General features: G+C 72.7%; 189 protein-coding genes, 3 tRNA genes and 8 pseudogenes (2 of these 200 only partly in view). 111 read left to right on the top strand and 89 right to left on the bottom strand.

Features of this window, described 5'->3' with window-relative positions:
* Positions 1-625: the 5' portion of a TetR/AcrR family transcriptional regulator gene (locus tag PV796_RS09055; protein ID WP_274912424.1), read on the bottom strand. 59 nt of this gene lie to the left of the window's left edge; only the first 625 of its 684 coding nucleotides appear in the window; the start codon lies at positions 623-625; its stop codon lies beyond the left edge, outside the window.
* Between the two features lie 310 nt (positions 626-935).
* Here PV796_RS09055 and PV796_RS09050 point away from each other — a divergent pair, with 310 nt between their 5' ends.
* The 3 genes and pseudogenes from PV796_RS09050 to PV796_RS42315 form a co-directional block, all read left to right on the top strand.
* A complete protein-coding gene (locus tag PV796_RS09050; RefSeq protein ID WP_274912423.1) occupies positions 936-2378 on the top strand; it encodes a CoA transferase in 1443 nt (480 codons plus the stop codon).
* A gap of 146 nt (positions 2379-2524) precedes the next feature.
* A complete protein-coding gene (locus tag PV796_RS09045; RefSeq protein ID WP_274912422.1) occupies positions 2525-3139 on the top strand; it encodes a GNAT family N-acetyltransferase in 615 nt (204 codons plus the stop codon).
* Positions 3140-3338 (top strand): annotated as a pseudogene (locus PV796_RS42315) (glyoxalase superfamily protein); the annotation flags it as partial.
* Positions 3339-3467: 129 nt separating this feature from the next.
* On the opposite strand, the gene PV796_RS09030 reads toward PV796_RS42315, so the two are convergent.
* Entirely contained in the window at positions 3468-3803 is a 336-nt protein-coding gene (locus PV796_RS09030) for a DUF6204 family protein (RefSeq protein WP_274912421.1), read from the bottom strand.
* 137 nt (positions 3804-3940) lie between these two features.
* On the opposite strand from PV796_RS09030, the gene PV796_RS09025 reads away from it, so the two are divergent.
* The 3 genes from PV796_RS09025 to PV796_RS09015 all read left to right on the top strand — a co-directional run bounded on the left by PV796_RS09025 (position 3941) and on the right by PV796_RS09015 (position 8048).
* A complete protein-coding gene (locus PV796_RS09025; RefSeq protein ID WP_274912420.1) occupies positions 3941-4846 on the top strand; it encodes an arginase family protein in 906 nt (301 codons plus the stop codon).
* A gap of 147 nt (positions 4847-4993) precedes the next feature.
* Entirely contained in the window at positions 4994-6994 is a 2001-nt protein-coding gene (locus PV796_RS09020) for a DUF5107 domain-containing protein (protein ID WP_274912419.1), read from the top strand.
* A gap of 133 nt (positions 6995-7127) precedes the next feature.
* Positions 7128-8048, top strand: coding sequence for an NADP-dependent oxidoreductase (locus PV796_RS09015; RefSeq protein WP_274912418.1), 921 nt, complete (start codon positions 7128-7130; stop codon positions 8046-8048).
* Between the two features lie 472 nt (positions 8049-8520).
* Here PV796_RS09015 and PV796_RS09010 read toward each other — a convergent pair whose 3' ends face one another.
* The 3 genes from PV796_RS09010 to PV796_RS09000 form a co-directional block, all read right to left on the bottom strand.
* Positions 8521-8874, bottom strand: a complete 354-nt coding sequence (locus tag PV796_RS09010; protein ID WP_274912417.1) for a VOC family protein — start codon at positions 8872-8874, stop codon at positions 8521-8523.
* A gap of 139 nt (positions 8875-9013) precedes the next feature.
* Positions 9014-9829 carry a class I SAM-dependent methyltransferase gene (locus PV796_RS09005; protein WP_274912416.1) on the bottom strand — a complete coding sequence of 272 codons (816 nt, stop codon included), beginning with the start codon at positions 9827-9829 and terminating at the stop codon, positions 9014-9016.
* Between the two features lie 286 nt (positions 9830-10115).
* The gene (locus tag PV796_RS09000) at positions 10116-11603 is read right to left on the bottom strand and encodes a bifunctional phosphatase PAP2/diacylglycerol kinase family protein (RefSeq protein ID WP_274912415.1); all 1488 of its coding nucleotides are present in this window, start codon (positions 11601-11603) and stop codon (positions 10116-10118) included.
* 221 nt (positions 11604-11824) lie between these two features.
* Here PV796_RS09000 and PV796_RS08995 point away from each other — a divergent pair, with 221 nt between their 5' ends.
* From PV796_RS08995 to PV796_RS08985, 3 genes are all read left to right on the top strand, one after another.
* Positions 11825-12292 (top strand): GNAT family N-acetyltransferase, encoded by a 468-nt coding sequence (locus PV796_RS08995; protein ID WP_274912414.1) that lies wholly within the window; start codon positions 11825-11827, stop codon positions 12290-12292.
* Between the two features lie 185 nt (positions 12293-12477).
* The gene (locus PV796_RS08990) at positions 12478-13794 is read left to right on the top strand and encodes an aminotransferase class I/II-fold pyridoxal phosphate-dependent enzyme (RefSeq protein ID WP_274912413.1); all 1317 of its coding nucleotides are present in this window, start codon (positions 12478-12480) and stop codon (positions 13792-13794) included.
* Positions 13795-14004: 210 nt separating this feature from the next.
* Positions 14005-15396: an MBL fold metallo-hydrolase gene (locus tag PV796_RS08985; RefSeq protein WP_274912412.1), complete on the top strand. Its 1392-nt coding sequence runs from the start codon at positions 14005-14007 to the stop codon at positions 15394-15396.
* A 23-nt stretch (positions 15397-15419) separates the two neighbouring features.
* Here the strand turns inward: PV796_RS08985 and PV796_RS08980 are convergent, their stop codons facing one another.
* Complete coding sequence (locus tag PV796_RS08980) at positions 15420-16106, bottom strand: DedA family protein (protein WP_274912411.1); 687 nt, start codon at positions 16104-16106, stop codon at positions 15420-15422.
* Positions 16103-16897, bottom strand: a complete 795-nt coding sequence (locus PV796_RS08975; RefSeq protein WP_274912410.1) for an MBL fold metallo-hydrolase — start codon at positions 16895-16897, stop codon at positions 16103-16105. Before PV796_RS08975 ends, PV796_RS08980 begins: the two co-directional genes overlap by 4 nt.
* A 287-nt stretch (positions 16898-17184) precedes the next feature.
* On the opposite strand from PV796_RS08975, the gene PV796_RS08970 reads away from it, so the two are divergent.
* From PV796_RS08970 to PV796_RS08960, 3 genes are all read left to right on the top strand, one after another.
* Positions 17185-19260: a phage holin family protein gene (locus tag PV796_RS08970; RefSeq protein ID WP_274912409.1), complete on the top strand. Its 2076-nt coding sequence runs from the start codon at positions 17185-17187 to the stop codon at positions 19258-19260.
* A 168-nt stretch (positions 19261-19428) separates the two neighbouring features.
* On the top strand, positions 19429-20844 hold the full coding sequence (locus PV796_RS08965; protein WP_274912408.1) for an amino acid permease: 1416 nt from the start codon (positions 19429-19431) through the stop codon (positions 20842-20844).
* 245 nt (positions 20845-21089) lie between these two features.
* Positions 21090-21491, top strand: coding sequence for a nuclear transport factor 2 family protein (locus PV796_RS08960; protein ID WP_274912407.1), 402 nt, complete (start codon positions 21090-21092; stop codon positions 21489-21491).
* A 7-nt stretch (positions 21492-21498) separates the two neighbouring features.
* On the opposite strand, the gene PV796_RS08955 is transcribed toward PV796_RS08960, so the two are convergent.
* Positions 21499-22311, bottom strand: a complete 813-nt coding sequence (locus PV796_RS08955; protein ID WP_274912406.1) for a helix-turn-helix domain-containing protein — start codon at positions 22309-22311, stop codon at positions 21499-21501.
* A 168-nt stretch (positions 22312-22479) separates the two neighbouring features.
* Here PV796_RS08955 and PV796_RS08950 point away from each other — a divergent pair, with 168 nt between their 5' ends.
* A complete protein-coding gene (locus tag PV796_RS08950) occupies positions 22480-22791 on the top strand; it encodes a 4a-hydroxytetrahydrobiopterin dehydratase (protein ID WP_274912405.1) in 312 nt (103 codons plus the stop codon).
* A gap of 21 nt (positions 22792-22812) precedes the next feature.
* On the opposite strand, the gene PV796_RS08945 is transcribed toward PV796_RS08950, so the two are convergent.
* Complete coding sequence (locus PV796_RS08945) at positions 22813-23763, bottom strand: YihY/virulence factor BrkB family protein (RefSeq protein WP_274912404.1); 951 nt, start codon at positions 23761-23763, stop codon at positions 22813-22815.
* 147 nt (positions 23764-23910) lie between these two features.
* Entirely contained in the window at positions 23911-24957 is a 1047-nt protein-coding gene (locus PV796_RS08940) for a DUF1266 domain-containing protein (protein WP_274912403.1), read from the bottom strand.
* 131 nt (positions 24958-25088) lie between these two features.
* On the opposite strand from PV796_RS08940, the gene PV796_RS08935 reads away from it, so the two are divergent.
* Entirely contained in the window at positions 25089-26039 is a 951-nt protein-coding gene (locus PV796_RS08935) for a class I SAM-dependent methyltransferase (protein ID WP_274912402.1), read from the top strand.
* Between the two features lie 78 nt (positions 26040-26117).
* Here the strand turns inward: PV796_RS08935 and PV796_RS08930 are convergent, their stop codons facing one another.
* The 4 genes from PV796_RS08930 to PV796_RS08915 all read right to left on the bottom strand — a co-directional run bounded on the left by PV796_RS08930 (position 26118) and on the right by PV796_RS08915 (position 31218).
* Complete coding sequence (locus PV796_RS08930; protein WP_274912401.1) at positions 26118-26903, bottom strand: VOC family protein; 786 nt, start codon at positions 26901-26903, stop codon at positions 26118-26120.
* Positions 26904-27206: 303 nt separating this feature from the next.
* The gene (locus tag PV796_RS08925) at positions 27207-28040 is read right to left on the bottom strand and encodes an aldo/keto reductase (protein ID WP_274912400.1); all 834 of its coding nucleotides are present in this window, start codon (positions 28038-28040) and stop codon (positions 27207-27209) included.
* 108 nt (positions 28041-28148) lie between these two features.
* Positions 28149-29975: an AMP-dependent synthetase/ligase gene (locus tag PV796_RS08920; RefSeq protein ID WP_274912399.1), complete on the bottom strand. Its 1827-nt coding sequence runs from the start codon at positions 29973-29975 to the stop codon at positions 28149-28151.
* 379 nt (positions 29976-30354) lie between these two features.
* Positions 30355-31218: a LysR family transcriptional regulator gene (locus tag PV796_RS08915; RefSeq protein ID WP_274918935.1), complete on the bottom strand. Its 864-nt coding sequence runs from the start codon at positions 31216-31218 to the stop codon at positions 30355-30357.
* A 178-nt stretch (positions 31219-31396) separates the two neighbouring features.
* Here PV796_RS08915 and PV796_RS08910 point away from each other — a divergent pair, with 178 nt between their 5' ends.
* Entirely contained in the window at positions 31397-32593 is a 1197-nt protein-coding gene (locus PV796_RS08910) for a bile acid:sodium symporter family protein (protein WP_274912398.1), read from the top strand.
* Here the strand turns inward: PV796_RS08910 and PV796_RS08905 are convergent.
* From PV796_RS08905 to fdhD, 3 genes and pseudogenes are all read right to left on the bottom strand, one after another.
* A complete protein-coding gene (locus PV796_RS08905) occupies positions 32479-34416 on the bottom strand; it encodes a sialidase family protein (protein ID WP_274912397.1) in 1938 nt (645 codons plus the stop codon). The two genes, PV796_RS08910 and PV796_RS08905, sit on opposite strands and share 115 nt — an antisense overlap.
* Before the next feature lie 227 nt (positions 34417-34643).
* A pseudogene (locus PV796_RS08900) lies at positions 34644-34856 on the bottom strand (zinc-binding dehydrogenase); the annotation flags it as partial.
* A gap of 49 nt (positions 34857-34905) precedes the next feature.
* Positions 34906-35760, bottom strand: coding sequence for a formate dehydrogenase accessory sulfurtransferase FdhD (gene fdhD / locus PV796_RS08895; protein ID WP_274912396.1), 855 nt, complete (start codon positions 35758-35760; stop codon positions 34906-34908).
* A 238-nt stretch (positions 35761-35998) separates the two neighbouring features.
* On the opposite strand from fdhD, the gene PV796_RS08890 reads away from it, so the two are divergent.
* Both PV796_RS08890 and PV796_RS08885 read left to right on the top strand, forming a co-directional pair.
* On the top strand, positions 35999-36682 hold the full coding sequence (locus PV796_RS08890; protein ID WP_274912395.1) for a GntR family transcriptional regulator: 684 nt from the start codon (positions 35999-36001) through the stop codon (positions 36680-36682).
* A 168-nt stretch (positions 36683-36850) separates the two neighbouring features.
* On the top strand, positions 36851-37240 hold the full coding sequence (locus PV796_RS08885) for a chorismate mutase (protein WP_274918934.1): 390 nt from the start codon (positions 36851-36853) through the stop codon (positions 37238-37240).
* Positions 37241-37316: 76 nt separating this feature from the next.
* On the opposite strand, the gene PV796_RS08880 is transcribed toward PV796_RS08885, so the two are convergent.
* From PV796_RS08880 to PV796_RS08865, 4 genes are all read right to left on the bottom strand, one after another.
* Positions 37317-38702: an OFA family MFS transporter gene (locus PV796_RS08880; RefSeq protein WP_274912394.1), complete on the bottom strand. Its 1386-nt coding sequence runs from the start codon at positions 38700-38702 to the stop codon at positions 37317-37319.
* 197 nt (positions 38703-38899) lie between these two features.
* On the bottom strand, positions 38900-41038 hold the full coding sequence (locus tag PV796_RS08875; RefSeq protein WP_274918932.1) for an acetate--CoA ligase family protein: 2139 nt from the start codon (positions 41036-41038) through the stop codon (positions 38900-38902).
* A gap of 5 nt (positions 41039-41043) precedes the next feature.
* A complete protein-coding gene (gene frc / locus PV796_RS08870; protein WP_274912393.1) occupies positions 41044-42273 on the bottom strand; it encodes a formyl-CoA transferase in 1230 nt (409 codons plus the stop codon).
* A gap of 13 nt (positions 42274-42286) precedes the next feature.
* Positions 42287-44026 carry a thiamine pyrophosphate-binding protein gene (locus PV796_RS08865; protein ID WP_274912392.1) on the bottom strand — a complete coding sequence of 580 codons (1740 nt, stop codon included), beginning with the start codon at positions 44024-44026 and terminating at the stop codon, positions 42287-42289.
* A 359-nt stretch (positions 44027-44385) separates the two neighbouring features.
* Here PV796_RS08865 and PV796_RS08860 point away from each other — a divergent pair.
* Positions 44386-44470 (top strand) — tRNA-Leu (locus PV796_RS08860).
* Positions 44471-45062: 592 nt separating this feature from the next.
* Here the strand turns inward: PV796_RS08860 and PV796_RS08855 are convergent.
* The 8 genes and pseudogenes from PV796_RS08855 to PV796_RS08820 form a co-directional block, all read right to left on the bottom strand.
* Positions 45063-45383, bottom strand: a pseudogene (locus PV796_RS08855) (EsaB/YukD family protein); the annotation flags it as partial.
* A gap of 310 nt (positions 45384-45693) precedes the next feature.
* A complete protein-coding gene (locus PV796_RS08850) occupies positions 45694-46305 on the bottom strand; it encodes a hypothetical protein (protein WP_274912391.1) in 612 nt (203 codons plus the stop codon).
* Between the two features lie 134 nt (positions 46306-46439).
* Positions 46440-47585 (bottom strand): WXG100 family type VII secretion target, encoded by a 1146-nt coding sequence (locus PV796_RS08845; RefSeq protein WP_274912390.1) that lies wholly within the window; start codon positions 47583-47585, stop codon positions 46440-46442.
* A gap of 3 nt (positions 47586-47588) precedes the next feature.
* On the bottom strand, positions 47589-47900 hold the full coding sequence (locus PV796_RS08840; protein WP_274912389.1) for a type VII secretion target: 312 nt from the start codon (positions 47898-47900) through the stop codon (positions 47589-47591).
* 500 nt (positions 47901-48400) lie between these two features.
* Positions 48401-48817 (bottom strand): hypothetical protein, encoded by a 417-nt coding sequence (locus PV796_RS08835; RefSeq protein ID WP_274912388.1) that lies wholly within the window; start codon positions 48815-48817, stop codon positions 48401-48403.
* 9 nt (positions 48818-48826) lie between these two features.
* The gene (locus PV796_RS08830) at positions 48827-50086 is read right to left on the bottom strand and encodes an amidase domain-containing protein (RefSeq protein ID WP_274912387.1); all 1260 of its coding nucleotides are present in this window, start codon (positions 50084-50086) and stop codon (positions 48827-48829) included.
* A 2-nt stretch (positions 50087-50088) separates the two neighbouring features.
* Positions 50089-50445, bottom strand: a complete 357-nt coding sequence (locus PV796_RS08825) for a type VII secretion target (protein WP_274912386.1) — start codon at positions 50443-50445, stop codon at positions 50089-50091.
* 1591 nt (positions 50446-52036) lie between these two features.
* Positions 52037-52945, bottom strand: a complete 909-nt coding sequence (locus PV796_RS08820; RefSeq protein ID WP_274912385.1) for a zinc-binding dehydrogenase — start codon at positions 52943-52945, stop codon at positions 52037-52039.
* Positions 52946-53184: 239 nt separating this feature from the next.
* Here PV796_RS08820 and PV796_RS08815 point away from each other — a divergent pair, with 239 nt between their 5' ends.
* The 12 genes from PV796_RS08815 (at position 53185) to PV796_RS08760 (ending at position 69582) form a co-directional block, all read left to right on the top strand.
* The gene (locus tag PV796_RS08815) at positions 53185-53712 is read left to right on the top strand and encodes a flavin reductase family protein (RefSeq protein WP_274912384.1); all 528 of its coding nucleotides are present in this window, start codon (positions 53185-53187) and stop codon (positions 53710-53712) included.
* Positions 53709-54053 carry a chorismate mutase gene (locus PV796_RS08810; protein ID WP_274912383.1) on the top strand — a complete coding sequence of 115 codons (345 nt, stop codon included), beginning with the start codon at positions 53709-53711 and terminating at the stop codon, positions 54051-54053. The genes PV796_RS08815 and PV796_RS08810 overlap by 4 nt, the downstream gene beginning before the upstream one ends.
* Before the next feature lie 66 nt (positions 54054-54119).
* Entirely contained in the window at positions 54120-55706 is a 1587-nt protein-coding gene (locus PV796_RS08805) for an FAD-binding oxidoreductase (protein WP_274912382.1), read from the top strand.
* 133 nt (positions 55707-55839) lie between these two features.
* Entirely contained in the window at positions 55840-57027 is a 1188-nt protein-coding gene (locus PV796_RS08800; RefSeq protein WP_274912381.1) for an MFS transporter, read from the top strand.
* Positions 57028-57101: 74 nt separating this feature from the next.
* On the top strand, positions 57102-57848 hold the full coding sequence (locus PV796_RS08795; protein WP_274912380.1) for an SDR family NAD(P)-dependent oxidoreductase: 747 nt from the start codon (positions 57102-57104) through the stop codon (positions 57846-57848).
* Between the two features lie 102 nt (positions 57849-57950).
* On the top strand, positions 57951-59588 hold the full coding sequence (locus PV796_RS08790; protein ID WP_274912379.1) for an FAD-binding oxidoreductase: 1638 nt from the start codon (positions 57951-57953) through the stop codon (positions 59586-59588).
* Between the two features lie 487 nt (positions 59589-60075).
* The gene (locus tag PV796_RS08785) at positions 60076-60792 is read left to right on the top strand and encodes a TetR/AcrR family transcriptional regulator (RefSeq protein ID WP_274912378.1); all 717 of its coding nucleotides are present in this window, start codon (positions 60076-60078) and stop codon (positions 60790-60792) included.
* Positions 60793-61329: 537 nt separating this feature from the next.
* The gene (locus PV796_RS08780) at positions 61330-63057 is read left to right on the top strand and encodes a WXG100-like domain-containing protein (RefSeq protein WP_274912377.1); all 1728 of its coding nucleotides are present in this window, start codon (positions 61330-61332) and stop codon (positions 63055-63057) included.
* 57 nt (positions 63058-63114) lie between these two features.
* The gene (locus PV796_RS08775) at positions 63115-63996 is read left to right on the top strand and encodes an SUKH-4 family immunity protein (protein ID WP_274912376.1); all 882 of its coding nucleotides are present in this window, start codon (positions 63115-63117) and stop codon (positions 63994-63996) included.
* Positions 63993-66134, top strand: coding sequence for a hypothetical protein (locus tag PV796_RS08770; RefSeq protein ID WP_274912375.1), 2142 nt, complete (start codon positions 63993-63995; stop codon positions 66132-66134). The genes PV796_RS08775 and PV796_RS08770 overlap by 4 nt, the downstream gene beginning before the upstream one ends.
* Before the next feature lie 129 nt (positions 66135-66263).
* The gene (locus PV796_RS08765; RefSeq protein ID WP_274912374.1) at positions 66264-67919 is read left to right on the top strand and encodes an SUKH-4 family immunity protein; all 1656 of its coding nucleotides are present in this window, start codon (positions 66264-66266) and stop codon (positions 67917-67919) included.
* Between the two features lie 145 nt (positions 67920-68064).
* Positions 68065-69582 carry an amino acid permease gene (locus tag PV796_RS08760; RefSeq protein ID WP_274912373.1) on the top strand — a complete coding sequence of 506 codons (1518 nt, stop codon included), beginning with the start codon at positions 68065-68067 and terminating at the stop codon, positions 69580-69582.
* Position 69583: 1 nt separating this feature from the next.
* Here PV796_RS08760 and PV796_RS08755 read toward each other — a convergent pair whose 3' ends face one another.
* The 3 genes from PV796_RS08755 to PV796_RS08745 all read right to left on the bottom strand — a co-directional run bounded on the left by PV796_RS08755 (position 69584) and on the right by PV796_RS08745 (position 74797).
* Positions 69584-70795, bottom strand: coding sequence for an amidohydrolase family protein (locus tag PV796_RS08755; protein ID WP_274912372.1), 1212 nt, complete (start codon positions 70793-70795; stop codon positions 69584-69586).
* A 129-nt stretch (positions 70796-70924) separates the two neighbouring features.
* Positions 70925-73177 carry an RNA polymerase recycling motor ATPase HelR gene (gene helR, locus PV796_RS08750; RefSeq protein WP_274912371.1) on the bottom strand — a complete coding sequence of 751 codons (2253 nt, stop codon included), beginning with the start codon at positions 73175-73177 and terminating at the stop codon, positions 70925-70927.
* 675 nt (positions 73178-73852) lie between these two features.
* Positions 73853-74797, bottom strand: a complete 945-nt coding sequence (locus PV796_RS08745) for a CAP domain-containing protein (protein WP_274912370.1) — start codon at positions 74795-74797, stop codon at positions 73853-73855.
* 353 nt (positions 74798-75150) lie between these two features.
* On the opposite strand from PV796_RS08745, the pseudogene PV796_RS08740 reads away from it, so the two are divergent.
* From PV796_RS08740 to PV796_RS08725, 4 genes and pseudogenes are all read left to right on the top strand, one after another.
* Positions 75151-75636, top strand: a pseudogene (locus tag PV796_RS08740) (RNA polymerase sigma factor); the annotation flags it as partial.
* Between the two features lie 208 nt (positions 75637-75844).
* Positions 75845-76744 (top strand): CAP domain-containing protein, encoded by a 900-nt coding sequence (locus tag PV796_RS42015; protein ID WP_342456958.1) that lies wholly within the window; start codon positions 75845-75847, stop codon positions 76742-76744.
* A gap of 171 nt (positions 76745-76915) precedes the next feature.
* Positions 76916-77425, top strand: a complete 510-nt coding sequence (locus PV796_RS08730; protein WP_274912369.1) for a SigE family RNA polymerase sigma factor — start codon at positions 76916-76918, stop codon at positions 77423-77425.
* Positions 77426-77553: 128 nt separating this feature from the next.
* Complete coding sequence (locus tag PV796_RS08725) at positions 77554-78816, top strand: hypothetical protein (protein ID WP_274912368.1); 1263 nt, start codon at positions 77554-77556, stop codon at positions 78814-78816.
* A gap of 43 nt (positions 78817-78859) precedes the next feature.
* On the opposite strand, the gene PV796_RS08720 is transcribed toward PV796_RS08725, so the two are convergent.
* A complete protein-coding gene (locus PV796_RS08720) occupies positions 78860-79573 on the bottom strand; it encodes a TetR/AcrR family transcriptional regulator (protein WP_274912367.1) in 714 nt (237 codons plus the stop codon).
* 131 nt (positions 79574-79704) lie between these two features.
* Here PV796_RS08720 and PV796_RS08715 point away from each other — a divergent pair, with 131 nt between their 5' ends.
* The gene (locus tag PV796_RS08715) at positions 79705-80166 is read left to right on the top strand and encodes a nitroreductase family deazaflavin-dependent oxidoreductase (RefSeq protein WP_274912366.1); all 462 of its coding nucleotides are present in this window, start codon (positions 79705-79707) and stop codon (positions 80164-80166) included.
* 255 nt (positions 80167-80421) lie between these two features.
* Entirely contained in the window at positions 80422-81027 is a 606-nt protein-coding gene (locus tag PV796_RS08710) for a restriction endonuclease (protein WP_274912365.1), read from the top strand.
* A gap of 253 nt (positions 81028-81280) precedes the next feature.
* Here PV796_RS08710 and PV796_RS08705 read toward each other — a convergent pair whose 3' ends face one another.
* From PV796_RS08705 to PV796_RS08695, 3 genes are read right to left on the bottom strand one after another with little or no spacing between them, the layout of a single operon-like run.
* Positions 81281-82894, bottom strand: coding sequence for a DUF4189 domain-containing protein (locus PV796_RS08705; protein WP_274912364.1), 1614 nt, complete (start codon positions 82892-82894; stop codon positions 81281-81283).
* Positions 82891-83859 (bottom strand): protein phosphatase 2C domain-containing protein, encoded by a 969-nt coding sequence (locus PV796_RS08700; protein ID WP_274912363.1) that lies wholly within the window; start codon positions 83857-83859, stop codon positions 82891-82893. Before PV796_RS08700 ends, PV796_RS08705 begins: the two co-directional genes overlap by 4 nt.
* A complete protein-coding gene (locus PV796_RS08695) occupies positions 83856-84539 on the bottom strand; it encodes a vWA domain-containing protein (protein ID WP_274912362.1) in 684 nt (227 codons plus the stop codon). Before PV796_RS08695 ends, PV796_RS08700 begins: the two co-directional genes overlap by 4 nt.
* Positions 84540-85064: 525 nt before the next feature.
* Between PV796_RS08695 and PV796_RS08690 the strand changes: the two genes are divergently transcribed.
* Positions 85065-86435 (top strand): hypothetical protein, encoded by a 1371-nt coding sequence (locus tag PV796_RS08690; RefSeq protein WP_274912361.1) that lies wholly within the window; start codon positions 85065-85067, stop codon positions 86433-86435.
* Positions 86436-86649: 214 nt separating this feature from the next.
* On the opposite strand, the gene PV796_RS08685 is transcribed toward PV796_RS08690, so the two are convergent.
* Positions 86650-87540 carry an MBL fold metallo-hydrolase gene (locus tag PV796_RS08685; protein ID WP_274912360.1) on the bottom strand — a complete coding sequence of 297 codons (891 nt, stop codon included), beginning with the start codon at positions 87538-87540 and terminating at the stop codon, positions 86650-86652.
* Positions 87541-87714: 174 nt separating this feature from the next.
* Between PV796_RS08685 and PV796_RS08680 the strand changes: the two genes are divergently transcribed.
* Positions 87715-88155 (top strand): MarR family winged helix-turn-helix transcriptional regulator, encoded by a 441-nt coding sequence (locus PV796_RS08680; protein ID WP_274912359.1) that lies wholly within the window; start codon positions 87715-87717, stop codon positions 88153-88155.
* A 76-nt stretch (positions 88156-88231) separates the two neighbouring features.
* Here the strand turns inward: PV796_RS08680 and PV796_RS08675 are convergent, their stop codons facing one another.
* A complete protein-coding gene (locus tag PV796_RS08675) occupies positions 88232-90505 on the bottom strand; it encodes a heavy metal translocating P-type ATPase (RefSeq protein WP_274912358.1) in 2274 nt (757 codons plus the stop codon).
* A gap of 433 nt (positions 90506-90938) precedes the next feature.
* On the opposite strand from PV796_RS08675, the gene PV796_RS08670 reads away from it, so the two are divergent.
* Positions 90939-92018 carry a HoxN/HupN/NixA family nickel/cobalt transporter gene (locus PV796_RS08670; protein ID WP_376562731.1) on the top strand — a complete coding sequence of 360 codons (1080 nt, stop codon included), beginning with the start codon at positions 90939-90941 and terminating at the stop codon, positions 92016-92018.
* Between the two features lie 2 nt (positions 92019-92020).
* Here PV796_RS08670 and PV796_RS08665 read toward each other — a convergent pair whose 3' ends face one another.
* On the bottom strand, positions 92021-93586 hold the full coding sequence (locus PV796_RS08665) for an APC family permease (protein ID WP_274912356.1): 1566 nt from the start codon (positions 93584-93586) through the stop codon (positions 92021-92023).
* Entirely contained in the window at positions 93583-95052 is a 1470-nt protein-coding gene (locus PV796_RS08660; RefSeq protein ID WP_274912355.1) for an aldehyde dehydrogenase family protein, read from the bottom strand. The genes PV796_RS08665 and PV796_RS08660 overlap by 4 nt, the downstream gene beginning before the upstream one ends.
* A gap of 210 nt (positions 95053-95262) precedes the next feature.
* On the opposite strand from PV796_RS08660, the gene PV796_RS08655 reads away from it, so the two are divergent.
* The gene (locus PV796_RS08655) at positions 95263-95697 is read left to right on the top strand and encodes a DUF6314 family protein (protein WP_274912354.1); all 435 of its coding nucleotides are present in this window, start codon (positions 95263-95265) and stop codon (positions 95695-95697) included.
* 28 nt (positions 95698-95725) lie between these two features.
* On the opposite strand, the gene PV796_RS08650 is transcribed toward PV796_RS08655, so the two are convergent.
* Positions 95726-96628 carry a class I SAM-dependent methyltransferase gene (locus PV796_RS08650; protein WP_274912353.1) on the bottom strand — a complete coding sequence of 301 codons (903 nt, stop codon included), beginning with the start codon at positions 96626-96628 and terminating at the stop codon, positions 95726-95728.
* A 9-nt stretch (positions 96629-96637) separates the two neighbouring features.
* Positions 96638-97381, bottom strand: a complete 744-nt coding sequence (locus PV796_RS08645; RefSeq protein ID WP_274912352.1) for an ATP-binding cassette domain-containing protein — start codon at positions 97379-97381, stop codon at positions 96638-96640.
* 249 nt (positions 97382-97630) lie between these two features.
* Between PV796_RS08645 and PV796_RS08640 the strand changes: the two genes are divergently transcribed.
* Positions 97631-98449: an SAM-dependent methyltransferase gene (locus tag PV796_RS08640; RefSeq protein ID WP_274912351.1), complete on the top strand. Its 819-nt coding sequence runs from the start codon at positions 97631-97633 to the stop codon at positions 98447-98449.
* A gap of 89 nt (positions 98450-98538) precedes the next feature.
* On the opposite strand, the gene PV796_RS08635 is transcribed toward PV796_RS08640, so the two are convergent.
* Together PV796_RS08635 and PV796_RS08630 are read right to left on the bottom strand one after the other, a co-directional pair.
* Complete coding sequence (locus PV796_RS08635; protein ID WP_274912350.1) at positions 98539-99447, bottom strand: helix-turn-helix domain-containing protein; 909 nt, start codon at positions 99445-99447, stop codon at positions 98539-98541.
* A 122-nt stretch (positions 99448-99569) separates the two neighbouring features.
* Entirely contained in the window at positions 99570-99812 is a 243-nt protein-coding gene (locus tag PV796_RS08630; protein ID WP_274912349.1) for a DUF397 domain-containing protein, read from the bottom strand.
* A 272-nt stretch (positions 99813-100084) separates the two neighbouring features.
* Between PV796_RS08630 and PV796_RS08625 the strand changes: the two genes are divergently transcribed.
* Together PV796_RS08625 and PV796_RS08620 are read left to right on the top strand one after the other, a co-directional pair.
* On the top strand, positions 100085-100558 hold the full coding sequence (locus PV796_RS08625; RefSeq protein WP_274912348.1) for an ATP-binding protein: 474 nt from the start codon (positions 100085-100087) through the stop codon (positions 100556-100558).
* A 15-nt stretch (positions 100559-100573) separates the two neighbouring features.
* Positions 100574-101539: a LysR family transcriptional regulator gene (locus tag PV796_RS08620; protein WP_446750578.1), complete on the top strand. Its 966-nt coding sequence runs from the start codon at positions 100574-100576 to the stop codon at positions 101537-101539.
* Here PV796_RS08620 and PV796_RS08615 read toward each other — a convergent pair.
* The 4 genes from PV796_RS08615 to PV796_RS08600 all read right to left on the bottom strand — a co-directional run bounded on the left by PV796_RS08615 (position 101512) and on the right by PV796_RS08600 (position 107237).
* Positions 101512-101880, bottom strand: a complete 369-nt coding sequence (locus PV796_RS08615) for a coenzyme f390 synthetase (protein ID WP_274912347.1) — start codon at positions 101878-101880, stop codon at positions 101512-101514. The genes PV796_RS08620 and PV796_RS08615 overlap by 28 nt on opposite strands.
* A gap of 107 nt (positions 101881-101987) precedes the next feature.
* Positions 101988-103061, bottom strand: a complete 1074-nt coding sequence (gene meaB / locus PV796_RS08610; protein ID WP_274912346.1) for a methylmalonyl Co-A mutase-associated GTPase MeaB — start codon at positions 103059-103061, stop codon at positions 101988-101990.
* A gap of 19 nt (positions 103062-103080) precedes the next feature.
* A complete protein-coding gene (gene scpA / locus PV796_RS08605; RefSeq protein ID WP_274912345.1) occupies positions 103081-105354 on the bottom strand; it encodes a methylmalonyl-CoA mutase in 2274 nt (757 codons plus the stop codon).
* Positions 105351-107237, bottom strand: a complete 1887-nt coding sequence (locus PV796_RS08600; RefSeq protein ID WP_274912344.1) for a methylmalonyl-CoA mutase subunit beta — start codon at positions 107235-107237, stop codon at positions 105351-105353. Before PV796_RS08600 ends, scpA begins: the two co-directional genes overlap by 4 nt.
* A gap of 300 nt (positions 107238-107537) precedes the next feature.
* Between PV796_RS08600 and PV796_RS42310 the strand changes: the two are divergent.
* The 3 genes and pseudogenes from PV796_RS42310 to PV796_RS08590 form a co-directional block, all read left to right on the top strand.
* Positions 107538-107609 (top strand): annotated as a pseudogene (locus PV796_RS42310) (helix-turn-helix domain-containing protein); the annotation flags it as partial.
* A gap of 48 nt (positions 107610-107657) precedes the next feature.
* A pseudogene (locus PV796_RS42305) lies at positions 107658-108227 on the top strand (RNA-guided endonuclease TnpB family protein); the annotation flags it as partial.
* 89 nt (positions 108228-108316) lie between these two features.
* Positions 108317-109606, top strand: a complete 1290-nt coding sequence (locus PV796_RS08590; protein WP_274912342.1) for a hypothetical protein — start codon at positions 108317-108319, stop codon at positions 109604-109606.
* A gap of 9 nt (positions 109607-109615) precedes the next feature.
* Here PV796_RS08590 and PV796_RS08585 read toward each other — a convergent pair whose 3' ends face one another.
* The 4 genes from PV796_RS08585 to PV796_RS08570 all read right to left on the bottom strand — a co-directional run bounded on the left by PV796_RS08585 (position 109616) and on the right by PV796_RS08570 (position 112944).
* On the bottom strand, positions 109616-110017 hold the full coding sequence (locus PV796_RS08585; protein ID WP_274912341.1) for a DnaJ family domain-containing protein: 402 nt from the start codon (positions 110015-110017) through the stop codon (positions 109616-109618).
* A gap of 85 nt (positions 110018-110102) precedes the next feature.
* Positions 110103-110693, bottom strand: a complete 591-nt coding sequence (locus tag PV796_RS08580; protein ID WP_274912340.1) for a hypothetical protein — start codon at positions 110691-110693, stop codon at positions 110103-110105.
* Positions 110690-112243 carry a sensor histidine kinase gene (locus tag PV796_RS08575; protein WP_274912339.1) on the bottom strand — a complete coding sequence of 518 codons (1554 nt, stop codon included), beginning with the start codon at positions 112241-112243 and terminating at the stop codon, positions 110690-110692. The genes PV796_RS08580 and PV796_RS08575 overlap by 4 nt, the downstream gene beginning before the upstream one ends.
* Positions 112240-112944 (bottom strand): response regulator transcription factor, encoded by a 705-nt coding sequence (locus tag PV796_RS08570; RefSeq protein WP_274912338.1) that lies wholly within the window; start codon positions 112942-112944, stop codon positions 112240-112242. The genes PV796_RS08575 and PV796_RS08570 overlap by 4 nt, the downstream gene beginning before the upstream one ends.
* A gap of 156 nt (positions 112945-113100) precedes the next feature.
* Between PV796_RS08570 and PV796_RS08565 the strand changes: the two genes are divergently transcribed.
* Complete coding sequence (locus PV796_RS08565; RefSeq protein ID WP_274912337.1) at positions 113101-113880, top strand: polysaccharide deacetylase family protein; 780 nt, start codon at positions 113101-113103, stop codon at positions 113878-113880.
* Between the two features lie 75 nt (positions 113881-113955).
* On the opposite strand, the gene PV796_RS08560 is transcribed toward PV796_RS08565, so the two are convergent.
* From PV796_RS08560 to PV796_RS08550, 3 genes are all read right to left on the bottom strand, one after another.
* Positions 113956-114366, bottom strand: a complete 411-nt coding sequence (locus PV796_RS08560; RefSeq protein ID WP_274912336.1) for an SsgA family sporulation/cell division regulator — start codon at positions 114364-114366, stop codon at positions 113956-113958.
* 104 nt (positions 114367-114470) lie between these two features.
* A complete protein-coding gene (locus PV796_RS08555; protein WP_274912335.1) occupies positions 114471-116063 on the bottom strand; it encodes a PH domain-containing protein in 1593 nt (530 codons plus the stop codon).
* Positions 116060-116578 (bottom strand): PH domain-containing protein, encoded by a 519-nt coding sequence (locus PV796_RS08550; protein ID WP_274912334.1) that lies wholly within the window; start codon positions 116576-116578, stop codon positions 116060-116062. The genes PV796_RS08555 and PV796_RS08550 overlap by 4 nt, the downstream gene beginning before the upstream one ends.
* A gap of 160 nt (positions 116579-116738) precedes the next feature.
* On the opposite strand from PV796_RS08550, the gene PV796_RS08545 reads away from it, so the two are divergent.
* Together PV796_RS08545 and PV796_RS08540 are read left to right on the top strand one after the other, a co-directional pair.
* Positions 116739-117356, top strand: a complete 618-nt coding sequence (locus PV796_RS08545; RefSeq protein ID WP_274912333.1) for a TetR/AcrR family transcriptional regulator — start codon at positions 116739-116741, stop codon at positions 117354-117356.
* Positions 117357-117657: 301 nt separating this feature from the next.
* Positions 117658-117984: a hypothetical protein gene (locus PV796_RS08540; protein ID WP_274912332.1), complete on the top strand. Its 327-nt coding sequence runs from the start codon at positions 117658-117660 to the stop codon at positions 117982-117984.
* Between the two features lie 95 nt (positions 117985-118079).
* Here the strand turns inward: PV796_RS08540 and PV796_RS08535 are convergent, their stop codons facing one another.
* Positions 118080-118586, bottom strand: a complete 507-nt coding sequence (locus tag PV796_RS08535; RefSeq protein ID WP_274912331.1) for a MarR family winged helix-turn-helix transcriptional regulator — start codon at positions 118584-118586, stop codon at positions 118080-118082.
* A gap of 119 nt (positions 118587-118705) precedes the next feature.
* Positions 118706-120781, bottom strand: a complete 2076-nt coding sequence (locus PV796_RS08530; protein ID WP_342456893.1) for an FUSC family protein — start codon at positions 120779-120781, stop codon at positions 118706-118708.
* A 1038-nt stretch (positions 120782-121819) separates the two neighbouring features.
* Between PV796_RS08530 and PV796_RS08525 the strand changes: the two genes are divergently transcribed.
* Complete coding sequence (locus PV796_RS08525; protein ID WP_376562737.1) at positions 121820-122356, top strand: TetR/AcrR family transcriptional regulator; 537 nt, start codon at positions 121820-121822, stop codon at positions 122354-122356.
* Between the two features lie 137 nt (positions 122357-122493).
* Here the strand turns inward: PV796_RS08525 and PV796_RS08520 are convergent, their stop codons facing one another.
* From PV796_RS08520 to PV796_RS08505, 4 genes are all read right to left on the bottom strand, one after another.
* The gene (locus tag PV796_RS08520; RefSeq protein ID WP_274912330.1) at positions 122494-122805 is read right to left on the bottom strand and encodes a hypothetical protein; all 312 of its coding nucleotides are present in this window, start codon (positions 122803-122805) and stop codon (positions 122494-122496) included.
* Positions 122806-123284: 479 nt separating this feature from the next.
* Positions 123285-124088 (bottom strand): DeoR/GlpR family DNA-binding transcription regulator, encoded by an 804-nt coding sequence (locus PV796_RS08515; protein WP_274912329.1) that lies wholly within the window; start codon positions 124086-124088, stop codon positions 123285-123287.
* 156 nt (positions 124089-124244) lie between these two features.
* Entirely contained in the window at positions 124245-125129 is an 885-nt protein-coding gene (locus tag PV796_RS08510; RefSeq protein WP_274912328.1) for a class II fructose-bisphosphate aldolase, read from the bottom strand.
* A 72-nt stretch (positions 125130-125201) separates the two neighbouring features.
* The gene (locus tag PV796_RS08505; RefSeq protein ID WP_274912327.1) at positions 125202-126107 is read right to left on the bottom strand and encodes an SIS domain-containing protein; all 906 of its coding nucleotides are present in this window, start codon (positions 126105-126107) and stop codon (positions 125202-125204) included.
* A 378-nt stretch (positions 126108-126485) separates the two neighbouring features.
* Between PV796_RS08505 and PV796_RS08500 the strand changes: the two genes are divergently transcribed.
* Positions 126486-127925, top strand: coding sequence for a sugar porter family MFS transporter (locus tag PV796_RS08500; RefSeq protein ID WP_274912326.1), 1440 nt, complete (start codon positions 126486-126488; stop codon positions 127923-127925).
* Between the two features lie 66 nt (positions 127926-127991).
* Here PV796_RS08500 and PV796_RS08495 read toward each other — a convergent pair whose 3' ends face one another.
* Complete coding sequence (locus PV796_RS08495; protein WP_274912325.1) at positions 127992-128291, bottom strand: YciI family protein; 300 nt, start codon at positions 128289-128291, stop codon at positions 127992-127994.
* 80 nt (positions 128292-128371) lie between these two features.
* Between PV796_RS08495 and PV796_RS08490 the strand changes: the two genes are divergently transcribed.
* Complete coding sequence (locus PV796_RS08490; RefSeq protein WP_274912324.1) at positions 128372-129094, top strand: endonuclease V; 723 nt, start codon at positions 128372-128374, stop codon at positions 129092-129094.
* A gap of 12 nt (positions 129095-129106) precedes the next feature.
* Here the strand turns inward: PV796_RS08490 and PV796_RS08485 are convergent, their stop codons facing one another.
* Positions 129107-130294, bottom strand: a complete 1188-nt coding sequence (locus PV796_RS08485) for a saccharopine dehydrogenase family protein (protein WP_274912322.1) — start codon at positions 130292-130294, stop codon at positions 129107-129109.
* A 242-nt stretch (positions 130295-130536) separates the two neighbouring features.
* Between PV796_RS08485 and PV796_RS08480 the strand changes: the two genes are divergently transcribed.
* Entirely contained in the window at positions 130537-132084 is a 1548-nt protein-coding gene (locus PV796_RS08480) for a sialate:H+ symport family MFS transporter (RefSeq protein ID WP_274912320.1), read from the top strand.
* A gap of 62 nt (positions 132085-132146) precedes the next feature.
* Here PV796_RS08480 and PV796_RS08475 read toward each other — a convergent pair whose 3' ends face one another.
* A complete protein-coding gene (locus PV796_RS08475) occupies positions 132147-132881 on the bottom strand; it encodes an MgtC/SapB family protein (protein WP_274912318.1) in 735 nt (244 codons plus the stop codon).
* Between the two features lie 445 nt (positions 132882-133326).
* On the opposite strand from PV796_RS08475, the gene PV796_RS08470 reads away from it, so the two are divergent.
* From PV796_RS08470 to PV796_RS08450, 5 genes are all read left to right on the top strand, one after another.
* Positions 133327-134493 carry a CaiB/BaiF CoA transferase family protein gene (locus tag PV796_RS08470; RefSeq protein ID WP_274912317.1) on the top strand — a complete coding sequence of 389 codons (1167 nt, stop codon included), beginning with the start codon at positions 133327-133329 and terminating at the stop codon, positions 134491-134493.
* Positions 134493-135077 (top strand): hypothetical protein, encoded by a 585-nt coding sequence (locus PV796_RS08465; RefSeq protein WP_274912316.1) that lies wholly within the window; start codon positions 134493-134495, stop codon positions 135075-135077. Before PV796_RS08470 ends, PV796_RS08465 begins: the two co-directional genes overlap by 1 nt.
* Before the next feature lie 139 nt (positions 135078-135216).
* Positions 135217-136359: an acyl-CoA dehydrogenase family protein gene (locus PV796_RS08460; RefSeq protein WP_274912315.1), complete on the top strand. Its 1143-nt coding sequence runs from the start codon at positions 135217-135219 to the stop codon at positions 136357-136359.
* Positions 136360-136443: 84 nt separating this feature from the next.
* Positions 136444-137658, top strand: coding sequence for an acetyl-CoA C-acetyltransferase (locus PV796_RS08455; protein WP_274912313.1), 1215 nt, complete (start codon positions 136444-136446; stop codon positions 137656-137658).
* Positions 137659-137693: 35 nt separating this feature from the next.
* Positions 137694-139937, top strand: a complete 2244-nt coding sequence (locus PV796_RS08450) for a 3-hydroxyacyl-CoA dehydrogenase NAD-binding domain-containing protein (protein ID WP_274912311.1) — start codon at positions 137694-137696, stop codon at positions 139935-139937.
* A gap of 35 nt (positions 139938-139972) precedes the next feature.
* Here PV796_RS08450 and PV796_RS08445 read toward each other — a convergent pair whose 3' ends face one another.
* Complete coding sequence (locus PV796_RS08445) at positions 139973-140746, bottom strand: MerR family transcriptional regulator (protein WP_274912309.1); 774 nt, start codon at positions 140744-140746, stop codon at positions 139973-139975.
* Between the two features lie 134 nt (positions 140747-140880).
* Here PV796_RS08445 and PV796_RS08440 point away from each other — a divergent pair, with 134 nt between their 5' ends.
* From PV796_RS08440 to PV796_RS08430, 3 genes are all read left to right on the top strand, one after another.
* Complete coding sequence (locus tag PV796_RS08440) at positions 140881-142725, top strand: AMP-dependent synthetase/ligase (RefSeq protein WP_274912307.1); 1845 nt, start codon at positions 140881-140883, stop codon at positions 142723-142725.
* 129 nt (positions 142726-142854) lie between these two features.
* Positions 142855-144297: an amino acid permease gene (locus tag PV796_RS08435; RefSeq protein ID WP_274912305.1), complete on the top strand. Its 1443-nt coding sequence runs from the start codon at positions 142855-142857 to the stop codon at positions 144295-144297.
* 112 nt (positions 144298-144409) lie between these two features.
* Entirely contained in the window at positions 144410-144943 is a 534-nt protein-coding gene (locus PV796_RS08430; protein WP_274912303.1) for a macro domain-containing protein, read from the top strand.
* Between the two features lie 79 nt (positions 144944-145022).
* Here the strand turns inward: PV796_RS08430 and sph are convergent, their stop codons facing one another.
* The gene (gene sph / locus PV796_RS08425; RefSeq protein WP_274912302.1) at positions 145023-145994 is read right to left on the bottom strand and encodes a sphingomyelin phosphodiesterase; all 972 of its coding nucleotides are present in this window, start codon (positions 145992-145994) and stop codon (positions 145023-145025) included.
* A 383-nt stretch (positions 145995-146377) separates the two neighbouring features.
* On the opposite strand from sph, the pseudogene PV796_RS08420 reads away from it, so the two are divergent.
* The 3 genes and pseudogenes from PV796_RS08420 (at position 146378) to PV796_RS08410 (ending at position 148165) form a co-directional block, all read left to right on the top strand.
* Positions 146378-146949 (top strand): annotated as a pseudogene (locus PV796_RS08420) (TetR/AcrR family transcriptional regulator).
* 23 nt (positions 146950-146972) lie between these two features.
* On the top strand, positions 146973-147278 hold the full coding sequence (locus PV796_RS08415; RefSeq protein WP_274912299.1) for an oxygenase MpaB family protein: 306 nt from the start codon (positions 146973-146975) through the stop codon (positions 147276-147278).
* An 11-nt stretch (positions 147279-147289) separates the two neighbouring features.
* Complete coding sequence (locus PV796_RS08410; RefSeq protein ID WP_274912297.1) at positions 147290-148165, top strand: oxygenase MpaB family protein; 876 nt, start codon at positions 147290-147292, stop codon at positions 148163-148165.
* 53 nt (positions 148166-148218) lie between these two features.
* Here PV796_RS08410 and PV796_RS08405 read toward each other — a convergent pair whose 3' ends face one another.
* Positions 148219-149706, bottom strand: a complete 1488-nt coding sequence (locus PV796_RS08405; protein WP_274912296.1) for a M1 family metallopeptidase — start codon at positions 149704-149706, stop codon at positions 148219-148221.
* A gap of 165 nt (positions 149707-149871) precedes the next feature.
* Here PV796_RS08405 and PV796_RS08400 point away from each other — a divergent pair, with 165 nt between their 5' ends.
* Both PV796_RS08400 and PV796_RS08395 read left to right on the top strand, forming a co-directional pair.
* Positions 149872-151833 carry a Xaa-Pro dipeptidyl-peptidase gene (locus tag PV796_RS08400; protein WP_446750577.1) on the top strand — a complete coding sequence of 654 codons (1962 nt, stop codon included), beginning with the start codon at positions 149872-149874 and terminating at the stop codon, positions 151831-151833.
* 85 nt (positions 151834-151918) lie between these two features.
* A complete protein-coding gene (locus tag PV796_RS08395; RefSeq protein ID WP_446750576.1) occupies positions 151919-153244 on the top strand; it encodes a M14 family zinc carboxypeptidase in 1326 nt (441 codons plus the stop codon).
* Between the two features lie 13 nt (positions 153245-153257).
* On the opposite strand, the gene PV796_RS08390 is transcribed toward PV796_RS08395, so the two are convergent.
* Positions 153258-154253, bottom strand: a complete 996-nt coding sequence (locus PV796_RS08390) for an FAD-dependent oxidoreductase (RefSeq protein WP_274912294.1) — start codon at positions 154251-154253, stop codon at positions 153258-153260.
* 258 nt (positions 154254-154511) lie between these two features.
* Here PV796_RS08390 and PV796_RS08385 point away from each other — a divergent pair, with 258 nt between their 5' ends.
* Positions 154512-156455 carry an FUSC family protein gene (locus PV796_RS08385; RefSeq protein ID WP_274912292.1) on the top strand — a complete coding sequence of 648 codons (1944 nt, stop codon included), beginning with the start codon at positions 154512-154514 and terminating at the stop codon, positions 156453-156455.
* 127 nt (positions 156456-156582) lie between these two features.
* On the opposite strand, the gene PV796_RS08380 is transcribed toward PV796_RS08385, so the two are convergent.
* The 3 genes from PV796_RS08380 to PV796_RS08370 all read right to left on the bottom strand — a co-directional run bounded on the left by PV796_RS08380 (position 156583) and on the right by PV796_RS08370 (position 161677).
* On the bottom strand, positions 156583-157815 hold the full coding sequence (locus PV796_RS08380; protein ID WP_274912291.1) for a Cmx/CmrA family chloramphenicol efflux MFS transporter: 1233 nt from the start codon (positions 157813-157815) through the stop codon (positions 156583-156585).
* A gap of 411 nt (positions 157816-158226) precedes the next feature.
* Entirely contained in the window at positions 158227-160671 is a 2445-nt protein-coding gene (locus PV796_RS08375) for a Tex family protein (protein WP_274912290.1), read from the bottom strand.
* 133 nt (positions 160672-160804) lie between these two features.
* Positions 160805-161677 (bottom strand): SCO6745 family protein, encoded by an 873-nt coding sequence (locus PV796_RS08370; protein ID WP_274912289.1) that lies wholly within the window; start codon positions 161675-161677, stop codon positions 160805-160807.
* 135 nt (positions 161678-161812) lie between these two features.
* Here PV796_RS08370 and PV796_RS08365 point away from each other — a divergent pair, with 135 nt between their 5' ends.
* Positions 161813-162775: a GlxA family transcriptional regulator gene (locus PV796_RS08365; protein ID WP_274912287.1), complete on the top strand. Its 963-nt coding sequence runs from the start codon at positions 161813-161815 to the stop codon at positions 162773-162775.
* 54 nt (positions 162776-162829) lie between these two features.
* A complete protein-coding gene (locus tag PV796_RS08360) occupies positions 162830-163498 on the top strand; it encodes a DJ-1/PfpI family protein (protein WP_274912286.1) in 669 nt (222 codons plus the stop codon).
* 34 nt (positions 163499-163532) lie between these two features.
* Here PV796_RS08360 and PV796_RS08355 read toward each other — a convergent pair whose 3' ends face one another.
* Positions 163533-164303: an enoyl-CoA hydratase/isomerase family protein gene (locus PV796_RS08355; protein ID WP_274912284.1), complete on the bottom strand. Its 771-nt coding sequence runs from the start codon at positions 164301-164303 to the stop codon at positions 163533-163535.
* Between the two features lie 54 nt (positions 164304-164357).
* Here PV796_RS08355 and PV796_RS08350 point away from each other — a divergent pair, with 54 nt between their 5' ends.
* The 4 genes from PV796_RS08350 (at position 164358) to PV796_RS08335 (ending at position 167575) form a co-directional block, all read left to right on the top strand.
* Positions 164358-166010 carry an ABC-F family ATP-binding cassette domain-containing protein gene (locus PV796_RS08350; RefSeq protein ID WP_274912283.1) on the top strand — a complete coding sequence of 551 codons (1653 nt, stop codon included), beginning with the start codon at positions 164358-164360 and terminating at the stop codon, positions 166008-166010.
* 71 nt (positions 166011-166081) lie between these two features.
* Positions 166082-166155 (top strand) — tRNA-Met (locus PV796_RS08345).
* Positions 166156-166294: 139 nt separating this feature from the next.
* Entirely contained in the window at positions 166295-166882 is a 588-nt protein-coding gene (locus PV796_RS08340) for an HdeD family acid-resistance protein (RefSeq protein ID WP_274912282.1), read from the top strand.
* Positions 166883-167083: 201 nt separating this feature from the next.
* A complete protein-coding gene (locus PV796_RS08335; protein ID WP_274912280.1) occupies positions 167084-167575 on the top strand; it encodes an ATP-binding protein in 492 nt (163 codons plus the stop codon).
* On the opposite strand, the gene idi is transcribed toward PV796_RS08335, so the two are convergent.
* The gene (idi, locus tag PV796_RS08330) at positions 167550-168161 is read right to left on the bottom strand and encodes an isopentenyl-diphosphate Delta-isomerase (protein WP_274912279.1); all 612 of its coding nucleotides are present in this window, start codon (positions 168159-168161) and stop codon (positions 167550-167552) included. The two genes, PV796_RS08335 and idi, sit on opposite strands and share 26 nt — an antisense overlap.
* A gap of 408 nt (positions 168162-168569) precedes the next feature.
* On the opposite strand from idi, the gene PV796_RS08325 reads away from it, so the two are divergent.
* The 15 genes from PV796_RS08325 to PV796_RS08255 all read left to right on the top strand — a co-directional run bounded on the left by PV796_RS08325 (position 168570) and on the right by PV796_RS08255 (position 185924).
* Positions 168570-170390: a DUF5941 domain-containing protein gene (locus PV796_RS08325; RefSeq protein WP_274918921.1), complete on the top strand. Its 1821-nt coding sequence runs from the start codon at positions 168570-168572 to the stop codon at positions 170388-170390.
* The gene (locus PV796_RS08320; protein ID WP_274912278.1) at positions 170387-171130 is read left to right on the top strand and encodes a phosphocholine cytidylyltransferase family protein; all 744 of its coding nucleotides are present in this window, start codon (positions 170387-170389) and stop codon (positions 171128-171130) included. Before PV796_RS08325 ends, PV796_RS08320 begins: the two co-directional genes overlap by 4 nt.
* Complete coding sequence (locus PV796_RS08315; RefSeq protein WP_274912277.1) at positions 171118-172179, top strand: iron-containing alcohol dehydrogenase family protein; 1062 nt, start codon at positions 171118-171120, stop codon at positions 172177-172179. The genes PV796_RS08320 and PV796_RS08315 overlap by 13 nt, the downstream gene beginning before the upstream one ends.
* On the top strand, positions 172157-172936 hold the full coding sequence (locus PV796_RS08310) for a CDP-alcohol phosphatidyltransferase family protein (protein WP_274912276.1): 780 nt from the start codon (positions 172157-172159) through the stop codon (positions 172934-172936). Before PV796_RS08315 ends, PV796_RS08310 begins: the two co-directional genes overlap by 23 nt.
* Positions 172933-173832, top strand: a complete 900-nt coding sequence (locus PV796_RS08305; protein ID WP_274912275.1) for a glycosyltransferase family 2 protein — start codon at positions 172933-172935, stop codon at positions 173830-173832. Before PV796_RS08310 ends, PV796_RS08305 begins: the two co-directional genes overlap by 4 nt.
* A 76-nt stretch (positions 173833-173908) precedes the next feature.
* Positions 173909-174838, top strand: coding sequence for an ABC transporter permease (locus PV796_RS08300; protein WP_274912274.1), 930 nt, complete (start codon positions 173909-173911; stop codon positions 174836-174838).
* A 4-nt stretch (positions 174839-174842) separates the two neighbouring features.
* The gene (locus PV796_RS08295) at positions 174843-175634 is read left to right on the top strand and encodes an ABC transporter ATP-binding protein (RefSeq protein ID WP_274918919.1); all 792 of its coding nucleotides are present in this window, start codon (positions 174843-174845) and stop codon (positions 175632-175634) included.
* Positions 175635-176121: 487 nt separating this feature from the next.
* Entirely contained in the window at positions 176122-176988 is an 867-nt protein-coding gene (gene hpnC / locus PV796_RS08290; RefSeq protein ID WP_274912272.1) for a squalene synthase HpnC, read from the top strand.
* The gene (gene hpnD / locus PV796_RS08285; RefSeq protein ID WP_274912271.1) at positions 176985-177938 is read left to right on the top strand and encodes a presqualene diphosphate synthase HpnD; all 954 of its coding nucleotides are present in this window, start codon (positions 176985-176987) and stop codon (positions 177936-177938) included. Before hpnC ends, hpnD begins: the two co-directional genes overlap by 4 nt.
* A gap of 100 nt (positions 177939-178038) precedes the next feature.
* Positions 178039-179496 (top strand): hydroxysqualene dehydroxylase HpnE, encoded by a 1458-nt coding sequence (gene hpnE / locus PV796_RS08280; protein ID WP_446750575.1) that lies wholly within the window; start codon positions 178039-178041, stop codon positions 179494-179496.
* An 8-nt stretch (positions 179497-179504) separates the two neighbouring features.
* Positions 179505-180608 carry a polyprenyl synthetase family protein gene (locus PV796_RS08275; protein ID WP_274918916.1) on the top strand — a complete coding sequence of 368 codons (1104 nt, stop codon included), beginning with the start codon at positions 179505-179507 and terminating at the stop codon, positions 180606-180608.
* Between the two features lie 107 nt (positions 180609-180715).
* A complete protein-coding gene (gene shc, locus PV796_RS08270) occupies positions 180716-182773 on the top strand; it encodes a squalene--hopene cyclase (RefSeq protein ID WP_274912270.1) in 2058 nt (685 codons plus the stop codon).
* Positions 182773-183429, top strand: coding sequence for a phosphorylase family protein (locus tag PV796_RS08265; RefSeq protein ID WP_274912269.1), 657 nt, complete (start codon positions 182773-182775; stop codon positions 183427-183429). Before shc ends, PV796_RS08265 begins: the two co-directional genes overlap by 1 nt.
* A gap of 5 nt (positions 183430-183434) precedes the next feature.
* Positions 183435-184460: an adenosyl-hopene transferase HpnH gene (hpnH, locus tag PV796_RS08260; protein ID WP_274912268.1), complete on the top strand. Its 1026-nt coding sequence runs from the start codon at positions 183435-183437 to the stop codon at positions 184458-184460.
* 81 nt (positions 184461-184541) lie between these two features.
* On the top strand, positions 184542-185924 hold the full coding sequence (locus PV796_RS08255; RefSeq protein ID WP_274912267.1) for an aspartate aminotransferase family protein: 1383 nt from the start codon (positions 184542-184544) through the stop codon (positions 185922-185924).
* Between the two features lie 192 nt (positions 185925-186116).
* Here the strand turns inward: PV796_RS08255 and PV796_RS08250 are convergent, their stop codons facing one another.
* Positions 186117-186926, bottom strand: a complete 810-nt coding sequence (locus PV796_RS08250) for a tyrosine-protein phosphatase (protein ID WP_274912266.1) — start codon at positions 186924-186926, stop codon at positions 186117-186119.
* A 275-nt stretch (positions 186927-187201) separates the two neighbouring features.
* Here PV796_RS08250 and PV796_RS08245 point away from each other — a divergent pair, with 275 nt between their 5' ends.
* Complete coding sequence (locus PV796_RS08245; RefSeq protein WP_274912265.1) at positions 187202-188002, top strand: SGNH/GDSL hydrolase family protein; 801 nt, start codon at positions 187202-187204, stop codon at positions 188000-188002.
* A 51-nt stretch (positions 188003-188053) separates the two neighbouring features.
* Here PV796_RS08245 and PV796_RS08240 read toward each other — a convergent pair whose 3' ends face one another.
* The gene (locus tag PV796_RS08240; RefSeq protein ID WP_274912264.1) at positions 188054-188515 is read right to left on the bottom strand and encodes an ATP-binding protein; all 462 of its coding nucleotides are present in this window, start codon (positions 188513-188515) and stop codon (positions 188054-188056) included.
* A gap of 136 nt (positions 188516-188651) precedes the next feature.
* Between PV796_RS08240 and PV796_RS08235 the strand changes: the two genes are divergently transcribed.
* The 3 genes from PV796_RS08235 to PV796_RS08225 are packed head-to-tail and all read left to right on the top strand — an operon-like array spanning position 188652 to position 190702.
* Positions 188652-189518, top strand: coding sequence for a helix-turn-helix domain-containing protein (locus PV796_RS08235; RefSeq protein ID WP_274912263.1), 867 nt, complete (start codon positions 188652-188654; stop codon positions 189516-189518).
* Positions 189519-189525: 7 nt separating this feature from the next.
* Entirely contained in the window at positions 189526-189789 is a 264-nt protein-coding gene (locus PV796_RS08230; RefSeq protein WP_274912262.1) for a DUF397 domain-containing protein, read from the top strand.
* A 10-nt stretch (positions 189790-189799) separates the two neighbouring features.
* Positions 189800-190702 carry an SAM-dependent methyltransferase gene (locus tag PV796_RS08225; protein WP_274912261.1) on the top strand — a complete coding sequence of 301 codons (903 nt, stop codon included), beginning with the start codon at positions 189800-189802 and terminating at the stop codon, positions 190700-190702.
* 139 nt (positions 190703-190841) lie between these two features.
* Here PV796_RS08225 and PV796_RS08220 read toward each other — a convergent pair whose 3' ends face one another.
* Positions 190842-191816 (bottom strand): carbohydrate kinase family protein, encoded by a 975-nt coding sequence (locus tag PV796_RS08220; protein ID WP_376565433.1) that lies wholly within the window; start codon positions 191814-191816, stop codon positions 190842-190844.
* A gap of 394 nt (positions 191817-192210) precedes the next feature.
* On the opposite strand from PV796_RS08220, the gene PV796_RS08215 reads away from it, so the two are divergent.
* The 7 genes from PV796_RS08215 (at position 192211) to PV796_RS08185 (ending at position 199422) form a co-directional block, all read left to right on the top strand.
* On the top strand, positions 192211-193602 hold the full coding sequence (locus PV796_RS08215; protein WP_274912259.1) for an NAD(P)/FAD-dependent oxidoreductase: 1392 nt from the start codon (positions 192211-192213) through the stop codon (positions 193600-193602).
* A 333-nt stretch (positions 193603-193935) separates the two neighbouring features.
* Positions 193936-195141 carry an MBL fold metallo-hydrolase gene (locus PV796_RS08210; RefSeq protein WP_446750574.1) on the top strand — a complete coding sequence of 402 codons (1206 nt, stop codon included), beginning with the start codon at positions 193936-193938 and terminating at the stop codon, positions 195139-195141.
* 213 nt (positions 195142-195354) lie between these two features.
* The gene (locus tag PV796_RS08205; RefSeq protein WP_274912258.1) at positions 195355-197316 is read left to right on the top strand and encodes an ATP-binding protein; all 1962 of its coding nucleotides are present in this window, start codon (positions 195355-195357) and stop codon (positions 197314-197316) included.
* Positions 197306-197755, top strand: coding sequence for a roadblock/LC7 domain-containing protein (locus PV796_RS08200; protein ID WP_274912257.1), 450 nt, complete (start codon positions 197306-197308; stop codon positions 197753-197755). The genes PV796_RS08205 and PV796_RS08200 overlap by 11 nt, the downstream gene beginning before the upstream one ends.
* On the top strand, positions 197752-198165 hold the full coding sequence (locus PV796_RS08195; RefSeq protein ID WP_274912256.1) for a DUF742 domain-containing protein: 414 nt from the start codon (positions 197752-197754) through the stop codon (positions 198163-198165). Before PV796_RS08200 ends, PV796_RS08195 begins: the two co-directional genes overlap by 4 nt.
* On the top strand, positions 198143-198766 hold the full coding sequence (locus PV796_RS08190; protein ID WP_274912255.1) for a GTP-binding protein: 624 nt from the start codon (positions 198143-198145) through the stop codon (positions 198764-198766). The genes PV796_RS08195 and PV796_RS08190 overlap by 23 nt, the downstream gene beginning before the upstream one ends.
* The gene (locus PV796_RS08185) at positions 198763-199422 is read left to right on the top strand and encodes a GAF domain-containing protein (RefSeq protein ID WP_274912254.1); all 660 of its coding nucleotides are present in this window, start codon (positions 198763-198765) and stop codon (positions 199420-199422) included. The genes PV796_RS08190 and PV796_RS08185 overlap by 4 nt, the downstream gene beginning before the upstream one ends.
* Positions 199423-199479: 57 nt before the next feature.
* Here the strand turns inward: PV796_RS08185 and PV796_RS08180 are convergent, their stop codons facing one another.
* A complete protein-coding gene (locus tag PV796_RS08180; RefSeq protein WP_274912253.1) occupies positions 199480-200745 on the bottom strand; it encodes an acyl-CoA dehydrogenase family protein in 1266 nt (421 codons plus the stop codon).
* A 275-nt stretch (positions 200746-201020) separates the two neighbouring features.
* Positions 201021-204245: an amidohydrolase family protein gene (locus tag PV796_RS08175; protein ID WP_274912252.1), complete on the bottom strand. Its 3225-nt coding sequence runs from the start codon at positions 204243-204245 to the stop codon at positions 201021-201023.
* A gap of 165 nt (positions 204246-204410) precedes the next feature.
* Between PV796_RS08175 and PV796_RS08170 the strand changes: the two genes are divergently transcribed.
* The gene (locus PV796_RS08170) at positions 204411-205325 is read left to right on the top strand and encodes an alpha/beta fold hydrolase (protein ID WP_274912251.1); all 915 of its coding nucleotides are present in this window, start codon (positions 204411-204413) and stop codon (positions 205323-205325) included.
* 21 nt (positions 205326-205346) lie between these two features.
* Here the strand turns inward: PV796_RS08170 and PV796_RS08165 are convergent, their stop codons facing one another.
* Positions 205347-206240, bottom strand: coding sequence for a transketolase family protein (locus tag PV796_RS08165; protein ID WP_274918913.1), 894 nt, complete (start codon positions 206238-206240; stop codon positions 205347-205349).
* Positions 206241-206369: 129 nt separating this feature from the next.
* Positions 206370-207128, bottom strand: coding sequence for a transketolase (locus PV796_RS08160; protein WP_274912250.1), 759 nt, complete (start codon positions 207126-207128; stop codon positions 206370-206372).
* A gap of 169 nt (positions 207129-207297) precedes the next feature.
* On the opposite strand from PV796_RS08160, the gene PV796_RS08155 reads away from it, so the two are divergent.
* The 6 genes from PV796_RS08155 (at position 207298) to PV796_RS08130 (ending at position 212561) form a co-directional block, all read left to right on the top strand.
* Positions 207298-207371: transfer RNA gene (locus PV796_RS08155), tRNA-Pro, on the top strand.
* Between the two features lie 323 nt (positions 207372-207694).
* Positions 207695-208201, top strand: coding sequence for a helix-turn-helix domain-containing protein (locus PV796_RS08150; protein WP_274912249.1), 507 nt, complete (start codon positions 207695-207697; stop codon positions 208199-208201).
* A 61-nt stretch (positions 208202-208262) separates the two neighbouring features.
* Positions 208263-208835: a hypothetical protein gene (locus tag PV796_RS08145; RefSeq protein ID WP_274918912.1), complete on the top strand. Its 573-nt coding sequence runs from the start codon at positions 208263-208265 to the stop codon at positions 208833-208835.
* Positions 208828-210048 (top strand): MAB_1171c family putative transporter, encoded by a 1221-nt coding sequence (locus PV796_RS08140; RefSeq protein ID WP_274912248.1) that lies wholly within the window; start codon positions 208828-208830, stop codon positions 210046-210048. The genes PV796_RS08145 and PV796_RS08140 overlap by 8 nt, the downstream gene beginning before the upstream one ends.
* 125 nt (positions 210049-210173) lie before the next feature.
* On the top strand, positions 210174-211397 hold the full coding sequence (locus PV796_RS08135) for a cytochrome P450 family protein (RefSeq protein ID WP_274912247.1): 1224 nt from the start codon (positions 210174-210176) through the stop codon (positions 211395-211397).
* Positions 211398-211604: 207 nt separating this feature from the next.
* On the top strand, positions 211605-212561 hold the full coding sequence (locus tag PV796_RS08130) for a D-alanyl-D-alanine carboxypeptidase family protein (protein ID WP_274912246.1): 957 nt from the start codon (positions 211605-211607) through the stop codon (positions 212559-212561).
* 67 nt (positions 212562-212628) lie between these two features.
* Here the strand turns inward: PV796_RS08130 and PV796_RS08125 are convergent, their stop codons facing one another.
* From PV796_RS08125 to PV796_RS08100, 6 genes and pseudogenes are all read right to left on the bottom strand, one after another.
* Positions 212629-213180: a DUF309 domain-containing protein gene (locus tag PV796_RS08125; RefSeq protein ID WP_446750573.1), complete on the bottom strand. Its 552-nt coding sequence runs from the start codon at positions 213178-213180 to the stop codon at positions 212629-212631.
* A gap of 179 nt (positions 213181-213359) precedes the next feature.
* Entirely contained in the window at positions 213360-213689 is a 330-nt protein-coding gene (locus PV796_RS08120) for a DUF427 domain-containing protein (protein ID WP_274912244.1), read from the bottom strand.
* 501 nt (positions 213690-214190) lie between these two features.
* Entirely contained in the window at positions 214191-214619 is a 429-nt protein-coding gene (locus PV796_RS08115; protein ID WP_274918910.1) for a thioesterase family protein, read from the bottom strand.
* Between the two features lie 472 nt (positions 214620-215091).
* Positions 215092-216048 (bottom strand): annotated as a pseudogene (locus tag PV796_RS08110) (3-hydroxyacyl-CoA dehydrogenase NAD-binding domain-containing protein); the annotation flags it as partial.
* A 206-nt stretch (positions 216049-216254) separates the two neighbouring features.
* Positions 216255-217154, bottom strand: coding sequence for a 3-keto-5-aminohexanoate cleavage protein (locus tag PV796_RS08105; RefSeq protein WP_274912243.1), 900 nt, complete (start codon positions 217152-217154; stop codon positions 216255-216257).
* Between the two features lie 182 nt (positions 217155-217336).
* Positions 217337-218356: a TetR family transcriptional regulator C-terminal domain-containing protein gene (locus PV796_RS08100; protein ID WP_446750572.1), complete on the bottom strand. Its 1020-nt coding sequence runs from the start codon at positions 218354-218356 to the stop codon at positions 217337-217339.
* 205 nt (positions 218357-218561) lie between these two features.
* Here PV796_RS08100 and PV796_RS08095 point away from each other — a divergent pair, with 205 nt between their 5' ends.
* The 5 genes from PV796_RS08095 to PV796_RS08075 all read left to right on the top strand — a co-directional run bounded on the left by PV796_RS08095 (position 218562) and on the right by PV796_RS08075 (position 226558).
* Entirely contained in the window at positions 218562-220625 is a 2064-nt protein-coding gene (locus PV796_RS08095) for a SpoIIE family protein phosphatase (RefSeq protein ID WP_274912242.1), read from the top strand.
* Between the two features lie 79 nt (positions 220626-220704).
* Positions 220705-222090, top strand: a complete 1386-nt coding sequence (locus tag PV796_RS08090; protein ID WP_274912241.1) for a glutamine synthetase family protein — start codon at positions 220705-220707, stop codon at positions 222088-222090.
* A 47-nt stretch (positions 222091-222137) separates the two neighbouring features.
* Positions 222138-223286: an amidohydrolase family protein gene (locus PV796_RS08085; RefSeq protein ID WP_274918909.1), complete on the top strand. Its 1149-nt coding sequence runs from the start codon at positions 222138-222140 to the stop codon at positions 223284-223286.
* A 124-nt stretch (positions 223287-223410) separates the two neighbouring features.
* The gene (locus PV796_RS08080) at positions 223411-224652 is read left to right on the top strand and encodes an MFS transporter (protein ID WP_274918908.1); all 1242 of its coding nucleotides are present in this window, start codon (positions 223411-223413) and stop codon (positions 224650-224652) included.
* Positions 224653-225160: 508 nt separating this feature from the next.
* Positions 225161-226558, top strand: coding sequence for an NADP-dependent succinic semialdehyde dehydrogenase (locus PV796_RS08075; RefSeq protein ID WP_274912240.1), 1398 nt, complete (start codon positions 225161-225163; stop codon positions 226556-226558).
* A gap of 52 nt (positions 226559-226610) precedes the next feature.
* Here PV796_RS08075 and PV796_RS08070 read toward each other — a convergent pair whose 3' ends face one another.
* The 3 genes from PV796_RS08070 to PV796_RS08060 form a co-directional block, all read right to left on the bottom strand.
* Positions 226611-228173 carry a caspase family protein gene (locus PV796_RS08070; RefSeq protein WP_274912239.1) on the bottom strand — a complete coding sequence of 521 codons (1563 nt, stop codon included), beginning with the start codon at positions 228171-228173 and terminating at the stop codon, positions 226611-226613.
* Positions 228174-228312: 139 nt separating this feature from the next.
* Positions 228313-230238, bottom strand: a complete 1926-nt coding sequence (locus PV796_RS08065) for a SpoIIE family protein phosphatase (protein WP_274912238.1) — start codon at positions 230236-230238, stop codon at positions 228313-228315.
* Between the two features lie 136 nt (positions 230239-230374).
* Positions 230375-230686 carry the final stretch of a crotonase/enoyl-CoA hydratase family protein gene (locus PV796_RS08060; protein WP_274912237.1) on the bottom strand. It continues 474 nt past the right edge of the window, so 312 of the gene's 786 nt are visible here — the last part of the coding sequence; the start codon falls outside the window, past its right edge; its stop codon occupies positions 230375-230377.

Raw genomic sequence — 230686 nt, 5'->3', positions numbered from 1 at the left:
CCGAAACTGTCCCCGGCGTTCCCGCTGGACGCAACAGAGTTTCCAGAACCGCGTCCACGTGACGCTCGCGCGCGGCGCCGTCGGGGAGGGACCGCGGCACGGCATGGCTGAGCTGGGTGTGCCCCAGATACGTGGTGTAGGCGAGCAGGCCCCGACGGTGCGCCTCGTCCTCGGGGAAGCCCAACTCGGCGAAGAGGGCGGCGATATGGCCGATCCGGCGGTCGGCCACCCGGGCAAGCGCGGCCGCCACCCGTGGGTCCGCGGCGGAGGCCAGCAGTGAGACCTCCAGAGGGTCGCCGGGCGCCCGGCGGGTCGCCCGCCGGAACAGCACGCGGAGTCGCTCGCCCGGATCCCGCTCGTCCGCCAGCTCGGCGATCGCGGCCTCGGTGCGGGCCTGCGCCCAGCGGTCCAGGGCGGCCTCGATCAGTGCGTCTCGGTTGGCGAAGTGCCAGTAGAAGCTGCCCTTGGTGGTGCCCAACCGGGACGCCAACGGCTCCACGGCGACCGCCGCCAGTCCGCCCTCGCCCATCGCGGCCAGGGCCGCGTCGGCCCAGTCCCGCGCGGTCAACCGCTGCCGTGCGGCACCGTCGTTGGTCCCCTTCGCCCGTTTTCGTACCATGACCATACGCTAGCGTACGGTCACTCCGTGCGCCATCGTGCGACGACGTCCTGTGGATGACGCGCGATGCCCCAACTCCCGCCGGCGGTAAGGCGGAGCGATGAAGGTCATCGGGTTGCGTGGAGTGGACGGGTGGTGCGCCAGGCTGGCACGCGGTGCCGTGTCGGCGTGCCTGTCCGGAGTGCGTCGACCGTCGCCGTGCAGGCCCCCGTTCACGCGCGTCGCCTCCGTGTTCGTCATCGGCAACTTCCCGCAGTCCGGCGTCCCGAGGGGTCACCCTCTGGTCAAGGATGACACTCAGTGCCAGACTCGGTTTATGGCGCAACGCGATGACACGGGACGGCGACGGACTCTCGGTACGGACCAGGCTTGGGCCGCGCTCGACGGCGATCCCGGGCTGACGGAACGGATCTCCTACACCAAGCCGCCCGGCCTGCTGGCGGCCCGACTCCCGGCCATGGACCTGGCCCGCGCCACCGTCGCCGCCTGCGCCCTGGCCGCGGCCGAACTGGCCGCCGCGCGCGACGGAGGCCCGCTGCGCGCCGTACGGGTCGACGACGGCGCGGTGGCCACCGCCTTCGTCAGCGAGCGGCACCTGCGCATCGACGGTCGCGCCCCCTCGACCTTCGCGCCGCTCTCCCGCTTCTGGCGCGCCTCCGACGGCTGGCTCCGCACCCACGCCAACTACCCGCACCACCGCGCCCGTTTGCTCCGCACACTGGGCCTCCCGGATACCGCCGAGCCCGCGGATGTCGAGGCCGTGATCGCCGGCCTGCGGGCCGAGGAGGTCGAGGACGCCGTCTACGCGGCCGGCGGACTGGCGATCGCCGCCCGCACCCCCGAGGAGTGGTCCGCCCACCCGCAGGGCACCGCCGTCGCCCGACACCCGCTGCTGACGCGGGAGACGCTCGGTTCCGGCGCCCCGCCGCGCTCGTTGCCGGCCCGCGCAGGCGACCCGGTGCTACCCGCCGCCGGGCTGCGCGTCCTGGATCTGACCCGGGTGATCGCCGGCCCGGTCGCCACCCGTACGCTCGCCCTCCTCGGCGCCGACGTCCTGCGCATCGACGCCCCGCAGCTCCCGGAGAGCCAGGACGCCCACCGCGACACCGGATTCGGCAAGCACTCTGCCGCGCTCGACCTGGGTTCGCCCAGCGGCCGCGCCTCCTTCGAGGCGCTGCTGGCCGAGGCGGACGTGGTGGTGACCGGCTACCGCCCCGGTGCCCTGGACCGCTTCGGGCTCGCCCCCGAGGCCCTCGCGGAGCGCCGCCCCGGGCTGGTCGTGGCGCGGCTCTCCGCCTGGGGCGACGACGGCCCTTGGGGCGGCCGGCGCGGCTTCGACAGCGTCGTCCAGGTGGCGACCGGCATCGCCGCCATCGAGGCGGACGGCGCCGGCACTCCGGGCGCGCTGCCCGCCCAGGTACTGGACCACGGCACCGGGTACCTCCTGGCCGCGGCGGTGCTGCGGACACTGACCGAGCAGTCCCGGACGGGCGGTTCGCACCTGGCGACGCTGGCGCTGGCCCGTACGGCACGCTGGCTCGTGCACGACCTGGGGAACAAGAGCGAACTGCCCACCCATGAGGGCGCGACGGCCCCCGCCCCCTCCCCGGGCTACGACCCCGACCGCTATCTCCGGGAAACCGACAGCCCCGTTGGGCGGCTGCGGCACGCCCTGCCCCCGGTGACCTTCGACGGCGGTCCGGTGAACTGGACGGCGCCGCCCGGACGTTGCGGGAGTGACGCGCCCGTGTGGCGCTGAACGATTCCGGCACGTTCCCGTTCGGCGCCGCACCGGCGCCGTCGGCCCGGGTGGCCCACGGCTAACCGGAGCCGACGGCCGGGCGGTGTGCCACCCGGAAGAGGGGACGGCTGGTCCGGTGCCACCGCCCCTCGTAGGATCTGCTGATGACGAGCACCGACCGCTATCTCGTGCGTGGCCCCAGGACGGGTATTCGCCCCTTCACCGCCGACGACCGCGAGGAGTTCACCGCCCTCGCCAGGCAGAGCGTCGACCTGCACCGCCCGTGGCTGTTCCCCCCGGCCACCGACGGCGCGTACGACGACTACCTGGCGCGGCTCCAGGAGCCGCTGCGCGAGGGCTACTTGATCTGCGAGCACAACACGGGGCGCATCGCGGGCTACCTGACCATCAACAACATCGTGCACGGCGCCTTCCGCTGCGGTGCCATCGGTTACGGGGCGTTCGCGCCCGCCGCCGGGCGCGGCCTGATGAGCGAGGGCCTGCGGCTGGTGCTCCGCCACGCCTTCGGGCCGCTCGGCCTGCACCGCCTGGAGGCCAACATCCAGCCGTCCAACAAGCAGTCCATCTCCCTGGTGGAGCGCGCGGGCTTCCGTCTGGAGGGCTTCTCGCCGGACTTCCTCTTCGTCGACGGCGCCTGGCGTGACCACGAACGCTGGGCCATCACCTGCGAGATGCTCCGGGAGGACACCGACGATCAGGCCGATCTGGACGGTAACCGGGCGGAACGGGACACCCCGAAGGGTGGCGAAGCGGAGTGAGTGGCTCCCGGGGCGCGCGGGCGGGAGCACCGCTTCGAGCCGGGAACGCCGCTCTCCACCCGGATCTCCCGCGACGGCCTGGTCCTCCACCCCTCGGAGCACCACGGCGACGCGCCCCGGTTCCACCATCCACGTCGAGCTGACCGGGGTTCGGGCCCTGCACGCCGAACTGCCCGCCAAGGACTACCCGTACCCTCGGCCCGGCCTGGAGGAGGACGAGTTCAGGACCTGCCTCACCTTGACCGCCCCGTTCGGCAACCCGGATCACGCCTCAACGAGTCGCTCCCCAAGGGGCGGCGGAGCCAGGGCACTTCTGACGGGGAGGCCGCTACCGGCCCTTTCGGTTGACCTTCATGGTGTCCATGTCGGTGGCGGTGGCCCGCAGTTCGCGGTGGCCCAGACCCGCCCCGCGGAGCGCGTCCTCCGCCTTCTCCTCGCCGAGCGCGGCAGCCATCGCCTCGCCGTACTCGGCGTCCGAGACGATGACGTAGCGGTAGCTGAAGGCGTGCAGCGCGCTGTCGTAGGCCAGCGAGCCCTCGGGGGTGAACTTCATCTGCGCCAGTCCGTGGTCATCGACCTCGGCGAGCAGCTTCGCTTGCGCCTCCTCGGTGAGGTTGTCCCACTTGCCGCGGACGATCACCCGGTACGTGTGCTGCGTGGCCATCTGCACCGCTTCCGTTCTTCCCGTTCCCAGTGTGCAGCAGTAGAGGCTATGCGCACGAGCCCGGCGCCGCCCGCGCATTTTCCCTGCAACCCCCTGCAACGACCGGCCGTTTGGACGCCGCCCGTTACGATCGCCGTATGCGCCGGAACGTGCTGATCGACGCCCCCTCCAACCTGGGACTGCGGCCACCCGCCCCCGGTGCCGTGCCCGGTTGCTACAAACTGGCCGGAGCGCTGCGGGAGCAGGGGCTGCTGCGGCGGCTCGGGGCCCAGGAGGGCGGGGTGGTGGTGCCGCCCCGGTACGGCCTGGGAGAGTGGCGCGAGGGAGACGGGGACTTCCACGCCGCGGCGCTCGCCCAGTACAGCGTGCGGCTCGCCCGACGGATCCAGGGCCACGTCCGCAACGGGGACTTCCCGGTCGTCCTCGGCGGCGACTGCAGCATCCTGCTGGGTTCGGTCCTCGCGCTGCGACGCCTGGGACGGTACGGCGTCGCCTACCTGGACGGGCACAGTGACTTCCGGCATCCGGGGAACACCGAGGTGTCCGGCCCCATTGGTGCCGCGGCCGGCGAGGGCGTCGCCCAGATCACCGGGCGCGGTCAACCCGATCTGACGGACATCGAGGGCCTGCGCCCGTACGTCCGGGACGAGGACGTGAGCCTCCTGGGAATCCGGGACGCGGACACCGACCAGGCAGAGCTGGCGCGGTTGGCCATCAGTTGCACCAACGTCGGCGAGATCCGGCGCCGCGGCCCGGAGACGGTCGCGCGGGCGGCGCTCGGGCACCTCCAGAACTCCCCGCTGGACGGCTTCTGGATCCATCTGGACGCGGACGTGCTGGACCCCTCCGTGATGCCGGCGGTGGACAGCCCCGACCCCGATGGCCTGTCCACCGGTGAACTGCGGGCGCTGCTCGGCCCGTTGGCGGCCTCCCCGCGCTGCGTGGGGATCGACGTGGCGATCTACGATCCGGACCGCGACCCCGACGGCTCCGGGGCCGTGCTGCTGGCCGACCTCCTTGAGGGCGTTTTTGCGCAACCCTGACCCCACCCGGTCTCCAGGGGCCCTGGTCAGACCGGCGATCACGTTGTTCCATGGTCAACAGGGGGCCGCCGCAGCCGAGGGGGCCCGGCACGATCTTGCGAGGCAGCCGTGGCCACGAGTGTGCGACGCACCACCCTGACCCTTCCCATGGCCGCCGTCGGCCCGGACAACCCCCTGCCCGCCCTGCACGACCCCGGCGACGTGCACCGCGTCGAGGTCCCCTCGGGAGCCGCCCCGCCGCCCGATATGGCGCGGCAGCTCCGCTACGAGCCGCTGCGTTCGATCCTGCCCACCCGAAGGCGCGACGGCTACGGCCGGGACCGCCGCAACACCGACCTCGATGCCCTGGTCATCGAGAACGACCGGCTGCGCGCCACCGTCCTGCCCGGCCTCGGCGGCCGGATCCACTCCCTCCACCACAAGCCCACCGGCCGTGAACTGCTCTACCGCAACCCGGTGGTGCAGCCCGCCGACTTCGCCCTCAACGGCGCGTGGTTCTCCGGTGGCATCGAATGGAACATCGGCGCCACCGGGCACACCACCCTCTCGTGCGCCCCACTGCACGCCGCCCGGGTGCCGGCCCCCGATGGCGGCGAGATGCTCCGGCTGTGGGAGTGGGAGCGACTGCGCGACCTGCCGTTCCAGGTCGACCTGTGGCTGCCCGAGGGCGCGGACTTCCTCTACGTGGGCGTGCGCATCCGCAATCCGCACCACCACACCGTCCCGGTGTACTGGTGGTCCAACACCGCCGTCCCCGAGGACGCGCACACCCGCGTACTGGCCCCGGCTGAGGACGCCTGGCACTTCGGATACCAGCGCACCCTGCGACGCGTCCCGGTACCGGAGTCCGACGGGGCCGACCGGACGTACCCGTTGGGCAGCGAGTTCCCCGCGGACTACTTCTACGACCTGCCCGAGGGCGCCCGCCCCTGGATCGCCTCCCTCGACCGTGAGGGCCGCGGTCTGGTGCAGACCTCCACGGACGGCCTGCCCGGCCGCAAACTCTTCGTGTGGGGCGCCGGGCGGGCCGGCCGGCGCTGGCAGCGGTGGCTCACCGAGCCCGGTACCGGCGGCTACGCGGAGATCCAAGCGGGCCTGGCCCGCACCCAGTTGGAACACGTGCCGCTCGATGCCGAAGGCGAGTTCTCCTGGCTGGAGGCATACGGGCCGCTGGCCGCCGATCCCGCGGCGGTGCACGGCGCCAACTGGGCGGCGGCGCGCGACGCCGTCGAGGGACGGCTGGCCGCGACGCTGCCCCGCGCCCAGGTCGAGGACGCCTACGCCGCCTGGCTCCCCCACGCCGACCAGGAACCGAAGGAACAACTGGCGACCGGCTCCGGCTGGGGCGCCCTTGAGGTGGCCCGCGCGGGGTGGGACCTTCCTGGGACGCCGTTCGCCACGGCCACGTTGGGCGCCGAGCAACGGCCCTGGCTGGCGCTGCTCAGGACCGGGGAACTGCCGGCCGCCGGCCCGGTACCGGGGCCCGCACCGGTCTCCGCAGCCTGGCGCGACCTCCTGGAGTCTGCGCATCCGGGGCCGGCCGCCGAATACCACCTCGGGCTCGCCCAGTGGCACGCCGGGGACCGAGCACAGGCCGTCCGCAGTTGGGAGCGTGCACTGGCGCACGGCGCCGGATGCCTGCCGCTGTACTGCCTGGCCGTCGCCGAGTCCGTCGCGGGCGAAACCGGGCACGCCGCCGACCGGTTCGCCGAGGGCTTCGCCTGCGTCGCGCGGTCGGCAGCGTCCGACGAACCGGCGACCGCCCGGGTCTGGCGAGAGGTCCTGCCGGCCTTCGCTCGGGAGGCGGTTCCCGCGCTGCTCGCGGCCGAACGCGCCGATGACGCCGGGGAGATGCTGGCGGCGCTGAGCCCGGCCGAGCGCGCGGGCGGGCGCTTCCGCCTGCTGGCGGCACAGGTGCTGCTCGCCCAGGGGCGGCCGCGGGAGGCCCGCGAGATCTTCGACGAGGGCTTCGAGATCGCCGATCTGCGGGAGGGCGACGAGGCGCTGAGCGACACCTGGTACGCCATCGCCGAACGGCTGGTGGCGGGGGACGGTCCGATCGACGCGGACACCGCCGCGCGGGCGCGGGCGGAGCATCCGCTGCCGGAACGCTACGAGTTCCGGATGCGACCGACGGACACGGCGTAGCGGTCGCGCGCTGGGTGGGGCGGGACGGGGCAGTGTCCCAACCCGGCCCGCCCCGCGCGCAATTGGCATATGCCAGTTGGAGAAGATCGCGACGGTGTGGAATCTTCGCTGATCGTCACGCGTTGTGACGGTCATGAAGGCAATTACCACGAACGGTTATGGCGGACCCGAGGTTCTCACCTACTCCGAGCAACCCGATCCCAAGGTGGCACCCGACTCGGTGCTGATCCGGGTGAAGGCGGCCGGCGTCAATCCGGTCGACTGGAAGATCGTCGCGGGCCATCTGGACGGTCTGATGTACGTCCACTTTCCGCTCGTCCCCGGCTGGGACGTGGCGGGAGTGGTCGAAGAGGTCGGCGTCGACGCCACCGAGTACGCGGTGGGCGACGAGGTCATGGGCTACGTCCGCAAGGACGAGGTCCAGCACGGCACTTTCGCCGAGTTGGTCGCCGCCCCGGTGCGGACCCTGGCGCGCAAGCCCGCATCGCTCAGTTGGCAGCAGGCCGCCGGGCTCCCACTAGCCGGACTGACGGCCTATCAATCCCTCAAGCGGGCCCGGGTGAGGGAGGGCGACCTGGTGCTGGTGCATGCCGCCGCCGGCGGGGTCGGTTCACTGGCGGTCCAGATCGCGGTCGCCGAGGGGGCCCGCGTGATCGGCACGGCCAGCGAGCGCAACCACGAGTTCCTGCGGTCCCTGGACGCCGAGCCGGTGACCTACGGCGACGGACTGGCGGAGCGGGTGCGGGCCCTGGCGCCCCAAGGCGTCGACGCCGCCATGGACTTCGTCGGCGGCGGGGCCGTGGACGTCTCCCAGGAGTTGCTGAAGGACCGCAGCAGAGTGGTGTCCATCACCGACGGCGACGTCAGAGCAAAGGGCGGCCACATGGTCTGGGTCAGACCGGACGCCGCCGATCTGAGCGCACTGGGCATCCTCGCCGACGCCGGAAAGCTCACCGTGCCGATCGACACGGTGCTTCCGCTACGGGAGGCCGCGGAGGCGTTCCGGCTCAGCATGGCGGGCCGAGCCCAAGGCAAGATCATTCTGGAGGTGTGAGGGGCGTGAGGGGCCCAAGAGGCGTGAGCTGCGCGAGCGGTGTGAGGAGGTGAGGGGAGTGAGTGGCGCGAGCGCACGAGGGTGAGGGGTGACGGATGCCGGCCGAGGGGCGGGCCCCATCGGATCGCGCCGTCATGTGGCTGACGCGGGCCCAGTGGGGCGCGCCGCAGGTGTGCCACTGCCTGGCGTGGGGAGCGGTGCTTAACCAACGCGAAGGAAGAAGCGCGGTGTTGGGTAAACACCCGCCCACCCGCCCACCCAGCACCGCACCTAAGCACCGTGCCCAACGGCGCGCCCGCAACGTCAGGGGACGCCGCACATCGCACGTCCGACAGTTTGGCTCAGGGCATGGCGAGGCTCGGGCACCCCTGTTGCGAGGCGTGGCGTAGTGCGGCGAACTGACGAACCGCGGGTGCTGGAAAGGGGGATGACGTGACGTGAGATGAGATGAGCCGGTCGGGTGGAGCGGGCCTTAGCTGATCTGGACGCGGTCGACGTACTCGAAGATCGACCCGTCGGGGTGGCGGGCAACCACGTTCCGGCCGATGGGGGTGGCCAGTGGTCCGGCGATGATGTCCGCGCCCACCGCGGTGAGGTCGTCCACCGCCGCGTCGACGTTCTTGACGGCGATGGTCGCGGTGATCTTCCGGAGCACCGACAGTTCCGCCTCGGGACCGCTCATCAGGAAGAAGCACCCGACCGCAGCTACCGCCACCCCGCCGCGCTGGAAACGGATCGCCTCGGTGCCGGTCAGTCGTTCGTAGACCGTGACCGCGGCATCGAGATCGCCGACACATACCCGAAGTGAGGTCCCCAGAATGTCCATATGAATCAGCCTAGTTGGGCGGCCCGCGGCTGCGCGAACCTTGGCGACGGTGTGACTGCGATGTGGTCGTGCCGTGGAGGCGGGGCGGTGGAGGCGTCGTGCTGACGTGGGTGGTTACGGCTGACGCCAGGCGCTTATGTCAGACCCGGCAGAGGAGTTCGCCGTGCAGCAGGGCGAACCATCCGTCCTCCTGGGCGCCCCACTCCCGCCAGGCCGCGGCGATGCGGGTCAGGTCGTCGTGGGTGGCGTGCCCGTTGTCGATGGCGATCTCGGCGTAGGAGGAGGCGACCGTGCGGTCCGCCCACAGCTCGGACCACCAGTTCCGCTCCTCGGCGGTCTGGTAACACCAGGCGCTCGCTGTCGCTTTGATGCTCTCCGGAGAGAAGCCGGCCTGGCGTGCCCAGGCGTGCAGTTGGCGTCCGGCGTCGGGCTCGCCACCGTTGGCGCGGGCCACCCGGTGGTACAGGTCCAGCCAGTCGGTCATGCCCTCGACCTCCGGGTACCAGGTCATGGTGGCGTAGTCCGAATCGCGGACGGCGACGATGCCGCCGGGCTTGGTGACGCGGCGCATCTCGCGCAGGGCCTGCACGGGATCGCCCACGTGCTGGAGGACTTGGTGGGCGTGCGTCACGCAGAAGGTGTCGTCCGGGAAGTCCAGGGCGTGGACGTCGCCGACCGTGAAGCGGACGTTCTCCACGCCGCGGGCGGCAGCCGTGGCGCGTGCCCGGTCCAGTACGGCGGGGGCGTACTCCAGGCCGGTGACCTGGCCGTCCGGCACCAGGGCCGCCAGGTCGGCGGTGATGGTGCCGGGGCCGCAGCCGATGTCCAGGATCTGCATGTGGGGGAGGAGTGAATCCAGCAGATATCCGGCGGAGTTGGCGGCGGTGCGCCAGTTGTGCGAGCGCAGTACGGACTCGTGGTGGCCGTGGGTGTATACGGCGGATTCCTGCGGCATGGACGGCTCCTTGGCGAACATCGGGGGCGGTCGCACGAGGCCATGGCGGACCACGGGCCGGGTGCGGATGCCCTGCGGCGTGCTGCACTCACACGGTACGCCGGCGTCTCGCATGACGAGAGATGCGTCTTGCGATGTGGACGATGGGGAGGAGGGGGGTCGGGAGGGGGGGGGTGGGGGAGGGAGGGGAGGCGGGGCCGGAGGGGGGGAGGAGGATGGGGAAGGGTGGGGGCTAGGAGGGGTAAATGGCCTGTCCTCCAAGGAAGTTGACCAGTCGAACCGCCCGTCAGTCGCGGAGGAGGCGGTATACCGTCAGGGCTTCGGTCTCCTTGTCCAGGGCCAACTCGCCTGTGAACTCGGCGACTTCGCCGTCGTAGGCGAGTGGTGTGCCGTCTCGGAGGCCGCTGAGGCGTAGGCGGGGGAGGCGGGCCTCGCGCAGGAGGGAGGAGCTGCGCGGGGTGCCGAGCAGGGCGGCGAGGAGGAGGCGGGTGCCGGCCAGGCGGCCGCCGTGCACCACCCGGACGTCGAGCACGCCGTCGGCCAGGTCGTGTCGGCGTACGGGGGCGGTGCCCAGGCCGCGGTACTGGCAGTTGCCGACGAACAGCAGCCAGATGCTGTGGCGTTCGCCGTTGACCTCGATGTTCAACGGCGCGGCGGAGCGCAGCACTTCCCACGCCGCGAGGACTCCCGCGGGCCAGGGCCCGATCCGGTGGGCCCACCGTTCGCGGATTCGTACCAACTCCGGGTAGACGCCGATGGAGAAGGTGTTGAGGAAGTGGTGGGCCTCCCGGTGCGGCTCGGCGCGGAAGCGGGCCACATCGACCGCGACGGCCTCGCCGCTCTCCACGGCGCGCGCCGCCTCCGCGTGGGTCTCGATCCCGAGGTCGTAGGCGAAGTGGTTGAGGGTGCCGCCTGGGAGGACAGCGAGCGGCAGGCCGTGCCGCATCGCGACCGCGGCCGCCGCGTTGACGGTGCCGTCGCCGCCGAGCACCCCCAGCGCGCCGCCCAGCGCCCCGGCCCGTGCGGCGGCCTCCGCCAACGCCTGGTCCACCGGCGGTCCGTCCGGGCCGCCGCACACCGTCACCTCGGCGTGCGGCAGCACCCCGTGCACCTCCGCGGCCCGGTCGGGACGCGGGCCCGAGCGCTGCCCGGAGGACGCGTTGGCGACCACGAACAGCCCGCGCCCGCCGGGCAGTGCGGGCGCCTCGGCGCGCGGCCGGGCGGGCGGGGCCAGTTGGGCGCGGGTCGGCGCGGCCCCGCGGACCGCGAAGGCCGCGCCCACGCCGAGCGCGGCGCCCGCCAGCACATCGCCCGGGTAGTGCACGCCGGTGTAGACCCGGGAGAACGCCACGGAGGCGGCGAGCGGGGCGAGCGTCAGTCCCCACCACTTGTTCTCGAAGGCGACGCCGGTGACGAAGGCGGCGGCGGAGGCCGCATGGCCGGACGGGAAGGAGGAGGTGAAGGGCTGGCGGCCGAGTTGGCGCACCACGGGGACGGCGTCCAGGAGGGGGCGGGCGCGGCGCACGGAGCGTTTGCCGAGGGTGTTCACGGTCGCGGAGGCCACGGCCAGGGAGGCCACCCCGCGCATGGCGGCGCGGCGCGCGGGTCGCCCGCCCCACGCCGCCGCCCCCGCCGCGATGCCGAACCACAACAGCCCGTGATTGGCGCTGCGGGTCAGTCGCGGCAGTACGCGCTGGGCGCCGGGCCAGTCGCGGGAGGCGATCCGGTCGAAGGCCCACCGGTCGAGGGTGCTGACGAGCGTTCGTGTGCGCATGGGGCACCTGTACCCCCGGAAGGGACGGGCAGGCTGGCCCGAGCGGGGTCTGGAGGGGAGTGGGTGGGTTGAGGGTGGGGCGGACGGGGTGGGTGGGGTGGGTGAGGCGAGGCAAGATGTATGGGTAGTTGGGCGTCAGGTGCATGGGTGGGTAGGGGGCGTGGGTGAGCGGGGCAGGCACAGGCACAGGCGCGGGGGCGTTGGGTGAACGGGCGCGCGGGGTGATCAGGAGGCGGTCGGATGTCGACCTCGATGCCTGTGTGGCGGTGCTCGCCGAGGTGCATGCGCACAGCGGCTACCCCCACCACTGGCCCGAGGAACCGGCGCGTTGGCTCACGCCTGACGGGCTGTCGGCCGCGTGGGTCGCCGAGGCGGGCGGGGCGGTGCTCGGCCATGCCGCGCTGTGCGGGCGGGAGGTCAGCCGGCTCTACGTCTCGCCCCGCGCCCGCGGGTGCGGCCTCGGCGCGCGGTTGCTGGCGGCCGTCGAGGCGGAGGCGGTGCTCCGTGGGGTGCGGCTCGTCCTGGAGGTGAAGACCTCCGACGCGTCGGCCGTCGCGCTGTACGAGCGGCGGGGCTGGGCGCGGTGCGGCGGCGAGCGGCAGGTGTGGGGTGCGGGAGGAGCGGCCGAGGAGGTGGAGGTGTACCGGTACGCGGCGCCGCCGCCGGCCGGGCGAGAGGCGGGAAGGTAGCGGGCGGGGAGAGAGGAGGGGAGGGGCGTCCGGTGGTGGTCGTCCCGTTTGGCTCGGTGTGGCGCGGTCACCCTCCGGGGACGTGTCGTCCGCCGTCGCCACCGCGGTGATCTGCGAAGGTGGTCGGGGCCGTTCATCATGTGATGGGCCCACGATCGACCGGCCGCCGTGGAGTGGAGGTACGGATGCAGCGGACCGCCCCGGATCCGCAGCGGGAGCCGGAGCCGGCCCCGCCGGTGGGGTTGCCGGTCCTCCCGGAGCTCGCCGCGCACCTCTCCGCCGCCGCCGACCGCACCGCCCCCGAACCCCCCGGTGGCTCCGCCTCGCTGCGCGCCGCCGCCTGCGGCTACTGGGAGCGCCGCGGTCTGCACACCCCCGACGACCGGGTGCTCGCCGGCCCGGGCGCGTCCGTCCTGCTGCTCGCCCTCTATGCCGCGGTGGACGGGGCGGTGTTGCTCCCCCGGCCCTGTTCGCCCTGGTACGCGCCGCCCGCCCGGTTGCTCGGGCGGGCGGTCCACCTGGCGCCGGTGCCGGCCGAATCGGGCGGGCTGCCGGACCCGTTCGCGCTGTTGGAGACGGTGCGGCGGGCCCGGATGCACGGCGACACCCCGCGCGTCCTGGTGCTGTCCGTCGCCGACGACCCCACCGGTACCTGCCCGCCCCCGGAACAACTGCACGAGGTGTGCGAGGCGGCGGCCGAGGAGGGGCTGTGGGTGATCAGCGACGAGTCGCGCCGGGATCTGCTGCACGATCCGCACGACACCGTGGTGCTCAGCCCGGCCGAGATGCTGCCCGGTGAGGTCGTGGTGCTGACCGACCTGCGAGCCGCGTTGGTGCCCGCCTCCTGGCCAGCGGCGCTGGCCCGTTTTCCGGGCACTCGACGGGGTGCCGTCCTCCGGGACGCGGTGCTGCACACGCTCGCCCGGCTGCGCACGCCGCTGCCTGGGCCGTTGGCCAGCGCGGTGACCCGGGCGCTCGGTGAGTCCGGCGCCGTACGGGAGCGGACCGCGGCCGCCGCCCGGGTATACGGGGCGCTCACCGGCGCGCTGTACCGCACGCTCACTGCGGCCGGCGCGCTGTGCCGCCCGCCGCACGCGGGCAGCGTCCTCTACGCCGACCTCGAACCGCTGCGGCGCCCGCTGGCCGCGCGTGGCATCGCCGGATCGGCGTCCCTGGAACGGGAGTTGGCGCCCTGGGCGGCCCGCGGCGGGCACCACTTCGAGGACGATCCGGACGCGTTGCGGGTGCGCCTGGGGGCGGATCCGCTGCTCGGCGTCGATACGGAGCAGCGGCAGTGCGTGCTGGATGCGGCGGATCCCTTGGAACTGTCGCACGTGCGGGACGGGTTGAGCGGTTTGGCGGGGGTGCTGGCCGAGCTGGGTGGGGTGGCGGGCGACGGCGGTGATCGGCCGGGGGCGGACGGGCCCGGCGGTACCGCGGGGGCGGCGGGGACGGGCGCCGCGGGTGGGGGCTGGCGCGCGGAAGGGGGCGAGGAACGCTGAGCGGCCGGGTGCGGGGTGTCGGGGCGGCGGGAGTGGGGCGCCGGGGCGTCTCGCCCCTCGTTGACCCCCGTTGGCGCTCCGATGCCCGGCTCCAGGGGAGGCCCCCTTCCTCCGTTCCTCCCTCTCTGCCCGCGCTGGTCCCGCTCCGCCACGACTCACCCGCCCGCCCCGTGACTCCGGTTCCGCCCGGCCATCGAATGGAGTTCCTGGATGACCGAACAGACCGAGCGCTCTCTCGCGGGGCGCTCCCTCGACGAGCCTCCCCGTACCGAAGCGTCCTGTACCGAAACGTCCCGTACCCCGTCTCGTGCCGAGCCGTCGTCGGCCGAGCCGTCTCGGACCGAGGGATGCCCCGCCGCCGAGGAGCGCGAGGACCCCAACAGCGGCCACCGGAACGGTGAGACGGGCGGTGAGCGGGACGCCGAGCCGGCCGGCCGCACCGCGACCGCACCGCTTCCGGACTCCGCACCGCTTCCGGACTCCGTACCGCTTCCGGACACCGCACCGCCCCCGTTGGCCGAGCCGCGCCCCCTGGCGGAGTTGCGCAGTTGGCCGCGCGACTTCACCGACCGGTTGACCGCGCCGCTGCCCGGTGTCCGGGCGTTGGCCCGGATCGCGCGGGAGGGCAAGCTCCGCCCGGTGCCCGAGACGCTCCGGCAGATCCAGCAACTGCCCTTCGAACCCGGGCCGTTGCCGGACGCCGGCCCCTCGACCATCGCGTTGACCTGGGCCGGGCACGCCAGTTGGGTCATCCGGATCGGCGGTCTGACCGTCCTCACCGACCCGGTCTGGTCACGCAAGATCCTGGGGACGCCGGCGCGGGTCACGCCCGTAGGGGTCCGCTGGGAGGACCTGCCCCCGGTGGACGCCGTCGTCATCAGCCACAACCACTACGACCACCTGGACGCGCCGACGCTGAAGCGGTTGCCGCGCGACACCCCGTTGCTGCTCCCCGCGGGGCTGGCGTCCTGGGCCCGGCGGCGCAGGTTCACCCGGGTCACCGACCTGGACTGGTGGGAGGCGGTGGAACTGCCCGGCCCCGGCGGCCCGGTGCGGTTCGACTTCGTGCCCGCGCACCACTGGAGCAAGCGGACGCTGACCGACACCTGCCGTTCCCTGTGGGGCGGTTGGGTGCTCACCGCTCCCGATGGGCGGCGGATCCACTTCGCCGGGGACACCGGTTACGGCCACTGGTTCGAGGAGATCGGCCGCCGCTACCGGGACATCGACCTGACGCTGCTGCCCATCGGCGCGTACGACCCGCGCTGGATGCTGCGCCCGGTGCACACCGACCCGGAGGAGGCCGTCCGGGCCTGTCAGGACCTGGGCGCGCGGTATCTGGCGCCGATGCACTGGTCGACGTTCCTGCTCTCGGCCGAGCCGCCGTTGGAGCCGCTGCACCGCATCCGGGCCGCCTGGGCGGCCACCGGACGTCCGACGTCGGACCTGTGGGACCTACCAGTGGGTGCGTCACGGGAGTTGGAGCCGAGGGCGACGGAGCCGGGAGCGGTCGAGGCCGGGGCGGTCGAGTCGCGGGCGACGGGGGAGTCGGGAGCGGGGGAGCCGGCGACGGCGGAGCCGCGGGTGGGGGAGGGGCGCTGAGGCAGCCGCCCCCTCGACCCCGGTCAACAGCCCCCGTCACCCCCGCCGGCCCGCCCAGCGCCCTCGCCCGAAGATGCCGGCCGGAGGCGGCGCCAGGCGGCCGGGGCGGCGGTGAAGAGGACCGTCAGGCCGATCGCCGCGGCCACGCCCTGCCAGGGTTCGCGGAACAGCGAGCCGCCGAGCAGGCCGATCAGTTGGTACGTCGCCGCCCAGGCCAGGCAGGCCGGGAGGTCGCCGCGGGCGAACCGGCGGGGCGGCATCGCGGCGAGCAGGCAGGCCAACATGACCGGTATCCGGCCGGCCGGTACCAGACGGGAGAGCACCAGTACCAGGACGCCGTGCTCCCGTAGTTGACGCTGCGAGTGGGCCAGACGCTCCGGTGTGGCGCGGTCCCGTAGGCGGGCCAGCCAGCGCGAGCCGTTACGGGAGTTGAGGCCGCGCCGCCCGAGCCAGTACAGGCCCAGGTCCCCGAGGAACGCGGCGCAGGACGCGACCACGAAGACGAACAGCACGGCCAGCGGCGAGCTGTGGTGGAAGGCGACGGCCGCGGCCGAGCTGACCACCGCGCCAGTAGGGACGACGGGCACCAGCGAGCCGAGCACCACCAGGAGGAACAGCGAGGGGTAGCCCACCGCCTGTTGGGTGGATTCCGGCGGGGCGTGGGTGATCACCTGGTGGAGGCCGTCGGCCAGTGTCGTGGTGGGGGTCATCGGGTGGTCCTCGGGCGTACCGACTCGCCGTGGTCGGGGCGGTGGACGGTCACGTCCGGCGCGATCAGCGCGGCCTGTCGTGCGAACTCCTGGCCCGGCGCGTGGAATTCGTGCGGCCGGACGGCGTCCAGGCCGATCGGCCAGTAGGTGCCGTAGTGGATCGGGATGGCGCTGCACGGCGCCAGGACAGATGCTGCCTGCGCGGCCCGTCGGGCGTCCAGGTGGCCGGGGCCCAGGCACGGCCCCCAGCCGCCCACCGGGAGCAGCGCCACGTCGCACGGCCCGACCTCGTCCGGGAGCTCGGCGAACAGGCCGGTGTCGCCGGCGAAGTAGGTGCGGGCCGTGCCGTGGAGGACGTAGCCGAGGGCGGGGACGCGGTGCGGTCCGTACGGGAGCCGCCGGCCGTCGTGCGCCGCCGGTACCGCGCGGACGGTGGGGGCGAGGGGGCCCGGGGCGAGGCGGCACTCCTCGCCGGGGCGCAGCTCGGTGAGCGGCAGGCGGCGGGCCGCGGCGACCCGGCGCAGGCCCGGTACGGCGGCCGGTGCGCCGCGCGGCACGATCAGCCGGGTGCCGGGGGCGAGCCGGGCCAGCGACGGCGGGTGCAGGTGGTCGGCGTGCAGGTGGGAGATCAGGACCGCGTCGGCCCGGGCCGCGGCGGGCGGCGGCAGCGCGCCCCGGCGGCGGCGCAGGTGGGCGAGGCGCGCGACGAACAGCGGGTCGGTTAGCACCCGCACGCCGGCGTCCTCGATCGTCACCGTGGCATGTCCCCACCAGGTGATCTCCACCGTCATGTTCCGTCCGCCTTCCGGTCGGGTGGGGCGCCCGCGCCGGTCGCCCCGCCGGGTCCTCCGGGCCCCTTGCGCTGTCCTTCGATCCTCTCCCATCCCTGGCGCCCCTCCGTACGGAGGGGCGATGTCGGGCCCCTCCCGTTGCCGCGCCCCCGCGCGCACCGGCCCCAGGGGCCGCGCCCTTCCGCGGCGTCCGCCCGCTTTGTGACAGCCGGCCGCTTTGATGACACCCTTGGCCGGAATGCCTGCCCGGCTGGTGCGGCGGGCCGGAGCGCAGAGGACGGGACGGCGTGCGGACCCCGCGGTGGAAGGCGCTCGGTGGCGCGCTGCTGAGGGTGCTGGCCGTCTGGGCGGTCTCCAGCCTGACCCTGCTGGTGCTGGCCGTCGTGCTGCCCGACTTCCGGCTCCAGGCCGGCGGCGGGGACAGCCTGACCCGGACCGCGGTGACCGCCGCGCTGGGCGCCGGCGCGTTCGGCCTGCTCAGCGCGCTGGTGTGGCCACTGCTGGTGCGGGCGTTGCTGTTGGTGCCGGCGTTGGTGCTCGGGCTGTTGGTGTTCTTCCTCAACGGCTCGATGTTGTTGGTGGCGCTGAGCCTGATCCCGGCGGGGCGCGGGCAGACCACCCCGGAGACCGCGATGATCGTCGCCGCCGCGATGTCCGCGGCCTCCTCGGCGACCTCCACCTTCCTGGCGGTCCGCAACGACGAGGCGTACCGGCGGCGGCTGGTGCGGCTGGCCGGCCGACGGGGACGCCGGGCCGCCGCGGACCGCGTCCCGGCCACGCCGGGGACCGTCTTCCTCCAACTGGACGGCGTCGGCCACGACGTCCTCCTGGAGGCGACGAGCGGCGAGCGGCCCCTGATGGAGACCGTCGCCGGCTGGCTCGGCGGGAGCCACCGGGTCACCGAGTGGCACACCGACTGGTCCAGCCAGACCGGCGCCAGCCAACTCGCCATCCTGCACGGCAGCAACGAGGACCTGCCGGCGTTCCGCTGGTACGAGAAGGAGACCGGCGACCTCATCGTCAGCAACCGGCCCAGCAGCGCCGCGGAGCTCCAGCGCCGGGCCGTCGCGCGCACCGGCGACGACGGGCTGCTGGCCCGGGACGGCGCCAGCCGCGGCAACCTCTTCAGCGGCGGCGCCGACCAGGTCGCCCTGGTCATGTCGGTGGCCGCCCGGCGCGACCGGCGCAACCGCTCCCGGGCCGGCTACTTCGCCTACTTCTCCGACCCGGCCAACGCCACCCGCACCGCGGTCTCCTTCGTCGCCGAGGTCCTCCTGGAGATCGGGCAGGCGCTGCGCAGCCGCTGCCGCCGCGAGCGGCCGCGGGTCAAGCGCGGCGGGCTGTACCCGGTGATCCGGGCGTTCGCGACCGTCGTGGAGCGGGACGTGGTGGTCGCGGCGGTGGCCGGCGACATGCTGGCCGGTCGCACCGCGGTCTACGCCGACCTCGTCGCCTACGACGAGGTGGCGCACCACTCGGGCCCCGGGCACCGCGACACCCACCAGGTGCTGCGCCGCCTGGACCGCTCCCTCGCGCTGCTCGCCAAGGCCGCCCGGCACGCGCCCCGCCCGTACCGCATCGTGCTGCTCTCCGACCACGGGCAGAGCCCCGGCGCGACCTTCCGGGACCGCTACGGGCTGACCCTGGGCGACCTGGTCCGCGCCGGCTGCGGGCTGCCGGTGCGGCGGCGGGCCGGCCGCACCCCCAGTGGCGCCGAGGCGCGGGAGGCGGCGCGGGCGGCGCTCGGCCGGCCCGAGGGGACCGCGGACGGGGACCGGCGCGGGGCGCAGCCCGTCGTGCTGGCCTCCGGCAACCTCGGCCTGGTGTCGTTCCCGGACGTCCCCCACCGGATGACCCGCGAGGAACTGGACCGCCGGCACCCGGCGCTGCTCGGCACCCTCGCCGGCCACCCGGGCATCGGCTTCGTGCTGGTCCGCTCGGCGGCGGACGGCGCGGTGGCGCTGGGCCCGGAGGGCGGCGAGCACCACCTGGACACCGGACGGGTCATCGGCGCCGACCCGTTGGCGCCGTTCGGACCCGGCGCGGCCGACGCGGTCCGCCGCACCGACCGCTTCCCCCACGTCGCCGACCTCATGATCAACTCCGCCTGCGATCCGGCGACCGGCGCGGTGCACGCCTTCGAGGAGCAGATCGGCTCGCACGGCGGTCTGGGCGGCCCGCAGAGCCGACCGTTCCTGCTGTGGCCCGCGGAGCTGACCCCGCCGGCCCAAGACGGGGCCCCGCTGGTCGGCGCCGAGCAGATCCACCGGGTGCTGCGCCGCTGGCTGCGCGAGGCGGACGGCCCGGAAGTGCCCGTCGGCCCGCGCCCGCACCGGGTCGACCTGCCGGAGCGGCCGCTCTGAGGAAAGGCGGACGACCTGCGGCGAAGGGCCGGACCGCCGGAGGTTTTTTCCGTCGCACCCGCCCCCCGCGGGACAAAAGTCGGTGATTTTGCGGGGGCCCCCGGGTCACCGAACATGGCGTGTCCCGGCAAACCCGGGTGCACAGCACGATGAGAGGCCCACCACGCCATGCAAGACCGGCACACCCGCCGTTTCGGTCTGGGAACAGCCACCGCCCTGGTGATCGGGAACATCATCGGCGGCGGGATCTTCCTGCTGCCGGCCTCGGTCGCCCCCTTCGGCACCATCAGTCTGGTCGCCTTCGGCATCCTCACCGTGGGCGCGCTCTGCCTCGCCCTGGTCTTCGGCAAGCTGGCGCGGCGCCATCCGGACACCGGCGGGCCCTACATCTACGCCCGCGAGGCGTTCGGCGACTTCGCCGGCTTCCTCTCGGCCTGGTCGTACTGGACGATGTCCTGGGTCAGCAACGCCGCACTGGCGGTCGCCGCCGTCGGCTATGTGCACGTGCTCTTCCCCGGCCATGAGTCACCGACCACCGACCTCCTGGTGGCGCTGGCCGCGCTGTGGCTGCCGGCCCTCGCCAACTTCGCGGGCACCCGCTACGTCGGCGCGGTCCAACTGGTCTCCACGGTACTGAAGTTCGTGCCGCTGCTGCTCATCGCGGTCGCCGGGCTGTTCTTCTTCGACCCGAAGAACATCGGGGCGTTCCACGCCGGCAGCGGCAGCATGCTGGGCGGGCTCTCCGCGTCCGCCGCGATGCTGCTCTACAGCTACCTGGGCGTGGAGTCGGCCACGATGAGCGCCGGCGAGGTCCGCAACCCCGAGCGCAACGTCGGCCGGGCCACCGTCCTGGGCACCCTCGGCGCCGCCGTGGTCTACCTGCTGGGCACCCTCTCGGTCTTCGGTTCCGTCCCGCACGACAAGCTGGTCCACTCCAAGGCGCCGTTCTCGGACGCGGTGAACGCGATGTTCGGCGGCCACTGGGGCGGTGCGGTCATCGCGGCCGCCGCGGTGATCTCCATCCTCGGCGCGCTCAACGGCTGGACGCTGATGAGCGCCCAGTCCCCGTACGCCGCCGCCAAGGACGGCCTCTTCCCGGCGGTGTTCCTCAAGAAGCGGCGCGGGGTGCCGACCTTCGGCGTGCTGGCCGCCGCAGTGCTGGCCTCCGCCCTCACGGTGAACAACTACCTCGGCGGCGGCAGCGCCGGAGTCTTCGAGACCCTGGTGCTGATCACGACCTTCTCGGCCACCGTGCCCTACCTCCTCGCGGCCGCCGCGCAGATCTACTTCCTGTTTACCGACCGCCGCGACCGGGTCCGCCCCGGCCGCTTCGTCCGCGACCTGACCATCGCCCTGGCGGCCTTCGGCTTCACCTTCTGGCTGGTGGCCGGCGCCGGTTACCAGGCGATCTACCAGGGCGTGCTGTTCCTCTTCGCCGGCATCCTGGTCTACGCGCTGCTGGCGGCCCGCCGGGCGGGCCGCGGGCGCCGCTCGCCGGACGCGACCGAGGACGCGACCGAGAAGGCGACCGCTGACGCCCCGGCGGAGCCGGCCGTCGCGACCACCGGCCCGGCCGTGAACTAGCCGCCCCGCCCACCCCTCCGCCCCTGGCCGCACCTGCGACCAGGGGCATTACCTTGCGCGTAATCGACCCCCGCCCTCCGCTCCGGCAGAGTCAAGGCATCGGTTCACGGGCCGGCGCACTCCGGCCCGTGGATCGGTGCCGACGCGGTGCTGACGTTCCGTCAGTAGCCGGTCGGCCGGATCCGCGCCTCGACCCGCGCCGGATCCGTACCGGATGTCACGACGGATACCACCAGGAGTTCGAGATGTCGCAGCAGGTGCAGCAGGGCGCTTCCGGGCCGGCCATCGACCACGCGGCCGCCGCCGAGCGGTACTTCGAGGCGTGGAACGCCACCGAGGAGGGCGCGCGGGCCAAGGCCGTCGCCGCGGCGTTCGCCGAGGGGGTCACCTACACCGACCCGCTGGTCGAGGTCGCCGGGCACGACGGGCTCGGGGCGGCGATCGCCGGGGCGCACCAGCAGTTCCCCGGCTTCGCGTTCCGGCCGTTGGGCGCGGTGGACGGCCACCACGACATCGCGCGGTTCGGCTGGGAGTTGGTCGCACCGGACGGGTCGGCGCCGGTCGCCGGCTTCGACGTGGTGCGGCTGGCCGCGGACGGTCGGATCACCGCGGTGCTCGGCTTCCTGGACCGCGTCCCGACGGCCTGAGCCGGCCTCACCCGGCCACCTCGCGCAGATGGGCGGCCGTTTCGGGGTCGGCGGGCAGGAACGCCTCCAGTGCCAGCTCCGAAACGGTCACGTCCATCGGCGTGTTGAAGGTGGCGATGGTGGAGAGGAAGGACAGCACCGTGCCGCGGTGCTCGATCACCAACGGCAGGGCGAACGGCGGGTGTTCGGCCGAGGCGGCGCCCGCCCGTCCGCCGTCCGGCAGGGGATAGGCGCTGACCTCCTCGTGCAGAGCGCGCAGCGGGGCGGACCGCAACAGCGCCAACTGCCGGTCCAGTTGGGCGAAGAGATGCTCGCGCCACTCCAGGAAGTTGCGGATGCGGGGCGCCATGCCGCGCGGGTGGAGGGTGATCCGCATGGCGTTCATCGGCGGCCGCAGCAGCTCCGGATCGACGCCGTCCAGGAGTATCCCCATGCCCCGGTTGGCGGCCTGGACGTGGTACGTCCCATCGCACACCAGGGCGGGGTACGGCTCGTAGCCCGCCAACAGGCGCTCCATGCCGGCCCGTAGGGCGGACATCGACGGGTCGTCCAATGGGGTCTCGGGGAAGGCGGGGGCGTAACCGGCCGCGATCAACAGGGCGTTGCGCTCCCGGACGGGGACGTCGAGGTGCTCGGCCAGCCGCAGCACCATCTCCTGGCTGGGGCGGGCGCGGCCGGTCTCGATGAAGCTGATGTGGCGGGCGGAGGAGTCGGCGCGCAGCGCCAGTTCCAGTTGGCTGATCCGGCGCCGGTCGCGCCATTCCCGCAGCAGCGCGCCCACTCCCGTGGCTACCGGCGCGGACGCCGTGGCAGTCGTCATGACCGGACGGTAGCCGAACGAGCGGCATTACCGACGGTAACTTCGGGGATCGGGTGGGTGCGCGGCCCCGGCGCGCACCGCGGGCGGACGCGGAACCCCCGCAGCCGTGACAGGCTGGAAGGGCCGCCCCGGCGGCGGCGACCCGTACCCCGGCGGAAGGCGAGCGTGATGAGCGCACAGGTGGCACCACTCGACGCGTCGGAGATCCAGGACCGCCTCCTGGAGCTCCCCGACTGGACCGCCGACGGCGACCGGCTGCGCCGCAGCTACCGCTTCGACCGGCACTTCCAGGGCGCCGCGATGGTCGTCCACATCGCCCAGATCCAGGAGGAGTTGGGCCACCACGCCGAACTCACCCTCGGCTACAACCAACTGACCATCACGGTCAACACCCACAGCATCGGCGGCCGGATCACCTACCTCGACTTCGGCCTGGCCCGCCGCATCGAGGAGGTCGCCGCCGGGCACGGCGCCCGCTGACCGGCCGCCCCGCCGGCCCCGTCAGCTCGGACGGCGCGGCCGGACGACCCGCCCGGCGCGCGCCAACTCCACGTTGAACTGCGCCCCCGACAGCAGCGACAGATTCGAGAACCACAGCCAGATCAGGAACACCACCGACCCCGCCAGCGACCCGTACAGCCGGTTGAAGGTGCCCACGTACGACGCGTAGAAGGCGAAGCCCGCCGACGACACCAGCCACAGCAGCACCGCCACCACGCCCCCCGGCACGGCCCGGCGCACCCCACGGGAACTCGGCGGCCCGGACCGGAAGAGCACCATCGCCAACACCGTCGCCAACACCAGCAACAGCGGCCACTGCAGAACGTTCCACAGCGTCTCGCCCGTCTCGCCGAAGCTCAGCGCCCGCCCCAACGCCGACGCCACCGGCCCGCTCACCAGTAGCGCCACCGCACTGCTGATCAGCAGCGCCATCAGCAGCAGCGCGGTCACCAGGATGCGCGGCGCCTTCCGCCACGGCGGCCGGTCGTCCTTCACCCGGTGCATCGCGTGCAACGCCCGCCGGAACACCGCCAGATAACTGCACGACGACCACAGCGCGCTGACCGCGGCGCCGCCCACCACCACCCAGGCGGCCGCCCGTTGCTGCGCCATCACCACCAGCGCGTGCCGGACCGTCGCGCCCGACTCGGCCGGCGCGATCGAGCTCAGTCGATTGATCAACTGCTCGGTGCCGGCCGGATCGGCGAGCCCGATCAGCGAGATGGTGACGATCGCCGACGGCAGCAGCGCCAGCACCGAGTAGTACGTCAGGCTCGCCGCGTAGTCCGTCAGGTCGTCGTGCCAGACCGACAGCGGCGTGCGGCGCAGCGCCGTGCGGTACCGCTGCCAGGCCGTCCGACGGGCCGGCCGCTCCGGCCCGGTCCGCACCGGAGCGTCGGACGGTGCGGCCTTGGCCCCCGTGCCGGACCCCCGCCGCGCGACCCCCCGCATACCGCTCCCGCCCATGTCGCATCCGCCCTCAGTGCCGAACTGGCCCGGCATCGTCCCGGCCCTAGCCCCTGCATCATCCCCCGCGGCGGCGCCGACCCGCGACGAGACCGGAGCCCGGCCGCCCGCCGGCAACGGCGGGCCGCGGCATCAGCCGAGCGGCAGGGCCCGCCAGGGGGACGCCGGATCCTGCGTCAACACCCGGTGCAGGTGCACCGTTTCGGCGTACGCGGGCCCGAACCAGCCGTTGTCGAACGCCAACACCCGCCCCAGCGCATACCCCGCGGCGAACCCCTCCCACGAGCCGTAGACCTCCGCCGCCCGGGCCGACACCCGCGCCACCGCCTGCTCGGCCTGCGGCGGAGCGCACAGCCGCGCGCCCAGCCCCCAACGGACCAGGCCGACCGCGTGCGCCAGGTCCAACGCCACCACGGACGCCACCCGGCCGTCCGTCGGCAGCAGCCCGTCCGTCCGGAACCGTTCCTCGTACCGGCCCACCAACTCCGGTACCGCGGGCGCCTCCCCGCTGCCCGCCGGCCCGCCCCCGTCGGCCCCCGCGGCCCGGGCGCACAACGCCGCCTCCGCCTCCGCCGGCACGAACGACCCGCCCAGCATCTGCTCGAACCGCTGCTGCCAGCCCACCGGATCCGTCACCGACCACTGCGCGCGCAGCGTCTCCGCGTCCGCCGAGGAGTCCAGGAACGCGGTCCCCAACTCGTTCCACGGCACGCTGTGGTGCACCGCCAGCGGCGCCCCGCAGGCCAGCCCCTGCGCCAACGGGCCGTGCAGCGGCCCGCCGTAGTGCGTCACCAACAAGCCGCCCGGCCGCGCCCCGAGCTGTGTCCTCGTCTGCATCCAACGGCCGCGGTGCGCGGGCGTCGCGCGCAGGTACGCGGCGAACGGGGTGCCCGGATTGACCGCCAACTGCCACTTGTCGTTGGGCCAGTCCTGGGCGAACTCCTCGACCGTCACCCGGTCGAAAAACCGCTGCGGCTCCCACGCCGGCAGCATGCCGCGCGTCAGTACGGGAATGCACTTACCGGCCGCCACCGGATCGTCGTAGACGGGCAGCGGGTCCTGACCCTGTTGCGGGACCGCCAGATACAGATCCTCGCCGGCGATCGCCGCTATCTGACCGCCCTCGTCCCCACGTGCCGTTGCCTCGTACAGCCGCCGCTCGGTCTCCGTCGGCGGCATCCATCCCGGAGTAGCCACAGGCCAAGACCCTACGGCGGCCCCGACCCCGACCGTCACCAGGGGCGGTGGACGGGGCCACCGGCCCGGCCCGCCGCTTGCCGGAGCCCACCCCGTACCGGAGGCTCAATCCCATGAGCAGTCACGACCGCCCCGCGCCCCGGCACCACGCTAGCGACCACAGTGGCGCCACCATCGACTGGGAAGTGCTCGGCCCGTACCTCGAACGGGGCGCCGAGATCCAAGCCCCGCTCCACGAACAGGTCGCCGCCTGGCTGCGCGCACTGCTCTCCACCACCGGGCCTGACGACGGGTCAGCCGCGGTCGGCGCGCCGAGCCGGGCCGTGACCGTGCGGCGCGTCCTCGACGTCGGCAGCGGACCGGGGGTCGTCAGCTGCCTGCTGGCCCGGGCCTTCCCGGACGCCGAGGTGTGCGCGGTGGACGCCACCGAGGCGCTGCTGGCCCGCGCCCGGGCCCGCGCCGAACGGCTCGGCCTGGCCGACCGGATCCACACCCACTGCGCGGAGGTCCCGCACGGCCTCGACCCGCTCGGCGGCGCCGACCTCATCTGGTCGAGCAAGGCGCTGCACCACGTCGGTGACCAACGCGCCGTGGTCGCCGCCCTCGCCGGCCATCTGCGCCCCGGCGGCCTGCTGGCGATCGCCGAGGGCGGCCTCGCCCCGCGCTTCCTCCCCCGCGACCTCGGCATCGGCCGCCCGGGGCTCCAGGCCCGGCTGGACGCGGCCGCCGAGGACTGGTTCACCGAGATGCGGGCGGCGCTGCCCGACGCCACCGACACCCTGGAGGACTGGCCCGCCTTCCTGGCCAACGCCGGGCTGCGCACCCCGAGCACCCGCAGCTTCCTGCTGGACCTGCCGGCCCCGCTCCCCGACGACGCCCGCCGCCACCTCCAGGCCACCCTCGGCCGCGCCGTCGAGTCCCACCGCGAACGGCTGGACCCGGACGACCTCAGCACCCTCACCCGCCTCACCGACCCCCACGACCCCGCCGGCGTCACCCGCCGCCCGGACGTCTTCCTGCTCTCCGCCCAGACGGTGCACACCGCCCGCGCACCGGAGCAGTGAGCCGGCGCCCGACCGCTGGACCGCGTCAATCGGGCCGGGCCGCCGCCTCCTTGACGCACGGTGTTCCCAACTCGCCCCTCACTCCCCGGACTTGGGGTGGATCACCGCGAAGACCGCGCCCTGCGGGTCGGCCAGCACCGCGATCCGGCCGGCGAACATGTCGAACGGTTCGCGGACCACCCCGCCGCCGGCCTTGTCGGTCTTGGCGACCGCCGCATCGGCGTCCGTCACCGCGAAGTACGTCAGCCAGTGCGAGGGCGTATCGGCCGGCAGGTGCTCCGGCATCGGCTGCATGCCGCCCACGGGGTGGCCCGCCACCTGGAGCGTGTCGTAGTGTTCGACGCCCTCCGCCGCGGCGGGCTCGATGCCGAAGGCGGCCCGGTAGAAGGCGGAGGCGGCCGACCGGTCGGTGGTGTTGAGCTCGTTCCAGATCAGCGCGCCGGGTTCGTTGACGGCGCCGGCGCCCCGGAAGTCGACCGGCTGCCAGACACCGAAGACCGCCCCCGTCGGGTCGGCGGCGATGAACATCCGGCCCAGCGTCATCACGTCCATCACCGGCATCAGCACGGTGCCGCCGGCGGACTCCACCGACCGCTGGGCGGCCGCCGCGTCGGCGCAGGAGAGATAGGTGGTCCAGACCGTCGGTGGGGCGGGCTGGTCGCCCATCGCGATCGCCGCCATGATGCCGGCCACCGGTTTGCCGTTCAGCTGGCAGACCGCATAGCCGCCGGTCTCGGGCGGGCCGATCTCGCCGGTCCAGCCGAGGAGGTCGCAGTAGAAGCCGATGGCGGCTTGTTGGTCGGGGGCGGAGAGGTCGACCCAACAGGGCGTCCCGGGCGGGTAGGGAGTGGTGACGTCGGACATCGGTGGCCTCCTGGGGCGGAGTGGTGGCTGCTGCCCTGCGGCGGCCGTCCGCGACGGCCGGCACCGCCGGAGCCGCCTCCCTCTCCACGGTTCCCGCCGCCCGCCGAACCCGCCACTCGGGGGCGCCGCACCCCTTGCGCGCCGGCGCAACGCCCCACGGTGACGCCCCCGTTACGCAGCGGCGCCGCCCGCCCCGGACGGGACGGACGGCGCCGCACAGCACCACGGCGCCGGCTCGGCGCCGAACACCGCGGAACGGCACTCGGGCCGGCGTCATGCGGGGCCCGCGGGCCGACGCGCCGCTCAGACCACGTCGAACGTGGCCGGGTCGGGGCCGAGGCGGGTGCCGGAGTCCAGGCCGGCCAGCGCCGCCAGGTCGGCGTCGTCCAGCGCGAAGCCGAAGACGTCGAAGTTCTCCCGGATCCGCGAGGGGGTGGCGGACTTGGGGATGACCACGTTGCCGAGCTGGAGGTGCCAGCGCAGGACCACCTGGGCCGGGGTCTTGCCGTGCTTCTCGGCCAGCTTGGCGACCGTCGCGTCGGTCAGCAGGCCCTTGCCCTGGCCCAGCGGCGACCAGGCTTCGGTCGCGATGCCGTGCTTGGCGTGGAAGGCGCGGGACTCGGCCTGCTGGAGCTGCGGGTGCAGCTCGATCTGGTTGACCGCCGGGACGATGGAGGTCTCGCCGAGCAGCCGCTCCAGGTGGGCGGGGAGGAAGTTGGAGACGCCGATGGCCTTGGCGCGGCCGTCGGCGTGGATCTTCTCGAACGCCTTGTAGGTGTCGACGTACGTGTCACGGGCCGGCAGCGGCCAGTGGATCAGGTACAGGTCGACGTACTCCAGGCCCAGCTTGTCGAGCGAGGCGTCGAAGGCGCGGAGGGTGGCGTCGTAGCCCTGCTCGGAGTTCCACAGCTTGGTGGTGACGAAGAGCTCCTCGCGGGCGATGCCGGAGGAGGCGAGCGCCTTGCCGGTGCCCTCTTCGTTGCCGTAGATCGCGGCGGTGTCGATGCTGCGGTACCCGGCCTCCAGGGCGTGGCCGACGGCGGTGAACGCCTCCTCGTCGGGGATCTGCCAGACGCCGTAACCGAGCTGGGGCATCGTGACGTCGTTGTTGAGCGTGATGGACGGAACCGTGCTCACGGGGAATTCGATCCTTACGTCGGCGTTGCTTGTTCTCCGGCGACAACGATCATCCGCCGCCGGACATTCCCGTGCACGCCGACGAATTCCGCCCGCCCCGCCCGCCCCTCACGCCCGGTAGAGCGCGTCCACCTCCGCCGCGTACGCCGCCTCGATCGCCTTGCGCTTGAGCTTCAGCGACGGCGTCAGCAGGCCCTGCTCCTCGCTGAACTGGTTGGCCAGTATCCGGAACGTGCGGATCGACTCGGCCTGTGAGACCAGGGTGTTCGCCGCGACCACCGCCCGCCGGATCTCGGTCTCCAGATCGGGGTCGCGCACCAGGTCGCGCGGCGCCATCTCCGGCTTGCCGCGCATCGTCAGCCAGTGCGCGACCGCCTCCGGGTCCAGGGTGATCAGCGCCGAGATGAACGGCCGGTCGTTGCCGAGGACGATGCACTGGGCGACCAACGGGTGCGCCCGCACGCGCTCCTCCAACGGCACCGGCGAGACCGACTTGCCGCCCGAGGTGACCAGGATTTCCTTCTTCCGGCCGGTGATCGTCAGATAGCCGTCCTCGTCCAGGGCGCCGAGGTCCCCGGTGGCGAACCAGCCGTCGTGCAGCACCGCGTCGGTCGCCTTGACGTTGTTGTGGTAGCCCTGGAAGACCTGGCCCCCGTGGAGCCAGATCTCGCCGTCCTCGGCGATGTGGACGGTGGTGCCGGGGACCGGCGTGCCCACGGTGCCGAAGCGGGTCCGCTCGGGCGGGTTGGCGGTGGCCGCCGCGGTGCTCTCCGTCAGGCCGTAACCCTCGAAGATCCGGACGCCGGCGCCGGCGAAGAACAGGCCCAGTCGGCGCTCCATCGCCGAGCCGCCGGACATCGCGTGCCGCACCCGGCCGCCCAGCGCCTCGCGGACCTTGCTGTAGACCAGCTTGTCGAAGAGCTGGTGCTGCATCCGCAGCGCGGCGCCGGGACCGGGGCCGGTGCCGAACGCCTTGTGCTCCAGCGCCTCCGCGTGCCGGACCGCGACCTGGACGGCCTTGTCGAACGGGCCCTCCTTGCCCTCGACCTCGGCCTTCCGGCGGGCCGCGGCGAAGACCTTCTCGAAGATGTACGGCACCGCGAGGACGAAGGTGGGGCGGAACGCCTGGAGGTCCGGCAGCAGCGCGCGGGCCGACAACTCGGGCTGGTGGCCCAGCTTGACCCGGCCGCGGACCGCGGCGACCTGCACCATCCGCCCGAAGACGTGGGCCAGTGGCAGGAAGAGCAGGGTCGCTGCCTCGTCGCCGGGCTTGGAGCGGAAGACCTTGTCGTAGCGCTGCACGATGTTGTCGGCCTCGGCCATGAAGTTGGCGTGCGTGATCACGCAGCCCTTGGGGCGGCCGGTGGTGCCGGAGGTGTAGATGAGCGTCGCGACGGCTTCCGGGGTGATCGCCATCCGGTGCCGGTGCACCACCTCGTCGTCGATGTGCGCGCCGGCCGCGGTTAGTTCGGCGACCGGGTCGGCGTCCAACTGCCACAGCTTCCGCAGTTGGGGGAGCTTGCCGACGACCGAACCGACGGTCATCGCGTGGTCCTCGTGCTCCACCAGGCAGGCCGAGACGTCCGCGTTGTGCAGCATCCAGAAGACCTGCTCCGCCGACGAGGTCGGATAGAGGGGCACGGACTGGGCGCCGATGGACCACAGCGCATAGTCGAACAGGGTCCACTCATAGCGGGTGCGGGACATGATGCCGACCCGGTCGCCGAACCGGATGCCCTGCGCGAGCAGGCCCTTGGCGAGCCCGATGACCTCGTCCCGGAACTGTCCGGCGGAGACGTCCTGCCACTGCCCGGCGGCGTCCTTAACGGCGAGCGCGGTCCGTCCGGGATCGGAGTCCGCGTTGTCGTAGACCGAGTCGGCCAGCCCGCCGACCCGGGGCGCGGTCGCCAACGGCGGGACGGTGAACTCGCGCAATGACCCAGCTCCTCGTGGTGCTTCTCACAAGGCCGCGACCGTACCCCACGGGGACGGCGGGTGGGAGTGCGCTACCACGCCGGGCCGGCGGGGGAGTGCGAACTGGCCAGACAGGGAAATCGGGTTACTTGGGGTAACCGCGGACATTATCCGGCCGTTCCGCCGCTCGGCGAACACGGCGCCGGGACCGGATCTGCACCGAATCTCTGCATCTTTTGCGACGTTGAACCATGTCGGAGGCGTATTCCGGCGGACTGCGGCGATCTGCGGAAGGCTCCCGGGAGATCCCCCGACCGCCCGGCCGACCGTCGGCACCCGCTCCGGGCCGTGGCACGCCCCGGAGCGGTACGACGGATTCCGGCCGCCCGCGGCCGCGCCCCTACGGGAGGTGCAGCCGGTCGCCGCCCGCCAGGACCGCCCCCGCCAACGCCTCCGCCGGACCGCGCGCCGCCCCCACCCGCCGCCCGTGCAGCAGGACGAAGTCCACCCCGCCCAACTCCGGCAGCCCGGCCCGGGGCGGTATCCGCACCAGGCCCGGAGGGATCAGCCCCCGGGTGTGCGCCATCACCCCCAACCCCGCCCGGGTCGCCGCGATCAGCCCGTTGAGGCTCCCGCTGGTGCAGACGATCCGCCACTGCCGGCCCTGCTCCTCCAACGCCTCCAACGCCCGCGCCCGGGTCACCGCCGGCGGCGGGAAGACCACCAACGGGACCGGCCGCTGCGGATCCAGCCGCAGCCGCTCGCCGCCCACCCACACCAGCCGGTCCCGCCACACCAGTTGGCCCCGCGGCTCCTCCGGGCGCCGCTTGGCCAACACGAGGTCGAGCCGGCCGGCCGCCAGCAGCTCGTGCAGCGTGCCGGACAGCTCCACGGTCAGCTCCAGATCGACCTCCGGATGATCCCGCCGGAACCCCTCCAGGACCTCCGGCAGGCGCGTCAGCACGAAGTCCTCGGACGCGCCGAAGCGCAGCCGACCCCGCAGCCGGGTCCCGGCGAAGAAGCCGGCCGCCCGCTCGTTGGCCTCCAAGATGGTGCGCGCGAAACCCAGCATCGCCTCGCCGTCCTCGGTGAGATCCACGGCATGGGTGTCCCGCACGAACAACCGCCGCCCGGCGGCGTCTTCCAGCCGCCGCACGTGCTGGCTCACCGTCGACTGACGCAACCCCAACCGGTGCGCGGCCTGCGTGAAGCTCAGCGTCTGCGCCACCGCGAGGAAGGTGCGCAACTGCACCGGGTCGAACATCGGACGTCCCACGTGCTCCACCACTGGCCCCGCTCCACCCTCGGCATCCGACAGCTATCGCGATCCATGATGACAGTCACCATAGTAAGAGGGGTTCCCGATCGCCGGCCCGCCCGGCAGGCTGGGGAGGGCACCGTCCATGCCACCGCCCGTGAGCCGTCGACCCCGAAGAGAGACCATGCGCCGCCCTGTGTTCCGCCTGCCCTCCTGGCTCCCCGTGGACGGTTACCTCCTCGCGTTGCTCGGCACCGTCGGCCTGGCCGCCCTGCTGCCGGCCCGCGGCACCGCCGCCACCGTCGCCGACGGCGCCTCCACCGGGGCCGTCGCCCTCCTCTTCTTCCTCTACGGGGCCCGGCTCTCCACCCGGGAAGCAATGGACGGGCTGCGTCACTGGCGGCTCCATCTGACCACGCTGGCCTGCACGTTCGTGGCGTTCCCGGTGCTCGGCCTGGCCGCCGGCGGCCTGGTTCCCCACGTCCTGCCGCCCGCCCTCTACACGGGCCTGCTGTTCCTGTGCCTGGTGCCGTCGACGGTCCAGTCCTCCATCGCCTTCACCTCCATCGCCCGCGGCAACGTGGCGGCGGCGATCTGCGCCGGCTCGTTCTCCAGCATCGTCGGGATCGCCGTCACCCCGCTGCTCGCCGGGCTGGTGCTACACGGCAACGGCGGCGGCTTCTCCGCGCACTCCCTGGTCTCGATCGCCTGCCAACTGCTGCTCCCGTTCCTCGCCGGGCAACTGCTGCGCCGTTGGTGGAACAAGAGGGGTCGCGCGCAGCGCGCCGGGCAGGGTGGTGGTGGGCGACGGGAGGGCAGCTTCCTGGTCCGGCACAAGAAGGTCCTCGGCTACGTCGACCGCGGCTCGATCCTGCTGGTCGTCTACGCCGCGTTCAGCGCCGGCATGGTGCAGGGCATCTGGCACCAGGTCTCCCCGCTGCGACTGTTGTGCCTGTTGGGCGTCGAGGCGCTGCTGCTGACGGCCATGCTGACGCTCACCTCGTACGGGTCGCGGAAGCTGGGCTTCAACCGGGCCGACCGGATCGCGATCACCTTCGCCGGCTCGAAGAAGAGCCTGGCCGCCGGGCTGCCGATGGCCAGCGTCCTGTTCGGCGCCCAGGCCGGGTTGGCGGTGCTACCACTGATGGTCTTCCACCAGATGCAGCTCATGGTGTGCGCGGTGCTCGCCAAGCGGTACGCGGCCCAAGCGGACGCCGAGGAGGAGCCGCCGGCGGCTCCCGACGGCTCCGGGCCCCAACCGTCCGATCAGCGGCCGCCGTTCACCCTGTCCAAGGGGAGCCCGAGCACCAACGGGCCGGGCACCGAGGCACTGCCCCCGCGCACCCGCTCCAGCTCGGCGTCGGTCAACGCCCGCCCGTAGACCCGGACCTGGGAGAGCGCACCGGTCAACCGCGCCCGCCCGTCCGGCTGCTGGCCCAGGAACGCGCCGAACACCGAGGTGCGGCTGACCGTTCCGGGCGCGTCGGCGGTGGACGCGGTCGCGGCGCCGTCCACGGTCAGCCGCAGCCGACCGCCGGCGCGACGCAGCGCGAGGTGGTGCCAGCGGCCGTCGTTGTAGGCGCCGGCGCTGGCGAGGCGGACCGTCGCCGGCGGCCGGGCACCGTCAACGGCCGTCAGGTGCGCGGTGATCCGGTCGTGCGCCGGGTCGCCGCTCACCGCGACCTGCGGGGAGGCGCTGCCCATCCCGCCCATCCACAGCAGCGGCTGCGCACCCCGGGCGGCGCGGTAGCGGAACCACAGGGAGCAGGTGAACTCCCGGCTCCCCAGGGGGAGCGAGTCGCGGTAGGGGAGGCGCACGGCGTCGTCGGTGCCGTCGAAGGACAGCGCGCGGCCGAAGGGGCCGTCGGTGAGCCGGGCGCCGCCGAGGACCGCCGCCGGCCGGGCGCCGCGGGCCAGGTCGGGGGTGGTGGGGTCGGGGCCGCGGCGCGGTCCGAGCCACGCCTCGGTGAAGCGGGCGAAGCGGATCTCGTCCCGGGCGTCGGCGGCGCCGCCCTCGTAGAGCAGGCCGGTGACGGTGGGGGAGACGGCGACCAGGTCCGAGTAGCCGGACCAGTCGGCGGTGACCCGGGCGCCCCGGTCCACGCCCTCCCAGGTGCGGCCCTGGTCATAGGAGGACCGGAGGGTCATGACGCGGCGGCGGTCGGGGTCGGCGGGCGCGGCGAGCAGGGTGCGGGTGCCGCCGCCGGCGGCCGACGAGCGCGGCAGCAGCAGCGCCGACGCCTGCACCATCGGGGCGGAGAAGTCGGGCAGGGCGCGGAACGGGGCGGCGAAGGAGTCGCCGCCGTCCCGGCTGACGGCGGCGGTGCGGTTGCCCAGGTCCGTGCCGTCCTGTTCGCGGCCGTTGACGTAGATCGAGCCGTCGGTGCGCTCCAGGAGGGCCATCTCGGACGGCTTCTGGCGGAAGGTGCCGTCGGGCGCGACCGGCCAGGTGTCGAGCGCGCCGATCCGCCAGGTGGCCCCGCCGTCGTCGCTGTGGACCAGGGCGGCGTGGTTGGCGGTGACCCGATGGCCCGCGTAGCTCTCGGCGTTGACCCCGAAGACCAGCCGGCCCGCGTGCCTCCCGTGGGCGAGCTGGATGCCGTGCAACGGGCCGGTGGCGTACCAGGAGTTCCACCGCCGGGGGCGGATGCTGCGGGTCAGGTCGCGGGGCACGGACCAGGTGGCGCCGTCGTCGTCGCTGTACTGGAGGTGCGGGGTGCGGTCGCAGGGCACGTCACAACTGAGGCCGTCGGTACGGCCCTTGTTGTAGGTCTCGGCGAGGACGATCCGGCCGGTGCGGCGGTCCACGAGGGGCACCGGGTTGCCGTGGGTGTCCCCGTCGCCGTGGTTGATGACCTTCAGCGGGCCCCAGGTCCGGCCGCCGTCGGTGGAGCGCTTGACGACGAGGTCGATGTCGCCGGCGTCCCCGCAGTCGTGCACCCGGCCCTCGGCGAAGGCGAGCAGGGTGCCGCGGACGGTCCGCACGATGGCGGGTATACGGAAGCAGAAGTACCCCTTCTCCTGCGCCGCCTTGAAGACGACCCGCTGGTCGAAGCCGCCTGAGGGGGCGTCACCGGCGGCCCGGGCGGGGGCGGTCGCCAGGGCGGCGAGCGCGGTGACGGTCAGCGCGGCGACGGTGGCGCGGGCCCGGCGCTGCCGGGATCTGTGGCGGGGGCGGAGGTGCGCGCGGAGATCTGACGCCATGGTCCGGCCTGCCCTTCGAGGCATCGGGTCGGGTCATCAGGACATCCAACGTCCTATGTGCAGATGGGACGGAAGCTACTGCCGTGCGCCAAGAGCGACAAGGAGCCGACGTCGGTTCTCCCCGCCCACCCCGGAATTCACTCTCCCGGGCCGGGCGCACTGCGCCGTGTGCGCCACCTCGGGCCGACGGTGCGTCCGGCGCCCCGACCGCGCCCCGTCGGGACGCCTCACGGTCGCAGCACCACCTTCCCCAGGTTGGCCCGCGCCTCGATGATCTCGTGCGCCTTCGCGGCCTCGGCCAGCGGCAGTTCGGCGTGGACCGCGGTCGTCAACCGGCCGGCCGCCGCCAGCTCCCACAACTGGCCATGGTGGCGCGCGTACCGCTTCCGATGGACGGTGGCGAAGCGCCGCATTGTTGGGGCGCGCCGCCGCCCACGGTCACCGGCTCGTCGCCGACGCCGGGGAGTGAGCCGGGCCGGCCGGGCGTCCTCAGCCGCCGGCGTTCGCCCCGTCCCACGCCAACCGGTGCTCGCCCGCGTAGATGTTCATCGACGCCCCGCGCAGGAAGCCGACCAGCGTCAACCCCGCCTCGGCGGCCAGGTCCACGGCCAATGAGGACGGCGCGGAGACCGCGGCCAAGACCGGGATGCCGGCCATCACGGCCTTCTGCGCCAGCTCGAACGAGGCCCGTCCGGACACCATCAGCACGCTGGACGACAGCGGCAGCCGGTCGTCCCGGAGTGCCCGCCCGACGACCTTGTCCACCGCGTTGTGGCGCCCCACGTCCTCTTGGACATCGAGCAGTTCGCCGTCGGCCGTGAACAGCGCCGCCGCGTGCAGCCCGCCGGTCCGCTCGAAGACCCGCTGGGTGGACCGTAGTCGGTCGGGGAGGGTCGCCAGGGTCTCCGGGGCGATCCGCAGCGCGGGGTCCGGATCGGCGGTCAGCGACCAGCGGGCGGTGGTGCGCACCGCGTCCAGGCTCGCCTTGCCGCACAGCCCGCACGACGACGTCGTGTAGACGTTCCGCTCCAGGGTGATGTCGGGGACCGGAACGCCGTCCGCCAGCCGCACGTCAACGACGTTGTACGTGTTGCGCCCGTCCTCGGTGGCCCCCGCGCAGTACACGATGTTCGCGACCTCGTCCGCGGCGCCCAGCACCCCCTCGCTGACCAGGAAGCCCGCGGCCAGCGCGAAGTCGTCGCCGGGGGTGCGCATGGTGATCGCCAACGGCCGGCCGTTCAGCCGGATCTCCAGCGGCTCCTCGGCGACCAGGGTGTCCGGCCGGCTGCTCACCGCACCGCCACGGATCCGGATGACGCGGCGTCGCTCGGTGACCCGTCCCATGTCTGATCAGCCCCGGTCCTGTCTGCGGTGATGGGCGTGCTCACCGGTGTCCGTCGTGGTGGTGGGCGCGTTCGCCGATGTCGATGCCCGATGTCCATTGTCCGGTACGGGCGTTCACCCGGCGCGGTCGTCGGTGGCGGCCACCCGACCCGGATGAGCCAGATCGTCGCGGCGGCCTGTGGGGCACCGGTGGCGCTCGGTAGACTGTAGACGATAGCCAATAACGGAGGGGGCCCCGATGCTGTCCCGAGGTTTGCCGCAGGGCGCCGTGCCCAAGCTGGAACGCCCCGGCCCACTGCGCGAGCGCGTCTACGAGGCACTGCTCGAACTGATCACCACGCGTGCGCTGCCGCCCGGCCAGCACCTGGTCGAGAGCGAATTGGCGGGCCACCTCGGTGTCTCCCGCCAGCCGGTGCGCGAGGCCCTGCAGCGGCTCAACACCGACGGTTGGGTCGATCTGCGGCCCGCCCAGGGCGCGTTCGTCCACGAGGCCACCGAGGAGGAGGCTGACCAACTGCTCACGGTCCGCACGCTCCTGGAGGCGGAGGCCGCCCGGCTCGCCGCCGTCCACGCCGCCCCCGCCGGCATCGCCGAGCTGGAGCGGCTCTGCGACGAGGGCGAGCGCGCGGTCCACGACGACGACGTGGAGACGGCGGTGGCGCTCAACGCCGAGTTCCACGCCAAGGTGACCGCGCTCGCCGACAACGCCGTCCTCGCGGAACTGGCCGGGCAGGTCGGGCGCCGGGTGCGCTGGTACTACACCCCGGTCGCCCGCCGGCGCGGCAAGCGGTCCTGGGCCGAACACCGCGAGCTGATCGCGGCGATCGCCGACGGCGACGAGGCGCGCGCCACCGCCGTGATGCGCGCGCACACCGAGCACACCCGGCGGATGTACCACGAACGCGACGGCGAGGACGCCTGACCGGGGCGGAGGCCGGGGTGGCCGATCCTTGCCCCCGCCGTCCCGCGTCCCGTCCGAGGGGCGAGACCAGGGGCGAGGAGCGGCCCGCCGGCGGGTAGGGTGCAGGCGATCGCGCATCAGCCGATCACGGACGAACCACCCGAACCCGACCAGAACGGCGAGGCGTACATGAGCGAAGGGACAGCAGCGGCGACCGGCGAAGCGGCCTCCGTCGCCGACGAGGCGGCCCGCGAGCGGCTGCTCTACCTGCGCAGCAGCATCGACAACCTCGACGCCGCGCTGGTGCACCTGCTCGCCGAGCGCTTCAAGTGCACCCAGCAGGTCGGTGAGCTCAAGGCCCGGCACAGCCTGCCGCCCGCCGACCCGGCGCGCGAGGCCGCCCAGATCGCCCGCCTCCGCCGCCTGGCCGAAGAGGCCCGCCTGGACCCGGCCTTCGCCGAGAAGTTCCTCAACTTCATCATCGGTGAGGTCGTTCGCCACCACCGCGCGATCGCGGACCGGGCGGTGACCGGCGACGGAGGGGAACCGGCCCCGGGGTCCGGGCCGACCGCCGGCTGACTGTGCCCACTCCTGCCGCGAACGCCGCTCGCCCCGGGTCGAGGAATCCCTCAACTCCCGGGGCGGAGACGGTGGTTCAGGTCATCTCCCGACTGATCGGACGGGGGTTGGCGGCCACGTCGCGGAGTCGGGTCCGGCCCGGTTGGTGCAGCAGCAGGGTGAAGGCCGCCGCGACCAGGGAGATACCGCCGGCCAGCAGGTACGCGCCGTTGTAACCCCAGGCACTGACCACCATCGAGCCCAGTCCGCCGCCGAACAGGCCGCTGATGAGCTTGCCGCTGTAGACCAGGCCGTAGTTGCTGGCGTTGTAGTTCTCCCCGAAGTAGTCGGGGGTGAGGGCGGCGAAGAGCGGATAGAAGGCGCCGCCGCCGAGGCCGGAGAGGAAGGCGAAGAGCAGGAACAGCCACTGGCTGTGCAGGTCCCCGGCCCACAACACCCCGAACTGGGCCAGTCCCAACACGACGATCACGAGCACCAGGGTCGTCTTCCGGCCCCACAGGTCCGACAGCCAACCGACCGCCGTCCGCCCGACGCCGTTGACGACGGACATGATCCCCATCGACGACGCCGCGACCAGCGGGCCGAAGCCCACTTCCTTGGCGAAGTCGACCTGGAACGAGATCCCGAATATCGAGACGCCGGCGGTCAGCACCACGCTCATCCACATCAGCGGCAGCACCCCGCTGCGGATCGCCTCCTTGGGCGTGAACTGCCGTACCGCGGGCGGGTTCTTGGCCAGTCCCACCGCCGGCTTCTGCGCGCCGCCGGCGGTGAGCGGCGGTTCGACGTCCGCGGGCCACCAGTTCTTCGGCGGGTCCTTGAAGAACCAGGCACAACCCGCCACCACGATCAGCACATAGACCCCGATGAGGTCCAACACCTCGTCGAAGTCACGGGTGTTGAAGGCGTAGTTGAAGACGAAGATGAACGGCAGGGCGCCGTAGGCGAATCCGCCGTTGACGAACCCGGTCTTCGCGCCGCGCCGTTCCGGGAACCACTTGCCGACCATGTTGATACAGGTGGCGTAGACGAGCCCGGAGCCGATGCCGCCGACGACCCCGAAACCGCAGAGCGCCGCCGGCACGTTGTCCAGGTGCCCCAGGGCGACGAAGCCCAACAGGCTCAGCACCGCCCCGATGAACATCGCCCGGCGCGCGGTCAGGATGCCGCGTTCCCGTAACCAACCGGCCGGGAAGGCGATCCCCGCCTGGAAGAACACCCAGACGCTCAGGATCCAGAAGGTGTCGCTCTGCGTCCAGCCGTGGGCGTGCGACAGCGTGCCCTCGGCCGATCCGTACGCGTACTCGGAGACGCTGATCGCTATCATCGACGCCCACGGCAGATACACCATCAACTTCCGTGAGTGGCCGCCGAGTAGCTCCCGATCGGTCTCCCCGATGCGGTAGATCCGGCCCTTGCCGTCGGTGATTTCGCGGTAGCTGATGGCCGCGGTGCCTGGCATCGTGCCTGGCGTTGTGCGTGCGGCTGTTCGTGCTGCCGGTGCGGTTCCCTCGTCTCCCGTTCCCGTTGCCCCCGCCCTTCCCCTGCCGTCATCCCGCCCGGTCCTGCGACTGCGATCCATGCCGTTCACCTCGGAATCGAAAAAATCCGGTCAGCGCGCCCTCTGTCCCTTTTCGCTTCGGGTGTGCAGGAACGGCGTCAGGGACCGAGCAGCCCCGCGGCCCGCGCCCAGCGGTACTTGGCGCCGAGTGCCGCCACCGGCTTCTCGGTGGTGTACGGGTAGGCGACCACCCCGTTGTCGAAGAGCCGGGCGGCCGCCGCCTCGACCTCGGTGTCCCCGGCCAGCGACGCCACCACCGGCTTCTCGATGCCGCGCGCCCGGAACTCCCCGACGACCCGCGCCGTCAACTCCGCGAAGACCGCGGGCGGGGTGACGAGGGTGTGCCAGTAACCCAACACCAGCGCGTGGATCCGGGGATCGGACAGCCCCAACCGCAGGGCCGCCTCGTAGGTGGCCGGGGGCTCGCCACCGGTGATGTCGACGGGATTGCCGGCCGAGCCGAACGGCGGGATCAGCCGGCGGAACGCCGCGTCGAGATCGGCCGGGATGTCCATCAACCGCAGGCCGTTGTCCACCAGCGCGTCCGACAGCAGCACCCCGGAGCCGCCGGCACCGGTGATCACCACCACGTTGTCGCCCTTCGGGACGGGCAGCACGGGCAGCGCCCGGGCGTACTCCAACAGGTCGGCGAGGCCCGGCGCCCGGATCACCCCGGCCTGCCGCAGGATGTCGTCGTAGACCGCGTCATCGCCGGCCAGCGCGCCGGTGTGGGAGCCGGCGGCCCGCGCCCCGGCCCCGGTCCGGCCCGCCTTCAACACCACCACCGGCTTCTTCGGCACGGTCTCCCGGGCCGCCTCGACGAACGCCCGGCCGTCCTTGAGGTCTTCGAGGTGCATCGCGATGCAGTCGGTGTGCGGATCCTCGCCGAAATAGGTGAGCAGGTCGTCCTCGTCCACGTCCGCCTTGTTGCCGAGCCCGACGATCGCCGAGACGCCGGTCCGGGTCGTCCGGGCGAAGCCCAGGATCGCCATCCCGATGCCGCCGGACTGCGAGGTGAGCGCCACCCCGCCCTTGACGTCGTACGGGGTGCAGAAGGTGGCGCACAGGTCCTGCCAGGTGGAGTAGTAGCCGTAGATGTTCGGCCCGAGCAGGCGGACGCCCCACTCCGCGCCGATCGCCACGATCCTTTCCTGGAGGGCGAGTTCGCCGCTCTCCGCGAAGCCGGACGGGATCAGCACGGCGTTCGGGACGCCCTTGCGGCCGACCTCCTCCAACGCGGCCGGCACCAGCGGCGCGGGGATGGCGAACACCGCAACGTCCACCTCGCCGGGCACGTCCCGCACCGACCGGTACGCCTTGCGGCCCAGGATGTCGTCCGCCGTGGGGTGCACCGGATGGATCTCGCCGGAGAACCCGCCGTCGAGCAGATTGCGCAGTATCGAGTGGCCGATCTTCCCCGGGGTGTTGGAGGCCCCGATGACCGCCACCGAACGGGGCCGCATCAGCCGCCGCATCGCGGCCAGGATCTCCGCCCGGCCGTGCCGCGGACGGGCCGGCGGCGCCCCCTCGCTCAGCAGGATCCGGACGTCGGCGGCGCACACCCCGTCCGCCGACGCGAACACCGGATTGAGGTCGACCTCCGCGATCTGAGGGAAATCCGCGGCGAGTTGAGAGGTGCGGACGATCAGGTCGACCAGCGCCGCGCGGTCCGCCGCGGGCCCGCCGCGCACCCCGCGCAGCACCTCGGCCGCCCGGATGCCGTCCAGCATCGACGCGGCGTCCTCGGCCGTCGCCGGCGCCAGCCGGAAGGTGACGTCCTTGAGCACCTCGACCAGCACGCCGCCCAGCCCGAACGCCACGACCTTCCCGAACGTCGGGTCGCTGACCGCCCCGACGATCACCTCCTGCCCCGCCGGCACCATCTGCTGCACCAACACACCGTCGATCCGCGCGCCCGGCGCGTAGGCCCGGGCGTTGGCCACGACCGCGGTGAACGCGCCGCGCACCTCGGCCGCCGAGTCGAGGCCGGTCCGCACCCCGCCCGCCTCGGTCTTGTGCGGAATGTCCGGTGAAACGATCTTGAGCGCCACCGGGAACCCGATCCGGGCGGCGAGCGCCACCGCCTCCTCGGCGTCCTCCGCCACCCCCTCGGCCGGCACCGGAATCCCGTACGCGTCGGCGATCACCCTCGCCTCGGGAGCGGTGAGCACCGTCCGCCCCGCACCCCGCGCGGCACCCAACACCCCACCGACAACGCGCTTCTGACCCTCGGTCATCCGCATCAAATCACTCCCTCCGCCTTCAACTGCGCCAATTCCGGTCCGTCCAGGTCCAGTTCCCCGCCGTACACCTCGGCGTTGTGCTCGCCCAGCAGCGGCGAGCGGTGCACGTCGACGGGGGAGTCGGACAGCTTCAGCGGGGAGCCGACGGTGGTGAAGGCGCCGCGCTGCGGGTGCTCGACCCGCACCACCATGCCGTTCTCGGCCAGCGAGGCGTCCTCGATGATCTCCTTGGTCGACAGGATCGGCCCGCAGGGGATGTCATGGGCGGTGAGCTGCGCCAACACCTCCCACTTGGGGAGCGTGCTGCTCCACTCCTCGATCAGCTGGAACATCTTCGACAGCCTGGGCAGCCGGGCCTCCGGCGTCGCCCAGTCCGGGTCCTCGGACAGCTCAGGCCGCCCGATCAGCTCGGTGATCGGCCGCCAACCGACCGGCTGCACGATCACATAGACGTAGTCGTTGGGCCCGCCCGGCGCGCACTTCACCGCCCACCCCGGCTGCCCACCGCCGCTGGCGTTGCCGCTGCGCGGCACCTCGTCGCCGAAGTCCTCGTTCGGGTACTCCGCCAACGGGCCGTGTGCCAGGCGCTGTTGGTCCCGCAGCTTGACCCGGCACAGGTTGAGCACCGCGTGCTGCATGGCGACGTTGACCCGCTGGCCGCGGCCGGTGCGGGTGCGCTGGAAGAGCGCGGCCAGGATGCCCGCGACGCAGTGCACCCCGGTGCCGGAGTCGCCGATCTGCGCCCCGGTCGCCAGCGGCGGCCCCTCCTCGAAACCGGTCGTCGCCATCGACCCGCCCATTGCCTGGGCCACCACTTCGTACGCCTTGTAACCGGTGTACGGGCCCTCGCCGAACCCCTTGATGCTGGCGTAGACGATCCGCGGGTTGATCTCCTGGATGCGCTCCCAGGGGAACCCCATCCGATCGACGGCACCCGGACCGAAGTTCTCCACCAGCACATCGCTGCGCCGGATCAGCTCGGTCAGCAGTTCCTTGCCGCGCTCCGTCTTGGTGTTCAGGGTGATGCTGCGCTTGTTGCAGTTGAGCATCGTGAAGTAGAGCGAGTCGGCGTCCGGGACGTCCCGCAACTGACGCCGCGTGATGTCCCCGCTCACCGCCTCCAGCTTGACCACATCGGCCCCGAGCCACGCCAGCAACTGCGTTGCGGAGGGGCCGGATTGAACGTGTGTCATATCGAGGACGCGAATGCCGTCGAGTGCCTTGGACATGGCCGACCCCCTCCTACTTGTACATCGTCTGGTTCATCGTTCCGGGGGCGTACGCGTCCGGATCGATCCACACATTGATCAGCGAGGGCTTGCCCGACTCCCGGGCCCGCCGCAGCGCCGGCGCGATGTCCGCCGGGTCCCGGACCTCCTCGCCGTAGCCGCCCAACATCCGCGCGAACTCGTCGTAGCGGACGTCCCCGAGCGTGTTGCCGACCCGCTCCCGCTCCGCGCCGTACTTCGCCCGCTGCCCGTAACGGATCTGGTTCATCGACGAGTTGTTGCCGATGACGCCGACGAACGGCAGGTCGTAGCGGACCAGCGTCTCGAAGTCCCAGCCCGTCAGGCTGAACGCGCCGTCCCCGAAGAGCGTGACCACCTCCTTCTCGGGCCGGGCCTGCTTGGCGGCCAGTACGAAGGGGATGCCGACGCCGAGCGTCCCGAGCGGCCCCGGATCCATCCAGTGCCCCGGCGACTTGGGCTGCACGACCTGCCCGGAGAAGGTGACGACGTCCCCGCCGTCCCCGATGTAGATCGAATCCTCCGTCAGGAAGTCGTTGATCTCGCTCACCAACCGGTAGGGGTGGATGGGGCAGGCATCCGACCGCAACTGCGGCAACCGCTTGGCCAGCGCGGCCTGTTCGGCCGCGCGCAGCTCGTCCAACCACTCCTTGCGCTTGGCGGCACCCCCGTTGATCCGCCCGGACGCCGCCTCGGTGACCGCCTTCAGCACCAGGCCCGCGTCTCCCACGATCCCCAGATCGACGTCCCGGTTCCGCCCCACCGTCCGGTAGTCCAGATCGATCTGCACCACCGTGGCGTCCGGCGACAACCGCTTGCCGTACCCCATCCGGAAGTCGAACGGCGTCCCGACGATCACGATGACGTCCGCGTTGGCGAACGCGTACCGCCGCGACAGCTGGAAGTGGTGCGGATCGCCGGGCGGCAGAGTCCCCCGCCCGGCCCCGTTCATGTACGCCGGGACGTCCAGCGCCCGGACGAGCTCCACCGCGGCATCGGTCCCGCGCGTCGTCCACACCTGGCTACCCAGCAGGATCGCCGGCTTCTCCGCGCGCACCAGCAGATCGGCCAGCCGCTGCACGTCCTCGGGGTCGCCGAGCGAACGGGTCGAGGCCCGGTAGTGCCCGGCCCGCGGCACCCGTGCCGCCTCGGCCGGCACCTCGGCGTCCAGCACATCGCGCGGGATCTCCAGGAACGACGGCCCGGGCGCACCGTGGAAGCACTCCCGGAACGCCATCGAGACCATGTCCGCGGCCCGCGCGGTGTCCGGCACGGTGGCCGCGAACTTGGTGATCGGCGTCATCATCTCGACGTGCGGCAGGTCCTGCAGCGACCCCATCTTGTGCTGCGTACGCGCCCCTTGGCCGCCGATCAGCAGCATCGGCGACTCGGCCCGAAAGGCGTTGGCGACCCCGGTCACCGCATCGGTGGTCCCCGGCCCCGCGGTGACCACCGCGCACCCCGGCCGCCCCGTGAGCCGCGCGTACCCGTCCGCCGCATGCGCCGCCACCTGCTCATGCCGGACATCCACCACCTCGATGCCCTCATCAACGCACCCGTCGTAGATGTCGATGATGTGCCCCCCGCAGAGCGTGTAGACCACCTCCACCCCCTCCGCCTTGAGCGCCTTGGCCACCAGGTGCCCGCCGGAAACCCCGCCACGGCCGCCCCCCGGCTCGCCGCCCTGGTTCCGGTCCTGCTTCGCACCCTGAGTCATCTGCCTGTCCTGAGCCATCTGCGTCGCTTCCTTCCGGGCGTGGTTGCCGCACATCGACAGCCACCGAACCGCGTCACTTGAGCCCCCGAGAGCCGCCGACCGAAGCGCCTCGACGCCGTCACGGGGGTCACTCTTCCCGTCGACTGAAGACTGTATACAGTCGCCAGTCGACAAATACTGTATGGACCCGTTATCTCTCACCGCCCCTTGGTTGTCCAGAGGGCAACGCCACGATCAAGCCATCTGGCCGGGAGGCCGCCGTCCGCCACTCATCAACCCGCCTTATGCCCGGCAGGGATACGCAGGTGAAAGGCACTCCGAAACCTTGGTATTGTTATCCATGTCGCCGCGGGGAACGCCCCGCGAAGACCACCTAAGTCCGGGTGGCGGAATGGCAGACGCGCTAGCTTGAGGTGCTAGTGCCCTTTATCGGGCGTGGGGGTTCAAGTCCCCCCTCGGACACTCAGATAGGCACATGTCAGCGGGTTGTGATCCAGTGATCACGACCCGCTGTTGTGTGTGATGCTTCAGGTCAGGCCGGAGTCGGGCATAGAGGGGGGCCTGGTCTGCGGGGCTGCTGCTTGCAGCCGGCGGACATGCCGCCGAGATTCTTGATCATGTGCTGGACCTGTTCTTCGGAGGCTTTCTCCCCTCCTGACGAGCCGGCCGACAGCAACGCGGAAGACCAAACCAACTTGCCTGACGAACCCCTTCTGGCAATATCACCGCCCCAGCCCGACGGCACGCCATCGACCGTAGCCCGCTGAACCTGAGACTTCCCGAGACGGCGTGGCGGACGAGCCGACGCCGACCCCTGCCAGGTCACAGATCCCAACACCCCGGCCTCGGCCCGGAAACCAGCATGGTCCCCCTCGCCGGCCCGCCGCAAGACACAAGGCACCGCACCGCCAACAGCACCAGCGACGACGAATCCGGACGTGCATATCAAGGGCGACCGCGAGACTGCCCCGCAGTCGACGCCGGATCCACCCTCATCGCGCAAGGACGAGCGGTTCACGCCAGGAGCCCTCCGGCGGATGGTGATCAACCGCCCCCGGCGCGCGGCGGGACGCCAGCGCCACGCCCGCAGGTCGAGGTCGTCAGCGACCTGATCGGTGACGTCGTGGACCACAGGGGCGGGCGGCGCGGCGTGCGCCGTGACGAGCCGGAGCACGGCGCCGTCGGCTATCCCGGCCGACGCCAGCGTGCTGTCGTGCGGGAGGACGGAGCCGTCGGACGTGATCAACTGCCGTGCCGTCGGCCGTGATGCGGGCCGATCGCCCAGCAACTGCAAGATGTCCGGGATCAGCTGCCCTATCGGCACATCGGAGAGCAGGACGACATCGGCTCGCCGCCGGTCGCCGACCAACGTCACCCGACCCAGCTGCCCCTGGAAGTCGTTCCTTTGCTCACCACTTACCGGAACTTACCATCGCGGCTTTGACGAACTCCGGGGTCGACCGAGCATGGCCCATGCTGCCGACTTCCATCCCGGCCCCATGTCGGGGAAGCTCTCGGCCGGCACTCGGAGCCTTTCGCGGACGCCCCTGAAGGCGTCAAAGTCTGCCCGGATCTGAACTGTGGGCTTCCGAAGCCTGTTCATGGGCGTGGGGTGGGGCCCCCGGCATGATTCGGGGGCCGGACCGACTGGGGGCATGGTCAACGTGGTTGGTCTGCTCGCTCACTCAGATACGGGGAAGCAGGTTGGCCAGGTCATAGAGCTCTATGGCGAGCTCTTCGAGCATTTTGGGGGCTGTCTGTCCTTTCGCCCAGGCGACCGCGGTGTTGCCGTCGAGGCGCAGGTGTCTGCCGGATAGCTGAGGGCGCCCGAGTACCTCCGGTCTGACCAGTGCGGAGAAAACCCAGTCGTCGGTGACCAGCACTCTCGTCGCCTCGTGGCCCGGACCGAGCGCCGCAAGCGCCGGATACTCACGCAGAGAATGCCGGAGAACGTCCCTGGGGGGCGACCGGAAGTCCGCCGGTGTCGCCTTCCAGTAGTTGCTCTTGGGGTAGAAGCCGAAGAGGGGGAGCGTTCGGGGGAAGGTCAGCACCACCCCCGACGACCAGAGTTCATGGCCGCCGCGGGTCGAGGAGTTCTGTTTGAGCAGCCAGAGCACCACCTCGACACGCTCACCGGTGCCGCCTGGATCGACCAACTCGCCGACGGTGGCGTATCGAAGGTTTCCGCCTCGGCCGCTCGCCGGCTGGCCGCGAAGCCGTCGCTTCACGTCCAGCCGGTCGTTGAACTTACGCACCGCCGTCCAGCCCGGACGAACGTTGTCCCAGTCCTCCGACACGTCGCTGAGCGAGACCAGGTTGGGACGAGGTTCCCCGGGGGACCGCCTTCGCTGGCCCGTACCCTGCCACTTCCTACCGGTGAACGGCCACATGCCCGGCGCCCCCTTCGCAAGCCGGCTCGGTGAACTCCCCGCTATCCAAACGGGTGTCCATCGAGCTCTTCACGTGGAAGCTGCACCGCTCCGTCCTGGTCCGTGACGTCGTCCCCCGCCTCTGGCCTCTCGTGTTGTTGGGCCGTGTACTCGACAGCACCACCACCGGCGTAGACGATTCCGTTCATACCGACCTCATGAACGTTGGAAAAGGCCGACTGCGCCTCCTCAGGTACGCGTCCCTTCGGGAACCGCCCCAAGTACGCGCCCCCGCCGCCGGTGATCGCGTTGGTGAGCATGTCGTCGCCCACGGTGGCCTTGGGATCGTCATGCTCCGCCGCCCACGTACCGGCCGCGCTGCCCGCCGCTCCGGAGGCGATTTTCTGCGCTGTTTCGGCCTTGCCGGTCAGACCGTCGCCGGTCAGCATCTTGTCGAAGGCGTTGGGCGCGCCGTGCTTGCCCAGGGAGCCTAGGCCCTTGCCCACCGCTCCGGGGGCCGCCGCCACGCTGCCGGAGACCACTGCGTTGCGCACGTCCTGTCCAGTGAAGTCCTGTCCGGTGGCCCATTTGGTGCCTGCGGTACCCGCGAGGTTCATCGCGGAGTTCCTCAGTCCGTCCTGGATCAGTTTGGATAGCGCCTTGACCATGCGCACCAGGGTCCTGGAGCCCTTGACGAGCTCAAGGACGGCCTCTTCGGCCCGCTCCGCGAGGCTCGTGAACTTCTCCACCCAGCCGAGGATTCTCATGGCCCGTGCCCCGGAGGCAGCCGCTGCCACCGCGTCCGAGATGCCCGCGGTGACCACCGTCAGCAGTGCGCCGGCGAGTTCTGTCTCGGCGATCTCCAAGGCGATCTCGACGATCTCCTTGACGATCTGCTCGGCCTCGTCGGCATAGGCATCGAGCTGTTTCTGTATGGCGGCGAAGTTCTTCGCGGTGTCCTGGAAGGCGCCGTACTGCTGCTTCCAGCGCTTCTTGAACGCATCGGCCGCATCGCCGTGCCAGGTGACGCCCACCACGGCCTCGACCCGTTTGTTCAGGTGTTCTGCGGTCTCCTGAAGGTCCTGGCCGAAGCTCCCCCAACGATGTGCGATATCCCGCAGGGACTTGGGGGCACCGCCGGGCCACGGGATGTTGAGCAATTCCAGGACTGGTACGACCTTGTCGACGACGTAACTGTTGAGGCCCATCGGTCAGGCCCCCAACGTCGCGCTGGTGCGCGTGTCAACGCCGTCGTAATTGGCGGCAGACTGGTTGAGGCCCGAGCTGTTGCAGCGGAGCACCTGGGCGAGTTCGGCGAGGCCCTCGCCGGTGTGGTTCACCATTTCCCAGTACTGGTCGGTGATCCCCTTGCACGCGGCTATCAGCCCAAACGCCTCCCCGACCTCGAAGAAATCTCCCACGAAGCCCTCGATGCGCCCGGCCAGTTCCTCGGCAGCGGATTGAAAATCCGCTGCCAGCTCCCGTAACCCGTCCGGATGCGCCTGAAAATGCCCTACCGACATGCGCCGTTCCCCCATCGGCTCATCGCCATCATCGCCCGCACAATCTGCGAAGTACGGACGCCGCGCAGGACTCTATGAAGCCCCTGGCAGAGGGGGCAGCTGAACCCGGCTGACCATGACGCGCCTCTTACGCCGTCTCGTAATCCGCGCCCCGCACAGGGGGCTTCGACTGCTCCGGCGCACGCCGTGCCCACTCCCAAACTGCGGAATCGACCCGGCCTACTCGTTCCGCATGACACAGCCGAGAAGCAGGCGCGCAACGTATCGGATCGGCGAGACCTAGGACTTCGCGGACCTCGTGGGCTGCTCTGACTGCTGCACCTGGCGCTGCTGCTTCTCCTGCTCCGCCTTCTGCTGTGCCAGTGTGTGCATGATGGCGCACTTCCGAGCGCGCCCGGCCCTGGCGCTTCTCTTCAGGACGGCGGATTGGTCGTCTACGAACGGTTGTCGAACGCCGCGTACCCGGGCTTGAGATATGGGCTGTGGGCTCAGCACAGGCTCTATCCCTCGCACAACGGCTGTCCCAGATGCGTGGCTGTTTCGGCGGCGTCTTTGTGGGTCAGTGTGACGACCAACGCCGTCAGGGGAATCATCAGGCCGGCGATGACGACGAAGAGCGTCGGGAGCCAGCTCTGCCAGCCGGAGGCCGGCGGGAGCCCGTCGCGTCGCGCAGCGCGGGAAAGCGTCAGATAAACGAGGAGCGCGGCCAGGGCCGCGAGCAGGGCGCCGTAGGCGAAGGCGAAGTGCGTCCAGGGCACCGCCATATAGCGGCAGGCGGCCGACTGGAGGTGGACGTGGGCGGTGGACAGCGCGAACGTGGTGATCAGACAGCCGATGGCGGCCAGCGCAAGCAGCGGTACCGCAAGCGCTCGGACCCGCGAGCGCCGCGCAGCGGGTTGGGTGACGGTCTCGGTCATGGCTGTCTGTCAGTACCAATCCGGGTGCGGGCGGACAATGCGGATGTTCTGCTGCCCCTCGGCCTTTTCCGTGGTCGGCAGCCGGCCTTCCAGGCTCACGTTCTGGTACGAGTCCTGGTGCTGGGTGTACTTGATTTCACCGTCCGGCATGACAGCCGTCACCACGGCGGCGTGGTGGGTATTGCCGTGCTCGATGTGTTCGTTGGGGCCCTGCTGTTCGTAGTAGATGATGTCGCCGGGCCGGGCTTGGGACGGCGATACCTCCTCTCCGCCGTGCTTGAGCATGAAGTTCTGCTGGTTCTCGGCACCGGCCCAGGACTTGGAGTAGTACATGCTGGTGTCCCACCAGTCGATGCCGATGCCGCTCTCGTGACCCCAGGTGTCGTCACCGCGTGCGCCGTCCCACGGATCGAGTTTCTTCTGCATGCCGGCGTGGTCGAGCGCCTGGGAGACGAAGTTGGTGCAGTTGTTGTCGAACTGGACCGGGTCGTCCTTGTTCCAGTTGTCCAGTGCGTACTCCACCATCTTGATCCGGTCGAACTTCCTGTCCGTGCCCCGCATTTCACGTTTGACGTCCTCGGGAATTCCGTCGAGTTGCGCGAGTCTGACCGGCTCGGCCCGCGTCAGGTCGTACTGCTGCTTCTCACTGAGCCCGTTCCACCAGGCGCGGACGGCTGCCGGGTCGGTGTTCTTCGGGGGGATGTCGGCGGCGAGCATATCCATCTCGACGTGCGACGCGACGTTCTGCTCCTTGAGCGCCTTGTCCGGATCATCGATCTTGACCGCGGCCGTCAGACGGGACAACTCGGCCTTCGTCTGCTGGTCGGCCTCGGTCGCCTGCCGCAGCGCCTGTTCGCGCAGGGCGACGATTTCGGTGTACGCCTGCTGCTTGTCCGCCCCGGCATTCGGGCCCGGGCACTCCAGGGGCATTCCGTCGTCATTGAGCGGGAGGTCGTGGGCGCGTGCGAGGTCGGTGAGTTGGTGGGCAGTGCTCATGGCCAGTTCCAGACTGGTGTGCATGCCCTCCATGACCATTTTGACGCTGAGCAGCAGGTCGTAGGCCGACTCCAGTTGGTTGGCCAGCTTCACGAAGTCGCCGGCCGCCGCCGCGCCGACTTCGTCGGCCCAGTTGTCGGCGAGCGGCTTGGCGCCCTGCTCGCGCACGTCGTGCGCGGCGTTCAAGGCGTACTTGGCCAGTGCCGCCCAGTCGTCCGCGGCGTCCTTCCACTTCTGGGGATGGGCGCTGATCAGTTCCGCGTACGTGACCATGGTCAGTGCCTGCCCAGGTCCGTCATGGCGGACCTCAGCCGTGCGACCGCGTCCTGGTCGGCGGCGTCGTAACTGTCCGCGGAATCCTGCAACCGCTGCCCCAAATCCCCCATTTTCTTGGCGAGTTCAACCATGTGGTCTCGCCAGGTGTCCCGGCATACCAACAGGGTGTCTCCACACTCCCAGAACATGTGGTCGCGGTAGACGTCGTCCGTGCTGTCGAGCGCATGCTGCATCCGCCGCTGGGTATCGCTCGACAACGCCTTCATGTCCTCGCCGGTGCCCCGCACTTTCGCCGTGTTCACCCACACGTCACTCACCGGATTTCCCCCTTGCCATGCGAACTCCTCGGACGGCACGTAGCGACTCCCACGCCATGCGCCATGCCGCCTTCGCGCCATGTCATATACATGATTATTCCTGTGAAATGTTACGGCACGAGGCCCGGCGCAACATCGCGACCGGGGGTGGTGCCGTCCGCGCGAGGCGGCCGCGGAGCCCGGACTGCATCACCCCTCAGTTGTGCTGCTGGCTCAGCGTCAGTGGGTTACCGGCGACCTCCGCAGCCTGCGGGTCCGCAACCGCCGCAGAAGTCGCCGGTGTTGCAAGGGAACGGGCAGGGCCCCGTCGTACGAGGGGCACCATGACCCGAGATTGCGCCGAGGAAGGGAGCGTGTGGCCAATGGCGCTCTCTCAGGAGGTGGAGGCGTTTGGGTCGGGGAAGGCGGTCGAGTTCGTTCAGCCGGGCGGCCAGGTCTTCGTCGTAAGGGCAGGCCAGGCGTGGGGGCCAGGTTCAGCAGGCAGGCCGCGGCTGCGTCTACGGTGCCACCGAGCGAGGGCGAACGGTCGCCGAGTTGGCCGCGGTCATGCAGATCGATGACGAATCGGGCAAGGAGTCCGTACTGGGGGAAGGTGTCCTGGTCGTGGTGGGTGGCGAGGTGTTTGTGCGCCTCGGCGAGTAACTGGCGGGCGGCCTGGTGGTAATGCGAGTACATGGTCGTCTTCTCCCTCGGTGGAGGTAGTTGGCGGCGGGGAGGGACTCAGGCGCTGCTCTAACCGTGGCAACTGAAGCGGGCGGTGGCGGGTTTCACGTCATCCGGTGGGAAGGGGAGGCCGTCCATGCCGCCGGGCCGGGCAGCCGGATCGGACTACGGTTTAGAGGCTGTCGGATCCTGGTCCGAGGGGTTAGGGGCCGGGTCGGCTGTGTGCGCCGGGGTGTGGCGCGGGCTGGGACGGAGAACGTTGAGACGTTCGCCGGCGGCGCTGAACTTCCCCAAGATCCAACCGCTGTGGATCGGGAGGTGCCCTGGCCGCAATGCGTGGAGCACGGCGGCCAAGGCGCACTGGGAGGCGGCGAGACGAGCCTGACGTCGTGGTGAGTCTCGGCGTCCAGAGCGATCGTTGGCCGGTGCGGTCGCCGTCGGGTGCCGCCCCGGGTGGGGGTGGGGCGGCACCCGGTGAGTCAGGGGTTGGTGGTGGTGAGGGCGGTGGTGGCGGCCTTGGCGATTGCGGTGATGGCCTGGGCCGGGTCGGTGAGTTCCAGTCTGGCCGGCTCGGCGCGACATGCCGTGCGGAATGGCCGATGCGGCCTTGCGGTCGCTTCAGGCGTCGCCTTCCCTCTCCGGTTCGCGGATGGATGCGCTTGTTCTTATCGCTCAACTCCCGCCGCGGCAGATTCAGTTCAGAGAATCCGGCCCCTCCGGGCGACCGTCTGACGCCGTGGGCGTGGGGCGCTTCGAAGGGGCCGAACCGTTGCGTCGCCACCGTGAGACCCGGCCGTGCAGCGCCTGAATTTTTCCCGAGCTCCTCGGCGACCTTCAGTGCGGGGAGGGCTTCGGTGTCCTGGTTCCGAAGTGGTGCGACTTAGGGGCTCAGGGGCTCAGGGGCTCAGGGGCTCAGGAGTTCGGGAGCTTGGGAACGCGTGGTTGGGGGAGTAGTTGTGATGGGGCGTCAGGAGAGGGTGAGTACGGCCTTGCCTCGGATGCGGCGGGAGAGGAGGGCGGTGGCCGCGTCGGCGACGGAGGACCAGTCGCCGGTCCAGTCGACGGGGGATTGGAGGCGCCCGTCGGCGAGGAGTCCGACCAAGTAGGCCAGGTCTGCGGCGGAGTTGCCGCTGTCCTGGAAGCCGGTGAGGGTGATCCGGTTGGCGAGCAACTGGTAGGGGCGGATGGCGGTCGGCTCGCCCGAGGTGGCGCCGATGGAGATCGCGACGCCGTCCTTGGCCATGTGGTCGAGGAGGTCTGCGAGCAGGGGGCCGCCGACGTTGTCCAGGAGGATGTCGATCGGTGCGCCGATGTCGTGGGAGTCGGTGATGAGGTGGTGCGCGCCGAGGTCGGCCAGTCCCTCGCCACGGGCGGGATCGCCGACGAGGGCGTACACCTCGGCGCCGGCGAGCCGGGCGAGTTGTACGGCGAAGCGGCCCACGCCGCCCGATGCGCCCGTGATGGCGACGCGGTGGCCGGGCCGGACGCCGGCCCGGCGCAGCGCGCGCAGGGCGGTGAGGCCCGCGACGGGAAGGGCCGCGGCCCGCTGAAGGTCCACGGCATCGGGCAGGACGGCGAGTTCGTCCACGGGGACGGCGCGCAGTTCGGCCCAGCCGGCGTTCCAGCCCCAGGTGACTACCCGGTCGCCCGTCTTGGGGCCGCGCCCGGAGGCGGCCGGCCGCTCGACCACACCGGCGGCGTCCCAGCCCGGGACCGTACCCGTGGAGTCGTCGTCATCGGACTTCGGCAACTCGCCGTAGTTCAGGGAGATCGCGGCGACCCTGACGAGCACCTCGTCGGGGCCTGGCGCCGGGTCGGGGACGGGGGCCTGTGCCAGTCGTCCGGGTGCGGAATGGTCAACGACGAGAGCACGCATGCGACGACGCTCCTCGGGTTGTGGATGGGTGGTCGATGGTGTGCAACGGGCGTCGACGGTTGGGCATTCCGCTGCGTTCGGGATGTGACACGGCGTTCACATGAGGCGGAAGAGTCGAGGTCAGGGCGGTGCGGTACGTGGGGTGGTGCCGTCCAACCTCCGGGCGGGGGAGGGGACTTCCCACGCTTACTAACTGGTGTTAAGTTACTTTCCATCAGCCACAGTCTGAGGGGGATAAAGTGACTGAACGCCTGGGCGCCACCCTGCCCGCACCCGTGTCCACGCCGGACGATCTCCGGTCCGTGATGCGCATGTTCCCGACCGGCGTCACCGTGCTGTCGTCGGGACAGGATGAAGAAGCCTCAGCGATCACCGTGAACTCGTTCACGTCCGTGTCCCTGGACCCGCCGCGGGTCCTGGTGTCGGTGATGAAGTCGTCCCGCACTCATCCGGTGATCGATGCGACCGGCGGCTTTCATGTGCACCTGCTCTCCGACCGGCAGGAGGACGTGGCCCGACTCTTCGCCTCGCGCAACAAGCCGTCCGGCCGTGAACTCCAGAACTACCTGGCCGCCGGGAAGGGCGAAAGCCTCTTCATGCCCGGCGCATTGGCCACGCTCGACTGTCGGGTCGAGGGGCGGTTTCCCGGCGGGGACCACACGCTTTTCCTGGGCCGCGTGGAGAGCGTCCAGCCCGGCGCCGATGCCGAAGGGGCGCTGCTCTTCCACCGGGGGCGGCTCACCTCGGCGCCGACGTTCGCCGAGTGACCGCCGTCAGAGCGGTGCGGGGCGCCACGACCGTGGCCGAGGACACCCCGGAGTGCATCGCCGCCGCCACGCGTCGGCTCGCCGAGGAACTGCTCGGCCGCAACGGCCTGGTGCGAGGCGATGTCATCAGCCTCATGTTCACCTGCAGTCCCGATCTGACCAGCGACACTCCGGCCCTCGCGCTGCGCGAGGCAGACTGGGACGTGCCTGTCCTGTGCGCCGTCGACACTCCGTGGGTCGGGGCGCCGACGCGAACGATCCGCGTCATGGCCCATGTTGGGGCCGCCGGACCGCTCACCCCGGTGTATCTGGGCGATTCCGCCGCCACGCGCCCGCGCTGAGCGCCGCGTCACCGGCTCCTTCTTCTTCCGCAACTCCCCTCTCTCCACACCTGATGAGGTCGAGGCATGCCTGAAATACCCCGATTCCCGAGCTTGAAGGCCGTACTGGAGGGCCTTGAGCAGGCGATCGGACCGGAGGCCGTCGTGCACTCCGCTCCCTATCCGCTCATTGGGCAGGCGAACGTGTCCGAGTTCGCGCCCCGCGACACCTACGCGGTCGTGCGTCCCCGTTCGGTGGGCGACGTCCGTTCCCTGACCACGGCGTTCCATGCCGAGGCGGACCTGCCCGGACTCCATCCGGTCTCCACCGGACGGAACTGGGGCCTGGGCTCCAAGGAGCCCGCCTCCGGACCGGTGGTGCGCGTCGAACTGGACGGGCTCAGCTCGATCCGGCGGCTGGACGTCGAGGCGGGATTCGCCGTCGTCGAACCCGGCGTCACGCAAAAGGCGCTGTCCGAGCGGCTGTTGGGCACCGACCGGATGCTGAACGTCACCGCTTCGTCGGGACACACCAGCGTGCTCGGCAACACCGTGGACCGCGGTGTCGGGCTGCGGCGCCAGCGCACCGAGGACTTGCTGGGGCTGGAGGTGGTGTTGCCGGACGGTGCGGTCGTGCACGTGGGCTGGTGGCCGGATTCCGGCAAGGGGGCGGCGTTCAACCGTTACGGACTGGGGCCTTCCCTGCTGCACCTGTTCACGCAGTCCGGCTACGGCATCGTCACCGCGGCCGTCGTCCGCCTCCTGCCGCGCCCCGAGCAGCAGGTCACGGTGCGGGCCGGCTTCCGGCGGGCCGTGCTGCCGCGGGTCGTGGACGCGCTGCGGCGGTGGAAGGCGAACGGGCTGATCGCCGGCGTCATCAAGGTCTACGACACCGCCTCCACCGCCACCTACGGGGGCGGCGACATCGACGGCGGGTATGTGGCGCACCTGTGCGTCGAAGGTACCCGACGGTCGGTCGCCGCGCTGCGGGCCGTGCTGGAGGGGGAGTTGGCGGACTCCGGCTTGTTCACCGCCGTCGCCTTCGGCGACGAGGAGCCGCCCGCCGCCGAGGACGTGGTCGGGGCCGTCGTCCAGGCCGCCTACCACGGCTCCGTTGCCCATAACGAGCAGATGCTCGCCTCGGCCACCGGGGCCCAGGCACCGCGGGTAGACACGGAGGGTGGGGGCTGGCTGTTCTTCCTTCCCCTGCTGCCTTTTGACGGAGCATCAGTTACCCGCGCACTGGCCGTCCTGGACCGCATTCACGAGGCGACCGGCATCCGTCCCGGCTCGACGGTCAACGCACTGGACGCGGACGTGATCGACCTCGTCGTGTCGTTCCCCTTCGTCCGCGACCGCGAGGCCACGGCCGCGCACCGTGCCCTGGACCTGGCCCATGCCTGGTTCGGCGAGGCCGGCTTCCACCCCTACCGGCTGGACGCCGACCACGCCGGCTGGGGGCTCGATCCGGCGAGCCCGGAAGTCCGAGCTCGCTCCCGGCACGGACGTGCGGGGCGCGGCCCGGTTCCTGGTGACCCTCACCCAAGGGCTGCGGGTCATGGAGAAGGCCGCCGATCGCGCTTATCTGAGCCAGGTCGTCGACCAGGCCCTGAAGTCCCTCTCGCCCACCTCCTGACGCGCTCGGCCCGGTCGGTTCCGCCGACTTCCGTCTGACCGCTCCACCGTCTCCACTCCCGGCCGTCGACCGCGCGTAGCCACACCCCTGTTTTGAAACGATCGTTTTTTTATGGAAAGGACCCCGCTCCCGTGATGCGCAACGCCCCTCTCCCCGACCGGAGGTTCCACCGTGCCTAAGGCCGTGTACGTCCTCGCCCTCGGCATCTTCGCGATGGTCACCAGCGAATTCGTGGTGGCCGGACTGATGCCGCAGATCTCCGACGGTCTGGGCGCCACCATCCCCCAAGTCGGCTACCTGATCACCGCCTTCGCCGTCGCCATGGCCCTCGGCGGCCCCTTCCTGGCCACGGCGGTGCTCAAGCTGCCCCACAAGACGGCCCTGATGGTGCTGTTCGCGATCTTCCTCGCCGGCAACATCCTGGCGGCGCTGTCGACCGACTACTGGACGATGGCCGCCGGCCGGGTCATCACCGGTGTCGCCTCCTCCGCCTTCTTGGGCGTCTCCCTCTCGATCGTCGCCGAGATCACCCGTCCCGAAGTGCGCGGCAAGGCCATCGGCGCGGCCATGAACGGTCTCATGCTCGGCACGCTCCTGGGCCTGCCCATCTCCACCTTCGTGGGTGGGCAGTTGGGATGGCGGGCCGCGTTCTGGGCCATCTCCGCCCTGACCGTGGCCGCCGCGCTGGCGACGGTGGTCGGTGTCCCGTCGGTGGCCCAGGCCGAGGGGGAGGCCACTTCCGTGCGGGAGGAGATGCGGGCCTTCAGGAATCCGCGGCTGTGGCTGGTGTTCTCCACCTCCACGCTCGTCATCGGCGCGACCTTCTCCGCCTTCAGCTACTTCACTCCGATCCTGACGCAGGTCACCGGCTTCAGTGAGGGCTCGGTGCCGTGGCTACTGGTCGCCTACGGAGCCGCCACCGTCGTCGGCAACAACATCGTGGGCCGGTTCGCCGATCGGCACACCATCGTCACCCAAGTCATCGGGCTCGTCCTGAATATGGTGTTCCTCGCCGGCTTCGCCCTCTTCGCGGACGTCACCGCACCCGCGCTGATCTTCATGTTCGGCATCGGACTGGTCGGCGTCACCATGAACCCCTGCATGATCACCCGCGTGCAGCGCACCGCCAACTCCCGCCCCCTGGTGAACACCGTCCACTCCTCGTTCATCACGCTCGGCATCGTCATCGGCTCGTGGCTGGGCGGCGTCGGCATCAACGCATACGGCCTGCGGGCCCCGCTCGTCCTCGGCGTGATCATGGCGTTCATCGGCATCTTCACCCTCCTCCCTGACCTGCGCAGGAAGGCCGCACAGCCCGCCGCTCCGGCTGTCCGCGAACCGCAGAACGCCGCGGCCTGACACCCCCGGCCCCGTTCCCTCCCCACACCACGAGCCGACACGGCTCACGAGCCCCACGGAAGAGGACCCCACCCATGACGACCACGATCCACGGCATAGCACTGGTGACCGGCGGCTCCCGAGGCATCGGTGCGGAGATCGCCCGCACCCTTGCCGCCCACGGCGCAGACGTGGCCATCACCTACCAGTCGAGCAAGGACCAGGCCGAAGAGGTGGCCGAGGCGGTGCGCGCCGAGGGCCGCCGCGCCCTGGCCGTCCAGGCCGACGCCACCGACGCCGCGGCCATAGGCGCAGCGGTGGAGCAGGTGGTCAACGCACTAGGCCCCATCCGCATCCTGGTCAACAACGCCGGCTACGCCGACATGACGTGCCCGCCCCTGGAAGAGGTGCCGCTCGCCACCCTGGACCGCACCCTGGACACCAACGTGCGCGGCGCGTTCCTGACTGCCCAGGCCGTTGCCGCGTCCATGCCCGACGGTGGCCGCGTCATCAACCTCGGCTCCTGCCTGGCCACTCAGGTCCCGGCGCCCGGCTTCACCCCGTACGCGATGTCCAAGGCCGCCGTGACCGGCCTGACGGTCGGCCTCGCCCGCGACCTGGGCCCCCGCAACATCACCGTGAACCAGGTGTCTCCCGGCTCCATCGACACCGACATGAACCCCGCCGACGGCCCCTCCGCCGACTTCCAGCGCGGCCTGAACATCTTCGGCCGTTACGGGAAGGCGGGGGAGACCGCCGCCGCGGTGCTGTTCCTCGCCAGCGACGAGGCGTCCTTCGTCACCGGTGCCTCGCTCGCCGTCGACGGCGGCTCCAACTCCTGAGGCCGCCCGCCCCGGACCGCCGGGCCCCAGGCAGTGAACCCCCGCCCGCCTGGGGCCCGGCCCCGTGTTCTGCCACCCCTCCGCACCCCAAGGGACCACCTCATGCCGAAGCTGGACCGCCGTGGATTCCTGACCGGTTCGGCCGCCGTCGCCGCCGGCACCGGCCTGGCCACCGCCCTACCGACCGCCGCTCCTGCCCGGGCCGCCACGGCCCCCACCGTCGCGCCCGGCCCCGAGATCACGCCCGGTGACGCCCGCTACCCCTCGCTCCAGACCGGCATCAACCGCCGTTACGTCGCCCGCCCCGAGCACGTGAAGATGGTCCGCTCCACGCGCGATGCCGAGGACGCCCTGCGCGCCGCCCTGGCCGGCCGAAAGCGGATATCCGTCCGCTCCGGTGGGCACTGTCTGGCCGACTTCACCTGCAACCCCGAGGTCGAAATCCTCCTCGACTTCTCCGAGATGACCGACGTCGGCTACGACACCGGACGCCGGGCCTTCTACGTCGAACCCGGTGCCCACCTGATGGCCGTGTACGAGGCCCTCTACAAGGGCTGGGGCGTCACGCTGCCCGGCGGCGTGTGCCACTCGGTCGGCGCCGGCGGCCACATCTGCGGCGGTGGCTACGGCATGCTCTCCCGGGACTTCGGGCTCGTCGTCGACCATCTGTACGCGGTCGAGGTCGTCACGGCGAACAAGGGCGGCAAGGTGCGCACCGTCGTCGCCACCCGCGAGCACGACGACCCGCACCGCGAACTGTGGTGGGCCCACACCGGGGGCGGGGGAGGCAACTTCGGCCTGATCACCCGCTACTGGTTCCGCACTCCCGGCACCGATGGCGCCGCCCCCACCGCCCAACTCCCAACACCGCCGGCCCACCTTCACGCCTCGGCCATCAACCTCCCCTGGTCCCAGTTGAACGAGAAGAACTTCCTTCGGCTGATGAAGAACTACGGGGCCTGGCACGAGCACCACTCCGCCCCCGATTCCCCCGGGCGGCACCTGTCCACCCTCTTCAACGCCAACGCCAGGAAGTACGGCGCTCTCACCCACTACGCCCAGTCCTCTTCCCGCGCCATCCTCGACGGCTATCTGGCCGCCCTTCTCAAGGGCACCGGCCTGACGCCGCGAGCGGTGGACCGCCCCAGCGGCGAGTTGGCCGCCATGCCCAACCTCCTCACCCCGCGCAAACTGCCCTGGCTGGACGCGGTGCGCATGGTCGGCTCGCCCAACCCCGTCTGGGCCAACCCGCTGGCCCGCGTGGGTCTGAAGTCGGCCTACTACCGCCGCAACTTCACCGACCACCAACTACGTTCCGCCTACCGGCACTTGTCCCGTGCCGACAACCCCGACACCGCGATGGTGCTGCTGTCGTTTGGAGGCGCCATCAACTCCTACGGCGAGGGCGACACGGCCGCCGCTCAGCGCGACTCGGTCTTCAAGGTCCTCTACCAGACCATCTGGTCCGGCGCCGAGGACGACCGGAAGTCCATGACCTGGCTGCGGGGCATGTACCGGGACATCTACGCCGAAACCGGCGGCGTCCCGGCGACCGGCGGGGTCAACGACGGCTGCTACATCAACTATCCGGACACCGACCTCGCGGACCTGGAGATCAACACCTCCGGCGTCCCGTGGCACGAACTGTTCTACAAGGGCAACTACGAGCGTCTGCGTGCGGTCAAGCGCGCCTACGACCCCGGGAACATCTTCCGTCACACGCTGTCCGTCCAACCCTGAACGCCCACCCGAGGCTCCGGGCGCGCCCGTCTCGGGGCGCTCCCGGAGCTGAGCTGTATGCACCCGCTTCGTGGACGACGCGCGGCTCGCCCTGGGCAACTGGACCGGGTCCTCACTACCACGGGCGCCGTCCTCGTCTTCATGCGTCCTCATGCATCTGGCCATCGCCGTATCCGCTCTCCGGCGCACCGCACCCGGTCGGGACGCCGACGCGCAGGTGAATTGCCGGGGTCGGGCGGAGAACTGGGCTGGTCAGTAAGAAAGTTGAGCGGTGAACTCCCTCGCCCGTCCGCCGCAGTCCGCCGCACTCGAACCTGACCGAAGGTCGATGCCGAACCCGGGGCGCGCGAAGTAAACGAGGTACGATAAATAAACAACGTTTCGTTAGCTGGGTCGTCCGGTAACGACGTTTCGCAAGGGGGGCCACATCAAGCCGAGCGGGTGGCGACGACCGCCCGCTGTGCTGACCCAAGGGGAGGAGCCGCGCATGCCCGCAATGTCACGTCGCCAGCGTCGACGGATCGAGACGACTGCCGAGATCAAGGAGCTAGCCCTCCGACAGCTCGCCTCCGGCGGCACGCACGGCGTCACGCTCCGCGGCATCGCACGCGAGATGGGCATGACGCCCGCGGCTTTGTACGGCTACTTCGACACCCGCGACGACCTGCTCGAAACCCTTGCCGCCGACACCTACAACCGGTTGGCGGACGAGCAGGAGGCCGCTCGCGACGCGCTCCCCGAGGCCGACACGGCCGGCCGTCTGCTCGCGGTGGCCGGGGTCTTCCGCGACTGGGCCCGAGCGAACCCGGCCGAGTTCCGCCTCACGTACGGCGACAGCTCACCGGGCGTCGCCGCCCCGTCCGAGAACGTCGTTGCGGCCTCCCGGCGATGTTGCATGATCCTCGTCGGACAGGTCGACGCCGTGTGGAAGGACGCTCCGCAAGAGCTGCGGCAGGCCCAGGCGGACTGGGAGGACTTCGTCCCCTCCCTCGCGGCCCTGACAAGAGAGCACTTCCCCCACCTCCCTCCCCAGGCCCTGCTGGCCTCCCTGCGGGTGTGGGGGCGGATGTACGGGCCGGTGGCGCTGGAGGTTTTCGGCCAGTTCGGTCCGGAGGCCAATCCGCAGGTCCTGTTCCAGGCCGAGATGAACTCCGCCCTGGACATGCTCGGCCTGAAGCCCCCCGCGTCGAAGCCCTCGCGTTAGGGCGATGCCGGGTGGCTGAGCCCGGCTCGGATTCCGGGTTCGCGCCAACTTCCTTCGCGGGGGAGCCTCTCGACCCTCCGCCGCCCCGTCGATGCCTTCGCCGTCTTGGGTGCGGAGGGGCTGGGCGTCACCCGGCGGGCATGTGGGGGCGGTGGTGGAGCGGATGGTCCGGTCGGCCTGAGGGGCGAGGGCGAGCCCAGAGGACGTGATCCATGCCCACGACTGGCTGCGGGCGTCCGTCAGTTGGCGCCTGGCGCCCCGGGGCGTGAGGTTTGGGTCGCTTTTCGCTGTTATGGGCAATGGACAACGGGCGGTGTGCGAGGCGGAGTTGGGTGCGGATCACCCTCGGGTCCGTCGTGCCGGCCCGTGGCCCGTTGCCGAGTATCCGCTGGCGAAGGGAAGTTGGGCGCCGGCGGTCGGCCGGGTGGGGTGGGCGCGACACGCAGGAGGGGAAACAGTTCGGGACTTGAGGAACCGTTTGCCGGGCTGAGGGTGTCTGATGGGTTGACAGGTTACCGAGCAGGGGGCGTCTTTCGCGTGGGTGTGGTACTGCCGGGCTGGGCGGACGAGGTGCTCGACCTCATCGGTGTGTCGTGGCCCAACGTTGACGAGGACGACTACCGCGAGATGGCGAACGCCATGCGGGAGTTCGCCGATGACATCGAGGACGGCGCCAACCAGGCGCACACCGCGATCCAGGGGTTAGTGGGCTCGGCGGGCGGGTCGATCGCCGTGGAGGCGTTGAACTCCCACTGGGGGACGATCAACGACAAGCACCTCAAGGGCCTTGCGGAGTGCGGGCGGTTGGCGGGCACCGCCATGGACGGTGTGGCCACGCTCATCGAGGGGGCCAAGATCGCGGCCCTGGTGCAGTTGGGCATCCTCGCGGCGGAGGTGATCGCGGCGCAGGCCGCGGCCCCGTTCACGTTCGGGCTCTCCGAGGCCGGTGCGATCGCGGCGACCCAGGCGACCCGGGCGATCGTCAAGCGGTTGATCAAGGAGGTCTGCGAGCAGATCGCCCAGCAGGTCGTCAGCATGGCCCTCACGCCCGTGGAGGAGGCGCTCGGGGCGATGGTCGGGGACCTGGTGGTGCAGCTCGGCGCCAACGCCCTGGGCGGGCAGAAGGGCGTTGACCTGGGGCGCACGGCCGAGGCGGGCAAGGACGCGGCGAAGTCCGCCGCCAGTGGGCAGATGGAACTGCTCAGCACCGGCGGCGGCCACGGCGGGAGAAGCCGTGGCGGGTCTTCCGGACACGGCGGTTCTTCGGGGAGGGACGGATCCTCCGGGCACGGCGGGTCCTCCGGGGGCGGAGGCGGGTCCGGCGGCAGCGGCGGGTTCACGCACGATCCGGAGGCGCACAGCCGGGTCGCCACGAGCCTGGAGAGCGCGGGCAGTTCCTTCCGCGACAACGCCGGCGGCAAGATCCGTCGCGCGAAGAGCCACCAGGGGCGTACCCGCGGCAAGGACGTCATCGCCAACACCGCCAACCCCATGCTCGACAAGGTCATCAGCGGGATCGAGGACGGCACCAAAAAGGTCGCCAAACACCTCGGCGAAGACATGTCCGGCGGCGTCAAGCAGATGGACAAGAACCATCGGGACAACGACAAGGGACTGTCCGGCCGCTTCAAGGGGCTCAATCTGGAGGGGGAGAAGGGCGGCTCCCTCAAGCGCAAGGGCGGTCCGTCGTCCGAGGGCTCCGACACCGAGGAGAAGAAGCCGAAGCGGCGGAAGAAGCCCAGCAAGTTCCCGCTGCCGGCCGATGCCAAGCGCAATCCCAAACAGGACGCCACGAAAGTCGACCCGCGCACGCACGACCTGGCGGTCAAGGTCAATGACCGGCGGAAGGAGAAGGGCGACAAGAGCGGGAAGAACTACGCGGCCTTCGAGTTCGAGGACGAGCACGGCAACAAGCGGGTGGAGGTCGGCCGCAGTGACGGGGTGCACTCGGAGCGCGTCGTCGGCGTCCCCTTGCTGGAGCGACAGCAGCGCCTCGACGAGGAGCGGAAGCACGCCATAGCGGAGGGGCGTGATCCCGGGCCCGACCGCAAGATCAAGGTCACCCGCATGTATTCGGAACGCGATTACTGCAACCAGAAGGCCCCCAACTGCAACGACTGGACCCGGCATTACTTCCCGGATGCCGAGCGCAGCTACGCTTTCGAATACGACAACACGAAGGATTCGAGGAGGCAGGGGAATCGCGACATGCAGGACCACCTACGGTGGGTCTTCGGGGAACCGCCCATCAAGCGGCGAAGTTGAAGTGCGGCGAACGTGAGATGCGGCGAACGTGAAATGCGGTAGCGGAGGAACGGCTTAATGGGCATGCAAGATGCGTGGGGGCGGACCGGGGCGCCGGTACGTCGTTGGCACCCGGGGCTCCTGGCGGAGCTCGGGCTGCCGGGGCCGGTCGGCGAGCTGCTGGCGACGGTGGGGGTCCCGGAGGAGGTCGGGCCGTACTTCCGGGCCGCCGACGAGCCGGACCTGCTCACGCAGTACGTGCAGGAGGTCCAGCTGCCCCAGCCCGTCGGCGAGGCGACCGCGTTCTGGCGGCTCGGCGACGACAGCGGGTCGCACATCTGCTGCGCGCCGTCCGGCGCCGTCTTCTCGGCCTCCGGCGGAGCCTTGTTCCCGACGCGCCTGGTCAACAGCTCCGCCCAGGCATGGCTGACCGCCCTGGCCGAATTCGGCGTGCTGCTCGGGCGGCTGTCGGCCGACCCCATCGGCCCGGGCGCGGTGGCCGCGATCACGGCCTTCCGGGACCGCCTCGCCGCCCTCGACCCCGAGGCGATGTCCGACGAGGACAACTGGTGGCCGCTGGTGACCGACGACCTCCGCCTCACCGCATCGGTCGACGCCTCGGGAATCTTCGAGTTCCGCACCGACGCCGGGACGACGCGCACGGTCTCCGGATACTCCCTTCCCGGGCAGGGACACGTCGCGCGACGCCTGGGCACGGAGCTGCTGAAGCGGGGCATCGAAGCGGACCGCGTCACCCGGATCCACGCGGATCTCGAACCCTGCGAACTGCCCGGCTGCTACTGCGCCGAGTGGCTGGCCGCCACCTTCCCCGAGGCCGAGGTCACCTACAGCTTCGACTACGGCCCCGGCGCCGACGACCGCGCCGCGGGCGTCCGCGAACTCGCCGCCTTCATCGAGGAGTCGGAGGAGTCAGGGGAGTCGGAGGGGTCAGGGGAGTGAGCGGTACCGATTTCTCGTCGCAGGAGTCCGGCCCCGGGCGCCCGGCGTCGCCAAAGGAGCGCGGCGCCGGTCCGGATTTCCCGTGTGGGCGGCAAGCCGTTGCGGATGCCTTCCAGGAGTTCCTCGCGGCGTCGGCGGACGGCGGGGGCACCTTCTATGTGACGGGGGCCCCAGGCAGCGGCCGCAGCACCCTGCTCACCTGGCTCTTCCTCCTCAGCCAGGCGGAGCGGGACGACACCGACGACGGGGCGGGCGGCGGCCCGGCGGGTTCGGTCTTCCATGCGGCGCTCGGGGCGCGCGGCCGGGGCGCCGACGACCTGGCGACGGCCCTCGGACAGCAACTCGGCTACGAGACGGCCACCGCCGGCGAGTTGCTGTCGGTGCTCGGCGCCGACGCGCGTCCGGTCTGCGTGGTCCTCGGCGAACTGGACGAGGCGGGCCCGGTGCCGGACGACCGGCATGCGGTGCGCGTCATCGAGACGCTGCTCGCGCCGATGGCGAAGCTGCCCAACGTGCGACTGGTCACCGAGGGGGCGCCGGAGTGGGCCCGCCTCTTCGAGGACTGCACGGTCGTGGACCTGGACGAACCGCGCTGGACCGACCGGGCCGCCTTCGACCGCTACGTGGCGACGCTGTGCGACTTCGCCGCGAGCGGGGTAGACGGCGATGAGCGGGACGACCAGCCGCCGCTGCTCGCCGACCCGCTCTCCCGGGCCGCGTTCCCCAACTTCCTGTTCGCCCAACTCCTCATCCTGGACCGGGTGTTCGTCGCTCCGGCGGAGCGGCCCCAGGGGCACGCCCACTCCCACTCCCAGTCCCGGGCCCGGCCCGCGGACGCGCTCCCCGAAAACGTCCATGACGCCGTCGCGCGGCACCTGCACGCACTCTCCGCCGAGGTCCCGTTCGTGGCGGACGCCCTCTACGCGCTGGCGCTCGCCGGGCCCAACGGGCTCGACCGCCGACTGTGGCGCCTGACGACCGCCGCGGTGGCGGGGCGCCAGATCACCTCACGGGAGTTCGACGCGGCCCTCGGGCACTCCCAAGTGCTGCTCGACCAGGGCGGGTTCGCGGCGGCCGGAGGCGGGGACGAGGAGAGCCGGTTCCGGCTGCGGCATCCCGCCGTCGGCGCCGCGCTCCTCGGACTGCGCGGCCCGGAGGCGGAGCGGCAGGGCCGCACGGCCGTCATCCACTCCCTCGCCGGGCGGGTGCCCGTCGCCCCGGAGACCGAAGGGGCCTCGCACCCCCTCTGGTCAAAGACCCCTCCCGCGCTGCTGTCGACGCTGATCCGGCAGTCCGCCGCCGTTCCCGGAGCGCTCGGGCCCCTGCTCGACTACCCCGACGTGGTGTTGCACGCGGATCTCGACGAGCTCCGCGCCGCCGTCGACGCCACCACGGACGAGGCCGCCGTCGCCCTGCGCCCGGTGTTGGACCTGCTGCACCCGTCGTCGTCCCACCAGGCGGCCAGGCTCCAAGTGGCCGCGTTCCAGCACGGGTTGGGCCATCTGGCGTCGGCCGTCGAGGCCACTCACGACGGGTTGCCGTTCCGCGCACTCCGGCTCGTTCCGCAACAGCGGGAGGCGCAGTCCACGGAGGGCGCCGAGGGCATCAGGGAGGCCGAGGCGACCCGGGCGAAGGAACCCGCCGCCTCCCCGCAGCCCGTCGTCCTCACCGAGACAGGCACGTTGGAGGCCGGCCAGGCAGACGGCGCGCCGCCGCTCCGGTGGTCGCTGCACGGGACGCCGCTCACCGCCAGCCAGTCCACCGTCCTCGACGGCGTCCCCGTGGTCCTGTTGGCGGACCGGGAGGGCCTGTTGCAGGTCCGGAGCCACGCCGACGGCCGGTTCCTGCGCCCCACCGTCCGGGCCGATGAGGTGGCGGAGCACGTGTGCCTCCTCGCCGCGACGCCGGAGTCGTTGAGCGCCTGCGCGGCGGGCGACCGGCTGTGGTTGGCGCGGCTGCACGACGGATCGACGATGGCGGAACTCCGGTTCGGGTCCGACATCACGTCGCTCGCGTCCGCCGGCGCGGGCCAACTCGACGTCGGCTTCGGCGGTTCCGGCATCCGCCTGGCGTTCGAGCCCGACCGACTGCGCACCGGCGCGGGGGCCGCACCGTCCGGCCACACCCCCGACCACTAGGCTGCGCAGACCACGACAGTCAGTCGGCTTGGAGAGAGCATGACCCCGCCGTTCACCCCCCTCTGGGCCCGCTTGCGGCCTGCCGAAGACGCCGCTCCGCGGGCGTGGACCGGTTGGCCGGGGCCCGTGTTGGCCGCACAGACCGCCGCGTGGCAGGGGGGCACGGCCTTCGCGAGCGTCGGCTCCAGCACACCGCACCGGTTGACGCTCCTGGACGCCGCCACCGGGGAGCGGCTGGCACCCGCCATGCTCTGTGACGCCGATGAGGACACGTTCGCGCTGGTCGCCGGGCCCGCTTCGCTGATCGGCGTGGGCCCGCGCGATGTCGTCGAGCCCCTCGACGGCACCCGCCACGCTCACCCGGAGGAGAGTTCCTCCGGCGTCGGCCTCCTCACGACCGTGACGGGCTCGCCCGAACCCCGGATCGTGACCGCCCACCCCTACGACGGCGTCAAGGTCTGGGACGCGGCGGCCCGGAGGTGCCTGGTCGAGCTGCCGTTGCCGGAACTGCGGAGCCCGGACTGCCTGTGCGCGGGCCTCCTCTCGCGCACGGCAGGTCTCGTGGACACGGCGCACCTCGTGGACGCGACGACGTACATCGCGGTGAGCGAGGACGGGCAGGTATCCGTCCACGAGGCGGAAATCGGCCGGCCGGTGGCGCGTTGGAGCGCCTCGGGGACCCGGGTCACGCACATGATCTGGGCGCGGTCGGCGATCGGCGGGCGAGACGCGCTGCTCACGACGGACACCGAGGCGCGGCTATGTGCCTGGGACCCGCGCACCGGCGAACCGCTCGGCCAGGCGCGGTCGCTCCCCGGCCGACCGCTGCACCTCAGCGCCACCGTCCTGGAGGCGGAGGACGCCCGACTGCCCCTGGTGGCCTGCGCCTACGGCGACGGCGTGTACCTCCTGTGCACGGACCCGAACACCGAAGCAGAATCAGACGTAGACGTAGACGCAGGAACAGGCGCGGACGCGGACACGGGCCGGGCACTGCTCGATCTCCGGCCGAACGCGTGGACGCGCACCGCCCATCTCAGCCCCAACGGGCTGCTCGTGCTGGGGACTTCGGCCGGCCCGCTCGCCCTCCGGCTCGACACCGCACGACTTGCGGCCGGTCCCGGCGAACGCACCGAACTCGACCTGACCGGCATCCCCGCGCCCGCATCGACGAGTGACGATGGCGGGGGCACCGGGCGCGACGCCGCCGAGTTGCCGTCGCACTCCGACCTCGTCGACCTGTGGGGCGCTGACCAGGTCCTCGTTCTCGATGACGGCCCGGCCAACGCCGACCTCGCCGCGCAGGCACGCGAGGTGCTGTGCGGTATCGGCCTGCCCCGCTGTCCCGTTCCCGGCCTCTCCCTGGACAAGGACCTGGCGACGGACGGCCCGGCCCCGTTGGACGAGGTCGGCGTCGGCCCGGAAGACCCCGACGACCCCGACGCCCTCCATGTCCCCGAAGGCATGGACGACTACCACTGGTTGGGGACGTGGCACGACGACGATCTGGTGCTCAGCCCCGCCGGGGCGGTGGAGATCGTCGGTGCGGAGTCCGACTACGAGGAGGCGACGCTGCTCAACAGCAGCCTTGCCGCCTTCGTCACCTTCGCCCGCGAGTTCGCGCTGGTCGCCCTGCAACAGGAGCCGGAGTACGACGCCGAGGCCCAGGAAGCGCGGGTCGAGCGCCTGGAGCGACGGCTCCGTACCGTGGACGGGGCCGCGTTCGCACCCGACAGCGCCGAGCATTGGGCCGACGCGCTGAGCGAGCTTGAGTCGGGGATGTGAAGCGGGAGTTCTCAAGCGAGGGGCGCGAGGTCCCGAACGGCCGTGCCGGCCGACTTCGTGCCTGCGGGGCGACCGGGCCCGTCGAGGCGGGCCAACCCGAACCCGTACATTCTTCTCGTTGAGCATCCAACGAGGGGGAGAGCGCATGACCGTGGCCACATCCGGACGGCCGGCGGGCGCACCGGGCCGCAGACCGACACCAGACGGTTCGGGCTGCACGGACGGCACAGCAGGCCCGGACGGTTCGGAGGGCGGCCGTCCCGGGCAACCCGCGCCCGCCGGGCGCGAGCTGAAGCAACGGCACCTCACCTTGATGGCGTTGGGCGGGGCGGTGGGCACCGGCCTCTTCCTCGGGTGCGCCCAGACCATCCGCAGCGCCGGGCCCGCCGCCGTCCTCTCCTACGCCCTCGCCGGCCTGTTGGTGATCCTCGTCATGCGGATGCTGGGCGAGATGGTCGTGGCCCGGCCGATGGCGGGCTCGTTCGCCGATTACGCGCGCCTGGCGCTCGGTGACTGGGCCGGGTTCACCATCGGCTGGCTGTATTGGTACGCGTTCGTGGCGATCGTCGCGATCGAGGCCATCGCGGGCGGCCGGATCGTGCACGGCTGGCTGCCCGGGGTGCCTGTCTGGGCGGTGAGTGTGGTGCTGTTGACCGCCATGGCCGTGGTGAACCTGTGCTCCACCGGATCGTTCGGCAGCGTCGAGTTCTGGTTGGCGATCGTCAAGATCGGCGCGATCGTGGGATTCCTCGCCCTCGGTACCGCCTATGTCTGTGGGTTCTGGCCGGGTGGCGGGAGCCCGCACCTCGGTCATTTCGTGGACCACGGGGGCTTCCTCCCCAACGGCCCCGGCGCCGTGCTCGCGGCGACGGTGGTCGTGGTCTTCGCGTTCGGTGGCACCGAGATCGTCACCATCGCCGCGGCCGAGAGCCCGGACCCCCGAACCGCCGTCGCCCGGGCCACCCGCCAGGTGCTCTGGCGCGTGCTCGTCTTCTTCCTGGGCTCGATCTTCCTGGTGGTGGCGATCGTGCCGTGGGACACCGTGACGGGCACGGAAAGCCCCTACGCCACCGCCATGGCGCGGATGGGCGTCCCGTTCGCCGGCACCGTGATGACCGCCGTCATCCTGGCCGCCCTGCTCTCGGTGCTCAACTCCACCCTCTACGCCTCGTCCCGCATGCTCACCACGCTCTGTCGCCACGGGGAGGCGCCGCGGGCCCTGGCGCGCACCAACCGCCGCGGCGCCCCGGCCCGCGCCCTCCTCCTCGGCACCGTGATGGGATACCTCTCCATCGGCGCCCAAGTCCTCCAGCCGGAGCGGACGTTCGGCTTCCTGCTGGATTCCACCGGCGCCGTGCTCATCTTCCTCTACGTCACGATCGCCGTCTCCCAACTGCGCCTGGGCACCCGCGCCCGGCGCACCGAACCCCACCGGCTGACCTTCCGCATGTGGGCCCACCCCCACCTGACCTGGCTGACCATCGCCGCGCTCCTGGCGATCCTGCTCTCCATGGCGCTGTTCGCCGACACCCGGCCCCAACTCCTCATGAGCCTGGGGAGCCTGGGCGTGGTGCTGTTGGCTTACGGGGTCCGGCGGGCGGTGCGTCGGATGCGCCGGGTGCGTCAGGTGTCGGCGGCCGGGCGGATGGGCGCCGAGGGCTGAATCAGCCGCCCAGCACGGCCAGTTGGTCGGCCACGACGACGCCGTCGTGCAGGACGGTGCGGTCGGTGCCGCGGTCCATCACCGCACTGGTGGGCGTCTCGCCGTCGACCAGCAGCAGGTCGGCGCGGTCGCCGACGGCCAGTCCGGGGCGGTCGGCGACGCCGGCCAGGCGGGCCACGTCATGGCTCATGATCGAGGCCCCGCCGACGGTCGCGACCGCCAACGACATCTCGATCAGCGCGTCGTCCCGGAAGCCGTTGGTGAAGGCCAGTTGCCAGGTGCGGTCGAGTATGTCGCAGTTGCCGTACGGGCTCCAGTAGTCGCGCTGGCCGTCCTCGCCCAGGCCCACCCGGACGCCCGCCTCCGTCAGCGCCACCAGCGACAACCGCCCGCGGTCCGGTGGCGCAACGGTGGCCATGGCGACGTCCAACTCAGCGAACTCGTCGATGAGTCGACGGCTCACCGCCTCCGACACCGACCCCAACTCATAGGCGTGCGACATCGTGACCTTGCCCTGCATGCCCAGCGCCCGGGTGCGCTCCAACACCAGATCGGTGGAGAACACCCCGAGGTGCCCCGGTTCGTGCAGATGGATGTCCACCTCGACCTGATACTTCTCGGCCAGTCCGAACACCACGTCCAAGTGCCCCTTGGGGTCCCGGTCGAGCGAACAGGGGTCGATACCGCCGATCACCTCGGCGCCCGCCCGCAACGACGCCTCCAGGTAGTCGACGGTGCCCTTCTCGCGGAGGATGCCCGCCTGCGGGAACGCCATGATCTGCACCTCGGCCCGCCCGGCGAACCTCTCCTTCGCCGCCACCACGGCCTCGAACCGCTCCAACTGGCAGTCCACATCCACCTGGGCGTACGACCGCACCCGGGTGGTGCCGCGGGCGATCATCCGCTCCAACGTGCCGGCCACCCGCTCCTGGAGGGGAACCTCCGCGGTGCGCCAGTTCTGCCGGTCGTTGCGCATCATCGCGATGACGCCCGGGCCGCCGGTGTGCGGCCGGAACGGCAGACCGATCCGGGTCGAGTCCAGATGGACGTGCACATCGCTGAACGACGGCAGCAGCAGCCGACCGCGCCCCTCGACCACCTCGCCGGCCGGCCGCGCGGCCGGATCGTGCGGCCGCACCGCCGCGATGCGCGCGCCGGACAGTTCGACATCGCTGCGCTCGCCACCCCAGGGCCGGACGTCACGGATCAGCATGGCTGTCACCTTTCGGGCAGGACGAGGACGGATCGGCCGGTACGGTATACCAAAGATCGTGGTGGCTACCAGGGTGTCCGGGGGCGGTGACGTGTGCGGGCGTGGTGCGGGCAGGCCGCCCCGCCGCCGTCAGTCGCTGGTGAGGAGGGTGAGTTGCCGGGTCGCGCGGGTCATGGCGACGTAGCGGTCGACCGCCCCCTCGACGCCGTTGCCGAAGGCGTCCGGGCCGACGAGGACGACCAGGTCGAATTCGAGGCCCTTGGACAGCTCGGGGCTCAGTGACCGGACGCGGGGCGTGGCCCGGAACGTGGGGTCGCCGATGACGCAGGCGATGCCGTCGGCGTGTTGGGCGAGCCAGGCATCGAGGACCGCGTCCAGGTCCGAGACGGAGCCGTGGGTGACCGGGATGCCGCTGCTGCGGACGGAGGCCGGGACGTTGGCGTCCGGGAGCGCGGCCCGGATCACCGGCTCGGCCTCCGCCATGACCTCCTCCGGGGTGCGGTAATTGACGCTCAGCGAGGCCACGTTGACGCGGTCCAGCCCGACGCGTTCGAGCCGTTCCTGCCATGACTCGGTGAAGCCGTGCCTGGCCTGGGCGCGGTCCCCGACGATGGTGAGGCTGCGGGACGGGCAGCGGAGCAGCAGCATCTGCCACTCGGCGTCGGTCAGTTCCTGTGCCTCGTCCACCACGATGTGCGCGAACGGTCCGGCCAGCAAGTCCGGTGCCACGGTGGGGAGTTCGGCCTCGTTGACGAGGCTGACCTGGGCGTCCTGACCGCGCAGCATGGTCACCAGGCCCTCGCCGTCGTCACCGTCGGCGCCGGAGTCGGCCGCGGCCTGGATCAGGTTGTCGACGACCTGGTCCATCTGCTCGCGCTGGGCGGCGAGGATGGCCTCGTGCTGGCGCTTGCGCCGGGCCGCCGCCGGATCGCCGAGCCGCTGCCGCGCCGCGTCCAGCAACGGCAGGTCGGACACGGTCCATGCCTGGGGCTCGGTGCGTTGCAGTCTTCGGATCTCGTCGCGGTCGAGCCAGGGCGCGCACCGTCGCAGGTACGCGGGGACCGACCACAGGTCGCCGACCAGGTCGGCCGCTTCGAGCAGCGGCCAGGCCCGGCCGAGGGTGCTGACCAACTCCTCGTCGTACCGCAGCGACCGGCTGAACTGCTCGGACGGGACGTCGTCGGCGCACTTGTCCCGCAGGATCGCGACCAGTTCGTCCCAGACCAGCTCGCGCGCCTCGTTGTGCGGCGTGCCCGGCCCCGGCGCGTCGAACGCCTCGGCCCAGTCATCGGCACTCAACCAGAGGTCGGCCCAGTCGGTCGAGACGGTCATCCCCTCGGCGGGCGGCTCCTCGTAGAACCTCACGGCCGCCTCGATCGCCCGGACCATCCGCGCGGACGACTTCAGGCGCGCCACGTCCACATCGGTCTCGGTCACCGCCCCGGCGCCCTCGGCGACCAGGTCCCGCACGGTGCAGGTCCGCACGCCCTCCTCCCCGAGGCTGGGGAGGACATCGGCGACGTACGCCAGGTAGGGCTGGTGCGGGCCGACGAAGAGCACGCCGCCGCGGCGGTGGCCGAGGCGGGGGTCGGAGTAGAGGAGGTAGGCGGAGCGGTGCAGGGCGACGACGGTCTTGCCCGTGCCCGGGCCGCCGTCGACGACGAGGGCGCCGCGGGAGCCGGCCCGGATGATGGCGTCCTGGTCGGACTGGATGGTGGCGAGCACGTCCCGCATCCGGTCCGATCGGTCGCTGCCCAGGCTGGCGATGAAGGCGGACTGGTCGTCGAGGGCGACGTGCCGCTCCAGCCCGTCGGCGGTGAACGCCTCGTCCCAGTAATCGTTGATCCGGCCGCCGGCCCAGCGGTACCGGCGGCGGCTGGCCAGGCCCATCGGGTTGCCGTGGGTCGCCGCGAAGAACGGTTCGGCCGCGGGGGAGCGCCAGTCGACCAGCAGCCGGCGTCCCGCGCTGTCGGTCAGGCCGAGCCGGCCCACGTAGAGCGGCTCGGGGTCGTCGGCGCGGACGACGCGCCCCAGGCACAGGTCCAGGCCGAAGCGGCGCAGGGCGCGCAGGCGACCGGTCAGCCGGTGGATCTCCGCGTCCCGGTCCATCGCCTCGCGGCCGGTGCCGCCGGGTGCCTTGAGTTCGGCGTCGAGGCGGTCGGACAGCTCGTCGATCGTCTGCTGGAGACTGGCCGCGATGGCCGCGAAGTGCCTCTCGTCCGCGGCGATCAACGCCGGATCGGCCTTGGGGGAGAGGCGACCGGGAAGATCGAACGCACCGGACGCACTGGATGTGCGGCATGCCGTGGAGGCATCGGGTGCCTTGGGTGCCTTGGGTGCGCTGGATGGACTGGATGCGTCGGTGGTCAGGGGGGTGGTCATGTCAGTGGCTCCGATCACGGCGGCTGGCCAGGCAGGTCGGTGGCGCGCCTGTCGCTACCTCGGCGCCGCGTGCCCGCACCGGGGGTGTGGGCCCCACCACCAGTCCAACATCAGAAAATTCCCCATACCGCAACAACACCGCACACACTTCGTGGATCTCCCATTCCCCCAAGTTCCGGCTTCGGCCAGCGATTGTGCGGCATGACCGGGGCCTTGCCGCAAGGCCCCCAGTGCGCTATATCTTGAGAGTGGCAAGGAGCGGACGTTCTCCTTGCCTTTTGTTGTGTCGACTGGTGTGACGACTGTCGTGGCGGCGGACGCGTCGGCTGTTCTTGTCGGCCGACCCGTTTCTGTCGGCCGCTGGGCCGGCCGCTGACGCCAACGAGGCGCAGATCAGCGGTTGTTCGATCGCCTCCCGCGAGACGGCGTCGAGCCCGCGCTCGGGGAGCTCCTTGAGTTCGTTCGAGCCGCCCCAACTGCCTGGCCGCCCCGACTGGCTTGGCCGCCCCAACTGGCCGGGCCGGCCGAACGGCCTGGGCTGACTGAACCCGCGGGCTGGTCGAACCGGCCGGCGGTCGGTGCTCGTGGGCGACGACGGGGCGGCGCCCGTCCGCTCCTCCCGGAAGGCGCCGTCCCCTGAGTCGCGCGTCGACCGCGCCGGACGCGTGCGGTCAGTCAGGACCCGGTCGCGAAGTCCTGTGTCCACCAGGGGCCGTTGGAGCTGAGGTTGACGCCCACGCCGGTGGACTTGTAGGAGCAGTTGAGGATGTTGGCGCGGTGCCCGGGACTGTTCATCCAACCGTCCACCGCCGTGGCCGGGTCCTTGGGGCTCTTGAAGATGTTCTCGGCCCAACTCTGCCAGTGGAAGCCCGCGTTGGTCATGCGGGTACCCGGGTCGACGCCCTCCGGGGTGTCGTGGGAGTAGTAGTTGCGGGCGGCCATGTCGTCGGAGTGTGCCTGGGCCGCGGCCTGGATGCGCCGGTCCACGGTCAGCGGCGCGCAACCGGCCCGGGCGCGCTGGGCGTTGACCAGTTCCAGGACCTTGCGGGCGAACTGCGCGGCGGTACCGGTAGCGGCCCGCGAACCGGACGGGGACGTGGCGCGGCCCGTTCCGGAGGCGGTGCCGCGGTTCGGGTAAGTCGTCGCTTGGGGGGTCGGGTGCGCGCGCTCCTCGGGGGCGTTCGTCTCGGGCGGGGTGCGTCCGTCCTCGTGCTGCCCGGTGGCGGAAGCGGACGCGGAGGCGGTCGGCGACGACGGCTTGTGGCGGCGCGGAGAGTGCCAGGTGCTGCTCGGCGTCGACGGGGCGGACGGAACGGCTGCGACGGGTCGTGCCGGCGTGGACGGATCGGCCGCGAGCGCCTGGTCCGCACCGGATCCGGGCCATATCAGCGTCAGCCCGGCACCCGTGACGACGAGGGCCCCCACCGCCAGCGCTGCCGCCTTCGTCCCCGAACGGCCGGCGCCGGCGCGGTGGTTCCCGCCGTTCTTCTCCGACCGGCGGCGGGCGGGACGGGTGGCGGCATGACGCCGGTGTGCGGTCGCCGCGTCGGCGGGGTGGCCGGCGCCGGCGCCCGACGCGTCGCGCTGCGGTCCGGCGCCGAGGCCATCGTGCTGCTCCATGTCCGTTTCCTCTGCTTCCTCTTCGACTGCCGTCCCGGTACCGACGTGAGACCACGCGGTCCGTGTCGGCCGGTCCGTGCGATCCGCCTGACGAACGGTCCGCACTGGGGGAGACCCCGGGCGCGACCCCCGACAACGAAAATTCCCCGGTTTTTTTCCGGGCCCCGCCCGCGGCCCCTCCGCCCGCCGCCCTCCCCCTCATTCCTTCCCGCGCTGGCGCTGCGGGCGGCACGGGACGGGCACCCAAGCCGGCGAACTTTCCGCGTAACTTTTCTGTTGTCGCCGGGCGTCGGACGGGTCACCTGAGCGCGGGGGCCATGACGGCGTAAACGGATGAACAGGACCGAACAGGCGTGAAGTGGGACAACGGGACGGCGACCGTCGAGGCGGCCAGGGCGGGAGACGACGAAGCCCGGGAGCAACTCGTCTCCGCGTACCTGCCGCTGATCTACAACGTCGTCGGCCGGGCGCTGGACGGCCATGCGGACGTCGACGACGTGGTGCAGGAGACCATGGTCCGCGTCCTGGAGTCGTTGCCGGATCTGCGGGAGCCGGCGTCGTTCCGCTCCTGGCTGGTGGCGATCGCCATGAACCAGGTACGGCGCCGCTGGACCGTCGCCCGCAAGGTCCCCACCGTTGCCCTGGACGAGCAGACGCTCGAACGCCCGGACCGCTCCGCCGACTTCGTCGACCTGACGATCCTGCGACTGGGGCTCTCCGGCCAACGCCGTGAGGTGGCCGAGGCCACCCGCTGGCTGGACGAGGGGGACCGCTCGCTGTTGTCGCTGTGGTGGCTGGAGGCCGCCGGCGAGATCAGCCGGCCGGAACTCGCCGCCGCCATCGGCTTGGAGAGCCGACACGCCGCGGTCCGAGTGCAGCGGATGAAGGAGCAGTTGGAGACCGGACGCGTCGTCGTCCGCGCCCTCGCGGGCAGCCCGCCCTGCCCCGAACTCGCGGAGCTGACCGCGGCATGGGACCACCACCCCGCCCCGCTGTGGCGCAAACGCATAGCCCGGCACGCCCGCAACTGCACCACCTGTTCCAGGCATTGGCGCGACCTCCTGCCCGCCGAGGGCCTCCTGGCCGGCCTCGCCATGCTTCCGCTCCCCGCACACCTCACGCCCCACCCGGCACTCCCCACCGCCCTGGGCCTCTCACCAACTCCGGGCACCACGACCACCTCGACCTCCGCTACGGCCCCGGCGCCCGGCGACGTGCCTGGCCCGCCCCCGACGCCCGGCAACGCCCCGGGGTCCGCTCCCCACCACGGAACCGCCCCCTCGGCACCCCCGCCCCACCCCCGCCGCCCGTCCCCCAAGGCAACCGCCGTCGCCGGTACGGCACTGCTCCTCGCCCTGGCCGCCGTCGCCGCCCTGTGGTGGCGCCCCCAGGCACCCCACAAACGCGCACGCCCCCGCCCCCAAACCCACCCCCACCCCAGAACGCACCCTGCCCCCACCCTCACCGCGACACCCCCCACTCCCACCCCCACCCCGTCCCGCACCACCACCCCCACCCCAACTCCTACGCCCACACCCCCCCGCTTCCCCTACCCCCACCCCACCCGACCTCGAAGAACAAGTCACCGCACTCGTCAACCGCCAACGCGCACAGGCCGGTTGCGGCCCGCTCCGCATCGACCCGCGACTCCACAACGCGGCCCAACAGCACTCCGCCGACATGGCGGCCCGCAACTACTACGAGCACGTCTCACCGGACGGCGTCGGCCCCGACGCACGCATCACCGCCGCCGGATACGAGTGGAGCCGCTGGGGCGAGAACCTCGACCGCGGCCCGGCGAGCCCCGCCGCGGTGGTGGATGACTGGATGGGCGACCCCCCGCACCGCGACAACCTGCTCGACTGCAAGTTCACCGCGGTAGGCATCGGCATCGTCCACGGATCCCAAGGCCCCTGGTGGACCCAAGACCTGGCCGCACCACGCTGAAGGCCGGCACGAGAGGCTCACGACCACCCACCACCCCTCATCACCAACCCCCATCACCAACCTCACCAACACCCCCATGAAACATTTCCCCCTCCCACCGCATCAATGAGGTGAGGACAGGACCACAGCGCCAAGCGCACGCACACCGGGCTACCGGGGCAGGGGGAGCAGATGAGACAGGGCCGCGCGGAAGAGTGCGCGGAGTTCGCGGTGGCGCGGGCCGGGCATCTCTACCGGTCCGCGTGCCTGCTGACAGCCGGCGATACGCACCTTGCGGAGGATCTGGTGCAGGAGACGCTGGGCCGGTTGTACGCGCGGTGGGGGCGGGTCAGCCGGGCCGAGAATCCCGCCGCGTACGCGCAGACCGTGCTCACCCGGACCTTCCTCGCCCACCAGCGGCGCCGCAGCAGCACGGAGCGCACGATGGACGTGTTGCCCGATCGCCCGGACGCGACGGGTGGTGACACGGCACTGCGGCTCACCCTGCTCGACGCGCTCAGGCAACTGCCGGCCAAGGACCGGGCGGTGGTCGTCCTGCGCTACTGGGAGGACCGGTCGATCGCCGAGACCGCCGACGTGCTCAACGCCAGTTCGGCCGCGGTGCGTACCCGATGCGTGCGCGCGCTGGGACGACTTCGGGAACTGCTCGGCGAGGACCTCGGGGCGTATGCCCACCACTGACGGCCTCCGCTCCCCTTCCGGGGCCGGTGCCCTCGGTCGTCACCCTGCCGGCCTCTGCCCTCCCCCTTCCCCGCACTCCGATCCCTTGCTCTTCACCTCACTCGACCTCGCGGAAACGGTGGTTCGTCATGCCCGTTGAGCAGCACAGCGATCCCTTCGAGGACCGGCTCTCCGCCGCCCTGCACCAGGTCGGCGGGACCTTCGACACCAACCAGGGCGCGCTCGCCGCCGCCGGAGCGGCACACGGCCGGCGGCTGCGGCAGCGCCGCCGCGCCGCCTTCGCCTCCGGTGCGGCCGGCGTCGCGCTCGCCGGCGTGACGGGCTCGCTGCTGCTGGCCTGGGGCGGTACGCCGGCCGGCTCGCGGACCTCGTCGGTGGCCGCCGGCCCGCGCACCGCCACGCCCTCGCCCCCCTCCTCGCCGTCCGCCGTCGGCAAGGACGAGATGATCCGGACGTGGGAGGCGGTGCTGCGCAGGACCGGGTCGGGCGCGGCCGCGTTCAGCCAGGAGGAGGGCCGGGGCACGGGGGAGGGCGGATGGCCGTACGCCTCGGTCGTCTACGACGACGGGAAGGGCCCCGCGGCCGTCTCCGTCTCCCTGGCCCGGGTTGAGCCGGGCGGCCAGGAGGCCAGGCAACAGACCCGGTGCCCCGACCGGGCGTTGGCGAGGTATGACGCCTGCTCCACCGAGCGACTGGCCGACGGCTCGGAGCTGATGATCCTCCGGGGCTACGAGTACGCGGACGGGCGGGCGGACACCAAGCGGTGGACCGCGAACCTGGTCACGCCGGCCGGTCAGAGTGTTTCGCTGAGCGAGTGGAACGCCGCCGCCGAGAAGGACGCACCGGTCAGCCGCGCCGAACCACCCCTGTCCCATGCGCAGTTGAGGACGCTGGCGGCGGCGCAGGAGTGGCGGAGGATCACCGACACCCTCGCCGGCGGCCCTCGGCAACGCGCGGAGAACCCCGCCGCTCCACCGCTCTCCGCCAGGCTCTCCGACCTGCTGCCCAAGGGCCTCGATGTGACGAGGAAGAGCGATGGAAGCGATGCCGAGTACGGCAATGTCGTCATTGATGACGGGCAGGGGCGCAGCCTCGTCCAGATCAACGTCCAGCCGGACATGCGCGACGTCGCCGGCGACCTCTTCCGCTCCGGCAGCGAGACCCTCGCCGACGGCACCCGTGTCGCCGTCCACCAGGGCCCGGGCAACGATCGCGCCGACGGCGTGGTGATGTGGACCGTGGACACCATGCGCCCCGACGGCAAGCGCGTGGTCATCAGCGCCTTCAACGCCGAGACGCAGAACGGCGCGGCGACCCGGGCGACCCCCGCATTGACGATCCATCAACTCAGGGTCATCGCTCTCAACGCCAAGTGGTGGACGGGTTCTTGACGAGACGTCATGACGCGCGGGTGCGGCCGTGCTCCCGGTTCCGCTAGGCGCCCGACCCCTCGGGGGTGGACAGGCCGACGTTGCCGGCGAGTCGGGTGACGGCGCGTTCGAAGAAGGCGTCGCGCGCATCGATGACCCGGTCGAACTGGCCGAAGAGCTCGAAGCTCACCAGGCCGAAGAGCTCGGCCCAGGCGGCGGCGGCCCCCACCAGGACGGGGGCGGGCAGCCGTACCCCGAGGGTCTTGCGCAGTCGCTCGGCGTCGGCGAGGACCTTCTGCGGGAGCGGCGGGCCGTCCGGCGCGGGGCAGGCGCCGGCGGCGTGCGCGTCCTCGACCACGCGGATCAGGGCCAGGCCGACGCGGGCCGCGGGTCCGGTGGTGTCCTGGGGTGCGGCGTAACCAGGCACGGGCGAGCCGTAGATGAGCGCGTACTCGTGCGGGTGCGCGAGCGCCCAGCGGCGGACGGCGCGGCAGACCGCGGTCCAACGGGCCAGGGGCGCGGCGTCGGCCCGGGCGAGGGCGCGTTCGGCGGCCCCGCCCACCGCGTCGTAGGCGTCGATGATCAACGCGGTGAGCAGGTCGTCCCGGCTGGGGAAGTACCGGTACAGCGCGGAGGAGACCATGCCGAGTTCGCGGGCCACGGCGCGCAGCGACAGCTTGGCCGCCCCCTCGGTGGCGAGCTGTCGGCGGGCCTCGTCCTTGATCGCCGCGGTGACTTCCCTGCGTGCGCGTGCGCGCGCTCCCTCGATGGCACTCATGCCGGCCAGTCTGCCATCGATTGGAGCGGTGACTCGAATCGAGAGCACTGCTCTTGCTTTGGAGGGCCGCGGCGTGCACACTGCTCTTTAGGGAGAGCAGTGCTCACGCTCTCGTGTCGAGGAGGAATCCCATGAGTGCACACACCGCCGATCACGCCATCACGCCGGGTTGGTTCACGATCAATGTGTTCAACCGGCTCGTTGCCTGGTTCAACCGGCGCGGGATCGGCGTCTTCGGCTCGCAGGAGTTGGCCGTTCGCGGCCGCAAGAGCGGGGAGTGGCGGTGCACGCCGGTGAACCTGCTCACGGTGGACGGCCGGCACTATCTCGTCGCGCCCCGCGGTCACGTCCAGTGGACGCGCAACCTGCGTGCCGCGGGTGGCGGGGAACTCCGCCTGGGCAAGGCCACGCAGGCGTTCACCGTCACCGAGGTGTCGGACGCCGAGAAGCCCGTGCTGTTGCGCGCCTACCTGAAGCGCTGGAAGGCGCAGGTCAGCGCGTTCTTCGACGGCGTCGGCCCGGAGTCCCCCGACGACGAGTTGCTCCGCATCGCACCGAAGCACCCGGTCTTCCGCCTCACGTTCACCGGCTGACCGCCATCCCCTCCCCGCACCGCGGACGCCCGCATCCGGCAAGCGGCGGGCGCGTTTTGCGCCAACCCTTTGCAACTGCGGTGCGAGACTGGCCGGTTCGGGCTAGACAGGAGGACCGGAGGGGGGAATCGCATGGCAACGCCAGCTCGGCGGCGGGGTGTTGGTGGTCGTGGGTCTGGTCGGCGGCGGGGGTCCGGGCGTCGGCCGGGGCGCCGGGCGGCCCGTCGTCCCGCCCGGCGGCCCCGCGGCCAGGCGGTGCGGCGCCGTGCGCGCGAGTGGACGTTCACCCGGTTCGCCGCGATCGTGCTGGCCGTCGTCGTGCTCGCGACGCTGGCTCGCGAACATCCCGTCAGTGCGGGGGTGTTCGGGGTGCTGGCGGTCGTGGTCGTGCTGGGCCTGCTCGTGTGGAGCGGTCGGCTTCGGTTGCGGAGTCCCGGGGGCGTCGGGCCGCGGCGGGACGTGACGCATACCCTCGCCGCCTATCAGCACATGACCGGCGCCCAGTTCGAGCACGCCATCGCCGATCTTGCGCGCCGCGATCCCGGCGTCCGGTCCGTCACGGTTTCCGGTGGCGCCAACGACCGGGGGCTGGACGTCCTCGTCGTGCTGCGGGACGGTCGACGGATCGCCGTGCAGTGCAAGCGGTACGGCGAACGCAATCGGGTCGGTGCCCCCGCGATCTATACGGCGAACGGGACGTACAGCGACTTCCACCGCTGCGACGCCGCGGTGATCGTCACGACCTCGCGGTTCACCCGTGACGCCGAGGTCGCCAACGCCTCGCTCCCCGCGCCGCTCCGTCTGATCGACGGGCGCGGGCTGGCTCGTTGGGTCGCCGGCGGCCGCCCGCCCTGGGGCTGAGGCCGCGACGAGGGGACCGGGCTCGGCGGGCGGTGGCCGGGCCTGCGCCGGGGGTTGACACCGTCGGGGAGCCGTTCGTGTTGTAGCAATGCCCCTCCGGCCGTGGGGAGTTCGGCGGCATCCGCCACGACGTGGGACCCGCGCACGGCAACGGGTACCACTACGAGCGCGCCAACTGACGACGGATGGACGGACGGCCGGGCCCGGGGTGCCCGGCACCGAGCAGAGGCCCCGGGCGGCGCCAGGAGCGTCGTCAGGAGCCCGTGGTGCACACCGAGGTGATCCAACGCCCGCCGCCGGCATGGGAGATGGCGTTGGATTCGGCCTCGGCCCGGGTGGCGCCGCTACCGCCCCAGTATTGGCGGGTTGCGGAGTTGTAGGCGAAGGCGCCGCACTTGTTCTCGAACGCCGTCAGGACCTTGCAGCCGGTGCTGTAGCTGGAACATCTGGACAGTGCACCCTGACTGGCGCCGCTCATGGAGTGGTAGTTCCAGGCCGTGCCGTAGCCGCCGTCGGTTCCCACGGCGATGGCGCCGAAGTAGTCCGGCGGGGGCGGCGGGGGCACGGCCGGGGCGGTCGTCGGATAGGGCACGGGGGAGTAGGTGTAGGGGGGCGGGGAGTAGGTGCCCGGGGGCGCGTAGGTCGTCGGGGCGTACGTCGTGGCGGGGGTGTAGGGCGTGGTGTGCATCCACGCCGGCTCGGTGCCGGTCGGGGTGTCGGCGTGCGAAGTGGTGTACGTGGACGAGGAGTTGGCGTTGGTGTCGGACGAGTCGTTGCCGTGCGGGATGAGCAGCGCGACGAGCACGGCCACGGCGGCGACGATGAGGCCGGCGGCCGCCGCACGGGCCGGGGGCTTCGTGGCGGAGGGTGTGGTGCCCGGGCCGGATGCCTGGCCGGGCGGCCGGTTGGGCGTCCGCGGGCGGGGCGGCGGGGGCCCGCCGGGGCGTCCGGCCCGGCGCCGGGTGGGCGCGCCCTTGGCGGGGAGGGTGGAGGCGGTGGCGCTGGCCGCGGTGAGCTGCTCGGCCCATTGGGACGGCGTCGGCCGTTGGGCCGGGTCCGGACGGTGACTGGCGCGGGCCAAGTCGCCCAGCGCGGCGCTCAGTCCGGCCAGGGCGGCGGGATCGGTGGTGGTCTGCTCGCGGGCGAACAGCCGGACCGCGAGCAGGCCCAGCTTGTGGACGTCGCCGGCCCGGGTGGCCCTCTCCTCGCCGTTCGGGACCTGCCAGTCGGGCGTCTCCGCCTGGGGCAGCACGGTGGTGCCCCGCAGGCCCATGGCGTCGCTGTCGATGAGGAAGCACTCGGGCCTGGGGGCGGTGGTGAACAGCAGGTTCTTGGGGGAGAGGTCGCCGACCGTGATGCCGATCCGGTGGAAGCGGTCGAGCGTGGCCGCCAGGTCGGCCAGCAGCAGGAGCCGGTCCCGTTCGCTGATGCTCAGACCGATGCCGGCGACGTAGCCGTCCTCGTTGAGGAGGTACTCCAGGTTCGCCAGTCGGCGGGTGCCCGAACTTCCGTGCAGACTCCGCAGGGTGAAGCGGAAGCGGTCGGGGACGGCGCGCATCAGGAAGCCGCAGGCGTTGCCGCCGCGTTCGACGACGGCCGCCGGCCAGGCGGTCTTCTCGCACAGCCAGCGGCCGTCCGTGGCGTCCAGTTCGCCGAGCAGCGCCACCCGCGCGGCGAGCGCGGCGGCGTCGAGTTGGGGCAGTACCTCGGCGCGGTACTCCTTGTAGACGACGTCCCAGCCGTCGCCGTGCGCCTGGTTGATCTTCTTGTGCGGCACCTCGTACACCGTGCCCTGGCCGCCCTGGCCGAGTTGGCGGCCCAGGGTGAGCGTGGCGTGGTCGACGGTGGGGGTGCGGTCCGCGGTCATCGCGGGGCCGCCGTGCCGCGCGGCCAGACCGCCAGCAGGGTCCGGTCGTCGTCGAAGGTCTCCCGGGAGAAGTCCAACAGGTGCGCGAGCCAGGCGGGCGCGGGCGGGGCGGCGAGGTGGCGGGCGAAGAGCGCGCCCACCTGGCCGTCGCCGTCGCCGAGCGGGTCCGAGAAGCCGTCCGTGCCGACCAACAGCACCTGGTGTGCGGTGAGTTGGACGCGGGCGTGCTCGGGCGGATCGGGGACGTGGGGCAGCGGGGTGACCTCGTTGGACACCAGCGGAGCGGCCGAGCCGGTCTTGGAGCCGAACAGCTCCCGGTACCGCCCGGTGGTCAGGTCCAGGATCCAGGCACACGAGTCCCCGATGCGGAACAGCTCGACCACCGGGCCCGCCGGTTCGGGGCGCGCGACGCCGGCCACCAACGTCGTCGCGTACAGGCCCGCCACCTCGCCCGGCTCGGGCTCCCGCCCGTTCAGCCGCCACTTCGCCAGCTCGCGGAGGCGTGTCGCGGCGTGCTCGGCCACGTCCCGGAAGTCCAGTCGCCGCTCGGACGCGGAAGCCAGGTGGAGCATCCGTTCCAGGGCGGCCCGGCACGCCTCGACGGCGCCGAGCTCGGAGCTGCTGGCGCTGGAGACGCCGTCCGCGACGGCGAAGGCGACGCCGCCGGTCGACTCGTGCGCCGCGGCACGGGCGGCGTCCTGCCGCGGCTGTCGGTAGTAGCGGTGCTTTGCGCCCCGGACGGTGGCAAAGCGCAGTGCGAAAAGGTGAGTTGACCAGCCGTCACATTCGGTGTCGGGGAATTCGAAGGCGTACTGGCCCGGGGGCCGGGCCTCGAACTCGGGGCCTGGTTCGCCCACCGTGACGCGTTGCCAGGGCGGGGGCTCGGAGGTGGCCGGTACGGGCGGTGCCTGGCGGCGCGGAGTGTGGTGCGCCGTCGTGGGGCCCTCGCCGGCGGGAGGGGTCACTGCCCCACCTCGTCGATGGCCATGGTGAATTGGTCCGGGCGGTTCACCACCAACTGCGGGCTGCCCGAGCTCAGGGCGTGGCCCGAGGCGACCAGGCTGGAGGTGAGCGCATGGAAGAACTCGGCGACCGCCTGGCCGATGTCGGTCCCGGGCTTGGCCACGAAGGCGAACTCCGGGCGGGTCGCCACCTCGACCATGGTGGCGGGCTGGGCGTCGCCGATGCCGCAGGCGACGATGTTGGGCGCGGTCGGTGTCTGGGACTTGTCGATCAGCCTGGCGTGCGGGCCCCGCCAACTCCCGCCGTCGGTCGGCTGCCCGTCGCTGAGGAAGAACACCACCGGGCGGTGCACCTTGTAGCCCTCGCCGCGCAGCCACTGCACATCGGACGGAATCCGGGCCAACAGGTCGTCGAAGACCGCCTCGTAGTTGGTCAGGCCCCGGATGACCACCTTCGGCAGGGTGGTCTCCGTGCGCATGTCCGCCACCGCGAGCCGGACCTGCACGTCGTCGGAGAATCCCAGGATCGCCAGTCGCAGCTTGGCCGCGATCATCGGCTCGGCCCGCAGCCCCTCGCACAGCGAGATCAGACCGCCGGACAGCTCACTCTGGTACGGGCCCATCGAACCGGACTCGTCGGCCAGCACATAGGCCGGCAGCAACACACCCCTCGCCTCAGCCATACAGATCCGCTCCCCCGTCTCTGTTGTGTCGCGTCAACTCGCTTCTAGCGTAAGGAGTTTGCTCTCTATGAGCGCCCTCCTCGCTGCCGTATCTTCCCAAAGGGCGGAGACGGGCGGAAGCGACTCGGGGGAGTCAGCGTGGGCGATCACAACGGGAAGAACGGATCGGGAACGCCGGAGCTGCCCACCTGGCGGGGGACACCGCGGGCGGTGCCGCCACCATTGGGGCGACCGTCCCCGCTGGCCACGGAACCGGGGCGGGCGGCGCGGCCGTCGCCCACGCGATCCGGCCCGCGAGCCGCTCCGCGGTCCGGTGCGCAATCCGAGCCACGGTCCGGTGCGCAATCCGCTCCGCGGCCCGCTCCGGGACCCTCCCGCCAGTCCGCCCGGCCGGTTGCGGCCGTCTCGGAGGCGGCGACCTGGGGTGTCGTCCCTCCGGGAGCGCCGACCGCGGACCCGCACGGCAGAGGGAGCGAGCACGCGCTCCCCGCCGACCCGGCTCTGGAACCGACGGTGCCGGCCCCGGTGCGTAAGGTGCTCCTCGCCGGCATCGTGGTGCTCGGTGTGCTCGCCCTGTTGATCGTGTACGTGGGCTCGGACCCGTGGGGTGCGACCACGGTCCCCAACGTGCCCCCGACCACGGCCCCGAAGGGAGCCGCGGACCGTGCCCCCTTCCTCCAGGCGCTGGACAACCTGGCCGGGGCCCGCGGTCTGCGCTACCAGGAGACCTCGACCCGCACCGGGGAGCAGCGCGACGTGTGGGTCTCCCGGTCCGGGATGCTCACGGGAACCCTCGGCGACCAGGCCAGGGGAGTCCTCCGGATCGGCGGCCAGACGTTCACCCGTCGGCAGCCGCCCCCCGACGAGGGGGACCCGGGTGGTGCGAGCGACGCGGGCGGGACGCCGTCGGGTGACCCAACGTCAGACACGGCGTCGCCGGACGGTATACCGACCAACGGCGTCTCGTCGGACCGCTCCCAGCCCACCGAATGGACCGTCGACGACCCGGGAGAGGCCGCCGCCGTCCGGCAGGCCGACCGCTTCCGGTCGCCGGCCGACCTGGCGGCGCAACTCCGGAGCGCCCTGAGCGCCACCCATGCGCTGCCCGACCCGAAGGGCGCCGGGCGCAAGCCCGAGTCCGTGGACGGGGTGCCGGCGCTGCGCATCGACACCACGGCCGGCAGCCTGCTGGTCTCAAAGGGCAAGCCCTACCGGGTACTTGGGCTGAAGCCGTACGCCCCCGCCGCGCACTCCGCGCCGCCCCGGAAGCGCGGCGCGTCGTCCCCGGCGGCGCCGTCGAAGGTCACCGTCGGCCCCCTGAAGGGCGACGACTCCGTGGGGATGACGTTGACCCCGCTCTCCGATGACCAGGTCGGCACGGTGTACGACACCCTGGCGCGGGAGGCCGGACGGCTGGGCGCCGCGCTCGACGGCGGGGTCGCCGTCTCCCGCGACGACGCGGGCGATCTCGACTGTGGACCCGACGGGTGTGCCGTCACCGAGCGGTTCACCGCACGGCTGGAGCCCGCGGCCCGGGCCCGTGGCGCCGACCGGCCCGTCATCGCCGTACTGCGCGCGACTGTCGTCATCGGCGGGCGGGACGCAGGCTCGTGCACCAGTGACCGGGTGGGGTTTCCCCTGGACGCAGGCTCGGTCTCCGGCTCGTTGTCCTGCCTGGCCGCCGACGCCGGGTCGGCCTCCGCCGGGGTCGATGCCGGAACGGGTAACTCCCCTTCGGAGAACGGGTCTTGGCGATCGGGCCACCGGCGCACGCCCCGCTTCTCCGCCCGGATTCACGCCGTCGTCGAGGCCGTCGCGCTGCCCGAGGACGAGGTGGGTCGGCTCGTCGCGGAGGTGCGGCGGGAACGGGATGGTGCGGACGGGGGTGCGCCGTAGCCGACGGCCGGGATGCTGGGGTCGCCGTCGCGTACGGCGACGCCGAGGCCGACGGCGATTCCGACGCCGCTGCGCCGCATGGCGGCAGCCAGCCGCGCCAGCACGTCGTCGGTCGGCTCGGCCGGGTGGACCAACCACACGTCGTGAGCGGGCGGCGGCCTTGCCCGGGGCGGCAGTTGGCGCGCCGGGGCGGGCCGGGCCGACCGGGCGCGGGTCAGTCGTCGAGCGGGCGCCAGGCAGGGCGCTCGCCGACCGGTCCGACCCGGCCGAACACCACGTCCGCGAAGTGGATGCCGAAGCCCAGGGTGTCCGGCTCGCGGAGCTCGGCGAGGAGTTGGCGGCGGGCGTCGGCGGCCAGGGCGGGGTCGTGGTCGACGGCCACCGACCACTCCGGGTGGTCCACCTGGATCGGCGAGTGCAGGGCGTCGCCGAAGGCGATCAGCCGCTGCCCGCCCGAGGAGATGACGTAGACCGCGTGCCCGGCCGTGTGGCCGGTCAGGAACATGACGTGGACGCCGGGGAAGACCTCCTCTCCGTCCGTCACGGTCCGCACGCGGGGCGCCAGCGCGGAGAGTATCCGGTCGTCGATGCCGTGTGCTTCGAGGAGGTGGCGCTGGTGCCACTCGGGCTCGGTGACCAGGTAGTCGGCGTGTGTGAAGGCCGGGCGGTCGTCGCCCGGGGCGGGGTGCCAGGCCCAGCCGATGTGGTCGGGGTGGAGGTGGGTGAAGGCCACCGCTTCGATGTCCGACGCGGCCCGGCCGTGGGCGGCGAGGCTGTCCAGCAGCGCGCCGCCGTGCAACGCGCCCACCGGTCGGTCGGAATCGGGCGCGGGCGACAGCGGCCCGAGGCCGGCGTCGATCAACAGGGCGCGGCCGTCCCGCTCCACGAGGAGCCCGCCGACGCCGGCCGCCAAGTTGCCGGTGGCGTCGAGGTATTCGGGATGGGCGGCCCACACCGCGTCGGTGGTGTCCGGGAGCCAGCGGCGCGGGATCAGTTGTGCGGTGCCGTCGGGCAGGTACGTCACCGTCGTCTCGCCGAGCCGCAGCGAGCGGCGGGTGGCGGGTCGGCGCAGTCGTTCGTCCTGGCTCGGGGCGGAAGTGCTCATGGCGGCTGGTCCTCCTGAAGTACGGTGCGAACGAGGGATGTTGGACATCCGGGCGCGGCGGCAGGGATGCCGGCGCCGGTCCGCTCGGGGCGGCGACCACACCACCATAAGCATCAAGCTTGAATCATTCAAGCTCGGAATATTTAGGTTGCATGCGCTTGTTACGATGGGCCCATGACCACCGACCCGGAGGCGCAGGCCCTCGCGGAGCGCCAACTGTGCGGCCTGGTGAACGGGATGGCCCAGCAGATCTCCGAGCACATCCGCCGGCGTGCCGCCACGTTGGGCCTCACCGCGCCCCAGGCCGTCGCGCTGCGCGAGTTGGCCGGGCCGATGACCATGCGGGAGCTGGCCGCGCGGATGACCTGCGAGCCCTCCAACACCACCTTCGTCGTCGACAAGCTGGAGAAGCAGGAGCTGATCGAGCGCCGCGCGCACCCCACCGACCGCCGCGCCAAGCAACTGGTCCTCACCCCGCGGGGCGTCGAGCTCCGCGAGCGGCTGCTGGCGCTGCTCGACGCGGAATCCCCGCTCGCCGCGCTGAGCCGGGAGGAGAAGGGTGCCCTCCAGCGCCTGCTGCAACGGGCGATGACGCACCCGCCGAAGGGGGAGTAGTCGCTCCGGGTCGGCACCGAACGGGACGACCACCGCTGAGGTCCCGGCGGCGCGGCCCCGCCGCCGGCTACGGAGGTCAGTCGCCCGCCGCCCGGAATCCGCGCAGCCGCAGGCTGTTGCCGACCACGAAGACCGAGGAGAAGGCCATCGCGGCGCCCGCGATCATCGGGTTGAGCAGGCCGGAGGCGGCCAGCGGCAGGGCCGCCACGTTGTAGGCGAAGGCCCAGAAGAGGTTGGACTTGATGGTGCCCAGGGTGCGCCGGGAGAGCCGGATCGCGTCCGCCGCGGTGCGCAGGTCGCCGCGCACCAGCGTCAGGTCGCCGGCCTCGATGGCCGCGTCGGTCCCGGTGCCCATCGCCAGCCCCAGGTCCGCCTGGGCCAGCGCCGCCGCGTCGTTCACGCCGTCCCCGACCATCGCGACCGAACGGCCCTCCTGCTGAAGGCGCTTGACGACCTCGACCTTGTCCCGCGGCAGCACCTCGGCGATCACCCGCTCCGGGTCGATGCCGACCTCGGCCGCGACCGAGTGGGCCACCGCCGCGTTGTCACCGGTCAGCAGCACCGGCGTCAGCCCGAGCCCGCGCAGCCGCCGGATCGCCTCCGCACTGGTCTCCTTGACGCCGTCGGCCACCTCCAACACCGCCCGGGCCGCGCCGTCCCAGGCCACCGCGACCGCGGTCCGCCCGGCCGCCTCGGCCGCCGCCTTGGCCCGCGCCAGCTCCTCGGGGAGCGCGATGGCCCACTCGGTCAGCAACTGCTCCCGGCCGACCAGCACGGCATGCCCCTCGACGACCCCCTGCACGCCCAGCCCCGCGACGCCCGCGAAATCCTCCGGCGTCGGCAGGGCGCCCACCTCGGCGCTCGCGCCGGCCGCCACCGCCCGGGCGATCGGATGCTCGGAGGAGTGCTCCAACGCGCCGGCCAGTCGCAGCACTCCGGCCCGGTCGGTGCCGGCCGTGGTGTGCGTGGCCAGCAGCGTCATCCGTCCGGTGGTCACCGTGCCGGTCTTGTCCAGGACGACGGTGTCGACCTTGCGGGTGGACTCCAGGACCTCAGGGCCCTTGATGAGGATGCCGAGTTGGGCGCCGCGCCCGGTGCCGACCAGCAGCGCGGTCGGCGTGGCGAGCCCCAGGGCGCACGGGCAGGCGATGATCAACACCGCGACCGCGGCGGTGAACGCGGCGGTCAGCCCGGCGCCGCTGACGATCCAGAAGCCGAGGGTGGCCAGCGCCAGCGCGATCACGACCGGGACGAACACCGCGGAGATCTTGTCGGCCAGCCGCTGCGCGGCCGCCTTGCCGTTCTGCGCGTCCTCCACCAGCTTGGCCATCCGGGCGAGTTGGGTGTCCGCGCCGACCCGGGTGGCCTCGACGACCAGCCGCCCGCCGACGTTCAGGGTCGCGCCGGTGACGGCGTCGCCGACCGCGACCTCCACCGGCACCGACTCGCCGGTCAGCATCGAGGCGTCCACGGCCGACGCGCCGTCCACCACCGTGCCGTCCGTCGCGATCTTCTCGCCCGGCCGCACCAGGAACCGGTCCCCGACCCGCAACTCCCCGATCGGCACGGTCACTTCGCGCCCTCCGCGCAGCACCGTGACGTCCTTCGCGCCCAGCTCCAGCAGCGCCTTGAGCGCCGCGCCCGCCTTGCGCTTGGCGCGCGCCTCGAAGTACCGGCCGGCCAGGATGAAGGCGGTGACGCCGGCGGCCGCCTCCAGGTAGATGTTGCCGGCGCCGTCGGTGCGGGCGATGGTCAGCTCGAACGGGTGGGTCATGCCGGGCATGCCGGCCGTCCCGAAGAACAGCGCCCACAGCGACCAGAGGAACGCGGCCGAAGTGCCGAGCGAGATCAGGGTGTCCATGGTGGCCGCGCCGTGCCGGGCGTTGGTCCATGCGGCCCGGTGGAACGGCCAGGCGGCATACGTGACGACCGGCGCGGTCAGCGTCAGCGACAGCCACTGCCAGTAGGTGAACTGCAGCGCCGGCACCATCGCCAGGGCGATCACCGGCACCGCCAGCGCCACCGCGGTGATCAGCCGCTGGCGCAACGACCGCAGCGCATCCGGCTCGCCGCCGCCCTGTGCGCCGTCCACGGCGTCGCCACCCGCGGCGGGGGCGACCGGCGCCGGCTCCTGCGCGCTGTACCCGGTGGCCTCCACCGTCGCGATCAGGTCCCCGACCGAGACGTCGCTCCGGAAGACGACCTTCGCCTTCTCGGTCGCGTAGTTGACTCTCGCCTCGACGCCGTCCATGCGGTTGAGCTTCTTCTCGATCCGGGCGGCGCAGGAGGCGCAGGTCATCCCGCCGATGGCGAGCTCGACCTCGGCGGCGCCGGGACTGGTGGTGGTCATCTCTGCTCCTCGCAGCTCACGGAAGGGGGGTGTGCGCGTCGTCGGGCGCTCGCCCCTGGATACCCTAGGGGGGTATCCAGGGGCGACGACTCCATGTATACCCCCCACCCGTATTAGCCGCAAGGGGCGAGGTGAGGCGATCGAATGCCCCTAGGGGGCATGAAATGGGGAGAAGCTCCGACGTAATCCATCGGGAGGGGAGGGGGAGTCACCCCGCGCCCACCCGCGCGGACCGACCGCCCGCCACATTGATCGCGGGCTTTACTGCACATTGGTTGCAAGTGAAACCGACCCGCACGAATGTGGGGAGGGTCCCCGGCAGAGGTCGGGGGCGAAACGGAAGAAAGCAGCATCAAGCATGGCTACGTCCCCCTCCCCGACCCTGGCCGGCCAGGCGGCCCCGCCGTCGCGCCGGCAGCGGATCGCGCGGTCGATGACCCGCGCCGAGTGGGGGCGGATGGCCGGCATGGCCGGCTTCATCCTCGCGCTGCACGTGATCGGCTGGTTCACCCTGGTGGCGATCGTGGCCCCGGAACACTACAGCCTGGGCACCAAGAGCTTCGGCATCGGCATCGGCGTCACCGCGTACACCCTCGGCATGCGCCACGCCTTCGACGCCGACCACATCGCCGCCATCGACAACACCACCCGGAAGCTGATGCACGAGGGGCAGCGCCCGCTCTCGGTCGGCTTCTGGTTCTCACTGGGGCACTCCAGCGTCGTCTTCGGGCTGGCCTTCCTGCTGTCGCTCGGCATCAAGGCGCTCGCCGGACCGGTCAAGGACGACAACTCCCAACTGCACGCGATCACCGGGCTGATCGGCACCACCGTCTCCGGCGTCTTCCTGTACCTCATCGCCGCGATCAACATCGTGATCCTGGTCGGGCTCTGGGGCGTCTTCCGGCGGATGCGCGCCGGCGACTTCGACGAGGCGGCGCTGGAGGAGCAGCTCAACAACCGCGGCCTGATGAACCGCATCCTGGGCCGGGTGATGAAGTCGATCACCAAGCCCTGGCAGATGTACCCGCTCGGCCTGCTCTTCGGGCTCGGCTTCGACACCGCCACCGAGGTCGCGCTGCTGGTCCTGGCCGGCTCCGGCGCCGCCTCCGGCCTGCCCTGGTACGCCATCCTCTGCCTGCCGGTGCTCTTCGCGGCCGGCATGAGCCTGCTGGACACCATCGACGGCTCGTTCATGAACTTCGCCTACGGCTGGGCCTTCTCCAAGCCGGTCCGCAAGGTCTACTACAACCTCACCATCACCGGCCTGTCGGTCGCCGTGGCCCTGATCATCGGCACCGTGGAGCTGCTCGGCCTGCTCGCCGACAAGCTGGGGCTGCACGGCTGGTTCTGGGACTGGATCGGCGGACTGGACCTCAACGCCATCGGCTTCGCCATCGTCGGCCTGTTCTTCCTCACCTGGGTCGTCGCCCTCGCGGTGTGGAAGTTCGGCCGCATCGAGGAGAAGTGGACCGTCAACGTCCGCCCGGCGCCGGCCGAGCGGACCACCGACTGACGTCAGGGCGCGGCGGCGGCGTCGGAGTCCGTGTCCTCGGCGGCGTGCGAGGCCAGCACGCCGGTGCGGTGCCGCTGGACGAACCAGTAGTAGGCGAAGCCGCCGAGCGCCACGATGCCGATGAACAGGAAGGCGCCCCAGCGCAGATACCAGTGCTGCGGGCCGGTGGCGTTATAGACCGCGGCCCGCGGCCAGGCGAGGTTGACGGACATCGCCAGGCCCCAGAGCACCGCCAGGACGTTCACCGGCAGGCCGAACCGTCCCAGCGAGAAGCCGCCGGTGGTCCACCGGCCGCGCAGCCGCTGCACCAACATCGGCAGGGTCACCATCAGGTACGCCAGGTAGATCATGATGATCGCGATGCTGGTGATCACCGAGAAGATCTGCGGCTGGTTGACGTTGATCAGCAGGATCGCGATGCCCACCAGCCCGATCACGACCGCGGGCAGCACCGGCGTCTGGAACCGCGGGTTGATCCGGGCCAGCCGCGCGGACGCCGGGAGGTTGGTGTCCCGGGCCATCGCGAACATCAGCCGGATCGCGGCGGTGTGCACCGCCAGGTCGCAGACGGTGATGGCGATCACCACGCACCACAGCACGAGCTGCCCGACCGTCGGCCCCAGGGTGGCCAGCACCACGTACTGGAGACCGTCCAACGACAGCCGCTTGTCGTGCAGATCGGGCGTGGCCAGCAGCGCGAACAGCAGGATCAGACCGCCGATGAGGAACGAGGCGATCAGCGCCCGCAGGATCGCCTTGGGTGCGTTGCGGGTCGGGTCCACGGACTCCTCGCCGAGCGAGGAGGCGGTGTCGAAGCCGTACATGACGTAGGCGGAGGCCAACGAGGCGGTCAGGAACGCGCCGAAGTACCCCAGGCTCTGGCCGCTGCCCAAGCCGAAGGTGTTGGTCAGCGTCGCGGCCGGGCCGCGGGTGATGTGCGCGGCCAGCAGCAGGATCAGCACGATCGCGGCGATCAACTCGATGGCCACGCCGGCCGAGTTGATCCGCGCCATCAGCTTGACGCCGAAGGCGTTGACCAGGGTGGTGAAGGCGATCAGCACGCTGCCCAGGAGCACCGCGTTGGCGGCCGCGCCGGTCTTCCCGGTGCCGTTGCCGATGAACTGGAACCACGACGAGATCTGCGGCAGCGTCACCTGGTAGGCCAGCGCCACCGCGGCCAGCGACACCATCGACGCGGTGAGCATCATCCAGCCGCCGAGCCAGCCCACGTGCGGACCGCCCAGCTTCTTCGCCCAGTTGTAGACCGAGCCGGCCACCGGATAGCGGCAGGCCAGCTCGCAGAAGCACAGCGCCACCATCAACTGGCCGCAGAAGACCATCGGCCAGGACCACCAGTACGCCGGTCCGCCGTGGCTCACCCCGAAGTAGAAGAGCTGGAAGGTGCCGGTGAGGATGGAGATGTAGCTGATACCGGCGGCGAAGGTGTGGAAGTTGCCGAGGGTGCGCTTGAGTTCGGGCTTGTAGCCGAGTTCGGCCAGCGCCCCGTCCTCGTGCGGGGCGTCGTCGGCGCCGTCTCCGGCGGAGTCGGACGGGACGGAACCGGTCACTCGAACCACCTCTGCGGACGCGGCGCGGTGTTCCGCCACACGTGCTTGGCCTCCGTGTACTCCGCCAGCCCGGCCGGCCCCAACTCCCGGCCGACGCCGGACTGTTTCATCCCGCCCCACTCCGCCTGCGGCACGTACGGATGGAAGTCGTTGATCCACACCGTGCCGGCCCGCAGCCGGGACGCCACCCGCTGGGCACGCCCGGCGTCCTGCGTCCACACCGCCCCCGCCAGCCCGTACACCGTGTCGTTGGCCAACGACACCGCCTCGTCCTCGTCGCGGAACCGCTCCACGGTCAGCACCGGTCCGAACGACTCGTCGCGCACCACCGTCATGTCCGGGGTGCACTCGTCCAGCACCGTCGGCAGGTAGTAGAAGCCGTCCGCCAGCGCCGGATCGGCCGGTGGTGCCCCGCCGCAGCGCAGCACCGCGCCCTCGTCCAACCCGGCCGCCACATACGCCTCGATCTTCGCCCGGTGCGCGGCGGAGATCAGCGGGCCGGTGCGGGCATGCTCGTCGAACGGGCCGCCCAACGGGATCCGCCGGGCGCGCCCGACCAGTTCGTCGACGAAGCGGTCGTGCAGCTCGTTCTGGATCAGCAGCCGGGCGCCGGCCGAGCACACCTGCCCGGAGTGCAGGAACACCGCCGTCATGGCGTAGTCGACGGCGGTGTCGAAGTCGGCGTCCGCGAACACGATGTTGGGGTTCTTGCCGCCCAGTTCGAGGGCGATCTTCTTCACCGTGGGCGCCGCCGCGGCCATGATGCGGCGGCCGGTGACCAGCCCGCCGGTGAACGAGACCAGGTCCACCCGCGGGTCCTCGGTGAGCGGTGCCCCCACGACCGGGCCGGTGCCCAGCACCAGGTTCGCCACTCCGGCCGGCACCCCGGCCTCCGCCAGCAGCCGCATCAGGTGGATCGCGGTGTGCGGGGTCAGCTCGCTCGGCTTGAGCACGAAGGTGTTCCCGGCGACCAGCGCCGGCGCGACCTTCCACGCGGTCTGCAGCAGTGGGTAGTTCCACGGCGTGATCAACGCGCAGACCCCGACCGGCTCGTGCCGCACCGTGCTGTCGGCCTCGGCCACGCCGGTGTCCACCACCCGGTCGGTGCCGCCGGCCGCGCCGAGGTTGCCGAAGTAGCGGAAGCAGTTCGCGATGTCGTCCATGTCGTAGCCGCTCTCCACCAGCCGCTTGCCGGTGTCCAGCGACTCGGCCCGGGCCAGCGCCTCCCGGTCCCGCTCCAGCAGCTCGGCGACCCTCAGCACCACCCGGCCGCGCTCGGCGGCCGGCGTACGGGGCCAGGGCCCGTCGTCAAACGCCAGCCGGGCGGCGGTGAGTGCCGCCGCCACGTCCTTCGGTCCGCCCTCGTCGACGGTCGCGACCAGCGTGCCGTCCGCCGGGCAGCGGATCTCCCGCACCTGTCCGTCGGCCGCTGCGGTCCACTGACCGTCGATGAACAGCTCCGGCATGGGGTGGCCTCCGGTCCTCGCGGTGTCGTCTCCGGGCGGGCTCCCGCGAAAGGGCCCGTACGGGACGGCTCCTGACGCGACGGTCTCTCTCGGTGGTGATCTCGGTACCGAGCGTAAGTCGGGTGTCGAGGGACCGCACGGTGCGCGGCGCCGGGGCGTCCGGCCGGGACCCGATGGGGTGAGCGCGCGGGGCTGCCCGACAATGGGGGCATGCACCTGGTCCCCGACGCCGCCGCGTACCTCGCCGGACGCTGGCACATCGAACGCACCGTGCACGACCTGCGGGCCGGCGCCGAGGGCGGCTTCCGGGGCACCGCGGACTTTCGGCCGGACGGGCCCGACGGGACGTTGTGCCACGTCGAGGAGGGCGAGCTGACCTGGGCCGGCGCGGTGCACGCGGCGACCCGCACGCTGCGGCTGCGGCCCCGGCCCGACGGCACCGCCGCGGTCACCTTCGCCGACGGCCGCCCCTTCCACGACCTCGACCTGCGGACCGGCCGCTGGACCGCCGTCCACCCGTGCGCGGCGGACCGCTACGACGGCAGCTTCACCGCCGTCACCGCGGACCGCTGGCACCTTCAGTGGCGGGTCACCGGCCCGACCAAGGACCAACTGCTGCGCTCGGTCTACCGCCGCGCCGACTGACCGCACCCCGCCCGCGGGCGGGCGGGCGCTACGGCTTGACCGCCTTCAGCGCGTACAGCAACGGGACGATCGGCTCCGCGTCGGGCAGCCGCCACCAGCCGTTCGCGGTCGGCACCATCGACGGGAAGCGCGGCCACGGCAGCTCCTCGGTCTCCCGCAGCAGTTGCACCCGCAGCCCGGCCCCGACCACCGCCGAGACGACCTCGCCGAGGCCGTGCCGCCACTCGTAGCTCGTGGTCGCGCCGGTCAGCGGCGGGCCGTCGGTGTAGGTGGTGGGGGAGTCGCTGCGCAGCGCGCCGCGGCCCGCGAGGTAGTCGTGGCGGAGCAGCAGCGGCGGGGTGTCCGGGTCCGCGGGCGGGGTCGGGCCGAGCGCGTTCAGCAGCGGGTGGAACTCCACCAGGTAGAACGTGCCGCCCGGCCGCAGCAGTTCGGCGACGGTCCCGGCCCAGGAGGCCAGGTCCGGCAGGTAGCAGACCGCCCCCTTGCCGGTGTAGACCACGTCGAAGCGGCGGTCGCCGAGCGCCTCCGCCGCGCGGTACACGTCCGCGTGCACGAACTCCATCGCCCGGCCCGTCTCCCCGGCCAGCCGCCGGGCCTGGGCCACCGCCTCGGCGGAGAAGTCCAGCCCCACCGCCCGCGCGCCCCGGTCCGCGAACGCGGCCGTCTCGGTGCCCAGATGGCACTGGAGGTGCAGCACGTCGCGGTCGGTCAACGCGCCGAGGTCGGCCCACTCGAACGACGCGAACCAGTCGTCGGCCCGCCGCGACCCGTCCAGGCCGTAGAACGCGCTGGCCACATGGACCGGTGTACGGGCGTCCCAGTTCGCCTCGTTGGCGCGGACCATCTCCTCGATGCCGGGCTCCCCGGGCCGGCCGCCGGCGGGCGGACCGAGCGGTGCCCGGCCCGTGGACTCGCTCTGCTCTGTGGTCATGGTCCTCTTCTACCTGCCCGCGTCCCGCGGACACCAGGAGCCCGCCGCATACCATCCGGTACCGGCCACCCGCCGCGCATCGGTCACCCGGCCCCCGCAGAGCACCAGCCGCCGTCCCAGCCGCCCGGCCAACGCCTCGTCGTCGGTGGCGAGGACGCAGGTCAGCCGGTACCCGCCCCACACCCGCACCAGCAGCTCGGCGAACTCCGCCGCGGCCGGCGGCGACAGCCCGTCCGTGGGCCGGTCCGCGAGCAGCACGGTGGGCCGCTTCACCAGCGCCCGGGCGAGCGCCGCGCGCCGCCGGGCGTACGGGTCCAACTGCCCCGGCAGCAGATCGTCCCGGCCCGCCAGTCCGACCTCCGCCAGCGCCTCCCCGGCCAACTCCCAGCGGTCGGCCGGCCGCAGCCGCAGCGGGGCCAGCGCGGCGGCCACGCCCTGCCGCACGGTCAGCCCCGCGACGGGCCCCGGGTGGTCGCCGTCGCCCGTCCCGAGCAGGCCGATCGACTCGGCGCGGATCCGTCCCAGCCGGGACGCGGTGACGGTGGCCAGATCCGTACCGTCCAGCAACACCCTGCCCCGGGTGGGCCGCTCCAGCCCGCCGAGGATCCGCAGCAGCGTCGAGGCGCCGGCTCCGGGCGGACCCTGGATGGCGAGCGCGCCGCCGTCCGGCACGTACAGCTCGACGCCGTCCAGGGCCCGCACCGGTTCGCCGCCGCTTCGGTAGTGCTTGGTCACGCCGGTCAGGTGGTACACGTGCGCTCTCTCCTCCGGCCACCGGACCGTGGCCCCGTCGCCGACCGTAGGCATCCCGTGTGACCGGGCCGTGAGTGGACTGTGAGAGGCCGATGAGAACGCCGGGCGGCTGGCCGGCACCAGGCGCGGGCCGCGCGTTCCGCGCCGGTGCGCGCGCCGGCCCGACTCCCCGCCCCCGCCGGCGGGTTGGACGCCGGGCGCGGTGGCCGTACGGTTACCGGCACCGCAATCCGACGGGAAGAGTGGGGAATGAGCCAAGAGAACCGGGTGCTGTCCAACGCCGTCGACGTGAGCGTCCCGAGCGTCGCGCGGATGTACGACTACTACCTCGGCGGCAAGGACAACTACGCGGTGGACCGCGAGGCGTGCGACGAGCTGAGCAAGGTCGTCCCCAGCACCGGGGTGCTGGCGGTCAACAACCGGCGCTTCCTGCGCCGGGTGGTCCGTTGGCTGGCCGAGGAGCGCGGCATCCGGCAGTTCCTCGACCACGGCTCAGGGCTGCCGACCCAGGACAACGTCCACGAGGTCGCGCAGCGGGTGGACCCCCGGTCCCGGGTGGTGTACGTCGACAACGACCCGATCGTGCTGGCGCACGGCCGGGCGCTGCTGGAGGAGAACGAGCACACCGCCGTCATCCAGGCGGACCTGCGGGACACCGACGGGATCTTCGACAACCCCGAGGTCCGGCGGCTGATCGACCTCGACGAGCCGGTCGCCGCGCTGTTCGTCTCGGTGCTGCACTGCATCCCGGACGCCGACGACCCGGCCGGGCTGGTCCGCCGGGTAGCCGAACGGCTCGCCCCCGGCAGCTATCTGGTGGTGTGTCAGTTGGTGAGCGAGGACCCGGCGACCCGGGACTTCGTCACCGAGTTCATGCGGGTGAACACCCAGGGGCGCTGGGGCCGGGTGCGTCAACAGCACGAACTGCGGGCGTTCCTGGACGGGTTGGAGATCCAGGAGCCGGGCCTGGTGGAGGTCTCGACCTGGCGCCCGGACCCGTCCGACGCCGGCCCCAAGCAACTGACCCAGGAGTGGATCGAGTACGGCGGCGTGGCCCGCAGGGCCTGACACGGTGTAACGACACGAGCCCGCGGGGAGGAAGTGGAGTGGGGGACGCAAGCAGCCGTCCCGTATTCCCACCCCTCTCCGCCCCCGCGTCAACTCTCCTGTTTCAGCAGCCGTTCCAATATCAGCAGCGACTCCCGGGGCGACTCCGCCTGGGCGGAGAGCCGGTCCATCACGGCGAGGTAGTGGTCGACGTCGTCGCGCTTGTCCAGGTAGAGCGCGCTGGTGAGCTGCTCCAGGTAGACGATGTCGGGCAGGTCGGGCTCCATGAAGCGGAGGATGGTGATGGGCCCGCCGGCCGCCGCGTGGCCGCCGAGGGCGAACGGGGCGACCTGGAGGGTGACGTTGGGCAGGTGCGCCATCTCGATGAGGTACCGGAGCTGGCCGGGCATCACCTCGGGACCGCCCAACGGCCGGCGCAGGCACGCCTCGTCGAGGATCGCCCACAGTCGCGGCGCGTCCGGGAGCGTCAACAACCGCTGCCGCTCCATCCGTAGCCCGACCCGCTGCTCGGTCTCCTCCGCCGTGGCGGTCGGGTGCCCGAGCTGCGCCACCGCACGGGCGTACTCCGCCGTCTGCAACAGGCCCGGCACGAACTGGACTTCGTAGGTACGGATGACCGACGCGGCCGACTCCAGGCCGAGATGGGTCTCGAACCAACTGGGCAGCACGTCGTTGTACTGGTGCCACCACCCGGGCGTGCTGGTCCGGCGGGCGAGGGTGAGGAAGGTGGCGCGGGCGGCGCTGTCGGTGACGCCGTACAGCGTCAACAGGTCGGCGACATCGCGTTCCTTGCAGCTCACCCGGCCCAGTTCCAGGCGGCTGATCTTGGCGTGCGAGGCCCGGATGGTGTGCCCGGCGGCCTCGCGGGTGATGCCGGCGGCCTCCCGCAACCGCCGCAACTGGGTGCCGAGCACGATGCGCAGGACGGTGGGGCCGCCGCGCGGATGGTCCAGATAGCGGCGCAGGGACGGGTCACTGCTCGACTGCGCGGCGCTCATGCTGACTCCCCTGAGTGGTCGGGCGAACGCCCAGTGTCCCATTGCCCCGAAGGGGCGTACACCTACGCCGACTATCCGGTCGACATATGCCTCAGAAAGAGCTCCCCGAGGCGGTCATCGGGTCACCCGGAGGCGAACAGATCGTCGAACTCGCCGTCCTTCGCGGCCTGTACGAAGGCGGCCATCGCGTTGCGGGGGTAGATCAGCGCGGGCCCCGACGCGTGTCGCGAGTTGCGCACCGCGACCTCGCCGTCCGAAAGAACCGCCAGCTCAACGCAGTTGCCGCTGGGGTTGCTGCGGCGGCTCTTGCGCCAGACCGCGCCCTCGATGCCGGTGGCCGGCATCCCGTTGGTCATCGACTCCATCAAAGCTGCTCCTTTGGTGGGGAGATGTGCTCGGGACCGATCCGGGGCCGCGATCACATTGGCGTGATACCGCTCCCGGGTGACCGTCCTTGCCGATGTAATTGCAGATGCACTTGCAGCATTGGACGGTCGACGAGGATATTAGCCCTTCGGGACGGCCCCGCCCAGACCGTCCCGGACGCGCCCAACCCGTATGCCCCTCCGCGGAGATCGTGATGACCACACACCCGGCAGAGTCCGAGCGCGACGTCCTCCGGGAAGGAGGAACGCCCATGGCCGGCCCCGCGCGCGACGCCGGGATGATGCCGGGGCTGGACGGCTTCGCCGCCTGCGCGCTGAGCGGTTCGGCGTGCACCGTGGCGGAGGCCCGCCGCTTCACCCGGGACACCCTCCAGGACTGGCGGATGTGCCCCCTCCTCGCCGACAACGCCGTCCTGATCGTCTCCGAACTGGTGACCAACGCCCTGCGCCACGGCACCCCCGCCGACCCGTTCGAACTGGCCTTCAACTCCCTTGGCGGCAACCGCTTTTGTCCCGCCTGGCTGGCGCTGACCCGACAGGAGCGCGGGGTGCTGTGCGCGGTCTCCGACGGCGGGAGTGGGGCTCCCGTACTCCGACAGCAGGACGCGCTCGCCGAGTCCGGGCGCGGCCTCCGCCTCGTCGACGAGCTCAGCGACGCCTGGGGCTGGACGCTTCCCGATCACGCGGGCAAGACGGTGTGGGCTACGGTGGTGGGGCGCGGCTGAAAGGGGCCGCGGGGAGTGATCACGGGGGGCCGGAAGTCGATGGACCTGCTGTCGCTGCGCTACTTCCGCGCGGTCGCACGCCGGGAGCACATCAGCCGGGCCGCCGAGGAACTACGGGTCGCCCAGCCCTCGGTGAGCCGGACCATCGCCCGGCTGGAGGCCGAGCTCGGGGTGCCGCTCTTCGACCGACAGGGCCGCACCGTCCGGCTCAACGGCTACGGGACCGCCTTCCTCCGCCGGGTGGAACGGGCCCTGGACGAACTCGACCAAGGGTGCGCCGAGTTGGCCGACGCCGCCGCCCCCGACCGGGGCACCCTCGCGCTCGCCGCCGAGACCCTGCTGCCGCTCGCCCCGCTCCTGGGCGACTTCCGCGCCGCACACCCCGGCGTCGCGGTCCGGCTCCTCCAGTCCACCCCTGGCGCGATGCTGGCCCAACTCGGCGCCCGCGAGGTGGACTTCTGCATCGCCTCGCAACCGCTGACCGCCCCCGGGCTGGAGGAGATTCCGCTGCGGCGCGAGGAGGTTCGGCTCGTCGTCCCGGCCGGACACCGGCTGGCCGGCCGGGAACGGGTCACGGTGGCCGACCTGCTCGACGAGCCGTTCCTCACCACCCGGCCCGGGCACTGGCAACGCGCCCTCCTGGAAAGGCTGTTCGCACCCACCGGGCAGCGCCCGGTGATCGCCTGTGAGGGCGACGAGCCGGGCGTCACCCCCTACCTCATCGGGGCCGGGATCGGCATCGGACTGCTCCCCACGGTCGCCCGCATCGCCCCCCTGCCGGAATCGATCGCCTGGCTGCGCATCGACGCCCCCGACTGCGTCCGCACGCTCAGCCTGGTCCGGCGCGCGGACGGCCATCTCTCGGCGGCCGCGGCGCGCTTCCGGGACCTGGCCCTGGCGCACTTCGCGCCCACCGGCGACGCGCCGGCGGACCCGCCCGGCGGGGCCGCGGCTCAGAGCTCGTCGCCGCGCACCAGATAGCCGTCGCGGATCGCGGAGGGATCGGCGAACGGGCCGCTGCCGTACGGGTGGAGCGCGATGGCCAGTTCGCTGGCGGCCGGTCCCTGATCGGGAAGCGGCGCGAAGTCACCGTCGAGAGCGTCCAGTTGGCGCTGCACGCCGTGCTGGCAGACTTTGGCCAGCTGGTCCGCCTCGACCGCGGAGAGGTTCGCCCCGGCCCGCAACTGGACGTGGACCACGGGTCTGGCCTCCAGGTCCCCGCCCGCGTCCAACGTGAGACAGAACCCCTCGATCAACCCCGCCAGCGGATTGCCCTCGAAGAGCCCGCGCTCGACATCCTGCGGATAGCTGTTGGCGCCCATGATGAACTCCCGGCCCCAGTCGGTGGGTTGGCACCGACATCATCGGGGCCGGGCGCCCGTTCGTCATGAGCCCGGCTACTCAGCTCCGCGGATGAGTACGGGGTGACTCAGCCAAGTCGACCGTGCGCCTCGACGCCCGGGTCGCCGTCGAGGCCATGGCCCAGGCCGAACGCCGCCAGCAGCCGTTCCGCCGCCAGCGTCGCGGTGATCTCGCCGGCCCGCACCGCCCGTTCGACCTCCGGGCCCAACCGCCGCACGTCCGGGTGCTCCTGGAGCAGGTCGATCAGCCGCTCCCGGACCATCGACCAGGTCCAGTCCACCTGCTGCACGCGGCGCCGCTCGGCCAGCGCACCGGTGGACTCCAGCAGGGTGCGGTGCTGCTCGATCCGCTCCCACACCGTCTTCAGGCCGGTGCCCTCGCGGGCGCTACAGGTGAGCACCGGAGGGGTCCAGACGGCGTCCGGGGTGGGGGTCCCCCCTGCTCGATCGGAGTGGAGGGCTTGGGGGCGCAACAGCCGCAGTGCACCGGCGAGTTCGCGCGCCGCGGAGCGGGCGTCCCGCTCGTGCGGGCCGTCCGCCTTGTTGACCGACACCAGGTCAGCCAGTTCCAGGACGCCCTTCTTGATGCCCTGGAGCTGATCGCCGGTCCGGGCCAGCGTCAACAGCAGGAAGGTGTCGACCATGTTGGCGACGGTGGTCTCCGACTGGCCGACGCCGACCGTCTCCACCAGCACCACGTCGTACCCGGCGGCCTCCATCACCACGATCGACTCCCTGGTCGCCCGCGCCACTCCGCCCAGCGTCCCGGAGGTGGGGGAGGGACGGACGAACGCCGCCGGGTCGGTCGACAGGCGCTCCATCCGGGTCTTGTCGCCCAGGATGGAGCCGCCGGTGCGGCTGGAGGACGGGTCGACGGCCAGCACCGCCACCCGGTGCCCCAGCCCCGTCAACAGCGAGCCCAGCGCGTCGATGAAGGTCGACTTGCCGACGCCCGGTACGCCGCTGATGCCCACCCGCCGGGCCGCACCGGAGTGCGGCAGCAGCCTGACCAACAACTGTTGGGCGGCCGCGCGGTGGTCGGCGCGGGTGGATTCCACCAGCGTCACCGCGCGGGCGATCCAGGCACGGGAACCGGCCCGCACCCCCTCGGCGTACCGGTCGACGTCGATCCTCGGAGTCATCGCCCTCCAGCCCTCCGCTCTACAGCTCGTGGCCGAGGGCCGTTGCCAGGTCCCGCACCAGGTCGTGGGCCGCGTCCGGGATGACCGTGCCGGGCAGGAACACCGCCGCCGCGCCCATGTCCCGCAGCGGCTGGACGTCCTGCGGCGGGATCACCCCGCCGACCACGACGGTGATGTCCTCCCGCTCCTGGGCCGCCAACGCCTCCCGCAGCGCCGGCACCAGCGTCAGATGGCCGGCGGCCAGCGAGGACACCCCGACGATGTGCACGTCGGCCTCCACCGCCTGCCGGGCCACCTCCGCCGGGGTCTGGAACAGCGGGCCGACGTCCACGTCGAAGCCCAGGTCGGCGAAGGCCGTGGCGATCACCTTCTGGCCGCGGTCGTGGCCGTCCTGGCCCATCTTGGCCACCAGGATGCGCGGCCGGCGCCCCTCGGCACGCTCGAACGCGGCCACCAACTCCCGGGTGCGCTCGACCCCCGACGAGGGGCCCGCTTCGTCTCGGTACACACCGGAGATGGTACGGATCTGGCCCGAGTGGCGTCCGTAGACCTCCTCCAGGGCGTCCGAGATCTCGCCGACCGTCGCCATCGCCCGGGCCGCGTCCACCGCCAGGGCCAGCAGGTTGCCCTCAAGTCCCGGGCCGGGGCCGGCCTTCGCCGCCTCGGTCAGCGCCCGCAGCGCCCGCCGACAGGCGTCCTCGTCGCGCTCCGCCCGCAGCCGCCTGAGCTTGTCGATCTGCTGCGCCCGCACCGCGGAGTTGTCGACCTTGAGGACCTCGATCTCCTCGTCCGTCTCCACCCGGTACTTGTTGACGCCGATCAGCGCCTGCCGGCCCGAGTCGATCCGCGCCTGCGTACGGGCCGCGGCCTCCTCCACCCGCAGCTTGGGGATGCCCGCGTCGATCGCCTTGGCCATCCCACCGGCCGCCTCGACCTCCTCGATGTGCGCCCAGGCCCGGCGCGCCAGGTCGTGGGTGAGCCGCTCGACGTACGCGCTGCCGCCCCACGGGTCGATCACCCGGCAGGTGCCCGACTCCTGTTGGAGGAAGAGCTGGGTGTTGCGGGCGATCCGGGCCGAGAAGTCGGTGGGCAGCGCCAGCGCCTCGTCCAGGGCGTTGGTGTGCAGCGACTGGGTGTGGCCCTGGGTCGCCGCCATCGCCTCCACACACGTGCGGGTGACGTTGTTGAACACGTCCTGCGCGGTCAGCGACCAGCCGGAGGTCTGCGAATGGGTGCGCAGCGAAAGGGACTTGGGGTTCTTCGGCTCGAACTGCGAGACCAGCTTCGCCCACAGCAGCCGGGCCGCGCGCAGCTTGGCGATCTCCATGAAGAAGTTCATGCCGATCGCCCAGAAGAAGGACAGCCGCGGCGCGAAGGCGTCCACGTCCATCCCGGCCGCCATGCCGGCCCGCAGGTACTCGACCCCGTCCGCGAGGGTGTACGCCAGCTCCAGGTCGGCCGTCGCGCCCGCCTCCTGGATGTGGTAGCCGGAGATCGAGATGGAGTTGTAGCGCGGCATCTTCTGCGAGGTGTACGCGAAGATGTCGGAGATGATCCGCATGGAGGGCTGCGGCGGATAGATGTAGGTGTTGCGGACCATGAACTCCTTGAGGATGTCGTTCTGGATGGTCCCGGCCAACTTCTCGGGCGGTACGCCCTGTTCCTCGGCGGCCACGATGTAGAGCGCGAGCACGGGCAGCACCGCGCCGTTCATCGTCATCGACACCGTCATCTTGTCCAGCGGGATGCCCTCGAAGAGCTGCCGCATGTCGTAGATCGAGTCGATGGCCACGCCCGCCATGCCGACGTCGCCGGTCACCCGCGGGTGGTCGCTGTCGTAGCCGCGGTGGGTGGGCAGGTCGAAGGCGACCGACAGGCCCTTCTGGCCGGCGGCGAGGTTGCGGCGGTAGAAGGCGTTGGACTCCTCCGCGGTGGAGAAGCCGGCGTACTGCCGCACCGTCCAGGGCTGGTTGACGTACATCGTCGGGTACGGGCCGCGCAGATACGGCGCGATGCCCGGGTACGTGCCCAGGAAGTCCAGCCCCGCCAGGTCCGCTTCGGTGTAGAGCGGCTTGACGTCGATGCCCTCCGGCGTCTCCCAGGTCAGGTCCTCGACGCTCTTGCCGGTGGCCTGCTGCACCGCCTCCGCCCAGCCGGCCCCGTCACCGGGCGCCGCCGTGCCCGACGGGGTGCCCAGCTCCACCGTGCTGAAGTCCGGGATGGCGCCTGCCTTCCCGGGGACGTGGCCCGAGGCGGCGCCCGTGGCGCCCGCTCCCTGTGCCGTCTCCTTCATGCCGCCACCTCCGTGACATCCAGGGCCGAGGACAGCACCCCGGCCGCATCGCAGCCGGCGAACACGAACGTGTCCACCCCGGCCGCCACGAACTCCTCCCGGCGGCCGCCCGGTTTGCCCGCCAGGTACACCCGCGCCGCCCCGGCCGACTTCAGCGCCTCGGCCACCTCCGCCGCCTGCTCGGCGTAGCCGGTGTCACTGGCGCACAGGCACGCGATCCGCGCGCCGCTCGCCGCGAACGCCCCGGCCACCGACGCGGCCGTCACCCGCTCCGTATCGGTCTCGATCCCGCCCGCCTGGAAGAGGTTGGCGGCGAACGCCACCCGCGCGGTGTGCGCCGCGACCGGGCCCAGCGCGGCCAGGAACACCTTCGGCCGCGCCCCACCGGCCGCCGACCGGGCGTCCGAACGGGCCCGCAGCGCCTCGAACGCATCGTCCCGACGCACCCGCGGCAGCCCCCCGCCGGCCGGTGCCGGCGCCGGCTCGCGGGACAGCGGCGCCTCGGCCAGCAGCGGGAACTCGCTGACGCCGGTGATCGGCTCCCGGCGGTGCGCCAGCTCAGCGCCGCGCCGCCGCCAGGTCTTGGCCAACCGCTCGCCGAGCATCCCGGACCGCAGCGCGGCGGCCTGCCCGCCCGCTGCCTCGATCTCCTGGAAGAACGCCCAGCCGGCGCGGGCGAGTTCGGCGGTGAGCCGCTCGACGTACCAGGAGCCGCCCGCCGGGTCGATCACCTTCGCCAGGTGCGACTCCTCCAGCAGCACCGACTGGGTGTTGCGGGCGATGCGCCGGGCGAACGCGTCCGGCAGCCCCACCGCCGCGTCGAACGGCAGCACCGTCACCGCATCGGCGCCGCCGACGCCCGCGGACAGCCCGGCCACCGTGGTGCGCAGCATGTTCACCCACGGGTCCCGACGCGTCATCATCACCGAGGAGGTGACCGCGTGTTGACGCTGCGCGGCACCGGCCGGCGACGCCCCGCAGACCTCGGCCACCCGCGCCCACAACAGCCGCGCCGCGCGCAGCTTGGCGATCGTCAGGAACTGATCGGCACTCGCGGCATACCGGAACTCCAACTGCCGACAGGCCGCGTCGATGCCCAGGCCCGACCCGCCCTCGGTGAGCGCGCGCAGATAGCCGACCCCGCTGGCCAGCGAGGCCCCCAACTCCTCGGCCGCCGAGCCGCCCGCCTCGTGGTACGGCAGCGCGTCGACGGACACCGTGCGGATCCCCGGCGCGCTCCCGGCGACCCGGCCGGCCCAGCGCGCGGCGTCCGCCAGCCCGTCGGCCAGCCCGCGGTCGTCGCCGGTACGGGCCAGCTCGCCCAGCGGATCGGCGCCGAGCACCCCGGCCGCCTCCGACAGCGCCACCCCCGACTCCTGGTACAGCCGCAGCAACTCCTCGGCCGCCGCCGGGAATTCCGGGCCCGCGTCCAGCACCACCGGCGCCAGGTCCAGGTAGACCCCCCGCACCGCCTCCGCCAGGCCGGACACCGGGACGCCGCCGTCGCCGACCGTCAACCACACGGAGGTGACGCCGTTCTCCAGGTCGGCGAGGAGCGCCTCGTTGACCCGTCGGGGATCGGTGCCGTGCTGCCGCTGGCGCACGTCCCACCCGGAGGCGGCACTGCCCTCCGGACGGGACGCCCGCACGAACGGCGGGAAACCAGGCAGGCCGGCGGCGGGCGGCGCGTCCTGGGCGGTGTAGAGCGGGCGGACACGGATCCCGTCCTGGAGATCCGTGGCGAGCGCGTCCTCGGCGGCGGCACCCGCGGCCTCGGTGGCGCCCGACTTGCGCAGTACGCCCTCGACCAGACGCTGCCACTGCTCGCGATCAGCGGCCGGGAAGGCGCCGGCCAGGGGGAGTTCGGGGGACTCGGCGGTCATGGCAGCAGGCTAGGGGAACGGTCGTTGGCCGGAGCAGGGGAAAGCGCTGTGACCTTGCCCTCGTTGAACCGGGCCCCGATCGCCGTGTACGGGCGAACCCGCCCCGACCGGGCCCCGATCGGCCGCCGGAACGGGCTCCTCCGGCGCGCTACCGGGATTCAATCGAAGTGCACCGGCCTTCAGACTGGTGGTGAAGCGAATCTGAACCTGGCGACGCGGAGCGTCGCCGAATCGTTCCAGCGGAGCTGGATTCAGCTGATCCGCACCGGACTGTCAGTGGTCGCTGTTAGCGTCCGGATCATGCAGCTTCGGTATGCCTTTCGCCTCAGCCCGACGCCGGGCCAGCGCATTGCGTTGGCCCGGGCGTTCGGGTGCGCGCGAGTGGTGGACAACGATGCGATCGCCGCGCGGGAGCGAGCGCGGGCGAAGAAGAAACTCAACAGAGTCCAGCGGGACCTGTCCCGCAAACGGAGGGGGGCGAAGAAGCGGGCCAAGGCTCGCCTGAAGGTCGCCCGCGCGCACGCCCAAGTCGCCGACGCGCGCCGCGAGTTCCCTCACCAGCTCGCCACCAGGCTGATCCGCGAGAACCAAGCGGTCGCCGTGGAGGACCTGGCGGTCAAAGGACTCGCGCGCACCCGGCTGGCCAAGAGCGTGCACGATGCGGGCTGGTCGCAGTTCGTGGGCATGCCGGAGTACAAGGCCGCCCTGTACGGGCGTACCTTCGTCAAGGTCGGCCGGTTCGAGCCCACTAGCCAGGTGTGCTCCACCTGCGGCCACCGTGACGGGCCCAAACCCCTCGATGTGCGGGAGTGGACCTGCACCGCCTGCGGCACCGTCCATGACCGGGACCACAATGCCGCACTCAACGTCAAACAGGCCGCCGGACTGGCGGTTGCAGCCTGCGGAGCGCCGATAGGACCAGAACCCGTTCTGGCACAGCGCACAGCGGCAGGAAGCCACGGAAGCCCGCTCGATGCCCGTGCCGCGTAGCTGCACAGCACCGAGCGAGCAGGCCAGAATCTCCCTCCTTCAGAAGGGAGAGCAAGTCAAGGTGGCCCCGCACCCCACCGAGGAGCGGAATGCACCGACCGCCGATCACCCGCACCACCCTCGCCGCCGCCCTACTCGCCCTGTTGACGCTGACCGTCACCGCGGCCCTCCTGGTGCCGACGCCGCACCACGGCACCGCCGCCCGCCCCACCTGCACCGGCCGCACCCTCGCCTCCTGGTCCGTCGACCCCGGCCCGACCCGGGCGTTCGCCCACTACGGCGACGACGGCGCCCGCACCGACGACTGGACCGGCGGCGACGGCACCCACTCGGTGCGCCTCCCGGACGGCCGGACGCTCTGGCTGTTCTCCGACACCTTCCTCGACCGCGTCCACCCGCCGCCCAACCCCCAGGGCGCGCCCCACCATTGGCGCACCACCGAGAACGGTGGCACCCCCTTCCTGCGGCACAACTCCCTGGTGGTCACGGACCGTTCGGGCACGCCGGAGCGCACCCTGACCGGCGGCGGCGCCACCGCGCCCGGGCCGTTCTTCCCCGACGCGCCCGGCGGCGGCTGGCGTTGGCCGGTCCATGCGACCGTCGAGCCCCGCACCCCCGGCGCGGCCGAACAGGTCGTCCGGGTGCTGCTGTGGAACCGGGCGCCCGGCACCGGCCCGTGGATCTTCGGCGCGCCCCACGGCACCGAGGTCGCCACCCTCTCCCTGCCCGACCTGCACCTGGAATCGATCACCCCGGTCGTCGACCAGAGCACCGTCACCGACCCGGCCCGGCGCGTCCTCTACGGCACCTCACTGGTCCGCGACGGCGACCGGAGTTACGTCTTCGGCGGCGACGACCCGCCCTCGACCCCGGCCGACAGCGGCTATCTGGCCCGGGTCCCGACCGGCCGGCTCGGTGACCGGGCGGCCTGGCGGTTCTGGGACGGCGCCCACTGGCAGCCGGACGCCGGGCGGGCCGTCCCGGTGCTGCGCGGCGCCGGCCGGCGCGGCGTCGGCAGCGCCTTCACCGTCGTCCGCGACCACGGGACATGGGTGCTGTTCACCATGGACACCCCCGCCGGCGGCGCCGCGGGACTGCGCACCATCACCGGCTACTGGTCCTGCTCCCCCCAGGGCCCCTGGCACGGACCGGTCGGCCGGCTCACCCCGCCCCGGCCCGCCGGCCCCGACCCCCACCACGTCGCGGTCTACAACCCGCAGGCCCACCCGGAGTTCACCACCGCCGCCGGCCTGTTGCTCAGCTACGACGTCAACTGGCTCGGCCCACCCGGCACCGCCCCCGACCCGGTGGTCAACGGCGATGTGGAGCTCTACCGCCCGCGGTTCCTCCGGGTGCGGTTGGCGCCGGTGGGGCGGTGAGCCGACGCCTCAACCCTCGTGCTCCTGCCGCCACTTGAGGGCGTGTTCCTCGATGTCGTAAGGGACGAGGCCCAGCGGTGGGCCCTCCTGCGGGGCGGCCAGGGCTGCCCGGATGCGGTCGTTGATGTCGGTGAGGATGCGGCGGAGGGCGGCCTCGGTGGGGGCGTCGGCGGCGGCCGTCAGCGCGTCCTCGGCCTCCTTGCGCAGGACGAGGCCGGGCGGGAGGAAGGACAGGTGCTCCCGGTGCATCTTGTCCTTGATCCACCAGGTCTCGTCGTAGGGCCGGTCGAGAGCGGGGAGCGGTTTGCCGAAACCGGGGAGGCGCTCGCACGCGTCCCGCTCGGCCGACTCGCGGATCTGCTTGTCGACCCAGCTCTCGAAGCTGACGCCGGGGGGTTTGCGCTCGGTCATCGTGGCTCCTCCCGAGATGCCGGACGGTTCCCGCCCCTTCACGGTAGCGCAGCGATGCCGGCCGCCCCGGGCCCGGGACGGCCGGTCAGCCGCCCCCGCCGTTGGGGCTCTCGGCGGGCCGCGGGGTCGGCTGGACGAACGGGAAGGCGTTGTTGCCGCCGCACACCATGGGGCCGACCTGGACGCCCTCGCCGATCAGGGTCACCATGACCAGGCCCGGCGGCTTGCCCCCGGGGACGCGGGCGTTGGCGGCGGTGCACACCAGTTGGTTCAGCGAGGCCGGGTCCACCAGTTTGGCGTTGACCGGCAGGGTGATGGTGACCCGGCCCTGCCCGGTCGACGCGGTGAGCGGGGCGGGGAACTTGGGCACCACGCTGGAGAGTCCGCGCATCCGCTCGGCGTGGTTCGGCCCCTGTGCCAGGAGGTCGAGCGCGCCCTGCGGGTCCAGCGGCTCCTTCGTCCGACGGGTCGCCGAGTGCAGCCCGTCCGGGCCGTAGAAGAAGAGCTGCACATCGGCCGGGGGTTTGCCCGGGCCGCGCACCCCGGACGCCGGTTCGCCGGCGTCGATCACGTCGGTGGGCTCGATGCCGCAGCCGGCCAGGGCCGTGGTGAGCACCCCGGCCAGGGCGACCAGGCGGGCGGTGGTGCGGTGCGCGGTCAGGCGTCGGGCGGTCATGCGGTGTCGGTCCCTTTCCCCGGGCCGGCGGGATCGTCGGTGGGCGGGTCGGCCGGTGCGTCGGCGGGTTCGTCGACGGTCCCGTCGGGTGGCGCCTCCTCCTGGCGCAGCGGCAGCTCGACGGTGAACACCGCACCGCCCTCGGGGGAGTTGGCAGCACGCAGCGCACCGCCGTGCAGCCGGACGTTCTCCTGGGCGATGGCCAGCCCCAGCCCGCTGCCCTCGGACCGGGCGCGGGCCGAGTCCGCCTTGTAGAAGCGGTCGAAGACGTGCGGCAGCACCTCGGGGTCTATCCCCGGGCCGGCGTCGCGGATCTCGATGCGGAGCGTGGCGTCGCCCGGCTCCGGTGCGTGCAGCACCACCCGGACCGGCTCGCCGCCGTGGTGTAGCGCGTTGCCCACCAGGTTGGCCACCACCACGTCGAGCCGGCGCGGGTCGAGCCGGGCCCGGACGTCGTCCGGCAGGTCCGCGGTCACCCGCTGCTGCCAGGCGCGGGCCTGGAGGGTCTTGCGGATCGTCTCGGCGACGTCCACCTCGTCCAAGTGGAGCGCGGCGGCGCCCGCGTCGAACCGCGAGACCTCCATCAGGTCCTCCACCATCCGCGCCAGCTTCCCGGTCTCCTGGCTGATCAGCCGGACCGCGGAGGCGGTGTCCGGGTCCAGCGAGTCGGCGTCCTCGTCCAGTACGTCGGTGACCGCGGCCATCGCCGCCAGCGGCGTGCGTAGCTCGTGCGAGACATCGGCCGCGAACCGCCGGGAATTGGCCTCCATGCGGCGCAGCTCCGCCATGCTCTCCTCCAGCTTCGCCGCCATCTCGTTGAACGTCCGCGACAGATCGGCGAGTTCGTCGGCGCCCTTCACCTCCAGCCGGGTGTCCAACTTGCCCTCGGCGATCTTCCCGGCCGCCTGCCGCAGCCCGCGGACCGGACGCAGCACCCCGCGCGCGGCGAACAGCGGCAGGATCACCGCCAGCGCGAACGCCGGCAGCGCCCCGCCGCGCGCCGCGCTCACCAGCGCCTCGACGTTGGCCTCCTCGGCGCGCAGCGGCAGTTGGGCGTAGACCGTCAACGGGGAGGCGGTGTTGTCGGTCTGCCGCACCGGCATCCCGATCAGCAGCCAGGGCGAGCCGTCCCGGTCGATGCGCTGGAAGGCCGGCACCCGGCGCTTCTCCACCGACGACTTGAAGCCGGCCGGCACCGCCATGTCGCGCCGCAGTCCGCCCTCGTCGCTGTCCGGGACGCCGTTGTAGTGCACCGAGATGTCCCAGTCCCGGGACTTGCCGGAGCGCTCCAACTGCACCCGGAAGAAGTCCAGGTCGGACCGGGACGGCGGCACCGCCAGCTCCGGCGCCAGCGAATTGATCTGCGCCCGCAGGTCGTTGACGGCGGTGTCCTGGGACCGCTGGAGGATCGCGTTCCGCGCCTCGCGGTAGGTCAGGCCGGCGGTGGTCAGCGCGCTGACCGCGGCCACCAGGAGGAACGCCACCACGAGCCGGGCGCGCAGCCCGCGCACCGCGGAGGCGCCCGGCAGCAGGCGGCGCAGGCGGCTCACAGTGGTCCGAAGCGGTAACCGAAGCCCCGCACGGTCTGGACGTACCGGGGCGAGCGCGGGGTGTCCTCTATCTTCGTCCGCAGCCGCATCACGCAGGCGTCCACCAGCCGCGCGTCGCCGTGGTAACTGTGCTCCCAGACGTGCTCAAGCAGTTGCTGGCGGCTGAAGACCTGGCCCGGGGTGGCGGACAGGAACAGCAGCAGCTTCATCTCGGACGGCGCCAGCGCCAGGTCCTTGCCGCCCTTGCTGACGACCAGTCCGGCCCGGTCGATGGCCAGTTCGCCGTAGGTCTCCACGGGCGCGGGCCCCGGCTCGGTGGCCGGGGCGCCGTCGGCGGGCAGCGCGGTGCGCCGCAGCACCGCCCGGATGCGGGCCTCCAACACCTCGCCGCGGGCCGGTTTGACGATGTAGTCGTCGGCCCCGGCCTCCAGCCCGAGGACCACGTCGAGGTCGTCGCCGCGGGCGGTGAGCATGATGATCGGCAACTGGCGCTCGGCCCGGATGAGCCGGCAGATCTCGAAACCGTCCTTGCCGGGCAGCATCAGGTCCAGCAGTACGATGTCCGGGCGGAAGGCCGGCAGCGCCGCCAGGCCCTCCTCGCCGCTGGCCGCGGCCGCGACTTCATGGCCGCGCCGCCGCAAAGCGAGGGACACTCCGTCCCGCACGGCAGCGTCGTCCTCGATCAGAAGTACACGTGGCATGGGTCCAGTATCAATAAGTTTCATGATGGATCCGTAACAGGAGCAGCCTGTCCCGAGTCCTGTGCATCTGTGGGGGTGCGAGCGGCGTCCGTGCTGATGGGGCACACAAGCCGCCGGCAGACACAGCATCGCAGTACAACGAGGGGCGGGTTCGACATGGCAGGGCGCTTCGGCAGGGGACGGCGCTTCGGGATAGAGAGCGGCATCATCGGCGTGGCCACCGCGGCGGTGGCCACAGCGGCGGCGGTGGGAGCGTTCGCGCTCCTCCAGCCCAGCGCCGAGGCCGACGCTCCCCCGGCGAAGAAGCCCGCCCAACCGCCGCGCACCGCACCGGTCGACCCGTCCATCGTGCACGCCTCGGACCGCCCCGGCCGCAGCCTCAACATCACCATCGACGACGGCCCGGACCCGACCTGGACCCCGAAGGTCCTGGAGGTCCTCAAGGAGAACGGCGTCAAGGCGACCTTCTGCATGATCGGCCCGCAGGCCGCGGCGCACCCCGCCCTCGTCAAGAAGGTGGTGGCCGACGGACACCGGCTCTGCGACCACACCATCAACCACAACACCGCCATGGACCACCGGTCCGAGGAGTACCAGTCCCAACAGATACTCGACGCCCAGAAGATGATCGAGGACGCGGCCGGCGGCGCCAAGGTCGAGTACTACCGCGCCCCCGGCGGCGCCTTCACCCCCTACAGCCGCAAGCTGGCCGCCGAGCACGGCATGCGCCCGCTCGGCTGGAACGTCGACAGCAAGGACTTCGAGGGCGGCAGCGTCGCGACGATAGAGTCCACCGTCCGCGGTGAGCTCCGCAACGGCCCCACCGTCCTCTTCCACGACGGCGGCGGCAACCGCGCCCGCACCGTCGAGTCGCTCAAGCGCCTGCTGCCGTGGATGAAGCAGCAGGGCTACGGCTTCGGCTTCCCGCAGCGCTAGCCGACGCCCCTCCCGGAGACAGCCGAACGGGCCGGTCACCACCGGCCCGTTCGTCGTTCCGTCGCCCCGCGCGCCTCACGCCGCGCCGAACAGCTCCGCCAACTCCTGCTCCACGCCCAGGTACTCGTGCTCCCGCCCGGCCGGCACCGCCTCGTACGAGCGGGCCAGGAACCGCCGGACGTCCGCGGTCCGCAACTGCACCATGGCGATGCCCTCGTCGGCGTGGAACTCCATCAGGACGCGCTCCGGGCCCGACGGCCGGATCCGCACATCGCCCCGCCCGGCGGCGGTCCGCAGCCCCTCGGTGAGCAGGTCCCGGGCGAACGCCCAGCCCACCGCGGCGCCGTCGAGCGAGATCTCCGGCGGGAAGGTCATCCGCACCGCGAGCGGATCCGACCGCCGGTAGTGCAACACCGCGGGCACCGCTTCGCCGACGGAGGTCGCGAGGAGACGGACCTGGACGGCTTGGTCGATGGCGGGGTGCATCGCGCGGCTCCTCACGGCTGGTCGGCCCGCGGAACGCGGACGCGGTCAGCCTGTAGGACGGTCTGCCCGGCTCCTCCGTGCATAAGGCGGGGGTGTGATCTGCGTCATGTCGACGCCGTCGAGCCGTCCCGCCGCGGGGAGATGAGGAATTCCTCCAGGATGCCGGGGGCCGCCGACGCCGCGAAGCCGGGCGCCGCCCCCTCCGCGAGGTCCGGGATGCGGTAGCCCTCCTCGCCCGCCGCCACCGCCGCGGTGAGCGTGACCAGCCCGGCCCGCCGGGTGAACGGTGAGGTGGTGAACGTCCAGGCGGCCACCGCCTCGCGCCGCAGCGCCACGGTGTCCCGGCTGAACGTCCCCGAGCGGACGATCAGATGGCGCCCGGCGATCCCGTGCCCCAGGTTCCGGTACGCGTCCCGGGCCAGCCACAGCGCCACCGGCGTCGCCAGCACCGCGTAGATCCAGGCGGCGTGCAGCAGGACCGGGGTGAACGCCGCCCCGAGGCCGGCCAGCAGCGCGGTGCCCGGCGCCACCGCGAACAGCAGCCCGCGCACCCGCCGGCGGCGCAGCGCGACCCGCGGATGCGGGGTCAGCGCCACCCCGGGGTGATGCGCCAACGCGGCGTCGGGAAAGGCGGATTGAAGCGTTCCGCCGGCCACCCGTACCGCCTCCCGTCGGGGCGCCGGCGGCAGCAGCCCGCTGCGCTTGCGGTTCTCCTCCTTGTTGCCCAGCCCGCCGGCCACCGCGCGCACCGTCGCCCCGCCGCCGGCCCGCAGCAGCAGCGGCTCGCACAGCACCACGCCGCGCAGCCGGGCGCGTTCGACGGTCACCGAGCGGGTGGTCAACAGCCCCCGGTGCACCCGCAACGAGCCGGCGTCGGCCCACTCCAGGCGGTAGTTCCACCAGTTCTCGACGTAGAGGACGACCGCGCCCACCGAGCCGAGCGCGATCACCGCCAGCAGCGCCGCCGGCACGGTCAGCCAGAGCATCCCGTTGCCGAACTCCGCGAACGCCCGCCGTACGAAGCCGAGTTTCCACGGCTCGATGCCGATCTCGTGCAGCACCCGGTAGGCCGAGCCGCCCGCCACGAACACCCCACCGACGACCCAGAAGGTGAGCGGCGCGTACCGCAGCCAGCGCCAACTGATCCGGGCCAGCACCGGATCCTCGGCGCCGGCCCCGGTGGCCGCGCGGGCCAGCAGCTCGACGCGCAGCCGCTCGCCCTCGGCCACCGGCAGGGCGTCCAGCGCCAGTTCGCCGCCGCCGTCCCGGGAGCCCGCCGTGCCGGCCCGCAGCACCGTGACGCCCAGCAGTCGGTGCAGCGGCGAGGCGGTCAGATCGACGGTGCGCACCCGGTGCAGCGGCACGCTCCGCAGCCGCCGGGTGAACAACCCGCTGCGCACGTCCAGGCTCTCGCCGGTGACCCGGAAGTCGGTGCGCGCCCAACGGATCAGCGCGGCCACCGTGACCACCGCGAACGCCGCCGCGATCGCGCCGAGGGTGAACCACGCGCCGGCGGTGATCCGGCCGCCGGTGGCCAGCGCGGTCAGTGCCAACGACCCCAGCGGCGCACCGAGCCACCCGCAGTGCACCACCAGCGTGCGCGGGCTCAACCGCCGCCACGCGCCCGCTCCGTGCTCCCCGGCGCCCGCCGCGCCGCCGCCCGGTCCGATGCCGTCCGCGTCCCTGTACCCGCTCATGCGGCATCACCGGGCACGTCCTGCGCGACCTCGCCGATCCGGCGGGACAGCTCCTCCGCGTCCGCGTCCGACAGTCCGGCGATCTTGATGTCGCCGGCGGTCGAGGCGGTGGTGACCACCACCGTCGCCAGCCCGTACCGCCGCTGTATCGGACCGCGCACGGTGTCCACGGTCTGCACCCGCGACAGCGGGGCGATCCGCCGCTTCTGCCAGAACCAGCCGCCCGCCGCGTAGACCGCGCGCTCGCCCAACTCCCAGGCGTGCACCGCGTACCGCATCCACGGCATCACCGTGAGATAGCCCACCGCCGGCAACACCAGCACGACCAGCAACAGCGGCCCCAGCCATGGCAGCGCGCCCGGGAAGAAGAGCAGCGACAGCGCCGCCAGCACCAGCGCGGTCAGCAGCATCGGACCGCTGAGCGCGAGCAGCGCCTGGAGCCGCCACCAACTGCGGGCGCGCGGATCGACGCGGTGGCGAGGCGGTCGCAGGAGCGGCGCGGCGTGCTCGGGCATGAGGGTTCACCGTTTTCCAAGTCAAACGTATTGTGAGGCGGTACGTTATAACGGTACGGGCGACTTGTAAAAGTCGGCCGGTCAGCGCCACCGTCGGGAGCGGGCGCCGAGGACCGGAGCGCCAGACAGAAAGAGCCGTACCGGAGAAAGGACGCCGCCCGTGCCGAAAAAGGTGGATCACGAAGCCAGGCGCCAGGAGATCTCCGCGGCGCTCTTCCGGCTCGCGAACACCCGGGGCGTGGACGGGGTGAGTCTGCGCGACGTCGCCGCCGAGGCCGGCATCTCCCTCGGCCGCATCCAGCACTACTTCCGCACCAAGGACGAACTGCTGCTGTTCGCGCTGCGCCACATCAACCAGATGGCCACCGAACGCATCCGGGAGCGCATCGAGGCCCTGGCCGAGGACCCCACCCCGCGCACCGTCCTGCGCGCCTGCTGCGCCGGGATGCTCCCGCTCGACCCGGAGAGCCGCGCCGGCCTCCTCGTCGCCGCCGCCTACTACTCCCGCGCCGTCCATGACCCCGCCCTCGGCGCGGAGGCCCGCGACGGCATCCCCAAGCTCCGCGACTTCTTCGCCGACCAGCTACGCCTGGCCGCCGCCCGCGGCGAACTCCCGCCCGAGCGCGCCACCGAGGACGAGGCCCTGCTGCTGATCAGCCTCACCGATGGGCTGGGGTCCTATGTCCTGTTGGGCGTCCACGAACCGGAGAAGGCCCTGGAGCTGTTGGACCGGCATCTGGCGCGGTTGTTCGGGACGGGGGGCGATACGGGGGAGTGACGTGGGGGAGGGGGCGTGCGGGCGCCGCCTTCCGTCTCTGTGTCGCGCCGCGATTCGCCGGCCGGGGTGCCCTCCCCGAGCCGCTCGCCGTCCTCCCCGCGTCCTGACGGCGAGCCCCCGCACTGCTCTTGACGTAGCGTCAGCCCGCCCGTCGGTCGGCTTTCCGCGCTTTCCCGCCATCCGGCTCGGCCCGTTCGCACGGTCTGCCATCCTGTCGTCCGACCGTCGTGCAGAACCCGCCCCGCCGCAGCCCGGTGGGGCGGGTTCCGCGCGTCACCAGCACGACCAAGGGGAGGCGGCAATGCCGTACATCGGGGAGACCTGGCGGGTGGAACGGGGTGCGGACGTGGTCGGCGAGATCACCATCACCGAGGCGGACTTCCCCTGGCTGAACGGCCGTTTCACCCCCGGCCCGGCCTTCGCCGAGCTGGAGCCGCACTTCGCCCGGGAGCTGTCGCTCATCGACACCCTCGACGAGGACCTGGCCGCCTGGGAGGACGCCTACACCCGCGCCAGCGACGGCGTCCGACTGATCGCCCCCGCCGGCCCGGTGGCGGAGTTCCTGCTGCACATCGAGGACGACGCGGCGTGGTTCCGCTGGAGCGACGAGCCGTTCCCGGTGGAGTAACGACGGGCGCTGCGCGCATGGGTGACGATGAATCAGGATCAGTTGGCCTCTTGGTCCATGCGGTCCATGCGGTCCATCCGACCCATGCGGTCCATTCAATCCATGAGGCTGGCTAGCCGTCCCTCCAGTACCACCAGCAACTCGCCCAGCGCCGTGGACAGTTCCTCCTGGCGCTGCTCTCCGATCCCTTCCAACAGGGCCGCCTCGTACTGCAGTTGCTCGGGCAACAACCGGTCGATGATCTCCTGCCCCTCGTCCGTGAGCGAGAGGTGGGTGACCCGCCGGTCGCGGTCGTCCGGCCGACGGCGGAGCAGCCCGCGTTGTTCCAACTGCCGGACGCGCTTGGTGACCGCCGCCCCCGAAGCGAAGGTCTCCCGCGCCACCCGGCCCGGGGTCAGCTCGCGGCCCATCCGCCGCAGCGTGGCCAGGACGTCGAACTCGGGCCGGGTCAGCCCCGCCCGCCGCAACGGTGCGTCGGCCGCCTGCTGGAACAGCGCGGAGCAGCGGTTGAGCCGCCCGATCACCGCCATCGGGCCGGTGTCCAGCCCCGGGTGCACCTGCTGCCACTGGCGCATCACCCGCGCGACGATGTCCTCGGTCACCCGCACTCTCCTCTCGGCCCCGTCCGTCCGGCCGGAATCCCGGTCGCCCACCGCACTCAATTGTGCCTGCCCGGCGGCGCGCCGAGGGGGCACGGGGGTCGAGCGGCCTGAGGAGGCCGTCAGGCGGCCAGCGCCGGCGCGGACAGCCGCCGGACCAGGGCCGCCAGCGTCCGGTGTCCCTGCTGCTCGGCGCGGGCGATCCGCTCCTCGGGAAGCGCCCGCTGCCACCACTCGCCGGACGCCACCTCGACCGCCTCCCGCAACTCGACGAGCGAGCCGGCCAGTCGATCCCGCGCCCAGCCTGCCTCGCGCGGGGCGTCGGGGGGCGGGGGTGAGGGAGGGGTGTGGGGTGCGTGGGTCGGTGTGGGGAGTGGGGCGGCGCCAGCCGGCACCGGTTGCGGGCCGAAGTCGTCCGGCCTCGGCAGGGGCCCGGCGCCCGCCGTCCCCGACCCCACCACCGTCCCCGACAGCCGCCCGGCACCGCCCGTCGCCAGCAGCTCGGAGGCTGCCTCCTCGGCCCGGGCGACCCCGGCCAGCGCCAGATCGATCCGGTCCGCGGCCCGCCGGTTGGTGACCAGCACGCAGCACACCAGCCCGACCGCCGCGCCCACCACGGTGTCCAGCCACCGGTCGGCGATCAGCGTCCCGGCCGGCATCGGCCGGCCGAACTCCGTCAGCAGCAGCGCCATCGGCGTCACGCACACCGACCCCAGCCAGTAGTTGCGACTGATCATGGCCTCCGCGCCGAGCTGGAACACCAGCGCCATCACGACCATCGCGACGTGCCCGGTGTGGGTCACCGGCAGCAGCACGGTGAACAGCGCCAACCCGAGCAGATTGCCGAGGGTGCGCTGGAACGCGCGCTGCCAGGAGAGCGTGGTGTTGGCCTGGTAGATCGAGGCCGCGGTCACCACGGCCCAGTACGGATGCCCGACCCCCACGGCCATCGAGGCCCAGCCCGCCAGGACGCAACCCACCGCGACCCGGGCCCCGATGGGCAGCAACGGCGACCCGGGCCGGAGCCGGCCGACCACCGCCCGTATGCCCCGTGTCCGGCCCGGTGCCGGACGCCGGAGCCCGGGCCCACCGGCCCCGCGCCCGCTACCGGCCTCCCACGCCATGCCGGGCTCCAACGCCACCCCCGACTCCCAAGCCACGCCCGCCAGTTCGGCGGCCTCCGCGGCGGTGAGCGTCACCTCCGGCAGCGGTCGCCCGCTACGCAACTCCCGTGCCCAGCCGCCGAGTCGGCCGCCCTCCGCAACCGGGTCCGGCGGGGTGCCGCCCAACGCCGACTCCGCCCGCACCAGCAGCCGTTCCAACCCCGCCCGCGCCGCCGCCTTCTCCGACGTACGCACCGGCACCAGGAACAACGTGTGCCAGGCCGCGTTCACCGCGGCCGCGGTGGCATGCCGGGCGTGCGCCACCCCCGCCGGTTCCGCGCCACCGGCCGACGAGGCACCGCCGGCCTCCGCTTCCGCTTCCGCGCGCGCCCGCAACAGCCCGGCGGCGGCCTCCAACGCCCGCGCGGTGGCGATCCGTTCCGGCCCCCGCGGCCGCACCAGCGCCGGCGCCATGCACACCAGCCACGCGAACGCCCCCGTCGCCAACGCCAGCCCCGCATGCGGCAACACTGCCGCCGGCCGCTGTGGCACGAAGAACGCCGAGGCCGCGATGAACGTCAGGATCAGGTTCCCCGGCGGCCCGATCCGCGACGCGTCGCACACCATCTTGTGCACCGCGGCGACCAGCGACGCCAGCGCCACCAACACCGCTGCCGAGGTGACCAGCGACGCCGCGGTCAGCGCGACGGCCAGGCTCGCCACCATCCCGAGCACCACCCACGACAACGCCCGGGCCCGCGCCGCATACGGCAGTCCGTGCGCGTACAGCGCGCACATCGCCCCCGCCGACGTGTAGAGCACCAGATCGAGCCGTCCCGACCCCAACAGCACCAGATCCGGCACACCCAACGCCACCACCGCACTCAGCGCCGGCTTGTGCCATATGTCAACGGGTCGCCGCAACCGCACCGTGCTCCGCACCGGCAACGCCCGAACCCGCACGGCGCCCGCCCCACTCGCCGCCTCGGCTCTCTTCTTCGGCTTCTCGTCGGACGCCCGGCCGGCCATCTCGTCCGCGGTCCGCTTCGTCCTCCACCACCCCGTGGCCCTGGCGTGCTTGGCATGCTTCCCCATACAAAAACCTTAGCAGGTGTTTTACTGGTAAAAGAATTGCCCGGATCTCACCCCACCTCCCCGCCAAGCGACAATGTCCCCGTGCCAACCCCAGGACCCCCGAGCCCGCCGAACGGACCGGCGGCATCGAGACCATTCAGGACGCCGGGGGTGCCGTGGACGTCGAGGGCGCCGGGAGCACCGCGCACGCCGGGAGCGCCTGGCGGGCCGAGGGCGCTCGGCACGACGGGGCGTCGAGGGCTGTGGGCGCGTCGGGGGCGCCGGGAGGGCCGGGAACGCCTGGAGTCGTGCGAGTACCGGGTGCGTCCGGAACTCCGGTCGGGTCGGGAGCGCTGGGGAGGCCGATGAAGGCCAAGAGCGCAGGGGCGTCGAGTGTCGAGGAGGCTGGCGGCGTCGAGGACGCTGGGACTCTCGTGAAAGCGGGGAACGCTACGCCCGCCGAGGAGCGGGGAGAGCTTGCCGGCGGCCGGCGGAGATCCACTGGGTGCTGGTAGTGGTCCGTCGAGGGTCGGAAGGGACCCGCCAAAGGAAAAAGAGGTCCATCGGGGCGGGCGCGGGGCGGTCGAGAACATTGAGGATGCGGGGAGCATGGGGAGCATGGGGAGCGCGGAGAACGTGAGGGGCGGAGTGGGAGACATGGAGACCACGGGGGTTACGCGGCGCGCCGGGGGTGCGGCGAGCGCGGGAGGCGCGAAGACCATGAGCGGCGCGAAAGGCGTGCGAGGCGTGCGAGGTGCGAGTGGCGTGGAGAGGGCCGAGGGCGCTGAGGACGCGGAGGGCAACGAGGGCACCAGCGAAGTCAGGGACACCGGCAGCCCCGTTGGTGCCGCCGGCGCCCGGGGCACCAAGCCCCCCAACAGCCCCCAGCGCGCCAAGCCCGCCAAGGGCACCCAGGGTGCCCGAGGAACCAAGACCACCAGGAGTACCAAGACCATCAAGACCACCAAGAGCGCCGGGAAGGCGGCGACTACGCCCCCTGCCGCCGCCACCTCCGCCCCACCGGACCGCCGACGCGAACTCCTCGACACCGCGGCCGAGGTGTTCGCCGCGCAGGGCTACAACGCGACCACCGTCCGACAGATCGCCGACGCCGCCGGCATGCTCGCCGGCAGCCTCTACTACCACTTCGATTCCAAGGAATCGATGGTCGACGAGATCCTCGCCACCTTCCTGGACGAGCTCTGGGCCGGCTACGACGCCGTCCTGGCGGCCGAACTCGGCCCGCGGGAGACCATCGAGGCCCTGGTCACCGAGTCCTTCCGGGAGATCGACCGGCACCGCGCCGCCGTCGCGATCTACCAGAAGGAGGCTCAACACCTCGCCACCCAGCCACGGTTCGGCTATCTCACCGAATCCCAGCGGAAGTTCGAGCGGGCCTGGCTCGGCACGCTGGAGCGTGGCGTGGCCGAGGGAGTCTTCCGCTCCGACCTCGATCTTCGGCTGGCCTACCGCTTCCTGCGCGACACGGTCTGGGTCGCCGCGAGCTGGTACCGACCGCAGGGCCGACACAGCCCCGAGGAGATCGCCCGCCAGTACCTCGCCATGGTCCTGGACGGCATCGCCCTCCCCGGCTGACGCCCACGGGGACGCCCCGCCCTCCCACAAACCATGAACGCACCGCGTTCCCCCGCGGCTGAGCGACAGCCCGGGACCACCCCAGCCCGCACCAGGCCGCACCCGGCGGCCCCGCTACCCGCCCGCTCCTGACCGCCCTAACAGGCCGCGTTCTTCACATACAGGGCCCGCGGTCCAGCGGCCGTCCCGTACAACACGTCCTTCGTCACGCCCTGCGGGAGCCGGCCGCGCCGGTCCGCGTGCTGCGGGACGACGATGGTGTAGCACGCCGGCCGCTTGGCGCACAGGTTCGTCAACCGGACGTAACGCTGCTCGCCCCGGTCGAAGAACGCACGCACCTTCACGCACCGCGGTACGTGCTCGGCGGCCATCGCCTGCGGTGCCGCGGCGAGCGTCAGCGAGGCGCCACACACCGCCCCCGTCACTGCTATCGACAAGATCTTCCGCATCCGCTTTCCCCCGCTCAATACGCCGGGACGGCACACCGCCCGGCCCTCACCATCGTCCGGCAGACCACTCCGCCCCACCCGCGTCTCCCAGCCCACTCCACTATCGCGCCAACGGCGCCGGAACGCCCGGGACGTCCACCACGCCTATCACGCCCACCTAGGCATCGGCCCCCGCCCTGTCGCCCTGGGCTCCGCCTCATTCTCCACACCCGCACCCCGGATTTCGGCCCCCGGTAGCCACCCGGGGTTCACCACTCCGTAGGCACGCCAGTGACCGGCGTCAGCACCCCTATACATCCATTCCGCGCTGCGCTGCCCTCGTGCCCCCGACCCCCTGACCAGCGCGCCACCCGTGCCGCACAGGTCGACGTCTCAACGCAGGTCGACGCCTCAACGCCTCAACGTCTCGTCGACGACGGCCCGGCCATCAAGCTGCTGAACCGCACTCCAACTCCCCCTCCCCCCACTTCCGTCAATTCTCAGTCGTTGCCGGAGGGCCGGGCCGCCAGCACCTTCACCCCGCGCTCCGTGAACTCCCGACGCGTTTCCTCGGACACCGCACCATCCGTGATGAGGGTGTCGAAAACATCCGCGTCGCCGACCCTGGCGAAGCACCGCTGACCGATCTTCGACGAGTCCGCGACGATCACGGCCCGCCGCGCGCGCTCGGCCATGAGCCGGTTGATCCGGGCCTCGGCCTCGTCGTGCACCGTGGCCCCCATCACCGGATCCACGCCGTTGGCCCCGATGAACGCGATATCGATGGAGATCTGCTGGAGCACCAACTCGCTGAACGGGCCCACGAGTTCATACGAACGGGAATGCGCCACACCACCCGTGAGCACGATCTTGATCTGCGGCCGGACGGCCAGCTCGTTGGCGATGTTCAGCGAGTTGGTGACGATCGTGAGCTGGGGTTGCGGATCCGACTCCGCGAAGTCGGACCGGGTGGCGAGCACCCGCGCGATCGCGGTGGTCGTCGTCCCCCCGCTCAGCCCGACCACGTCGCCTCGCTCCACCAGCCGCGCCGCCGCCTTCGCCACGGACTCCTTCTCCGCCGACCGGTGCCCGTGCTTGTACCGGATCGGCAGGTCGTACGCCACCGAACTCAGCACCGCGCCACCGCGAGTGCGGACCAGCAACTGCTGCTGGGCGAGGGCATCCATGTCGCGCCGCATCGTGGCCGCCGAGACCTCCAGCTCGGTCGCCGCCTCCTCGACATCCACCCGGCCCCGGTCCCCGAGCAGCTCAAGCAGTGCGTTCATTCGTTCATGGCGCTTCATGGCGCGAGCCTAATTCGTCGCCCCCACCACAGCGCTTCCCGGCCCACGAACACCTGCTCACCTCCACCAGTCGACCGTTCCCAGGCCCCGCTCGCGGCGGCCGGGCATTCGCTCGCGGTCACTGCGATCAGGTCGAGGTCGCCTCAGCCACTCCGCTCACCCCCGAGCTGTGGTCTCCGCCACCCGGAGCTCCGTGGGTGCCGTCACCGGAGTGTTCAGCACCTCCAGCAGCCGGGCCGCCTCCTGCGCGACCGCCTCCCGTGCGGGCTTGATGTACTTGCGGGAGTCCACCAGCGACGGGTCCGCGTCCAGCGTGCGCCGTATTGAGCCGGTGAAGACGGAGACCAGGTGCGTGGAGATGTTGATCTTCGTCATGCCGGCGGCGATGGCGCGGCGGAGTTCGTCGTCCGGCACGCCGGAGGAGCCGTGCAGGACCAGGGGGACCGGCAGCGTGGTGCGCAGCGCCGCGATCAACTCCTTGTCCAGTTCGGCGGTGCGCTCCCGCATCGCGTGCGAGGAGCCGACGGCGACGGCGAGCGCATCCACGCCGGTGGCCTGGACGAAGGGCAGGGCCTCGGCCGGGTCCGTGCGCGCTCCGGGCGCGTGGACGCCGTCCTTCCCGCCGACCTCGCCGAGCTCCGCCTCGACGAAGGCGCCCCGTTCGTGGCACCAGGCGGCGAGGGTGGCGGTTGTGGCGACGTTCTGCTCGTAGGGGAGGGCGGAGGCGTCGATCATGACCGATCTCACGCCGGCCGCGATGCCCTGGTGGACCAACTCCGCCTGGGTGAGGTGATCGAGGTGGACCGCGATCCGGGCCGTGGACTCCTCGGCGAGGGCCAGCGTGGCCCGGGTGAGGGGCAGCAGACTGCCGTGATAGCGGATGCAGTTCTCGCTGATCTGGAGGATCAGCGGGCGGTCCGTGCGCTCCGCGGCGGTGACCAGTGCCTCGGCGGTTTCCAGATGGATGACGTTGAAGGCCGCGGCGCCGACCCGCGCGTCACGCGCGGCATCGACGATCGACGCGGTGGGGACGAGGGGCATGTGTCCTGACTCCCTTGTGGAACCGGTCGGTTGAGGTCGGGGAGGGGAGAAGAGAGGGGTAACGTCGGATGGCTAGGGAGTGGCTGGTTCCTGGAGCATCACGGAGCGGGTGAGGCTGCGGGGGTTGTCCGGGTCCAGGCCGCGGGCGCGTGCCCGCTCCAGGGCGACCCGCTGGACGAGAACCAGGTCGGCCAGTGGATCCCGCTCGTGGGACACGAAGTGCGCTCCGGTCCGAGCCACGTCCGCCTCCAGGCCCTCCGGTGCCGGCCCGAAGAGCCAGGTCACCCGGCCAGGTGCAGCTATCGAGATCGGGCCGTGCCGGTATTCCATCGCCGGGTAGGACTCGGTCCAACTCTGCGATGCCTCCCGCATCTTGAGGGCGGCCTCGTTGGCCAGGCCGTACGTCCAGCCGCTGCCGAGGAACGAGAACTGCTCGGCGTCCACCCACTCCTGTGCCACCGGCGCGGCCAGCGCCTCCTCGGCGTCGTCCACCGCCCGTGAGACGTCGTGGCCCAGTTGCGCGCGCAGCAGGGTCAGTGCCGTGGTCGCGAAGCGGGTCTGCACCACGGACCGCTCGTCGGCGAACGGCAACTCGACCGTAGCGTCGGACAGTTCGACCGCCGGCGTCTCCGGGTCGCCGAGCAGCGTCACCGTGGGGATGCGGCCCCGTACCGCCTCCAGTACCCGCAGCACCTCGGTCGTCGTGCCGGAGCGGGTGATCGCCACCACCGCGTCGTAGCCGCGGTCGCCGTCGAGGAACGCCTCCGACGCGGGGAAGGGGTCCGTGACGCCCAGGCCGGCGCCCTCGCGCAGGGCGGCGTAGGACTGGGCCATGAACCACGAGGTGCCGCAGCCGATCACGGCCACGCGCTGGCCGGCCTTGGGCAGTGGCCCGCCGGCGGCTCCGATGCGCGCCGCCTCCCGCCAGGTCTCCGGCTGGCTGCGCAGTTCCTGCTCCATGTACGAGGTCTCGCTCATGGACGCCTCCCGTGGTGCGTGATCCCTGGTGGGGATGGGTGATGGATGGTGCGTGATGGAGCGCAGTATTGCAGTCTCGATGCAACTTTCTGCTTTGCTGATGCCGACTCTACGCATGTTCGTGCACGCGTTCCATCCCTCGTGCGAGTGATCGCGGTAGAGAGGTCTGCAGTTGGGTGTCTGCGTAAGGGAGTTGGGGGATATGGCGTGGCGTGGCGGGGAAGGGAAATTGGGTAGTTCATTGTTGACAGGTGCGTGAAAGGTGCCTGATATTCGCAAGATCGGTCATGCGCGGTCCGGGCGTGACCGTCGACGTGGCGCCCCGGTGCCCGTCACGCAGTACGCAGCAATGACGCTCCGTCGCACTAAGGACTCCCCATGTCCACTGCCCCGATCGCCGCGCCGCGCCGCGCCGGCGGCCTGTTCGCCCTCACCGGCGCCGTCGTCGGCGTCATCTACGGCTACGACACCGGCAGCATCTCCGGTGCCCTGGTGTTCCTCAGCAAGGACTTCGGCCTCACCGAGACCGAAAAGGGACTGGTCAACAGCATCCTGGTTTTCGGGTCGATACTCGGCGCGATGTTCGGCGGCAAGCTGGCCGACGTGCTGGGCCGCAGAGCCGCGATGCTGATCGTCGCCAGCTCGTACGCGGTCTTCGTTGCCCTGTCCGCGTTCGCCCCCAACGTCGTGGTGCTCGACGCCGTCCGTTTCCTGCTCGGCATCGCGATCGGCATCTCCATCGTGGCGGCGCCTCTCTACGTCGCCGAAGCGAGCCCCGCCCGCATCCGGGGCGCCTCCGTGGCCGCCTACCAAGTGGCCACGGTCGTGGGCATCGTCCTCACCTACTTCGTCAACTGGGGCCTGTCCGGCGGCGGTCACTGGCGCTGGATGCTCGGCCTCTCGGCGATCCCGGCGGCGATCGTCCTGATCCCGCTCTTCCGGCTGCCGGACACGCCCCGTTGGTACGTCCTCAAGGGGCGCGACGAACGGGCCGTCGAGGTCATGGCGAGGACCGACCCCGAAGCCGACGCGCACGCCGAAGTCGCCGCGGTGCGCGCCGCGTTGGCCGAGGAGAGCGGCGGCTCGGCGCGTTCGCTGCTGCGCAAGCCGTACCTCCGCGCCGCGCTCTTCGTCGTCGGCCTCGGCTTCTTCTGCCAGATCACCGGCATCAACGCCGTGACGTACTACAGCCCGCAGATCTTCGAGCAGATGGGCTTCACCGGCAACGGCCAGAACTTCCTGCTGCCGTCCTTCGTCGAACTCGCCTCCCTGGTGGCCACGGTGCTGGCGATCCTCATCATCGACCGCCTGGGCCGCCGGATGGTGCTGCTCACCGGGATCGGCACGATGGTGGTGATGCTCGCGGTGCTCACCGTCGTCTTCAGCGCGGGCGAGCTGCACGGCACCACCACCTGGGTGGGCTTCGCCGCGATCCTCCTCTTCACCGCCGCCTTCAACTTCGGCTTCGGATCGCTGATCTGGGTCTACGCGAGCGAGGCGTTCCCCGCCCAGCTGCGCTCCACGGGGGCGTCGGCGATGCTCACCGCCGACCTGGTCGCCAACCTCCTGATCGCCCAGTTCTTCCCGTCGCTGATGACGAAGCTGGGCCCCGCCCCGACCTTCGCGGGCCTGGGCGTGCTCGCTGTCGGAGCCCTGGCGTTCGCCGCGTTCACCGCGCCCGAGACCAAGGGCCGCCAACTGGAGGAGATCCAGGGCTACTGGCGCAACGGCGGCCGCTGGCCCACCGCGTCCGCCACCGGTACGGCCGACCCCGGACCGCTGGGCAATTCGGCCGCCTCCCCGGCCGCCCCGTCATAGCGCGCGCCAGGAGGAGCCGCGGCACACCACGCGCCCCGTAGGCAGCACGTGGCCCGGACGGGAGTGTCAGGACGGGAGCTGCTCCCGGTACTCCGCCAGGGCCGGCGCGGTCTTGGTCGCCACGAACTCGGTGATCCGGTACGTGCAGACGCCGGCGCGCACGAACGGGTCCTCGGCCGTGAGCTTCTCCATGGTCGCCCGGTCGGTGCCGGTGGCGATGATCACGCCGCCGTCCCGGGGGTTCTTCCGCCCGGACGCGATGAAGTGGCCGGCGTCATAGCCCCGTTCCAGCCACGCCACATGGTCCTGAAGGGCGGCGTCGACGCGGTCGAGGGGCGCGGTGTAGGTCAGCTCCAGCACGAACATGACAGCAAATATAGAGCGCGTGCCGCGGGCCGCCCGCGGCGCACCCGCCCGGCCGGCGGTTCGGTAGCGTTGCCGGCACCATGGACACCTCCGCAAGCATCTCCCGCGCCGACGAACTGCGGCACTGGCCGGCGGACGAAGCCTCGGCCCGTGCGGTCCAGGACCGGCTGCGCGCCCACGTACGACTCGACGAGGCCGGGCCCGAGCCGGGCTTCGAAGGCACCGTGGTCGGCGTCGACGTCGCCTACGGCGACGAGCGGGACGTGGTCGCCGCAGCCGCTGTCGCCCTCGACGCCCGCACCCTCGCGGTCGTCGACGAGGCCACCGCCGTCGGCCCGGTCGCCTTCCCGTACGTCCCAGGTCTGCTGGCCTTCCGGGAGATCCCGACGGTGCTCGACGCGCTGGACCGGCTCGCCCGTACACCCGGCCTGGTGGTCTGCGACGGCTACGGGCTCGCCCATCCACGGCGCTTCGGACTCGCCAGCCACCTGGGGGTGTTGACGGGACTGCCCACCATCGGGGTCGCCAAGAACCCCTTCGCCTTCCGGTACGAGGCGCCGGGCCCGGAGCGCGGTGCCACCTCCCCGCTGCTGGACGACCGGGCGGCGGGTGGAGCGCCCGAAGAGGTGGGACGTGCCCTGCGCACCCAGAAGGGCGTCAAGCCGGTGTTCGTCTCCGTCGGTCACCGGGTGGACCTCGACCGGGCGTGCGCGCACACGCTCCACCTGGCCCCGGCCTACCGCCTACCGGAGACCACCCGGGCCGCCGACTCCCTGTGCCGTCAGGCGCTGGCCGGCGCCTGACGGCCGGTCCGGCTACCCGCGGACGACCCGGAACGTGATCCCGGCATCCCGGAGCCGCCGGGTGAGCGCGTCCCCCATGGCCACCGCCGTCGTCACCTGGCCCGCGGTGTCCGGGAGTTCGTCGAAGGCCAGGCTGAGCGCCCCCTCGGCGAGCATCTTCGCGGTCTCGCCGTAACCGGGATCGCCGCCCGCGACCTCGGTGATCAGGCGGGTCCCGCCGCCCGACGCCACGAACCGCACCACGAACCAACTACGCGCCCGCCGCTCCGGGGGCGGCCCCTCGCCCGGTTGCAGCCGCCCGGACAACCACCGGCGAGCGGGCGGTACTTGGGCGAGCGCGGACAGCGCCCCCGCGCCCACCACCCCGGCGAGCGCCGTCGGCAGCCTGCGCACCCCCGCGTAGTGCCGGTACCGGAAGTCCGGACCGTAGTCGTCGAGGGCGGCCGCCGAGCGAGCCACGACCCGTGGGTCCAGGGTGGGCAGCGGGATGCCCCAGGTGCGGGTCTCGCGGCTCCGTACGGGCGGCCCGAAGGGGGCGCGCACGCTGCGGCCGGCGGGCGGCGCCTCGGACCGTCGGCGGGCCCGGGCGACCCGCGCCATGGCGGCCGGCCGCCCGACCGCGGTCAACGCGGAGGCCAGAGTGCCGCCGGAGAACGACGCGTTGGTCCGCACGAAGCCGTCGATGCGCAGCGGGACGCCCTTGGGGAGCAGGCCGACCGTGTAGTGCACGCCCAGGTCGCACGGGACGGAGTCGAAGCCGCAGGCGTGCACGAGCCGCGCCCCGGACGCGCGGGCGGCGGCGTCGTGGCGCAGATACACCCGGTCGACGAACTCCGGCTCGCCGGTGAGGTCCAGGTAGTCGGTGCCGGCCTCGGCGCACGCCGCGACGAGCGGTTCGCCGTGCAGCAGATAGGGCCCGACGGTGGTGGCCAGGACGCGGGTGCCGACGGCGAGGGCGCGCAGCGACTCCGGGTCGGCGCTGTCGGCCAGGAGCAGCGGCAGGTCCGCGCAGGCCGGATTGAGGGCCGCCAACTGGTCACGCAGGCGCTCCAGTTTGGCGGTGCTGCGGCCGGCGAGCGCCCAGCGGCAGTCCGCGGGGGCGTGCCGGGCCAGATACATGGCGGTGAGCGCGCCGGCGAACCCGGTTGCTCCGTACAGGACGACGTCGTGGTCCCGCCCCGAGGTGTCGTGCCGTGGCATGGGGTCCTCCCTGGTCCGAGGTCCGGACCCTAGGCAGGGCGCCGGCGGAACGTCAACGACGGGCGGGGAGGGGACGTTTGGCGGGGACATGGGAAGGGGGCCAGGTGCGGTATTGACGTGGAGCGCGCACGGGGCCAGATTCATGCGATGAGATGGGACGTCCGACGTCCTGTTTGGGTGAGAGCGTGCGGGTACGCAACTGCCGTGAGTCGGGCGTCTCTTGGAGGAGGCCCGATCCCGCGATGACGCGCCCCGTGGACACCCCGGACCGGGCGCCGCGCCGCGCCTGGTGGCGCGAGGTCGCCCCGCGCCAGTGGAAGGCGCTGGCCGCCGCCTGGATCGGCTACCTCCTGGACGGCTTCGACTTCGTGCTGATCACCCTGGTGCTGACCGAGATCGCCCACGATTTCCGCCTGGACACCGCCACCGCGGCCTCGCTCGTCTCCGCCGCCTTCATCACCCGGTGGCTGGGCGGTGCGCTCCTGGGGGCGCTGGGCGACCGCCGCGGCCGGCGAGCGGCCATGGTGGCCAGCATCCTGCTCTACTCGCTGGGCACCTTCGCCTGCGGGTTCGCCTGGGACTACACCAGCCTGTTCGCCGCCCGGTTGGTGATCGGGCTGGGCATGGCGGGGGAGTACAGCACCAGCGTGACGTACGTCCTGGAGAGCTGGCCCGCACGGCTGCGCAACCGGGCCTCCGGATTCCTCATCTCCGGCTATGCGGGCGGCACGGTGCTGGCCGGTCAGCTCTACGCCTGGGTGGTGCCCGTAGGGGGCTGGCGCTGGATGTTCTGGATCGGGGTGCTGCCCGTCCTGGTCGCCCTGTGGATGCGTAGATCACTGCCGGAGTCCGCGGAGTGGCGGGACGCGGTCGGCGACGCCGCGCACCGCCCCGGGGACGAGGTACCGGAGCGCTCGCATCCGTTCTGGTCGTTGTTCGTCAGCGGGCCCCGCCGACGGGCCAACTCCGCGCTGGCGGCGGTCGCCTGCGCCGCGCTGTGCTGCGCGTTCACGCCGCTGGGCGCGGGGTTCGTGCCCTGGTCGGCCGCGGTCGCCGCGCTGTGCCTGGTCGCCTTCGCCGTGCAACTGGGCGGACACCGGGGCTGGTTGCGGTACGTCTCCCTGATGGTGACGGTCTTCTGCGCGTTCCTGTACAGCTGGCCGGTGCAGTCCCTGTTGCCCACCTACCTCAAGTCGGACCTCGGTTACACCCCGGCGCAGGTCGGCGCGGTGATGTTCTTCGCGGGCTTCGGCGCCATGGCCGGCTGTTGGCTGGCCGGGTTCGCCGGCGATCTGCTGGGGACCCGACGCGCCTACGCCTGGACCCTGTTGGCGTCGTTGGCGTTCGTGTTCCCGGTGTTCGCGGTGCGCGGGAGCCTGGTGGGACTGGGGGTGCTGATCTTCGTGCTGTTGGCCCTCGGACAGGGCATCTCCGGGATCCTGCCGAAGTACATCGCGGGCCACTTCCCGACCGCGACCCGCGCCGCCTCGCTCGGGTTCGTCTACAACGCGGGGGCGCTGGGCGGGGCGGTGGCGCCGGTCCTGGGGGCACAGCTCGCCCGGGGCATGCCCCTGGGGCGGGCCCTGGCGGTGCTCACCTTCGGGCTGACGCTCCTGGTCGTCGTCCTGGTGGGCGGCGATGTTCCGCGGCGGCTCGGGCGGTTGGTGGACCGTCAGGCGATCGCTGACCACCTCATGCCGGGGCGGGAACCGGGGCCGGGGTGGGACGGAGTGCGCGGGGCGCGTGCGGCGGACGCCGACGGCGGGGAGCCGTCGGCGGGTGCGCCGTAGTGGGGGAGGGGCCGCCCACGGGGACCCGGGGCGGCTCCGGTGTGCGCGTCGGGGGTCGACGCTCACTCCGTGCTGTCGTCGTGCCGCCCCAGTGCCACCCCGCGGACGCCGTCGAGTTCCGTCAACGCCTCGACCAGGGGGTGCGCGGAGCCGCTGCCCTCCATGCGCAGCAGCACCTCGGCCGCCATGGAGACGTCTGCCGGGGCGGTCTCCACCTGGACGTCGGTCACCCGGAACCCGCTGCCGGTGCACAGCTCCAACATCCGCCCCAGTAGCCCCCGTTGTGTCTGGTAGGTCAGGCGCAGCTCTATCCGGTCGAGGGCCGTGCCCGAGGTGATGCGCTCCGACACCTTGGAGAAGCCGCGCACGATGAGGAAGTGCACCGCCGTCGCGCCGATCGCGAGCAGCGGCAACCCGCCGCCGCACGCCATCCCGATGGCGCAGGTCAGCCAGATGGTGGCGGCCGTGGTCAGTCCCCGGACCGCGTCCTTGCGCACGAAGATCAGGCCGCCGCCGATGAAGCCGATGCCGGAGACGACCTGCGCGGCGACCCGGGAGGGGTCCAGCGCCACGCCCTCGATGCCGAGCATGGAGCTGAAGCCGTGGATGGACACTTCCATGAACAGAGCGCTGCCCACGCCGACGAGGGTGTGGGTGCGCAACCCGGCGCTTTTCTGCCGGGCCTCGCGCTCCAACCCGATCAGCGAGGACAACAGCAGGGCTATGGCCAGCTCCGCGAACTGGCGCAGTCCCTGCCCGGCGCGGACGTCGAACAGTGCGGAAGAGAGCTGTGACATGACGGCATTGTCCCTCCGCCGGCCCGGTGTTCGGGGCTGTGCGGGCCGTTGTCAGTGGTCGCGGTTAGCGTTGTTGGTGACGGGATGCGCGGGCGCATGCGCGGCTCACTGAGGGGCACCGCGCCGGTGCCGGGACGGGGGAGCGGACATGGAGGACGGCATGACGAGGCCGGTGCGACAGAGGGCGGCGGCGGTGCGGGCAACGGCGGTGCCCGGTCGCCGGATAGCCCCCGCGCGGCTCATCGACCGGCTCGGCGGGGGATAGCGGCGCGGCGACAGCGGCGCGCGAAGGCCCGTGGCGGAGATGGCGGTTGAGCATCGACGCGACGGGCTTTTTGACGTTGACGGCCACTTGGCGCGAGGGGGCTTGTGGAAAGTGGAACGCGTTCTTAACATCGCGAGTGTTACATCAGAAGTGTCACAGTGCGGAAGGCATGGGGCGCGAATGACGGAGTCAGGCAACGGCCCGCTCAGCGGCGTGCGGGTGGTGGAGCTCGCCGGCATCGGCCCCGGCCCGTTCGCGGCCATGTTGTTGGCCGATCTGGGCGCCGACGTCGTCCGGGTGGACCGGCCCGGCGGCGCCGGGTTGGGCATCGATCCGGCGTCCGACCTCACCAACCGCAACAAGCGCTCGGTGCTGGTGGACCTCAAGCAGCCGGCCGGGGTCGCGAAGGTCCTCGATCTGGTCGAGCGCGCCGACGTCCTGATCGAGGGGTACCGCCCGGGCGTGGCCGAGCGGTTGGGCGTCGGGCCCGAGCCCTGCCTGGCTCGCAATCCCTGTCTGGTCTACGGCCGGATGACCGGCTGGGGCCAGCAGGGCCCGCTCGCCGGCACCGCCGGGCACGACATCGGGTACATCGCCATCACCGGCGCCCTCGGCATGATCGGCCCGCCCGACGGCCCGCCCGTCATCCCCGCCAATCTGCTCGGCGATTACGCCGGCGGCTCGCTCTATCTCGTCATCGGGGTCCTCGCCGCGCTCCAGCACGCCCGCGCCGAGGGCGGCGCGGGCCAGGTCGTCGACGCCGCCATCGTCGACGGCACGGCCCATCTGACGGCGATGATCCACGGCATGCTGGCGGCCGGCGGCTGGCAGGACCGGCGCGGCGCCAATCTGCTCGACGGCGGCGCGCCGTTCTACGGCGCGTACGAGACCGCGGACGGCGGCTATATGGCCGTCGGCGCGCTGGAGCCGCGGTTCTACGCCGAGTTCGTCCGCCTCCTCGGCATCGAGGACGAGGTCCCGGGGCGGGACGACCCCGCGGCCTGGGGCGCGTTGCGCACCGCCATCGCCGGCCGCTTCCGGACCCGCACGCGGGACGAATGGACCGCCGTCTTCCAGGAGTCCGACGCCTGTGTGGCTCCCGTGCTCTCGCTGCGCGAGGCCCCCGAGCACCCGCACCTCGCCTCCCGCGGCACCTTCACCGAGCACGCCGGCCTCACCCAACCCGCCCCCGCGCCCCGCTTCTCCGCCACCCCCGGGACGCTCCGCAGACCTCCCGCCCGCCCCGGCGCGGACACCGAAGAGGTCGCCCGCGACTGGCGCGTCCCCAGCCTCACCGCCCCGGACGCCGGCCCGCGCGACACCGAGCGGAAGGAGGCGGCCCACTGATGGCGCCGTCCACCGGCCTCCGGCACGCGGCCGACCCGCGCCGCGCGGGCGAGGCGGTCGCGGTCCGTGCCGAGCGGGCCCAGATGGCCGGGCAAGTCGCCTGGCCCGGCGTCGAGTTGGGTGCCCTCCGTGGGGCGCGCCTGCGGGGCCGTCCGGTCGTGCCGCCGCTGGCCTCGACGCCGGGCGCCGGACGACGACCACGGCGGCACGGACATCCCGCCGCCCCCGGCGAAGGGCACCGACTCCGGGAGCACCGCCTCGCCGGCCGGCGGCGTGCGGCCGAGGCCGCGGTGGCGGGCGGCGACGGAGTGGTGGTGTCGCCGAGCGGGCCCGAAGGGCGCGCCCGTGGGCGTAGCGGGGCGAGCGCGCTCCCGACCGCGGATCCCCAACTGCCGTCGGGAGGTGCCCCAGCCGCCGCCCCCGAGGGGAGGACGGCCGCGCACCCCGAGCCCGCCGGGACGAGGCCCCTCGCCCAACCCGCCCGGCCCACCCAGCCCATGAGTCCCCGGAGCCTCCGATCCCGTTCCATACGCCCCGGCCCCGGCTCGGCGAAGGCCATCGGGATCGTCAACGACCGCCCCTGAAGGCCCGATTGAGGAGCGTTCACCGGTCCGACCGGGGAGCACTCACCGCCGTACGAGGAAGCACTCGTCGGGGCCCCGGCCCCGGGCGGGCAGTGAGCACCGCCGTCCACCCACGACCATCCCCCGAAGGGACAGCAGAGTGAAGCGCCAGATCTTCACCGAGGACCACGACGCCTTCCGCGAGACGGTGCGCACCTTCCTCGCCAAGGAGGTGACGCCCCACTACGAGCAGTGGGAGAAGGACGGCATCGTCAGCCGGGACGCCTGGCGGGCGGCCGGCCGGCAGGGGCTGTTGGGCCTGGCCGTGCCCGAGGAGTACGGCGGCGGGGGCGCCACCGACTTCCGCTACAGCGCCGTCCTGGCCGAGGAGTTCACCCGCGCCGGCACCCCGGGGTTCGCCATCGGGCTGCACAACGACATCATCGGCCCCTATCTGACCTCGCTCGCCACCGACGAGCAGAAGCGCCGCTGGCTGCCCGGATTCTGCAGCGGCGAGATCATCACCGCCATCGCGATGACCGAGCCCGGCGCCGGCTCGGACCTCCAGGGCATCCGCACCTCCGCCGAGGACCGCGGCGACCACTGGGTCCTCAACGGCTCCAAGACCTTCATCTCCAACGGGATCCTCGCCGACCTCGTCATCGTCGTCGCCAAGACCACCCCCGAGGGCGGCGCGCACGGCCTGAGCCTGCTGGTGGTCGAGCGCGGCGCGGCCGGCTTCGAGCGCGGTCGCAACCTCGACAAGATCGGCCAGAAGTCCCAGGACACCGCCGAGTTGTTCTTCAACGACGTCCGGGTCCCCAAGGAGAACCTCCTCGGCGAGCTCAACGGGGCGTTCGTGCACCTGATGACCAACCTCGCCCAGGAACGGCTGGCGATAGCGATCGCCGGGATCGCCGCCGCCGAGCACCTGCTGGAGATCACCACCGGCTACGTCAAGGAGCGCGAGGCGTTCGGCCGGCCGCTGGCCAAGCTGCAACACGTCCGGTTCGAGATAGCCGAGATGGCCACCGAGTGCGCGGTCACCCGCACCTTCCTCGACCGCTGCATCGCCGACCACTCCGAGGGCACCCTCGACGCGGCGCACGCCTCGATGGCCAAGTGGTGGGCCACCGAGTTGCAGAAGCGGGTGGCCGACCGGTGCCTGCAACTCCACGGCGGGTACGGCTACATGACCGAATACCCCGTCGCCCGGGCCTTCACCGACGGCCGCATCCAGACCATCTACGGAGGGACGACCGAGATCATGAAGGAGATCATCGGCCGCTCCCTGCTCGGCTAACCCTCCCGATCGTGCCTCCCCGGTCCGGAACGTCAGCGGCTGACGCCGCGCACCCCGGACCCCGGCCGATAGAAAGGCTTTTCAGTGAGCACCGAAGCGTATGTGTACGACGCGATCCGCACCCCCCGCGGTCGCGGCAAGGCCAACGGCGCGCTGCACGGCACCAAGCCCATCGACCTCGTCGTCGGCCTGATCCACGAGGTGCGGCGGCGCTTCCCCGACCTGGACCCGGCCGCGATCGACGACATCGTGCTGGGCGTCGTCGGCCCGGTCGGCGACCAGGGCTCCGACATCGCCCGGATCGCCGCGATCGCCGCCGGGCTGCCCGACACCGTCGCCGGCGTACAGGAGAACCGCTTCTGTGCCTCCGGCCTCGAAGCCGTCAACATGGCCGCCGCAAAGGTCCGTTCCGGCTGGGAGGACCTCGTCCTGGCCGGCGGCGTGGAGTCGATGTCGCGGGTCCCGATGGCGTCCGACGGCGGCGCCTGGTTCGCCGACCCGATGACCAACTTCGACACCGGCTTCGTCCCACAGGGCATCAGCGCCGACCTCATCGCCACCATCGAGGGCTACTCCCGCCGCGACGTCGACGAGTACGCCGCGCTCTCCCAGGAGCGGGCCGCCACGGCCTGGAAGGACGCCCGCTTCGAGCGCTCCGTCGTCCCGGTGAGGGACCGCAACGGCCTGGTCGTCCTCGACCACGACGAGCACCCGCGCCCCGGCACCACCGCCGACTCCCTCGCGGGCCTGAAGCCCTCCTTCGCCGCCATCGGCGACGCCGGCGGCTTCGACGCGGTCGCGCTCCAGAAGTACCACTGGGTCGAGAAGATCGACCACGTCCACCACGCCGGCAACTCCTCCGGCATCGTCGACGGCGCGGCGCTGGTCGCCATCGGCTCCAAGGAGGTCGGCGAGCGCTACGGCCTGACCCCGCGGGCCCGGATCATCTCCGCCGCGGTCTCCGGGTCCGAGCCGACGATCATGCTCACCGGCCCCGCGCCGGCCAGCCGCAAGGCGCTGACCAAGGCCGGCCTGACCATCGACGACATCGACCTGGTCGAGATCAACGAGGCGTTCGCCGCGGTCGTGCTGCGCTTCGTCAAGGACATGGGCCTCAGCCTGGACAAGGTCAATGTCAACGGCGGCGCCATCGCCCTGGGCCACCCCCTCGGTGCCACCGGCGCGATGATCCTCGGCACCCTCGTCGACGAACTGGAGCGGCAGGACAAGCGCTACGGCCTGGCCACCCTCTGCGTCGGCGGCGGCATGGGCGTCGCCACCGTCATCGAGCGCCTCTGACCCCTCGTCCCCTCCCACAACGGAGTACGCAAGCCATGAGTGAATCCACCACCATCCGCTGGGAACAGGACGAGACCGGCGTCGTCACCCTCGTCCTGGACGACCCCGACCAGTCCGCCAACACCATGAACGACGCCTTCAAGACCTCCCTGAAGGCGGTCGCCGACCGGCTGGAGGCCGAGCGGGACGGCATCCGCGGCATCATCTTCACCTCCGCCAAGAAGACCTTCTTCGCCGGCGGCGACCTGCACGACCTGATCGCCGTCACCCCCGATCACGCCCAGCAGGCGTTCGAGGCGGGCAACGGCATCAAGCGAGACCTGCGCCGGATCGAGACGCTCGGCAAGCCCGTCGTCGCCGCGATCAACGGCGCGGCGCTGGGCGGCGGTTACGAGATCGCCCTTGCCTGTCACCACCGCATCGCCCTGGACACCCCCGGCACCAAGATCGGCCTGCCCGAGGTCACCCTCGGCCTGCTGCCCGCCGCCGGCGGCGTCACCCGCACCGTCCGGCTGCTGGGCATCACCGACGCGCTGCTGAAGGTCCTCCTCCAGGGCACGCAGTACAACGCCGCCCGCGCCAAGGACAACGGGCTGATCCACGAGGTGGCCCGGAGCGCCGACGAACTGCTCGCCAAGGCGCGGGAGTTCATCGACGCCCACCACGAGTCCCAGCAGCCCTGGGACGTCAAGGGCTACAAGATCCCCGGCGGCACGCCGGCCCACCCGAAGTTCGCCGCCAACCTCCCGGCGTTCCCCGCCAACCTCAAGAAGCAGCTTGCCGGCGCGCCCTACCCGGCGCCGCGGAACATCCTCGCCGCGGCCGTCGAGGGCTCCCAGGTCGACTTCGAGACCGCGCAGACCATCGAGGCGCGCTACTTCGTCGAGCTGGTCACCGGCCAGGTCTCCAAGAACATGATCCAGGCGTTCTTCTTCGACCTCCAGGCCGTCAACGCCGGCCGGAGCCGCCCCAAGAGCATCGAGCCGCGCACGGTCCGGAAGGTCGGCGTCCTGGGCGCCGGCATGATGGGCGCCGGCATCGCCTACGCCTGCGCCAAGGCCGGCATCGAGGTCGTCCTCAAGGACGTCACGCTGGAGGCGGCCCAGCGGGGCAAGGGGTACTCCGAGGGGCTGCTCACCAAGGCGCTGGCCAAGGGGCGCACCACCGAGCAGAAGCGGGACGAGCTGCTGGCGCGGATCACCCCCACCGCCGAGCCCACCGACCTCGCCGGCTGCGACGCGGTCATCGAGGCGGTATTCGAGGACGTCGCCCTCAAGCACAAGGTGTTCAAGGAGATCCAACACGTCGTCGCGCCCGACGCGCTGCTGTGCTCCAACACCTCCACCCTGCCGATCACGGCGCTCGCCGAGGGCGTCGAGCGGGACGCGGACTTCATCGGCCTGCACTTCTTCTCGCCGGTCGACAAGATGCCGCTGGTGGAGATCATCAAGGGCGAGCGGACCGGCGACGAGGCGCTGGCCCGCGCCTTCGACCTGGTGCGCCAGATCCGCAAGACGCCCATCGTCGTCAACGACTCGCGCGGCTTCTTCACCTCCCGCGTCATCGGCCAGTTCATCAACGAGGGCGTGGCGATGATCGGCGAGGGCCTCGACCCGGCCTCCGTCGAGCAGGCCGCGGCCCAGGCCGGCTACCCGGCCAAGGTGCTGTCCCTGATGGACGAGTTGACCCTCACTCTCCCGCGGAAGATCCGCAACGAGACCCGGCGCGCCGTCGAGGAGGCCGGCGGCACCTGGGAGCCGCACCCGGCCGACGCCGTCATCGACCGCATGGTCGACGAGTTCGGCCGCCCCGGGCGCAGCGGCGGCGGGGGCTTCTACGAGTACGGCGAGGACGGCAAGCGGACCGGCCTGTGGCCGGGGCTGCGGGAGCACTTCCAACGGGCGGGCACCGCCGTCCCGTTCGTGGACATGCAGGAGCGGATGCTGTTCTCCGAGGCGCTGGACACCGTCCGCTGCCTGGAGGAGGGCGTGCTGACCTCCGTCGCCGACGCCAACATCGGCTCCATCCTGGGCATCGGCTTCCCGGGCTGGACCGGCGGCGTGCTCCAGTACATCAACGGCTACCAGGGCGGGTCAGGGCGGGAGGAGTTCGCCGGGTCAGGGCGGGAGGAGTTCGCCGGGTCAGGGCGGGAGGAGCTCGTTGGTCTGCGCGGGTTCGTGGCCCGCGCCCGCGAGCTCCAGGCCGCCTACGGTGACCGGTTCGCGCCGCCCGCGTCGCTGGTCGAAAAGGCCGAGCGGGGCGAGAAGTTCACCGACTGAGTGGGTGTGGGGGGCGGGCCCGGTGGCCCGCCCCCTCAGCCTCCGCGCCGGCCGTCGTCCGCGTCCCGGCCCTCCCGGCCGTCGCGCTCGCCGGCGCCGAGCCACTCCCGCAGCTCTTCCTTCATCGACCGTTGGAAGGCGGTGACCAGTGCCTGCACCACCATCGGCTGCATGTGCGCCGAGAGCGACTTCACCCGCGCCACCTCCGCCGCGTCCGCCCCGCCGTCCCGGTACGGCTCCCATACCTCGTCCTTGAAGAGCCGGCTGAGCTCGCGGGCCGCCGAGCGGGTGTGCTCGATGACGACGGTGCGCGCCGCCAGGATCGTCTCCAGCGCGATCGGCACGTCGAGCAGCCGCGCCCCCAGGTGCAGCAGCCCCGGATCGACCCGGAAGACCCGGGGGTCCTCGGTCCGCACCAGGACGTTCATCGCCGCCAGCCGGTCGAGGTCCTCCTCGGTCAGCTCCCGGCCGACCCGCCGCTCCAATTGGTCCCGGGTCGCGTCCTCCGCCTGGTCCGGTAGCCAACTGGCCACCAGGGCCCGGTGGATGGCCAGGTCCTGGGCGCTCAGATCGGGCGGCAACTGCGCCAGGTAGCGTTCGATGGCGGACAGCGTCAGGCCCTGGTGCTGGAGCTCCTCGATCAGTGCGAGCCGCGAGAGGTGGTCCGGTCCGTAGCGGCCGACCCGGCGCGGGCCGATCTCGGGGGGCGGCAGCAGTCCGCGGGTGCTGTAGAAGCGGATGGTGCGGACCGTGACGCCGGCGCGGGCGGCGAGTTCGTCGACGGTCAGGTCGGGCGCGGACTCCATCATGTTCAACAGTATTGCTGTCTCACCAGCCTTGTGAAACCTTCTCACCGCTCCCTCGCACAGCCGGGCTCCCGCCGGGCGGGACCCGGGCCCTCGTACGGTCCGCAGCGCACGTCCCACCCTCTCGGGAGGCCGCCATGACCACGCCCCTGCGCATGCCCGGTGATCCGGGCGAACTGACGCTGCCCGCCCTGCTGTTGCGCAACGCCGAGGACCACGGGGCGCGGCCGGCCCTGTCGTGGCGCGCCCCGGAGGCCGGCGGTTGGCGGACGCTGAGCTGGGCGGCGGCCCGCCGGCGGATCGGTGAACTGGCCGCCGGCTTCCGGGCGCTCGGCGTCCGGCGCGGGGAGATCGTCCTGCTGATGATGGGCAACCGCCCCGAGCACTGGCTCAGCGATCTCGCCCTGGTGCATCTGGGGGCCGTGCCGGTCACCGTCTACGGCACCGCCGCGCTGGGCCAGATCGCGCATATCGCACGGCACAGCCGGGCCCGGCTGGCGGTGGTGGAGGGCCCTCGGGAGCGGGCGCGCTGGGCGCCGCTGCTCGACGATGCGGCGGCCCGGTTGGAACGGCTGGTGACCGTCGAGCCGGGGGACGGGGCGCGGCCCGAAGGGGCGGCGGACGGTCGGCACGAGAGCTTCGCCGCGCTGCGGTCCCGGGGCGCCGCGGCGTACGAGCCGGGGGAGTTCGAGGCCGAGTGGCGCCGGGGCGGGGCGGGGGACTCACTGACCGTCGTCTACACCTCCGGGACCACCGGCGATCCCAAGGGCGTGGTGATCAACCACCGCCAGGTGGTGCAGAACGCGGTGGCGCTGGACGGCGTCGTGGAGCTCCCGCACCACGTCGAGCACCTCTGCTACCTGCCCTTCGCGCACATCGCCGAGCGGATGTTGGGCCTCTACCTGCCGGTCTTCCGGGCCTCGCACGTTTATCTCTGCGCGGATCCGGCGCAGGTCGGGGCGCTCGCCCGGGAGCTGCGGCCGGCGCAGTTCTTCGGGGTGCCGCGGGTGTGGGAGAAGCTGACCGCCGCGGTCCGGGCCGTACTGGACCAACTGCCCGAGGAGCGCCGGCGGGCGCTGGCCGCGGCGGCGGAGACCGCCCGCGCCCATGTCGCCTGCCGGGAGCGCGGGGAGCGACCGCCCGCCGGGCTGGCGGCGGCGTACGCGACGGCGAAGGCGGAGGTGCTGGATCCGTTGTTGGCGGCGGCCGGCTTCGACCGGCTGGTGTGGACGGCGAGCGCCTCGGCGCCGATGCCCCAGGAGGTGGTGCGGTTCTGGGCCGGCTTCGGCATCGTGATCATGGACGCGTGGGGGTTGACCGAGACGGTCGGGGTGGCCACCACCAACGCCCCGGGGGCGTTCCGCCTGGGCTCGGTCGGCCGGCCGCTCGACGGGCTGGTGGTGCGCACGGCCGCGGACGGGGAGATCGAGGTGCGCGGCCGGACGGTGTGCGCGGGGTATCTGCGGGCGGACGGGACGGTGGAGCCGGTCACCGGGGCGGACGGCTGGTTCCGCACCGGCGACATCGGGCGGATCGACGCGGACGGCTTCCTCTGGCTGACCGACCGCAAGAAGGAAATGATCGTGACCTCGACCGGCAAGAACGTCTCGCCGGCGCTGGTCGAGAACGCCCTCAAGGAACACCCGCTCATCGGGCAGGCACTGGTGCACGGCGACGGCCGGTCGTATCTGGTGGCGCTGCTGGTGTTGGACCCGGAGCTGGCCCCGGCCTGGGCGGCGCGGCACGGAGTGCCGGGGAGCTTGGCGGAGTTGGCCCGGAATGCGGTGGTCCGGGCGGAGATCGAGCGGGGTGTGGCGGCGGCCAACGCCCAGCTGAACCGCACCGAACAGGTCAAGCGATTTTCGCTGCTGGGCGAGGAATGGGGGCCGGAGAGTGGCGAACTAACGCCGTCGCTGAAGCTCCGCCGGCATGTCATTCGCCACAAACACGGACAGACCCTAGAGCGAATGTACGCCATGTGATGTCGCACACAGACGGGGGGCCACTCTTCGGGGAAGGTGTGCCGACTGGCCGTTCGCGCGACCCGCGGTGCCAGTCGTGGTCGAGCTCTCCGAAAGCGAGATGAACCAGTAGTGAGCACAAAAACCGTCGTGGATGCATCCGAGCGATCATCGGACGGGGGGAGCGGGATCCGGCAGGACGCGGGGGACGCCGGCTACAGCAAGGCCCTCAAGGGCCGGCACATCAACATGATCGCCATCGGCGGCGCGATCGGCACCGGCCTCTTCCTGGGAGCCGGCGGCCGACTGCACTCCGCCGGTCCCGGGCTGGCCATCGCCTACGCGGTCTGCGGCCTCTTCGCCTTCTTCGTCGTCCGGGCCCTCGGCGAACTGGTGGTGCACCGCCCGTCGTCCGGCTCGTTCGTCTCCTACGCCCGGGAGTTCCTGGGCGAGAAGGGCGCCTACGTCGCGGGGTGGATGTACGTCGTCAACTGGTCGACCACCGGTATCGCCGACATCACCGCGATCGCCCTCTACACGCATTACTGGAGCATGTTCACCAGCATCCCGCAGTGGGTGATGGCGCTGATCGCGCTGGCAGTGGTGCTCACGGTCAACCTGATCTCGGTGAAGATCTTCGGCGAGCTGGAGTTCTGGTTCGCCATCATCAAGGTCGCGGCGCTGGTCGCCTTCATGTTCATCGGGATCTTCCTGCTGGCCACCCAGCACCCGGTCGACGGACACACCCCGGGCCTGCATCTGATCAGCGACCACGGCGGGCTCTTCCCGACCGGTCTGCTGCCCGTGGTGGTCGTGCTCCAGGGCGTGGTCTTCGCCTACTCCGCGGTCGAACTGGTCGGCGTCACCGCTGGTGAGACCAGCGATCCGCAGAAGGTCGTGCCCAAGGCCGTGAACTCGATCATGTGGCGGGTGGGGATCTTCTACGTCGGCTCGGTGCTCCTGCTGGCGATGCTGTTGCCGTGGAACGTCTTCAGCGCCAACGAGAGTCCCTTCGTCACCGTGCTGTCCCACGTGGGCATCCCGCACGCGGGCGATGTGATGAACCTCGTCGTGCTCACCGCGGCGATGTCCAGCCTCAACTCCGGCCTCTACTCCACCGGTCGCATCCTGCGCTCGATGTCGATGGCCGGCTCCGCGCCGAAGTTCGCCGCCCGGATGAACCGCAGCCAGGTCCCCTACGGCGGCATCATGCTCACCTCCACGGTGTGCGTGCTCGGCGTCGGGCTCAACTACTGGTTGCCGGGCAAGGCGTTCGAGATCGTGATCAACATCGCGGCGCTGGGCATCATCAGCACCTGGTGCACGATCATGGTCTGTCACATGGCGTTCGTCCGCCGGGCCAAGGCGGGCCTCTTGGAGCGCCCGCGCTTCCGACTGCCGGGCACGCCGGTCACGGACATCGCCACCATCGTCTTCCTGCTCGGGGTGATCGTGCTGATGTGGTTCGACAAGGGCGTCGGCCGCCAGACCGTGCTGATGGTTCCGGTCCTCGCGGCGGCCCTGGTCGTCGGCTGGTTCGTGGTGCGCGGCCGGGTGCGCCGGATCGCGGAGGAGCGCGAACTCGCCGAATAGGGCGCGCGCGGACGGAGGTTCGCGCTGATTGGGCGGCCGCGGGGCCCGAGGGGCACCGCGGCCGCCCTGGCGCGTCCGGCCCGTTGTCAGTGGTCGCCCGTACCGTTGGGACATGGCTGAGAAAACGGGGATCGACGCCGCCATCACCTATGTCGACGGTGATGCCACCGCGCCGCAGGGCGCGGGCGTCAAGATGATCGTGCACGTCTGCAATGACGTCGGGGGCTGGGGCAAGGGCTTCGTCCGCGCCCTCTCCCGCCGCTGGCCGGAGCCGGAGCGGGCCTACCGCCGCTGGTACCGGGAGCGCGCGGGGAACGACTTCGGGCTGGGCGCCGTGCAATTCGTGCCGGTCGGCGAGGAGTTGTGGGTGGCCAACGTCATCGGGCAGCGCGGGACGGCCCGCCGGGTCCGCGGCTCCGATCGACCGGCGGGCGCCCCCATCGGCGGGACGGGGGCGCCGGTGCGGTACGAGGCGATAGCCGCGGGCCTCGGCCGGGTCGCGGAGCGGGCCGTCGAGGTGGGGGCCTCGGTCCACATGCCGCGGATCGGCTGCGGCCTGGCCGGCGGGACCTGGTCCCGGATGGAGCCGCTGATATCCCGCCGGCTGGTCGAGCGCGGGGTGGCCGTGACGGTCTACGACGGCTGACGCTCCGGGCTGCCGTCCCGCGGGGTCCAGGGGGTCCACGAGGTCAGGGGGCCACCGGGGCTACGGACCGCGCGCCGGATCAGCCGGCGACGAGCGGGTAGTGGTCGGAGAGGTTGGTGTAGGTGTACTTCTTGCCCCAACTGGAGACGGTCCAGGGCGCCGAGTCCTCCTTGACCACCGTGTTGCGCCAACCGGCCGGCCGGGCATGGCCGTTGCGGAACAGCACGTAGTCCAGGTCCTCGCGGGGGTCGTTCGGGTAGCGGTACGACGCGATCGAGTTCTCGTGGGTGTCGAAGGAGTACGGGTGGCCGGTGCGGCTGTCCGCGGGGGCCAGGTCGCCGTTGGCCAGCAGGGCCTGGTACTCGGCGCCGTGGAAGTCGATGTTCAAGTCGCCGGCGACCATCACCTCCTCGTCCGCCGGGATGTGCCGGGCGTCGAGGAAGGCGTTCATCTCCTTGAGCTGCTTGGCGCGGTCGGCGGCGGCCTCGCCGGCCCTGCAGCCCGAGTCGGTGGACTGGGTGTGCGTGCCGACCACGTGCACCCTGGCGCCGGCCACGTCCAACTCCGCGTAGACGAAGCCCTTGTTGGAGAAGGAGTCCGAGCCGCAGGAGTCCTTGTAGATGTACTGCTCCTTGCGCAGGATCGGCCACTTGCTGAGCAGCGTCACCCCGCCGTCCTCGGGCACGACGGACGAGTAGGCGCCGCCGGTGGCGTCCCAGCCGCTCTTGCTGCGGCCGACCACCGGGGTCTGGTGCGGATACTCGGCGGCCGCCCGGGACTTGAGGGCGTCGGAGGCGGAGTTGTCGAAGGCTTCCTGGAGCACGACGACGTCATTGCCGTGGAAGAAGTCCGCGGCGGGGATGGCCTGGGCCCGGTGGTCCTGGCCCCAGTTGGGATAGAGGTTCTTGCTCATGAGGAAGGTGTTGTAGGTGAGCACCTTGAGCCGGGGGGCGCTCGCGGCCGACGCGGTGGGGGACGCGACGGCCAGCGTGGCGGCGAGGGCCGCGGCGATCGCGGCGGCCCGGGACGTACGCTGCGCGGAGTGCGGCACGGAATCTCCCTGTGCAGATGGGGGGTTGGCGGGAATGAACCGGCGACGCACATCAAATCAGCCTGGGTTACTTCTAGGTAACCTCCCGGCGGGTAGGAGATGGACGGATCACGGCGCGCGCGGGTGGCGTCCCGCCGGAGCCCCTCGGTGCACAAGTCGCCGGCCGCGGCCGGGTCGTGGGCGCGCCCCACCCGCTGGCGGGAAGGCCGTCCGCGCCGCGGAATGCCCGTTGCGCTGGGCGTCGTTACGACGTGATTCGGTCAGTGTGTCTGTCGCTGGCGGGGTGCCGTCGGTGGGCGGCGGCTCTGCGGAGGGGGACCGATGGCGGACGAAGGGCGGCTGCTGGCCCGGGCGCTGGAGAGCGGGCCGGGCGACGGGGCGCGCTGACCGAGCGGATCCTGGGCGCGGCGCGGGAGCAGTTCATGACCTTCGGGCTGCGCCGGTCCACCGTCGACGACGTGGCCAAACGGGCCGGGGTCTCGCGGGTCACGGTGTACCGACGGGTGGGCAGCAAGGGCGAGTTGGTGCAACGGGTGCCGCTGCGCGAGTATCGGCACTTCGTCGCCGAGGTGGACGCGGCGGTGGCCGGGTTGCCGACGATGGAGGAGCGGATGGTGGAGGGGTTCGCCGCCGTCCTGCGGCTGATCCGGGGGCACCCGTTGATCGGCGGGCTGCTGCGGCTGGAGCCGGAGACCATGCTGCCGTACCTCACGTTGGAGAGCGGGCCCTCGTTCCTGGCGATGCGGGGATACCTCGCGGGGCATCTGCGCAGGGCGCAGCGGCAGGAGGGGGCGTTCCCGGGGAGGTCGCGGGGGATCCGACGGCGGTCGCCGAGCTGATGGTCCGGATCACCGTCTCCTTCCTGCTGAATCCGGTGAGTTGCTTCGCGCTGAACGACGACGAGCAGGCGAGGGGGTTCGCCCGGAGGTATCCGACTCCGCTGCTGGACCGCTGAGCGGAGCCGGCCGCCGGCCGCTGGTGAGGACGGCCGCGCCCAGGGCGCAGTCGGAAGCGCCGGCGCGGGTCGCCGCCTCGTTCGCCGCCCACTACGCGCTGCTGGTCACCGTCGGCACGTTGCCGCCCGTCCTCCGCGAGCGGTTCGGGCTCGCCTGGAGCGACCGGCAGCAGCGGCGGCTGCGGAGGTTCGCCCGGGTGGTGCGGTGCCTGATGGCGCCGGTGCCGCCGCCGCTGCGGATCACCCCGGCGCTCTTCCTGGCCTACTGGGCCACCCACCGGCCCGGTACCGACCCGTGGACCCGCCGGCCGTTGGGGGCCGCCGTATGATGAGTAACGGTATGAACACGGTACGAAAGGCGCCCGAACCCACCGACCCCGCACCCCCACCGCCCGGCGGCGTGCTCTGGTCGCTCGTCGGGGACGTCCGGACCCTGCTGTCCCTGCCCGCCGCGCTGACCCTCCAGGTCGCCCACCCCGCGGTGGGCGCGGGCGTCGACGACCACTCGGTCTTCCGCACCGACCCCTGGGGCCGCGGCGAGCGGTCCCTCGCCTCGTACCAGCTCTGGGTGTACGGCGGGCCGGCCGCGGCCGAGGAGGGCCGGCGGTTGCGGAGACTGCACCGGACCATCCAGGGCACCGACGCGCACGGCCGCACCTACCACGCGCTCACCCCCGCCTACTTCTCCTGGGTGCACGCCACCGGCTACCCCGTCTTCCGGCACGCCCAGCGCTACCTCGGCCGTCCCTTCACCCCCGCCCAGGAGCGGCAGCTCTACGCGGAGTGGCTCCGGGTCGGCCGGATCCTCGGCATCCACGACCGGGACATGCCCCAGACCATCGAGGAGTTCTGGCCCTACTACCGCAAGGTTCTCGACACCGAGATCGAACAGACCGCGGTGGTACGGGAGTTGATCGCCACCGACCAGCCGGTGCCGGCGCCCGACCGCGGTCCCCGGTGGCTGCGGTTGCTGCTCCGGCTGAGCTGGCCGGCGCTCCGGCCGGGCTTCCTCCGCTTCCGCCGGTTCCTGACCATCGGGCTGATGCCGCCGGACGCCCGGCGCGCCATCGGCCTGCCGTGGACCGACGCCCAGGAGCGCCGACTGCGCCGACTGGGCCTGGTGGTGCGGCTGGTGGTCCCGGTGCTGCCGGAGCGGCTGCGGTTCCTGCCGGCCGCGCGGCGGGCCCGCCGGGAGTACCGGGCGGCCCACCGCTGAGGGCGTCCGGGCTGTGGTCGGGCGCGCGCCCGACCACAGCCCGGACGCCCGTGTCAGCGGCCGTCGTGCACGTCGTGGGTGGCCGCGATCTGCTTCCAGGACTTGGGCTGGGCCACCGGGCCCCGCGCGACGAACGCCCGGGCGCCCGCGCCGGTTTGCGGCTTGGTCGGTTGGAACAGCCAGGTGTCGAAGAAGTCCGCCAGCGGCTTGCCGGACTTCTGCTCGGCGAACTTCACGAAGTCGCCGACGGAGGCGTTGCCGTACCGGTGCTCGGTCGGCCAGGACTTCAGCAGGCCGAAGAAGACCTTGTCGCCCAGCTTGACGCGGAGCGCCTGGAGGGCCAGCGCACCGCGGTCGTAGACCGCCGAGTCGAACTGCTTGTCCGCGCCCGGGTCGCCCGGCTTCACCGTCCAGAACGGGTCGTCGGCCGGGTGTTGGGCGTAGACGTAGTCCGCCAACTGCTGGGCGGTGCCCTCGCCCTCCTTCTCCGACCACAGCCACTGGCTGTACGCGGCGAAGCCCTCGTTGATCCAGATGTCCTTCCAGTCCTTCAGCGACACGCTGTCGCCGTACCACTGGTGCGCCAACTCGTGCACCACGACCGAGACGTTCGTCCCCTTGTCGAAGGCCTGCTTGCCGTAGAAGGGGCGGGTCTGGGTCTCCAGCGCGTAGTGCGCGGGGACGTTGGGGACGTAGCCGCCGACCGAGTTGAACGGGTACGGGCCGAAGACGCTCTCCAGCCACTCGGTGACCTCGGTGGTGCGCTCGATACTGGCCCGCGCCGACCCCAGGTTGGCGCCCAGGTCAGGGCTGACCGCGTTGATCACCGGGGTGCCGTCGGCGGTGGTGTCCGTGGTGATGTCGAACTTGCCGATCGCCAGCGTCGTCAGATACGTCGCCTGCGGCTTGTCCGAGCGCCAGTTGTAGCGCGTCCAGCCCAACTTGGAGGTCTTCGAGGCCAGTACGCCGTTGCTCAGCGCCTGGGTGCCGTCCGGCACCGCGATGGAGATGTCGTACGTCGCCTTGTTGCTGGGGTGGTCGTTGCTGGGGAACCACCACACCGCCGAGTCCGGCTCCTGCGCCACCACCCCGCCGTCCGGCGTGCGCGCCCAGGCGGTGAAGCCGTCGATCTTCAACTCCGAGGGCTTGCCCGCGTAGCGGACCACCACGCTGATGTCCTCGCCCTTGGGAAGGCCCGCGGGCGGAGTGACCTCCAACTCGTGCTTGCCGGAGGTGGCGAAGGCGGCCTTCTTGCCGTTGACCCGGACCTCGCTGACCTTCAGGCCGAAGTCCAGGTTGAAGCGGGAGAGGTCCTGGGTGGTCTTGGCGAGCAGGGTCGCCGTGCCCTCCAACAGGTCCGTCTTCGGCTGGTACTTCAGCCGCAGGTCGTAGTGGGAGACGCGGTACCCGCCGTTGCCGCTCTCGGGGTAGTAGCTGTCGCCCACGCCGGGGGCACCGGGTGTGAAGTCGGCCGCCGACGCCGGGATCGCCAGCATCAGGCTGAGCGCCGCCGCACCCGGCACCAGGAGTCTGTGACGCACGAGTCCTCCAACTCGTAGGGGTGGTGGAACTCTTCCGGAGCCTATGTGCGCATCGCGTGCCGCGTCATGTCCATGGCCACATCCGACACATGACCGACATCTCATCGACACGCACCCCGTAACGCCCCCTTCTGCACGGGAGTTGACCCGCGCTACCGTCCGCCCGTGACGATACGCAGAGCAACCCCCCACCCCCCTTGGAAATCCCTCGTCCTGACCGCCGTCCTCGCCCTCCTCGCACTGCTCGCCGCCCCCGGGACTGCGTCCGCGGCCCGCGCGCCCGGGGAGAGCACCCCCGTCTACTCCTACGCCCACGCCATCCGCGAGACGGTCTGGGTGGACACCGGGCTCGACGGCGACGGCAGGGGTCACCCGGACCGGGTCGCCGCCGACATCATCCGGCCCTCCGAGCCCGCCAAGCAGGGCCACAAGGTCCCGGTGATCATGGACGCCAGCCCGTACTACTCCTGCTGCGGGCGCGGCAACGACAACCAGAAGAAGACCTATGACGCCCAGGGCCGCCCGGTCCAGTTCCCGCTCTTCTACGACAACTACTTCGTGCCCCGCGGCTATGCGACCGTCCTCGTCGACCTGGCCGGCACCAACCGCTCCGACGGCTGTGTCGACGTCGGCGGCCGCTCCGACGTCCAGTCCGCCAAGGCCGTCGTCGACTGGTTGAACGGCCGGGCCCGCGGCTACTCCGCCCGCTCCGGAGGCAGAGCCGTCACCGCGGACTGGTCCAACGGCAACACCGGGATGATCGGCAAGAGTTGGGACGCCACCATCGCCAACGGCGTCGCCGCCACCGGCGTCCCGGGCCTGAAGACCATCGTCCCGATCTCCGGCATCTCCTCCTGGTACGACTACTACTTCCAACAGGGCGCCCCGCTCTACGACTCCGGCCCCGACGGCCTGGCCAGCGCCGTCGAGAGCCCCGCCGCGCACAAGAACTGCGCCGCCGTCCAACAGAAACTGGTCAAGGGCGCCCCGCGCAACGGCGACTGGACCGACCTGTGGACCGAGCGGGACTACGTCCGAGGCGCCGACAAGGTGCGCGCCAGCGTCTTCCTCGTCCACGGCATGCAGGACCTCAACGTCCGCACCAAGCACTTCGGCCAGTGGTGGGACGCGCTCGCCCGGCACGGCGTCCAGCGCAAGATCTGGCTCTCCCAGACCGGCCACGTCGACCCCTTCGACTACCGCCGCACCGACTGGGTGCGCACCCTCCACCAGTGGTTCGACCACTACCTGATGGGCTACGCCAACGGCATCGACCGCGCCCCCATGGCCGACATCGAGCGCCACCCCGACTCCTGGGCCACGGACGCCCGTTGGCCCGCCGCCGGCACCGCGGCGGTCACCCTGCACCCGCGCAACGGCACCACCGCCGGCGTCGGCGCGCTCGGCACCCGCGCCACCCCGGCCGGCCAGAGCGCCACCTTCACCGACGACCCCGAGCTGGGCGAGGCCGACTGGGCCGGCGCCATCGACCGGGCCACCCCGGCCAAGGCGGGCTTCACCACCGGCCCGTTGACCGCCCCGCTGCGGCTCTCCGGCGCCGGCACGGTCACCGTCACCGCCACCCCCAGCACCACCAGCGCCCGCCTCTCCGCCGTCCTCGTCGACCTCGGCCCGGACACCATCCGCAACTACGCCGGCGCCGGCGAGGGCATCGTCACCCGCACCACCACGAGCTGCTGGGGCGCCGGCACCACCGGCGACACCGGCTGCTTCAAGGACACCGCCGCCGACACCCGCAAGGTCGGCTTCACCGTCTTCAGCCGCGGCTGGGCCGACCTCGGCCACGCCACCGACCCGCAGCACGGCCACCCGCTCACCCCCGGCAAGCCCTACACCCTCACCGTCCAACTCGCCGCCAGCGACCACATCGTGCCCGCCGGCCACCGGCTCGCGCTCATCGTCGCCGGTACCGACAAGGACCTGATCGACCCGCCCGCCTCCCGCCCCACCCTCACCCTCGACCTGCCCCGCACCACCGCCCGGCTCCCGCTGACCGGCGGCGCCCCGGCCCTCGCCCGGGCCACCGCGGGCTCCCCGACGGCCGGCCACCTGGTCCGGCCCGCCGCCGGCATCGCCCCGCCGGCACTGCTCAGCCGGCTGCCGTAGGGAAACCGAGGGCGATCGCACGACCAGGGGCCGCCCCGCGGGCACGGGGCGGCCCCACCACCCGCCGACCCACGAAAGGCACACCGTGGCACCCCTGCGCGCACCCCGCCCCCGCGGCCTCGCCCTCGGCGCCCTGGCGGCCGCCGGCACCGTCGCGTTCGCCCCGTTCCCGGCCGCGCCGGCCGCCCCAACACCCGTTCCGCGCACGGGATTCGAGACCAGCCACGGCGCCCGTTGGACCAGCGGTCCGGAGGAGACCGCGTTCCTGGCGGCCGTGGACCGGGCCTCCCCGCGGGTCCGCGTCGACCGGATCGGCAGCACCGTCCAGGGCCGCCCGCTGCGCCTCGTCCGGATCGGCGCCCCGGCCCCCAAGGATCCCGCCGCCGTCCGCCGCGGCAACTCCGTGCTGCTGATCTGCTCCCAACACGGCGACGAGCCCGCCGGCCGGGAAGCCTGCCTGAGCACCGTCCGCGACCTCGCCCGCGCCACCGACCCGACCACCACCCGCCTCCTCGCGCACACCAGCGTCCTGGTCGTCCCCACCGCCAACCCCGACGGCCGGGCCGCCGACACCCGCGGCAACGCCGACCGCACCGACCTCAACCGCGACCACCTCGCACTGACCACCCCCGAGGCCCGGGCGATCGCCGCGGTACTCCGCGACTACCGCCCCGACACCGTCTACGACCTGCACGAGTACACCCCCAAACCGCCCTGGTACGACCGCGACCTGCTCTCCCTGTGGCCGCGCAACCGCAACACCGCGGCCCCCGTCCACCGCGCCTCCACCGCGCTGTCCCGGTACTTCGTCGCCCCCGCCGCCCAACGGGCCGGCTTCAGCACCGGCGTCTACGGCATCTGGACCGACCCGGTGACCGGCGCCCCCGTCAAGCAGGTCGCCGGCGACGGCCAGGAGCGCATCCTGCGCAACACCGCCGGCATCAAGGGCTCCGTCGCGCTGCTCGTGGAGACCCGCGCCGACGGCCAGCGGCTCGCCGCCGGGCCGGCCGACCCGGCGGGCGGCAACCGCCGCCGGGTGGCCGCCCAACGCGCCGCCCTGAAGGGCCTGTTCGCCTTCCTCGACCGGGAGCGCGGACGCATCGAGACGGCCACCACCGCGGCCCGGGCCGCCGGCCTGGCCGACCGCGGCCCGGTCTACCTCGGCGGCGCCGACAACGAACCCCCGTCCCCGGACCGGGTGTTGACCCGCCCGCCGCGCGCCTACCGGCTGGACGCCGCGCAGTTCGCCCGGGTCCGCGCGGTCCTCGCGGCGCACGGCGTGGACTGGCGGTGGGACGGCGACGGCGGCGCCACCGTGCCGCTGCGCCAACCCCTGCGCGCGCTGGTCCCGTTGCTGCTCGACGGGCGGGCCGACGATCACCTCGTGGCCGCCGCGCCGCTCGACCGCTGAGCCGGCGGCGGGCTCAGCCCGCCAGCTCCGCGCGCACCAGCCGCAGCACCTCGTCCGCGCACCCCCAGGACACCGTCACCCCGGCGCCCCCGTGCCCGTAGTTGTGCACGCACACCGTCCCGTCCGGCAGCCGCTCGGCCGCCAACCGCACCGCCGGGCGGGCCGGCCGCAGCCCCACCCGGTGCGCCAGCACGCGGGCCCGCGCCACCTCGGGGACGTACCGGGCGCAGCGCGCCACGATCGCCTCCGCCACCGCCGGATCCGGCTCCCGCGACCAGGCGCCCTCCCGCGCCGTCCCGCCCAGCACCAGCCCGTAGGGCTGTGGCAGCAGGTACGTGGTGTCCACCGACCCCGCGTCGGCGGCGCTGAACCACTCCGTCACGCCCGGGTTCTCCACGATCACCAACTGGCCCTGGACCGGGTGCACTTCGGCGTCCGGCACCAGCTCGCGAGCGCCCAGCCCGGAGCAGTTCACCACCCCCCGGGCACCCTCGGCCGCCTCCGCCAGCGACGCCACCGGCCGCGCCACCACCGTCCCGCCGGCCGCCGCCAACCGCCGCTCCAGATACCGCAGGTACACCGGCATCTCCACCAGCGGCGTGCGGGCTCGCCACCCCGCGCCGCACCCCGGCGGCAGCTCCTCGGCGCGCGCCCGCCGCAGCCCCGGCACCGCCGCGTACCAGGCTTCCAGGCCCTCCTCGGGAGCGCCGCCCCCGGCGTCCGCCTGGACCCCCGCCACCAGCCGCGCCCCGGTCTCCGCCGGCCGCCCCGCGAGCCCGGTGAACACCTGAAGCGAGCGCAGCGACCACCGGACCGCCTCCTCGTACGGCCGGATCCGGTACGGCCAGCACAGGCCGCCGGCCACCGCCGAGGTCGTCCCGCCGGCCCCGTCCCGGGCCAGCACCCGCACCCGATGGCCGGCCTCGGCGAGCACGATCGCCGAGCTGAGCCCGATCACCCCGCCGCCGACCACGCTTATCTCCGGGGCCACCGCCCGCTCCTCGGTCATCTCCGCGCCTCCTCGGGTTCCGTTTCCCTGCCGTGCCCCGTCGCCTGGATCTTGTCCGGGTGTGACGCACACGTAACCCTCCGGCAGCGAACCGGACGGAAACGGAAAGTACGCTGGTAGGGCCCCCGAAGGCCCGGCCCGCGCCGCGCCGTCGGCCGGGCCCCGGCACCGTCGGCCGATGACGCCCCTCGGATCCGCCCGCGACCCCCGTGGCCGCGCCCCGTATCCCGTACGTCCGCGTTTCGCCCGAGGAGCCCCATGCCCCGCCACCGGCGCGCCCTGCCCGCCTGGCTCGCCCACCCCTTCCGCTGGCAGCGGCTGCCCGTGCCGTGGGCGGCGGTGATCCGGGGTGCGCTCTGCGCGGGACCGCTGCTCGGCGCGGGACTGGCCACCGGCCACCCGGCGCCCGGCGTGCTGACCGCCCTCGGCTCGATGCTGGCCGGCGTCAACGACCGCCCCGGCACCCGGCGCACCGGCATCGTCCACATCGGCCTGCCCGCGCTGGCCTCGGCCCTCGGCATGCTGATGGGGGCATCGCTCCGGGCGGCCGACGCGGGGTGGTGGGTGGTACCGGCGCTGGCCGTGGTCGGCTTCGCCTCCGGCGCGGGCAGCCTCGCCGGACCGGTGCGCTCCACCGCCGGGATGCAGATGCTCGCCGCCACCGTCCTCGGCGCCGGCATGCCGCTGCCCGGCGCGCCCTGGGCCAAGGCGCTGTACGTCCTCGCCGGCTGCCTCTGGCTCCTCCTGCTCCGCCTCGTGCTGCGGACGCCGCGCCCAGCCGGCGGGCCGCTCAGCGGCGAACGGGCCGCCGTCGCCACGGTCTTCGACGCGCTCGCCGACGCCCTGGCGGCGGTCGGCGGTCCCGGTGCGGAGCCGGCCCGGCGCCGCCTCACCGCCGCCCTGGACCGCGCCGACGAGGCGCTGCGGCTGCGCCGCCTCACCAGTCGACTGCTGTGCCGCCCGGCCCGCACCGAGGAACTGCTGCTGGCCGAGCGGTTCGCCGCCGCCACCGCGCTGTGCGAGGCCAGCGTCGCGCTGCTGTGGGAGGCCCGGCCGCTCACGCCCCGGGTCGCCGCGAGCCCCCGCCGGTTCGCCGACGCGCTGCGCACCGGCCGGCCGCCGGGCCGGCTCTCCGCCCCGGAGAACAGCTCCGCCGCCCGCGGTGCCTTCGACCACGCGCTGCTGGACGCCGCCGTCGCGTTCGCCAGGGAACGGCCGGAGCCGCGGCCCGCGCCCGGCGCCGACGCCCCGCCCGCCCGGCCGGCGCGCGCCCGCCGCGCCCTCGGCCCGGCCGCCCGGGACTACGGGCTGCGGGTCGCCCTCTGCATCGGCGCCAGCACCGCCACGGCCCTGCTGCTCCGCGCCGAGCACTGGTACTGGCTCCCGGCGACCGTCACCTTCCTCGTCAAGCCGGACCTCGGCCCGCTGTTCTCCCGTACGGTCAACCGCTTCGCCGGCACCGCGGTCGGCGTCCTGGTCTTCGCCGTCGCCGGGCTGCTGTTCCCCGGCGACTGGTGGCCCGCCCTGATCGCCGGCGCGGCCGGCGCGCTGCTGCCGTTCGCCACCCGGCACTTCGCGCTCCAGACCGGCGCGATCACGCTGATGGTGCTGTCCTTCGTGCACGTCGGCGGCGCGCCCCAGGCCGCCGGCGAACGGCTCGTCGACACCTCCCTCGCCTGCGCGATCGTGCTCGTCGTCGGCCACCTCCCGCGCCTGGCCGACCCGCGCCGCCGCGTCGGCCCACGCGTCACACAGGCCCTGCGCAGCACCGAACGCTTCCTGCGCTACGTCCTGGAGCCGCGGCCCGACGAGACCGATCCCGCCCGGCGGTTGGCGCTGCGACGGGACGCCTACCGGACGCTGGCCCAGGCCCGCGCGGCCGCCGAGACCGCCGCCGCGGAGTTCCGCACGGCCCGTGCCGCCGACCCCGACTGGCTGACCATCGTCACCGCCGTGGAGCGCATCGTCGACGCCGCCACCGCCTGCGCGGTCCGCCTCGACCGCGGCGCCCACCGCCCGAGCCCGGAGGAGGCCGAGCGCCTCTGCCGCGCCCTGGCCGCCATGGCCGACGCCCTGGAGGACCCGCACCGCCGCCCGTCCGGCACCCCGCCCCCGGCCCTCCGCCCCATCCCGGACTGCGCCACCCTCACCGCCGTCGCCACCGAACTGGAACGGCTCCGGGAGTACGCCGTCGCCCACTGAGGGGACGGACGGCCGCCCCGCGTACGGAGCGCAGGGCGGCCGCGCACTGCCCCAACGGGGCGGCGGAGGAGGGACGTTGGACCTCCCCCTTACAGGACCCGGACCGCCCGCGGACTCACGGCATCGCCTACGGAGCCCCCATCGGCACCCCCGTTGCGCCCCCGGCCGGCCCCTCGGTCGCCCGCCGGCGTGCCCGGACCGCCTCCGCCGCCCCGCCGAGCGCCAGCGCGGCCGTCACCAGCAGGGCGCTGACCCACAGCGGAGCGCGGTAGCCGAAGCCCGCGACGAGCGCGACGCCGCCCAGCCAAGGGCCGGCCGCCGCGCCCACGTTGAGCGCCGCGGTGGCGAAACCACCGCCCAACGTGGGCGCTTCGGCCGCCGCGTAGAGCACCCGCGTGATCAGGGTGGAGCCGACCGCGAACGACAGCGCCCCCTGGACGAAGACCAGCACGACGACGGCCACCGCAGCGCCGGCCGCCAGCGCGAACGCCACCCAGCCCACGAGCAGCGCCGCCCCGCCGACCGCGAGCACCGGCCGGGGTCGCCGGTCCGCCAGTCGCCCGCCGGCCGTGACGCCGACGAACGAGCCGAGCCCGAACAGCGCCAGCACCACCGGCACCCCGGTCGCCCCCAACCCGGTGACGTCGGTGACCAGCGGCGCGAGGTAGGTGAAGGCGCAGAAGGTGGCACCGTTGACCAGCGCGCCCAGCAGCAGGGGCACCAGCAGCCGCGGGCGGCGCAGCGCCCGCAGCTCACCGCGCGCGTCCGGCGCCGCGACGCCCGCACCGGCACCGGCCGCACCGCCGGGAACACCCGTCCCGCCCGGCAGCGACCGCACCAGCGCGACGACCGCCGGCACCGACACCGCGGCCACCGCCCAGAACGCCGCGCGCCAGCCCCACTCCTGCCCCAACACGGCACCCGCCGGAACGCCCGCAATACAGGCCAGCGTTGTGCCGCCCAACAGGACGGAGGTCGCCCGCCCCTTGGCGTCGGGCGCGACCAGCGCGGCCGCGGTCGCCAACGCCACCGCCAGGAAGCCGGCGTTGGCCAGCGCCGCCACCACGCGGGTGGCCAACAGCACCGCGAAGCTGGTGGTCACCGCGCCGACGACATGGACCAACAGGAAGGCGACCAGGAAGACCAGCAGCGCGCGCCGGCGCGGCCAGCGCCGGCTGAGCAGCGCCATCAGCGGCGCCCCGACCACCATTCCGACCGCGAACGCCGACGTCAGCGCGCCCGCGGCCGGGATGGACACCGCCAGATCGGCGGCGATGTCCGGGATCAGCCCGGACAGCATGAACTCGGACGTGCCCTGCGCGAAAACCGCCAGCGCGAGCACGTAGAGGACGAATGGCATCAGAAAGATCTCCGCAACCACACCGTGGACCGGCCCGGACCGCGCGCGGAACGACCGGTGAGGGAAGCGGCAGCCCCGGCTACCGCGATGACAAGACCTGCCCGGTACGGGCGGCCCGGTGGTGGGAGAAGACCTCTACGTGGCGGCGCGCAAGGGCACCCGCCAACACGACGGCAGCCCGAGGGGGCGGCGTCGCGGCCGCGGAACGGCAACGTGAGGAGCCACCGGACGATGCCCGGTGGCTAGCGTCTTGAGGACTCGGGGCTGAACATGATCCGCAGGCTAACCGCGCGCCCCGGCCCGCGTCCACGGATTTCCCCGCGTACGTCCGTTACGCGCGGACCGGCCCGGCGACGACACCGTGCGGCAGCGGGAGGCCGTCCCGCCGCCGCACGGTGAGGTCGCCGAACGTCAGCGCCCCTTCTTGTCGTTCAGCAGCCCGGCCCGCCGCAGCGCGTCCGCCATCGCGTCGTTGACCGGCCCGGCGTCCCGGCCGCCGCCGCGGCGCTCGCCGCCCCGTTGGCCGCCGCCCTGCCGCTGCCGCGGCGCGCCGCCCCGGCCGCCCTCGCGCGGTCCCCGGCCCCCGCCGCCGGCGCCCCCATTGGCACGCCGCTCGCCGCCGCCGGCCGGCGCGCCCTTGCTGGGCTCGTCATCCAGCCGCAGGGTCAACGAGATCCGCTTGCGCGGGATGTCGATGTCGAGCACCTTGACCCGGACGATGTCGCCGGGCTTGACCACGTCCCGCGGGTCCTTGACGAAGTTCTTCGACATCGCCGACACGTGCACCAGGCCGTCCTGGTGGACGCCGACGTCCACGAACGCGCCGAAGGCGGCGACGTTGGTCACCACGCCCTCCAGGACCATCCCCGACTGCAGGTCGCCGATCTTCTCCACGCCGTCCTTGAACGTCGCGGTGCGGAACTCGGGACGCGGGTCCCGGCCCGGCTTCTCCAGCTCCTGGAGGATGTCGGTCACCGTCGGCAGGCCGAAGGAGTCGTCCACGAAGTCGTCCGGCCGCAGCGAGCGCAGCACCGCCGCGTTGCCGATCAGCGAACTCACCTCGCTGCCCGCCGACTTCACCATCCGCCGCACCACCGGATACGCCTCCGGGTGCACGCTGGAGGCGTCCAACGGGTCGTCGCCGCCCCGGATCCGCAGGAACCCCGCGCACTGCTCGTACGCCTTGGGGCCCAGCCGCGGCACGTCCTTGAGCGCCTTGCGGGAGCGGAACGGGCCGTTGCCGTCCCGGTGGGTGACGATGTTCTCGGCCAGGCCCGAGCTGATGCCGGAGACCCGGGCGAGCAGCGGCGCGGAGGCGGTGTTGACGTCCACGCCGACACCGTTGACACAGTCCTCGACCACCGCGTCAAGCGAGCGCGACAACTTGGTCTCGGCCAGGTCGTGTTGGTACTGACCGACCCCGATCGACTTGGGGTCGATCTTGACCAGTTCGGCCAGCGGGTCCTGGAGGCGACGGGCGATGGACACCGCGCCGCGCAGCGACACGTCCAGGTCCGGCAGCTCCTGGGAGGCGAACGCGGAGGCCGAGTACACCGAGGCGCCGGCCTCGGAAACCATCACCTTCGTCAGCTTCAACTCCGGCTGCGCGGCGATCAGTTCGGCCGCCAGCTTGTCGGTCTCCCGGGAGGCGGTGCCGTTGCCGACCGCGATCAGCTCGACCCGGTGCTCCCGGGCCAGCCGCGCCAGGGTGGCCAGCGCCGCGTCCCACTTCTGCTGCGGCACGTGCGGGTAGATCGTCTCGGTGGCCGCCACCTTGCCGGTCGCGTCCACCACGGCGACCTTCACGCCCGTGCGGAAACCGGGGTCCAGGCCCATCGTGGCGCGCGTCCCGGCGGGCGCCGCCAACAGCAGGTCGCGCAGGTTCGCGGCGAAGACCCGGACCGCCTCGTCCTCGGCGGCCTGCCGCAGCCGCAGCCGCAGGTCGATCCCGAGGTGCACCTGGACGCGGGTGCGCCAGGCCCAACGGACCGTGTCCTGGAGCCACTTGTCGGCCGGCCGACCGCCTTCTTGGCGGTTGGTGATGCCGAAGCGGTGCGCGATCGACCGCTCGTAGGAGCTGGGGCCCTCGCCGGCCTCCGCCGGGTCCTCCGGCTCCAGGTTGAGGTCGAGGACCTCCTCCTTCTCGCCGCGCAGCATCGCCAGCACCCGGTGCGAGGGCAGCTCGGTGAACGGCTCGGCGAAGTCGAAGTAGTCGGCGAACTTGGCGCCCTCCTCCTCCTTGCCGGCCCGCACCTTCGCCGCGACCCGGCCGCGCGTCCACATCCGCTCGCGCAACTCGCCGATCAGGTCCGCGTCCTCACTGAACCGCTCGGTGAGGATCGCCCGCGCGCCCTCCAGGGCCGCGGCCGGATCGGCCACGCCCTTGTCCGCGTCCACGAACGCCGCGGCGGCCGCGGTCGGTTCCACCGACGGGTCCTCCAACAGCCCGTCGGCCAGCGGCGCGAGCCCCGCCTCGCGGGCGATCTGCGCCTTGGTGCGCCGCTTGGGCTTGAACGGCAGGTAGATGTCCTCAAGCCGGGCCTTGGACTCCGCCCCGCGGATCTGCGCCTCCAGCGCGGCGTCCAGCTTGCCCTGGGACCGCACGGACTCCAGGACGGCGTTCCGCCGCTCCTCCAGCTCCCGCAGGTAGCGCAGCCGCTCCTCCAGGGAGCGCAACTGCGCGTCGTCGAGCGTCTCGGTCGCTTCCTTGCGGTAGCGCGCGATGAACGGAACGGTCGAGCCGCCGTCGAGCAGTTCGACCGCGGCCTTCACCTGCCGCTCCTTGACGCCGAGCTCGTCGGCGATCCTCGCTTCGATGGACCCGAGGGCCCCGATGGGCTCAGTGGCTGCCGTCACGTTGATCCTGCCCGCCTTCCAGCGACTTGCCTTGAAGCCTGCATTGTGCCGGTTGGCGACCCGGGCTGTCGCACCGCCCGGCCGGGAGCGCCGGGGTGTGAGAAGTCGCACGCGCCCCGGCGCTCACCACGGACTACTCGTCGCTGAACAACTGCTGCGGGAACGCTCCGGCCTCCATCAGGCGCGCCGTGAACCCGCCCGCCAGCTCGGTCAGTCGGGCCACGTCCGTCGCCCCCAGGCGCTCGTACGGCGCCCGGTCCAGCCGGTCCGTCGCCCGCTCCAGGTCCTTGCGCAGCGCCACCCCGGCCTCGGTCAGCTCGTTCTCGGCGGCCAGCAGGCCCCGTACGCGCAGCCGTTCCTGTGCGGCGGTCAGCTCCTCAGGCGTCCAGCCGCGGGTCGCCAGGATGCCGCGGTAGCTCATCCCGCGCCCGCTGGCGGCGTGCGTGACCAGCGCCTCCACCGGGTCCAGTTCGGCGTCCAGCAACGTCATCAGGTGGCCGTCGCCGCGGTGTTCGCGCAGCAGTGACGCGGCGTGCCAGTAGGCGAGGTGCGGGGCGTCGGGAACCGGCAGGTCGGCGTGGGCGGAGTAGAGCGGCCGCGCGTGCGGGGTGCAACCCTCGGCGGCGCGCAGCGCCAGTCCGGCCGCCTCCGCCATCTCCGGCGACTCCACCACGGCGTCGCCGAGCTGCCGGCGCAGCGAGGCGTCCACCGCGCGCAGCCGGGCGTCCAGGACGGCCGCCGGCGTGGTCACCGTCCAGACCTGCGGGAGGTGCTCCGCGATCAGCGCGGGCTTGAAGGAGAAGAAGGTCGCGGCCACCGTCCCGGGGCCCACCGCGCCCATCGCCGCGCTCCGGGTGGCGAAGTACCCGGCGCGCCCCTCGGGAACGCCCAACCCAGCGAGCTCCGCGGCGAGTTCGGGGGCGAAGTAGTGCGCCGAGTGGAAGGGGTTGAGGGCGTTGTGACAGTGCCGTCCGGCCCGTTCGGGCAGTGCGCTGGAAGAGGTCATGCGAGCAGGTTACCGACCCGTTGGTATGCCGTTGCGGGGGGCTTCCCGGCAGTGGGGTTCCCGGGCCCGGCCACGGCAGGAAAGGTGGGAAATTCGTCATTGCCGCCATCGCTCCCGTTGCCCAGGATGGACGGCATGGAACAGCGCGACGTACTGGTCGTCCTCTACGACGGCGTGCAGAGCCTCGACGTCTCCGGACCGGTCGAGGTCTTCAGCGGCGCCGAGCACGGCATGCCCGGCGCGTACCGCATCCGCACCGCGAGCCTGGACGGCGCCCCGGTCCGCACCACCAGCGGCCTGACCCTCGTCCCGGACACCACGCTGGACGCCGCCGCGCCCCCGCACACCCTCCTCGTCCCGGGCGGCGAGGGCACCCGCGCCCCCGACCCCCGGCTGGTCGCCTGGCTGCGGGCGCGGGCCCCGCACGCCCGCCGCAAGGTCTCGGTGTGCAGCGGCGCGTTCCTCCTGGCCGCCGCCGGCCTGTTGGACGGGCGCCGGGCCACCACCCACTGGGCGCTGTGCGCCCAACTCGCCGCCGACCACCCCGCGGTCCGCGTCGCACCCGAGCCGATCTACGTCCGCGACGGCGACGTGGCCACCTCCGCGGGCGTCACCGCCGGCATCGACCTGGCGCTGGCCCTGGTCGAGGAGGACCTCGGCCGCGACCTCGCCCTGACCGTCGCCCGCCACCTCGTCGTCTTCCTCCGCCGGCCCGGCAACCAGACCCAGTTCAGCGCCCAACTCGCCGCCCAGACCGCCGAGCGCCGCCCGCTGCGCGACGTCCAGCAGTGGATCTCGGAGAACCCCGCAGCGGACCTCTCCGTCGAGGCGCTGGCCGACCGCGCCCGGCTCTCCCCGCGGCACTTCGCCCGCGCCTTCCGCGACGAGACCGGGATGACGCCCGGCCGCTACGTCGACCGGATCCGCCTGGAGGCGGCCCGCCGGCGCCTGGAGGACACCGCCGACGGCATCGAGCGGATCTCCCGGCAGTGCGGCTACGGCACCGCCGAGGCGATGCGCCGCGCCTTCGTCCGGGTCCTCGGCGCCTCCCCGGCCGAGTACCGCCGCCGCTTCCGGCCCGCCTCGCCGCCCCCGTAGCGGCCCCACCGACCACCACCCGACCACACCCACCACACCAGGAACGAGGCCACCATGCAGATCGCCATCCTGCTCTACGACCGCTTCACCGCCCTCGACGCCATCGGCCCCTACGAGACCCTCGGCCTGATTCCGGGCGCCGAGGTGGTCTTCGTCGCCGAACGCACCGGCCTGCACCGCACCGACAAGGGCTCCCTCGGGGTGACCGCGGACGCCGCGCTGGCCGACGTCACCGCGCCGGACCTCGTCGTCGTCCCCGGCGGTCCGGGACAGGCCGCGCTCATGGACGACGGCCCGGTGCACGACTGGCTCCGCGCCGTGGACGCCGGCACCACCTGGACCACCTCCGTGTGTACCGGCTCGCTCATCCTCGCCGCCGCCGGCCTCCTCAAGGGCCGCCGGGCCACCTCCCACTGGCTCGCGCTGGACCAACTGCCCGCCTACGGCGTCGAACCGACGGGGGAGCGGGTGGTCTTCGACGGCAAGTACGTCACCGCCGCCGGCGTCTCCTCGGGCATCGACATGGGCCTCGCCCTGGCCGGCCGGATCGCCGGCGACCACGTCGCGCAGACGATCCAGCTCGGCATCGAGTACGACCCGCAGCCGCCCTACGACGCGGGCGCCCCGGACAAGGCCCCGGCCGACGTCGTCGCGGCCCTGCGCGAACGCGGCCGCACCATTCTGGCCGGCGAGCGGCGGGACCAGGTCGCCGGCGGGGAGTGACCGCACACCGGCGCGAGGGGGCGGCGGCCCCGGCTCAGCCCGCCGGCCACCGGAAGCGCGGCGCCCTGCGCTCCAGGAAGGCCGCCGCCCCCTCCGCGATCTCGCCGCTCTCCCGCGCCTGCGCCGCCCAGTGCGCCCCGCGCGCCTCGGCCGCCTCCGCCGGCACGTCCCAGGTGCCGTCGGCCAGCTCCTTCGCCGCGGTCTGGGTCAGCAGCGACCGGCTGGCCAGCACCGCGGTGAACTCCGCGATCCGCTTGCCCAACTCGCCCTCGGGCAGCACCTCGTCCACCAACCCGGTCCGCAGCGCCCGCGCGCAGTCGATCAACTCGCCCGAGAACAACAGGTACTTGGCGGCCGACGGCCCCACCAGGCGGACCAGCCGCCGGGTCGCCGACGCCGGATACGCCACCCCCAGCTTGGCCGGCGGCACCCCGAACAGCGCGCCCTCCTCCGCGAACCGCAGATCGCAGGCGGCCGCCAACTGGGCGCCGCCGCCCACGCAGTAGCCGCGTATCGCCGCCACCGTCGGCCGGGGAAAGGCCGCCAGCGCCTCCTCGGCCACCACCGCCAGCCCCTCCGAGGCGCCCGACGCGTCCCGCAGCGACCCGATGTCCGCCCCCGCGCAGAACGTCCCGCCGTCCCCGGTCAGCACCAGTGACCGCACCGCGGGATCCGCCGCCAGCCGCGCCAGCAGCGGCGGCAGCTCCCGCCACATCCCGACGGTCATCGCATTGCGCTTGCCCGTGTTGCTGATGGTGACGGTGGCCGTGCCGCCGTCGACATGCGTCCTCAGAGCCGGTTCCATGCCGGGATATTAGAGCGACCCCGGGACCCCGCGCCGGATACGATCGACGGTCTGATGTCTGCCACCCTCGTCGCCAAAGACCTCGCCGCCGGCCACGGCGAGCGCGTCCTGTTCTCCGGCCTTGACCTGGTCGTCGCCCCCGGCGACGTGATCGGCCTGGTCGGTGCCAACGGGGCGGGCAAGTCCACCCTGCTGCGCCTGCTGGCCGGCCTGGCGCCCCCGGAAGAGGGCGCCCTCGCGCTCAGCCCGCCCACCGCCACCATCGGCCACCTCCCCCAGGAGCCCGACCGGCGCCCCGGGGAATCGGTCCGCGCCTTCCTCGCCCGCCGCACCGGCGTGGCCGAGGCCCAACGCGCCCTGGACGCCGCCACCGCGGCCCTGGCCGACGAGCGCCCCGGCGCCGACGACGCCTACGCCACCGACCTGGAGCGCTGGTTGGCCCTCGGCGCCGCCGACCTCGACGACCGCGCCGAGGAGACCGCCGCCCAACTCGGCCTGGCCGTCAGCCTCGACCAGCCGATGACCGCCCTCTCCGGCGGTCAGGCCGCCCGCGCCTCGCTCGCCTCCCTGCTGCTCTCCCGCTACGACGTCTTCCTCCTCGACGAGCCCACCAACGACCTCGACCTGGACGGCCTGGACCGGCTGGAGTCCTTCGTCGCCGGGCTGCGCGCCGGCACCGTCCTGGTCAGTCACGACCGCGAGTTCCTGGCCCGCACGGTCACCCGCGTCGTCGAACTCGACCTCGCCCAGCAGCAGGTCAACACCTACGGCGGCGGCTACACCGCGTACCTGGAGGAGCGCGAACGGGCCCGCCGGCACGCCCGCGAGCGCTACGACGAGTACGCCGACACCAAGTCCGCCCTGGAGACCCGGGCGCACACCCAGCGCAACTGGATGGAGAAGGGCGTCCGCAACGCCCGCCGCAAGGCCACCGACAACGACAAGATCGGCCGCAAGGGCCGGGTCGAGGCCACCGAGAAGCAGGCCGCCAAGGCCAAACAGACCCAGCGGATGATCGAGCGGCTGGAGGTCGTCGAGGAGCCCCGCAAGGAGTGGGAGCTGCGGATGGAGATCGCCGCGGCGCCCCGCGCCGGCGCCGTGGTGGCCACCCTCCGGCAGGCCGAGGTGCGCCGCGGCGCCTTCCGCCTCGGCCCGGTGGACCTCCAGATCGACTGGGCGGACCGGGTCGCCATCACCGGCCCCAACGGCTCCGGCAAGTCCACCCTGCTCGCCGCCCTCCTGGGCCGGCTGCCGCTGGACTCCGGCGCGGCCGCGCTCGGCCCCGGCGTGGTGGTCGGCGAGATCGACCAGGCCCGCGGCCAACTGTTCCACGGCAGCGGCGACCCCACCCTGCTGGACGCCTTCCGGGCCGCCGTCCCGGACCTCGCCCCCGCCGACGTGCGCACGCTGCTCGCCAAGTTTGGCCTCAAGGCGGCCCATGTGCTGCGCCCCGCGCACACCCTCTCGCCCGGGGAGCGCACCCGCGCCGCGTTGGCCCTCCTCCAGGGCCGCGGCGTCAACCTCCTGGTGCTCGACGAGCCCACCAACCACCTCGACCTGCCGGCCATCGAGCAGTTGGAGTCCGCGCTCGCCTCGTACCCGGGCACCCTGCTGCTGGTCACCCACGACCGTCGGATGCTGGCGGCGGTGCACACCACGCGCCGCATCGAGGTCGACGGCGGGCGGATCACCGACCGGGCGGCGTGACTGCGCCCGGCGGCCGCTCCCGCTTTCGATTTGTCACCGCGCCGGCCGCCCCGTAAGGTACTCCAGGTCGACGCGGGGTGGAGCAGCTCGGTAGCTCGCTGGGCTCATAACCCAGAGGTCGCAGGTTCAAATCCTGTCCCCGCTACTGAAGAGACGACAGGCCCGGTGCCCAGGCACCGGGCCTGTCGTCGTTTCCGCACCCCGTGCGCTTCCCCGCTCACCCTGCCCCCTCCCGCAATAAGCGGTATACCGGGACAAAACGGTCCTTGATCGAGGAGGCGGCGATGGTCGGCAGGTCCAAGTCCCCCCGGCGCAGCCCGGCGGCCCGGCTGGGGCGCAGCTTCGGACTGCTCGCGGCGCTCGGAATCATCCTCGTGCTGGCCGGAATCGTGGGGCTGATCTACGTCGGCGTGGCCACCCTCACCACGATGCTGCTCTTCGGCTGGCTGCTGCTGATCGGCGGCCTGGTGGGGCTGGCGCAGGCCATCCAGTCCCGGGGCACGAACTTCTTCTGGCTCGCGGTGGTCGTCGCGGCGCTGAACATCGCGGCCGGCGTGGTGGTGATCCGCCGGCCCGAGGCCGGCGCCGCCGCGCTGACCATGTTCGCCGCCCTGCTCTTCCTGGCCGGTGGGCTGTTCCGGCTGGCCGGCTCCGTCGTGGTGCGCGGACCGCAGTTCGGCTGGACGCTCCTCCAGGGCGTCATCGGCCTGCTGCTCGGCATCCTGGTGCTGGCCGACTGGCCGCACAGCAGCCTCTACGTCATCGGCACCTTCTTCTCGCTGGAGCTGCTCTTCGACGGGCTGGGCCTGCTCGCCATGGGACTCGGCGGCCGCCGGGTGGTCGACATGGTCGAGGGCGGCAGAGTGGCTTGATCCCTACCCCGGCGCCGACGGATTTGTCCGGGCGCCGGGAACGCCCCGCGATGCCGCGCCGAAAATACGAAAGTGAAGCGACGGAGCGTGTCACGAGGCCGATCAATTCCGCCAGAATCGACCAATTGCCGTCGATAGGCGCTGACTTGTGTTCAGGAGGCCGGCCAGGACCGGCGCATTCTCAACACTCGTCCTGTGAGGATGCCTTCCGGACCCCCTGCAGAACCCCCCGAGGAGCTGACCTCCCCGCTCGCGTACGAAGGTGTCTGGCGGTTCACCGCCCCGGCACTGGAGTCGTCGGTGCCCCAGGCGCGCCACGCGGTCCGGGATCTGCTCGCCGAACAGCGCGTGCCCGTCGCCGACGACGTCCTCGACGGGCTGCTGCTGATCGTCTCCGAACTGGTCACCAACGCCGTCCGGCACGCGGCGCTGCTCTCCCCGCAGATCGCCGTCCAGCTCACCCTCGGCGCCGGTTGGCTGCGGATCGCGGTCGAGGACGACCACCCCTACCGCCCCAAGGCGCTTGAGGCGGACGAGGGTGACATCGGCGGCCGCGGCCTGTGGCTGGTCAAGGTGCTCACCGCGGAGGTGGGCGGCAAGTGCGACGTGGAGCTCACCGCCGGCGGCGGCAAGGCGATCTGGGCCGAGCTGCCGCTGACCCCGCTGGCTACCAGCCCGCCGACTGTCCGGTGAGCTCGCGGACCGCCGGACGCGCCGCGTCCAGCACGGTCATGAACCACGCCGAGAACGGCGCCCGGGCGTGCCGCTCGGCCAGCTCCGCCGGCGTGACGAAGGCGGTCTCGGAGATCTCCTCCGGGTCCGGCGCCGGCTCGGTGCGCAGCAGCCCCACGAACAGGTGGTTGTACTCCTGCTCCACCAGACCGGAGTCCGGATCGGGATGGTTGTAGCGCACCGTCCCGGCCTCGGCCAGCAGCGCCGGGGCCACTCCGAGCTCCTCCGCGGTCCGCCGGGCCGCGGCCGCGAACGGCGTCTCCCCGGGATACGGGTGGCCGCAGCAGGTGTTGGACCACACGCCGGGGGAGTGGTACTTCGACAGCGCCCGGCGCTGCAGCAGCAGCCGTCCCTTCTCGTCGAAGAGGAAGACCGAGAACGCCCGGTGCAACTGCCCCGGCGGCTGGTGCGCCGCCAGCTTCTCCGCGGTGCCGACCGTCCTGCCGTCCTCGTCGACCAGCTCCAGCATGATCGGCTCGGCGGCGCCGTCCGGTGCCCCCACCGCAGAGGTTCCGGCGGTCTGTCCCTTGGGAGGTGTGATCGGCATGCCCATCCTTGTCGTCGGTCGTCGGTGTCAAGTCTGCCCCACCAGGCCGGCCATCTTCGGCAGAGCGCCGCCCGGTGCGGCCGCGGCCGCACCGCCCGCCGCCGGCATGGCCCTCGCCACAGCCGCCCCGCGGCAACCGTGACCAGCCCCCGCATATCCGGCACCCGGCCCGCCGGCCAGTTGTTCCGGCGCGCCCCGATCCACCATGATGATCGCGGCAGGCGCAGCCGTCGGTCACCCGATCGAGTGGTGAATGCATGGTGAACGGCCGCATCCCGCGATCAGATAGCCTCTGCCGACGTGCCCCCGGCCTTCTCCGGCCCGGTGTGCCACGCCCGCCGCCCGGGTAGTTCGTGCCGAATGCGGACCGACCGGCGCGGCTCGTCAGCATCCAAGGAGTGAGTTCGTCTGTCGACCGCCATCCTCACCGGTCCGCCGGTCGCCGGGTCGTCGCTCGAAGCCGACCTGCGCGCACTGGGTTTCGAGGTCCGCGCGGCCGATGACCCGGCCGGCGCCGCCGAACTCCTCGCCGAGGCACCCGCTCAGGAGCGGGTGGCCATCGTGGACCCCCGCTTCGTCGGGCACCTGCACGCCCTGCGGCTCGCCCTGACCGACCCCCGCTTCCCGGCCGCCGCCGTGCCCGGCGCGCTCACCGTCCAGCCCGCGGCCCGCGCCGCGCTGGACCGCGCCGCCGGCCGCATCCCGGTCGGCGCGGGCACCGCGCACCTGACGGACGTGCTCACCGACACCCTGACCGAGGCGCTCGACCGCGCCGACGTCGGACTGCACCGCGTCGAGCCGGGCACCCTGGTCGCCACCCTCGCGCTGACCCCCGCCCAGCGGGAGGAGGCCCGCGAGGCGGTCGCCGCCGTCGACGACGAGGCGGTCCGGCTGCGCACCGCCGTGAAGTCCCGCGACGGCTTCTTCACCACCTTCTGCATCAGCCCCTACTCCCGCTACCTCGCCCGCTGGTGCGCGCGCCGCGGCCTGACCCCCAACCAGGTCACCACCGCGTCCCTGCTCACCGCGCTGATCGCGGCGGGCTGCGCGGCCACCGGCACCCGCGGCGGCTTCGTCGCCGCCGGCGCACTGCTGCTGCTCTCCTTCGTCCTGGACTGCACCGACGGGCAACTGGCCCGCTACTCGCTCCAGTACTCGACGCTGGGCGCCTGGCTGGACGCCACCTTCGACCGTGCCAAGGAGTACGCGTACTACGCCGGGCTCGCCCTCGGCGCGGCCCGCGGCGGGGACGACGTCTGGGCGCTGGCGCTCGGCGCGATGATCCTCCAGACCTGCCGGCACATCGTCGACTTCGCCTTCAACGAGGGCAGCGACTTCGAGGGCGGCGCCGGGGCCGCCGGCCCCGCCGTGGCGCTCTCCGACCGGCTCGACAGCGTCGGCTGGACGGTCTGGGTGCGACGGATGATCGTGCTGCCCATCGGCGAACGCTGGGCCATGATCGCCGTGCTGACCGCGCTCACCACCCCGCGCATCGTCTTCTACGCCCTGCTCGTCGGCTGCGCGCTGGCCGCCTGCTACACCACCGCCGGCCGGGTGCTGCGCTCCCGGGCCCGGCGCGCCCGCCGCACCGACCGCGCCGCCCGCGCGCTCGCGGAGCTCGCCGACTACGGCCCGCTGGTCGAACTGCTCACCCGCCGCGGTCGCGGCCGGGGCCGGACCGGTTCCCTCCTGGCGCCCGTTATGGCGTTTCTCTCGTCCGCGGTGCTGTTGGTGTGGCTGGTCTCGCAGCCGGAACCGGCGTCCTGGCTCACCGTCGGCGTCGCCGTCTGCGCCGCGCTGCTGGCCGCCGCGGCGCTGTCCCGCCCGCTCAAGGGCGCCCTGGACTGGCTCGTCCCGCCCTTCTTCCGGGCCGGCGAATACCTCACGGTGCTGGTGCTGGCCGCCCGGTCGGACGCCCACGCGGCGCTGCCCGCGGCGTTCGGGCTGGTCGCGGCGGTCGCCTACCATCACTACGACACGGTCTACCGCATCCGCGGTGGCGCCGGGGCCCCACCGCGGTGGCTGGTCCGGGCCTCCGGCGGACACGAAGGGCGGATCCTCGTGGTCACCGTCCTCGCCGCCGCGCTGCCCGCCACAGGTTTCGCAGTCGCGCTCACGGCACTCGCTGTGCTCTTGGCGCTGCTGGTGCTCGCCGAGAGCATCCGCTTCTGGGTGGCCGCTCACAAGCACGGCGCACCCGCCGTTCACGATGAAGGAGAACCCGCATGATCGGCCTCGTGCTGGCCGCCGGCGCCGGACGGCGTCTGCGCCCCTACACCGACACCCTGCCCAAGGCGCTGGTGCCGGTCGACGGCGAGAAGACCATCCTCGACCTGACCCTCGGCAACTTCGCCGAGATCGGTCTCACCGAGGTCGCGATCATCGTCGGCTACCGCAAGGAGGCCGTGTACGAGCGCAAGGAGGCCCTGGAGCAGCAGTACGGCCTCAAGCTCACCCTCATCGACAACGACAAGGCCGAGGAGTGGAACAACGCCTACTCCCTGTGGTGCGCCCGTGACGTGATCGCGGCCCACGACTCGGTGATCCTCGCCAACGGCGACACCGTGCACCCGGTCTCCGTCGAGCGGGACCTGCTCGCCGCGCGCGGCAACGGCCAGCAGATCATCCTCGCGCTGGACACCGTCAAGCAGCTCGCCGACGAGGAGATGAAGGTCGTCGCGGACCCCGCCAAGGGCGTCCGGAAGATCACCAAGCTGATGGACCCGGCCGAGGCGACCGGTGAGTACATCGGCGTCACCTTCATCGAGGGCTCCGCCGCCGCCGAGCTGGCCGACGCCCTGAAGACCACCTTCGAGCGGGACCCTGACCTCTACTACGAGGACGGCTACCAGGAACTGGTCAACCGCGGCTTCAAGGTCGACGTGGCCCCGATCGGCGACGTCAAGTGGGTCGAGATCGACAACCACGACGACCTCGCGAAGGGCCGTGACATCGCATGCCTGTACTGACCCGCCTCATTCCGTCCCCGGTCGTCGTCGACATCAGCGCCGGCGCCCTGGACGACCTGGCGGGCGTGCTGGCCGACCAGCGCATCTCGGCTTCCGGCAAGCTGGCCATCGCGATCAGCGGTGGCTCGGGGGCCCGGCTGCGCCAGCGGCTGGCCCCCGCCCTGCCCGGCGCCGAGTGGTACGAGGTCGGCGGCGGCACCCTCGACGACGCGATCAAGCTCGCCGATGCCATGAAGAAGGGCCACTACGACGCGGTCGTGGGCCTGGGCGGCGGCAAGATCATCGACTGCGCGAAGTTCGCCGCGGCGCGCATCGGCAAGCCGCTGGTGGCGGTCGCGACCAACCTGTCGCACGACGGGCTGTGCTCGCCGGTCGCCACCCTCGACAACGACGCGGGCCGCGGCTCGTACGGCGTGCCCAACCCGATCGCGGTGGTGATCGACCTCGACATCATCCGCGAGGCCCCGGTCCGCTTCGTCCGCTCCGGCATCGGTGACGCGATCTCCAACATCTCCGCGGTCGCGGACTGGGAGCTCTCGCACCGGGAGACCGGCGAGGACATCGACGGGCTGGCCGCGGCGATGGCCCGGCAGGCCGGCGAGGCCGTGTTGCGCCACCCCGGGAGCGTCAGCGACGACAACTTCCTCCAGGTGCTGGCCGAGGGCCTGGTCCTCACCGGGATCTCGATGTCGGTGGCCGGCGACAGCCGTCCCGCCTCGGGGGCCTGCCATGAGATCAACCACGCCTTCGACCTCCTCTTCCCCAAGAGGGCGGCGAGCCACGGCGAGCAGTGCGGCCTCGGGGCCGCCTTCGCCACCCACCTGCGCGGCGACCGCGAGACCGCGGGGCTGATGGTCCAGGTGCTCCAGCGCCACGGCCTGCCGGTCACCCCGGGCGACATCGGCTTCACCGACGACGAGTTCGTGCAGGCCGTCGCGTTCGCCCCGAAGACCCGTCCGGGCCGCTACACGATTCTGGAGCACCTGGACCTGACCACCGACCAGATCAGGGACGCATACGCCGACTATGCCGAAACCATCAGTAGCTGAACTCCGCCCGGTCGTTCACCCCGAGGGCGTGAAGGACCGGCGCAGCGGTGAGCACTGGGCCGGCCGCCTCTACATGCGGGAAATCTCGCTGCGCTGCGACCGATACCTGGTGAACACCAAGGTCACGCCCAACCAGTTGACCTACCTGATGACCGTCTTCGGCGTCCTCGCCGCCCCGGCGCTGCTGGTGCCGGGGATCTGGGGCGCCGTGCTCGGCGTGCTGATGGTCCAGCTCTACCTGCTGCTCGACTGCGTCGACGGCGAGGTCGCCCGCTGGAAGAAGCAGTTCTCGCTCGGCGGCGTCTACCTGGACCGGGTCGGCGCCTACCTGTGCGACGCGGCGGTGCTGGTCGGCTTCGGCCTGCGCGCCGCCGACCTGTGGGGCCCCGGCCGGATCGACTGGCTCTGGGCGTTCCTGGGCACCCTGGCCGCGCTCGGCGCGATCCTGATCAAGGCCGAGACCGACCTGGTCGGCGTCGCCCGACACCAGGGCGGGCTGCCGCCGGTCAAGGAGGCGGCGGCCGAGCCGCGTTCGTCCGGTTTGGCGCTGGCCCGCAAGGCCGCCGCGGCGCTGAAGTTCCATCGGCTGGTGCTCGGGATCGAGGCGTCGCTGCTGATCCTGGTGCTGGCGATCGTGGACGCGGTCCGCGGCGACCTGTTCTTCTCCCGGCTCGGCGTCGCGGTGCTGGCCGGCATCGCGCTGCTCCAGACCCTGCTGCACCTGGTGTCCATCCTCGCGTCCAGCAGGCTCAAATGACCGGGGCACCCCGCATGCGACTCGGGGCGGTCGTCCTCACCATGGGCAACCGCCCCGCCGAGCTGCGCGCGCTGCTGGAATCCGTCGCCAAGCAGGACGGCGATCCGATCGAGGTGGTGCTGGTCGGCAACGGCGCCCCGCTGCCGGAGCTGGACGTCCCCGGGATCACCGTGCGGACCGTCGAGCTGCCGGAGAACGTCGGCATCCCGGCCGGCCGCAACGTCGGCATCGAGGCGTTCGGCCCGGGCGGCCGGGACGTGGACGCGCTGCTGTTCCTGGACGACGACGGACTGTTGCCGAACGCCGACACCGCCGAGCTGTGCCGGCGGGCGTTCGCCGCTGACCCGAAGCTGGGCATCATCAGCTTCCGCATCGCCGACCCGGACACCGGGCTGACCCAGCGCCGGCACGTCCCGCGACTGCGCGCCTCCGACCCGATGCGCTCCTCGCGGGTGACCACCTTCCTCGGCGGCGCCAACGCGGCCCGCACCGCGGTGTTCACCGAGGTCGGCGGCCTGCCCGACGACTTCTTCTACGCCCACGAGGAGACCGACCTGTCCTGGCGGGCACTGGACGCCGGCTGGCTGGTCGACTACCGGGCGGACCTGGTCCTGCACCACCCCACCACGGCCCCGGCCCGGCACGCGGTCTACCACCGGATGGTGGCCCGCAACCGGGTCTGGCTGGCCCGCCGCAACCTCCCCGCCCCGCTGGTGCCGGTCTACCTCGGTGTCTGGTTCCTGCTCACCCTCGCCCGCCGGCCATCGTTGCCCGGACTCAGGGCTTGGCTGGGCGGCTTCAAGGAGGGCTGGTCAACGGCCTGCGGTCCTCGGCGTCCCATGAAGTGGACTACCGTGTGGCGCCTGACCCGGCTGGGCCGCCCTCCCATCATCTGACAAGCTCGTATCTGAGAGCATCAGGCGCGAACCGGGGCGTCCCCGGCAGCGCACCTTGAGGACGAAAGTGTCAACTGTGAGCGAGACTACGCACGACAGTGCGGTCGCCATGAGTGCCCCGCCATCCGCCGACGAAGGTCTCAGCCCCCTCCAGCGGGCCGAGAAGTACGGACTGGCGCAGAGCGGGGCCCGGCCCAGCCTTGTGGAGTACGTCCGGCAGCTTTGGGCCCGCCGGCACTTCATCTCCGCCTTCGCCAGCGCCAAGCTGACCGCGCAGTTCAGCCAGGCGAAGCTGGGCCAGGTCTGGCAGGTGGCGACGCCGCTACTGAACGCGCTCGTCTACTACCTCATCTTCGGTCTGCTGATCGGCACCCGTAAGGGCGTCCCGGACTATGTCCCGTTCCTGGTGACCGGTGTCTTCATCTTCACCTTCACCCAGAGCTCGGTGATGGCCGGCACCCGGGCGATCTCCGGCAACCTCGGTCTGGTGCGCGCGCTGCACTTCCCGCGGGCCTGTCTGCCGATCTCGTTCTGCCTGATGCAGTTGCAGCAACTGCTGTTCTCCATGGGCGTGCTGGTGGTCATCCTGCTCGCCTTCGGGCAGGTGCCGACCTGGTCCTGGCTGCTGGTGCTGCCCGCGCTGGCGCTCCAGTTCGTGTTCAACACCGGCCTGGCGATGATCATGGCCCGGCTCGGCAGCAAGACCCCGGACCTGGCGCAGTTGATGCCCTTCATCATGCGGACGTGGATGTACGCGTCCGGCGTGATGTTCAGCATCAGCGTCATCCTCAAGGGCAAGCACGTCCCGCACTGGGTCGAGGTGCTGCTCTACGGCAACCCGGCCGCCGTCTACATCGACCTGATCCGGTTCGCGCTGATCGACAGCTTCAAGGCGAGCCAGTTGCCGCCGCACGTCTGGGCGTTCGCGCTCGGCTGGGCGGTGCTGGCGGGCGTCGCGGGCTTTGTGTACTTCTGGAAGGCTGAGGAGCGGTACGGACGTGGCTGAGCAGATGGAAGGCGTCCAGCCGACCGAGGTGGCGCAGGAGCAGGTCCCGACGGTGATCGCGGACGAACTGCACATCGTCTACCGGGTTTACGGCACCGGCGCCGGCAAGGGCAGCGCGACCGCCGCGCTCAACCGCATCATCCGGCGCCGGCCGTCGATGGGCGTGCGCGAGGTGCACGCGGTCAAGGGCGTCTCCTTCACCGCCTACAAGGGCGAGTCGATCGGCCTGATCGGTTCCAACGGCTCGGGCAAGTCGACGCTCCTCAAGGCGATCGCCGGGCTGCTGCCCGCCGAGCGCGGCAAGGTCTACACCCACGGTCAGCCCTCGCTGCTGGGCGTGAACGCGGCCCTGATGAACGACCTGACGGGCGAGAAGAACGTCATCCTCGGCGGTCTGGCGATGGGCATGTCCCGCGAGCAGATCCGCGAGCGCTACGACGGCATCGTCGACTTCTCCGGCATCAACGACAAGGGCGACTTCATCTCCCTGCCGATGCGCACCTATTCGTCCGGTATGGCGGCCCGGCTGCGGTTCTCCATCGCGGCCGCCAAGGACCACGACGTGCTGCTCATCGACGAGGCGCTGGCCACCGGCGACCGGGCCTTCCAGAAGCGCTCCGAGGCCCGCATCCGCGAACTCCGCAAGGATGCGGGTACGGTCTTCCTGGTCAGCCACAACAACAAGTCGATCCGGGACACCTGTGATCGCGTGCTGTGGCTGGAGCGGGGCGAGCTGCTGATGGACGGCCCGACGGACGAGGTCATCAAGGCGTACGAGAAGGAAACGGGCAAATAGCCCGTCCCGTCGCGCAAGGCCCTCGCGAGTCGGTTCGCGGGGGCCTTCGAACGTGAAGAAATGGTCAACTCCCGTGAATACGGGAACGGTTGAGCATCCTGTGACGTTGGTTAGGTCGTTGCCTGAGGCTTCGGTACCCGATCGATCGACGCCTAGATGTACGGCGTAAGCTGTACGGGTACTGAACGGAAAAATTGGTGCAAGTCGGGCAATATTCACCCCGGCGAGCGATGAAGCTCGATCGGAGGGCGCCCCTCCACTTTCGACTACGCTCATCGAGCGGGAGGCGCCCCCACGCTGCGGCGTGTCCGAAATGGGTTGTTTTGGCTCGGCGGTGTAGAACGGGAGACGTGACGGCAATGGCTACTGGTTCGCTCCGGCTCCACAACGCGCCGGGTAGCCCCCGGTGAGCCGAGGAGACGAGCAGGCGCGTCGCGCCTTCCTCCGGAAGGTGGCGGTGAGTGGCGGGAGGGACCACACGCGCACCGTGCTCGATCAAGCCGCGCACGAGAACTTCCCCGTCGCGCCGTTCTTCCTGCCCCGCGCCTGGCGCGCCGACCTGATGGCCCTGTACGGCTTCGCCCGCCTCGTCGACGACATCGGCGACGGCGACCTGGCCCCCGGCGGTGGCGACGCCGTCCTGCTCGGCCTGGAACGCACCCAGTACGACGACCGCCCGGCGCTGCTCGACGCTTTGGAGGCCGACCTCCACCGGGTCTTCAGTGACCGCGCGCCCGGCCCCAAGCACCCGCTGATGCGCCGGCTCGGCCCGACCGTCCGGCGCTGCGCGCTGACCCCCGAGCCGTTCCTCGGCCTGATCGAGGCCAACCGCCAGGACCAGCGGGTCAGTCGCTACGCCACCTACGACGACCTCGCCGCCTACTGCGAGCTGTCCGCCAACCCCGTCGGCCGGCTCGTGCTCGGCGTCACCGGCACCTCCAGCCCCGAGCGCATCCGCCTCTCGGACGCCATCTGCACCGCGCTCCAGATCGTCGAACACCTCCAGGACGTGGCCGAGGACCTCGGCCGGGACCGGATCTACCTCCCCGCCGACGACATGAAGAGCTTCGGGGTCACCGAGGACGATCTGGCCGCGCCGACCGGCGGACCGTCGGTGCGGGCGCTCATCGCCTTCCAGGCCGAGCGGGCCGGGGAACTGCTGGACCGGGGCGCGCCGCTGGTGAACAGCGTGCACGGGCGGCTCCGGCTGCTGCTGGCCGGCTTCGTCGCCGGCGGGCGCGCCGCGCTCCAGGCGGTCGCGGCCGCCGATCACGACGTGCTCCCCGGACCGCCCAAGCCGACCAAGCTCAGCCTGCTGCGCGAGGTCGGGGCGACACTGCGACGAGAGGGGTGAGTCGGACCGTGGAGGCGACCACACAGATGTCCGCGCCGGTGCTCGCTGCGTACCGCTACTGCGAGACGGTCACCGGGCAGCAGGCGCGTAACTTCGCGTACGGGATCCGGCTGTTGCCGGCCGACAAGCGGCAGGCCATGTCGGCGCTGTACGCCTTCTCCCGACGGGTCGACGACATCGGTGACGGCGATCTGGACCTCGACGCCAAGCGCCGGCGCCTGGCGGACACCCGCACCCTGCTCGACCGCGTCAAGGACGGCCGGATCGAAGAGGACGACACCGATCCGGTGGCCGTCGCGCTCGCCGACACCGCCCGGCGCTTCCCCGTTCCGCTCGACGCGTTGGACGAGTTGATCGACGGGGTGCTGGCGGACGTCCGCGGCGAGACCTACGAGACCTGGGACGAGCTGAAGGTCTACTGCCGCTGCGTCGCCGGGGGGATCGGCCGGCTCTCACTCGGGGTGTTCGGCACGGTACCCGGCGCACCCGAAGCCGAACGCGCCCTCGAATACGCCGATACGCTGGGGCTTGCGCTCCAACTCACCAATATCCTCAGGGATGTTCGCGAGGACGCGGGCAACGGACGGACGTACCTCCCGGCCGAGGATCTCGCCAAGTTCGGCTGCTCGGCCGGGTTCAACGGCCCGGTGCCGCCGCCCGGCGCCGACTTCACCGGGCTGGTGCAGTTCGAGGTCCGGCGGGCCCGCGCGCTGTTCGCGGACGGCTTCCGGCTGCTGCCGATGCTCGACCGTCGCAGCGGCGCCTGCGTGGCGGCGATGGCCGGGATCTACCACCGGCTGCTGACGCGGATCGCCGACGACCCGGAGGCGGTGCTCCGCGGCCGGGTCTCACTGCCCGGCCGGGAGAAGGCGTTCGTCGCGGTGCGCGGGCTCTCCGGGCTCGACGCGCGGGCGATCGGCCGCCGGCAGGCGGTCAGGAGGCGTGGATGAGGTGCCGGACCGCGCACCCCGGTCATGATCCGGAATCGGTGCGGCGGGCAACCCTTCGCCGGACGGCGGCGTCCTTGACAGGCGTGAGGGGGGAGAACGCATGACAGCGGGAGCCACGCTGCCCGGGCGCGACCCGATCCGACCCTCCGGCCGTCCCGAAGGGGCGGCCGCGGTGGTCATCGGGGGCGGACTCGCGGGCACCACCGCGGCGTTGGCGCTGGCCGACGCGGGCCTGCGGGTCACGCTGGTCGAGGGCCGGCCGCGGCTCGGCGGGCTGGTCTTCTCCTTCCGCCGCGACGCGGCCGTCGGGCCACTGACCGTCGACAACGGCCAGCACGTCTACCTGCGTTGCTGCACCGCCTACGGCGACCACCTGGCGCGGCTCGGCGCCGAGCGCCTGGCGCCGCTCCAGGAACGCCTGGACGTGCCGGTCCTGGACGCCGACCTGATGCGGCTCGGCCGGCTGCGGCGCACCGCCCTGCCGGTGCCGCTCCACCTGGCCAAGAGCCTGGCGCTCTACCCGCACCTCTCGCTCGCCGAGCGGGCCGGCGTGGTCCGCGCCACCCTCGCGCTCCAGCAACTGGACCCGGCCGACCCGGAGTTGGACGCCACCGACTTCGGCAGTTGGCTGCGGCGTCACGGCCAGAGCCCGCGCGCCATCGAGGCGCTGTGGGACCTCGTCGGCGTCGCCACCCTCAACGCCCCCGCCGGCGACGCCTCGTTGGGCCTGGCCGCCAAGGTCTTCAAGACCGGGCTGCTCTCCGACCCCGGCGCCGCCGACATCGGCTGGGCCCGGGCCCCGCTCGGCGAACTCCACCACACCCGCGCCGCCGCCGCACTGGAGGCGGCCGGCGTCCGCACCGCCCTGCGCACCCGGGCCGCGGCCGTCACCCGCGACGGCGCCGGCTGGCGGGTCGCGGTGGAGAACGGCCCGCACGGCACCGAGACGCTCGCCGCGGACACGGTCGTGCTCGCCGTGCCGCAGCGCGAGGCGCACGCCCTGCTGCCGGACGGCGCGCTGCCCGACCGGGACCGGCTGTTGGACATCGGCACCGCGCCGATCCTCAACGTCCATGTCCTCTACGACCGCAAGGTGCTGCGCCGCCCGTTCTTCGCGGCGATCGGCTCGCCGGTCCAGTGGGTCTTCGACCGCACCGACGCCTCGGGGCTGGCCCGCACCGCCGGCCACGAACGCAGCCAGTACCTGGCCCTCTCGCAGTCCGCCGCGCAGGAGGAGATCGACCAGCCGGTCGCCAAGCTCCGCGCCCGCTACCTCCCCGAGTTGGAACGGCTGTTGCCCGCCGCCCGGGGCGCCCGGATCCTCGACTTCTTCGTCACCCGCGAGCGCACCGCGACCTTCGCGCCCGTACCCGGCGTCGGCCGGCTCCGCCCGCCCGCCCGCACCCAAGCCCCCGGCCTCTTCCTGGCCGGAGCGTGGACCGCCACCGGGTGGCCCGCGACCATGGAGAGCGCCGTCCGCAGCGGCACCGCAGCCGCCCGTGAGGCACTCTCCGAACTCGGCGTCCCGCAGGCCCAGTTGCCTCAGGAGGCGGCATGACGACGCATATGCGTGCCCGCACGAGCACAAGCATCGGAAACAGAGGAGAAACCGTGGCTTCCCCGGCTATCGACACCGCGAGCGTCACCGCGCTGCTGGAGCGCGGGCGGACACTCGCCACTCCCGTGCTGCGTGCCGCCGTATCCAGGCTCGCCCCTCCCATGGACACCGTCGCCGCCTACCACTTCGGGTGGATCGACGCGGCCGGCAACCCCAGCGACGGTGACAGCGGCAAGGCCGTGCGGCCCGCGCTCGCCCTGCTCTCCGCCGAGGTCGCGGGCAAGGGCCCCGAGGTCGGCGTGCCCGGCGCGGTCGCCGTCGAGCTGGTGCACAACTTCTCGCTGCTGCACGACGACCTGATGGACGGCGACGAGCAGCGCCGGCACCGCGACACCGTCTGGAAGGTGCACGGGCCGGCCCAGGCCATCCTCGTCGGCGACGCGCTGTTCGCGCTGGCCAACGAAATACTGCTGGAGCTAGGGACCGTCGACGCGGGCCGCGCCACGCGTCGACTGACCGTGGCCACCCGCAAGTTGATCGACGGTCAGGCCCAGGACATCTCCTACGAGCACCGCGAGCGGGTCACCGTCGAGGAGTGCCTGGAGATGGAGGGCAACAAGACCGGCGCGCTGCTGGCCTGCGCGGTCTCCATCGGCGCCGTCCTCGGCGGCGCCGACGACCGCACCGCGGACATCCTGGAGCGCTACGGCTACCACCTCGGCCTCGCCTTCCAGGCCGTCGACGACCTGTTGGGCATCTGGGGCGACCCGGACGCCACCGGCAAGCAGACCTGGAGCGACCTGCGGCAGCGCAAGAAGTCGCTGCCCGTCGTCGCCGCGCTCGCGGCCGGCGGGCCCGCCTCGGAGCGGCTCGCCGGCATCCTGGCCGCCGACGCCAAGAAGACCGAGACCGAGATCGCCGACTTCACCGAGGAGGAGTTCGCCTCCCGCGCGGCGTTGATCGAGGAGGCCGGCGGCCGCGAGTGGACCTCCGAGGAGGCCCGCCGCCAGCACGCCACCGCCATCGCCGCCCTGGACGAGATCGACATGCCCGAACGGATCCGCGCGCAGCTCGTCGCGCTCGCGGACTTCGTCGTCGTACGAGAGAGATGATGACCATCAACACGAACTAGCTCGCAGTCGCCGGCCGGCGCCGTCCTGGCGCCGGCCGACGGAATCCCTGGTCACGCATTGACAGTTCACTGCACGAAGGGGAAGCCATGACAGCGACGACCGACGGAAGCACCGGGGCACTGCTGCCCGGGGCCCCCTCGGCCAACGAAGCCGACGCCGAGAAGACCGAGACCGACAGGGCCGAGCAGTCCGGCCCGGCCGGCAGAGAACGCACCGCCGTGCGGCAGGACACGGCGGACGCCGCGCGCGGGGCGACCGCCCGCGCCACCGACTACCTGCTCTCCGTCCAGGACCCCGCCGGCTGGTGGAAGGGCGACCTGGAAACCAACGTCACGATGGACGCAGAGGATCTGCTGCTCCGTCAGTTCCTGGGCATCCAGGACCCGAAGCTCACCGAGGCCACCGCCCGCCACATCCGCGGCGAGCAGCGCCCGGACGGCACCTGGGGCACCTTCTACGGCGGGCCCGGCGAACTCTCCACCACCATCGAGGCGTATGTGGCGCTGCGGCTGGCCGGCGATACCCCGGGCGCCCCGCACATGGCCACCGCGTCCGCCTGGATCCGCGAGCAGGGCGGCATCGCCGCCTCCCGGGTCTTCACCCGGATCTGGCTCGCCCTCTTCGGCTGGTGGAACTGGGACGACCTGCCCGAACTCCCCCCGGAACTCATCTACTTCCCCAAGTGGTTCCCGCTCAGCATCTACGCCTTCGGCTGCTGGGCCCGGCAGACCATCGTGCCGCTCACCATCGTCTCGGCCACACGCCCGGTCCGCCCGGCGCCGTTCGCCCTCGACGAGCTGCACACGGACCCCGCCGTCCCCAACCCGCCGCGTCCGCTCGCCCGCACCACGAGCTGGGACGGCCTCTTCCAGCGCCTGGACAGGGCGCTGCACCTCTACCACAAGGTCGCCCTGCGTCGGCCGCGGGCGGCGGCGATGCGCTCGGCCGCCCGCTGGATCGTCGAGCGGCAGGAGAACGACGGCTGCTGGGGCGGCATCCAGCCCCCCGCCGTCTACTCCCTCATCGCCCTGCACCTGCTCGGCTACGACCTCGACCACCCCGTGCTGCGGGCCGGTCTGGAATCCCTGGAGCGGTTCGCGGTCTGGCGCGCGGACGGCGTCCGGATGATCGAAGCCTGCCAGTCACCGGTCTGGGACACCTGCCTGGCCACCATCGCACTGGCGGACGCCGGAGTGCCCGCCGACCACCCGCAGTTGGTCAAGGCCGCCGACTGGATGCTCGGCGAACAGATCGACCGGCCCGGCGACTGGTCCGTGCGCCGCCCCCAACTCCCCTCCGGCGGCTGGGCGTTCGAGTTCCACAACAGCAACTACCCGGACATCGACGACACCGCCGAGGTGGTCCTGGCGCTGTGCCGGGTGCAGCACCCCGAACCGCAGCGGGTGCGGGAGTCGATCGACCGGGCGGTGCGCTGGAACGCCGGGATGCAGTCGAGGAACGGCGCCTGGGCTGCCTTCGACGCCGACAACACCAGTCCGTTCCCCAACCGGCTGCCGTTCTGCGACTTCGGCGAGGTGATCGACCCGCCGTCGGCCGACGTCACCGCGCACGTCGTGGAGATGTTCGCCGAGGTCGGGCGCGGCCACGACCCGCGCGCCCGCCGCGGTGTGGCCTGGCTGCTGGCCGAACAGGAGCCGTGCGGTGCCTGGTTCGGGCGCTGGGGCACCAACTACATCTACGGCACCGGCTCGGTGCTGCCCGCCCTGGCCGCGGTCGGCGTCCCCGCCGCGCACCCCGCCGTCCGCCGCGCCGTCGGCTGGCTGGAGCGGGTGCAGAACGACGACGGCGGCTGGGGCGAGGAGCAGCGCTCGTACCAGGACCGGGACGGATGGGCCGGGCGCGGCGCCTCCACCGCCTCGCAGACCGCCTGGGCGCTGATGGCGCTGCTCGCGGTCGGCGAGCGGGACGGCGAGGCGGTACGCCGCGGGGTGCGCTGGCTGGTGGAGAACCAACTGCCGGACGGCTCCTGGGACGAGCCGTACTTCACCGGCACCGGCTTCCCCTGGGACTTCTCCATCAACTACCACCTCTACCGCCAGGTCTTCCCGCTGACCGCCCTCGGCCGCTACGTCCACGGCGGACCGGCCGCCGGCCCCACCGCCGGGGCACCGGTGGGGGACTGATGCCGAGACGGCCCCCGCAGGACGCGGAGCCGCCGCTGCTGGTCGCCTGTGCGCTCGGCATCGAACGGTTCGCGCTGCGGGGCGGTGACCCCGGGGCCGCCGGGGCGCCGGCGGTCACCCTCCGGACCGGCATGGGGCCGCAGGCGGCGGAGCGCGCCCTGGCGGACGCGCTGGGGGAGGGCGCGCCCACCGCGGGCTCGCCGGTGGTGGCCAGCGGCTTCTGCGCCGGGCTGGCTCCGGGGATGCGGCCCGGGGACGTGATCGTCGCCGAGGCCACCCGGGATCACCGGAGCGGCGTCCCGGACGTGCCGTGCCGCGACAACGGCCCCCTGGTGCGCGCCCTGCGGGAGCGCGATCTGCGGGTGCACACCGGACTGTTGCGCGGCTCCGACCACGTCGTACGGGGTGCGGAGCGGGCCGCGTTGCACGCCGAGGGCGCGATCGCGGTGGACATGGAGTCCGCCGCGACGCTGCGGACCGCGGTGCGCTGCGGCAGCCCCGCGGTTGCGGCCGTCCGGGTGGTCGTGGACTCCCCGGAACACGAACTCGTCCGCATCGGGACGGTACGCGGGGGAATATCGGCCTTCCGCGTGCTGCGCTCGGTATTTCCCGTTTTCTTTGACTGGCACCGTTCTTTGCCGCTCCCCAGGAGGTGAGCCAGATGGCCATGCCGCTCCGCCAATCCATCCGGGTCGGGACCTATCTCTTTGAACAGAGAGTGCTGCGCAAGCGGGAGAAGTTCCCGCTCATCGTCGAGCTGGAGCCGCTCTTCGCCTGCAACCTGAAGTGCGAGGGCTGCGGAAAGATCCAGCACCCGGCCGGAGTTCTGAAGCAGCGGATGCCGGTGGCCCAGGCGGTGGGAGCGGTGCTGGAATCCGGCGCCCCGATGGTCTCCATCGCCGGCGGCGAACCCCTGATGCATCCTCAGATCGACGAGATCGTCCGGCAGTTGGTGGCCCGACGGAAGTACGTCTTCCTGTGCACCAACGCGATGCTGCTGCGCAAGAAGATGGAGAAGTTCACGCCCTCGCCGTACTTCGCCTTCGCGGTGCACATCGACGGGATGCGGGAGCGGCACGACGAATCCGTCGCGAAGGAGGGCGTGTTCGACGAGGCGGTGGCGGCCATCAAGGAGGCCAAGCGGCGCGGCTTCCGGGTCACCACCAATTCCACGTTCTTCAACACCGACACCCCGCAGACCATCATCGAGGTCCTCAACTTCCTCAACGACGACCTGAAGGTCGACGAGATGATGCTCTCGCCCGCCTACGCCTACGAAAAGGCCCCCGACCAGGAGCACTTCCTCGGCGTGGAACAGACCAGGGAGCTGTTCCGGAAGGCGTTCGCCGGCGGCAACCGGCGGCGCTGGCGGCTCAACCACAGCCCGCTCTTCCTGGACTTCCTGGAGGGCAAGGCGGACTTCCCGTGCACCGCCTGGGCGATTCCCAACTACTCGCTCTTCGGCTGGCAGCGCCCCTGCTACCTGATGAGCGACGGCTACGTCCCGACGTACCGGGAGCTGATCGAGGAGACCGACTGGGAGAAGTACGGCCGCGGCAAGGACCCCCGGTGCGCCAACTGCATGGCGCACTGCGGCTACGAGCCCACCGCCGTGCTGGCCACCATGGGCTCGCTGAAGGAGTCCCTCCGGGCGGCCAAGGAGACCGTCGCGGGCAACCGCGGGTGACCCGGTGATCGGGGGCGCCGGGGCCGCCGGGCCCCCGGCGCCCCCGACCCGTGTCCGCCGCCCGCCCGTAAGGAGATCACCGTGACCGGATTCGACCTGACCGAGCTGCTCGCCGAACGCGGCGGCGAGCGCTACGACCTGCACGGCCGCCACCTCAACCACCAGCTCCCGCGGATGCTGCACACCATCGGCTTCGACAAGGTCTACGAACGCGCCGAGGGCGCCTACTTCTACGACGCCGAGGGCCGGGACTACCTCGACATGCTCGCCGGCTTCGGCGTGATGGGTCTGGGCCGGCATCACCCGGTCGTCCGCCGGGCGCTGCACGACGTCCTCGACGCCCAACTCGCCGACCTCACCCGCTTCGACTGCCCGCCGCTGCCCGGGCTGCTCGCCGAGAAGCTGCTGGGCCACGCGCCCCACCTGGACCGGGTGTTCTTCGGCAACAGCGGCGCCGAGGCCATCGAGACCGCCCTGAAGTTCGCCCGCTACGTCACCGGCCGCCCGCGCGTCGTCTACTGCAGCCACGGCTTCCACGGCCTGACCACCGGCGCGCTCTCCGTCAACGGCGAGGACGGCTTCCGGGACGGCTTCGCCCCGCTGCTGCCGGACACCGCCGTCGAGCTGGGCGATCTGGACGCGCTGGAGCGGGAGTTGGGGCGCGGGGACGTGGCGGCCTTCGTCGTCGAGCCCATCCAGGGCAAGGGCGTCACCGCCGCACCGCCCGGATTCCTGCGCGCCGCCCAGGAGTTGCTGCACCGGCACAAGGCGCTGCTGATCGCCGACGAGGTGCAGACCGGCCTCGGCCGCACCGGCGACTTCTTCGCCTTCCAGCACGAGGAGGGCGTGGAACCGGACCTGGTCTGCGTCGCCAAGGCGCTCTCCGGCGGCTACGTCCCGGTCAGCGCCACCCTGGGCAAGGACTGGATCTTCAAGAAGGTCTACTCGTCCATGGACCGGGTGCTGGTGCACTCCGCCAGCTTCGGCGCCAACGCCCAGGCGATGGCGGCCGGTTTGGCGGTGCTCTCGGTGATGGAGGACGAGCAGGTCGTCGCCAACGCCCGGCACACCGGCGAGCTGCTGCGCTCCCGGCTGGCCGGGCTGGTCGACCGCTACGAGCTGCTGCACGAGGTGCGCGGTCGCGGCTTGATGATCGGCATCGAGTTCGGGCGGCCCAAGTCGCTGGGGCTGCGCAGCCGTTGGACGATGTTGCAGGCCGCCAGGAAGGGCCTGTTCGCGCAGATGGTCGTGGTGCCGCTGTTGCAGCGGCACCGCATCCTGACCCAGGTCTCCGGCGACCATCTGGAGGTCATCAAGCTGATTCCGCCGCTGACCATCGGCGAACGGGAAGTGGACCGGTTCGTCGAGGCGTTCACGGCCGTCATGGACGACGCCCACAGCGGCGGCGGCCTGATGTGGGACTTCGGGCGGACGCTGGTCAAACAGGCGGTTGCCAACCGCTGACCGCGGCCCGCCGGGCTTCCCGGCGGCCGCGGTCACGGCGCTACCGGTGGTCGCCGCCGGGCCCGCCGTACCGGGCGCTGCGCGTCGCGGTGCACCACGAGCGGCCGTTCGGCTTCCTCGCGGTGCACCGCGCGACGGGGCTGGTGCTGGCGGCCGGGTGGGTCGCCCGAGCCGTGGGCGCCTGGAGCGGGGTCAGTCCGTCAGCAGGCGCTCGCGGAGCTGCTCGCGGGTGGCGGGGGAGAGCTTGAGGCCGTCGGTGAGGTAGGGCTCGATGCCGCCCCAGGTCTCGTCGATCGCCTCGAAGGCGGCCGTGAGGTAGTCGATGTGCGCGCCGAACAGCGGCGACAGCAGCTCCATGACCTCCGGTGACATCCCGACCGCCGAACTGTCCGTGCGGCGGACCTTGTAGCGCCGGCTGGGGTCGTTGGACTTGAGGTAGTCCGCCTCGATGGCGTCCCGCTCCACGCCGACCGCGAGCAGGGTGACCGCGATGGACAGACCGGCGCGGTCCTTGCCGGCGGCGCAGTGCATCAGTGCCGGGACGCTGTCCTCGGCGAGGGCGTGCAGCAGCCGGCTGTGGTCCTCGGTGCGGGTGGTGATGATCTCGCGGTAGGTGAGGGCCATCCGGCCCGCGGCCTTGCCGTCGCCGAGCGCGAGCCGGAGCTGGTCCAGCTCGCCGTCCCGGACCATCGCCCAGAACTCCGCGCCGTCGGCGGGGTCGGTGAGCGGGATGTTGACGTTCCGCACGCCGGGGAGGGCGACGTCGGGGCCCTCCAGCTTGATGTCCGCGGCGTTGCGGAAGTCGAAGACGGTGTGCAGCCCGAGGCCGGCGAGGAACGCGGCGTCCGCCTCGGTGGCGTGCGCGAGGTGACCGCTGCGGAAGAGCCGACCGTGCCGGATGCGACGCCCGTCGACGGTCGGCAGCCCGCCCACGTCGCGGAAGTTGCGGACCTCCGCGAGTTCCGGCTGGGACTGGGGGACCTGCGGCGTCTGCTGCGTCACGGGCGCTCCTCGGGGTCGGTCGCCGACGCTGCTCGTCGACGAGGCGGGGCTCCTTCCGACGATACGACACCGATGCCTGCGGCAATCAGGTGGCAACGGGGCGCAACACCGGTGCAACGGCGCGCATCATCCCCCATCCATGGCGGTGGGGCAGCACTTCCTGATCGATCATTATTCCCACTTGGACAGAATTTGACTTGGTGGTATTAATCACCCCTCGTCAACCCCTGGTTACGGTGGCGTAGGTCACTTCTCGCGGTGAAGTATGTCCTGACGTGGCAGACGATTCGAAGAACATCAGCAACGGCGCGATCAGCGCCATCGGGTCGTACGCAGCCGTCGGGGACAGCTTTACCGAGGGGGTCGGGGATCCCGGTCCGGACGGGGCGTACATCGGTTGGGCGGACCGCCTTGCGGTCCTCCTCGCCGACCAGCGGAACGAGGGGGACTTCCGCTATGCCAACCTCGCTGTGCGGGGGCGGCTTCTGGACCGGATCATCGAGGAGCAGGTGCCCCGGGCGCAGCAACTCGCCCCTGAGTTGGTGACGTTCTGCGCCGGCGGCAATGACATCCTGCGGCCGGGCTCGGACCCGGACGCGGTGGCCGAGCGCTACGAGGCGGCCGTGGCCGCGCTGCGCGAGACGGTCCCGACGGTGCTGCTGTGCACCGGTTTTGACACCCGGGGCATGCCGGTCCTCAAGCACCTGCGCGGCAAGATCGCCACGTACACCGCCCATGTGCGGGCCATCGCCGACCGGCACGACTGCCCGGTGCTCGACCTGTGGTCGCTGAAGTCCGTGCAGGACCGGCGGGCGTGGAGCGAGGACCGGCTGCACCTGTCGGCCGACGGGCACACCCGGGTGGCGCTGCGCGCCGCACAGGTGTTGGGACTTGAGGTGCCGGCCGACCCGGACCAGGCATGGCCGCAGGAGACGGAGCGGACCGCCGCCGAGGCGCGGCGGGACAACATCCACTGGGCGCGCGAGCACCTGGTGCCGTGGATCGGGCGCCGACTGCGCGGCGTCTCCTCCGGTGACGACGTCGAGCCCAAGCGGCCCGACCTGCTTCCGCTGTAACTCCCACGGCACGCTGAAGGCCCCGTGCCCGCCCGCGGCGGAACGGGGCCTTCAGTGCGCCGTCGCCCGATACGGCAGGTCCGCCCAGACCACCTGGCCCCGGCCGCCGTCGTCGGGCCGGGTGCCCCAGCTCTCGGAGAGCGCGCCCACCAGGAACAGCCCCCGGCCGCCCTCTTCGTCGAGGCTTCCGGGCAGGGCGTGCGGTGCGGAGGTGCCCGGTCCGCCCTCGTCGGTGATCTCTATGCGGATGTGCGCGCCGACGACCGCTATCTCGCAGCCGACCTTCTCGCTGTCGGTGTGCCGCACCGCGTTGGTGAACAGCTCGGTGACCACCAACTCCACGTCGTCCCGCACCTGTTGGGCCGCGCCCCACTCGCACAGCAGCATGCTGACGCGCCTGCGCGCCTCGGGAACGGACGTGCGCAGCGCCGGCAAGTGGAACGCGTCCTGCGGGCTCGGAGCGGCGAAGCTGCCGCATCGCCCTAACGACGGAGCGTTTTTGTAGGAAGCCACGACTTAACTATGTGCGATGTTGCTCACCGTTGGCAAGGATCAGTCTGTAATTTGCAGAATTGAAAGTGCAGTCTGTTCGAGCTGATGACGGCATGACAGACTGCTGAGCACTGAAGCTGGTTGGAGGGGATCGGACGTGGCGGACCCACGGTCTGCAGGTGCACCGACCGTCCTGCGGGTGGTGCTCGGCAAGCGACTGCAGGACCTGAGGGAGAGGGCGGGGCTCTCCTTCGAGCGCGCCGCCGCCGCGCTCGATGTGACGCACGCCACGATACGGCGCATGGAGAAGGCCGAGGTCGGCCTCAAACTCCCGTACGTGGAAAAGCTGTTGGCGACCTACGGCGTCACCGACCAGGAGGAGATCGACGGCTTCGTCTCCCTGGCCCGCGAGGCCAACCGCCCCGGCTGGTGGCACCGCTTCCGCGATGTCCTCCCCGAGTGGTTCAGCGCCTTCGTCAGCCTGGAGAGCGAAGCCAACCTGATCCGCTCCTACCAACCGCACTACGTCCCCGGCCTGTTGCAGACCGAGGACTACGCCGCCGCCGTGCTGCGCGCCGGAATGCCGCACGCCGCCCCGGCCGACATCGACCGCATCGTGGCCCTGCGCATGGAACGCCAGGCGCTGTTGACCCGCGGACAGGCCCCGATGCTGTGGTCGGTCATGGACGAGACCGTGCTGCGGCGCCCCATCGGCGGACCCAAGGTGATGCGTGATCAGATCACCCGGCTGATGGAGGCCACCTCCATGCCGAACGTCCGGCTCCAGGTGATGCCGTTCGCCGCGGGTCCGCACCCCGCCATGTACGGGCCGTTCCACATCTTCCGCTTCCCGATCCCGGAGCTCCCGGACATCGCGTACGCGGAAAGCCTCGTCGGAGCCGTGTACTTCGACCAGCGCAACGACGTCTCGCAGTTCCTGGAGGCCCTGGACCGGATGTGTGCGCAGGCCGCGCCGGCACACGCGACCGAGGCCATCCTGGGCGGCTTTCGCAAGGAGATCTGAACCCCCCATGGACCGCATACGTATCTACAACGGGATGCCCGCCAGCGAACTGGGCAGCGACGGCTGGCACAAGCCGTGGAGCGGCGGAAACGGCGGCGAGTGCGTCGAGGCCCTGCGGCTGCGCGACGGCCGGGTCGCCCTGCGCCAGTCCACCGACCCGGACGGTCCCGCGCTGATCTACACCCACCGCGAGATGGTCAGTTTCATCGAGGGCGCGAAGGCCGGCCACGCCGACTTCCTGCTCTCCGCCGCGTCGTGCCCGGCGCACTGAGGGAGGAGCCATGAACGAGCAGCACAGCCCTCCCGGTTGCGACCCCGGAGCCTGGGCGATCGGGCCGTACCCGCCCGGCCCGGACCATCTGGGCTTCGCCGCCGAGGAGATCGACACCAGCCGGCCGCACCCGGCCCGGATGTACGACTACTTCCTCGGCGGCTGGGACAACTACGAGGTCGACCGGGTCGCCGCGGACCGCGTCATCGAACTCCACCCCAAGGTGCGCGACAGCGTCCGCGCCAACGGCGCCTTCCGCCGGCGCGCGGTCCGCGCCGTGGTGGCCGCCGGGGTCCGGCAGTTCCTCGTCCTCGGCGTCGGCATCCCCACCTCGCCCAACGCCCACGAGGTGGCCCGCGAGACCGCCCCCGAGACCCGGGTGGTCTACGTGGACAGCGACCCGATCGTGGCCACCCACGCCCGGGCCCGCCTCGCCAACGCGCCCGGCACCGCCTTCGCGCTCGGCGACCTCCGCGACCCCAAGGCGGTCCTGGAGGACCCGGCGGTCCGCGAACTCATCGACCTGGAACGGCCGGTGGGCCTCCTGGTCGGTGGCGTACTCGACTTCCTCGGCGACGACGACCACCCCGCCGCGCTGCTCGCCGCGTTCGGCGCCGCGCTGCCCGCCGGTAGCCACCTGATCCTCTCGAACGGCACCTACGAGCCGTACGAGGGCTACGCGCAGGGCCGGGTCGACGAGGCCGCCCGCGCCCACGTCGAGGAGGTCTACAAGAGCGCCACCACCCCGCTCGCCCTGCGCACCAAGGACGAGGTGGCCGCCCTCCTCGGGCCGTTCACCCCGCTGGAACCGGGCGTCGTACGGGTGCCGCTGTGGCGGCCGGACGGGCCCGTGCCCGGCCCGGAGGAGCTCAACAACACCATCTTCTACGGGGTGGTGGGCCGCAAGGGCTGAACCGCGCCCTCCCGCCCGCGCGGTGGCGCGAAGGGCGTCAAGTCGTCTGCGTGGCAAGACACTTGAGGTCGCGGCCGGCCTTCCGGGGCCGGGCGGCGTGGGACGGCGTCGCCCGGGCCTTCGGGCTCGGCGCGGAGCGCTACGCCCCGGTGCGGGTGACCTGGGCCTCGACGGCGGCCACCGGAGCCAGTGGGGGCGGCGGAGTCTGCGCGGCGCGCAGGTCGTCGGGCCGGGCGAGGGCGGTGTGCGCGCCGGCGGCCGTGCAGGCGTGGGCGCCCGCGACGGCTCCCAGCCGGGCGCACTCCTCCAGGTCCTGACCCGTCAGCCGGCCGTAGAGGAAGCCGCAGGTGAAGGCGTCGCCGGCGCCGTTGTTGTCGACGACCGGGCGGGGCGGCACGGCCGCGGGCACCAGCCGAGGGGTGCGGTCCTCGGGCGTGAGGAGATAGGCGCCGCCCGCGCCGGCGGTGGCGATCACGGCCTCGGCGCGCCCTTCGTGGACGATCTCCCGCATGATCGAACCGATCCGCTCGCCGGCGCCCGCCGTGCTGAGGAAGACCAGCTCCGAGCGGAACGCGAACTCGCGGTGATGCTCCGTCAGACCGTCCCAGTCGTGCAGGTCCGTGGAGACGGGGAGGCCCAGCGCTTCGATGTCGTCGAAGAGGTGCCGGGCGAAGTGGGTGATCGACAGATGGACGTGCCGGGTGCGGCGCAGCAGGGGGAGGTAGTGCTCGGGCGGCATGCGCAGATCGAGCGGGTCGCGGGCGTCGTAGAAGGACGTCCGACGGCCGTCCGGCGAGACGAGGTTGACGGCCCGTCGGGTGCCGTGCGGGGAGGCCAGCGGGCGGAAGTCGACCCCGCTTCCGGCCAGCCGCTCGCGCACCAGGGCGCCCGGCGGATCGTCGCCGAGGAAGTCCACGAACCCCGTGGTCAGTCCCAGCGCCGCGCAGCCGAGCGCGACACCGGTACCGGTGTGCCCGGCCTCCTCGCGGATGGGCGGCACCCGGTGTCTGTCGGCGGACGGCACGGGCAGCGCGCTGACCCGCACGATGGTGTCCACGCCCGATCCGCCGACGACGAGTACGTCATATGGCTCAGATACCTGCTGGAAGGTCACAAGCGTCCCTGAATCCCTTGCTGGTGCGACGAGTCCCGTGCTGGTGGGAGCGGCCGCGGCCGCGGTGCGCCCGCCGACGGGAGTCTAGACGCACACCCGCCTCATATCGGGATGTTAGGGACTGGCGTGACGCGCAGGGGGAACGGGCGCCGAGAAGTCGCTGCTCACGCCCCGGGGCAGGGGCGCTGACGGGTGGGCCGGGCGGTGGCCGCCGCGCGTCAGGAGGAAGCCCGGGACGGGAGTTGCCGAGCGGCCGTCGAACCGGTCACAGCCGGGAACGGGTCGTTGACACCGGCCCGGCGGGCGCCGGAGTCTGAGCCCCGACAGTGATCAGATCCCGGCGACGGTGACCAACGGACCGGCGGGCCGGCCCGGGCGGGGAGAGGGAGTACGCATGCCGGAGCACACCGCCCGCGGGCGGACCGCGGTCGTGATCGGCGGCGGGCTCGCCGGGATGCTCGCCGTCGTCGCCCTGCGCGGGCACGTCGAGACGATCACGGTCGTCGAACGGGACCGCTATCCGGCCGGCCACGCCTTCCGCAAGGGCGTCCCGCAGGCCCGTCACCTGCACATCCTGCTCAGCGGCGGGCAGCGCGCACTGGAGCGGCTGCTGCCCGGCACGGTCGCCGCGCTCACCGACGCCGGGGCCCGCAGCCTCCACCTCCCGCGCGACCTGCTCACCCGCACCCCCACCGGCTGGCAGCGCCGCTTCGACGAGCGCCGGCACCCCACGCTCAGCGTCACCCGGCCGGTGCTCGACGCCGTCGTCCGCGAACGGGCCCTGCGCGCCGTCGGACCGACCACCCGCGTCGAGGTCCTGGAGGCGACCGAGGCCATCGGCCTCATCGGCGACGCCCGGCGGGTCACCGGCGTCACGGTCCGCGCCCGCACCACCGGCACCTCTCGCCGGCTCCCCGCCGACCTGATCGTCGACGCCTCGGGACGCGGCTCCCGCACGCCCCAGTGGTACGCCGAACTCGGCCGCGAGACACCGCAGGAGGAGACCGTCGACTCCGGCCTCGCCTACGCGACCCGGATGTACCGGCCCACCGACGAGGACGGCGAACCCGAGATCGCCGTCAACGTCCCCGGCTGGCCTGAGTGCCCCCGGGGCGCCGCCTACCTCCCGGTGGAGGGCGGCAACTGGCTGCTGACCCTGTCCGGGGTGACGGGGCACCACCCGCCCACGGACGAGGCGGAGTTCACCGCGTTCAGCGCCACCGTCGGCGACCCCTACGTCCACGAACTCCTGACCCGCGCCGAACCGGTCTCGCCGGTGCACGGCTTCCGCGACACCCGCAACCGCCGCCGGCACTACGACCACCCCGGCGCGCTCCCCGAGGGGCTGCTGGTCCTCGGGGACGCCAACTGCACCTTCAACCCGGTCTACGGCCAGGGCATGTCCGTGGCCGCGCTCGGCGCGGTGGCCCTGCGGGACACCCTCGACGCCGTCGGCGGCCCGGGGCCCGGCGTCCTCGGCCGGGCACAGCGGGCGGTCGGCCGGGCCGCGGAGTCCGCCTGGATGGCCGCGGTCGGCGCCGACCGCCCCTATGCGCACGGCACCGAGACCAAGGCGGGCCCCGGCGAGCGCCTGATGTCGTGGTACCTCGACCGGCTCGCCGCCCGCGCCGCCGTCGACCGGGTCGTCGGCGGCGCCTTCCGGGACGTCTTCTGCCTCACCGCCCCGCCCGCCCGCCTCATGGCCCCGCGGGTCCTCCTGCGCACGGTCTTCCTGCCCCGTCGCCCGGGGCTGCCCAGACCACCCGGCACGGTGGAGACGGCCTGAGGGCGAGGGGGGCGGAGCGCCGCCGGTCGCGCCGGGGCCGCGACCCCGTTCCGGATTCACCCGATCGGGGGAGTCCGCGTGGCGTCGTCGCTCACCCCGTCGTACGACGAAGTACGGGCCTGTCTGCGGGTTCGTCCGTCCGTCGGCCCGCTCGCCGGTCGATCCGTCGAGGCGTCGCTTCGTCGGTTCGGGAATGTGGCGGGCGGTCGGGTCGTTGCCCACGGAGGGTGCCGGTGGCGCAGTCGGGGCCGCGGTGCAGGTCTCGGGCGGTTGTCGGAACCCACCGTTCGTGCGGTCCGTTCACTTCGCGACTGCCCCGACCATGGAGGTGCCGTGACCGCATCCCGTCCCCGCCCGAGACCACTGACCGCGCTGCGCCCCGCCAGCTTCGGTGCCGAGCCGACGGGGGAGCGGCTGGCGAGGATGCGCAGGTCGCCGCAGTTCGTGGACGGGCAGTTCCGCAATCCGACGCCCACCCGGCAGTTGCTCCGCGGCGCCGCGCTGCCGATGGCCCGCACGCAGCTCAGCCGCGAGGGGCGGTTGCGCAGGGCGCCGGTGGGACGGATTCCGGTGCACCGGCCCACCGCCGCGGACCGGACCCGCCCGCCCGCCTCGGGGCTGCGGCTGACGTGGATGGGGCACTCCAGCGTGTTCGCCGAGATCGACGGGCACCGGGTGCTCTTCGACCCGGTCTGGGGCGAGCGCTGCTCGCCGCTGCGCTGGGCCGGGCCCAAGCGGATGCACCCGGTGCCGGTGGAGCTGGCGGAGCTGACGCCGGTCGACGCGGTGGTGATCTCGCACGACCACTACGACCACCTCGACATGCCGACCATCAAGCAACTGGCGGCCTCCGGCGCGGTCTTCGTCGTGCCGCTGGGCGTCGGCGCCGACCTGGAGTTCTGGGGCGTGCCCCCGGGCCGGATCACCGAGTTGGACTGGCACGAGTCGACCCGGGTCGGCGGGCTCACCCTCACCGCCACCCCGGCGCAGCACTTCTGCGGCCGTGGGCTGCGTGGCGCGCAGCACACGCTGTGGGCCTCGTGGGTCGTCGCCGGTCCCGAGCACCGCATCTACCACAGCGGCGACACCGGCTACTTCCCCGGTTTCGCCCAAATCGGCGCGGAGCACGGCCCGTTCGACGCCACGATGGTCCAGATAGGGGCCTACTCCGATTTCTGGCCGGACGTGCACATGACCCCGGAGGAGGGGCTGCGGGCGCAGCTCGACCTCCAGGGCGGGCGGCCGCGCGGGGTGCTGCTGCCGATCCACTGGGGCACCTTCAACCTCGCCCCGCATCCGTGGGCCGAGCCCGCCGAGCGCACGGTCGCCGCGGCGTACCGGGCCGGCGCCGAGGTCGCGGTGCCGCCGCCGGGCCGGCCGTTCGAGCCCGCCGAGGCGCAGGTCGTGGAGCCCTGGTGGCGGGTGGTCGCGGTGCCGCCGGTCCAGGGTTGGCCGAGCTGGCCGCCGGCGGGTCCGGGGGCGCGGGTCGGCGCGGTGGAGGGAGAGGCGGACCCCGCCGCCGTCGAACTCCCGCAGTGAGGCGGGGCGGTTGGGGCGGTTGGGGTGCTGGTGTGCTACTCAACCGCCCTTGTTTGTACGGGAGTTCGGATCTTATCGCGCGCCCGTGCGGGCCGTGCATACCCAAGTAGGTGGCGTGGGGTAGCGAAACCCCGAAGTAGGTCCGAACCCCACCCCCGCAACAACTAGCGTGCGTGCTCCGTGAACTGCCAACGGCCGATCCGGAGGGCGCCGATGCGTACCGCAACGCCGAGGACCGAGAGGTCCCAGGAGGCTGCCGGTTCCCCTGGGGGGCGGCACGGCCGGGCGGCGTTCCCCGAGCCGGTGGCCGACGCGGCGCTGCGGTCCCGACTGGTCCGGCTCGCCGCCGTCCCCGCCCTGTCGGTGGCCGTCGTCTGCGCGGGCGTCGCCGCGTTCGTGGTCAGCAGCGGCGGCGCGCGGATCACCCAGCGCGAGTGGGCGGTGCTGGCCGGCGGCCTCGCCGCGGTCTGCGTCATCGTCCTGATCGGCGGACTGGTCGGGAACGCCGAGGCGCGCGCCCAGGCGCACCGCTGCACGCGGCTGCGCCAGGCGTGCGCCCGCGCCCAGGCCGATCTCGTCGACCTCCTCGACCGGGTCCGCCACGACGAGTGGCTGCGGCCCCACGACGGCCGGGAGCCGCTGGCGGAGCCCGGCGGCGACCCCCTCGGCCAGGTCGCCCACGACATCGCCGTCACCGGCCGGGCCGCGGAGGCCGCGCTCATCGAGGCGGTGGGCATCGTCCGCAGCGACGCCACCGGCAACGAGCAGAAGCTGGAGGTCTTCGTCAACCTCGCCCGGCGGCTCCAGTCCCTCGTCCACCGCCAGATCCTCACCCTGGACGAGATGGAGTACCAGGTCGAGGACCCGGACCTGCTCAAGGGCCTGTTCGTCATCGACCACCTGGCCACCCGCATCCGCCGGCACGCCGAGAACCTCGCCGTCCTCGGCGGCGCCATCACCCGCCGCCAGTGGACCCGGCCGATCACCATGACCGAGGTCGTGCGCTCCTCCACCGCCGAGGTCGAGCAGTACACCCGGATCAAGCTGGTCTCGCCCTTCGAGGGCACCCTGCGCGGGCACGCCGTCGCCGACGTCGTCCACCTGCTCGCCGAACTCGTCGAGAACGCCACCGAGTTCTCCGACCCGGAGACGCCGGTCACGGTCCGCGCGCGGCACGTCACCGCCGGCCTCGCCGTCGAGGTCGAGGACCGCGGCCTGGGCATGGCGGGGGACGAACAGGAGCAGATGAACCGGCTGCTCACCGACCCCGAGCGGATCGACCTCACCGAACTCCTCGACGACGGCCGGATCGGCCTCTACGTCGTCTCCGCGCTCGCCCAGCGGCACGGCCTGCTGGTCCGGCTCCAGGGCAACATCTACGGCGGCGTGCAGGCCGTCGTGATCGTGCCGCCGGAGCTGCTGGGCGCCAACTCGGCCGAGATCCGCGAGGAGTTCCCGGACGGGATGGAGGACGAGGAGCCCGTTCCGGCCCCGGCGCGCGGCCAACGGGCGCACGGCGACCGCTTCCACTACGCCCCCGACCGCCGCGAGCCGTCCGTCGGGCCCCTGCCCCGGGCCCTGCCGGCGCTGCCCGCCACCCGAGGAGACGGCCTCCCCGCCCGCCGCCGCATCGTCCGCACCCCCGCACAGACCACCGTCGCCAGCGTCGAGGCCGCCGCGACCGCGCCGCAGCACGCCTCCGGCCCGGCCGGCGTCCCGCCCGGCGCGCTGTCGGGCGGCGGCCACCCCGCCGACCAGCGCCCCACCGGTGCCCGCCCGGCTCCGACCCGCCGCGCCGACCCGGGCCCGGTCGTCCTGCCGCCCCCGCCGCCACCCCTGGACGAGCTCGACCGGCCCCGGCTGCCGCGCCGCATCAAGCAGGCCCACATCGCCCCCCAGTTGCGCGACGCGCCGGTCCAGCCACCGCAGCGCACCGACCCCGAACGACTCCACGACCCCCATCTGATGGCCGCCTACCAACGCGGCTTCAGCCGCGGCGACCCCAGCTACGCGGCCGGTCTGGCCGCCGCCGGCCGCCCCGGCCCCGCTCCTGCCACCACCCCGGGCCAGGACGGCGGGACCGGCCGCACCGCGGACCCCGATCTGCTCCTTCCCCCCGACCACCACGCCCCGACGGCCCGCCCCCGAGGAGACGAACCCGACCATGGTGAGTGATGTGCGCGCACAGCGGCACGCGGAGTTCCGCGGCAATCAGCACACCGACCTTTCCTGGCTGCTGACCGGACTCGTCCAGCGGGTGCCCCACACCCGAAGCGCCGTCCTCCTGTCCGCCGACGGCCTCGTCAAGGCGTGCCACGGCTTCGAACCCGACGTCGCCGACCACATGGCGGCGCTCTCCTCCGGCCTGTACTCCCTTGCCCGGAGCGCCGGTTCGCGCTTCGGGGAGGGCAGCGACATCCTCCAGGTGGTCGTCGAGATGCAGGAGACCTTCCTGTTCGTCGCCGCCGCCGGGTCCGGCGCCTGCCTGGCCGTGCTCGCCGGCCGCGAGGCCGACGCGGGCGTGCTCGGCTACGAGATGGGGATGCTGGTCAAGAGCGTCCGGCCCTATCTGTCGGCGGCCCCGCGCACCCTGGGTCCGGCGGGTGGCCGTTGACCGTGGCCCTGCCCCTCCGGCAGCGGCCGTTCGGACCGGACGCCCCGTGGGTCGACGACGTGGCGGGCCCCCTGGTCCGCCCGTTCACCGTCAGCAAGGGCCGCACCCACCCCACGGCGGACTTCGACCTGATGACCATGGTGCGGGCCACCGGCCGGCGGCCCGCCGGGCTGCAAGGACCCGACTACGACCGGGTCCTGGGGCTGTGTGACGGGCGGACCGTCCCGGTCGCCGAGATCGCCGCCCACATCCGGCTGCCCGCCGTCGTCACCAAGGTGCTCCTGGCCGACCTCGTCGACTGCGGGGCGCTCGCCGCGCGTACCCCCTCGGCCGTCTCGGCCGCCCCCGCCCCCCGTCCCGACCGCGCCCTGCTGGAGGCGGTGCTGCATGGACTTCGCAGACGACTCTGACCCCCACACCTTGGTGGACCCGTCGTCCGATCACTTCCCGACCGCGCTGAAGGTCCTGGTCGCGGGCGGGTTCGGGGTCGGCAAGACCACCTTCGTCGGTGCGGTCAGCGAGATCGAACCGCTCAGCACCGAAGAGCTCATCACCCAGATCAGCGCCGCCACCGACGACCTGGCCGGCGTCGAGGACAAGGCCACCACGACCGTCGCGATGGACTTCGGCCGGATCACCCTCGGCCCGGACCACGTCCTGTACCTCTTCGGCACGCCGGGGCAGCACCGCTTCTGGTTCCTGTGGGACGAGCTGTCCCACGGCGCGCTCGGCGCGGTGGTGCTCGCCGACACCCGACGGCTCGACCAGTGCTTCGCCGCGGTCGACTTCTTCGAGGGGCGGGGCATCCACTTCGTCGTCGCGGTCAACGAGTTCGACGGTTCGCACCGCTACGCACCCGACGAGATCCGGGCCGCCCTGGACCTCGACCCACAGGTCCCCGTCGTCCCCTGCGACGCCCGCCAGTGCGCGTCCGGCACCCAGGTGCTGGTGTCCCTCGTCGCGCACCTGCTCACCTTTCCCGTCCTCACCGCCACCCCGGAGCTGCCATGAACGTCCCCTCCGCACGCTTCCCGTTCCCCTCCCGCTATCCGTCCTGGCGCTATCCCTCCTCCCAACTACCGCACCTCACCGAGGATCTGACGCGACGCCTGTTGATCACGCCGGAGGACCACGAGGCACCGGCCCGGGTCACCCGACTACGTGAACTGGGCATCGGCAAGAACCCGCTCCCCGCCTTCGACGCGTTCGCCCGCAAGCTGGCCCGGACCACCAACACCCCCTATGCGATGGTCAACTTCATCGACGAGCGGGAGCAGTACTTCGCCGGCCTGTACGCGCCGGACCTCGACACCGCCGTCGAGCTGGGCCCGGCGCCGCCCAGCGGCCGCCCGGAGCGGATCATGGCCCGCGACCACGGCTACTGCCCGTACGTCGTGGTGCGGCGCAAGGCGCTGGTGCTGGAGGACGTCTGCGACTACCCGCGGTTCGCCGGCAACCCCGTCGTCGACGAGCTCGGCATCCGCACCTACCTCGGCGCCCCGCTGATCGACCGCACCGGCACGACGCTGGGCACCGTCTGCGTCATCGACCGCGAGCCCCGCCCCTGGGGGCGCGAGGGGTTGCACACCATCAAGGCGTTCGCCGCCGAACTCGTCGAGCAGATCCACGAGATGGAGCGGCGGCAGCAGGAGGCCGGCGCCTCCTGACCGGGCGAGCCGGCGGCCCCGGGCCGGGAGCCGGTCGAGCCCGGGCCCGCCGGCGCCTCAGAACACCCCGGCCAACGCCCCGCGGCCGTCCGGCAGTCCGTCCGACCCGGGAGACGCGGTCGCCTCCGGCGAATCCGAGGGCGTCCGCAGCAGCCCCGCCAGCCGGTCCGACCACTCGCCCTTGCCCTGACCCAGCGCCAGTTCGCCCAGCCGCAGCAGTTGGACGTCGGAGGTGCCGGCCGGCGCGAAGATGTGGTGGGCATCGCGCAGGAAGCGTTCCACCGGCCGGTCGGTGAACAGCCCGCAGGCGGCGTGGATGTCCATCGCCTCCCGCGCCGACTCCAGTGCCGACTCCACGTTCACCAGCTTGGCGTTCATCAGCTCCGCATCGCACGGCAGCCCCTGGTCCAACAGGTGCACCGCGTGGTACGCGGCCAGCCGGGCGAGCAGCAGACGGGACTGGATGCGGCCCAACTTCAGCTTGATGGTGGGGAGTTCGGCGAGCGGCTCGCCGTAGCGGTGGCGTTCGGTGCAGAACGCGGTGGTCTCGTCCAGGACGGCCTGGTGGATGCCGAGCGAGACCGCCGTCAGGTTCGGCCGCCCGTACAGCACGCTGGAGGAGTACGCCACGGACAGTCCGTCGCCCTCCCGGCCCAGCAGATTGGCGGCCGGGACCCGGCACTCGTCGAAGAACAACTCGCCGAAACTGAAGCCGTGCAGGCCCATCGCCGGCTGCTGCGGCCCGACCCGGAAGCCGGGGGTGCCGGACTCGACGAGGAACGCCGACAGGCCCCCGGAGCCCTCGCCGGTGCGGACCACCACGCCGTGCAGATCGCCGATGTGACTGTTGCCGACGTAGATCTTCCGGCCGCTCAGGACGTAGTCGTCGCCGTCGCGGACCGCGGTGGAGGCCATCCCCAACACATGGCCGCCGGAGTGCGGTTCGGTGACCGCGATGGTCGGCAGGCAGTCGCCGGAGGCGATCGCCGGCAGCCAGGCCCGCTTCTGCTCCTCGCTGCCGAAGTGGATGATCTTCGCAGCGCCCAACTGGGACGCCTGCGCCATGGCGCCCATCGCGGCGCTCACCCGCGACAGTTCCTCGATGATCAGGGTCTTGGCGACGTGCCCGGCGCCCATCCCGCCGTATCTGCGGTGCACCGTCGCGCCGATCCATCCCTGACGGGCGATCAGCCGCGACAGGTCGGGGCTGACGGTGCGGTGCGCCTCCATGCCGGCGACCCGGGGCCGGATCTCGCGCTCGGCGAAGTCCCGTACCTGGCGCCGGAGTACCTCGTGCCGCCGGTCGGTGAAGTAGCGATGCAAGACGAGCCCTCCTTACGCGAACTGCCTGCCTGCGGACCGCTCCCCGCTGGGGGTGTGACGCGCGCGACGCCGCCAGATCGTATCGGAAACGATCTTGACTCCGCGGTGCGCAACACCCGTTGGCATACCAGCTCCGGGTCGCGCAAAACATCAACCCGGCGTATCCATACGGACACCTGGAGTGCGCGCGTGCGCCGCACAACCCCTCCCGGGAGCGCGGTGCGACGCGGTCCCGCCACCCCGCGGAACCGCGCCACCCCACGCTTCCCCGGCCGTCAGTGCCCGAGGTCGCAGCAGGACTCGCGGCGCTGCTGCCGGCCCACCTCCAGCCAGTCCGTACCGGCCGCCGCCGTCAGCGCCGCAGCACCGGGCGCCGGGAACGACTCCACCAACTCCCGCTGCTCGTACAGCCGCCCGCCCTTGAGCACCGCGGAGGTCCGCACCAGCGCCGCGATGTCCCGGAACGGATCGCCGTCCACCAGCGTCAGGTCCGCCAGCTTGCCGACCTCCAACGTCCCCAGATCGCGCTCGGCGCCGAACACCTCCGCCGGCAGCGCCGTCGCGGTCCGCAGCGCCTGCGCCACACTCAGCCCGCCCCGGTGCAGCGCCCGCAGCGCCAGGTGCAACGAGAGCCCCACCGGCACCAGCGGCTGGTCGGTGCCCAGCGCCACCAGCCCGCCGCCGGCCAGGACCCGGCGGTAGACCCCGACCTCGACCCCGATGTCCGCCAACTGGGCGGCCGTCGGCGGGTGTCCGGCGTTCTCCCGCACCACCGCCACGTCCCACGGCGGCATCAGCCGGCTCACCCGCACGTCCTCGGCCAGCGCCGGATCCTCACCGATCAGCGGCGACGCCGAGAACGGCGTGGCCAACATCCGGAACCCGCCCTGCGCATACACCTCCGTCAGGTCCTGGTACGCGTGCCCCGACGCCGACACCGCATGGCCGAACTCCAGCCGCTGGGTGGCCTGGAGATGGGTCGTCAGATCCAGTCCCAGTTGCACGCCCGGAGTGACCAGATGGCTCCCCGCGCGCACCCCGAGCCGCTCGTGCGCGAACCGCGCCGCCTCGGCCATCACCCAACCAGGCGCCCGTACATACGTCTTGACGAAGTCCCAGTCCAACGCAGCGCCCCGGGCCAACGACCGGCGCAGCCCCGCCTCGGTGCGGTGCGCCCGCCCCATGCTGTACGCCACCCGACCACCGTCCAGCAGCTCACCACAGGTCAGCAGCCGCGGCCCGGTCAGCGCCCCGGACGCCAACGCCTCCCGCAGCCGGGCCTGTTCGTAGGAGAAGCCGCCGCAGGACACCGTGGTGGTGATGCCGTACGCCAGCTGCAGTGCGGACTGCCGCCCGCCGTACGTCGTCTGCCACGGGTGGGTGTGCGCGTCCCACAGCCCCGGCAGCACCGTCCGCTCACCGGCGTCCACCCGGCGGGCGGCGCCGGCCCGGGACGCCCGGTGCGGCTCCACGGCCGTGATCCGCCCCTCCCGCACCACCACGTCGACGTCCTCCCGCACCGTCTCACCGGTGCCGTCCCAGAACCGGCCGGCGTGCACCACGGTGTCCCGGGCGCGCGCCGGGCGCCGGGTGAGCGCCACCGGAACGGTCCGCGCCGGACCGCCGGCCACCGGAACCAGCCGCAGCTTCCCGGCCGACAGGTACAGCAGCGTCCCGGAGTCCCCGGACCACGACGGATGGTCCGCGGCCTCCTCGGTCAGTTGCCGCGGCGCGCCCGCCGGCGTCCCGTCCGGCCGCACCGGCAGCACCCACAGCGCCGACTCCGCGATCAGCGCCAACCACTTGCCGTCCGGCGACCACACCGGACCGGAGTCATAGCGGTCGGCGATCGAGACGTGCTCGGCGACCTGGTACAGCCGGTCCTTCCCGGACTCCGCATCGACGATCCGGATGACGTTGTAGCCCTCGCGGAACCGGCGGTTGAGCCGATTGCGGTCGCACAGCGCCAGGAACCGCCCGTCCGGCGACCAACTGGGCCGGCCCGGCAGCCCGCCCGCCCCCATCGGCGCGGCCAGCACCTTCTCCGCGCCACCGGTCAGCGTCCGCACCACGAGATGGCCCGCCATGTCCAGCGCCGCCAGCCGACCGCCGTCCGGCGACAGCGCCGGCTGCACCCGCCCGCCGGCCGCCAGCACCGTCTCCGCCCCCGAGTCCAACTCCCGGCGGCGCACCGCGAACAGCCCGTCCCGGTCGTCCGCGTACACCAGCGCCCGGCCGTCCCGCGACCAACTGGGCGCGAGCACATACCGGGTGGCCGCCGCCGAGGTGATCCGGCGCGGCGCGCCGCCGCCGGAAGTCGGCGCCACCCAGAGCGAGTTGAGCGCCGCGAACGCCACCCTGCGGCCGTCGGGGGAGAGCGCCGGCAGATGGATGCCGCGGACCGGGCCGGCCGCCGAGGACTCGAAACCGTAGTCCTTCAGGCGGTACCGCGGCCGATCCAGCGGCAGCCGCGCGGCGAACGGCACGGTCTCCACGCGCTGCGGCGCATCCGGCCGGACGATGCGGAACTGCCCGCCGACGGTCAGCAGCAGCTCCTCCCGCGACACCCAGCGCGGCGGCACCGGCTCCACATCGCCGTCCACCGCCACCGCCGTCCCGTCCACCACCAGCGTGCAGGTCGGCCCCGGAAAGTCGGTGGTCCGCAGATACGCCAGTCGCCCCGTCGGGGACAGCGCGGGCACCATCACCTGCGCCGCGGCCGCCTCGGTGTGCTCGGTGCGCACCGCGCCCCGCCCGTCGGCGGGCACCGACGCCACCGTCCGGGAGAGCAGCGCGGCGCCGCTCACCCGCCCGCGGACGAAGACGATGCGGGAGCCGTCCGGCGACCAGCACGGGTCGAAGTCCTCCCAGGCGCCGTCCTGATGGGGCCCGTCCTGGCCCGGCACCCCGGTCACCCGCGTCAACCGCCCGGACGCCACCTCCAGGACCCAGATGCGGTACGGACTCCCGGCCACCGCGTCGCCGCCGCGCTCCGAGGCGAACGCGATCCGGCTCCCGTCCGGCGACCAGGCCGGCCCCCGGTCGTCCCACGGCCCGTCCGTCAACCGCGTCAGGCCCGAGCCGTCCGGGGCCAGTGTCCACAGGTGGAAGTTCCCGCCCCGATAGGCGCAGACCACCAGCCGACGCCCGTCGGGGGAGTACGCCGGGCGGGTCGGCTCCAGGTCGGGCGGGGTCAACGCCCGCGCCTCGCCGCCGTGTCGGGGCAGCGACCACAGGACGTTCTGCACCTCGGCGACCAGATGGTCACCGGACGGGGCGAGGGTGGCCGCGCCGTTGGTGGCGGCGGTGAAGGACAGCGTCACGGGCGCGCCCGCGGCCGGGACGGCGGACGGCGCGGCGGGCAGGGCCTCGGCCGCGGGGGCGGCGACGCCGGCCAGCCCGGCCGCGGCGGCGGCCGAGGCGGTGCCCTGGAGGAATCTGCGGCGGGTCAGCGGCGCACGCCGGATCGGGAAGTGCTCGGAGCGGTCTGTGGTGTCCAACGTTCCTCCTGTGAAAGGGGATTGCGGCACGGGTCGACTCAGAACCGCCCGATCGTGCCACGCCGGGCGGGCACTCGGCCATATCCGCCTCGCGCGCCCCGTGGCCAATGGCCGCCCCACCGGCCAGAGTGGGCGCGACCACCGACGCCGCCCCAGGAGAGCACCATGCAGCAGGACGTCCACCACGCCCCCGACGGCGCCCGCATCGCCACCTACACCTGGCTCCCGGAGACCGGTGCCCCGCGCGCCCTGGTGCAGATCGCCCACGGCGCCGCCGAACACGCCCGCCGCTACGACCGCTTCGCCCGCTTCCTGACCGACCGCGGCTACGTCGTCGTCGCCTCCGACCACCGCGGCCACGGCGCCACCGCCCCCTCGACCGGCGGCCGCGGAGTGACCGGCGAGGACGCCTGGCGGGCCATCGTCGGCGACCTCAAGGGCATCGGCGACCACGCGGCCGCCGCCCACCCCGGCCTCCCGCTCGTCCTCCTCGGCCACAGCATGGGCGCCATGCTGGCCCGCGACTACGCCCAGGAGTACGGCGCCGACCTCGCCGGACTGGTCCTCACCGGTGTCTTCCGCACCCTGCCCGGCCTCGACATCGACGCCGCCACCGCCGAACTGGAGGCGGAGATCGCCGCCCACGGCCGCGCCCACCCCTCGCCCTTCCTCCCCCGCACCTTCGGCTCCTTCAACGACGCCTTCGCCCACCGCACCGGCTACGAATGGCTCTCCCGCGACACCGCCGAGGTCGACCGCTACGTCGCCGACGAGGACTGCGGCTTCCCGTTCTCCGCCGGCCTGGTCCTGGACTGGGTGCGCGCCATCCGCAAGCTCAACGACCCCGCCCACCTGGCCCGGATCCCCCGCGGCCTGCCCGTCCACGTCGCGGTCGGCGACCAGGACCCCTGCCACCAGCGGATGACCCTGGTCCACGAACTCCTGGAGGACTTCCGCTACCTGGGTACCCGCGACCTGACCTGGCGCGCCCACCCGGACGCCCGTCACGAGATCCTCAACGAGACCAGCCGCGACCAGGTCCAGGCCGACCTGCTGACCTGGCTCGACGCCCGCCTCTGACCCATCCGCCCCCGGGCCGGCCTACCGACGAAGGAACCCGCCGATCCGGTCCCGCAGCCCCCGAGGGTCGAGCCCGTGTGCCGCCAGGTGCTCGTCGAGCTGCCCGTAGGGGCGCAACTCCCGGCGGCCGACGCCGAGTCCGAGCACCCGGTGCGGCCGGTCCGCCAGCGCGTCGTTGGCGTGCCCCGTGGAGGTACCGGCGAGATACGGCTCGACCAGCACCACGTCCGCGGAACCTGCGGCGTCCGCGGCGGCCCGCAGCGCCCGGCCGTCGAAGGGCCGCACGGTCGTCGCGTGGAGCACGGTCAGGTCCCACCCCTCGGTGGCGGCCAGCACGCTGTCCAGCATCGGGCCCACCGCGACCACCACCCCGCCACCGCCCTGACGCACCGTCGCGAACCCGACCCCGTCCACGGCCCACGGAGCCTCGTTGACCTGTACGGACAGTCGCACGTACACCTTGTCGTCACCGGCCGCCGCGGCCTTCCGCAGCAGCACCTCGGCCTCGTCGGGGTGCCCCGGCACGTGCACCGTCCAGCCGTCGAGGGTGTCCAACAGCGCCACATCGCCCGGTGCCATGTGCGTGAAACCGCCGCTGGGCCAGTCGTAGGAGCCGCCGGCGCTCACCAACACCCCACCCGTGCCCTGGTGGCCGAAGCCCAACTTCACCTGCTCGAAGGGGCGTTCCACCAGGAAGCTGGCGAAGGTGTGCAGGATCGGCCGCATACCGGTCAACGCCAGCCCGCCGCCCACTCCGACCAGCAACTGCTCCCGGATGCCGACGTTCAGCACCCGCGCGGGGTGCCGCCGGGCCGCGTCCGCGAAGCCATCGGCACCGATGTCGGCCAGCACCACGGCCAGCCGCGGGTCCTCGTCCAGCAGTCGCGAACCGACCGCGGCGAACCGCTCCCGCATGGTGTCCCTCACTCAAAGTCCTCTCGCATCAGGGCCGTTGGCCGTGAGGTGTCAGTCGCCGGTCGTCAGTCGCCGGTCGTCATGGGGAGGGGGGACGTCGGACGTCCTCGGTGGTGCGACGCGGGACGCTCAGGCCGCCCGCCGGGGCCGCGCGGGGGCGGTGGCGTTCTTCGGTTCGACGCGGGCGACCACCGCGTGCGGCCGGCCCGGGTGCGGGGCGCGGTACGCCGCGTGCAGCACCTCGTGGTCGCGGCCGTCCACGGTCGCCGCGGACCAGCCCACGGCCCCGAAGCGGGAGGCGATCCCGCCCCGCCAGCCGTGCGCGGCCGAGGAGTTGTCGACGACCAGGGCGTGCAGCCGGTCCAGGCCGGCCGCGCCCGCGTAGGCGAGCGCCTCGTGGTTGCTGCCCTCGTCGAGTTCGGCGTCCCCGAGCGGCACCCACACCGCCGGCCCGGTGCGGCCCTGGGCGCGCAGCCCCAGCGCGGTGCCGACGGCCAGCGGCAGCCCGTGCCCCAGCGATCCGCTGCCGATCTCGACGCTGGGCACCAGCACCCGGTCCGGGTGGTGACCGAGCGGCGAGTGGTACGCGCCGAAGTCCGGCAGCCAGTCGGCGGGGAAGAAGCCCTTGGCGGCCAGCACCGCGTAGTAGGCCATCGGGCCGTGGCCCTTGGAGGGCAGGAAGCGGTCCCGGTCGGGGTCGTCGGCGGTGGCGGGGGAGACCCGCAGCACCCGGTCGTAGAGGACCCAGAGGGCGTCGAGGGGGGAGGTGGCCGCGGGTCCGTGCTTCTCGTCGCCGGTCATCAGCCCCATCAGGCGGGGCAGTTCATCGAATCCACGGGCGTCGTGCAGCGGGGCGTCCAGGGCCGGTTGTGTCGCCGTGTGCGTCATGCCACCGACCTTGCAACCTCAAGCCGGCTTGAGGTCAAGGCCGCCCGCGGGGCGACCGCCGGTGCCGACCGCCCCGCCCCCATCGGCCGGGAGATGGCGACAGTCACCCTCTGAAGTGCGGTATTGTTGTGTCGCACGCCCGCTCCGGGAGCCCCGGGGTGGTGAGCATCGGGACGTGGCGCAGCTTGGTAGCGCACTTGACTGGGGGTCAAGGGGTCGCAGGTTCAAATCCTGTCGTCCCGACTTACGGAAACGTGAGTTGGAGACCGTGTCGGAAATATCCGACACGGTCTTTTCGCGTTCTCCTGGCCCCGGCCCCCGCCCGCCGTCGTCCCAACGCCGTTGCCGCGCCCGCCAGAAGGCCCGGGTCGCCGCCCCGCCCCGCCCCGCCGTACGCCCCGCCCAGGTCGACGCAGTGTCGTTGCCTCATCACTCAACTCCCGGTTAAGTCCGGCGTTCCTCACTGTCCGTATGTGGACTGGTGCGCCGCGTTCCCGGCGTGACAGGATGGGGAGGTGGCTTCGGCGGCCTTAACTGCTCGTTGGGCCGGCCGGACGGACGGGGGGATGGCCGTGGGAGGGGACAACCGGTCCAAGGGGGAGGGGAGCGTGCTCGCGGAACGGCTCAACCACCTTTTCGCGCACATGCACCCGCCGGGCGCCCCGTACACCAACGCCCACGTGGCCGAGGAGATCGGCCGCGGGACGGCGGAGTACGGCGGCGTCAGGGTCACCGAGCAGTACCTGTCGATGCTGCGCAACGGACGACGGGCGAACCCGAGCCCCGAACTCCTGCGCGCGCTGGCGAAGTTCTTCGCGGTGCCCGTCGGGTATCTGCTGGGGGACCTCTCGCAGCCGCAGGCCGCGCGGGTGGAGGAGGAGGTCCGGTTCCTCGCCGCCATGCGGGACCAACGGGTGCGCGCCATCGCGCTGCGCTCGGTCGGGCTGCCCCCGGAAGTCCAGGACAGCCTGACGACGATCATCTCCCAGTTCCGCCGGCAGATGAACCTGCCGGACGGCCCGCCGGAGCAGGGAGGTGAGCGGCGTGCCGCACGGCCCGACACCGACCGCTGAGCGCGACGGGATCTTCACCACCTGGCGGCGGGCCGGACACGAGGACGGGACGAGCATGCGAGTGGGGCAGATGCGCAGGCGGTGCAAGCAGCTCATCAAGGAGCTGCACCTGCCCGCCTCCACCGACCTGCGGGGGATCTGCGACATCGTCGCCGCGCGCGTCCAACGCCCCGTCCACCTCGTGCCGATGGGCCTGGGCGGGGTGGTCTCCGGAATGACCGCCACCACCGACGACGGCTACTGGGTCTTCTACGAACTCAAGACCTCCCCCTGGCACCAGGCCCACATCGTGCTGCACGAACTCAGCCACCTCCTCCTCGGCCACGCCCAGGACCCGGCCGTCACCGAGGACGCGCTGCGGCTGTGGACCCCGTCCGTCGACGTCGCCACCGCGATGCGACGGATGGGTCTGACGATGGGCTTCGCCCGCCACCACGGCTACGACAACCCCACCGAACGGGAGACCGAGGTGCTCGGCACGCTGCTGATGGAGCACGTGGTGCCCTCCGCGGCCGAGCGGGAACTCCCGCTGGAGGGGCCGGCCGCCGAGGTCGCGGCCGCGCTCGGTCCCGCGCTCCAACACATCCGCCGCCAACGGGAGGCCGCCGCGCGGGAAGGGGAGAGCCGTGTTTGACGTCGTCTACCTCTGCTTCGGGGCCGCCGCCTGGGCCCTGGTGGCGTACAAAGCCGTCGCCTGGTTCCGCGACCGCAGCAACACCGACCTGGGGCTGGCCTGCGTGATGACCGGCGGCGTCGCCACGGTCTTCCTCTTCTCCGCACCCAGCCTCTACCGCGGCTTCGACCATCTGGTCGGCGTCGCCAACCTCGCCATGGTCTTCCTGTACTCCTCCGTCATGGTCTTCGCCGCCGGGGCGCTGGTGCTGCTGCTCCGCTGGACGGCCGGCGACGGCGGGGCGGCCCGGGCCGGCGCCCGGACCAGGGCCCGCCGGACGGTCGGCGCGGTGGCGCTCCTGTGGGCGGTGGCCGTCACCGGCTTCGCCGTCGGCCGCCCCGATGCCGTGGAACACCCCCGCGACTTCAGCACCGCCTACACCGACGCCCCCGGCGTGATGGTCTTCCTGGTCCTGTACCTGGCCATCTTCGGCGCCAGCCTCGCCGGCCTGGGCACCCTCTGCCCCCGCTACGCCGCCCGGCTCGGGCCCTCCTGGTTGGCCCGCGGGCTGCGGGTGCTGGCCGCCGGCTGCTGGCTCGGCCTGGTCTACTGCGCCTGCAAGGTCATCGGCTTCAGCCTGTCATGGACCGGACATCCGGCCCACTGGCTCTCCAACGGCGTCGCACCCCTCAGCGCCTCGGTCGCCGCGCTCCTCGTCCTGACCGGCTTCAGCCTGCCCGCCGCCGGCCCCCGCGTCGCCGCCTGGCGCCGACTGCGCCGCCTCACACCCCTCTGGCGCACCGTCACCGCCCAGACCCCCGAGGTCACCATGGACGGAAGCCGGTGGTCCGGCCGTTGGCCCTTCGCCGACCTGGAATGGCGCGCCAACCGTCAAATGGCCGAGATCCGCGACGTCCAACGCGGCATCCGTCGCCACGTGGAGTCCGACGCCGTCGACATCGTCCTCGAACGCGCCCGCGCCGTCTCCCTCGACGACCGGCAACTGGCCGCCGTCGCCGAGGCCGCCGCCCTGCGCCGCGGCCTGGAGAACCGCGCGGTCGGCCACGTCCCCGTCCACGGCGCCGACAGCGTGGTGGTCGCCACCGCCCACCACCGCCCCGAACTCGCCGCCGAATACGAACACTTGGCGCTCGTCGCCGACGTCTACCGCTCCCCGCTCATCGAAACCGTGCTCGTCGAACTGCGCCAGCGCAGCGCCACCCCGCGCCGCTGACCACACCCCACAGACGGGGTGGCCCGGTACGGGGGTCCGGGCCTCCCGACCCGCCCGCGGCGGCACCGACCCCACCCGGCCGGTGCCGCCCGGCAGCCACCCGCGCTGATCTAGGCTCGTACGCCATGCAGAACACCGCCGAGACCGGCCCCGACGCCCCGATCGACACCACCCCCCTCCTGGACGACCCGTACGCCGCCTGCGCCGCCCTCCGCGAGGCCGGCCCGGTGCACCGCATCACCGGCACCGACGGTCAGCCCGCCTGGCTGGTCACCCGCTACGACGACGTCCGCGGCGCCCTGGCCGACCCCCGGCTCTCGCTCGACAAGCGCCATGCCGCGCCCGGCAGTTACCGCGGCTTCACCCTGCCGCCCGCCCTCGACGCCAACCTGCTCAACATGGACCCCCCGGACCACACCCGGATCCGCCGCCTGGTCGCCCAGGCATTCACCCCGCGCCGCATCGACGCCCTCCGCGCCCTGGTCCGCCGCATCGCCGACGAACTGCTGGACGCCATGGCCGCGAACGGCCGCGCCGAACTCGTCACCGACTACGCCGGCCCCCTCCCGATCACCGTCATCTGCGACCTCCTCGGCATCCCCGCCGCACACCGGCGCGACTTCCTGGCCTGGTCGGACGCGCTCCTCACCCCCGACCCCGGCCGCCCGCACGCGAGGAAGGAAGCAGTCGGCGCGATGCTGGAGTTCTACACCGACCTGATCGCCGCCAAGCGCGCCACCCCCGGCGACGACCTGCTCTCCGACCTGATCGCGGTACGCGACCACACCCCCGGCGACGCCGCCACCGACCGGCTCACCGAGGACGAACTGACCTCCCTCGCCTTCCTCATCCTCTTCGCCGGCTACGAGAACACCGTCCAACTCATCGGCAACGCCACCCTCGCCCTCCTCGACCACCCCGAGAGGCTCGGGGCGTTGCGCCGAAATCCAGCCGAACTCAGCGCCACCGTAGAGGAGTTCCTCCGCTACGACGGACCCGCCGCCCTCGCCATCCGCCGCTTCCCCGTCGAGGACATCGAAATCGGCGGCGCCCGCATCCCCGCCGGCGAGTGCGTCCTGCTCTCCCTCGCCTCCGCCAACCGCGACCCGGCCCGCTTCCCCGCCCCCGACGCCTTCGACCCGACCCGCGACCCCACCGGCCACCTCGCCCTCGGCCACGGCATCCACTACTGCCTCGGCGCCCCGCTCGCCCGCATGGAGGCCGAGACCGCCATCGACGCCCTCATCAGCCGCTTCCCCGGACTGCGCCTCGACATCCCCCGGGACGAAGTGCGCCACCGCCGGACGATCCGCGCACGTGGCCTGATTTCGCTGCCCGTGGCCTGGTAATCCAAGAGCGCACATCTTTTTGATGCGTAACCGTTCAGACATGCGGTAGAAAGGGCTGTGACCCGCCCGGTGTGCATCCCCCGTCGCACCGGGCGGGTCTTTCTTTGCACCCGCGCACGCCCCCGACACGCCGAACACACCACCACCCCGTGGCCCGTCTGGCGCAACCGTGCTGCGCCCTCCGTCCGCCCTACTTAGCGTGACCCCATGGCATTTGACGCGCTCGTCTCCAAGAAGACCGGTGCGCTGGCACTGATCGCCGCCGCCGGAATGACCCTCACCCCGATACCGGCCGACGCCCGTCCCGCCGCACCGACGGGCCGTCAGACGGAGGCCCCCGCCCGGCAGTCCCCCAGCGGCCTCAGCGCCCTAGCCTGGATGGTCGCCGACGCCGACACCGGCAGAGTGCTGGCCTCCAAGAACTCACACCGCAAACTCGCCCCGGCCAGCACCCTCAAGACCCTCTTCGCCGTCACCGTGCTGCCCAAGTTCTCCGCCAACCGCGTCCGCCAGGTCAGCGCCGCCGACCTGTCCGGCCTCGGCGCCGGCAGCAGCGTCGTCGGCGTCCACCAGGGCAGCAGCTACACCGTCGCCGACCTCTGGCGCGGCGTCTTCCTGCGCTCCGGCAACGACGCGGTGCACGTCCTCGCCGCCATGAACGGCGGCTGGTCGACCACCGCCCGCGAGATGCAGCAAACGGCGAACCGGCTCGGCGCCCGCGACACCACGGTCAAGTCCCCCGACGGCTACGACGCCCCCGGCCAGGTGTCCTCCGCCTTCGACCTCACGGTCTTCGCCCGCGCCGGCCTCGCCAACGAGGAGTTCGCCCGCTACTGCTCCACCGTCCGCGCCAAGTTCCCCGCCACCGGCGGCGCCGCCGTCCAGATCGAGAACACCAACCGCCTGCTGGCCGGCTCGCACGGCATGGCCCGCTACCCCGGCATCATCGGCGTCAAGAACGGCTACACCAGCAAGGCCGGCAACACCCTCATCGCCGCCGCCCGCCGCAACGGCCACACCCTCATCGCCACCGTGCTCAACCCCCAATCCGGCGCGCTCAACGGCGTCTACAAGGAGGCCAGCACACTGCTCGACTGGGGCTTCAACCGCGTGACGCACGCCGAACCGGTCGGCCGTACCGGCCCCACTGACGAGGGCTCTTAACGCCCGCCACGCCCCAACGCCAGAACGAGCCCCGACCGCCCGCCCCCGGCCGGCGACCTGCGACCGCCTACCGGCCGCGCAACCGCGGGGCCTCCTCGGCCGCCGAAACCGGGCCGGCCGCCGCGTCCTCCGCGGACGCGGCGAGCCGGCCGGTCAACTCCCGCGCCCACGCCGACAACCCGGCGACGTCGATCCCGTACGGAGCCGCCGCATACGGCTCCAGCGCCGCGGCCCCGCGCCCCAACAGCGCCGCACCGCCCGCGGCATTGCCCCGCGCCGCATGCGTCAACCCCACCGCGAGCTGCGCCAGCCCCCGCCACAGTTCCCGCTCAGACTCCGGAGCCGCCTTCCAGGCGTCCTCCAGCACCTCATGCGCATGGAACGGCATCCCGGCATCCAGGAGCCGCTGCGCCTCGACCAGCGCCTCGTCCGGTGTGCGGGGCACCCCCTCCGGCTGCCGGGCGACCCCCGGCGCACCGTAGGGCAACGGCCGCCCGAGCCCGTCCCGCGGCCGGGCATTCCGGGCCCGGCCCTGCTCATCGCGATCACGGGAACGGGACACGGGGGCGCTGCCCTCCTCGGGACGGGCGGAGTGGCGGGGGTTCTCGGAGGTGTTCACCCTTCGATTGTGCGCGGGCGAGGGGCCGGAGGCGTGGTGGGGTGGCGGGGACGAGTAGGCCGGGGGCTCCGACGGCCACGGGGACTCCACTGCCCGCATGGTCGCGTGCGTGCATGCATGCAGGGCTGCCTCGCCGCCTGGCTGCCGGACCATCTGGCCGTCGGAGCCGGTCACCGTCGCTATCCCAACTGCACCTCGTAGAAGCACAGATGGTCCTTGATCTCGGCGACCTGGGCGTGCGGCTCGGGGTAGGCCCAGGCGATGTCCTCAGGGCCTTGTTCGAGTGACCAGTAGGACGCGGTGCCCTTGAACGGGCAGACCGTGTGCGTCGACGACGGGGTCAGCAGATCGGTGCGGACGTCCTCCGGCGGCAGGTAGTAGCGCACCGGATAGCCGGTCTCGAAGAGCAGCAACGGTCGCCGGCTCTCGGCCAGCACCTGCCCGTTCACCACGACCCGGACGGGCTCGGTGCCCGGCTTGACCTCGATGCGGTGACCTTCTGTGGACATAACCCTGATCTCCGTTCGTGAAGCGGATGGTTACTACCTCAGGGTCGCATCCGGGACGGCTTCAGGGAGATCCCCGAAGCCGTCGAGCCCCGAGATCGGCACAGTATGAAGCAGAGCTCGCGAAGAGGCAGAGAAGCTCGCGAACGGGAGGGGGCGCCTCGGCGGGTGCGGCGGCTCTCGGGGACGGCTTCGAAAGAGATCTAAGGGAAGGGATCTGGACGTGAACCGGAATGTGAATCTGGACGTGAAGTGGGGCGTGAGGGTGGGTGCGCGTAAGGGCGCGAGTATGGCTAGGGGCGGGAGTGCGAGTGCGGACGTGAGTCCGCACCGGGGCTGGTGCAGGAGCCCCGGTGCGCTCTCCGTGACGGATTGCTGCTGGAGTGTCGCGGGTGTGGAGCGGCGCTCACCGGTGTCGGTGCGGCGGGCGCCGCCGGCGCCGTGCCCTTCGGGGCCGGTCGGTGGCCGCCGTCGGTGGGGGTGCGGGGCGCGGGCTCCTGGTGATCAGGTGCCGACCGGGCGGATACCGTGGCCGGCCCAGTCCGGGGCCGGAGTGGTGAGGGCCGCGAGCCGGTCAAGGGTGGCGTCGGGGAACGGGACGGCATGCCCCTGGTCCTGATCCACATGGAGGGCGAAGAGTTCCTCGGTGGCCACGGGGTCGCCGGAGGGAGCACCGGAGGGAGCGCAACGGTACATCTCGTGGAGTAGGCGGAGCTTCTTCGCGGCCACGCCCAACACCGTGGTGCGGACGGCCAGTTGGCTGCCGCGGGGGACCTCGTCGAGATAGCGGACGTGAGCCTCGACGGTGTAGAGCGAGCAGCCCGTGCGTGCGCGGTAGTCGGAGTCGAGGCCGATCGCGTCCATCAGGGCGTCGGTGGCGAAGCCGAAGGCCAGGACGTAGTACGCCTCGCTGAGGTGGCCGTTGTAGTCAATCCACTCGTCCTGGACGGCCTGCCGGAAAAGCGGGAGAGAGGGGCGGGGGGCGGGGGGGGGTGGGGGAGGGGGGAGGGGGCCCCACCGGAGGTGGTTGGTGCGGTGCTCATCAGACCGGGCTCCCAGGCGTGTTGGGGCCCGTCTGGTTATCGGGCTCGGTGCGGACGGCGGGGGCAGTGTGGGCAGCGGGGTCGGCATGGCCGTTGGGTACGGCGTGGGTGTCGAGGCTGATGTGGCTGCTGGGTGCGGCGTGGGTGTCGAGGCCGGCGTGGCTGCTGGGTACGGCGTGGATGCCGAGGACAGCATGGCTGTCGGGTACGGCGTGGATGCCAAGGCCGGTGTGGCTGCTGGGTGCGGCATGAGCGTCGAGGCCAGCGTGGCCGTTGGAGCCGTCGGAGTCATGGGAGCCGGTGGCACCGTCGGAACTGTTGTGGGTGGCGTGGTTGTTGGGGTGGGTGGTGGGGCGGGGGGCTTGGTGGGGGAGGCGGCCGGTGGCGCGGAGGACGTTGATGACGCCCTGGTCGCGTTCGGCTACCAGGTCGGCGTAGGTGCGGTCGCCGGCGGCGGTGGCGCAGCCGTCGACCATGGCGTCACGGAGTTCCCGGTCCAGCTCGGGGGCCTCCAGGCGGGTCCACGGGGACTTCAGGGAGGGCCCGAAGTGGTCGAGCATGTGGGCCATGCCGCCCTCGCCGCCGGCCAGTGCGAAGGTGAGACAGGGACCCATGAACGCCCAACGTAGGCCCGGGCCTTCGGTGATCGAGGCGTCGATGTCCTCGACCGTGGCCTCGCCGTTGGCGACCATGTGCAGCGCCTCGCGCCACAGTGCCTCCTGCAGGCGGTTGGCGATGAAGCCGGGGAGTTCGCGGTCCATGGTGATGACCGACTTGCCGGCGAGGTCGTAGAAGCGGGATGCCCAGGTCACGGCCTCAGGGGCGGTGTGGGTGCCGCCGACCACCTCCACCAGCGGGATCAGGTACGGCGGGTTGAAGGGGTGGCCGACGACGAGGCGGGACGGGTCGGCCGCCTCGGTCTGCATGTCGGTCATCGGGTAGCCGGAGGTGGAGGAGGCGATGACCACGCCGGGGGGCGTGGCGGCGTCCAGTTCGGCGAGGAGCGAGCGCTTCAACTCCAGCTTCTCCGGGGCGCTTTCCTGGACGAAGTGGGCGTCGGCGACGGCCTCGGCGAGGGTCGGGACGACCGTCAGCCGGTCCTGGGACGCGCCCTCGGCGAGCCCCAGTTGTTCCAGGGCGGGCCAGGCGGCGGAGACCAGGCGGCGCAGCTTCTCCTCGGCGTCGTCGGCGGGGTCCCAGGCGGTGACGTCGTAGCCGCGGGCGAGGAAGTGGGCGACCCAGCCGCCGCCTATGACGCCGGCGCCGATGCACGCCACCCGACGTGCGGCTTCGGGGGTGGTGGAGGGGGTGTAGGGCATGGGGCTGCCTCCTGCGCGGAATGCGGAAAGTTGTGAGGGGAGGGGAGGGGAGGGGAGGGTGCGGTATGCGAAGTGCGTGGGGCGCGGGGCGTGAAGTGGCTGATGGTGGTGGGGCGAGTGGTGACGGGCGGACAGGTGTGGTGTCGGTCCGCTCGTCACCGTGGGGTTGTGTGGCGCCCGCCCGTTGGTGCCTCCGTGTGCGTGCGTTAGCCGCGGGGCTTCAGGCCCAGGCGGGTGCGGGCCTGGTCCGGGGTGGCGACGGTCGCGCCGAGGAGTTCGGTGATCTGGACGGCGCGTTCGACGAGTTGGGCGTTGGTGGCCTTGACGCCGCGGCTGAGGTAGAGGTTGTCCTCCAGGCCGACGCGGACGTTGCCGCCGAGCAGGATCGACTGGGCGACCCACGGCATCTGCATCCGGCCGAGCGCGAAGCTGGCCCACTCGGCGCCCTCGGGCAGCATGTGCACCATCGACTGGAGGACGCCGGGGTCGGCCGGGGCGCCCCACGGTATGCCCATGCACAACTGGAAGACGGTGGGGTCGTCCAGCAGACCTTCGGCGAGCAACTGCTTGGCGAACCAGAGCTGGCCGGTGTCGAAGATCTCCAACTCCGGCCGGACGCCGAGTTCCTGGATCCGCTTGGCTCCGGCGCGCAGCATGTCGGGGGTGGAGACGTAGAGCGTGGAGCCGTCGCCGAAGTTGAGGGAGCCGCAGTCCAGGGTGCAGATGTCGGGGAGCAGGTCCTCGACGTGCGGAAGGCGTTCGAGGCCGCTGACCAGGTCGGTGCCGGGGAGCTGGGTGAGCGGGCGCTCGGGGTCGATGACCAGGTCGCCGCCCATGCCGGCGGTGAGGTTGATGACGACGTCCGTGCCGGTCTGTTTGATGCGGTCGACGACCTCGGCGTAGAGGCGGGGGTCGCGGGACGGTTCGCCGGTCTCGGGGTCGCGCACGTGGATGTGCACCACCGCGGCGCCCGCGGTGGCCGCCTCGACCGCGGACCGGGCGATCTGCTCGGGCGTCACGGGGACGTGCGGGGAGCGGCGGACGGTGTCACCGGCGCCGGTCAGGGCGCAGGTGATGATGACCTCGTTGGTGGGGGCGGTGGTCATGGGATCCCTTCGGTAGGAGGGGCGGGTGAGGGGCGAGGGGGTGGTTGGTGATTCCCCGGGGTGTGGCTGGGGTGAGGGGCCCGGACGCCACGGCGCCCGACGGGCGCCGTCCGATTGCCCGGCTCGTAGCTGGCCCGCAGCCGGCCCGCCCCGGCGGCAGCGTCAGGCACGTCGTCGGGGCGTCATGCACGTCGTCGGGCAGCGGAAGGGGAGTCGGTGGCAGCGCTGTCGGAAGCGGTGTCGTTGGCAGCGGTGTCGTCGGCAGCGGTGTCGTCGGCAGTGGGGGCGTCGGCGTCGGTGGTCGCGGAGTCGTCCCCCTCGGAGTCGACGGCCTCGCCCTTCCCGCCACACCCCAACTCGTTGTCCACGAAAGCCAACAGCGCGGCATGCATGGTGCCCGGGGTGGTGCTGTCCGGGGCGGTGGCCAGGACCTGGGTGGCCAGGCCGTCGATGAGCGCGGTGAGGCGGAGGGCGGTGACGTCGGGGTCGACGGGGCGGAAGACGCCCTGGTCGATGCCGCGGCGGAGGACGTCGGCGACGGTGGTGCGCCACTGCCGGTAGTAGTGCTCGTGGAGGCGTCCCACGGCGGTGTCGCGGGCGGCCTGGGCCCACAGGTCGAGCCAGACCAGCCACTGGCGGCGCTGTTGTGCGGTGCGCGGGGTCTGGAGGGCGATCAGGTGCAGCAGTTCGGCGCGGGCGTCGGGGGCCTTCGCCAGTCCGGCCGCGCGGCGGTCGGTGTCCTCGTCCATGCACCAGCGGACGGCCGCCTCCAGCAGTTCGTCGCGGCCGGGGAAGTGGTAGTGGACGGCGGCCGTGCTGGTGCCGCAGGCGGCGGCGATGTCGGCGACCCGTACGGCGTGGAAGCCGTGTTCGGCGATCAGCCGGACGGTCTCCCGGACGATCTGTAGCGGGCGGCCGCCTTCGGGGACCGGGGCCGGGCCGCGCCCGGGCGGTGCCGCGGGGCGTTCCGGGGCGCCGAGCAGCCAGCCGGTGTCGACCCCGCCGATGTCGGCGATCCGGACGATCTCGGCGAGGGCGAAGCGCCGGGTGCCGCCCAGCGATCTGGAGAGCTTGGAGGGGTCCATCACGATCCGTCGGGCGAACTCGCGGTGGCTGCAACCGAGCCTGGCGATCACCTGCCGGACGCGGTCGGTGACCTGTCCGGTGTCGTCGGCGATCCGGCCGCCGGGGTCTGCGTCCATGGCCGGGGACGCTAACAGGGTGTTGAGAACATCGCAACGGATGCGAGAGGGCGGGAGGCGGGAAGCTGCTGGTCTGTGTGGGTATGAGGGAGGGTGTTGCGGGATTGCTGATGCTTGAGTCAGTGATGGGGTGGGTGGGGTGCGGCGGGCTGCGTCCGGGGCACTGGACAAGCCGCAATACGGGTGAATGTGGCAAAGTGACGGCATGGCTGACCGGGGAGCGCAGCGGCCCACCGTGTCGGTGCCGGACGACTGGCCCGCCCACCCGGACCTGATGCTGGCCCTCAACGGGATGGGCGGCTTCGACTGGGACCTCGACAGCGGGCTGATGCATCTGGACCCGCCCGCGCTGGAGGTCTTCGACCTCCGCCCGGGGGAGTACGACGACCGCCCGGCCACGCTCGGCTGCCGGGTGCCCGACTACGAGGCGGCGCGGCTGGAGGCGCTGGTGACCCGGGCGCTCAAGGACGGCAGCCATTCCTACGGCGCCTACTTCCGGGTCCGGCTGCGCGACGGCGCACTGCGCTGGACGCACGCCCAGGGCAGCATCCGCCGGGACCCCACCGGCCGTCCCCGCCGGGTCATCGGCGTGGTCCGGGACGCCACCGACGAGTACGCCCAGGCCGCCCAGCGGATCGCGATCACCGAGGAGCGCCGGCGGCACACCAGCATCGTCGAGCGCACCACCGCCGCCCTGGCGCACGCCCGCACGGTCGGCGAGGTGATCGGCGTCCTCGCCGGCGACGAGGGGCTGAGCCGGCTGGGCGCGGAGAACGTCATCCTGGGCCTGGTCGAGGCCGGCCGGATCCGGCTGGTCTCCGAGGGCCGGGCGGGCAGTTACGTGCCGGACCTGGAGTACACCCGGGTCGGCGACGAGTTCCCGATGAGCGAGGTGGTGCGGACCCTGACCCCGCGGTTCGTCGGCAGCCGCGCCGAGTTCCACGACGCCTACCCGCGGCTGTGGCCGGCTGTCGAGCCGTTGAACGTCGGCTCCGGGGCGTATCTGCCGCTGATCGCCCAGGGGCGTCCGATCGGGGTGATCGGCCTGTTCTTCGAGCGCGAGACCGACTTCCCCGACCAGGAGCGCAATGTGCTCGTCGCGCTGGGCAGCAGCATCGCGCAGAGCCTGGCCCGGGCGATGCTCTACGACCAGGAGCACGAGATCGCGGCCGGCTTGCAGCAGGCGATGTTGCCGCGCCGGATCCCGGGCGTCGTCGAGGCGCAGATCGCGGTCCGCTACCGCTCCGCCCGGATGGGCCGGGACATCGGCGGCGACTGGTACGACGTGATCCCGCTGCCGGACGGCCGGGTCGCCGCCGTCATCGGCGACGTCCAGGGGCACGACACCCAGGCCGCCGCGCTCATGGGCCAGTTGCGGATCGTGCTGCGCGCCTACGCCGCGGAGGGGCACGCGCCGGCGACCGTGGTGGCCCGCGCCTCCGCGTTCCTCAACGAGCTCGACACCGACCGCTTCGCCACCTGTACGTACGTCGACGCCGATCTGGCCACCGGCGCCGCCCGGTTCGTGCGGGCCGGTCACCTCGATCCGATGGTGCGGCACGCCGAGGGCATCTGTCGGCGGCTGCCGGTGGCCGGCGGGTTGCCGTTGGGTCTCTCCTCCGAATTCCGGCTGCTGGACTACCCGGTGACCACCGTGCACCTCGCGCCGGGTGACACGCTGGTGCTGTGCACGGACGGCCTGGTGGAGGAGCCGGGTGCCGATCTGGACGCGGGGCTTGCGCACTTGGCCCGGGAGGTCCGCGACGGGCCGTCGGACGTCCAGCAACTCGCCGACCGGCTCTGCGAGTCGGTGGACGGCCGGCGCGGCGAGGACGACATGGCGCTGCTGTTGCTGCGTCGACTCGGGCCGCCCGAGCACGACACGGCGGGCCGCCTCCGTCAACACGTCGCCCCCGCCGACCCGGCGGCGCTGTCCTCCGCCCGCCACATGATCCGCGCCGCGGTGCGCGCCTGGGGCGCCGGCGACCGCGCCGAGGAGGTCGAACTGGTCGCCGACGAGCTGATCACCAACGCGCTGCTGCACACCGACGGCGAGGCGGTCGTCAGCCTCCGGATGCCGCACGGGGTGGAACGGCGGCTGCGGTTGGAGGTAGAGGACGGGGCCAGCAGTCTGCCGCGCCGCCGCGAACCGGGCGAGTCCGGGGTCTCCGGCCGCGGCCTGCTGCTCGTCGACCGGCTGGCGGATGTGTGGGGAGTGGAACCGCGCGGCGGTGGAAAGTGCGTATGGTGCGAGTTCAACTGCCCCTGACCGGGGAGGCGCTGGCCGCCCCCGGAACGCAGCGGGCGCGGGCGCCGAGGGATCGGCACGGCCAAGTGAGGACTGCTCTATGGGATCGCGGGCGGAACAGCGCGAGGGCGCCCGCCAGTTGGCGGCGCGACTCGACGCGGACGGCGTCGGCAACATCGCGCTGACCTGGGTGGACAATGCGGGCATCGCCCGCGCCAAGGCCGTGCCGGCCCGGCGGTTGACGGCCGTCGTCGAGCGGGGCGTGGGGATGTCGCCGGTCTTCGACGTGTTCACCTCCGACGACGCCATCGCCGCCTCTGACCACCTCGGCGGTCCGGACGGCGATCTGCGGCTCTTCCCCGACCTGGAGCGGCTCACCACCCTGGCCGCGCAGCCCGGTTGGGCCTGGGCGCCGGTCGACCGCTACGACCAGCTCGGGCAGCCGCACCCGGCCTGCCAGCGGCTGTTCGCCCGCCGGATGGCCGACCGGGCCGCGGCTGCCGGCCTCGACCTGCGGATGGGCTTCGAGACGGAGTGGGTCCTCGCCCGCGCCCCGCAGGGCCCCGCCGCCGACGCCGACGCGCTCGACTACCCCTGCGTCGGCCCCGCCTACGGCATGGCCCGGGTCGTGGAGCTCTCCGACTACCTCCGTGACGTCACCGAGGCGCTGCTCGTCCAGGGCGTCGACGTGCTCCAGATCCATCCCGAGTACGCGGCCGGCCAGTTCGAGGTCAGCACCGCGCCCCACGACCCGGTGCGCGCCGCCGACGAGGTGGTCCTGGTCCGCGAGACGATCCGCGCGGTCTCCGCCCGGCACGGGCTGCGCGCCTCCTTCGCCCCGTCCGTCGTCGCCGGCGAGGTGGGCAACGGCGCTCACCTCCACCTCAGCCTCCGCCGCGACGGGGCGAGCCTGCACCGGGCCGCCGGCGCCGACGGGGCCCTGGCGCCCGACGCGGCGTCGTTCCTCGCCGGGGTGCTGGACGCGCTGCCCGCCCTGCTCGCCATCAGCTGCCCCTCGCCCGCCAGTTACCTGCGGCTGCTGCCCTCCCATTGGGCCGGCGTGTACCAGTGCTGGGGCGTGGAGAACCGTGAGGCGGCGCTGCGGCTGGTCACCGGCGCGCCCGACGACCCCGACGGCGGACACGCCGAGGTCAAGACCTTCGACGCCGCCGCCAACCCCTACCTCGCCGTCGGCGCGGTGATCGCCGCCGGGCTGCACGGCATCGACACCGGGGCCCGACTCCCCGCCCCGCAGACCGGCGACCCCGGCATCCTGGGCGTCCGCGAGCGCGCCCGGCGCGGCATCGTCCGGCTGCCCGCCACGCTCACCGAGGCCACCGACCGGTTCGAGAAGTCGACGCCGCTGCGGGAGGCGTTGGGGGAGGTGCTGCACGGCGCGGTGCTCGCGGTGCGGCGCGCCGAGGAGGCGCACTTCGCGGAGTGGGAGCCGGCCCAGATCGCCGCGGCCACCCGTTGGCGCTGGTGAGCGCCGCCGACGCGCCGCGGCCGGTCGGCGACACCGGCGCCCCGGTGCTGGACGGACTGCCGCCGCTGGTGGACCACCACTGCCACGGCGTGATCCGGTACGCCCCGGACGCCGGGACGTTCGCCGCGTTCCTCACCGAGTCGGACCGGCCGCCGGCGGCCGGCACCACGTACTTCGACACCCAGACCGGCTTCGCGGTCCGCCGTTGGTGCCCGCCGCTGCTCGACCTGCCCGCGCACTGCCCGCCCGAGGAATACCTCGCCCGCCGCCGCGAGTTGGGCCCGGCCGAGACCCGGCGGCGGCTGCTGTCCGCCACCGGCATCGGCGCGTACCTCGTCGACACCGGGCTGCCCGGCGACCTCACCGGGCCGGACGAGACCGCGGCCGCGGGCGGTGGCGCCGGCCACGAGGTGGTGCGGCTGGAGGCGCTGGCCGAGCGCGTCGCGGCCGACTACCGGGGGAGTGAACGGGCCGCGCGCGCCGGGGAGTTCGTGGACGCTCTCGGTCGCGCGGTGCGCGCCGCGGCCCGCACCGCCGTCGCCTTCAAGTCGGTGGCCGCCTACCGGCACGGCCTCGCCCTGGACCCCCGGCCGCCCGGCCCGGACGTGGTGCGGACCGCGGTCCGCACCTGGCTCGGCGCGGGCGCCCCGCGGCTCACCGATCCGGTCCTGCTGCGCCACCTCGTCCAACTCGCCGTCGCCACCGGCCGCCCGCTTCAACTGCACACCGGCTTCGGCGATCCCGACCTGCGGCTGGACCACGCCGACCCGGCGCTCCTCACCGACCTGGTCCGGGCCACCGCGGACACCGGCACCGACCTGGTGCTGCTGCACGGCTACCCGTACCACCGGCAGGCCGCCTACCTCGCCGGGGCCTTCCCGCACGTCTACGCCGACGTTGGGCTGTCGCTGACGCACACCGGCCCGCGGGCCACCGCCGTGCTCGCCGAGTTCCTCGAACTGGCGCCGTTCGGGAAGCTGTTGTTCTCCACCGACGCCTACGGGCTCCCGGAGCTGTACGCGGTGGGCAGCGCGCTGTTCCGGGTGGCGCTGGGGGAGGTGTTGGGCGGCTGGGTGGCGTCCGGGGCCTGGTCGGCGGCGGACGCCCGGCGGGTCGCGGCGATGATCGCGGCGGGTACGGCGCGCCGGGTCTACGGGCTGGCGGGCGTCAACGACGGGGCGGGGAACGGGAAGTAAGGGGTGCCGGGCCGGTCCGCCTATTCCATCGTGGCCGCGCGGCGTGGTTAACTGCCGCGTGCCACGTACAACTACCTCTGACGCGCCGGCCGATGACCGGGCCGGAAAGGGCGAAAAGCCCCGAATACCGCTGCGCGGCAGGATCTTCGTCGACCTGACCCCGCTGCGCACCTCCCCCGACTACCGCCGCCTGTGGTGCGGCAACACCGTCTCCTGGCTGGGCCAGCAGATGACCGCGCTCGCGGTCTCCCTCCAGGTCTACGCGATCACCGGCTCCACCTTCTCCGTCGGCCTGGTGGGCCTGTGTTCGCTGATCCCGCTGGTCGTCTTCGGGCTCTACGGCGGCGCCATCGCCGACACCGTCGACCGCCGCAAACTGGGCCTGGCCAGCGCCACCGGCGCCACCGTCATGTCCGTCACGCTGGCCGCCGCGGCGCTCGCCGGCTACCACCGGGTCTGGCTGCTCTACGCCGTCGTCGCCCTCCAGGCCGTCTGCTTCGCGATGAACTCGCCGGCCCGCTCGTCGATGATCCCCCGCCTGCTGCCCACCGAGCAGTTGCCGGCCGCCAACGCCCTGCAGTCGCTCACCTCCAACCTCGGCCTGATGGGCGGCCCGATGCTGGGCGGCCTGATCGTCGGCCTGTGGGGCTACCAGGCGGCGTACCTCATCGACGTGGCCGCCTTCGGCGTCTCGCTCTACGCGATGTGGCGGCTGCCGTCGATGCGGCCCGGCCAGGGCGACGGGCCCACCCGCCGCGCCTCCGTCCTGGACGGCCTGCGCTTCCTGGCCACCCGTCCCAACCTGCGGATGACGTTCTTCGCCGATATGGCCGCGATGGTGCTGGCCCAGCCCCGCGCGCTGTTCCCGGCGATCGCCGCGCTCTGGTTCGGCGGCGACGCCAAGACCGTCGGCCTGCTGGTCGCCGCGCCCGCGGTGGGCGCCGTCCTGGGCGGCCTGTTCTCGGGCTGGCTCGGCGGCATCCGCCGGCACGGCCTGGCGATCCTGCTCGCGGTGGCGTCATGGGGCGCCGCCGTCACCGCCTTCGGCCTCTCCCCACACCTGTGGCTCGGCCTGTTCTTCCTGGCCGTCGCGGGCTGCGCGGACACCGTCTCCATGGTGTTCCGCAGCACCATGCTCCAGGCCGCCACCCCCGACGAGATGCGCGGCCGGCTCCAGGGCGTCTTCATCGTGGTCGTCGCCGGCGGCCCCCGGCTCGGCGACTTCCTCGCCGGCTCCGCGGCCGACCTGACCTCGCCGGCCGCGGCGGTGATCGGCGGCGGACTGGCCTGCCTCCTGGTCGTCACCGCGCTCGGGCTCGGCCGGCGCGCCTTCGCCCGGTACGACGCCCGCGACCCGCAGCCGTGACCCCCGCGGCGCCCGGCAGGTCCGTCCCCGCCACCGGACCGACCGGGCGCCGGAACCCGCCGTGCGCCGGGGCCATGGACGGGCCAGACTCGGGTACGGGGGCACCTATAGACACCGTTCGTCCTGATCCGGAGGCCCGCCGTGCAGCGGCAACCGCTCGTCCGCCGTGACCGCACCCCCGACCTCGACCGGCAGCCCCCACCGGTCCCCCCGGACCCCGGAGGCCCACCGCCCGGCCCCGTCCCGGAGCCCCCGCCCGGCCCGGTCCCCGAACCGCCGCCCGGGCCCGTCCCGCCGGAGCCGCTCCCCGGACCGCCCCAACCCCCGGGGCCGCCCGATCCGATCCCGCCGGAACCGTCGCCGGTGCCGCGCCCGCCCGGGCCGGACCCCGACCCGGTCCCGGAGCCCTCCCCGGCCCCCGGGCCGCTCACCCGGGCGCCCGCCCGACGCCCGTGACGCACCGGGCCCCGCCCCAGCCACTCCACCACCCCGCGAGGAGGTGCCGCTCATGGCCATCGCCACGGTCAACCCGGCCACCGGCGAGACCCTCAAGACCTTCGACGCGCTCAACGCGGGCGAGATCGAGGACCGCCTGGTCCGCGCCGACCAGGCGTTCCAGGAACACCGCACCACGTCCTTCGCCCGCCGCGCCGAACTCCTGCACGCCGCCGCCGATCTGCTCGAAGCCGACCGGGACGACACCGCCCGCACCATGACCACCGAGATGGGCAAGCCGCTGGCCCAGGCCCGCGCCGAGGCCGCCAAGTGCGTCAAGACCATGCACTGGTACGCCGACCGCGCCGAGGCGCTGCTCGCCGACGAACGGCCCGACCCCGCCGACGTCCGGGACGCCGGCGCGGCCCGCGCCGTGGTGCGCTACCGCCCGCTCGGCACCGTCCTCGCCGTGATGCCCTGGAACTTCCCGCTCTGGCAGGTCGTCAGGTTCGCCGCACCCGCTCTCATGGCCGGCAACACCGGGCTGCTCAAGCACGCCTCCAACGTGCCGCAGACCGCGCTCTATCTGGAGGAGCTGTTCCGCCGCGCCGGCTACCCCGACGGCTGCTTCCAGACCCTGCTGATCGGCTCCGGCGCCGTCGAGGACATCCTCCGCGACCCGCGGATCGCCGCCGCCACCCTCACCGGCAGCGAACCCGCCGGCCGCGCGGTCGCCGCCACCGCCGGCGACGAGGTCAAGAAGACCGTCCTGGAGCTCGGCGGCAGCGACCCCTACCTCGTCCTGCCCTCCGCCGACCTCGACAAGGCCGCCCGGGTCGCCGTCACCGCCCGGGTCCAGAACAACGGCCAATCCTGCATCGCCGCCAAGCGGTTCATCGTCCACGACGCCGTCCACGACGCCTTCGCCGAGCGGTTCACCGCGGGCATGGCCGCGCTGACCGTCGGCGACCCGATGGACGAGGACACCGACGTCGGCCCGCTCTCCAGCGAGCAGGGCCGCTCCGACCTGGAGGAGCTGGTCGACGACGCGGTCCACCGGGGCGCCCGGGCGCTGTGCGGCGGCCGCCGCCCGCCGGACCGGCACGCCGGCTGGTTCTACGAGCCGACCGTGCTCACCGGCATCACCCCGGACATGCGGATCCACCACGAGGAGGCGTTCGGACCGGTCGCCACGCTCTACCGCGTCGCGGACCTCGACGAGGCGGTCGCCCTCGCCAACGACACGCCGTTCGGCCTCAGTTCCAACGCCTGGACCCGGGACGCCGCCGAACAGCAGCGCCTGGCACGGGACGTGCAGGCCGGCGGGGTGTACTTCAACGGCATGACCGCCTCCCACCCCGGCCTGCCGTTCGGCGGTGCCAAGCGCTCCGGCTACGGCCGGGAGCTCTCCGGCCACGGCATCCGGGAGTTCTGCAACATGACCACGCTGTGGTACGGGCCCGAGGACTGACCCGCCACGCACCGCGGCCGGGCGCGCCAACTCGTCGGGGCGCCCGGCCCGTTCACGGCGCGGCCCACAGCGTGACGGTCAGCTCGAAGGTCGGATTGCCCGGGCCCGCGCCGCTGCTGGTGTCCGAGGTGTCCACCTTGCTGAACGTCACCCTCGCCACCTGGTTCAGTTTGGTCACCACGCACCAGACCGTGCCGGGGGAGACCTTCGCGGCGTTGGTGTTGGGGCCCAGCGGGCTGCCCTCGGCGGCCGACCGGCACGCCTCGCCCGTGTTCGTCCCGGCGTCCGCGGTGCCCGCCCGGACCGGGCTGCCGAAACTACTGGCGAGCGTGATGACGGCCTGGGCGCCGTTCAACCCGTTCTGACAGCCGATGTAGTCGAGGGTGGTGCTCCCGGAGGTGTCCATCGTCTGTGCGGTGACCGCGGGCGTGTCGAGGTCGAGGGCCTGGGAGATGCTGCCCGTGCAGCTCGGCGCGCGCCAGACCACCCGCCGGTCGCGGTAGACCACCTTCGCGGCGGCGGCCTGGCGCGGGGCGTGCGAGGTGGCGCCCGGCGGACCGGTGTAGGGGGCGCCGCCAACGGAGCCGCCCGTATGGCCGGGCGTGTTGGTCCCGCCCGACACGGTGCCGTCCGACGCCGTGCCCGACCCCCCGTCACCCCCCTCGAACCACCCCTTGACCAGCGACGACGTCAGCAGCACGGCGAGCGCGCCGCCGACCGCGGTGGCGATCAACACCGGCCGGTGGCGACGCGCCGGCCGTGGCGGCGGCACGGGGGCGCCCAGGTGGAACGACGGCGGGGCGCCGGGCGGCGGCGGGGGCGGCGGCGTCCTCGGCGGGGGCGGCACCGTCGGACCCGCGGCGCGGGCCGCGCCCGGCACCCCCGACGGTCCCCGCAGCAGCACCAACGAGCCCGCCGCGCCGGCCGATCGGCGCTGCGGCCGCGGCAACCCCCGGCTGTGCAGCGCGCGGTCCACCCGCCCGTGGACCTCGTCGAGGGTGAGCGGAACCGGCTCGGCCAGGGCGTCCAACAGGGCGCCGGTGAACGCGGTGTAGGTCTCCCCCTCCGGCGCGTGCGAGGGCGCCGTGCGGGTCGTGGACGTCAGCGTGTAGGTGCCGGCCAGGTCGAGCTGACCGACCGCCAGATCGGCCGGATCGGACATCGCGGAGACCGCCCGGCCGGAGAAGCAGCAGTCCACGACCAACACCCGCGCCCGCGCCCGGGCCCCGCTCACGTGCCGCTTGACCAGCTCGATCGGGACGGCGGAGAAGCCCACCTGGTCCCGGTCGGTGTGCACCAGCCCCAGGTGCAGCAACCCGCCGTCGTCCAGCACCCCGTGGCCCGCGTAGTAGACCAGCAGCACCTCCTCGGCCTCCCGCACCGCCCAGGCCAGCGCCGCCCCGATCGCCGAGGCGTCGGTGGGGTCGGGCACCACCCGGCAGTGCTCCGGGGCCAACAGCCCGTGGTCCGGGTGGGTCAGGGCCGCCCACAGGCCCCGGAGGTTGGCCGCCACCGACGGGATCGCCGGCAGACCGGTGAACCTGCCGGTGCCGATCAGTACGGCGCGACTGGCCGGCCCGTGCGGGAACCACCGGTCGTCGGGTCTGCCACTCATCGATGCCCTCCCCCTGCATGACGAACGGTCGTCGCCATCCTGGCACGATCACCCCGGTTTGCGGCCCCGTTCGCCGGCGCCCGAAGGGACATCGCGCGCTCCGCCCATCTCCCCGTGGCATAACGGAGTTCGGGACGCGTCAGGCTCCGTTTCCGGGCGCGGCCTCCGGCACCGGGAACTCGCACCACAGCGCCTTGCCGCTGCCCCGCGGCTCGGCGCCCCACCGGTCCGCCAACGCCTCCACCAGCAGCAGCCCGCGCCCCGACGTCGCGGTCTCGCCGGGCCGCCGGCGGCGCGGCCACTGGCTGGACCGGTCCTCGACCTCCAGCCGGATCCGGCGCGGGGCACCGGGCAGCAACTCCAGCGACACCAGGGCGCCGCTCTCGGTGTGGGTGAGCGCATTGGCGATCAACTCCGAGGCGGCCACCTCGACGTCGTGCGTGACCGCGCCGGCCCGCCACTGGTCCAGCGTGCGGCGCACCGCCGAGCGGACCTCCGCGGTGCCCGCCGGATCGGCCTGGTGGACGTGCAGCCGCAGCCGCGGCGTGGCGGTCGCCCCGCGCACCGCGCTGCGGTGCAGCAGCAACAGTGCCATGTCGTCGTCCGAACCCGGCTCCGCCCACAGGAGGTTCGAGAGCCGGTCGGCCAGCGCGTCCAGCTCGGTGGGCCCGGCGCGGACCGCGGCGGAGAGCGCCTCGATCCCGGCCGCGATGTCCCGGCCCGGCTGCTCGACCAGCCCGTCGGTGCACAGCAGCAGCGTCGACCCCGGCTCCAGGAACAACTGGGTCTCCGGGAAGTGGTCCTGCCCGAAGGCGGTGGCCAGCCCCAGCGGCAGCCCGCCGGCCACCTGCGGCCAGTCGATGTGCTGGGAACTGTTGCAGATCAACGGCCCCAGGTGGCCGGCCCGGGCGAGGTGCAGCGCCCCCGACGTCGGGTCCGTCTGGACGTAGGTGCAGGTCGCGAACCGCTCGGTCTCCAGCTCCGCCAGGAAACGGGAGGCCCGCACCAGCACCGTCTCCGGGGCGTGCCCCTCGCTGGCGTAGGCGCGCAGCGCGATCCGCAACTGGCCCATCACGGCTGCCGCGTGGGTGTCGTGCCCCTGGACGTCGCCGACCACCAGTCCGGTGCGGCCCTGCGGCAGCGCGATCACGTCGTACCAGTCGCCGCCGACGTCCCGGCCGACGCTCGCCGGGTGGTAGCGGACGGTGACCTCACCGCCGGCGATCGGCGGCAGCCGGCGCGGCAGCATCGCCTCCTGGAGCCCGGTCGCGAACTCCCGCTCCTGGTCGAAGAGGGTGGCCCGCTGCAACGACTGCGCCACCACACCGGCCAGCGCCAGCGCCAGGTTCCGGGCCTCCGCCGAGTGCACCGCCGGCTCGTGGTTGAACAGCCCCAGCGCCCCGAGGACGGTGTCCTGGGCGATCAGCGGCAGGAAGGCGGCGCTGCCGGTCGGCAGCACGTCGACGAACGGGCGCAGCCGCGGGTAGCGGGCGACCAACTCGCCGCGGGTGCTCAGGAAGCTGGGGCGCCGGGACCGCGCCGCCTCGGACAGCGGAAGGGTGTCGTCCAGCCAGGAGTTCATCAGCAGCGCCGAGTCGGCGAGCTCGCTGGTCGCCTCCCGGACGATGCCGACGATCCGGTACGGCACGCCCCGTGCGGTGCGCAGAATCCGGCCCTGGGAGTGGGTCCACCGCCGAGTTCCGTCCCGGCACTGGATCCGGAAGTACGCGCCGTAGGAGGCGTTGCCTTCCTGGAGCGCCTGGGACAGTGCAGCGTCCAGGCGCAGGCCCTCCTCCGGCGGCAGCCGGGAGATCAAGGACAGCGGCGCGCCGTCGTGCTCGCCGGGGCGCAGGTCGAAGACCTTCAGGGCGCCGGGGTCCAGCTCCATGAACCCGCTGTCGAGGTCCCAGTCGAAGGTGCCCATGCGGTTGAGCGACAGCCGCTCCCGCAGGTCGATGGGCTCGTGGCCGGACCCCCCGGGTGCCTCCTCCTCGCCCCCGGGTGCTACCCGGTCGGCACGGGGGTCGGAGCCCTCTGCGGAGGGGTCGGGGGGCCGCTCGGCCATGCGAACACCTTAGGCGGGGCCCCTGGGGGCCGCATTCCCGCTCGTCGTCACTCCCGGTGACGGAGCGTGGCGGCGGCCGACCGGTAGCGGGGCGCGCCGGGAACGCGCCGCTCCGGGCCGGCCGGCGCGCCGTCGGTCACCGTGCGTCGTCCGGCGCGCCGTGCCGCCCCGCGCCGGCCGCGAACCGGGCCGCGCCCGACAGCCCCTCCGCCAACACGGCCTGCCCGTACCGGAGTTCGGACGCCATCGCGGCCTCCTCGTCCCGCCCCTCCTGGTCCAGCAGCGAGGCGCGGTCGCTGCGCAGGCACGCCTGCGGCAGGCCGGCGAGCTCGGCGGCCAGCCGCTCGGCCGCGGCGCGGGCGGTACCGGTGGGCACCACGCGGTTGACCAGCCCGATGTCGAGGGCCTCCGCGGCCGGCACCGGACGCCCCGTCAGGACCAGGTCCAT

This window comes from Streptomyces sp. WZ-12 (genome assembly GCF_028898845.1).
Taxonomy (GTDB): Bacteria; Actinomycetota; Actinomycetes; order Streptomycetales; family Streptomycetaceae; genus Streptomyces.
This window is presented reverse-complemented; position numbering and strand designations above follow the sequence as displayed.

Coding starts and splice junctions, on each gene's coding strand:
- PV796_RS09010 (WP_274912417.1), bottom strand. CDS start 8,874: ATGGACATTCTGGGGACCTCACTTCGGGTATGTGTCGGCGATCTCGAT.
- PV796_RS08450 (WP_274912311.1), top strand. CDS start 137,694: ATGAGTGAATCCACCACCATCCGCTGGGAACAGGACGAGACCGGCGTC.
- PV796_RS08480 (WP_274912320.1), top strand. CDS start 130,537: ATGACGCGCCCCGTGGACACCCCGGACCGGGCGCCGCGCCGCGCCTGG.
- PV796_RS08365 (WP_274912287.1), top strand. CDS start 161,813: ATGGAACAGCGCGACGTACTGGTCGTCCTCTACGACGGCGTGCAGAGC.
- PV796_RS08390 (WP_274912294.1), bottom strand. CDS start 154,253: ATGACCGAGGAGCGGGCGGTGGCCCCGGAGATAAGCGTGGTCGGCGGC.
- PV796_RS08630 (WP_274912349.1), bottom strand. CDS start 99,812: ATGGAGTCGATGACCAACGGGATGCCGGCCACCGGCATCGAGGGCGCG.
- PV796_RS08745 (WP_274912370.1), bottom strand. CDS start 74,797: ATGGAGCAGCACGATGGCCTCGGCGCCGGACCGCAGCGCGACGCGTCG.
- PV796_RS08880 (WP_274912394.1), bottom strand. CDS start 38,702: ATGCCAGGCACCGCGGCCATCAGCTACCGCGAAATCACCGACGGCAAG.
- PV796_RS08830 (WP_274912387.1), bottom strand. CDS start 50,086: ATGGTCACGTACGCGGAACTGATCAGCGCCCATCCCCAGAAGTGGAAG.
- PV796_RS08485 (WP_274912322.1), bottom strand. CDS start 130,294: ATGCCACGGCACGACACCTCGGGGCGGGACCACGACGTCGTCCTGTAC.
- PV796_RS08785 (WP_274912378.1), top strand. CDS start 60,076: ATGCCCGCAATGTCACGTCGCCAGCGTCGACGGATCGAGACGACTGCC.
- PV796_RS08265 (WP_274912269.1), top strand. CDS start 182,773: ATGCCGAGACGGCCCCCGCAGGACGCGGAGCCGCCGCTGCTGGTCGCC.
- PV796_RS08980 (WP_274912411.1), bottom strand. CDS start 16,106: ATGACCCCCACCACGACACTGGCCGACGGCCTCCACCAGGTGATCACC.
- PV796_RS08500 (WP_274912326.1), top strand. CDS start 126,486: ATGTCCACTGCCCCGATCGCCGCGCCGCGCCGCGCCGGCGGCCTGTTC.
- PV796_RS08965 (WP_274912408.1), top strand. CDS start 19,429: ATGCAAGACCGGCACACCCGCCGTTTCGGTCTGGGAACAGCCACCGCC.
- PV796_RS08795 (WP_274912380.1), top strand. CDS start 57,102: ATGACGACCACGATCCACGGCATAGCACTGGTGACCGGCGGCTCCCGA.
- hpnH (WP_274912268.1), top strand. CDS start 183,435: ATGGCCATGCCGCTCCGCCAATCCATCCGGGTCGGGACCTATCTCTTT.
- PV796_RS09005 (WP_274912416.1), bottom strand. CDS start 9,829: ATGCCGCAGGAATCCGCCGTATACACCCACGGCCACCACGAGTCCGTA.
- PV796_RS08715 (WP_274912366.1), top strand. CDS start 79,705: ATGAGTGCACACACCGCCGATCACGCCATCACGCCGGGTTGGTTCACG.
- PV796_RS08955 (WP_274912406.1), bottom strand. CDS start 22,311: ATGACGACTGCCACGGCGTCCGCGCCGGTAGCCACGGGAGTGGGCGCG.
- PV796_RS08135 (WP_274912247.1), top strand. CDS start 210,174: ATGCAGAACACCGCCGAGACCGGCCCCGACGCCCCGATCGACACCACC.
- PV796_RS08065 (WP_274912238.1), bottom strand. CDS start 230,238: ATGGCCGAGCGGCCCCCCGACCCCTCCGCAGAGGGCTCCGACCCCCGT.
- PV796_RS08820 (WP_274912385.1), bottom strand. CDS start 52,945: ATGCGTGCTCTCGTCGTTGACCATTCCGCACCCGGACGACTGGCACAG.
- PV796_RS08350 (WP_274912283.1), top strand. CDS start 164,358: ATGTCTGCCACCCTCGTCGCCAAAGACCTCGCCGCCGGCCACGGCGAG.
- fdhD (WP_274912396.1), bottom strand. CDS start 35,760: ATGGGACGGGTCACCGAGCGACGCCGCGTCATCCGGATCCGTGGCGGT.
- PV796_RS08805 (WP_274912382.1), top strand. CDS start 54,120: ATGCCTGAAATACCCCGATTCCCGAGCTTGAAGGCCGTACTGGAGGGC.
- PV796_RS08320 (WP_274912278.1), top strand. CDS start 170,387: ATGATCGGCCTCGTGCTGGCCGCCGGCGCCGGACGGCGTCTGCGCCCC.
- PV796_RS08445 (WP_274912309.1), bottom strand. CDS start 140,746: ATGATGGAGTCCGCGCCCGACCTGACCGTCGACGAACTCGCCGCCCGC.
- PV796_RS08305 (WP_274912275.1), top strand. CDS start 172,933: ATGACCGGGGCACCCCGCATGCGACTCGGGGCGGTCGTCCTCACCATG.
- PV796_RS08470 (WP_274912317.1), top strand. CDS start 133,327: ATGACGGAGTCAGGCAACGGCCCGCTCAGCGGCGTGCGGGTGGTGGAG.
- PV796_RS08655 (WP_274912354.1), top strand. CDS start 95,263: ATGCACCTGGTCCCCGACGCCGCCGCGTACCTCGCCGGACGCTGGCAC.
- PV796_RS08835 (WP_274912388.1), bottom strand. CDS start 48,817: ATGACCGAGACCGTCACCCAACCCGCTGCGCGGCGCTCGCGGGTCCGA.
- PV796_RS08130 (WP_274912246.1), top strand. CDS start 211,605: ATGGCATTTGACGCGCTCGTCTCCAAGAAGACCGGTGCGCTGGCACTG.
- PV796_RS08590 (WP_274912342.1), top strand. CDS start 108,317: ATGCACCGACCGCCGATCACCCGCACCACCCTCGCCGCCGCCCTACTC.
- helR (WP_274912371.1), bottom strand. CDS start 73,177: ATGACCACCCCCCTGACCACCGACGCATCCAGTCCATCCAGCGCACCC.
- PV796_RS08885 (WP_274918934.1), top strand. CDS start 36,851: ATGAGCGAAGGGACAGCAGCGGCGACCGGCGAAGCGGCCTCCGTCGCC.
- PV796_RS08570 (WP_274912338.1), bottom strand. CDS start 112,944: ATGCCACGTGTACTTCTGATCGAGGACGACGCTGCCGTGCGGGACGGA.
- PV796_RS08650 (WP_274912353.1), bottom strand. CDS start 96,628: ATGACCACAGAGCAGAGCGAGTCCACGGGCCGGGCACCGCTCGGTCCG.
- PV796_RS08095 (WP_274912242.1), top strand. CDS start 218,562: ATGGCTGACCGGGGAGCGCAGCGGCCCACCGTGTCGGTGCCGGACGAC.
- PV796_RS08615 (WP_274912347.1), bottom strand. CDS start 101,880: ATGGGCGCCAACAGCTATCCGCAGGATGTCGAGCGCGGGCTCTTCGAG.
- PV796_RS08845 (WP_274912390.1), bottom strand. CDS start 47,585: ATGGGCCTCAACAGTTACGTCGTCGACAAGGTCGTACCAGTCCTGGAA.
- PV796_RS08530 (WP_342456893.1), bottom strand. CDS start 120,781: ATGGGGAAGCATGCCAAGCACGCCAGGGCCACGGGGTGGTGGAGGACG.
- PV796_RS08875 (WP_274918932.1), bottom strand. CDS start 41,038: ATGACCGAGGGTCAGAAGCGCGTTGTCGGTGGGGTGTTGGGTGCCGCG.
- PV796_RS08840 (WP_274912389.1), bottom strand. CDS start 47,900: ATGTCGGTAGGGCATTTTCAGGCGCATCCGGACGGGTTACGGGAGCTG.
- PV796_RS08625 (WP_274912348.1), top strand. CDS start 100,085: ATGGCCGGCCCCGCGCGCGACGCCGGGATGATGCCGGGGCTGGACGGC.
- PV796_RS08335 (WP_274912280.1), top strand. CDS start 167,084: ATGCCTTCCGGACCCCCTGCAGAACCCCCCGAGGAGCTGACCTCCCCG.
- PV796_RS08505 (WP_274912327.1), bottom strand. CDS start 126,107: ATGAGCGAGACCTCGTACATGGAGCAGGAACTGCGCAGCCAGCCGGAG.
- PV796_RS08430 (WP_274912303.1), top strand. CDS start 144,410: ATGGCTGAGAAAACGGGGATCGACGCCGCCATCACCTATGTCGACGGT.
- PV796_RS08165 (WP_274918913.1), bottom strand. CDS start 206,240: ATGCGGGAGCGGTTCGCCGCGGTCGGTTCGCGACTGCTGGACGAGGAC.
- PV796_RS08410 (WP_274912297.1), top strand. CDS start 147,290: ATGAACACGGTACGAAAGGCGCCCGAACCCACCGACCCCGCACCCCCA.
- PV796_RS08640 (WP_274912351.1), top strand. CDS start 97,631: ATGAGCCAAGAGAACCGGGTGCTGTCCAACGCCGTCGACGTGAGCGTC.
- PV796_RS08090 (WP_274912241.1), top strand. CDS start 220,705: ATGGGATCGCGGGCGGAACAGCGCGAGGGCGCCCGCCAGTTGGCGGCG.
- PV796_RS08490 (WP_274912324.1), top strand. CDS start 128,372: ATGGACACCTCCGCAAGCATCTCCCGCGCCGACGAACTGCGGCACTGG.
- PV796_RS08200 (WP_274912257.1), top strand. CDS start 197,306: ATGGTGAGTGATGTGCGCGCACAGCGGCACGCGGAGTTCCGCGGCAAT.
- PV796_RS08230 (WP_274912262.1), top strand. CDS start 189,526: ATGGACCGCATACGTATCTACAACGGGATGCCCGCCAGCGAACTGGGC.
- PV796_RS08985 (WP_274912412.1), top strand. CDS start 14,005: ATGACCGAACAGACCGAGCGCTCTCTCGCGGGGCGCTCCCTCGACGAG.
- PV796_RS08680 (WP_274912359.1), top strand. CDS start 87,715: ATGACCACCGACCCGGAGGCGCAGGCCCTCGCGGAGCGCCAACTGTGC.
- PV796_RS08520 (WP_274912330.1), bottom strand. CDS start 122,805: ATGCGGAAGATCTTGTCGATAGCAGTGACGGGGGCGGTGTGTGGCGCC.
- scpA (WP_274912345.1), bottom strand. CDS start 105,354: ATGAAGGAGACGGCACAGGGAGCGGGCGCCACGGGCGCCGCCTCGGGC.
- PV796_RS08935 (WP_274912402.1), top strand. CDS start 25,089: ATGAGCAGTCACGACCGCCCCGCGCCCCGGCACCACGCTAGCGACCAC.
- PV796_RS08160 (WP_274912250.1), bottom strand. CDS start 207,128: ATGACGCACACGGCGACACAACCGGCCCTGGACGCCCCGCTGCACGAC.
- PV796_RS08720 (WP_274912367.1), bottom strand. CDS start 79,573: ATGAGTGCCATCGAGGGAGCGCGCGCACGCGCACGCAGGGAAGTCACC.
- PV796_RS09050 (WP_274912423.1), top strand. CDS start 936: ATGGCGCAACGCGATGACACGGGACGGCGACGGACTCTCGGTACGGAC.
- hpnE (WP_446750575.1), top strand. CDS start 178,039: ATGACAGCGGGAGCCACGCTGCCCGGGCGCGACCCGATCCGACCCTCC.
- PV796_RS08070 (WP_274912239.1), bottom strand. CDS start 228,173: ATGAGTGGCAGACCCGACGACCGGTGGTTCCCGCACGGGCCGGCCAGT.
- PV796_RS08540 (WP_274912332.1), top strand. CDS start 117,658: ATGCCGTACATCGGGGAGACCTGGCGGGTGGAACGGGGTGCGGACGTG.
- PV796_RS08360 (WP_274912286.1), top strand. CDS start 162,830: ATGCAGATCGCCATCCTGCTCTACGACCGCTTCACCGCCCTCGACGCC.
- PV796_RS08185 (WP_274912254.1), top strand. CDS start 198,763: ATGAACGTCCCCTCCGCACGCTTCCCGTTCCCCTCCCGCTATCCGTCC.
- PV796_RS08170 (WP_274912251.1), top strand. CDS start 204,411: ATGCAGCAGGACGTCCACCACGCCCCCGACGGCGCCCGCATCGCCACC.
- PV796_RS08475 (WP_274912318.1), bottom strand. CDS start 132,881: ATGTCACAGCTCTCTTCCGCACTGTTCGACGTCCGCGCCGGGCAGGGA.
- PV796_RS08205 (WP_274912258.1), top strand. CDS start 195,355: ATGCGTACCGCAACGCCGAGGACCGAGAGGTCCCAGGAGGCTGCCGGT.
- PV796_RS09045 (WP_274912422.1), top strand. CDS start 2,525: ATGACGAGCACCGACCGCTATCTCGTGCGTGGCCCCAGGACGGGTATT.
- PV796_RS08905 (WP_274912397.1), bottom strand. CDS start 34,416: ATGGCGTCAGATCTCCGCGCGCACCTCCGCCCCCGCCACAGATCCCGG.
- PV796_RS08190 (WP_274912255.1), top strand. CDS start 198,143: ATGGACTTCGCAGACGACTCTGACCCCCACACCTTGGTGGACCCGTCG.
- PV796_RS08990 (WP_274912413.1), top strand. CDS start 12,478: ATGCAGCGGACCGCCCCGGATCCGCAGCGGGAGCCGGAGCCGGCCCCG.
- PV796_RS08275 (WP_274918916.1), top strand. CDS start 179,505: ATGCGTGCCCGCACGAGCACAAGCATCGGAAACAGAGGAGAAACCGTG.
- PV796_RS08670 (WP_376562731.1), top strand. CDS start 90,939: ATGACCCGCGCCGAGTGGGGGCGGATGGCCGGCATGGCCGGCTTCATC.
- PV796_RS08355 (WP_274912284.1), bottom strand. CDS start 164,303: ATGGAACCGGCTCTGAGGACGCATGTCGACGGCGGCACGGCCACCGTC.
- PV796_RS08370 (WP_274912289.1), bottom strand. CDS start 161,677: ATGACCTCTTCCAGCGCACTGCCCGAACGGGCCGGACGGCACTGTCAC.
- PV796_RS08730 (WP_274912369.1), top strand. CDS start 76,916: ATGAGACAGGGCCGCGCGGAAGAGTGCGCGGAGTTCGCGGTGGCGCGG.
- PV796_RS08150 (WP_274912249.1), top strand. CDS start 207,695: ATGGCCGTGGGAGGGGACAACCGGTCCAAGGGGGAGGGGAGCGTGCTC.
- PV796_RS08550 (WP_274912334.1), bottom strand. CDS start 116,578: ATGCCCGAGCACGCCGCGCCGCTCCTGCGACCGCCTCGCCACCGCGTC.
- PV796_RS08950 (WP_274912405.1), top strand. CDS start 22,480: ATGAGCGCACAGGTGGCACCACTCGACGCGTCGGAGATCCAGGACCGC.
- PV796_RS08385 (WP_274912292.1), top strand. CDS start 154,512: ATGCCCCGCCACCGGCGCGCCCTGCCCGCCTGGCTCGCCCACCCCTTC.
- PV796_RS08635 (WP_274912350.1), bottom strand. CDS start 99,447: ATGAGCGCCGCGCAGTCGAGCAGTGACCCGTCCCTGCGCCGCTATCTG.
- PV796_RS08755 (WP_274912372.1), bottom strand. CDS start 70,795: ATGCTGATCCGTGACGTCCGGCCCTGGGGTGGCGAGCGCAGCGATGTC.
- PV796_RS08600 (WP_274912344.1), bottom strand. CDS start 107,237: ATGACCGCCGAGTCCCCCGAACTCCCCCTGGCCGGCGCCTTCCCGGCC.
- PV796_RS08585 (WP_274912341.1), bottom strand. CDS start 110,017: ATGACCGAGCGCAAACCCCCCGGCGTCAGCTTCGAGAGCTGGGTCGAC.
- PV796_RS08580 (WP_274912340.1), bottom strand. CDS start 110,693: ATGACCGCCCGACGCCTGACCGCGCACCGCACCACCGCCCGCCTGGTC.
- PV796_RS09030 (WP_274912421.1), bottom strand. CDS start 3,803: ATGGCCACGCAGCACACGTACCGGGTGATCGTCCGCGGCAAGTGGGAC.
- PV796_RS08960 (WP_274912407.1), top strand. CDS start 21,090: ATGTCGCAGCAGGTGCAGCAGGGCGCTTCCGGGCCGGCCATCGACCAC.
- PV796_RS08340 (WP_274912282.1), top strand. CDS start 166,295: ATGGTCGGCAGGTCCAAGTCCCCCCGGCGCAGCCCGGCGGCCCGGCTG.
- PV796_RS08685 (WP_274912360.1), bottom strand. CDS start 87,540: ATGAGCACTTCCGCCCCGAGCCAGGACGAACGACTGCGCCGACCCGCC.
- PV796_RS08660 (WP_274912355.1), bottom strand. CDS start 95,052: ATGCCGGAGCTGTTCATCGACGGTCAGTGGACCGCAGCGGCCGACGGA.
- PV796_RS08510 (WP_274912328.1), bottom strand. CDS start 125,129: ATGCCCCTCGTCCCCACCGCGTCGATCGTCGATGCCGCGCGTGACGCG.
- PV796_RS08725 (WP_274912368.1), top strand. CDS start 77,554: ATGCCCGTTGAGCAGCACAGCGATCCCTTCGAGGACCGGCTCTCCGCC.
- PV796_RS08440 (WP_274912307.1), top strand. CDS start 140,881: ATGACCACGCCCCTGCGCATGCCCGGTGATCCGGGCGAACTGACGCTG.
- PV796_RS08890 (WP_274912395.1), top strand. CDS start 35,999: ATGCTGTCCCGAGGTTTGCCGCAGGGCGCCGTGCCCAAGCTGGAACGC.
- PV796_RS09000 (WP_274912415.1), bottom strand. CDS start 11,603: ATGCGCACACGAACGCTCGTCAGCACCCTCGACCGGTGGGCCTTCGAC.
- PV796_RS08315 (WP_274912277.1), top strand. CDS start 171,118: ATGCCTGTACTGACCCGCCTCATTCCGTCCCCGGTCGTCGTCGACATC.
- PV796_RS09025 (WP_274912420.1), top strand. CDS start 3,941: ATGCGCCGGAACGTGCTGATCGACGCCCCCTCCAACCTGGGACTGCGG.
- PV796_RS08675 (WP_274912358.1), bottom strand. CDS start 90,505: ATGACCACCACCAGTCCCGGCGCCGCCGAGGTCGAGCTCGCCATCGGC.
- PV796_RS08775 (WP_274912376.1), top strand. CDS start 63,115: ATGGGCATGCAAGATGCGTGGGGGCGGACCGGGGCGCCGGTACGTCGT.
- PV796_RS08380 (WP_274912291.1), bottom strand. CDS start 157,815: ATGCCATTCGTCCTCTACGTGCTCGCGCTGGCGGTTTTCGCGCAGGGC.
- PV796_RS08940 (WP_274912403.1), bottom strand. CDS start 24,957: ATGCCGCCGACGGAGACCGAGCGGCGGCTGTACGAGGCAACGGCACGT.
- PV796_RS08705 (WP_274912364.1), bottom strand. CDS start 82,894: ATGACCGCGGACCGCACCCCCACCGTCGACCACGCCACGCTCACCCTG.
- PV796_RS08465 (WP_274912316.1), top strand. CDS start 134,493: ATGGCGCCGTCCACCGGCCTCCGGCACGCGGCCGACCCGCGCCGCGCG.
- PV796_RS08695 (WP_274912362.1), bottom strand. CDS start 84,539: ATGGCTGAGGCGAGGGGTGTGTTGCTGCCGGCCTATGTGCTGGCCGAC.
- PV796_RS08565 (WP_274912337.1), top strand. CDS start 113,101: ATGGCAGGGCGCTTCGGCAGGGGACGGCGCTTCGGGATAGAGAGCGGC.
- PV796_RS08215 (WP_274912259.1), top strand. CDS start 192,211: ATGCCGGAGCACACCGCCCGCGGGCGGACCGCGGTCGTGATCGGCGGC.
- PV796_RS08075 (WP_274912240.1), top strand. CDS start 225,161: ATGGCCATCGCCACGGTCAACCCGGCCACCGGCGAGACCCTCAAGACC.
- meaB (WP_274912346.1), bottom strand. CDS start 103,061: ATGACTCCGAGGATCGACGTCGACCGGTACGCCGAGGGGGTGCGGGCC.
- PV796_RS08865 (WP_274912392.1), bottom strand. CDS start 44,026: ATGGCTCAGGACAGGCAGATGACTCAGGGTGCGAAGCAGGACCGGAAC.
- PV796_RS09015 (WP_274912418.1), top strand. CDS start 7,128: ATGAAGGCAATTACCACGAACGGTTATGGCGGACCCGAGGTTCTCACC.
- PV796_RS08515 (WP_274912329.1), bottom strand. CDS start 124,088: ATGAAGCGCCATGAACGAATGAACGCACTGCTTGAGCTGCTCGGGGAC.
- PV796_RS08555 (WP_274912335.1), bottom strand. CDS start 116,063: ATGAGCGGGTACAGGGACGCGGACGGCATCGGACCGGGCGGCGGCGCG.
- PV796_RS08225 (WP_274912261.1), top strand. CDS start 189,800: ATGAACGAGCAGCACAGCCCTCCCGGTTGCGACCCCGGAGCCTGGGCG.
- PV796_RS08560 (WP_274912336.1), bottom strand. CDS start 114,366: ATGCACCCCGCCATCGACCAAGCCGTCCAGGTCCGTCTCCTCGCGACC.
- PV796_RS08295 (WP_274918919.1), top strand. CDS start 174,843: ATGGAAGGCGTCCAGCCGACCGAGGTGGCGCAGGAGCAGGTCCCGACG.
- PV796_RS08100 (WP_446750572.1), bottom strand. CDS start 218,356: ATGGACGCAGACCCCGGCGGCCGGATCGCCGACGACACCGGACAGGTC.
- PV796_RS09020 (WP_274912419.1), top strand. CDS start 4,994: ATGGCCGCCGTCGGCCCGGACAACCCCCTGCCCGCCCTGCACGACCCC.
- PV796_RS08945 (WP_274912404.1), bottom strand. CDS start 23,763: ATGCGGGGGGTCGCGCGGCGGGGGTCCGGCACGGGGGCCAAGGCCGCA.
- frc (WP_274912393.1), bottom strand. CDS start 42,273: ATGTCCAAGGCACTCGACGGCATTCGCGTCCTCGATATGACACACGTT.
- PV796_RS08790 (WP_274912379.1), top strand. CDS start 57,951: ATGCCGAAGCTGGACCGCCGTGGATTCCTGACCGGTTCGGCCGCCGTC.
- PV796_RS08120 (WP_274912244.1), bottom strand. CDS start 213,689: ATGTCCACAGAAGGTCACCGCATCGAGGTCAAGCCGGGCACCGAGCCC.
- PV796_RS08975 (WP_274912410.1), bottom strand. CDS start 16,897: ATGACGGTGGAGATCACCTGGTGGGGACATGCCACGGTGACGATCGAG.
- PV796_RS08760 (WP_274912373.1), top strand. CDS start 68,065: ATGACCGTGGCCACATCCGGACGGCCGGCGGGCGCACCGGGCCGCAGA.
- idi (WP_274912279.1), bottom strand. CDS start 168,161: ATGCCGATCACACCTCCCAAGGGACAGACCGCCGGAACCTCTGCGGTG.
- PV796_RS08310 (WP_274912276.1), top strand. CDS start 172,157: ATGCCGAAACCATCAGTAGCTGAACTCCGCCCGGTCGTTCACCCCGAG.
- shc (WP_274912270.1), top strand. CDS start 180,716: ATGACAGCGACGACCGACGGAAGCACCGGGGCACTGCTGCCCGGGGCC.
- PV796_RS08495 (WP_274912325.1), bottom strand. CDS start 128,291: ATGTTCGTGCTGGAGCTGACCTACACCGCGCCCCTCGACCGCGTCGAC.
- PV796_RS08910 (WP_274912398.1), top strand. CDS start 31,397: ATGCGCCGCCCTGTGTTCCGCCTGCCCTCCTGGCTCCCCGTGGACGGT.
- PV796_RS08930 (WP_274912401.1), bottom strand. CDS start 26,903: ATGTCCGACGTCACCACTCCCTACCCGCCCGGGACGCCCTGTTGGGTC.
- PV796_RS08915 (WP_274918935.1), bottom strand. CDS start 31,218: ATGTTCGACCCGGTGCAGTTGCGCACCTTCCTCGCGGTGGCGCAGACG.
- PV796_RS08105 (WP_274912243.1), bottom strand. CDS start 217,154: ATGACCACCGCCCCCACCAACGAGGTCATCATCACCTGCGCCCTGACC.